This is a genomic window from Trinickia sp. Z7, from assembly GCF_056498045.1.
Map to the genome: position 1 here is coordinate 226,544 of NZ_JAUEQW010000003.1, position 226,990 is coordinate 453,533.

Consider the following 226,990-nt stretch of genomic DNA (forward strand, 5'->3'; position numbering starts at 1 on the left):
TTCACGCGCAAGCTCGGTGATCGTAAAGTGCTGGGTCATGGTCAAACGCGTCGGGTAAACGGCGCCGGCGGGTGGCCGAGGCGGAAGGTGACTTGTGATTTTACCGCCGTCGATCGGGTAGAATCGATGGACGTTTACGTTATCGTCAACTTCGACAAAGCGCAACTGGCCGGTTGTGCCGGTCGCTTAGGACTCTCCCGATGAATGCATTGGAACATCAACTCGACTATCCGTTCGCCGATACTTTGCCTGAGCCGGGCCGTCTGCTAGAAGTGGCGCCGGGCGTGTACTGGGTGCGGATGCCGTTGCCGTTCGTGCTCGACCACATCAATCTATGGCTGTTGCGCGACGAAATCGACGGCCAGGCGGGCTGGACGGTCATCGATTGCGGGATCGCCGAAGCCTCGATCAAGGCCAACTGGGAGCGGATCTTCGAGCGGGAGCTGGGCGGCTTGCCGGTGTTGCGCACGATCGTGACGCATTGTCATCCCGATCATCTGGGGTTGGCCGATTGGATTTGTCGCGGCGGCGAGCGCGAGCGCTGGAATGTGCGCCTGTGGATCACGCTCGGCGAATACATGCTCGGGCGCGTCATGGCCGCGGGCGACGGCTCGAATGCGGGCGGCGAAGGCGCGGCGCGCCATTTCGAGCGCCATGGCCTGGCCGATCCGGCTTCGCTCGAAAAATTGCGCAACCGGCACGACTATTACTCGAAACTCGTGCCGTCGATGCCTTCGCAGTTTCGTCGCTTGCGCGAAGGCGATGTCGTGCGCATCGGCGCGAACGACTGGCGAATCGTCACCGGATATGGTCACTCGCCCGAGCACGCGGCGTTGTATTGCGAGTCGACGGGCGTGCTGATTTCCGGGGACATGGTATTGCCTCGCATCTCGACGAACGTTTCGGTCTTCGACATCGAACCGGAAGGCAACCCGCTCGCGCTGTACCTCGAATCGCTTGGCCGCTATTTGACGATGCCGGCCGATACGCTCGTGCTCCCTTCGCATGGCAAACCATTTCGCGGCTTGCATACGCGCATCGCGCAACTGCGCGCGCATCACGACGCGCGGCTCGCCGAAGTGCGCGAGGCATGCGCCGCCCAGCCGCTGAGCGCGGCCGACATCGTGCCGATGATGTTCAAGCGTGCGCTCGACATTCATCAGATGACATTCGCGATGGGCGAAGCGCTCGCCCACTTGCACTTGCTGTGGCTCGCGGGCGAGTTGGAGCGCCGGGAAGGCGCGGACGGGGTGGTGCGGTTCGCGCCGGCCCGGCCCGCCGCCGCACTATCCGCCTGAAGCGAGCGCGCCGTTGCCTGCCGCGGCTGCGGCGCGCGCCGCTTCGACCGCCGCCGCCGCGTCGAGCATGCCCGCGCCGCACAGCGCGCCCGTGTCCGTCTTCGCGCAGCTCGAACCGTCGGGATAGCGGCGCACCGCGCCTACGAGTTTCTCGCGAATCGACTCGGGCGTGAGCTGCGCGTCGACGGACAGCATGAGAGCGATCCTGGCCGACACATGCGGCGCGGCCATGCTCGTGCCGTTGTAGCTCTTGTAGTTGTCCTCGGCGGGCACGGTCAGCCCTGCATTGGCCGTCGATAGGATGCCAACGCCCGGCGCGCCCAAATCGATCCGCCTCCCGAGATTGCTGAACGCCGCTTTCTCGCCCTTGGCGTCGATGGCGGCCACGGCGATCGCGCCGCGACAGCTCGCCGGTTCTCCGACTTCGGCGGCGCTATTGCCGGCCGCCGCCACGACGCTCGCGCCATGCGCGATCACATCGTCGATCGCCTCCTGCATGGCACGGCTGCACGGCTGCGAGGTGCCCAAGCTCACGTTCACGATTTTGGCCGGATGCGGATTGACCGGTATCCCCGGCACCGGCAGGCCCACCGCCCAGCGCATGCCGTCGATGATGTCGCTCGCCGGCCCCCCGCATTTGCCCAGCACGCGCACCGGCAAGATCCGCGTGTGTCAAAGCCCGCCCGCGCCGCCGATCTCGTTGTTCGCCACCGCGCCGATCGTGCCCGCCACATGGGTGCCGTGCCACGAACTGTTGCCAACCCAAAGATCGGTGCCGTCGCACTGGCGCGATTATTCGGCCGTCACCCAATCGCCTGGATCGGACGCGTCGGCGTCCCTGCCGTCGCCGTCGTTGGCGAAGAGCGGATTGCTGACGAAGTCGTAGCCGGGCAGCAAGTGCGCGGCGAGATCGGGATGGGGACGGTAGCCGGTATCGGCCACGGCGATCACGACATCGGCCGTGCCTGTCGCCGTCTGCCACGCCGTCTCGAAGCGGGCGGCGCCCGTTGCGTCGCGATAGGCCCATTGTTGGACGTACAGCGGGTCGGTCGGAGCGAGCTGACGGTGCAATCGATAATCGGGCTCGGCGTATTCGACCTCCGGCTGCGCCTGAAGCCGCTCGGCGATCGCAGCGGCCGCGGCATCGCTGACGGGCGTGCCGGCATTTTTACTTTCACGATGACTTGCGAGACTCGCTCGGCAAGGACGGGGGCGGCGGCGGTTTCGGTGGCGCGCGCATCTTGCATCGCCGGAGCGAGCGAGAGCAACGCGACGACAAAACGATTCGTGATGCATCGGGCATGTGTCATGAGCGCTCCTAAGTGCTCGAGGTGAAAGCAAATAGAAAGCTCGCGGAGCATATTGTGTTCCCGGCGCCGGTGTCACACGGGGAGGGTGTGTCCGCACGTATTTGTCCTCACTCAGCCGGCATGCGCGAGTTGCCGTAAAGCCCGGTAGAGGCACGGCGCAGTGGGCCGCGGCCTCGACGTTCGCTACCGGGTGGGAGGCAGAGATGAATATTCGGCGCAGGCTACAAGTTTTTTCGCTGGTCACCGTGCTCGCGATGGGCACCGGCGTGCTCGCATGTGCGTTGGGCCTGAATGCGGCGACGAAGGCGGAAGACATTTCGCATCGCCGCGAGAAAGTGTTGCAAGGCATCACCGAAATCAAGGCCAGCGCGCTGTCGACCATTCAGCTCGATCCGACCGCCGATGACACGAAGAAAGTTTTTGCCGATGCGGAAGGCAACATCGGGACTTGGTCGTCGGCGTTGGACAAAACGATGATCGATCCGGCTCGTGCGCAAGCGTTCCGCGTGCTGATGTCCAAATGGAGCGCCTACGATCGACGCTCGCACGCGCTGTTCGACCTGGCGGTGCACGACGCGAAGGCCGCGGGCGAAGGAACCACGGCCCTCTACCACTCCGACTTCGAACCGTTTCAGCACGAGTTGGAGCAGATGGCGCGCGAGATCGATGCGCTTGCCGCGCAGCAAAGTGCCGATGCCCACGCCTTGGTCAGCTCCGTGTTCGTAATCGTGCTGACGGTGATGCTGGCCGGTATGGCGATCGTATGCGCGATGATTTTCAAGCTCTCGCGCTCGTTGAACAGAGGCATCGCCTCGTTGCAGGCGGCGATCGAGCGCATCAGCGGTTCGCGCGATTTCACGCTGCGCGCGCCTGTGCTCGGCAACGACGAACTCGCCCGCACGGCAGCCGCGTTCAACGATTTGATCGAGCGCGTCTCGGCCGCGTTGCGCGAGGTATGGTCCGCATCGGAATCGGCCAGCACCGCGACGCGCGAGATCGCCGCGGGCAATGCCGATCTATCCGCACGCACGGAAACCCAAGCCGCTTCGCTCGAGGAAAGCGCCGCGAGCATGGAGGAACTCACGACCACGGTGTCGCAGAACGCCGAAAATGCGAAAGCCGCGAGCCAGTTGGCGGGCAACGCCTCCGAGGTTGCGCATACGGGGCATGGCGTCGTCGAATCGATGGTCGCGACGATGGCCCAGATCAGCCGCCATTCGGCGCGCATAGGCGAAATCACGGCCCTTATCGAGGGCATCGCCTTCCAAACGAACATACTCGCGCTCAATGCAGCCGTGGAAGCGGCGCGTGCGGGCGATCAAGGGCGGGGCTTCGCAGTCGTGGCCGGCGAGGTGCGCAGCCTCGCGCAACGGGCGTCGAGCGCAGCCAAGGAAATCAAGACCTTGATCGAGGCATCGGTCACCACAGTGACCACGGGCGAATCGCAAGCCCACCAAGTGCGTCGGACGATGGCCGAAATTCAGCAAGGGGCGGGCAAGGTCGCCGATGTCGTCGACGAGATCTCTGCCGCTTCCACCGAGCAAAGCCGCGGGATCGCCCAGGTGAACCAAGCGGTCAGTCATATGGATGAGGTCACGCAGCAAAATGCGGCGCTCGTCGAGGAATTATCGGCGGCTTCGCAATCCATGACGCAGCAGATGCAGGCGCTGCGCGAAGCCGTGTCGGCGTTCAATTTAGGCCAGATGCAAGCGGACACGCGGCGTCCGGCGAGCGCGGGGATGCATGGCGTGCGAACCGGTCGGCGCGGATGCGCCCATGCGATTGGCGGCTTAGTCGGCGCGCGCCTGGCCGGCGAGGCGGGCACGCCGTGCGCGAGCGTTGCGCATGAGCGTAGGAGAAGGTTCGACTAGCGTCGAGCCGAAGCCATCTCGTTCGCACGCACGAGCAACAGGTCTCGCTCGCGCGCATTCTGTGTCATCGCGGCGGCCCGCTCGAACTCCGCGCGCGCTTCGCCAAGCCGCCCGAGCTTGGCCAGAAAATCGGCGCGCACGCTTGGGAGCCAGTGGTAGCGCGCGAGCGCGGGGTTGGCGGCGAGCGCCTCGACGATCGCGAAACCCGCCTGCGGACCGAACGCCATGCCGACGGCAACCGCGCGGTTCAGTTCGACGACGGGCGAAGGCGCTACTTGCACGAGCGCATCGTAGAGCGCGACGATCCGAACCCAATCGGTATCCTCGGCGCGATGCGCGCGTGCATGGCAAGCGGCCAACGCGGCCTGCAGCGCATAAGGACCTAGCGCGCCGCCGAGCGCCTCGGCGCGCGCAAGCGCCGCAAGGCCACGTCGAATCAACAGCGGGTCCCAGTGAGAGCGGTCCTGATCGGCGAGCAGCACGGGGCGGCCGCTTGCGTCGACCCGCGCGTGCAGGCGCGAGGCCTGCAGCTCCATCAGCGCGACGAGCCCATGCACCTCGCTGTCCTCTCGCGCCAATTCGGCGAGAATTCGGCCGACGCGCAGCGCCTCGTCGCACAGCGCGGGCCGCATCCAATCGTCGCCCGCGGTGGCCGCGTAGCCCTCGTTGAAAATCAGGTAGATGACCTCGAGCACCGAGGCCATGCGCGTCTCGCGCGCCTCGGCGCGCGGCACCTCGAACGGCACGCGCGCCTCGCGCAGCGTGCGCTTGGCACGCACGATCCGCTGCGCGATCGTCGCTTCGGGTGCGAGGAATGCACGTGCGATTTCGTGCGTCGCCAGCCCGCCTAGCAAACGCAGTGTGAGCGCGACGCGAGCATCGGTCGACAGCACCGGGTGGCATGCGGTGAAAATCAGTCGCAGCAAGTCGTCGCCGATGTCGTCGGCGCGCGCGGCGTCGAGCGAGTCGACGAAATCGGGTACCACGTGCGCTTCGAGCGCGTCCAGATCGCGGCCCATCGCTTCATGCTTCTTCGTATGAAGGGCATCCTGGCGCAGCTTATCGAGCGCCCGATGCTTGACCGTCGCCATCAGCCAGGCGCCGGGATTGTCGGGCACCCCATCGCGGGGCCAATGCTCGAGCGCTGCGACGAGCGCGTCTTGCGCGAGTTCCTCGGCCACGCCGATATCGCGCACGAAGCGCGCCGCATAAGCCACGACGCGTGCCGCTTCGATGCGCCAGACGGCTTCTATCGCGCGATGGGTCGGATTGGACATCGTTCGGTTCGTTCAGCTCAAGTTGGCGTCGATTTCGCGAATGCGCTGGACCGCTGCGCTGGGCTCGAAATCGTCGAATTCGTACAGCGGGCGCACCTCGATCTCGCCTTCCGCCATGTCGCCGAAGGGCGCCGGGAAGCGCCGCGCCCATTCGAGCGCCTCTTCGCGCGAGCGCACTTGGATCAGCGTATAGCCGGCGATGAGCTCCTTGGTTTCCGCGAAGGGCCCGTCGACGACGGTTCGCTTGCCTTCCGCATAGCGCACGCGCCAGCCCTTGGAGCTGGGCTGCAGCCCGTTCGCATCGAGCAGGACGCCGGCTTTTGCGAGTTCCTCGTGATAGGTCGCCATCGCCGCCATCAGCTTTTCCTCGGGCATGGCGCCCGATTCGCTTTGTCCGTTGGCCCGAACCATGATCATGAATCGCATCGTTGCGCTCCTCGAAGTTGACGGAGACCGCTCATCGGCTCCTGACTTCACGACGAACGGGGCGGGTGCAGATCGACATCGGTTCGGCGAAATGATGGAAAGTGCGGAAATTGTGGGGATTGCCGAGGCCGACTAAATTGGCTCGGCCTCGAGCCTCATTCGTAGCAGGGCGCGAGCCGTCTGACTTCGACCGTGCACCATTGGGCCGCGGGGCACTCGGCGGCGATCGCCAGCGCTTCTTCCTCACGTTCGCAGTTGAGCAGATAGAAGCCGCCGACCATTTCCTTCGCCTCGGCGAACGGACCATCGATGAAGCGGCGCTCGCCCTCGCGCACCTGCACCCGTACGGCTTCCTCCGTCGAGGCGAGCGACTGCGCCGCGACGAGCAGGCCGCGTTCTTTCAAGGTTTCGCCAAAGCGAACCATCGTGTCGTAAGCGGCATGGGCAGCCTCGGACGTGCGCTCGGCGCGCTGGCCGATCGGCTCCATGATCAACAGCAGGTAAGACATGGCCAACTCCGAAAAAAATCGCGCCGGGGCGGCGCTGTATTCGCCCTGAAGCATAGTGCAGCCGCGCCGGCGCCGCTATGAAGTGCGCACGGCGTTGGAGGTTGGCGTTGGAGGTTGGCGTTGGCGAAGGGCGAAGGGCGAAGGGCGAAGGCAATGCGCTGTGCAGGCCTTCCCACTTTCCCTGGCGTCCGGGTGGTCCTTTTCAGGGCTCGATCGAACGGGCGTCGGCCTGACGCAGCGCGGTCATATTGCCGACGAATGCATCGACGATCTGCTGGGCGAGCGCGGCGATGGCGGTGTTGCGATCGGCTCGCTCGAACGAGAGCTTGGCCGGCACGACATACGGACGCCATGCGCTCTGGGCGCTTTGAGCGCTCGGAGCATCCTGTGCGCCGTAGAGGCCGAGCGGCGCGCCCAGCACGGCGAACGGCGTATCGGCGCTGTGTTCGAGATCGGCGACGGTGATGGAAACCTCGGCGCCCGCCGCTTCCCGGTCGGCCTCGGGCGCGCCGCTCTCGGAGGCGGCCGCCGTCGCGTCGCTTTGCAGGTGGAAGACGCCGCCGATGAGCCATCCCGTCACGGGCGGCGGCTCTCCCGGCGCAAGGTAGCGCGCGGCCACGCCCGCATGGTTGAGCCGTTGGACGACGGCTTGTGCGACGAGCCCCGCGTCCCGGCCAGCCGCGTGCGCATGCAAGGCCGCGCGCAGCCGGGCGAGCAGCCCCGAAGGCTCGGCGCCCGCCGGTGCGGCGATGAAGTGAGTGACGTACACGGCGCTCGGCACCGCGACGATGGGCAGGGGGCCGGAGCGCGGCGCGGCGATCGGCGCGGTGGGCGTCGCCGTTGCCGGTTCGGATGCGACGTTCACCTGCGTGACGAGCATCGGCGCCACTGAAATGGCGGGCTGGACCTCGGAATCGGACGCTGCGGATTGAGCCAAGGCGACGTTAGCCGCCGTCCAGATCGTGAAAGCCGCCACCGCGCGGCCGAGATTTCGCATGACTACCCCGTATTGCGTGAATCGACGTGTGATTTCCCGTAGGGCACTTGTATCGTGTTCGCTGCCAAGCAGCGCTTGCGGCCTGCGTAGGCGCGGCTATGCCATCGCGAGGTTGCGAGGGTTTGCAATGTTTGCTACGCGGCCACGGGCGCGAAGATGCGGCGCCGAGCGCCGACCGGCGCCGAACCCTGCGCTAGGGTACGGCGGCCGTGTGACAAGCGTCAACGGGCCGCCGTTCGTCGCGGGCGCGGTGCGCACCGCGTCATTGCACGGAGACCGCCCCGAAGTTTTGCCGGCCGAACGCGCTGACCTTGTAGCCCGCGACGGTGCTGCGGGTGATGGCGCTCGCCGTGGGGTAGCCGAGCGGGATCCAAAGCGCTTGATCGTGGATGATCTTCTGCGCGGCTTCGTAGTCCGTGGCGCGCGCCGCTTGATCCGTCTTCGATCTGGCTTCTGCGATCAGCTTGTCGAGCTTGTCGTCGCAATAGCGGGCGAAGTTGATGCCCGATTTGACGCCATTGCAACTGAACAGCGGCGTGAGGTAGTTGTCGGGATCGCCGTTGTCGCCGGCCCAGCCCATGAACAGCATGTCGTGCTCGCCTTGCTTGGCTTGTTTGATGAGCTCGCCCCATTCGATGATTTTGACCTCGGCCTTCACGCCGATCTTGGCTAGGTCCGCTTGCAGCAACTCCGCGCCGGCTTTGGGCTTCGGATTGAGCACGCTGCCTTGCGGGCGCACCCAAATCGTCGTCGAGAAGCCGTTCGGATAGCCGGCTTGCGCGAGCAGCGCTTTGGCTTTGGCCGGATCGTAGGGGTAGGCGGCGATCGCTTTGTCGTAGCTCCACGTGTTGGACGGATACGGATTGACCGCCGGCGCCGCCGTATTCTCGAAGACGACCTTCAGATAGTTGGCGCGATCGAACGCCATGTTGATGGCTTGGCGCACGCGCTCGTCGTCGAGCGGCTTGTGTTGCGTGTTCAGGGCGACGAATGCCGTCATGAATGCTGGGGTCTGCACGAGCGCGAGCGATTTGTTTTCCTTCGCTTGCGCGACATCGCTCGGCTTGGGCGACAGCGCGATTTGGCATTCGTTGGCCTTGACCTTTTGCATGCGGACCGAGGGATCGGGCGTGATCGCATAGATGAGCCGATCGACCTTCGGCTTGGGTCCCCAGTAGGTGGGATTGGCGTCGTAGCGAATCACGGCGTCCTTCGTGTAGCTCTTCAGGACGAAGGGGCCGGTGCCGATGGGCTTGGCGTTCAGATCGGTTTGCGTGCCGGCCTTGAGCAACTGGTCGGCATACTGGGCCGAATAGATCGAGGCGAAGCCCATCGTCAGCATGGGCAGAAAGGTGGCGTTCGGCTCGTTCAGATCGAATTGCACCGTGCTCTCGTCGAGTTTCTTGACCGCTTTCACCAGCTTCACGAGCCCCATCGACTGCGCGTGCGGGAAGCCGTTGGGGCCTGCGATCTTGTGCCAAGGGTTGCTCGCGTCGAGCATGCGGTCGAAGGTGAACACGACGTCGTCGGCATCGAGCGGCCGCGTCGGCTTGAAATAATCGGTGCTCTGGAACGCCACGTTCGGACGCAGATGGAACGTGTAGGAGAGACCGTCGGGGCTCACCTCCCACTTTTGCGCCAACGACGGCACGACTTTTTTGGTCGCTTCGTCGTAGTCGACGAGTGTGTTGAAAATCACATCGGCCGAGGCGTTCGTCGTGACGAGCGAATTGAATTGAACGACATCGAAGCCGTCGGGGCCCGCCTCGGTGCAAACGGTGAGCGGCTTGGCGAGCGCGAGGGCGGGCAAGACGGCGAGCGTGGCGGCGAGCAGTTTGACGCGCATGGAAACTCCAAGTGGGTCGAGGGACGGCCGGAACAGGAAGATGCGACTCGGTCGAGCCAATGAGCTTAGCCCAAGCGCGCGGTGTCGACAACGATAGGTCCCTTATATGGATATGGGGTGTTGCTAATCGCCGCGCGTTGCCGCTCCAGCTAGTCCGCGTAAGTAATCGACGCCCTCGATTGCGCGCGAGCCGTACCACGAGGTCAATTCACCGTCGATGAGTTGCACGGTCTTGCCTGCGAGCCGTGCATCGGCGGCGAGGCCGTCACGATGCTTCGTGGTGAAGCGGTAGGGCTCGGATGAAAGCAGGATGCGCTCGACGCCGGCCAACGCTGGGTCGTCGAAGTCGAACGTGGGGTAGCGGTTGCCGCCGGTAAAGCCGCCTTCGACGTCGGGCCAAGTGTGCCAGTTGACGAGGCGCAGCATCGACGAAATGTAGGTATCGCGCGCGATCGTCATCCAAGGATCACGCCAGATGACGTAGAGCACGTGCCGCTCGGGCCAGCGCTCGTGTGCGACGGCGCGCAGCCGTGACGACAGCGCCTCGCCCAAGCTTTGCGCTGCCTGTTCTCGGTCGAAAATCGCGCCGAGAAGGGTGTAGAGCGACAGGTTATCGTGCGCTGTGAGGGGGTGCGTGACGATGACGTGCGGGACGAACTCGGCGAGCGCATCGATCGTGGGCTTTTCGTTTTCGTCGATATTGACGATGGCGTGTGTCGGCGCGAGTGCGCGCACGGCATCGAGTTTGACCGCCTTGGTGCCGCCCACCTTGGGAACGGCGCGCACGGCTTCGCGGGGATGCACGCAAAACCCTGTGCGGCCCACGATGCGCTCGCCTAGCCCCAATGCGAACAAGAGTTCGGTGATGCTGGGGACAAGGGAGACGATGCGGGCGTTGTTGCTTGCGCGCGGATGTTCGACTCCAGCTGCATCGATTCGGCTCATCGGGATGGCTTGCTTTAGGGGACGCCGGGTATGGCCCCTCCGGTCGGCCGGGTCTCTACCCCACCGCCCGCGGCTTACGCGGCGCCTTCTCAAAGATTCGATCGTACATCCAGCGCGGCAAGCACCGAAGCAACATCGCGACGATCCGCATCGGCCAAGGAATGACGGAAAATCGCCGTTTCCGAGCGATCGCGCCCGCAGCCTTGAGGGCGAAGCGATCCGCATCCATCAAAAACGGCATCGGGTAGGGGTTGTGCGCCGTCATCGGCGTGCCGACATACCCCGGCGCGATCGTGACGACAGCCACACCGAACGGACGCATTTCGACCCGCAGCGATTCCAAGTACGCGAGCGCCGCCGCCTTCGAGGCGCTGTACGCCCCGGAACCCGGTAAGCCGCGCACGCCGGCCACGCTCGCGATGCCCACCAATGTGCCGCGTCGCGCCTCGCTCATCGCCTTCGCGAACGGTTCGAAGGTCGCAGCCATGCCGAAGCAGTTCACGTCCATGACTTCGCGAAACGCCGCGAGGTCGCCGTGGCCGGTGGCAACGCCCTTGCTGATCCCCGCATTGGCGATGACGACATCCGGCAAGCCGTGTGCGCCGATGAATTGCGCTGCCGCATCGGCCAGCGCCGCCTCGTCGCGCACGTCGGCCGCGTAGATCGAAATCGATAGATGAGGAAAACGCCGAGCGAACTCGGACAGTGCGTCGAAGCGGCGCGCGACCAGCCCGAGCGTTGCGCCCTGCCGCGCATATTCGGCGGCAAGCGCGAGGCCGATGCCGCTAGAGGCGCCGGTAATGAAAACCTTCAACGATGAAGTCATGCCGGCGCGCAGCCGCTTACATCTTCTTCGCGCGAACCTGCGAGACGAGGTAATCGAGCACTTGGATGGTGCCCGGCAGACTGTCGGTGGCCGCGGGACCCGTTTCGTACTTGCCTTGCACGGCAATCGTGGGCACGCCGTCGATCTTGTAGTCTTGGATCATTTGCTTGTCGCGGTTCAACGACGATTGCGTCGAGAACGAGTTATAAGCGGCCAAGAATTTCTTCGAGTCGACGCCCTTCGTCGCCAGGAATTTGGCTTGATCTTCCGGCGTCAAGAGATAGTTCTTGTTGACGTGGATTTCATGGAAGATCTCGGGCGTCAACTGCTGCACGAGACCCATCGCATCGAGCGCGTGAAGGAGCTTCGAATGCGGAATGAAATCGTCGCGAAAGGCAACGGGCACCCGCTTGAAGACCACATCCGGCGGCAGCGCCTTGACCCACTTCTCCAGATACGGGTCGAACTCGTTGCAGTGCGGGCAGCCGTACCACATGAACTCGATCACTTCGATCTTGCCGGCCGGGACGTCGACGGGCTGCGGCGTCTTCAGGACCGTATAGTCCTTGCCGGCGACAGGGGCGGTGGGCGACGCATGCGCAAGGCCGACGCCGGCGACGGCCAGACTGACGGAGAACAACAGCGTGCGGATCAGTTTTTTCATGTTGGGTTCAGGTACGTGAATATGAAGCACCTACTGGACGCGCCGCGGCGCGCGTGCGCGCATCGACACACTGCCCGTTCAGACTCGCGCCGTGGGCATATGGTTCAGTAATGCACGGCGCGCAACTGCATTGGCGTCACTGCTTGGCGAAGCGAATCACAGCGGTATCGATGCCGGCATCGGACAGACGCTGACGCGTGGAATTCATGTCCTCGAACTTCGAGAACGGCCCGATGCGGACGCGATAGTACGTCACGCCGCCCGCATCGCGCTGCGACACCTTCGATTCGAAGCCCTGGAAGGCCAGCCGCGCACGCTGCTGCTCCGCGTCGGCGGCGGTTTTATACGCGCCGACTTGCAGGAAATAGCCCGTGTTGGCATCGGCCGCCGCCGGTGCGCCGTTGTTCGCATGCGGCGCGCTTCCTGCCGCCGCCGGGGGCACATTCGCCACTTGAGGCGGTTTCTTCTGCTGAGCCGCCGAGTTCGGCTGGCCCTGCGCCTGTTGTTGCTGCTGCTGTTGCGCAGGCGCGCTGCCTACCGCGCTCGACGCGCCCGAGGGCGGTACCTCGACGATTTGCGGCTCTTGCAGCAAACCCGGCGCTTGCGGCTGCACCGACGATTGCCCCGGCGCGGTATTGGGCGAGGCAGGCGTTTGCTGGGCGGCCTGCGGCACGGGTTGGCCCGGGGTCTTGCCTTGCAGCGCGCGATTCGGGTCGAACTGCTGCTCGACCGTTCCCGCCTCGGACGCCCCATTCGGCGCGACCTTCGCTACGAACGGCGTGGGCGCGCGCGTGATGTAGAGCGCGACGACGACGGCGATCGCGAGGCCGACGATCAAGCCCAGCACGACGCCGAGGAATGTTCCCCCGCTTTGCTTCGAGTGCTTGGATGTATTGCGTGGCGAAGTGCGGCTCGGTTTTGCCATTATCTGAATCACCTGCGAAAGAAACACGGGGGCGGCGCACGCCAAGCGAATGCCGCGCGGCGCGCGGCATCGATTATAGCGACGGCGCGTGGACCCGCGCCGCGAACGTGCGCAACGTTACATCTTGGCTGGCGCCGAAACGCCGATCATTGCGAGACCGTTGGCGAGCACTTGCCGTGTGGCCGCCAAGAGGGCGATGCGCGCGTCGCGCTCGGCTTGGACATCGACGAGCACGCGCTCGGCATTGTAGAACGAGTGGAATTCGCTCGCGAGTTCGCGCAGGTAGAACGCGATCGCGTGCGGCGCCAGCTCGGAGGCCGCGTGCGTGAGCATGTCGGGGTACTCGGCGAGCTTGTGCATGAGCGCCATTGCGCGCACGCTCGTGAGCGCCGACACGTCGATCCGCGGGAAGGCGGCTTCGTCGCCGCCGAAGCGCGTTTTCCATTCGGCGAGAATGGAGCAGATGCGCGCGTGCGCGTACTGCACGTAGTAGACGGGGTTCTCGTCGTTCTGCTTGAGCGCGAGATCGACGTCGAAGACGAACTCGGTGTCGGCCTTGCGCGAAATCAAGAAGAAGCGCACGGCGTCGCGGCCGCGCTGGATCGTCGCTTCGTCGAGCAGATCCGGTGCGGCCTCTTGCCCCGGCTGCGCGCCGCCCGACCATTCGATCAGATCGCGCACGGTCACGTAGCTGCCTGCGCGCTTGGAAATCTTCACTTCCTGGCCGTCGCGCATGACGGTGACCATCTTGTGCAGCACGTAGTCGGGGTAGCCCGCGGGGATGCCCACGCCGAGCGCCTGCAGCCCCGCGCGCACGCGCGCGATGGTGCCGTGGTGATCGGAGCCCTGCACGTTGATGACCTTCGAGAAGCCGCGTTCCCACTTCGTGACGTGATAGGCGACGTCGGGCACGAAATACGTATAGGTGCCGTCGGACTTGCGCATCACGCGGTCTTTGTCGTCGCCGTATTCGGTCGTGCGCAGCCAAAGCGCACCCTCTTGCTCGAACGTCTTGCCCGTGGCGATCAGAGCCTCGACCGTCTTGGCGACGCGGCCTTCCGTATAGAGCGACGATTCGAGGTAATAGCGGTCGAACTTCACGCCGAACGCTTGCAAATCCATATCCTGCTCGTGGCGCAGATAGGCGACGGCGAATTTGCGGATGGCGTCCAGATCGTCGATGTCGCCTTTGCCCTTGACGGGCTCGCCGTCTTTGGCCGCGACCGTCTCGCCGGTCATGTAGTCGTGCGCGATGTCGGCGATGTATTCGCCGTTGTAAGCGGCCTCGGGCCAGCCGGTGTCGCCCGGCTTCAAACCCTTCGCGCGTGCTTGGGTGGAAATCGCCAGGTTCTGGATCTGCACGCCCGCGTCGTTGTAATAGAACTCGCGATGCACGTCGTAGCCTTGGCTCGCGAGCACGTTCGCGAGCGCGTCGCCGAGCGCGGCTTGCCGGCCGTGGCCCAGGTGCAGCGGGCCGGTGGGATTGGCGGAAACGAACTCGACCAAGACGCGTTTGCCCGCCGCATGGGCGGAGCGGCCGAATGCGGCGCCTTCGGCGATCACGGCGGCGACGACGGCCTGCTTCGCTTGCGGCGTCAGGCGCACGTTGATGAACCCGGGGCCGGCGATCTCGGCCGTCTCGATCAAGTCCTTCGCGGCCGGTTGCGCGAGCAGCGCATCGACGATGCGTTGAGCGAGCTCGCGGGGGTTCTTCTGCAGCGGTTTGGCCAACTGCATGGCGACGTTGCAGGCCACGTCACCATGCGCGGCCGCCTTCGGGCGCTCGAGGGCGATGGCGGGCGCCGCGGCGGCATCGCCGTTTGCTTCGGTGACAACTTGCTTGACGCTGGCGGCGAGCAAGGCTTCGAGACTTTGTTTGTGTGCAGGCAGCATGCTGTTTCGATCGGTTCGGCAGTGGCAGTCCGCCGGGCGGACGCGGATGGTTGGCGCGAGGCGGGAAGGCAGCGCCCGCGGCGATGACGGGCGCGGGCCGCAAAGGTGCGCGTTTGAGTCTAGGCGGATTTTAGCAGGTGCTAATATGTCTCAATGAGGCGCCTGGCAAGCGTGGCTCGGCTCGCATGCTCCTAGGCGCGCCGAGTGCGCGCGGCAATCGATGCGGCCGGGCGCCGTCAGGCGCAAGTAAACAGAACGAAATGGGTCCATCATGTTGATTACATTCAAGTGTCGTGCGGCGCCGGAAGTCGTTATGCTCGAAAATCTGGCCCAGTACCTCGTTGGGATCGTCGGCAAGCAGTTGGGCGCGCGCGGCGTGATCACCCATGCCGAATTGCCCGCGGCCATCTCGAAGCTCGAGGCTGCGATCGTGACCGACAAGCAGGAAATCGCCGAGCACGAGGGGCATTTCCACGAAGGCGAAGAGGGGCACGAGCACCACGAGCTGCCGATCGGCCTCGCGCAGCGCGCTTTCCCGTTCCTCGACATGCTGCGGGCGGCGCACCGCGAAAACGCCGACGTCCTCTGGGGCGTGTGAAGCGCCCGGAGAGCGCCCAGCTCGCTTAAGCTCGCGCCGCGCCGAACGGCGGCGCGGCTGCTTGGCCGCTTTCGTAGGATCGAACGCGGTCGATCGCATCGAAGCCCGGCATACGTGAGCGGTGAGCGCGTACGCCGGGTTTTCCTTTATGGGGTGCGCCCGGGCCACGAGCGCCAGGCGGCCGCGAACATCTTCCAAAATACCTGGTTCACTGCCTTGCCGCCGACGCTTACAGCAGCGGTGCGAGCGCCCGCTCCGCTTCGGGCAGGCTCAGCGCATTGCGGCGTGCGAAATCTTCTACTTGATCGCGCCCGATCTTGCCCACCGAGAAATAGCGGCTCTCGGGATGGGCGATGTAAAAGCCCGACACGCTCGCGGCAGGCAGCATGGCAAGCGATTCCGTGACGGTCATGCCGATTTCGTCGGCCTTGAGCGCGGCGAATAGGTCGCGCTTGACGAGGTGGTCCGGGCAAGCGGGATAACCGGGGGCGGGCCGAATGCCGACGTACTGCTCCGAGATCAGGGCCTCGTTATCGAGCGTCTCGCTTGCCGCGTAGCCCCAGGTCTCTCGCCGCACGCGGGCGTGCAAGGCTTCGGCGAAGGCTTCGGCAAGACGATCGGCCAGCGCCTTGAGCATGATCGCGCTGTAGTCGTCGAGGTCGGCCAGGAACTGCTTTTCCTTGACATCGACGCCGATACCGGCCGTAACGGCGAACATGCCGATGTAATCGGCCACGCCCGAGTCCTTAGGCGCGATGAAATCGGCCAGCGAGCGATTTGGCCGCATCACGCCGTCCACCACCGGCCGCACGCTTTGCTGGCGCAGGTTGTGCCAGGTCAGCGCCACCTGCGTGCGCGATTCGTCGGTGTAGATTTCGATGTCGTCGTCGCCGACGGTATTTGCGGGAAGCAGCGCGATCACGCCGTTCGCCGTCAGCCAACGGCCCTGGATCAGCCGCGCGAGCATCGATTTCGCGTCGGAGAACACGCGCCGCGCCGATTCGCCGACTATCTCGTCGTTCAATATGGCCGGGTAGGGGCCGGCCAAATCCCAAGTTTGGAAGAACGGCCCCCAGTCGATGTAGTGCGCCAACTCGTTCAGATCGTAGTTCTTGAACACGCGCCGGCCGACGAAGGCGGGCTTGACCGGGTGGTATGCCGCCCAATCGATCTTGGCCTTGTTCGCGCGCGCGGCAGCGAGCGTCACCATCGGCTGCGCCTTCTTGTTGGCGTGTTGCTGCCGGATGCGATCGTAGTCGGCTTTCAACTCGTCGAGGTACTTGGCCGCCCCTTCGTCCGACAGCAGGCTCGAGGCCACCGAAACCGAGCGCGAGGCATCGGGCACGTAGACGACCGGCCCCTCGTAGTTCGGCGCGATTTTCACTGCCGTATGCACGCGCGAGGTAGTCGCGCCGCCGATGAGCAGCGGAATCTTCTTGATGCGGAAGTACTCGTCGCGCTGCATTTCCGACGCGACGTAGGCCATCTCTTCGAGGCTTGGCGTGATCAGGCCGGAGAGCCCCACGATGTCCGCGCCTTCGACCTTCGCTTTGGCGAGGATCTCGTTGCACGGGACCATCACGCCCATGTTGACGACTTCGAAGTTGTTGCACTGGAGCACGACCGACACGATGTTCTTGCCGATGTCGTGAACGTCGCCCTTGACGGTGGCGATTACGATCTTGCCCTTGGCCCGCACGTCGCCGCCCGCTTCGGCCAGTCGTTTCTTTTCTTCTTCGATGAACGGAATCAGATGCGCGACGGCCTGCTTCATGACGCGCGCCGATTTGACCACTTGCGGCAGGAACATCTTGCCCTGGCCGAACAAATCGCCCACGACGTTCATGCCGTCCATGAGCGGCCCCTCGATCACGTTGATCGGCCGCCCGCCCGCCGCGGCGATCTTCGCGCGGGCCTCTTCCGTATCTTCGACGATGAAGTTCGTGATGCCGTGCACGAGCGCATGGGCGAGCCGAGCCTCGACCGGCTGATTGCGCCACTCGAGGTTTTCCTCCTTCTTCGCGGCGCCGGTCTTGAACTTGTCGGCGATTTCGAGCAAACGGTCGGTGGCGTCGTCGCGGCGGTTGAGGATGACATCCTCGACGCGCTCGCGCAATTCGGGATCGAGATCGGCGTAGACGCCGAGCTGCCCCGCGTTGACGATGCCCATGTCCATGCCCGCTTGAATCGCGTGACAGAGGAACACCGTATGGATCGCTTCGCGCACCGGATCGTTGCCGCGGAACGAGAACGAGACGTTCGAGACGCCGCCGCTCACCTTCGCATACGGCAGGTGTTGCTTGATCCAGCGCGTGGCGTTGATGAAATCGACGGCGTAGTTGTTGTGTTCCTCGATGCCCGTGGCGACCGCGAAGATGTTCGGGTCGAAAATGATGTCTTCGGGCTCGAAGCCCACTTCGTCGACGAGGATCCGATACGAGCGCTGGCAGATCTGCGTTTTGCGCTCGAAGGTATCGGCTTGGCCCGTTTCGTCGAACGCCATGACGACCGCCGCGGCGCCGTAGCGGCGAATCAGCCGGGCGTGATGGCGGAACGCCTCTTCGCCTTCCTTCATCGAGATCGAATTGACGATCGCCTTGCCCTGCACGCATTTGAGTCCGGCCTCGATCACCTCCCACTTGGACGAGTCGATCATGATCGGCACGCGAGCAATGTCGGGCTCGGAGGCGATGAGATTCAGAAAGCGCACCATGGCCGCTTTCGAATCGAGCATCGCCTCGTCCATGTTGATGTCGATGATCTGGGCGCCGTTTTCGACTTGCTGGCGCGCGACGGCGAGCGCTTCGTCGAACTGGCCGTTCAGAATCATGCGCGCGAACGCCTTGGAGCCCGTGACGTTCGTGCGCTCGCCGACGTTGATGAAGAGCGAGCCCGCACCGACGTTAAACGGCTCGAGGCCCGCAAGGCGCAACATGTGTTCTGTCATGGTGATCTTCGATGAAAGCAGGGTGAGGTGCGAAGAGACGGCGGGCGATCGCCAGCCTCAAGCCGCGTCGCGGTAGTGCGACCACGCGCGCGGCTTCACGCCGCTCAAGGCTTTTGCGATCGCCGCGATATGCTCGGGCGTCGTGCCGCAGCAGCCGCCGGCCAGATTCACGAGCCCGGCTTGCGCGAACTCTTCGAGCTGGCGCGACGTATCCTCCGGCGTTTCGTCGAAGCCCGTGTCGCTCATCGGATTGGGCAGCCCCGCGTTCGGATAGCACGACACGTAGGTGTCGCAAAGCTTCGCGAGCTCGGCGATATACGGGCGCATCAGCGCCGCGCCCAAGGCGCAGTTCAGCCCGAACGTAAGCGGCTTCGCGTGGCGCAGCGAATTCCAGAAGGCCTCGACCGTCTGCCCCGACAGAATGCGTCCCGATGCGTCCGTCACCGTCCCGGAAATCATCACGGGCAGCACCTCGCCGGTGTTCTCGAACAGTTCGTCGAGCGCGAACAGCGCCGCTTTGGCATTGAGCGTATCGAAGATCGTTTCGACGAGGAACACGTCCGCGCCGCCTTCGAGCAGCGCTTGCGCTTGTTCATAGTAGGCCGCGCGCAGTTCGTCGAACGTGACGTTGCGCGCACCCGGATCGTTGACGTCGGGCGAAATGCTGGCTGTTTTCGGCGTCGGCCCGATCGCGCCCGCGACGAAGCGCGGCTTGTCGGGCGTCGAATACTTATCGCAGGCCGCGCGTGCGAGCTTGGCCGATTCGAGGTTCATCTCGCGGGCGAGCGATTCCATGCCGTAGTCGGCTTGCGCCACCGTGGTGGCGCCGAACGTGTTGGTCTCGATGATGTCGGCGCCGGCCGCGAGGTACTGCTCGTGGATCTCGCTGATGATTTGCGGTTGCGTGAGCGAGAGCAATTCGTTGTTGCCCTTCACGTCGCGCGTGAAATCCTTGAACCGCTCGCCCCGATAGCGCGCTTCGTCGAGCTTGTAGCGTTGGATCATCGTACCCATCGCGCCGTCGAGGATCACGATGCGCGACGCGAGCAGCTCGGGCAAGCGAGCGCCTCGCGTGTAATGGATGCCGGAAGGAAGCGATCCGGCGGCGGGCGAGCCCGCGGGAGCGGCAGCGGACGTATTCATAGCGAGCGAGCGCGATGCGCGTTTTCGGGAGGGAGGAAAACCGTCATTGTAGCGGCTGCCGGGGTGGGCCGCCGGACGCCAGCCGGAGTCCTTGCCCTCGCGGTCAAAACAAAAACCCCGCCCGGCGAGCCGGACGGGGTTCGATGGGGTGCCGCTGCGCCCGCCAGGCGGGCTCCTCGGTCAGTGCAGCACGACGGGCTGCGTCATCAGGCTATCGAATTGGCCCAGGAACTCGTCGACTTCGTCGAGTGTGGGTTCTTCTTCAATGAGCTTGCGCACGTGTTCCCGAAACTGCGCCGCCAGTGCACCGTCGATGAAGATCTCGCGCTGCGTGTTCTTGTCTACGATTTCGTAGCCACCTGCGTTCATCGCGAGATGGCCGGCCTGCGGCGCGAATTCGACGACACAATAGTTGGGGCTGTTGTAGATCATTTGCATGGCGACACTCCTTTATTCCGATTGGCTCCTGGCCGTTTTCCGCCTAGTACGTGGAGCGCGTTGCATGGAATTTCAAGGGCTGGGTCTTAAACGACGCTTAAACCGGGTTGGAACATTGCAACCAAACATTGCCGCCGGTATACATCGCCGAGCTGATCGTCCACATGAAAGTTAGACCTTACCCATGCAAAACGTTCGCGCGGGAGGGAAAACATCGAGGATCGTCCGTGTGCCTCGATACACTTGATTACGGCACGCGCGAGCCGCTGGTTTAGGGCTGTTCACGCACGAGTGCCGGCGGCGTGCCCGCCGGCCCCGAGTCGGACGAATCATCCGGTGTCGCTGCGTTGGACGCATTTTCCGCGCCCGGGGGCGCGAGGCGGCCACGCCAGACCAACTCGAACTGCGACCCATTGGGTTCCGTTTGCATGATACGGACCGGCAGCCAGCCCAACATTGGTGCAAGCCATACGTCGATGCGGCGTCGATCGCCCTCGCGCCGCGGCAGTCTCATGAAGTGGCGCGCTTGCACGAATCCCTCTGCAGTGCGTACCGATTCGTCGCCGATGGTTTCGATCGGCCAAAGCTCGCCGCTATCGTCGTCCGCCACGTAGAACGCACGCGTGACGCCGGGCTCGTAGGCAGCGGGGTCGCCGCGCACGAGACTTGCAAGCTGCATCACCATGCTGAAGCGGTCTTGCGCGCCGTCTGGCAACGCCAGCGTCGCGCTCGTGCGGGTGAAGCCGATGCGCCCGGCCGTTCGGTCGAACGTCGTGACGTCCTCGGGGCGGCGTCCGCGCTTTTCCGTGTAGCGCGCGGGCGCAAGGCCGAAGGCGTCGATGCGGCCATGGCTCGCGTACGTGTACGTGCCGACGAACGGTAGCGGCACGGAGACGACCATGTCGTAGTCGTCGCCCTCGCTGGCCCAGTGGATCGTGCCCGGCGCGTTTTCCACACCGTTGTAAAAGGTGTTGTAGTGGAGATCGCCCGACGGCGGTACCGAGAAGCGTACGCCCGCGCTCGTTTCGCCAGCGGCGAGCGCGGCGGCGGCGCCCGTCGAGTTCGTTGCGTGCGGCCCGGCGACGCGAGCGCGCGTCGTTGCGTCCGCGTCCGTCGCGCTCGCCGCTTCGGGGGCGGGCGGCGCGCTCGGCTCGGGCGCGAGCGCGTGCAGCACCGGTGCTTGCCGCCCCCCGCTACGCTCGCTGCGCCCACGCGCCGCAACGGCACTGCGTTCGGGCGCAGCGCGAGCGATCGGTTGCGCGGTCAACAACGCGATCTGCAGCGGCGGTTTCACGACCCCGGGCGCGAACGTATCGCGATGCTCGGCGAACCAGAGCAGCGCCGCGCCGTGCAGTGCGATCGTCGCCCCCAGCACGAGGCCCCACCGCAGCGCGCGCCCGCGGGGCTCGCGACGAGGGCGATCGGCATGAACGGCGTCGGAAACCATGATGTACGACATAGGGGCAAGCTCGAACGTCGCCAAAGGGGCGATGCGTCGAGCGACGAAATTGCTTCATGAAGGACAGACAACGACGATGATGCCTGCAAATGGCCAAGCCTGCCGGACGCGGATGCAGCGGCGGCTTCGACCCGCGTCACCCGCTACCACAGGCGCCCACCGTTGCCATGGCGTTAGCGCGCGGTCTCGCTGTAGCCGAGCTCGTACGACAGGCGCTGCGCGCATGCTTTGAGTTCGACCGCGATCTCGCCATCCCACGACAGGTCGAACGCGCCTTCGTGGCCGAGCGCGATCAGTCCCAACGCAAGGGCGCCCGCGGCGTCGAACACGGGCATGCAGAACGCGTGAATCGTGGGCAGCAGCATGCCCGCCACGCGCGCTGCGCCGTTCACGCGCACTTCATCGAGCGCGCGTTCGAGTTCGGCCTCGCTGCGCGGCCCGCTCGCATGCGCCGAGCGGCGCGAGTCGGCGAGTTCGCGCTCGATCATCGGCTGGGTCTTGCCCCGAGGCAGATAGGCGGCGAACAGCAGGCCGGTGGCCGATCCGAGCAGCGGCATGACATCGCCGAGCTTGAGCGACGCCTTTGCCGGGTAGCTCGACTCCATCCAATGGACGACGGTCGGCCCGAGATTGCCCCAGACGGCGATGCCCACCGTGATGTCGAGCCGGTCGCGCAACTGCGCGAGGGCGAGCCTCGCGAGCTTGACGCCGTCCACGCGCGCAAGCCGCGCGAGTCCCATTTGCAGCGCGAAACCGCCCAACTCGTAACGCCCCGAAACAGGATCTTGCGCGACCACGCCAAGGCGCGAGAAGCTCACGAGGTATCGATGCGCCTTGGCGGGGCTCATTTGCGCCTGCTTTGCCAGATCGCGCAACATCATCGCGCGCGGCTCCCGCGTCAAAACGTCGAGCAAGCGAAACCCCACTTCGATCGATTGGATGCCGGAGCGCGCTTTCTCTTCGCCATCGCCTTCTGCGGCTTCATCCTGCGCATCGAGCGGATCGCTGGGCGTGGGATCGGGTGAGTCGGGCGAGCGGGCAGAGGACGCGGACATGGCGGAGCGATACCGAGAAGAGACCAAAAAAGGCGGATAACGACGACAAACGACAGGACCGGCGAGAGCGACGCAAGAGCCGCGAGCCGAAGCCGGCTGGGGCGCGGCGCGCGAGTGGAGGGCGCACGGCGTTCACCATCGTAAAATACATTCCCTCCATCGTCATCTCACGGCTCCGATCTTCTCACATGAAACTCGCCACGCTCAAAGACGGCTCGCGCGACGGCCAACTGATCGTCGTCTCGCGCGACCTGCGCACTGCCGCGATCGCAGACGCGATCGCGCCGACCTTGCAGCGCGCACTCGACGATTGGCCCTTCTACGCGCCGCAATTGGCCGAGCTTTACGATGCGCTCAACCAAGGCCGCGCCCGCCATGCCTTCACGTTCGAGCCGAAAGACTGCATGGCCCCGCTGCCGCGCGCCTTCCAGTGGGCGGACGGCTCCGCGTACGTCAATCATGTGGAGCTCGTGCGCCGCGCGCGCGGCGCGCAGATGCCGCCGGAGTTCTGGACCGACCCGCTGATGTACCAAGGCGGCAGCGACGATTTCCTCGGCCCGCGCGAGGACATCGTCTGCGCATCGGAAGCGTTCGGCATCGACTTCGAAGCCGAAGTGGCGGTCGTGACCGGCGACGTGCCGATGGGCGCGACGCCCGAGGCCGCGCTCAAGGCCGTGCGCCTGCTCATGCTCGTGAACGACGTGTCGCTGCGCAATTTGATTCCGGCCGAACTCGCCAAGGGCTTCGGCTTCTTTCAAAGCAAGCCGGCCACGGCGTTTTCGCCCGTGGCCGTGACGCCCGACGAATTGGGGGGGCACTGGCGCGAGGGCCGCGTGGAGCGCCCGATGATCGTGCATTGGAACGGCAAGAAGGTGGGGCAGCCCGATGCGGGCGTCGATATGGTGTTCCATTTCGGGCAGTTGATCGCGCATGCGGCGAAGACGCGCAACCTGCGTGCGGGCGCGATCGTCGGCTCGGGCACGGTATCGAACAAGGACGAGAAGCGCGGCTACTGCTGCATTGCCGAGAAGCGCTGTCTGGAAACGATCGCCAACGGCGAGCCGCAGACGGAGTTCATGAAGTACGGCGACACGGTCAAGATCGAAATGTTCGACGAGGCGGGCAAGTCGATCTTCGGCGCCATCGAGCAATCGGTCGCGCCGCTCGAGGCCGCATAAGCGCTCAGCGGGGGCCGCCGGGTTTGGCCCGATGCGCGCCCGTGCGCGCGGGCCTACACTGGCATCGTTCGTGCGCCGGGGCGCGCATCAGCATCCTCGATTTTCGAAGTTTCTTTTCCGAACGAACACGAGCCGATCCGGATGACCGACACTACGAATCTCGGCGATCTATCGCCATACGCCCACTATCGATCGCTGCGTTTGCGGCGTCATCCCCACGGCGTGCTCGAAGTCGTGATGAGCGGCGAGGGCATGAACAAGAGCGGCCTTGCCGCAGCCGACGAGCACATGCATCGCGAGCTCGCCGACATCTGGCGCGACATCGACCGCGATCCGCATACGCGCGTGGCCGTGATTCGCGGGGAAGGCAAGGGCTTCTCGGCCGGCGGCGATCTGGGGCTCGTCGAGCAGATGGCCGATCGCTTCGACGTGCGCTCGCGCGTTTGGCGCGAGGCGCGCGATCTCGTCTACAACGTCATCAATTGCAGCAAGCCGATCGTCTCGGCGATGCACGGCCCGGCGGTCGGCGCAGGCCTCGTTGCAGGGTTGCTGGCCGACATCTCGATCGCGGCCCACGATGCGCGCATCATCGACGGGCACACGCGCCTGGGCGTGGCGGCCGGCGATCATGCCGCCATCGTCTGGCCGCTCTTGTGCGGAATGGCCAAGGCGAAGTATTACCTGTTGCTGTGCGAGGCCGTGAGCGGCGCCGAGGCCGAGCGCATCGGGCTCGTTTCGCTGGCGGTCGATCAAGCTCAATTGCTGCCGAAAGCGTTCGAGGTGGCGTCCCGGCTCGCGCATGGGTCGCAAAGCGCCATCCGCTGGACCAAATACGCGCTCAACAATTGGCTGCGCATGGCCGGGCCCACCTTCGATACGTCGCTCGCGCTCGAATTCATGGGGTTCTCGGGCCCGGACGTGCGCGAGGGGATTCGTTCGCTGCGCGAGCGGCGCGCGCCCGAGTTCCCGGGCGGCGAAGATATCTCCTGACGCCTCGCGCCGGCGCGTCTTCTCCTATCTCACCTTCATCGCTCAATAAATAAAGGGGCACTCGATGACCGACACCACCGGCGGCAAGCCGCCTTTTCCGGGCTTTCCGGGTTTCCCGCCCGCCGAAATGCTCGACAAGATGTGGGACATGATGCGCATGACACCGTTCGGCGCGGCGTTTCCCGGCATGCAGCCGGGCACGGCGCAAGGCTTCGCTTCGCCGCTCACGGCCATGTCGGAGATGATGTCGCCGCTCATGAACGTCGAAGAGCTCGACAAGCGCATCACGGATATGCGCGCCGTCGAGCAATGGCTCAAGCTCAACCTGAACATGCTGCAGTCGGCCATTCAGGCGCTCGAAGTGCAGCGAGCGACGCTCGCGACGCTGCGCGCCTTCGGTGCCTTCGCGCAGGACGCGATGGCGCAGCCGGCCGAGGGCGCGAGCCAGGCCGCTGCGCGCGCGAGCGGCCCATCGCCGTGGAGCGCCGCGGCGAGCGGGGCCGATGCGAGCCACGAGGGGGCCAAGGGCGCGACTGCATCCCCGGATGCGCAATCGCCGGGGGCGCAGGCAAGCGAGGGCGGCTCGGCCGGCGAGGGCGGTCCCGCCTTCGACCCCTCCCCATGGTGGAACATGCTGCAATCCCAATTCAACCAACTCGCCGCTTTCGCCATGACGCAACCGGGCGCGGGCGCCGGCAGCGAGGCGGCAACGAGCGCAGACGCGGCGAAGAAGAAGCCCGGCGCTGCGGCGCGCGGGACAAAGAGCGCAGCCGGCGGCGCCTCCGCGGCGAGCGCCAAGCCGGCGGTCAAGCGCGCACCCGCGCGCAAGAGCGGCGCGGCGCCTGCTGCCGGACCCGGTAGCGGCGGGGGGCGCGGGGAGAAATGAGCGGCGCACGTAAGCGCATGCTCTGCCGCGCGGCGCACTCGTCGCGTTCGTGGCGGCCGCGGCACGCAACCTGCGAGGCGGGGGCTATGCTCTTTCCCACCGATCGCTCACCGTGAAGCTCGCGTTGGTCTTGATGGGCGGCGGCGCGCGGGCCGCCTACCAAGTCGGTGCGCTCAAGGCGCTTCGAGAAATCGCGCACGAATTGGCGCCCAACAGGCGAGCGAGTCCGTTTACGATCGTATGCGGCACCTCCGCCGGTGCGATCAATGCCGCCTCGATCGCGAGCCATGCGGACGATTTCGAACTGGGCGTACGCCGGCTCGTCGATTTCTGGTCGAACATCCGCGCGGAGCAGGTCTATCGTACCGATTGGCGCGGCGTGGCCGCGGCCGGCGCGCGTTGGCTCGCGGCGATGAGCTTCGGCTGGGCGGTGCGGCGCTCGCCGCGGGCGCTGTTCGACAACAGTCCGCTCGCCGCCCTGCTGCACGAGGCGCTCGATTTTTCGCGCATCGGCGAAATGCTCGATTCGCACGTGCTGCATGCGTTGTCGGTTACGGCGCTCAGCTACTCGAGCGGCCGGCATCTGACGTTCTACCAGGCCGGGGAGCCGATCCAATCGTGGCGGCGCGCTCAGCGCGGCGCGCGCATGGTGGCGCTCACGCCGGAGCATCTGCTTGCATCGGCGGCGATCCCCTATTTGTTTCCGGCGGTGCCGCTCGAGCTGGACGGCTGCACGGAATATTTCGGCGACGGTTCGATCCGGCAAACCGCGCCGTTGAGCCCCGCGATCCACTTCGGGGCGCATCGTATCGTCGTGCTGGGGGCGTCGGCCCCCAGGCCCGAAGTACCGGCCGCGGCCGGCATCGAAAGCGGCTACCCCTCGTTGGCCCAGATCGGGCAGCAGGTGCTCGCCAGTGTCTTCCTCGATTCGATCGGCGCCGATATCGAACGCATCGATAACATCAACCGCATGATTTCCTACCTGCCGCACCACGTCGAGCCCGAGAGCGCATGGCGTCACGTCGAGGTGCTGGCGATCGCGCCGAGCGAACGGATCGAAATCCTCGCGGCGCGCCACCTCAAGCGGTTACCGGTCACCGTGCGAGGACTGCTCGGCGCCGTCGGCGGCAATCGTGCGGCGGGCGCGTCGTTTGCGAGCTACTTGCTCTTCGAGGCCGAGTTCGCCGCCGAACTGATCGAGCTCGGTTTTCGCGATGCGCTGGCCCAACGCGGGCGGCTGGCCGAGTGGATCGGCGCGCTGCTCGAAGGGGGCGAGGCAGGCATGGCGCTCGGCACGGCGGGAGGGGTCCGCGGACACGAGACCGAGGCCCAGACCGATATCGACCCGACGAACGACGATGGCTGAGCGTGGCTGCCAAAGCGTTGTTGCGGCGCGTCGGCGGGCCTTGCGCGGCCGGCGGCGTAAGCCGCGCATGCTATCATTCCAAAGATTTCGATCCGTGGGCGAATAGCGAAAAACCATGATCGCGGCAGGTCGTTGCGCCGCCGTCCGCCGGACACCGAAAGCGGCGCGCAGCGCGGCGCCGTGTTCGATCATCGTCAAGGCGCTTCGCGCCAGCCGGTGCCTGTCATGCGAAGGCGTCGCCGCACGGGCGGCCTTGCGTTCGATCAATAAACGGTCGCGATCGCCGCGTAAGATGGCCGGTTTTCGCCGCGCGGGCGGGTGCGACACCTACGTGCGCGGCAATAGTCATACGAGTTGCAATGGGCAGACCAGGGGCGGGACCTATGAACACCATGCTTTATCCGGAACTTTACAAATCGCTCGAATCGGTCCGATGGGATATGGAGAAGGACATCCCCTGGGACAAATTCGACGCGTCGCTGCTGACGGACGAGCAGGCGACGACGATCAAAATGAACGCCATCACCGAATGGTCGGCGCTGCCCGCCACGGAGATGTTCCTGCGCGACAACCATCACGACAGCGATTTTTCGGCGTTCATGAGCGTTTGGTTCTTCGAGGAGCAAAAGCATTCGCTGGTCTTGATGGAATACCTGCGCCGCTTCAAGCCGGAGATGGTGCCCACGGAAGCCGAGTTGCACGCGGTGCGCTTCGAATTCGATCCTGCGCCGCCGCTCGAGACGCTGATGCTGCATTTCTGCGGCGAGATCCGCCTGAACCATTGGTATCGCCGTGCCGCCGAATGGCACACCGAACCCGTGATCAAGCACATCTACGAAACCATTTCGCGCGACGAAGCGCGTCATGGCGGCGCTTATTTGCGCTACATGAAGAAGGCCATGACGAACTGCGGCGACGTCGCGCGCGCGGCGTTCGCGAAAATCGGCGTGCTGATGGCGTCGGCGCGCCGGACCGAAAAGCCGCTGCACCCCACCAACCTGCACGTGAACCGCGATCTGTTCCCGCGCGACACGATTCAATCGCGGCTACCCGATCCGGAATGGCTCGAGCGCTGGCTCGACGAGCAAATCCGTTTCGACGACGGTTGGGAGAAGAAGGTCGTCGAGCGCATTTTGCACAACCTGTCGCTGCTGTTCGGGCGCACGTTCACGACGGCCCAAGAATTGAACCGCTATCGCAAGGAAGTCTCGGCGCGCTTGCAGCCGCCGGCGGCGGCCGAGCAGCATCAGCCGGCCTGATTCGCGCATGGCCGCTTCGGGTCCCGTCTCGTTCGAGCGCAAGATCGTCACGCGCGAGGCGCTTGCCGCGCGGCGCGATGCGCTGGCCGCGCCGGTCGTTTTCACGAACGGCGTCTTCGATATCCTCCATCGCGGGCACGTGACTTACCTCGCGCGCGCGAAGGCGCTCGGCGCTTGCTTGATCGTCGGGGTCAACAGCGACGCATCGGTGCGCGAGCTAGGCAAGGGGGACGATCGGCCGATCAATCGCGAGGACGATCGCATGGCTTTGCTGGCGGCGCTGGAGAGCGTCGACTGGGTCGTGCGGTTCGAGGAGCGCACCCCCGTCGAGTTGATTCGCGCGCTGCGCCCGGACGTTCTCGTCAAAGGGGGCGATTACGACATGGACGCGCTGCCCGAATCCGCCCTCGTTCGCGGCTGGGGCGGGCGCGCGCTTGCCATTGCATTCGAGCATCAGCGCTCGACCACCGCGCTGCTCGAAAAGGTGCGCTCGCAGGCGGGGCGCGCCTAGCCGGCCCCCGGGCGAGCCGCGCATGGCAAGCCGAAGCGGGGCGCAACGGCGCCGCTATCCGTTTCCGTTTCCATTATCGGCCCAGCGGTGCGGCTGCGATTGCGGGCATTGGGTTAGGGCCGCCTATAACAGGCTGTTCCGCCGCGTCGGCCTCCGAGATCGGGCGGGCCTTCAGCCACTCGGGATGGACTTGACGTTCGAGATGATGGGGCTCGCGCGGCCCCGACGCCGGCAGTGGACCGAGCATGCCGCTGGCCAAGGCGAAAGCGACCAAATTGGCGAGAAACAGAATAGCGATTAGCCAACGCAACATCGTCGTGTCTCCAATGTCGGCACCTACCGGTTCGGGTGTACTTCTGAGGCACTTCTTTTCACATCCCGCTCAACCCCGCCGCGCACTGTCTTCTGCGGCGATCAACGCAAGCCCGGAGAGCACGAGCGTATCGTGGCGCGTATGCGGCACGTCGAGCGCGGCGGCCACCTCGTGAGCCGCGCCGCCGCCCACGACCAAGCGAACGTCTTGCCGCCACGCGCGACACAGTTCGCGCCAGCCGCGTTCGATCAGTCCGGCTTGGGCCAATAGCGAGCCGGCCGTCATCGCATGGCGCGTGTCGGCGGCGAACCAGTGCTGCGCCAGCGCGTCACCCACGAGCGTGCGCACCGACTCGGCCGCGAGCGTCGGCAATTGCGCCGTATGCTCGCCCAGCGAGCGCATCATCAGCGACCACCCCGGCGCGATCATACCCCCGACGAAGCGGCCGTCCGCGGTGAGCGCTTCGAGCGTCGTCGCGGTGCCGAGCGTGGCGATCAAGAGCGGCTCGCCCGGGAACGCCGCATGGGCGCCGATGAGTCCAGCCCAACGGTCGCTGCCGAGTCGTTCGGGGGCGCCGTATCCGTTGATCACGCCGCATTGGCGCGCGCACGCGCGCACGAACGTGCGCGGCACGCCCGGCCACTGCGCATCCAATAGCGCATGTAGGCGCTGTGCGACGGTTTCGCCCGCGACGTTGGAAATCCACACCGCGCTCGGCCGGGGCAGGGCGGCCCACTCGGCTGCTGCCGCCTTCGAATCGGGCGCAGCGGCCGCTTGCATGCGCGCCTCAGGATGCTCGTGCTCGGCGCCGCCGTGCCGCTCGCCGTCTTCGCCTCGCGGGCCGTGCGCGAACACACCGCTATGGAGGACGGCGCCGCTCGGGCGGGCGAGCGCCCATTTGACCCGGCTATTGCCGGCGTCGATCAACAGGAACGGCGCACCGCCGCTCATGGTGCGTCCGTCGCAAGCCGCAGCGAGACATCGCCGGTTGCGATCGCTTGCACGCCGGTGTCGGTCGACAGCAGCAGTTGCCCCGAACCGTCGACGCCCGTGGCGATGCCGCGGGCCAATTCGACGCCTTTATCGAGCAGCACGACCTCGCGATTCGCGTACGCGTGCCGGATGTTCCAGCGGTCGACGAACGCGGCGAACCCTCGAGTGCCGAAGTGCTCGATCATGTCGGTCAGCGCTTTGACGACGACGGCCAGCGTATCGGTCAGATTCGCGTTCGGTAGCGCCTGCGAAAGCGCGGCCGGTTGGGTGGCGCGCGTTTGGGCCGGAACTTTCGCCGCCGCGGCGTCGAGTTCGGCTTCGAGCGCTTCGTCGCGGCGCACGTTGATGCCGACGCCGATGACGACCGCGCTGGCCCTATCCGTGCTCCAAGCCGTCTCGATCAGGATGCCCGCGAGCTTGCCGCCATCGAGCAGCACGTCGTTCGGCCATTTGAGCGCGAACCGCTTGGCTTCGGCGGGAGCCAGGCGTGCAAGGCTTTCGACCACGGCGACGCCCGTTGCCAAACTGAGGCCGGCGAGCCCCGCGAGCGGCCGCGGCAATACGCAGGCAAGCGAAAACGTCAGCGCGTGTCCGGGGGTTGTCCGCCAACTGCGGCCCTGCCTCCCGCGTCCCGCCGTTTGCCGGTATGCGGCGCGCACGGCGTGCACGCCCCAAGCCGCGCGCTCGCGCGGCAATGCCTTCATGCGCGCCATGAGGTCGCTATTGGTCGAGGCCGTCTCGTCGACGATCTCGAGCGCGTCGGCCGCGATCGCACCGGCTGCGCCGGCGCGAGCTCGCTCGCGATCGATGCGCCAGTCGTCGGTTCGGCTGTCGGTCGCGGCGCCCGGGTTGGGGGGAGAAAGAGGGGTATCGGTCATGGCTGTATTGTAGTGAAGGCCGAGCGCGCCGGGTCGCCAAGCGCACGGCGCGTCTGCTCGGGCGCGCGAGATTCGCGCTTTCGCACGGGCCGTGGGAAGTCGCGCATCGGAGTGGGCGCGTGGCCCGCTACAATGCAATGGCCCCAGTTCAGTTCAACGTCAGGAAACGTCTTCCTTGGACTTCGACACCCCGCCCGGATTGCAGATCGACACCGACAGCCGGGGTCCGCTCGTCACGCTGTCCGGCCAGTGGACCGCGCTTGCGCTCGCCCGCGACCGGGCTCGCGCGGGTGCGACCTCGCGCTTGGCGGCTTTGGCGCGCAGCGCGCCGGCGCAGTGGGACTTGTCGGCCGTGGAACGGATGGATCACGTCGGGGGGCAGGCGCTGTGGCGCGTGTGGGGCCGAAAACTGCCCGCGCAAGTCACGCTCACCGACACTCAGCGCGACATTTTCGCGCGCATCGCTTTACTCGAGTCGCAGCGCGAGGCTCCTGCGCCCGTCGAGCGTATCGATGTCGTCACCGCGCTGGGTGCTTCGGTTCTCGGTTTCGGCCGCCACGCCTATGGCGGCTTGGCGATGTTCGGCCGGTTCGTGCTCGACCTGCTGACGGTGCTGCGCCGCCCGGCACGCGCGCCTTGGACGGAGATTTCGGCGAACGTGTACAACGCGGGCGCAAAGGCGCTGCCGATCACGGCGCTGGTTGCGTTCTTGATCGGCATCGTCCTCAGTTACTTGTCGGCGCAGCAGCTACGGCTGTTCGGCGCAAACCAATACATCGTCAACATCCTGGGGCTCGCCGTGATCCGCGAGCTCGGTCCGGTGCTCTCGGCCATCCTCGTTGCGGGGCGCTCGGGTTCGGCCATCACGGCGCAGATCGGGGTCATGCGCGTGACCGAAGAACTCGATGCGATGCTCGTCATGGGCATCCCGCACGGGCTGCGGCTCGTGCTGCCGCGGGTCATCGCACTATCGGTCGCGATGCCGCTACTCGTCATGTGGACCAATATCGTCGCTCTGGCCGGCGGCGCGCTCGCGGCGCAAGTCGTGCTCGGCATCGACATCGCTTACTTCGCGCGCGCCCTGCCGAGCGTCGTGCCGATCGCCAATCTGTGGATCGGGCTCGGCAAGGGCGTGGTGTTCGGCATGCTGATCGCGCTCGTCGCCTGCCATTTCGGCTTTCGCATCAAGCCGAACTCGCAAAGCCTCGGCGTCGGTACGACATCGGCGGTCGTTTCCTCGATCACGGTCGTCATCCTCGCCGATGCGATCTTCGCCGTGCTGTTTCAGAACGTCGGCCTATGACCGCGCCGCTCTCCGCCGCCGTGCGCAACCGTCCGCCGCCGGCGATCGCCGAGCAGGTGATCGACGTGCGCGACTTGAGCAAACGCTATGGCAGCGTGCTCGTGCACGAGCACTTGAACTTCGACGTGCGGCGCGGCGAAATCGTCTCGATCGTCGGGGGATCGGGCTCGGGCAAAACGACGCTCGTGCGGCAGATACTCGGTTTGGAAGCGCCTACTTCGGGCACGGTCGCAGTGTTCGGCCGCGATATGTCGACGATCGACGAGCAAACGGCGCGCATCATGCGCAGCCGCGTGGGCATGTTGTTTCAGCACGGGGCGCTGTTTTCGTCGATGTCGGTCTTCGACAACATCGCTCAGCCGATCCGCGAGCTCGGCCGCGTGCCGCCGCCGTTGTTGCAAGACATCGTCATGCTCAAGCTCGAAATGGTGGGGCTGCCGTGCAAGCATGCATCGCAAATGCCTGCCGCGCTTTCGGGCGGCATGATCAAGCGCGTCGGCATCGCGCGCGCGCTTGCGCTCGAGCCCGAGCTGCTGTTTCTGGACGAACCGACGGCGGGGCTGGACCCGCAGGCTTCCGAAGATTTCGTCGAATTGATCGCCACGCTCCATCGCGCGCTCGGCCTGACGGTGGTGATGGTCACGCACGATTTGGACACGATGACTTCGCTGTCGACGCGGGTGGCGGTGATCGCCGATCGACGCGTGCTCGTGGCCGCGCCGATCGAGGAGGCGGCTGCGGTGGACCATCCGTTCATTCGCGAATTTTTCCTCGGCAGGCGCGGGCGGCGCGCGCTGCAGGCGCTGCCGCCGGAGCGCCGCGCCAAGCTACCGCCGGCCGCGCTCGAGTCGGCGTCGGCCGAAGTGCAGATATGACGCGATGAAGCGCCGCTTCCGGACGCCTCGCGCAACGACGGGAACCCAAGCGAATGGAAAACAAATCGCATGCATTCTGGGCTGGACTCTTCACCGTCGGACTGGGCGTCGCCATCGCGCTCACGGTCCTGTGGTTCAACCTCGACCGCACGGTGCGCGTGCCGTACGACCTGATTTCGCACACGAACGTGACGGGGCTCTCGACCGATGCCGACGTCCGTTATCGCGGGCTTGCAGTGGGCAAGGTGCAGTCGATCCGGTTCGATCGGGCGCACCCGGGGACGATCGTGATTCGCATCCTCGTCGATAAGAACGCGCCCATCACGCGTTCGACGTTCGGCAGTTTGGCCCTGCAAGGCGTGACGGGGCTTGCCTTCGTGCAACTCGACGATACGGGCGCGGATCTTGCCCCGGTGCCGACATCGCCGAAACACGTGGCGCAATTGCCGATGCGCCCGGGTCTGCTCGATCAATTGCAACAGCGGGGGGACGCGCTGCTGAGTGAATTGCAAAACGTTGCCGCGCGCGCCGACGCATTGCTGTCGGATCAAACGCGCGTGCAACTGATGGCCACAGCGGCAAGTTTGCAGCATGCGGCCGACGCCGTGACCACGCTCGCGCAGAAGGCCACGCCGGTTGCAGCGCAACTGCCGGGGACGATGAACGCGCTTTCGCGCACGCTCGCGTCGACCGACGCGCTCGTTGCGACCTTATCCTCGCCGAGCGGCCCGCTCGTCTCTAACCTGAACAAGGTTGGCGCTGCGGCCGATCGTGCCGGCGGCGCGTTGGCGACGATGGATGCAGCGGTGCAGGACATGACGTTGCGCTTGGACGACGAAACGCTGCCGCGGGTGAATGCGCTCGCAACCGATATGAGCGGTGCGGCGCGCTCGTTCGATCGTGCCGCCAATGTCTTCAGCACGAGCCCGAGGAGCGTGCTGTTCGGTGTGGCGCGCGCGCAGCCCGGCCCCGGCGAGCCGGGTTTTGTGTGGCCCAGCCAAGGCGACGCGCAGACACATCGTTAAACGGAAAAGGATCCGAAGCACATGGCACGTTCATTCGACATCACCATTCGGTTGCGGCGCGGCAAGGCGAACCGCTCCGCAGCACCGCGCGGCAGCGCTGCGATCTGGGCGCTGGCGCGCTCGCTCGTGGCGGCATGCATGCTGACTTCGAGCCTCGCTTTGATCGGGGCGATGACCGGTTGCACGCTCGGATTGCCCCCGGCCGTCTCCGACATTCGCTACGACTTCGGGCCGGCCCCGGCGAACCCCGCGTCCGATGCCGGTGCGTTGCCGCCGATACGGCTACTGGACGTGCGCGCCCCGCGCGCGCTCGAAACCGACGAGATCTTGTACCGCATGAGCTATGCCGATCCGCGGCAGACCGCGGCCTATGCGAACAGTCGCTGGACGATGCGCCCGGCGCAGTTGTTGACCGAGCGCGTACGTCATGCGCTCGCCGCGCACGGTGCGGTGCTCGGCGCCGGCCAGGGTGCGCAGGCGCCGCAACTGACGATCGATCTCGAACAGTTCGAGCAGGTGTTCGACAGCGAGGGGCAGAGCCATGGCGCATTGACGGCGCGCGCGACGATCTTGAAAGACGGCAAGGTGATCGCGCAACGCACGTTCGTTGCACGCGCGCCGGCGAGGATGCCCAACGCCGCGGGCGGCGCGCATGCGCTCGCAACGGCGAGCGACGAGTTCGTGGCCCAGCTCGCCACCTGGCTCGGCGTTCAAGCGGGCGAACTCACGCAGTGAGGGCGCTGCGCGCAAAGGCCTGACGAGCCGGGCTTGCACGCGAGCAAGCGCCGCCGTGCCGCTCACCGCTCACCGCCTTGCGCGGCGAGCTTCAGCGCCCCTGGGCGCCGCTCGCTATAATCGGCCGGGCTTTTCCCATCCGACTAGCGCCCGATGGCGGTGCGGCGTGAGTCATACGCCGCACGGCGCGAACGCGCCGGCCCGGCTCAACCAGACCTCCGACCGAAGACCATGGACTCCTTCTACAAGTACCACGTCTTTTTTTGCTTGAATCAACGCGACCCCGGCGCCGAGAGGCCCAGTTGCGGCCGGCGCTGCGATGCCGAAAAGATGCTCGATCACGCCAAGAAGCGCGTGAAGAAGCTTGGGCTCGCGGGCCCCGGCAACGTGCGCATCAACAAGGCAGGCTGCCTCGATCGGTGCGAGCAAGGCCCGACGATCGTCATCTATCCCGAGGGCACTTGGTACACCTACTTCGACGAAGCCGATCTCGACGAAATCGTCGATTCGCACCTGAAGGAGGGCAAGATCGTCGAGCGCTTGCTGATCGATCAACCCGCCTGAGCCACCGAGTTTTGCTGCCTCATGAACGTTCACACGAAAAAATTCCTGATCGACGGTCCCGTCGGCAAAATCGAAGTCGCGCTCGATGCGCCCGACGGCGAGCCGCGCGGCATCGCACTCGTCGCGCACCCGCATCCGCTGTTCGGCGGCTCGATGGACAACAAGGTCGCGCAGACGCTCGCGCGCACGCTCGTGCAATTGGGCTACGCGACCTATCGCTCGAATTTTCGCGGCGTGGGGCAGACCGAAGGCCAATACGACGAGGGCGTGGGCGAGCGCGAGGACTTGCTCGCCGTCCTCGCGCACATGCGCGAGCAACCGGCGCACGCGTCGTTGCCGCTCGTGCTGGCCGGTTTCTCGTTCGGCACCGCCGTGATCTCGCACGTCGCTCGCATGCTGGCCGAGCGCGGCGAAGCGGTCGAGCGCATGGTGTTCGTCGGCACCGCCGCGAGCCGCTTCGAGGTGGCGCCCGTGCCCGAGAATACGCTCGTCATTCACGGCGAACAGGACGACACGGTGCCGATCGCCTCGGTGTTCGACTGGGCTCGGCCGCAGGAGCTGCCCGTCGTCGTGATTCCGGGCGCCGAGCATTTCCTGCATCGGAAGCTGCATATTTTGAAGCGGATCGTGATCGATGCTTGGCGCTGAGCCGGCAATACGCTGACGATTGAGCGAGCCCTATGTGGTTGCAGCACGCTTCGCGCCTCGTCAAAAAGCCCATTTTCGAGCAGAGGCGCCGCGTATAATGGGCGAAATTTTTTTGCGCGCCGTCTCGTCGCTGCGCCCTGCAAGTGCGATGCGTAGGGCGCATGTCGGCTCACGGAGCGAACGACGCGAACCGAATCGCGCGCCGAGGGTCAAACCGGCGCCGCGCTGGCTGCGTCGCTCGCGTACCGTTCGCCGCGATGGGCGGCGAGAACCGCCTGTCGGCGGCAGGCACTTCCCGCTGGTGCATGCACCGCGCCTCGTTTTTCTGCACGAAATCGATCTATGCGTTCTTCCTCTTTCGGCCTTGCGTCGCCCGTTTCTGCTTTGATTCCTTCCTCGCTGCAACGCTGTGCGAGCGTCGCGGCACTCGTCGCCGCGACGCTCGCGGGCGGCCTCGCCTATGCGCCGGCGGCGTCGGCCCAGGTGCCCCCGCCCGCGGTCACCGCGCGCTCGTGGGTGCTCGTCGATGCCACGAGCAATCAGGTCCTCGCTTCGGGCAATGCCGACGAACGTGTCGAGCCGGCCTCGTTGACGAAGCTGATGACTGCGTATCTCGTCTTCGAGGCGTTGCAAACGAAGAAGATTTCGATGGATCAGGTGGTCACGCCCAGCCTGGCCGTGCGGCGCGTGCACAATGACGAATCGCGCATGTTCATCGAGGCCGAGAAGCCCGTCACGGTGCACGATCTCGTCTACGGCATGATCGTGCAGTCGGGCAACGATGCGGCGATCGCGCTGGCCGAACTCGTCGGCGGTAGCGAAGCGCATTTCGTCGAGATGATGAATACCGAAGCGCAGCGGCTCGGCATGAAGGGCACTCACTATGCAGATGTGAACGGCATGCCCGATCCGCAGCACTACACGACGGCCGCCGACCTCGCGATTCTGTCCGCGCACTTGATTCGCGACTATCCCGAGTACTACAAGATATTCTCGGTCAAGGATTTCACTTACAACAAGATCAAGCAGCCCAACCGCAATCGGTTGCTGTGGCTCGATCCGACGGTGGACGGCTTGAAGACGGGCCACACGCAGGCCGCCGGCTACTGTTTGATTGCCTCGGCCAAGCGCCCGCTAGCGGGCGTGCCCGACGCGTCGCGCCGTCTCGTCAGCGTGGTGATGGGCGAGCAAAAAGAGCACGAGCGCGTCCAAGACAGCATGAAAATGCTCAATTACGGCTATAGCGCATACGACACCGTACGCTTGTTCAAAGCAAACCAGGCCGTGCAGACGCCGCGCGTCTACAAGGGTGCGGCCGAGGCCGTGCAGGTGGGCGTGAAAACCGATCAGTACATCACCGTGCCGCGCGGTATGGGCGAGAAGGTCAAGCCGCAGTTCGCCTTGACCGAGCCGCTCGTCGCGCCGATCGCGAACGGTCAGCAGGTGGGCTCGGTGCAGATCGTGGCCGACGGCAAGACGCTCACGCAGTTCCCCGTGGTGGCATTGCAGGCGGTGCCCCAAGCGGGCATCGGCGGCCGCATTTGGGATTCGCTCTTGCTCATGTTCAGCAAGAAGAAGTGATGGAGGCGTGACATGAGCCCGGTGAACGAATCCCTGTTCGAGTTTCCTTGCGACTTTCCAATCAAAGTCATGGGCAAGTCGCATCCCGAGTTCACCGAGACGATCGTCACGGTCGTCCGGCAGTTCGACGCGACGTTCGATGCCGATCGCATCGAAACGCGGCCCTCGAGCGGCGGCAACTACATCGGTTTGACCGTGACGGTGCGGGCCTCGAGCCGGGAGCAACTCGACGACATTTATCGTGCCCTCACGGGGCATCCGATGGTGTCGGTGGTGTTGTAAAAAGTGCGCGAAAGCGCCCCACTTCCTCCAACAGCCACGTGTGAAACGCCTGCACCCGCATGCTGCTCAGCAGCGGCGGCGGGCACACGAACCAGTAAGCGGACGGGCTCGGCGCGTCGATGTCGAACAAGCGCACGAGCCGCCCCGCGGCGAGTTCGTGCGTGGCGATCGAGCGCCGCACGAGCGCAATCCCTTGGCCATCGATCGCCGCCTGCAGCAGGTTCGACGAGTCTTGGTACATCACGCCGCGCCGTGGTTCGGACATTCCGGTGAGGCCCGCCGCCTTGAACCACGCGCTCCACATTTGATCGTCCGAACGCAACAGCCGCGGCGACGCCGCAAGCTCGGCGGGGGTTTTCGGCAGCGCGCCCGGATTGTACGTCGGCGCGCACACCGGAAACGCCACCTCGTCGAGCAGCCGCTCGGTATAAAGATCCGCATACCCGCCCGGGCCGAAGCGTATGGCGACGTCGACGTCATCGCGCGTGAAGTCGGTGAGGGCGTTCGTCGATAAGAGTTCCAGATCGAATTCGGGATGGCGCTCGATGAAGCGGCCGATGCGAGGCGTCATCCAGCGCGCCGAAAAAGAGGACATCGACGAAACCACGAGACGCCGCGCGCGTTGGCCCTCGCGTACGGCTCGTGTCGCGTCCGCGAGCGACATGAGCGCCGAGCGCACGTCCTTCGCGTAGCGGCAGCCCGCGTCGGTCAGACGCACGCGTTTGCCGTCGCGCAGAAACAGCGGCGTGCCGAGTGCGTCCTCCAAAGCGCGGATCTGATGGCTCACGGCGCCGTGCGTGACGAACAATTCGTCGGCGGCACGCGAAAAGCTCTCGTGGCGGGCGGCGGCTTCGAAGGTCTTCAGCGCATTGAGCGCGGGGAGTTGTCGAAGGTCCATGACGTCGCTTCTGTTAGTTTTTCTCACATACACGTGAGAATTGATCGTTTTGCCAAAAGCCTTGGCGCGCCTACGATTCTAGCCACGGAACAACTTTTGGTGGACCCGATCATGCGACAAATTTCTTCAAGCTTCACTCTCGAACTCGGCCCGGGCGAACTCGTGCCGATGATGGTTGCCCATAGCACGCGCTTGTCCGTGCATGGCGCGCCGGTGTGGGTTACGCGCAGTAACGATGTCGAGGACTACTGGCTCGCGCCGGGCCGCTCGCTGCGTTTGCGGCGGGGGGAGCGGCTCTGGCTGAGCGTCGAAGGCGAGCGTGCGGCGCGCGTTGCTTTCGTGGCCCCGCTGCCCCGGACGGCGTTCGTGGCCGATTTGGTGCAGGCGGTGACCGAATGGTGGGCCGCGCGCTTTGGCGGGTGGCGCACGGTGTAAGCGCTCGGCGAGCCAGCCGCACACGCGCGAAGCGCTTGATTTCGCGCAAGAATCGTGGCCTGGGCCGGGCGGGCCGGGCTCGATTCCGGTAAACTGCGGCGATCATGTGCGCCGCATCGTCTTTTTCGCCCCTCCCCTTGCTGTCGTCCGTCTCGGAGGCAGTCGTGCAGGACCCGGCGCCGAGCGGTGCCCCGCATCAAGCGGCGCATGCCTGCGGCCCAGCCCCGATTGTCCGTTGGCGCGGGCGCGTTGCGTACGATGCCGCGTTCGACGAAATGCGCGCCTTCACCGAGGCGCGCACGGCCGACACCCCTGACGAGATCTGGCTCGTGGAGCATCCGCCCGTGTTCACGCTCGGCCAAGCAGGCAACCCTGCCCATTTATTGGCGGCCGATCCGGCCATTCCGCTCGTGAAAGTGGACCGCGGGGGACAGATCACCTATCACGGCCCCGGCCAGGTTCTCGCCTATTTGCTGCTCGATTTGCGCCGCCGCAAGCTGATGGTGCGCGAACTCGTGACGCGGATCGAGCAGGCGGTGATCGATACCCTCGCGGCGTATAATCTCGTCGGCGTGAGGCGGCCCGGCGCCCCGGGCATCTACGTGGCGCCCGGGCCGGCCGGGCACGAAGGCGCGAAGATCGCCGCGCTGGGCCTGAAAATCCGCAACGGATGCAGCTACCACGGCGTCAGCCTGAACGTGGAGATGGATCTGCGGCCGTTTCTCGCGATCAACCCGTGCGGTTACGCGGGGCTCGAGACGGTCGACATGGCCACGCTCGGCGTCGCCGCCGGCTGGAACCAAGTGGCCGAAACCTTGGCGGCGCAGCTCGCCGCGAACCTCGACGGCGCTACTGCGCATCGCTCATCGACTGGATCACCGAATGACTGACGTTACCGCTCAACCGAGCGGCGCACTCGACGCGCCGCAAGCCGCCTCCACGCCGTACGACGCCACCGCCAAGCAAAAAGCGCAGGCCAAGACCGCGCGCATTCCGATCAAGATCGTGCCGATCGAGAAGCTGAAGAAGCCGGAATGGATTCGAGTGAAGGCCGCAACCGGCAATTCGCGTTTTTCGGAAATCAAGCAGATCCTGCGCGAGCACAACTTGCACACGGTGTGCGAAGAAGCGAGTTGCCCGAACATCGGCGAATGCTTCGGCAAGGGCACGGCCACGTTCATGATCATGGGCGACAAATGCACGCGCCGCTGCCCGTTCTGCGACGTCGGGCACGGCCGGCCCGACCCGCTCGATACCGACGAGCCGCTCAACCTCGCGCGCACGATTGCGGCGCTCAAGCTCAAGTACGTGGTGATCACGAGTGTCGATCGCGACGACTTGCGCGACGGCGGCGCGGGCCATTTCGTGGAATGCATCAAGCAAGTGCGCGAGCATTCGCCGCAAACCCGCATCGAGATTTTGACGCCCGATTTCCGCGGTCGGCTCGACCGCGCGCTCGAGATTCTGAACGCCGTGCCGCCCGATGTCATGAACCACAACCTCGAAACGGTACCGCGGTTGTATAAGGAAGCGCGTCCGGGGTCCGACTACGCCCATTCGCTGAAGTTGTTGAAGGATTTCAAGGCGCTGCATCCCGAGGTGGCGACCAAGTCGGGCCTCATGGTGGGCCTGGGCGAAACCGAGGAAGAGATCCTGCAGGTGATGCGCGATCTACGTGCGCACGATGTCGACATGTTGACGATCGGCCAATACCTGCAACCGTCGGAGCATCATCTGCCGGTACGCGCCTATGTGCATCCGGACATCTTCAAGATGTACGAGCAAGAGGCCTACAAGATGGGCTTCACGCACGCAGCCGTGGGCGCGATGGTTCGCTCGAGCTATCACGCTGATCAGCAGGCGCACGATGCGGGCGTGGTTTGAGCGGTAGCCCGCCGCGTTGAACCACGAAACCGCCGCGCGAGCGGGTTTCTTATTTTCTCAGTCAAAGACACGATGGGTCCCCGAGAAGGCGCGCTCGTTTTCTCGGGTATCGAATCGCTTCATATGCCTGGCAGGAATGTCGTTGCGCAGTTCGGGCCGACTTCCAGTCGCGCCACTTCCACCTTCCGCTCTTTCCTCCAGAGATCTGGACGCGCCGCGTTCGCGATTCCGGAAACCCGGACGGCTGATGCGCGTCGCGCCAAAAATATTCAATAAAATCAATAACTAACGTCCCATCTCGGACTGGCATCGACCTTGCAATCGATAGCGCCCACGAAGGCCGCTTTGGCCTATCGATTACATCCTAAGTTGGGAGACACCGATGCGTCCTCTGAAGAAACCCTTCTACCGAATTCTCTACGTGCAGGTCATCGCCGCGATCGTCGCCGGCATCCTGCTCGGTCATTTCTCGAGCGCGCTCGCGATCGACATGAAGCCGCTTGGGGACGCCTTCATCAAACTGGTGAAGATGGTCATCGGCCCGATCATTTTCTGCACGGTGGTGTCCGGCATCGCCGGCATGGAGGACATGAAGAAAGTCGGTCGTGTCGGCGGCAAGGCGCTGCTCTACTTCGAAGTCATCTCCACGTTCGCGCTCGTGCTCGGCCTCATCGCCACGCACGTGCTCAAGCCGGGTGCAGGCTTCAACGTCGACGTCAACTCGCTCGACGGCAAAGCCGTGGCCTCGTACGCCGCCAAGGCGCATGGCCAGAGCGCGGTGGACTTCTTCATGCACATCATCCCGCACACGATGATCGACGCGTTCGCGCAGGGCGAGATCTTGCAGATCCTGCTCATCGCGTTGCTGTTCGGCAGCGTGCTCGCCACGATCGGCGAGCGCGGCAAGCCCGTCACCGATTTCATCGAAAGCGTCTCGCAAGTGCTGTTCGGGATCGTGCGCATCGTGACCAAGCTCGCTCCGATCGGGGCTTTCGGTGCAATGGCCTTCACGATCGGCAAATACGGCCTCGGCTCGCTGCTGCCGCTGCTGAAGCTGATCGGCACGTTCTATCTGACCGCGATCGTGTTCGTGCTCGTCGTGCTCGGCACGGTCGCGCGGCTGGTTGGCTTCAACATCGTGCGCTTCATCGCCTACATCAAAGAGGAGATGCTGATCGTGCTCGGCACGAGCTCGTCCGAAGCCGCTTTGCCGCAGCTCATGGACAAGCTGGAAAAGCTCGGCTGCTCGCGCTCGGTCGTCGGTCTCGTCGTGCCCACGGGCTACTCGTTCAATCTCGACGGCACCAACATCTATATGACGATGGCCGTCTTGTTCATCGCGCAGGCGACGAACACCGATCTCACGCTGATGCAGCAGCTCACGCTGATCGCCGTCGCCATGTTGACTTCCAAGGGTGCGAGCGGTGTGACGGGGGCCGGTTTCATCACGCTCGCGGCCACGCTGGCCGTCGTGCCGACGATTCCGCTCTCGGGCATGGTGCTGATTCTCGGCATCGACCGCTTCATGAGCGAGTGCCGCGCGCTGACGAACATCGTCGGCAATGGCGTGGCCACCGTCGTCGTCTCCGCTTGGGAAAAGGAGCTGGACCGCTCGAAGCTGCGCGCGGCGCTCGGCCGCGGCGGCGCGGCCGAAGCGGATGCCCAAGCGAGCTCGGCCGGCGCCTGAGTGCATCGCGCGGCGCGCGCGGGCGCGGTGGGCTATATGCCACAATAGGCCACTGTCCTGCGAGGAATTCGACACCGTGACGCGCCGTCTCCTCGTCGTTCTCGCGCTCGCGGCGGCGCTCGTCGCGGTGTGCGCCGCCACGTGGCGTCTCGCTTGGCTGCGCGGGATCGACGCCCTTCAGCAGCAAGCCGCCGTGCGGGCCGACCGCACGGTCAGCGCACTCGGCGACACGCTCGAGCGCTACGAATCGCTTTCCTACCTCGTCGCCAGTCACCCGGTTGTCGGCGAAGCGCTCGAGACGGGCGCTTCCGACGCCATCGCCCGCGCGAATCGATATCTGACGGATGCGAACGCCCACGCGCACGCCGATGTCACCTACATCATCCGCGCCGACGGCTTTTGCCTATCGGCGAGCAACTGGGACCGCCCCGATAGCTTCGCCGGCTCGCAGTACCGGTTTCGGCCCTATTTCGTCGATGCAATGGCTGGGCGCGTCGGCCGCTTCTTCGGCATCGGCACGGTGTCGCACGTGCCGGGCTATTACATTTCGCAGCCGGTCTACCGCGGCGGCCGAATCGTAGGCGCGGCGGTCCTCAAGCTCAATCTCGAATGGTTTCCCGGCACCGATGCGAACGAGCCGGTTTTCATCGTCGATAAGCATGGTGTGATCTTTTTGTCGTCCGTGCCCGCGTGGAAATACCGGGCGGTGCGCGACTTGCCGCCGGACGTGGCGGCCGCGATCGAGGAAACGCGCCAGTACGCGCAGCAGTCGATCGCAAAGCTGCCGATCACGCCCGTGCGTGCACTCAATGCCTCGGATGCGCACGTCGTGCGGGTGGGCGCCAAGCGCTTTTCTCCCTATTACTTGCTCACGCAGCGCAGCCTTGGCGCACCCCAATGGCAATTGATGACGCTCGCGCCCGTGGACTCGGTGCTCGACGACGCGCGCAATACGACCGCCGCCGTCGGCTTCGGCTTCGTTTCGCTTTGCTTGCTGGCGTTCTACTGGCGCATGCGGCGCGCGCGCCTGCGCGAGATGATGAAGGGGCGGGCATTGCTGCAAAAGGCGTATGGGGAATTGAACCAGCGCGTCGAGGAACGCACGGCCGATTTATCGGCAGCCAATGCACAGTTGCAGACGGAGGTGGCCGAGCGCACGCGCGCGGAGAACGAGTTGCGCGCCGCGCACGAGGAGCTGCTTCAAACCAGCAAGCTGGCTGCGCTGGGCCAGATGGCGGCGGGCATCACCCACGAACTGAATCAACCGTTGAGCGCGCTGCGCACGTTTTCCGACAACACGCGCGTGCTGATCGAGCGCGGCGCGCTTGCCGATGCGCGCGAGAACCTGGAGGCGATCGGCGCATTGACCGACCGCATGGGAAAGATCACGAATCAGCTCAAGCTCTTCGTCGGCCGCGCACAGACGCACAATGCGCGCTCGCCCGTGGTGCGCGCGCTGCGCAATACGCTGCAATTGCTGCAAAAGCGGCTGCAGCGCGTTTCGGTCGAGCTCCGCATCCGTGAGGTTGCATTCGTGGGCGATCGGGCAACGCAGCACGCGACAGCCGAGGCGCAGCGCTATCGGCCGGTGGACCCGGCGGCGAACGACATGTCCCTCGTAGCCTATTGCGACGATCTTCGGCTCGAGCAAGCGCTCATCAATCTCGTCGGCAACGCGCTCGACGCGCTCGAGACGGTTGACGAACCGCGTCTTTCGATCGACATCGATGTCGGCGCGGACGCGGTGGCGATCATCGTGCGCGACAATGGTCCGGGTATTCCCGCCGACGTCCTGCCCCGGCTTTTCGAGCCATTCTTCACGACGAAAGGAATGGGCAAGGGCCTCGGACTCGGTCTGGCGATCGCTTCGTCGATCGCGCGTGATTGCGGTGGCTCGCTGAGCGCCCACAACGAACCGGGCGGGGGCGCCGCATTCGTGCTGACGTTGCGTCGCGCGAACGCAGCCGCGAGGACGCTGCCCGACGCGGCGTCCTCGCGCTAGCGCGGTGTGCACTTTGCCCGCTCCGAATTCTCGAATTTGAACCACCGACATGAACGCGACGGCGACGACAGACAATCCCCAGGTCATCTTCATCGAAGACGACGAACTCGTTCGCCGCGCCAGCGTGCAGAGCTTGCAGTTGGCGGGGTTCGCCGTCAGCGGCTACGGCTCGGTGGAAGCCGCGCGCAGCGTGCTGGACGTGTTGGGAGACGAATTCGCGGGAGTCGTCGTCAGCGATATTCGGCTGCCCGGCGCGAGCGGGCTCGAGTTGCTCGCGCACTGTCATGAGCATGCCCCCGACGTGCCCGTGATCCTCGTTACCGGACACGGCGACATTTCGATGGCCGTGCAGGCGATGCGCGAAGGCGCCTACGACTTCGTCGAAAAGCCGTTCGCCGCCGAACGGCTGGTGGACACGGTGCGGCGCGCCCTCGAGCAGCGGCGCCTACTGCTGGAAAACGTCGCGCTGCGCCGCGAACTGGCCGGCCGCGACGCGCTCGTGCCGCGCATCATCGGCCGCAGCGCCGCCATCGACGCGGTGCGTCGCCTCATCGTGAACGTCGCGCCAACCGACGCGTCGGTCCTCATCATCGGCGACACGGGCGCCGGCAAAGAACTCGTTGCGCGCAGTCTGCACGAACTTTCGCCGCGCAGCGCCAAGCCTTTCGTCGCAGTCAATTGTGGCGCGCTGCCCGAGGCGATGTTCGAATCGGAGATGTTCGGCAGCGAGCCGGGCGCGTTCACCGGTGCGACGAAGCGCCGCATCGGCAAGCTCGAATACGCGTCGGGCGGCACCGTGTTTCTCGATGAGATCGAAAGCATGCCGCTCGCGCTGCAAGTAAAGTTGCTGCGCGTCTTGCAAGAGGGCGCGCTCGAGCGCCTCGGCTCGAATCAACCCATCCGCGTCGACTTGCGGGTGGTGGCGGCGGCCAAGGGCGATATGCAGGCGCTGGTGGCGTCGGGGGTCTTCCGCAGAGACTTGCTCTATCGGCTCAACGTCGTGACCATCGAATTGCCGCCGCTGTCGGAACGCCGCGAGGACATCGTGCCGTTGATCGAGCACTTCGCGCTCGAGGCCGCGGTGCGCTACGACCGCCCCGCGCCGGTGCTGACGGCGCGTCAGCGCGCCGAACTGATGGCGCGGGATTGGCCGGGCAACGTGCGCGAGCTTCGCAACGCGGCGGATCGGCTCGTGCTCGGCATCGAGCGCGCATCGAGCGGCCCCGGCGGTGCCGCAGCGCCAGGGCATTCGCTCAAGGAGCAGGTCGAACGATTCGAGCGCGCGGCGATTGCCGAAGCGCTGGCGCGGCACGGCGGCGCCGTGCCGGCTGCCGCAGACGAGCTGCAGATCGGCAAGGCGACGCTCTACGAGAAAATCAAACGATATGGCCTCGCCGAACGGGGTGAAGCCGGGAAGGAAGGAGGCTGACGAGCCCTTGGGGGAGTGCGCGCCGAGACGAAGGCGGCTTCGGCCGCTGGCCGGCGCTTCCCGCGGCCGATCGCTGGGGACCGGCCGCGCGAGGAAGCGTTTTATGCCGAGCCGAGCGCCTTTTGCAGCAGTTGGTCGAGTTCGGCGAACTGCGGCTCGCCGACGTAGCGCTTGAGGATGGTCCCGTTCTTGTCGACCACGAAGGTCGTCGGCGTCATCTGGACGTTGCCGAACACCTTGGCGGCGCTACCGTCGTCCATCGCCACTTTGAAGGGCAGTTGACGCGTTTGCGTGTAGTTGACGACGTACATCGGCGCGTCGTACTTCATCGCCACGGCGACGAATTCGAGCCCGCGCCCTTTGAAGCGGTTGTACGTGTCGATCATCTGCGGCATTTCCTTGATGCAGGTTTCGCAGTCGGTCGCCCAGAAATTCACGAGGTAGACCTTGCCCTTCAAGTCGCCGGTCGACACCTTTTGCCCCGACAGCAACGTGAACGTGGCATCGGGCACATGCTGGCTGCTGCCGAACGTAAAGTAGCCGGCGACTGCAATGGCGGCTGCCGCGGCGGCGAACGCGACGTAGCGCAGTGCGCCCGAGCGGCCGGCGGGGGAAGCGGGAGTTTGGCTCATGGGTACGACCTCGTGCGGGTGATCGCCGCCGTTGCATACGGAACGCCGGCATGGAGCCGGTGAAAGGCGCGATTTAGCGCCGCTATTTTAGCCTCATTTGGCGAACGCGGCAGGCACGGCCCGTTCAGACGACAGACGGGGAGCTTAGCGGACCGGTGACGGATAATGGCGGTTTGTTCATCTGCGCGTTCCGCAACCCGTTATCTATGCGTTTTCCTTTCTCCGGCCTGCGCGCCGGCCCGCTTCCCGGCCCGCTGTCGATTTCCTTGCCCACGCGCATGCCGTTCGCCGCGCTTGTCGCGATGGCATGCATTGCGCTCGCCGCGGCGTGTTCTCCGGCTTACAACTGGCGTACGGTTACCGAACCGGCCGAGGGCTATGCGATCGATCTGCCGGCGAAGCCGACCGTCGACGAGCGGCGTGTCGACATTGCCGGCAACGCGTTGCCGATGCATGTTCGCGCGGCGCACACGCAAGGCGCCGTCTTCGCGATCGCCGCGATCGATTTGCCGCGTGACGATGCACGCTTGCGCGAGTCCGTCGTCGAGGCCTTGCGCGGCGCGGTGGCCCGCAACGTGAGCGCATCGCCCATCGAGCGCCCCGTGCAAGTGCCGTTGCAGGGCGGGGCGGGCATTGCGGCGATCGAGCTCGTTGCAACGGGGGCGGCCGGGGGCACGCACGAGCAACGGACCATTCACGCATGGATCGTGGGTCGCGGCAAGCATGTCTATCAGGCGGCGATCGTTGGCGCACACGCGCCGCCGCAGGAGCAGATCGACCAATTTTTCGGCTCTTTCAAGCTGCAGTAGGGATAAAACGCGGCGGTATGCGACATATCGTCCCGCGCAAAGCACGCGGCCTACGGCGTATTCGAATGAAGGTTCCGCGGCAGGAGAAGCCGCTAACGCACGGATTTTTCGCCGGTTTTCGTGCTATCCACAGAGGGTGTGGATAACTCTGTTGAGAACTACCCGTCGCCGACGCGCTCAAGCCCGCCGGACGGGGCTTGCACGGTAGGACCTCGCGCGCGGACATTCTTAAATATCGTTAAGAATCAACGTGCTGGGATCATAGCCCGGCAAGGCGCCTGAAACTGATCGGCTGGCGGCCCTGAGGGCGGCAATGTGTATAAGTCAAGTCTTGACAGCGTTTTTTTTGCTTCACCCGGCCGGAAAGACGCGTCGGTATTGGATCGCTTCGGCGATATGGCCAGCGTGCGGCATGACGTCGCCGACTAAGTCTGCGATGGAACGGGCGACCTTTAGCACTCGGTAGTAGGCTCGCGCCGACCAGCGGAAACGCTCGCTCGCTTCGCGTAGCAGCGCCTCCCCCGCGGCACCCAAGCGGCATACTTCGTCGGCTTCGCGCCCGGTCAATTCGCGATTGGTCTTGCCTTGCCGCGCGAGTTGCCGTGCGCGCGCCGCGGCGACTCGCGCCGCTACGACGGCGCTCGGCTCGCCTTTCTCGGCGGCGCGCGCGCTCAGCTCGGCCGGCGTCAGGGCAGGCAGTTCTATCTGGATGTCGATGCGGTCGACGAGCGGGCCCGAGAGCTTGCGCAGATAGCGCGCCGCGACCTCGGGCGTGCAGCGGCAACGGCCGCCGGGGTCGCCGCGCCAGCCGCAGGGGCACGGGTTCATGGCGGCGACGAGTTGGCAGGCGGCGGGGAAGTCGATTTGCAGCGCTGCGCGCGAGACGGTGATCCGTCCGGCTTCGAGCGGCTCACGAAGCATTTCGAGCACGTGGCGGTCGAACTCGGGCAGCTCGTCGAGAAACAGCACGCCGAGGTGAGCCAGTGTGATTTCCCCCGGTTGCGGGGGATTGCGGCCTCCGACGAGTGCAGCCGCGCTTGAAGAGTGGTGCGGTGCGCGAAACGGCCTTTGGCGCCATTGCGCCGGTGAAAAGCCCAACGCGCTGGCCGACAGCAAGGCCGCCGAACTGAGTGCCTCGTCATCCGTCATCGGCGGCAGCAAGCTCGGTAGACGCGCCGCGAGCATCGATTTGCCGGCGCCGGGAGGCCCGACCATCAGCACATGATGGCCGCCGGCCGCAGCCACTTCGAGAGCACGACGGGCGCCATGTTGGCCGATCACGTCCGCCATGTCGGGTCCGTGAGCCGGCGCCGACCTCTGCCCGGGCGCAGGCGGCGCAATGGGGGGGAGCCGCGCCGGTCCGTCTCCGCACAGATGGGCGCAGAGTTCCGGCAAACCGGCCGCCCCGAATACCGCGACGCCCGGCACGAGTGCTGCCTCCGCGGCGCTCGATGCAGGCAGATACAGTTGCGGCAGATCGTCGAGCGCAGCCGGTTCAGCGCGAGCGGAGCGATCGCCGGCCTGCGCGCCGCCCGCGCCCCTTGTGCCAACGTGCGCCGCCGCCGGTGACGAAGCCGCCCGAGCGCTACGCGCGGTCCCGCAAGCCATCGCGAACGCGCCACGCATCGGCCGCAGTGCACCGGTGAGCGAGAGCTCACCGGCGAATTCGCGTTCGCCGAGCGCACCAGCGGGGATTTGTCCGCTGGCCGCGAGGATGCCCAGGGCGATAGGCAAGTCGAAGCGGCCCGACTCTTTGGGCAGATCAGCCGGCGCCAGATTGACGGTGATACGGCGGACGGGAAATTCGAAGCCGCAGTTTTGCAGCGCGGCGCGCACGCGCTCGCGGCTTTCGCGCACTTCGAGGTCGGGCAAGCCCACGATCGAAAACGAAGGCAGCCCGTTGGCAAGATGCACTTCGACGGTAACTTCGGGCGCACGGCCGGCGGCCGGCGCGCGCGAGCGCACCACGGCAAGCGACATGGATTCTCCTGCAAGGTGGGCGGGTGAGCACTGTAGCGCACGGTCCATGAGACCCACCAGCGTTGGGCCGCAGCGTTAGCCGTTCGGTCTAGCGAAAGGGTTTCCACACCTCGCAGATGTCTCTTTTGCATCCCAGCCGTTTCGCGCTCCTAATTAGTATTACTTTTCTCGAAATCTTCACACACGCCCCCTAACATCCGGTGTCTTCAAGCACTAAACACATCGGGGGTATCTCGTGTCGGCACCATCGGGCATTCAAATCCGTGCGTTTGCGGCGGCAGCGTGCTTTTCTTTCCTTGCCACCGCCTGTGGCGGCGATCCTTCCGGCGTCGACGTTCCGGCTGCGCCCGCGGATCCGGGGTTCGTCGATAGCGCGCCGACGCCCGCGGTGACGGCGTTCGTCGACACGTACGCTACCAACCAGCGTGGCGACGCGCGTTACGCCACGATGAGCACCAACGCGGGCGTGCGGGTGCTCGCGGGCTTTCGCACGCTCTGGCAGCCTCTGACCGATATCGTCGACGCGGGCGTCTCGGCGCCTGCGGTCGATGGTTTTCCGGCCGTCGTGGCGTCGACGTGGACGGGCGTACCGACCGACGGCACGCCGAACGGCGCCGCGTTGAACGCGACGGTACTCAACGCGAACGTGCAATACGTCGCCGCCGCAACGACGGCGCGCACCGCCGCGCAAGCGGAGGCGGCCTACTACGACGACCGTCGCGGCAAGGGCTACAGCGTATCCGACGGTATGGGCCCGCTGACGAGCGCCTGGCGTGCAGCGGCGGAGCAGACGACGAGCATCACGTCGATCCCCTCGAATGCGACAACCACGCTCTACAACGACAGCGGCAACAACACGGGCATCGGCAGTTCGGCGAACGCGACCTTCGGCAAAGTCGTCGATCTGATCAACGCCGTAGGGGCGAACGCGTCGACCGAGCCGGCAAAGCGCTTCTACAAGTACGAGCGGCCCTATCGCTGGAGCGGCAGCGTGGTGGTGGCGCCGACGCTCGTGCCGGCCGAGAGCGCAACGCCTGCGACCGACGGCGGCTTCCCGAGCGGCCATTCGGCCGAAGGCGTGCGCGATGCGGTGGCGATGGCCTATCTGGTTCCGGAGCGCTTTCAAGAAATGCTGAGCCGCGGCCTCGAACTCGGCGAAAACCGGATTCTCGCCGGGATGCATTCGCCCCTGGACGTCATCGGCGGCCGGGTGCTCGGCGAGGCGTCGGCTGCCGCGAATCTGCTGGCCCCGGCCAACGCCACGCTGAAGCAGACGGCCTTCGCCCAAGCGCACAGCGCGCTCTACGCCGCCACCAACACCGATGCGTCCACGTTCGCCGCCTATGCGCATTCGGGTTCGGCCGCAACGGATCGCTTCGCCGATTACGCGACGAACAAAGCCAATTACCTGCGCCGGTCGACCTTCGGCTTCGATCCGATTGCTTCGACGAGCGCAACGGCCACGGTTCCGAAGGGAGCCGAGGTGTTGCTCGAGACCCGGCTGCCCTATTTGAGTGCGGACCAGCGTCGCGTCGTGCTGAAGACCACTGCGTTGCCGTCGGGTTATCCGATGCTCGACGATGCGGAGGGATGGGGGCGTTTGAACCTATTCGCCGCTGCCGATGGCTACGGGCAATTCAACGGGAGCGTGACGATTTCGATGGATGCCTCGCAAGGCGGCTTCAATGCCGCCGATACCTGGCGCAACGACATCGGCGGGACCGGCAAGCTCACGTTCAACGGTACGGGGGCATTGACGCTGGCGGGCGCGAACACCTATTCCGGCGGGACGCAAGTGCAGGGCGGCGTCCTGATCGCGGGATCGCCCCACGCCTTCGGGACGGGAGATGTGTATGTCAGCGGCGGCACGGTTGCGATCGCGTCGGCAACGCGCGCTTCGGTCGCCGGGAAATATACGCAATTGAGAAGCGGCACGCTCGAACTCGACCGCGATCTAGGCGACGCAGGGCGCCTGGCGGTGACGGGGCGTGTCACGCTCGCGGGCGGCACGCTGCACGTGAAGTTGGGAACCGGCCTGACGCCGCACACGGGCGACATCATCGATCTCATCGATGCGAGCCAACTGTCCGGCCAATTCGATTCGGTCGTGGTCGAGGGGCATAAGGCGACGCCCTTGTATCGGCCCTCGGGCGTCGAAGTTCGCATCGACGGCTGACGTCGCGCAAAGCGAGCGCAGGGACAAAGCGACTCGGGGCCGCCGCGCAGGCGGCCCGCCTTCGCTTGCTCAGGGTTCTTGAACCGCGGCCAGCCGCTGCTCCAGCTCGGCCACGCGGCGCTCGAGTTCCTCGAGGCGCGTGCGCGTTCTGAGCAGCACTTGAGCTTGCGTGTCGAATTCCTCGCGCGTGACGAGGTCGAGCTTCGAGAAGCCCTGGGAGAGCATGGCTTTGACGTTGCGCTCGACGTCCTTGGCCGGCGAGTGCTTCAGCAGCTCGCTCATGCGGTTCTGAAAATCCTGAAAGAAATCAGTCGGTTGCTTCATAGTGGTTCCCCTTCTCGCACAAAAAATGTGCAGCTTTTCTTCCGAATTGCATCCATGGCGCACGAGCGGTCGAACTTGGTGCGTGCTGGACACGCGCTTGTGCGGCAGTGAGCGCCATTGGTGCGTACCCGCATTCCCGGGCGTGCGAACACTCTAGCAACGATCGCAAGCCCGCGCCAGCGCGGCGGCGCCCCGCCGGCCAAAACGGTCGGCTGTCCAGCGCGCGCTCCGGTTGCCTTGCGCCGCTCCTCGATACATGACATGGCACGACTGTTGCTTTTTCTGGCCGCACGAATCGGGGGCTGGCACCCGGCGCCGCTCGAACCAGCGGCGCCGGCGCACGGCAACACAGTTTTCGCAACGAAAAGAGGACTTTCATGAAGCTCATTACCGCAATCATCAAGCCGTTCAAGCTCGATGAAGCGCGCGAAGCGTTGTCGGCGATCGGCGTGTCCGGTATCACCGTGACCGAAGTGAAGGGGTTCGGGCGCCAGAAAGGCCACACCGAGCTCTATCGCGGCGCCGAATACGTCGTCGATTTCCTGCCGAAGGTGAAGATCGAAGCGGCCGTCTCGGACGACATCGTCGAGCAGGCGATCGAAGCCATCGAACGCGCCGCGCGCACGGGCAAGATCGGCGACGGCAAGATCTTCGTCACGCCGATCGAGCAGGTGATTCGCATCCGCACCGGGGAAACGGGCGCCGACGCCCTGTAACTAGAACTTCGAAGACATAGCGACATAGAGGAAACCGAAGATGCGCAAACTATTGATGTCATTGGCGATGGCCGCGTCGCTGCTGGTGGGCGGCGTCGGAGCCGCGTTCGCCGACGACGCTTCGTCAGCCCCGGCCGCTGCGGCCGCCGCTTCCACGCCTGCCGCAGCCGTGCAAGCAAGCGCCGCCGCGCCCGACGCATCGGCCGCCGCCGCGGCGCCGGCCGCCCCGACCGCGCCGTTCTCGGTCGATTCATCGAAGATCAATTCGGGCGACACGGCCTGGATGCTCACTTCTTCGGCGCTCGTGCTGTTCATGACGATCCCCGGCCTCGCGCTGTTCTACGCCGGCATGGTTCGCAAGAAGAACGTCCTTGCCACCGTGATGCAAAGCTTTGCCATCACCTGCGTCGTGACGGTGGTCTGGACCGTGGTCGGCTACAGCCTCGCCTTCACGCCGGGCAACGCGTTCATCGGCGGCTTCTCGCGCGTGCTGCTCGCGGGCATGACCTACATCAAGGGCGACAAGGCCACGACCTTGACCGTCAGCCACCTTGCGCCGACGATCCCCGAGACCGTCTATTTCATCTATCAAATGACGTTCGCGATCATTACCCCCGCGCTGATCACGGGCGCGTTCGCCGATCGCATGAAGTTCTCCGCCATGCTCGTTTTCATGACGCTGTGGTCGCTGATCGTGTATTCACCGGTCGCGCACATGGTCTGGGAACCGACGGGTTGGCTCTCGTCCGCCGGCATTCTCGATTTCGCGGGCGGCACCGTCGTGCACATCAATGCCGGTATCGCCGGTCTCGTCTGCGCGCTAGTGCTCGGCAAGCGCGTCGGATATGGCCGTGAAGCGATGGCGCCGCACAATCTCGTGCTGACGCTGATGGGCGCGGCGATGCTGTGGGTGGGCTGGTTCGGCTTCAACGCCGGCTCGGCGGTCGCGGCCGACGGCCGTGCGGGCTTCGCGATGCTCACGACCCAAGTGGCCACGGCCTGTGCGGCGCTCGGCTGGATGTTCGTCGAATGGATCGCCAAGGGTAAGCCCTCCGCGCTCGGCATTGCCTCGGGCGCCGTCGCCGGCCTCGTGGCGATCACGCCGGCCTCGGGCTACGTCGGCGTGGGCGGCGCGCTTGCCATCGGTTTCATCGCAGGCGCCGTCTGCTTCTGGTCGGCCACCTGGCTCAAGATGAAGCTCGGTTACGACGACTCGCTCGATTGCTTCGGCGTGCATGGCGTGGGCGGGATCATCGGCGCGCTGCTCACGGGCATTTTCGCGGTGAAGGACATCGGCGGCGCCGACGGCAGCCTGCTGCTGCAAGCGAAGGGCGTGCTGACGACGGTCGTCTACAGCGGTGTGCTCAGCTTCGTGCTGCTCAAGGTCATCGACCTCGTGATCGGCCTGCGCGTGGCCGAAGAAGAAGAGCGCGAAGGTTTGGACGTGGTGCTGCACGGCGAGCACGTCGAATAATCGATACCGGCGGCGGGGGCGCGCCCCCGCCGCGCATCGAACCGAATAGAAGCGCAGCGACTTTTCCCCGCCTGATGGCGGGGTTTTTTATTTTGGCTATCGGCTCGATAGAAACTGCCCCGCGCGGGCCTCTCTTGCGATCGGCGAAACCACCCCCAAATCGTCCAGGCAATTGCCCTACAATCTCCTTCTCCCCTGTTCATCGAGTAATCAATGGTTCCGCACCTAGTTACGGCGTTAAACGGTCCTCTGCTCGATCTGGAGCGGAAGATCCTCGACGCCACGCCGGCGATCGAGCGGTGGTTCCGGCTCGAATGGCAGGAGCACACGCCGCCCTTCTATTGTTCGGTAGACCTGCGCAACGCGGGCTTCAAGCTCGCGCCCGTCGACACGAATCTGTTTCCCGGCGGCTTCAACAATCTGCCCAATGAAGTGTTGCCGCTCGCGGTGCAAGCGGCGATGGCCTCGATCGAGAAGATCTGCCCCGACGCAAAGAATCTGCTCGTGATCCCCGAGCGGCACACGCGCAACGCCTTCTATCTGGAGAATGTCGCCCGCTTGGCTACGATCATGCGGCAAGCCGGGCTGAACGTGCGCTTCGGCACGCTCGACGAAACCATCGTCGGGCCGGTGACGATCGCGCTCGCCGATGGGCAAAAGATCGTCCTCGAGCCGCTCGAGCGCACGCCGCGGCGGCTCGGCCTGAAGAATTTCGATCCCTGCTCGATTTTGCTCAACAACGATTTGTCGGGCGGTTTGCCTCCCGTCCTCGAGAATCTGCACGAGCAATACGTCTTGCCGCCGCTGCACGCCGGATGGGCCGTGCGCCGCAAGTCGACGCACTTCTCGTGCTACGACGACGTAGCCAAGAAGTTCGCCAAGCTCGTGGAAATCGATCCGTGGATGGTCAATCCGTACTTCGCGCACGTCGAAGGCGTGGACTTCGAGGCGCGCACGGGGGAGCAAGCGCTCGCCGATGCGATCGACGCCGTGATCAAGAAGATCGCCCGCAAATATCGCGAGTACGGCATCGGCGAGAAGCCGTACGTCGTCATCAAATCGGATGCCGGCACGGACGGGCGCGGGGTGATGACCGTCCACGACGCCTCGGAAGTCGCGAATCTGACCAAGGGTGAGCGCTCGCGCATGTCGGCCACCAAGGAAGGCTTGGAGGTGCATGATGTGATCGTGCAGGAGGGCGTCTACACGTTCGAGCGCATCGGCGAGGAAGTGGCCGAGCCCGTGGTCTACATGATCGATCGCTATGTGGTGGGCGGCTTCTACCGCGTCCACGGCAGCCGCGAGCGCGATCAGAACTTGAACGCCCCCGGCATGCATTTCGTGCCGCTCGGCTTCGAGCATACGGCCTTGCCCGATGCGCACGCCAAACCCGGCGCCGCACCGCCGAATCGTTTCTATATGTATGGCGTCGTCGCACGGCTCGCGCTGCTCGCCGCCTCGGTCGAGCTCGAGAAGACGGATCCCGAAGCCATCCAAGTCTGACTTCCGGCCGGTTGCGCTCGGGCTCGAAAACGTAACGAACACAGGAGCCCCCACCGGGGGAGCAGGGGTTTCATGGACATTCTTTTCATTGCCGATCCGCTTGCGCACTTCAAGATCTACAAGGACTCCACCTACGCGATGATGGCCGAGGCCGCGCGTCGCGGCCACGTCGTCTACACGTGCGAACCCAAGCATCTGGCGTGGGTGTCGGCCAGCGTCGAAGCCACGGTGCGCCGCGTCGACATCGTCGGCGACACTGCCGATCTGCATCGCCATCCGTGGCACGAGAGCGGTCCGCACGAGCACCGGCAACTGACTTCGTTCGGCGCCATCCTCATGCGAAAGGATCCGCCTTTCGACATGGAGTACGTGACATCGACCTGGCTGCTGGAGTTGGCCGAGCGCGCGGGTGCGCGCGTCTTCAACAAGCCGCAAACGATCCGCGACCACTCCGAGAAACTCGCGATCGGCGAATTTCCTCAGTTCGTTGCGCCCACCCTCGTGACCCGCGATGCCGCGCGCTTGCGTGCGTTTCACGCCGAGCACGGCGATGTGATTTTGAAGCCGCTCGACGGCATGGGCGGCATGGGCGTGTTTCGCGTCACGCGCGAGGGCATGAACCTCGGCTCGATCATCGAAGTCCTCAGCCACGACGGGGCGCGCTCGGTCATGGCGCAGAAGTTCATCCCCGAAATCGCCGCGGGCGATAAGCGCATCTTGCTGATCGGCGGCCAAAGCGTCCCGTATTCGCTGGCGCGCATACCCCAAGGCGGCGAAGTGCGCGGCAATTTGGCGGCGGGCGGGCTCGGCGTCGCGCAACCGCTCACCGCGCGCGACCGCGAGATCGCCGATACGCTCGCGCCGGTGCTGGCCGCGCGCGGGCTGTTGCTCGTCGGACTGGACGTGATCGGCGACTATCTCACCGAGGTCAACGTCACGAGCCCGACTTGCTTCCGCGAAATCATGGAGCAGACGGGGTTCGACGTCGCCGGGATGTTCGTCGACGCGCTGGAGCGCGCGGTGCGATGACGGCTGCACGCCTCGGGCAAGGAGCGCAGCTTAGGTGGAAAATGGGCCTGTTACAATGACCGCTTCCTGAAGCTGAAACGGTTTGCTCGCGCGGCGAGCCCACGCGTACGGCGTGGGTCCGTATTTCGCGTCGCGCCCATGTAGGCGGCCGTCTGGATCCGGCCCTTTGCGGCGCTTTCATTGCAAGACTGAAATGAAACGATCCCCCACTCTCGCTCTACGCGTAGCCCTTCCTGCCGGATCGGCCTCGTGTTCGGCGCCTCTTGGCGCGTGCTGACATGGCCGGCATCTTGATCATTGCCCATGCGCCGCTCGCTTCGGCATTGAAGGAGTGCGTCGCGCACATCTACGGCGGATTGCCCGCGCGCATCGGCGCCATCGATGTGCTGCCCGATAGCGATCCGGTCCAAGTGGTGGCTCAGGCCAATAGCGAAATCGAGCGCTTGCGCGAGGAAAACGGCATGCTCGTGCTGACCGACATGTTCGGCGCAACGCCCGCCAACATAGCGAGCCGGCTTTCCGCGTTGCCCGGCGTGCGCGTGCTGGCCGGCGTGAATTTGCCGATGCTCGTGCGCGGCGTCTGCTATCGCACGTGCGAACTCGATTTGCTCGTCGAGAAGGCGCTCGCCGGCGCGACCAAGGGCGTGCACGCGATCGGGCCGCTCGTCGAGGCCGCGCAAGCGGGCACTGTCTGCAGTGACTCGGAATGCGCCGCACCGGGCGTGCCGGTCGTCACGTCGGCTCAGCGCGCAGGCGCGATTGCCGACGCGGGTTCGAGCGAGGGCGGCGACTCGCCTACGAGCACGGCCAGCCCCAGCGGCCCGCAGCACTGATTTCGAACTTTCTCTTTGCGCTTTTCAGGACGAGCACATGCTTCAAAAAGAAACGACAATCGTCAATAAGTTGGGATTGCATGCACGTGCATCGGCCAAGCTCACGCAGCTCGCGGCCAATTATCAAGCGGAAATTTGGATGACGCGCAATGGCCGCCGAATCAACGCGAAGAGCATCATGGGCGTGATGATGCTTGCGGCCGGCATCGGCAGCACGGTAACGATCGAAACCGAGGGCCCCGACGAGCAGGATGCAATGGACGCGCTGCTCAAGCTCATCGCCGACAAATTCGGCGAGGGACAATAAGCCGGGGGGGCCGCTACGCGCGAGTGGCGTAGCGACCGCGCAGCACACACGCCGCGGTGCTCCGCGGCGTTTTTATTCGAAGCCCGTTGCCTGGCGGGAAGGCGCGGCTGCACGAGCGCACCATGGCTTGACCCGCGCGGTTTATCCTTCCGAGGAGGGGCCCTGGCGCCGAGCGACTCCCCGCGATGCTGCGCCGCACGCAGTCAGCAACGGTCAGTGGAATCTATAATCTCGGGCTAGCGGTATTTCCCGCGGCATCACACAACTCGAGGAGGTGCGCGTGTCGTTTTCGCTGCATGGTATTCCGGTGTCACGCGGCATCGCGATCGGGCGCGCCTATCTCATTGCGCCTGCAGCGCTCGACGTCGATCACTACCTCGTGGATCCGCCGCAAATCGAAGGCGAGATCGAGCGCTTTCGCGCCGCTTTGATCGCCGTGCAAAGCGAACTCGATCGGTTGAGCGACGATCTGTCCGCCGACGCGCCGAGCGAAGTGGGTGCATTCATCAACGTCCATTCGATGATTCTGAAGGACGCGATGCTCGTGCAAGAGACGATGGACCTGATCCGCACGCGGCGCTACAACGTCGAATGGGCGTTGACCGAGCAGCTCGAGCGGCTCGCGCGTCATTTCGACGACATCGAAGACGCGTATCTGCGCGAGCGCAAGGCCGATGTGCAGCAGGTGGTCGAACGCATCTTGAAGGCGCTCGCGGGCGCGCCGTCGGCGGCGGCGCTCATCGATGGCGCCAACGCACAATCGGCCGACGACATGATCGTCGTCGCCCACGACATTTCGCCCGCGGACATGCTGCAGTTCAAGACGCAGACTTTCCAAGGGTTCGTGACCGACTTGGGCGGCCGTACCTCGCATACCGCGATCGTCGCGCGCAGCCTCGGCATTCCGGCCGCGGTGGGCGTGCAGCATGCCAGCGCGTTGATTCGCCAGGACGATCTGATCATCGTCGACGGCGACCGCGGCATCGTCATCGTCGATCCCGCGCCGATCGTGCTCGAAGAGTACTCGTATCGGCAAAGCGAGAAGCTGCTCGAGCAAAAGAAGCTGCAGCGGCTCAAGTTCACGCCCACGCAAACGTTGTGCGGCACGAAGATCTCGCTCTATGCCAACATCGAATTGCCCGAGGATGCGCGGGTGGCCGTCGAGTCCGGGGCCGTCGGCGTGGGGCTGTTTCGCACCGAGTTCCTGTTCATGAATCACAAGGACAGGTTGCCGGAAGAGGAAGAGCAGTTCGAAGCGTACAAGCGGGCGGTCGAGTTCATGAGCGGCCTGCCGGTGACGATCCGGACGATCGACGTCGGCGCCGATAAGCCGCTCGATTCGATCGGCGTCGAAGGTTACGAGAGTGCCCCCAACCCCGCCCTCGGCTTGCGGGCGATTCGCTGGAGCTTATCCGAGCCGCAGATGTTCCTCACGCAGTTGCGTGCGATTCTGCGCGCCTCCGCGTTCGGGCAGGTGCGCATTCTCGTGCCGATGCTCGCTCACGCGCAGGAGATCGACCAGACGCTCGATTTGATCCGCGAGGCCAAGCGGCAGCTCGACGATGCCGGGCTGCCGTACGATCCGGGCGTGCGCGTAGGCGCGATGATCGAGATTCCGGCAGCGGCGATCGCGCTGCCGCTGTTCTTGAAGCGTGTGGACTTTTTGTCGATCGGCACGAACGACCTGATCCAATACACGCTTGCGATCGATCGGGCCGACAACGCCGTTGCCCATCTGTACGACCCGCTGCATCCGGCCGTGCTGCATTTGATCGCGTTCACGCTGCGCGAGGCCAAACGCGCGGGCGTGCCGGTGTCCGTTTGCGGCGAGATGGCGGGCGACCCGCAGCTTACCCGGCTGCTGCTCGGAATGGGATTGACCGAGTTCTCGATGCATCCGAGCCAACTGCTGGTGGTCAAGCAGGAGATCTTGCGAGCGAATCTATCTGCGCTCGAAAAGCCTGCCGCCGATGTGCTGGCCGCATTCGAACCCGAAGAGGTGCAGGCTGCGTTACGTTGCCTCGCCCAAGCCTGAGCCGCCGCTCCCGCTCCCGCATACGGGGCAGTCGCTCTGGCGCGCGATTTTCATCGTCGTCCATTCCATCCGCAGTGAATCGAGCATCATCAGCCGGCCCGTCAAGGGCTGGCCGATGCCGCCGATCACGCGCAAGGCCTCGGCTGCCTGCATCGTGCCGATAATGCCGACCGTGGGCGCGAAAACGCCCATCGTCGAGCATGCGACTTCCTCGAACGGCTGGTCTTCGGGGAACACGCAGGCATAGCAGGGCGAGCTGGCGTCGCGGAAATCGAACGTGCTGATTTGCCCGTCGAAGCGCAATGCCGCGCCCGATACGAGCGGCACTCGGTGCTTCACGCAGGCGCGATTGATCGCATGGCGCGTCGCAAAATTGTCGGTGCAGTCGAGCACCACGGTGGCGGCTGGAACGTGCGCATCGAGCCACGCGTCATCGACACGCCGGTCCACCGCCTCCACGCGCACTTCCGGATTCATGCGAGCAAGGGCTTCGCGGCCCGAATCCACCTTTTTGCGACCGACCGTTGCCGTCCCATGCAGAATCTGCCGCTGCAGGTTGGTCAGATCGACGACATCGCCGTCGACGAGCGTCAAGCGGCCGACACCGGCAGCGGCGAGATACATGGCGGCGGGCGAGCCGAGCCCGCCTGCGCCGACCACGATCGCGTGCGCGTCGAGGAAGCGTTGCTGCGCCTCGATGCCGATCTCGTCGACGAGGATATGGCGGGAATAGCGAAGGAGTTGATCGTCGTTCATGGCGGCGCGCGTCGGAAAGCGCTCATGCGGTGGCGCCGGTGAAGCTGCGCCCTCGCCGCCCCGCGCGCTCGCCCGGTTCAATCGGAGCGAGCGGGGCGCGGCGAAGGCGGGCCGGCGATGTTACTTGCTGGGCGAGGCCGCCGGCGCGGACGCCGCCGGCGCCGGCGATGCCGGCTTGACGGCGATCGGCGCCGAAGCCGAGCGCTGCGGCTTGTTCTCGGCGAGCTTGCGTTCGGTCACCGACTTGGACAACTGCACCTGCTTGCCTTCGAGCTTGTTCAGGGCTTGCTGAAGCATGAAATCGTCGGCCGAGCCGAACTCGATCGGCTTGCGGTCGCGATCCTTGGCGCGCTGCTCGGGCGTCTTCTTGTCGTTTTCCTCTTCGAGTTGCTGAAGCTGCTGCAGACGATCCTTCTCGCGCTGCTCTTGCTCCTTCTTCTCGTTCGGGTCTTGCTTGTTGGCCAGGTGGTTCGAGTAATCGACCTCGCGCGTGACGAGTGCGTCGTCGGGATCGCCCTCGGCGTATTGATCGACCGCGATATCGGGGCGAATACCCTTGTTTTGAATCGAGCGGCCGCTAGGCGTGTAGTAGTAAGCCGTCGTCAAACGCAGCGCCGTGTCGGACGTGAGCGGACGCACCGTTTGCACCGACCCCTTGCCGAACGTCGTTTTGCCCATGATCAGCGCGCGGTGCTGATCTTGCAGCGCGCCCGCGACGATTTCGGAGGCCGACGCCGAATAGGCATTGGTGAGCACGACCATCGGCACGCTCTTGTAGACGGCAGGCAGATTCTTGAGCGGATCGGAATCGAACGAGGGCAGACGATAGTTGTCGTACGTGTCGCGGTACACCTGCTTCGAATCGGGAATTTGGCCGTTGGTCGAGACGACGACCGAATTGGCCGGCAAGAACGCGCCCGCGACGCCTACTGCGCTTTGCAGCAAGCCGCCGCCGTTGTTGCGCAAGTCGAGCACGAAACCTTTCAGGTTCGGCTGCTCGCGGGCGATGTCTTCGAGCTTGGACGCGAGATCGGGGACGGTGCGCTCCTGGAAGCTCGTGATGCGCACATAGGCGTAGCCGGGGGCAAGCACCTTCGTCTTCACGCTCTGCACGCGGATGATCGCGCGCGTGACGGTGACGGGGAACGTGCGATCGTCGCTCTTGCGGAAGATCGTGAGCGTGACCTTGGTGCCTGGCTCGCCGCGCATTTGCTTGACGGCCTGATCGAGCGTCATGCCGCGCACCGGCTTATCGTTGATGCGCGTGATGAGATCGCCGGGGCGCAGGCCCGCATGGAACGCGGGCGTGTCTTCGATCGGCGAAATCACCTTGATGAGGCCGTCTTCCTGCGAAATCTCGATGCCTAGACCCGCGAAACGGCCCTTCGTCTGCTCTTGCAGCTCCTGATAATCGGTCTTATCGAGATAAGACGAGTGGGGATCGAGGCTGGAAACCATGCCTTTGATCGCCTCGGTGAGCAGTTTCTTATCGTCGACCGGCACGACGTAATCGTGCTTGATCTGCCCGAACACCTCGGCGAAGAGACGCAACTGGTCGAGCGGCAGCGGCGTGCTGACTTGCTGCTGCGCTGCGGCAGAAAATTGCAGCGTCGCAAAGACGCCGGTGGCGAGGCCAGCGGCGATCAAGCCGATGTTCTTGAGTTTCGTGCGCATAGAGTCTGGTGCGGTCGGGAAACAGGGTGTGAACGCCGAGGGCGAGGGACGGTCAAGTATAACTGCTCGGCGGGGACCGCGCGGTGGCGCAGCCGCGATAGGTCGAGATTGGACCGTCGACGGGCCGTTCGGTTCGCGCGCCGTGCGGCAAGGCGGGTGCCGGGCGCGCGAACCGGCGCGGGTTAGCCGGCTTTGCCTTGCTTGGCGACGGCCGCTTGCGCCTTCGCGATCGCCTCTTGATCGCCGAGATAGTAGTGCTGGATCGGCTTCAGGCTTGCGTCCAGCTCGTAGACGAGCGGCACGCCGTTGGGGATGTTCAACCCGACGATGTCGCTGTCGGAGATCCCGTCCAGGTGCTTGATCAGCGCGCGCAGCGAATTACCGTGCGCTGCGATGAGCACTTGCTTGCCGCCCTTGAGGGCCGGGGCGATGGACTCGTTCCAGATCGGCAGCACGCGCGCGACCGTGTCCTTCAGGCACTCGGTGAGCGGCAATTCGGCGCGGGGCACCTTCGCATAGCGCGGATCGTCATAAGAGGCGCGCGGGTCCGTCGGCTCGAGCGCGGGCGGCGGCGTGTCGTAGCTGCGGCGCCAGATCAGCACTTGATCGTCGCCGTATTTGGCCGCGGTTTCGGCTTTGTTCAGTCCGGCGAGCGCACCGTAGTGGCGCTCGTTCAAGCGCCAGGAGTGGACCACGGGGATATACATGAGATCCATCTGGTCCTGCACGTGCCAAAGCGTGCGGATTGCGCGCTTGAGCACCGAGGTGTAGGCGATATCGAACGTGTAGCCGGCTTCTTTGAGCAACTGGCCCGCTTGCTGGGCCTCGCGGTTGCCTTGTTCGGTCAGATCGACGTCGACCCAGCCGGTGAAGCGGTTTTCCTTGTTCCACGTCGATTCGCCGTGGCGGATGAGAACGAGCTTGTACATGAGGTTGTCGGTCGGTAGTGAGGAAGCGCGTCGCGCGCCGGCGGCTCGGCCGAAAAGCAGAGCGCCATCGCGTCAGACGGTTATTTTATAATGGTCGGATTGCCTGTTCACTTTTGGCGCACTTTTGGCGGATACCCGTGACGTTTTTTACCGATTACACCAACCTCGTGCTGCTCGCGGCGCTCGTCGTCTCCGGCGCCCTGCTGCTTTGGCCGCTCGTTACGGGACGCGGCCGCGGCGGCTTGTCGGCCGCCGAAGCGACGCAGCTCATCAATCGCCGCAATGCCGTCGTCGTCGATTTGCGCGCGGCGCCCGACTATGCTGCCGGCCACCTGCCGGCCGCGCGTCACCTCGCGCTCGACGAGCTCCAAGCAAAGATCGGCCAAATCGCGAAGAATAAGGCCACGCCGGTTTTGCTCGTTTGCCAGACGGGGCTGCAGTCGAACAAAGCGTCGCACATCGTCAAGGCGGCGGGCTACACCGAGGTCCACGTGCTGCAAGGCGGTTTGACCGCGTGGCAGCAGGCCGGCATGCCGGTCGTCAAGTAAAGGAGTGCGAGAGTGAATTCGGTCGTTATGTACAGCACGCAGGTATGCCCGTATTGCCAGATGGCCGAGCGGCTATTGAAGTCGCGCGGCGTCCAACACATCGAAAAGATCTTGATCGACAAGGACCCCGCCCGTCGCGAGGAGATGATGACGCGCACGGGGCGTCGCACCGTGCCCCAAGTGTTCATCGGCGATACCCACGTCGGCGGCTATGACGATTTGTCGGCGCTCGACCGGGCCGGCGGCTTGATGCCGCTGCTCGGCCAAGCCTGAGCGCACGAGCGGGCGGCCGCACGGCGCGCTTTCAACGCGATCGCTTCACGCTTTCCATAGGCCATGCGCCCGAGTCTCGGCTCGGGCGCCACCAGCACGCAAGCGGCCCGTTTGCATCTTGCCGCGGCGCCATTCATCTATCGGAGTCACCATGTCGGATCAGAACAACCAGCCGTTCTTCAACATTCAGCGTGTCTACCTGAAGGATTTGTCGCTCGAGCAGCCCAATTCGCCGGCGATTTTCCTCGAGCAGGACATGCCTTCGGTCGAAGTCGAAGTCGACGTCAAGGCCGAGCGTCTGGCCGAAAGCGTCTTCGAAGTCATCGTCACCGGCACGGTAACGGCCAAGGTGAGCGATAAGGTCGCGTTCCTCATCGAGGCCAAGCAAGCCGGGATTTTCGACATTCGCAACATCCCCGCCGAGCAGATCGATCCGCTCGTCGGCATCGCGTGCCCGACCATCATCTTCCCGTACTTGCGCTCGAACATCGCCGATGCGATCACGCGTGCGGGCTTCCCGCCCATCCACTTGGCCGAGATCAACTTCCAGGCGCTCTACGAGCAGCGTCTCGCGCAGTTGAGCGAGAACCAGCAGGGCGGCGCGGCGGCCAACGCCACGCAGCACTGAGCCAACGACGGCGGCGCCGGCCATGAAGGTCGCAGTACTTGGGGCCGGAGCGTGGGGTACCGCGCTCGCGGCGCATCTGGCCGTGCGGCACGACACGGTGCTGTGGGCGCGCGATCCGGCGCTCGTCGCCGAACTCGCCGCCAAGCACGAGAACACCCACTACCTACCGGGCGTTGCATTGCCCGCCGCGCTTCGCTACGAGGCCGGCTTGCAAGCGGCGCTCGCGCATGCGGCCGACGACGCTTCGCTCGTCGTCGTTGCGACGCCCGTCGCGGGGCTGCGCGCGCTGTGCCGCGCCATGCGCGACGAAGCGCAGTGCGTGCCGGCGCATTTCGTCTGGGTTTGCAAAGGCTTCGAAGCCGATACGCAGTTGCTTCCGCATCAGGTCGTCGCGCAGGAGTTGGCAGGGCACCCGAGCAACGGCGCGCTGTCCGGCCCTAGCTTCGCGCGCGAAGTGGCGTCGGGCCTGCCCGTTGCACTGACGGTCGCCAGTGCGTCGGCCGCTTGCCGCGAGCGCACGCTCGCTGCGTTTCATCATGGCGCGATGCGCATCTATACCGGGGACGATCTGATCGGCGTCGAAGTGGGCGGTGCGGTGAAGAACGTGCTGGCGATCGCCACCGGTATCGCCGACGGTCTTTCGCTCGGCATGAATGCGCGGGCGGCGTTGATCACGCGCGGGCTTGCCGAAATGTCCCGGCTCGGCGCGGCGCTCGGCGGCCGAGCCGAAACGTTCACGGGCTTGACCGGCCTCGGCGACCTCATTCTCACCGCTACGGGCGATCTGTCGCGCAACCGAACGGTCGGATTGCAACTCGCGCAGGGCCGCACACTCGATGACATTCTTGCGGCCCTTGGCCATGTGGCCGAGGGCGTTCGTTGCGCGCGCGCCGTGCTTGCCATTGCACGCGCGCACGGCGTGGATGTGCCGATTACGCAGGCGGTATGTTCCGTGCTGTTCGATGGCGTGGCGCCGCGTGCTGCTGTCGATGCGTTGCTGCGCCGCGATGCGCGAGCCGAGACGACCGGCGGGAAGCCTCGAGCGGGCTGACCCGCGGCGCCGCGATGCGGTTCGATTGCGCTCGTCGGCGCTGTGTTGCGCGCATTGCACGGCATCGCGCCGGCGGGCGCGAAAAGGAGCGAGCCATGTCTTCCCTTATGCTTGGCGCATGCCGATTGGAGGCGTGCGAGGCCGACATCACGACCCTCGCGGTGGACGCCATCGTCAACGCGGCGAACACCTCGCTGCTCGGCGGGGGCGGCGTGGATGGCGCGATTCACCGGGCGGCCGGCGCGGACTTGCTGCGCGAATGCGCAGCGCTGGGCGGTTGTGCGACGGGGGACGCGAAACGCACGCTCGGCTACCGCCTGCCGGCGAAATACGTGATTCACGCAGTCGGTCCTGTGTGGCGCGGCGGCGCTCATGGGGAAGCCGAATTACTCGCATCTTGTTACCGGCGCTCGCTGGAGCTTGCGCGCGAGGTGGGCTGCGAGAGCATCGCGTTTCCCGCCATCAGTTGCGGGGTGTACCGTTTTCCCGTCGAGCAAGCGGTGCGCATTGCGATCGATAGCGTTGTCGATGCGTTGCCCGCTTCCCCGCAGGTGACGCGGGTCGTGTTCGCTTGTTTCGGCGAACCGATGCTGCGTTCGTACGAAGCCGAGCTCGCGCGCCGTTAGGCGCCGCCTTCGAATCCCGCCTGGCGCCAAGCCTCGAACACCACGATCGCTACCGTGTTCGATAGATTCATGCTCCGATTGCCTGGACGCATCGGCAACCGCACCCGCTGCGCGGCGGGAAAGCGCTCGAGCAGGCCGGCCGGCAAACCGCGAGTCTCGGCGCCGAAGACGAACCAGTCGCCTGGTCTGAGGCTTACTTCGTGAAAGCGCCCCGAGCCACGCGTCGTGAACGCGAACATCCGCGTGGTGTCGGGCGTCTCGCTCGCGAGCAGCGCGTCCCAGTTTTTATGCACGCGCATTTGAGCGTACTCGTGATAATCGAGGCCCGCGCGCCGCATCTTCGCATCGTCGAGCGGGAACCCGAGCGGTTCGATGAGATGGAGCCGTGCGCCGGTATTGGCGCACAGCCGGATCACGTTGCCTGTGTTCGGCGGAATTTCGGGTTCGACTAGAACGACGTTGAACATGGTGTGAGGGCGGCAAAAAAGTAATTAGTCTCGTGGGGTGCGCAGCGCGACGAAACAAGTCACGCGCCGGGCGCCGGCGGCCTTCAGCTCGCGCGCCGCTGCGTCCAGCGTCGCGCCCGAGGTCATGACATCGTCGACGAGGCCCACGTGCAGGCCGCGCACGGCCTGCCTCACGCGAAAGGCCGCCGCAACGTTGCGGCGGCGCGCTTGGCGATCGAGCCTCGATTGCTGAGCCGTATCGGCGATACGTTGTAGCAGCGTGGGCCCCGCCGCTACGCCGAGCGCCCGCGCAAGCGGGCGCGCAATTTCCCACGCCTGGTTGAAGCCGCGCGCGACGAGCCGCCCGTGTGCGAGCGGCATCGGCACGATGACGTCCGGCCGCGGCGCGCAGGCCGGGTGATCCTGCGCGAGCTGCGCGAGCCGCTTGGCGAACTCGCGCGCGACGGCCAAGCGCGAATGGAACTTGAGCCCGAGCGCGAGCCGCTCGAGCGGCGGGCGGTAGTCGGCCAATGCGAGCGTGGCATCGAACATGGGAGGCACACGCGTGCATCCGGCGCAGACGAATCGCGCCGGCGCCGCTCTGCCTGCGCGCAACGCCGGCAGCGGCAGGGCGCATTTCACGCAGCGAAGCCGAGGCTCGTTCCAATATGCGGCGTCGCAAGCCGAGCAGATCGGACTTTCTCGCAAGGGGGCGCAAGCCACGCCGCAGAGCAGGCAGTGACGCGGCAGGGCGACGCGAGCGACGCGCCGAACGAGGGGCGCGACCTGCGTGAAGGGCGCGAGCGTTGCCAGCGGCGCGGTTGCGCGATGCAAACCGCGCTCGGATTCGCCGTGCGCGCCGCCACGGCTCGTGTTCGGCCCGCGATGATGCGGCGCCGGCCCCGGTGCATGCGCCATGGATGCCTTCCTCGCTGGACGGATTGAAGCGAGCGAGTATACTTCGGGCTCTTCGCTCGTTCGACCGTCATGTCTCCTACTGCCGCAAAGTCCGGCCGTCCGGCCTACGATTCCCGACTTGTGCGGCGGATATTCGACCGCCGCGCTGCAACCTTCGGCGAGGTGGCGTTCCTGCCGCGCGAGATTTCGCAGCGCATGCGCGAGCGTCTCGAATATATCAAGGTCAGCCCCGCGAGCATGCTCGATGCGGGTTGCGGCGTGGGCGACGATCTCCCGCTCTTGCGCGAGCGCTTCCCCGAAACGCCGCTCGTCGGCATCGATCTGTCGCGCGCTATGCTCGTGCGCGCGTTGCCCCAGGCGGCCGGCGACCCGGGATGGCGGCGGTTGCTGCCGGCCGCGCTGCAACGCTCGCTAGGCGTGCGCGGGCCGCGTCTCGCCCAGGCCGATTTCTCCGCGCTGCCTTTTGCGGATGGCGCGTTCGATTTCATTTGGTCCAATCTGGCGCTGCATTGGCACTCGCAACCCGATAGCGTACTGCCCGAATGGCAGCGCGTGCTCAAACCCAGCGGTCTGTTGATGTTCAGCACGCTCGGCCCCGACACGCTGCGCGAACTGCGCGCGGCCTATGCCGAAGTCGAGGCGGCGCATGGCCTGCCCGGGGCGCCGCGCGTGATCGATTTCGTCGATATGCACGATTTGGGCGACATGCTCGTCGAAAGCGGCTTCGAGATTCCCGTGATGGATCAGGAGACGCTGACGATCACCTACACCTCCCCCGAGTCGCTCCTGGCCGACGTGCGCCGCTGGGGCGCCTACCCGCATCGCCGCGCCTTTGCCGCGACGCAGCCCGCTCACCCGCGGCGCATCCATGCCGCATTGCTCGCGGCCCTGGAAGCGAGGCGGCGCGCGGACGGGACGATCGCGCTGACGTTCGAGGTGATATACGGGCACGCGTGGAAAGCGGTGCCGCGCACGACGGCCGATGGGCATGCCATCGTGCGGGTCGAAGACATCGGCCGCCGGCGGCCCGGCTAGGGCCGGGGCACAGGGCGCGCAGGCGCGGCCGCGGTGTCGTTCCGAAAATTTCGCGGCTGCGACGCTTTGTCGCGGAACGTAAAGCCCCGATCGGTTATGGTCGAAATCAGTGAGCGAGACAACGCCGAAAAGCCCGCCTGAAAGCGCGCAAACGCTTGTCGCACCTGGCTTTTCGGCCGATAGTCGTTTGCTTGTGGATGCCATTGAACCCGCCTATAATGCGTCAGTTTGTCGCCCGGAGATCCCCACATCACGGGGCGGCAGGCCCCGAAAAGCGCGGTGTGCTCAATGGCATGCGCAGGAGGCGGCGATGGCAGCAGCAACCCTGCAGACGGAGGCGGAGCCCGTCGTTCGAGATTGGCTGATGAAGCGCAATTGCTCGGTTTCGCCACGGCAGTTCGTTTTGTTCTATGCGTCTTTGGCCTTGTTTTCATCGGCCATCGCGGCGTCGCTCGTCTTGCGCGGCGCGTGGCCGGTGGTGCCGTTCACGGGCATCGAATTGCTGGTGGTCGGTGTCGCGTTTGTGATTCATGCGCGCCATACGATCGATTACGAGCGTATCCGGCTCTACCCGAACCGGCTCGTGATCGAGCAGATGAGCGCGCAGCGGTTGACGCAATTCGAATTCAATCCGCGTTGGGTGCGGGTCGAACACGGTGCGTCGCTGCGCGATCCGGTCAAAGTCGTGTCGCGCGGGCAGGCGGTCGTGGTCGGGGTGCATCTCGCGCAATACCGGCGTGCGTCGTTCGCCAGGGAGTTGCGGGCGGCGCTTGGCGCGTGCGGTTGAAGGAGGCGGCGCTTGCGCGCGGTCGATGCATGCGGTTGATGTGAATCGGGCCGGCCATCGGCGGGGGCGAGGGTTTGAATGGAAATTTTGGGTAAGGAAGCTATGAAAACAATCAAGCGAGCCCTGATGGGCGTGCTGGCGTCGTGCGGGCTGCTCAGCGCGCATGCTGCCTTGGCAGTCGGCGATAGTCCGGGCGGCCCCGCCGTCAACGAAATCAATTTCCAGCCGCCCGTGACGAAGATCGCCGAAGAGCTGTATCACCTGCACATGATGATGCTGCTGCTGTGCACGGTGATTTTCGTCGGCGTCTTCGGCGTGATGTTCTATTCGATCATCAAGCATCGCAAGTCGAAGGGGCACAAGGCCGCCAATTTCCACGAAAGCACCACCGTCGAAATCATTTGGACGATCGTGCCGTTCATCATCGTCGTGCTCATGGCGCTGCCGGCCACCAAAACGGTCGTCGCCATGAAGGACACGAGCAACGCCGACCTCACGGTCAAAGTCACGGGCTACCAGTGGAAGTGGGCCTACGATTACGTGAAGGGTCCTGGCGAAGGCATCAACTTCTTCTCCACGCTCACCACGCCGCGCACCGAGGTGAACGGCCAGGCGCAAATCACCGATACGTACCTGCAGGAAGTCGATAACCCGCTCGTCGTTCCCGTCGGCAAGAAGATCCGCATCATCACGACGGCGAACGACGTCGTTCACTCGTGGTACGTGCCGGCCTTCGGCGTCAAGCAGGACGCGATTCCGGGCTTCGTGCGCGACACCTGGTTCAAAGCCGAGAAAACCGGCACCTTCCGCGGCTTCTGCACGGAGCTGTGCGGCAAGGAGCACGCGTTCATGCCGGTGGTCGTGACGGTGCTGTCCGACGACGACTACGCCAAATGGGTCGACGACCAAAAGAAGAAGATGGCGAACGCGAACGACGATCCCAACAAGACGTATTCGCTGGCCGAACTCATGCAGCGGGGCGGCGAAGTCTACAAGGCGAACTGCGCGGTATGCCATCAGCCGACGGGCAAGGGCGCAGGCGCGTTCCCGGCGCTCGACGGCAGCAAGATCGTCAACGGCCCGATCGCCAACCACGTGAGCATCGTGCTGAACGGCAAGAATGCGATGCCGACTTGGGGCAAAACCCTGAACGACGTCGAGATCGCTTCGGTCATTACGTTCGAGCGCAACTCGTGGGGCAATCACACGGGCGACATCTTGCAGCCCAAGCAAGTCGCCGACGCTCGCAACGGCAAGATGCCGGAGGGCGGCGATCACCTTTCGGGCGCGGCCGCCCCGGCGGCTGCGAGCGGCGCGGCTGCGGCGAGCGGCGCTGCCGCCGCCAGCGGCCCGACGGCTTCGCGTGGCGCTGCCCGCGCCACGATGGCCAACCGCATGGGTACGAATCAGCCGGAAGCGGTCGCAGCCCGCACCGCACCGGCGGCTTGACGTGTCGCCGCACTATTTGCACTAGGAGATTCTCATGTCTAGCATCGGACACGATGTAGCCGCGGGCCATGGCCATGACGACCATGCGCACGCCGCGCCGCATGGCTGGCGCCGGTGGCTGTTCGCCACCAATCACAAGGACATCGGAACGATGTACCTGCTGTTCTCGTTCACGATGTTTCTCTCGGGCGGCGTCGCGGCGCTGATGATCCGAGCGGAGCTGTTCGAACCGGGCCTGCAGATCATGCGTCCCGAGTTCTTCAACCAGCTCACCACGATGCACGGCCTCATCATGGTGTTCGGCGCGATCATGCCGGCCTTCGTCGGCTTCGCGAACTGGATGATTCCGTTGCAGATCGGCGCGGCCGATATGGCGTTCGCGCGCATGAACAACTTCAGCTTCTGGCTGTTGCCGGTGGCGGCGTGCTTGCTCGTCGGCTCGTTCTTCGCGCCGGGCGGCGCGACGGCCGCGGGCTGGACGCTTTACGCACCGCTTTCGACCCAGATGGGCCCCGGCATGGACTTCGCGATTTTCGCGGTCCACATCATGGGTGCGTCGTCGATCATGGGTTCGATCAACATCATCGTGACGATCCTGAACATGCGCGCGCCGGGCATGACGCTCATGAAGATGCCGATGTTCGTGTGGACCTGGCTCATCACGGCGTATCTGCTGATCGCGGTGATGCCGGTGCTTGCCGGCGCGATCACGATGGTGCTGTTCGACCGTCACTTCGGCACGTCGTTCTTCAACGCGGCCGGCGGCGGCGACCCGGTCATGTACCAGCACATCTTCTGGTTCTTCGGGCACCCCGAGGTTTACATCATGATCTTGCCGGCGTTCGGGATCGTGTCGCAGGTGATTCCGGCGTTTTCGCGCAAGCCGCTGTTCGGCTATAGCTCGATGGTGTACGCGACGGCTTCGATCGCGATCCTCTCGTTCATGGTGTGGGCGCACCACATGTTCGTGACGGGCATGCCGGTCACGGGGCAGTTGTTCTTCATGTACGCAACGATGCTGATCGCGGTGCCGACGGGCGTGAAGGTGTTCAACTGGATGGCGACGATGTGGCGCGGCTCGCTGTCGTTCGAAACGCCTATGCTGTTTGCGATCGGCTTCCTCTTCGTATTCACGATGGGCGGGTTCACGGGCCTGATGCTGGCGATGGCGCCGCTCGACATCCAATACCACGGCACCTATTTCGTGGTGGCGCACTTCCACTACGTGCTCGTGGCCGGGTCGCTGTTCGCGCTGTTCTCGGGCTGGTACTACTGGGCGCCGAAGTGGACGGGCTGGATGTACAACGAGACGCGCGGCAAGATCCACTTCTGGGCGTCGATGATCTTCTTCAACCTGACGTTCTTCCCGATGCACTTCGTGGGCCTGGCCGGTATGCCGCGTCGCTACGCCGATTACCCCGCTCAGTTCACGGATTGGAACCAGGTGGCGTCGATCGGGGCGTTCGGTTTCGGCTTGGCGCAGGTCTACTTCCTGTTCGCCGTGGTGCTGCCCGCTTATCGCGGCGGCGGCGAACTCGAGAAAGCGGCCGACAAGCCGTGGGACGGTGCGACGGGTCTCGAGTGGACGGTGCCGAGCCCGGCTCCGTTCCATACGTTCGAGAATCCGCCCACGGTCGAGTAAATCGATGTGCGCTGCCGCTAGCCGGCCGGCGCCTGCCTAGGAGCACGCAGGCGCCAGCTGCCTTGGCGGCGGTATGGAAAGCAGAGCCGGACGCGGTTCGCCGCGTTCGGATCGGTAACGAAATAGACGATGAACCACCCACAAAAAAGACGGACGCCGGCTCAAGTGCGGGCAGGCAACTTGAGGCTCGGCTTGATTTTGCTTGCCATCGTCGCCGTCTTCTTTTTGGGCGCCGTTCTGAAGCAGTGGCTGTCCCACTGAGCCGCGGTCGCACGTGTAGCGAGGAAGAGAATGTCGACGCGTACGCCGCTCGAGTCGGACCGGTCGTTTAGATCGTTCAATCGGTCGATGCTCGTGAAGCTGGTCGTCATGGCTGCGGTCATGTTCGGGTTCGGTTTCGCGCTCGTGCCGCTATACCGAGCGATTTGTCAGATCACGGGCGTGAACAACCTGGTCAAGCGAGACGTGACGACCGGCGAAGCGAAGAACACGCAGGTCGACATGACGCGCACGGTGTCGATCGAGTTCGATGCGAACGCGCGCGGCCCGCTAGGGTTCACGCCGGAGAGCAACAGTCTCGACGTTCACCCCGGCGCAGTGACGGTGGTGAAGTATCGCGTGACGAACGAGCAGAATCGCGCGGTGCGCGCACAGGCGATTCCAAGCTACGCACCGCAGTTGGCGACCGAGTATTTCAAGAAGATCGAATGCTTTTGCTTTACGCAGCAGACCCTTGCGGCGCATGAATCGCGCGAGATGCCCGTTGTGTTTTACGTCGATCCGAAGCTGCCGCGCGATGTGAAGACGATCACGCTGTCGTACACGTTTTTCGAGCTCGACGTACCGGCGGGCAAGACGGCGCAAAGCGAGGCCATGCAGTCGACGGTGGCGTTGCGGGCAGTTGCGCCCGGGCGCGGGGGGGCGTGATGCAAGCGAGGATGTCATGGAGACGGCAATGACCGCAGGCGGCAAGAGCAGCTTCGCCAAGACGATGAAAGCGGTGCTGTGGTCGTTTTTCGGCGTGCGGCGGCGGGCCGATCACGAGGCCGATACGCAACTGAACCCGTTGCATCTGATCGCGGCGGGGCTGATCGCGGCGGCCATCTTCATCGGCGTGCTGATCGCGATCGTGCATGCGGTCGTGAGTTGATCGGGCGGCCCCGGGCGAGGCAATTTAAAAAGCGAAGCGGCGCGGTACCGACGCGCCGCCGGTTACTGCATAACTGGACTGAAGTGGAGAATCAACAATGAGCGGTCAAAACGAGAGCCCGTATTACTTCGTGCCGAATCCGTCTCGACACCCGGTCACGGCGTCGATTGGCGTCTTGGTCATGCTCGGGTCGTTGGCGCTTTGGATCAACGATACGCCATGGGCTCCGTATACGATGTTCGCGGGCCTGCTGTGGCTGCTCTTCGTGCTGTGGCACTGGTTCGGCGACGCCATTTCCGAGTCGGAAAGCGGCATGTACGGCAAGCGCGTCGACACCTCGTACCGCTGGAGCATGAGTTGGTTCATCTTCTCCGAAGTCATGTTCTTCGGCGCGTTTTTCGGCGCGTTGTTCTACGCGCGCATGATTGCGCTGCACGAGTTGGGCAGCCTCGACTACAAGCTCATTTGGCCCGACTTCACGGCCGTTTGGCCCAACGAGGGACCGGCCGCGCTCGCCGGCCACTTCAAGGCGATGGTGCCGTGGCCCGTGCCGACGATCAACACGGCATTGCTGTTGAGCTCGGGCGCGACCCTCACCGTGTCGCACCACGCGCTGCGCGACAATCATCGGAACAAGGCCATTGCCTGGCTTGCCGCAACCGTCGCACTGGGCGTGTGCTTTCTGTTCCTGCAGGCGTTCGAGTACGTCCACGCGTACAACGAGCTGAATCTGACCCTGTCTTCGGGCGTGTACGGTTCGACCTTCTTCCTGCTCACGGGCTTTCACGGCTTTCACGTGTTCCTCGGCGGCACGATGCTCTCGGTCGTGCTCGTGCGCTTGATTCGCGGCCACTTCACCGCCGATCATCACTTCGCATTCGAAGGCGCCGCGTGGTACTGGCACTTCGTCGACGTCGTTTGGCTCGGCCTGTACGTCGTCGTCTATTGGCTGTAACGGAGGTGCGAGGTCGTCCCGCTGTACGGGGGACGCACTTGCGATGCAACGCCTACGGGTGGTGCATCGCGATCAGATCCTTGGGCCTTGACCGGTGCGCCGCCTTCGAGTCGATCGAGGCGGCGTTTGTGTTTTTGGCAGAAAAGCTGCGGCAAGGTGTCGCAGCGACCAACGAGGTAGGCGCAGCGAGCGCGGGCCGCTAGGCGGTGCGCTCGGACGTTTCTTCGGTCTCTGCGATCCGCCCCGCTCAGCGGCCGAGCGGCACCTGGCTGTAGTGGATCCAGCCGAGCCAATGTGCGAGCCAGAGAAACAGGAACAGCGAAATGGAGAGCCCGACGCGGGTCGCGAGCGACCAGACCATTCGTTTGGTCTTACCGCGGTCGTGCATCATGAAATAGAGCGCCGACACCATACTGGCGATGATGAGGGCGAAAGCGACGGCTACGAGAATGTGCATGGAACCAACCGATATCCGAAATCGACGTAAAACTACCGGTGCAATTATCGCACTCGCGCATGCCGATCGAGCACCGTCCGAAGACGCGGCGCGAAACGCGTGTTCGATGTCGGCGCGCAGCTCGATCGAGGCGGCGCGCGCCGTTTGCACGGTACCGGTATGAAGATCCGCCTCGTTCCCGCTCTGCTCATTGCCCTCGTCATGGCAGTGACGATCAGGCTCGGTTTTTGGCAACGCGACCGCGCGCATCAAAAGGAGGCGCTGCAGGCACAGATCGAGCGCTACGAGCATGCGCCGGCACAGCCGGTCGGCGCCCAGCCTATTGCGGTCGCCTCGATTGCCTATCATCGCGTCAAGGCGGTGGGCCGCTTCATGCCGGAACGCGTCGTCTATCTCGACAACCGGCCCTACCAAGACCGGCCCGGGTTTTACGTCGTGATGCCGCTGCAACTGGCGGGCGGCGGTTACGTGCTCGTCAATCGCGGCTGGCTGCCGCGCAACGCCGACGTGCGCACGGCGATGGCACCGTACCGGACGCCCGCGGGTGAGGTCGCGATCGAGGGCATTGCGCGAGCGAACGCATCGCAGGCCTTCGAGCTGGGAGAGGGCGGCTCGGCCGCGCATCAGCAGATTCGGCAGAACCTGGATGTCGCCTCCTTCGCGGCCGAGACGGGGCTCGCTTTGCAGCCGTTCGTCATCGACCAAACGAGCGATGACGGCGACGGGCTCGTGCGCGACTGGCCCGCGCCCGCGATGGGCGTCGAGCGCAATTACGGGTACATGCTCCAGTGGTGGGGCATGGCGGCCGCGGCGCTGGGGTTCGGCTTGTACGCCGCGAGACGCGCGGCGAAGAAAGAATCTTGAGAGGAAATCACGTTGTCGAAGTCATCTGAACGCATGAAGGAGCGCGAGCCCGCAAACGCCGCGGGCGCCCGCGCCCCAACGGCTGGACGCGCCTCTTGGGCTCGCGGCCGATGGATGGTGCTGCTCATTGCGCTCGTCTGCGCTGCCCCGGTGATCGCTTCCTATCTCACCTACTACGTGTTCAAGCCGAAAGGCGGTGCGACCAATTACGGCACGCTGATCGAGCCGCAGCGGCCGATCTCCGAGGCGCTCATCGTCAAGGACGAAGCGAACAAGCCGATGGCCCTAGCCTCGCTGCGCGGGCGCTGGCTCATGATCAGCGTCGATCGCAGCGCGTGCGACCAAGCGTGTGTGACCAAGCTTTATTTCATGCGCCAGGTCCGCGCGACACAGGCCGGCGAGCGCGAACGCATCGTCACGGTATGGCTGCGCACGGATGCCGATGCCGTGCCGCCTGCGATCGAGCAAGCCTATCCGGAGACGCGCAAGCTGGTGGCCGATCCCTCGGCGCTGGCGGCTTGGCTGCCGAGCGAGGCGGGCACGCGCGATACCGATCACATTTATCTCGTCGATCCCAACGGCAATTTGATGATGCGCTTTCCGGCTCACCCGGACCCGAGCAAGATCAAGCGCGACATCAGCAAGCTCTTGAGTTCGTCGAGTATCGGCTGAAGCCGCTGGCGCGCCGATTGGTTGGAGGTCATTTAGATGTTTTTGCTGCAACTCGCCGCGACAGGGCTGTGCCTCGCGTTGCTTCCCCTGAGCTATGTCTGGATCAAGGCGAGCGACGATAAGTTTCGCAAGCTCGTGTGGGTCACGACTTTTCTCACGCTCGACCTGATCATGTTCGGCGGGTTCACGCGCCTGACCGATTCGGGGCTGGGCTGCCCGGACTGGCCGGGGTGCTACGGCACGGCCTCGCCGTTCCTTGCGCACGCGCAGATCGCGGCGGCGCATGCCGCCATGCCGAGCGGGCCTGTCAGCCTCATGAAGGCTTGGATCGAGATGATCCATCGCTATTTCGCGATGGCGATCGGCGTGCTCATCATCGCCCAGACCGCGAGCGCCTGGGTGGCGCGCGTGAAGCGCAAATCGCTGACGGTGTCGCCCTGGTGGCCCACCTCGCTGCTGCTGCTGATCGTGGTTCAAGGCGTATTCGGCGCATGGACCGTGACGATGAAGTTGCAGCCGGTGATCGTCACGACTCATCTGCTGCTAGGTCTGACGCTGCTCGGCGCGCTGGCCTGGTTTGCCGCTCGCTTGACGCCGATGCCTGCCTACGAGCCGGACATCGCGCGCTACCGCGCCGCCGCGCTCGCCGGGCTCGTCCTGCTCGTGGTTCAACTGGCGCTCGGCGGCTGGGTGAGCACGAATTATGCTGTGCTCGCTTGTACCGATTTTCCGACCTGCAATGGGCGATGGGTGCCTTCCATGAACTTCGCGCAAGGGTTTCACCTGTGGCGTGCGCTCGGCATGACGGGCGACGGCGAAGTCATTACGCAAGACGCGCTCGTCGCGATCCACTGGACGCATCGCACTTTCGCGTTCGTCGTGCTCGTCTATCTGGCCGCGCTCGCCTGGAAGATGCGCCGCTTCGAATCGCTGCGCCGGCCGGCGACGGGCGTGCTGATCGTGCTGGCGCTGCAGTTCGCGACGGGCCTGTCGAACATCGTGCTGCAGTGGCCGTTGCCGATCGCCGTGGCGCACAACGGCGGGGCGGCGGTCCTGCTGCTGCTCGTCGTTGTGCTAAACTTCCGAACCGCTTCCAGCCGACTTGGCCGCGCCGCCGTTCCACCTCGCGAGGCCGCTCCCGCGTGATCCCATGGAAAGCACGACACTAGCTCACCGCCCCGGCTCCCGAATTTCCCAGTACCTTGCGCTCACGAAGCCGCGTGTGACGCAGCTCGCCGTTTTTTGCGCGGTCATCGGCATGTTTTTGTCGACACCGGGCATGGTGCCGTGGAAAGCGTTGGTCGGCGGCACGATCGGCATTTGGCTGACCGCGGGCGCTGCCTTCGCGATCAATTGTCTCGTCGAACAGAAGATCGACGCGATGATGCGCCGTACCGCATGGCGCCCGTCGGCCCGTGGGGAGATCACGACAACCCAGATTCTGGTGTTTTCCGCCGCCCTCGGCGGCGCGGGGATGTGGACGCTCTATACGTTCACGAATCCTTTGACGATGTGGCTCACGTTCGCGACGTTCGTCGGTTATGCCGTCGTCTACACGCTCTTGCTCAAGCCGGCCACGCCGCAGAACATCGTCATCGGCGGCGCCTCTGGCGCCATGCCGCCGGCACTCGGCTGGGCCGCGGTCACCGGCGCCGTGCCGGGCGATGCGTGGATCCTCGTGCTCATCATCTTCGTATGGACGCCCCCGCACTTTTGGGCGCTGGCGCTTTATCGGCGCAAGGACTACGAGAACGCGGGCTTGCCGATGCTGCCGAACACGCACGGCGAACAGTACACGCGCTTGCATATCTTCCTCTACACGGTGATCCTGTTCGCTGTCACGCTGATGCCTTTCGTCTCCGGCATGAGCGGGATCGTCTACCTCGTGAGCGCCGTGCTGCTCGGCGCAATCTTCCTCGGCTATGCATGGAAGATCTACCGCGAGTACTCCGATGCCCTCGCGCGCAAGACTTTCCGCTATTCGATCGTCTATTTGTCGCTGCTGTTCGCGGCGCTGCTCGTCGATCACTACGCACGCGCCCTGATCGGCGCGTGAGTTCCTCATGAACCACTCTCCGCTCGTGCGTACCGCACGCATGTTCGTGGCCGCATGCCTCGTTGGCGCGGCGCTCGTCGTCGCAGGCTGCGGCAAAAGCAAGCCTGCGTTTCAGAATCTCGATCTGACGGGCAACACGCAGTTCGGCTCCGATTTTTCGCTGCCCGATACGAGCGGCAAAGTGCGTTCGCTCGCCGATTACAAGAACAAGGCGGTCGTGCTGTTCTTCGGCTACACGCACTGTCCCGACGTCTGCCCAACCACGATGGCCGAGCTCACCCAAGCGCTGCAACAGCTTGGGCCGGACGATGCGAAGCGTGTGCAAGTCCTGTTCGTCACGGTCGATCCCGAGCGCGACACTTCGCCGGTGCTCTCGCAGTATGTGCAGGCGTTCAATCCCTCGTTCGTGGGCCTGCGCCCGAGCGACGCGCAACTCGCGAAAGTCGCGAAGGATTTTCGCGTCTACTACGCGAAGGTGCCGGGTAAGACGCCCGATAGCTATACGATGAACCACACCGCGGCGAGCTACGTCTTCGACCCTTCCGGCAAGCTGCGCTTGTTCGTTCGCGATGGGCAAGGCGCGCAGCCTTGGGTCCACGATCTGAAGCTGCTGCTCGACTGAGCTCCGCTCGCAGATAGTTCGGCATCCTAATCGATTCGATCGGCCGCGTTCCGACGCGCGGCATATCGATATGAGTTCAACGTATTTCCCTTCGCCTCGGTGCTATGACACCATCGCATGGTTTTCCTCCCTCTCCAATAAAGAAAGCGAGTCTCCATGCAACGCAAAACGCTTCTGAAGCTCATCTCGTCGGTCGCTGCCACCACCGCATTCATTTTCGCCTCCGCCGCACACGCCGAGAATCAAGTCATCAAGGTCGGCACGATTGCCGGTCCCGATGAACAGACGTGGGCGGTCGTTCAGAAGGTCGCCAAGAGCGAAGGCCTCGACATCAAGATCGTCACCTTCAACGATTACGTGCAGCCGAATGCCGCGCTCGATGCGGGCGACCTCGATGCGAACGCCTTCCAGCATCAGCCCTATCTCGACAGTCAAGTCAAACAGCGCGGCTACAAGATCGTCACCGCCGGGCTCACCTATATCTCGCCGATCGGCATCTATTCGAAAAAGCTCAAAGCCTTGAAGGATCTTCAGCCGGGCGCCAAGGTCGCGTTGCCCAATGACCCTTCGAACGAAAATCGTGCATTGCTGTTGTTGCAGACCCGGGGGCTCGTCAAGCTGAAGCCGGGCACCGGCACGAACGGCAACAATGCGACGACGCTCGATATTGCCGACAATCCGAAAAAGCTCAAGCTGCTCGAGCTCGACGCTGCGCAACTGCCGCGCTCGCTGGGCGACGTCGATGCGGCCGTGATCAACACGAACTATGCGCTGGCCGCAGGGCTGCAGCCAACCAAAGATGCGCTCGCGCGCGAAGACGTACATAGCCCTTACGCGAATTTGATTGCGGTGCGTGCGCAGGACAAAGACAAACCTTGGGTGAAAAAGCTCGTGGCCGCTTACCACTCGCAGCCGGTGCGCGATTTCATCGACACGCAGTTCAAAGGCGCCATGGTGCCGTCGTTCTAATCGACGACACGCACCTGAAGACACGGCATCGGCTCGCGAATGCTCGATGCCTGTAGGAACGATACTTCGCTCGCGCCGTCGATGGGCCCACGAAGGCCGCACGATTGAATTGCTGGATCAAAGCTTGGACGTCGATCCAAGCTATGCCGTGCGTGCATGAGGCGGCGTGTTTTCATCGGCGGCGCGCTGCGCGACCAGGCGGCCTGTCTGCTTGTCTGCCTGTCGGTAAGCGATCTGAGGACTCAGAGCGTGCGTTCCCACGTTTGCATCATCACGCCGCGTCCAAAGCGCCGCTCCGGCTCCGTCGCGACCCAGCGAAAGCCCGCGCGCTCGAATACGCCACGCCCGTCGTCGAGCGCGCCGTAGGTCGTCAGAACCAGTTTCTCGTACCCTGCCCGTTGGGCAAAGCCGATGCTTTGCGCGACGAGCAGCGTGCCGATGCCCAGGCCCCGCGCCTCGGGCTCCACATACAGCAGCCGCATGCGTGCCGTGCGCCCCGACAGCGCGGCAACGAACGCCCCGCCGACGATGCTCTGCCGCTGCTCCGCAATCCAGCACATCGCGCGCTCCGGGTCCTCCTGCTGCGCGAATTGCGCGATTTCCTGCGACGCGGCAGCTTCGAAGCGCGGGTCCACCCCATATTCGGCTTCGAACAGCAACGCCTGACGGTGCACGAGCCAGCCGTAATCGCCGGCCCTGGGCGCTCGTAGCAGCACTGGAGTTCGCGACGCGGTGCGATCGAGCAACCGCTCGATGATGCGCATCGCTTCGAGCAATTGCTCTTGTCCCGCCGCCGATAACGAACCGAGCACGCCGCGCACTTCGTCCAGGGCAGCGACTTCGAGCGGCGCGTAGGCGGCGCGTCCCACCGGCGTCATAGCGAGCAGCGACTGCCGGGCGTCGGTTTCCGATTGCCGCCGCGAGATCAATTGGCGGCGCTCGAAGCTCGTCAAGACGCGGCTCAGATAGCCGCTGTCGAGACCGAGCGTGCGCGCTAACTCCGTGGCGGTCGAGACGGTGCCGAGCGCGAGCTCGCGCAGCACCCGCACTTCGGTCAGCGAGAAGGGGCTCTTTTGCAGAAATTCATGCAGCACGCCGATGTGCTGCGTGTAAAAGCGATTGAAATGGCGCACCGCCTCGGCGCGGCGCATCAAGATAGGGTCTGTCAATGCAGGCTTTCTCCGGTTCGTCACCGTATCGTCTAAATTAGTCAGAACTATATGGGATCGCGGTCAACAAACAAGCTTTGCTCGACACCCCAGCTGGTACTAAACAGGTACTTCCGTCTGCGGTAGCGGCTGTTTGTGGCCTGTTTTCAGCCTGTTTTCAGCCTGTTTGCAGCCTCCTGACGGCCATGCCGCGCATGCGCTCCGGGTAAGTCCCGATGTCCCGAAAATGCGGAAAAGTTCGACGCAGTCGCCATGAAAGCCTTGTCCAGAAAGGGTGAGGCGGGTTTTCGGGCGCGCTCGTAGCCTTCATTGACTGGTACTAATCTGGTTATATAATGGGCTCCAATTTGATCGCCCCTACCCACGTCCGAGGACGCCCCGAGGTAGGCCCGCACGCGATACGCAGTCGCGATGGCGCGCACCATGCGCCCGCTCGAGTTTTTTTGAGATAGCAATCCCATGTTGAACGGAAACATCTTGACGCCGGATGGTTGGATACGCGGCACGCTCCACTATGAGAACGGAAGGATCACCGCGCTCGAAGGTGTGGCGGCCGACCCCGCGACCAACACCGAGCCTTACATCCTTCCCGGCTTCATCGACCTGCACGTGCATGGCGGCGGCGGCGCCGACGTGATGGAAGCGGGGGCCGCGATCGAAACGATCGTGCGCACGCATGCCCGCCACGGCACGACGAGCCTGCTCGCGACGACGATGACTGCGCCGCGCGACGAATTGCTCGCGGTCGTCGCCGGGTTGGGCGAGGTGACCCGCACGCGTACGCCCGGGGGCGCGCGCGTGCTCGGGGTGCATCTGGAAGGCCCCTACATCAACCCCGGCAAGCTGGGCGCGCAACCCGACGCCGCCGTCAGCGCAGTGCTGGACGAAGTGCTGCAGTACCTGTCGGTCGCGCCCATCCGTGTCGTCACGCTCGCCCCCGAGATCGCGGGGCACATGGAAATCATCTCGGAGATGGTGGCTCGCGGCGTCCGCGTGCAGTTGGGTCACTCGCTCGCCACCTATGACGACGCCGTGGCAGCGCTCAAGCACGGCGCGTGCGGCTTCACGCATTTGTTCAATGCGATGTCGCCGATGCACCATCGCAATCCGGGATTGGTCGGCGCCGCGTTCGCGCACGCGGAATTCGCCGAAATCATTCCCGATCTACTGCACGTGCATCCCGGCGCGATTCGCGCGGCGTTGCGGGCCATCCCGCGCCTGTACGTCGTGACGGACAGCACGTCGGCGACCGGCATGCCCGACGGCGAATATCGCCTCGGCAGCCAGCATGTGACGAAGTGCCTCGGCGGCGTGCGGCTAGCGGACGGCACGCTCGCAGGCAGCACGCTGACCATGGATGCCGCGCTGCGCAACCTCGTATCGCTGGGCCTACCGCTTGCCGATGTTTCGAACCGCATGTCGCGCTATGCCGCCGACTACCTCGGTATCGAAGACCGAGGCCGGCTCGCGCGCGGCGCGTGGGCCGACGTCGTCGTGTTCGAGCGCGACCTGAGCTTGGCGGCGACTTTTGTCGAAGGGGAGCAGATTGTCGAATATGCTTAAAGAGGCGCTCGCTGCGAGTGCCGTCGTGCAAAGCCAATGCGCCGACAGCGCACGGGTCGAGGCGCTCGCCTCGGTCCTGGCGGCCAAACCGTGTCACGTTGCGCTCACCGTTGCGCGCGGCAGTTCCGATCACGCCGCGAGCTACTTCGCCAGCCTCGCCATGAGCCGCATCGGCGTGCCCGTGGCGTCGCTGCCGATGTCGATCGCGACGCTGCAAGCGGCGCCCCTGCGTGTGGCGGGCGAACTGGCGGTCGCGTTTTCGCAGTCGGGCCGCAGCCCAGATCTCGTCGATACGATGACGGCGCTGCGCGATGCCGGGGCGCTGACCGTGAGCGCCGTGAACGCGCCCGCATCGCCGCTTGCCGATGCTTGCGAATGGCAACTGCCGCTGCTGGCCGGTCCCGAGCATTCGGTCGCGGCCACCAAGAGCTACATCGCCATGTTGTCGATCTCGGCGCAACTCGTCGCCTATTGGCAACGCGACCCGGTTTTGATCGATGCGCTGCGGGCGTTGCCCGACACATTGCGCGACGCTGCCGTGATCGATTGGTCGCCCGCGGTCGATACGCTGCGCGAGGTCGAGCGCATGATCGTGATCGGGCGCGGCCTTGGGCTGGCGGTGGCGCAAGAAGCGGCGCTCAAACTGAAAGAGACGTCGGGCATTCAAGCCGAAGCGTTCTCGAGCGCCGAGGTGCGCCACGGCCCGATGGAACTCATCGATCGAGGCTACCCGTTGCTCGTGTTCGCGCCGCGCGGCCCCGAGCAGGCGGGGTTGATCCGGCTTGCCGCCGACATGCGCTCGCGCGGCGCGCGTGTGTTGCTTGCGGCGCCAGAGGATGTCGAGGACGCGCAATTGCCGCTCGCGACGAGCCGCCACCCCGCGCTCGATCCGATCGCGGTCATCCAAACCTTCTACGTCATGGCCGCCGAACTCGCGGCCGCGCGCGGTCGCGATCCCGACGCACCGCGCCATTTGAACAAAATCACCGAAACCCACTGAGCGAGACATGCGGATGGAACGTGCTGAGGAGTCCCGACTAATGAATCAAGCCCCGGCCACGCTGGTCCTGCTGGCGCCCCTGACAGGCCCGGTAGTGCCGCTCGCAGACGTCCCCGATCCTGTCTTCGCCGAGGGCATGTTCGGCGACGGGCTCGCCATCGATCCGCTCGAGGGGCGTCTCGTCGCGCCGTGCGACGGGCTCGTCACGCATTTGGCGCGAACCGGTCACGCGGTCACGCTGCAAACGCCGGAGGGCGCCGAGATTCTATTGCATATCGGTATCGACACGGTGGAATTGGGCGGCGCCGGATTCACGGCGAAAGTTGCGCAAGGCGCCCACGTGCGAGCGGGCGATCTGCTCATCGAATTCGATCAGGATACGGTCGGCACGAAGGCGCCCAGCTTGGTTTCGGTCATCGCGATCGCCAATTCCGACGTGTTCGAGATCGTCGAGCGCGCATCGGGTCGCGTCACTGCTGGCGTGACGCCCTTGCTGGCCGTACGCAGCACAGGCGATGCTGCGCAAACGCAAGCACAACCGGCGGCCCAAGCGGCGGGAACGGTCGAACCGGCGCAAACGGCGCAAACGGCTGACGTCAAAGTCCAGGCGAGCCGCATCGTCACGTTGATGCAGTCGGGCGGACTGCATGCGCGTCCCGCGGCGCGCGCCAGAGAATCGGTGCGAGGCTTGCAGGCGCATGTCGAAGTGCATCACGACGGCCGGCATGCGAACGTTCAAAGCGTCGTCGGCCTGCTTGGCCTGGGCGCGGGCGAGGGCGCGACGGTGGAGATCGTCGGCAGCGGACGCGATGCGGCGCAAGCCGTGGAAGCGGTCGCGCGCGAGTTGCTGCGCGAGGTGCACGGCGAACTCGAGGAAACGCCGGCGCGAGTGAATTCGCCGGCTCCGGGGCAAGCAGAGCGGCCCTCGGGCATGCCGCTGGACCCGAACACGCTGGCTGGCGTATGCGCGGCGCCGGGAATCGCCGTCGGCACACTCGTGCGCTGGGACGACGCCGAACTCGTTCCTCCCGAACTCGCCAGTGGAACGCCCGCGGCCGAAAGCCGCTTGCTCGATCGAGCGCTCGCGACCGTCGATCAAGAATTGAACACCACGGTGCGCGACGCATCGCAGCGCGGGGCTGTCGGCGAGGCCGGCATCTTCGCCGTGCATCGCGTGCTGCTCGAAGATCCGACGCTCGTGGACGCCGCCCGCGATCTGATCAGCCTCGGCAAAAGCGCGGGCTTCGCCTGGCGCGCGTCGATCCGCGCGCAAATCGCGGTGCTCGCGCATGTCGAAGATATGTTGCTCGCCGAGCGCGCCGCCGATTTGCGCGACATCGAAAAACGCGTGCTGCGCGCCCTGGGCTACGCCAACCCGGCCGCACGCACGCTGCCGAGCGAAGCCGTGTTGGCCGCGAACGAGTTCACGCCTTCGGATCTATCCTCGCTCGACCGCGCGCGCGTGACCGCGCTCGTGATGGCCGGCGGCGGCGCGACATCGCACGCGGCGATCATCGCGCGGCAACTCGGCATTCCCGCGCTCGTCGCCGTGGGCGACGCCCTGCACGCCATTCCCGACGGCACGCAAGTCGTCGTCGATGCGAGCGCCGGCCGGCTCGAATACGCGCCGACCGAACTCGACGTCGAGCGTGCGCGTCTCGAGCGTCAGCGCCTGGCCGGCGTGCGAGAAACGAACCGCCGCACGTCGCGACAAGCGGCGGCGACGCGCGACGGCCGCGCCATCGAAGTCGCGGCGAACATCGCAACGATCGACGACGCCCGCACCGCCCTCGAGAACGGCGCCGACGCGGTCGGGCTGCTGCGCACCGAGTTGTTGTTCATCCACCGCGAGTCGGCGCCCAATGCCGAAGAACATCGCCAAAGCTATCAATCGATCGTCGATGCGCTCGAGGGCCGCACGGCGATCATCCGCACGCTCGATGTCGGCGCGGACAAGGAAGTGCCGTATCTGACGCTGCCCCACGAGACGAACCCCGCCCTCGGTTTGCGCGGCATCCGGCTTGCGCAGGTGCGCCCCGATTTGCTCGACGAACAGCTGCGCGGCCTCATCGCCGTCCAACCGCATGGTTGCGTGCGCATCTTGTTGCCGATGGTGACCGATGCGGGCGAACTCGTGCGCGTGCGCAATCGCATCGACGATCTCGCACGCGGCTTGGGCCGCACCGACGCCGTCGAGGTAGGGGTGATGATCGAGGTGCCCTCCGCGGCGCTGCTTGCCGATCAGCTCGCGCGTCACGCCGATTTTCTCTCGATCGGCACGAACGACTTGACGCAATACACGCTTGCGATGGACCGCTGCCAGGCCGATCTGGCAGCGCAGGCCGACGGCCTGCATCCGGCGGTGTTGCGCTTGATCGAGCTGACGACGCAAGGCGCGGCCAAGCACGGCAAGTGGGTGGGGGTATGCGGCGCCTTAGCCGGCGACCCCTTGGCCGTGCCGTTGCTCGTGGGCCTTGGCGTCACCGAGCTGTCGGTGGACCCGGTGGCCGTTCCGGGCATCAAAGCGCGCGTGCGCACCCTGGATTATCAACTGTGCCGTCAACGCGCGAGCGATTTGCTCGAGCTCGATTCGGCACAGGCGGTAAGAGCAGCAAGCCGCGAGATCTGGCCCGTGGATTAGGCCTCCTAACTAATCCGACGCCCGAAATCGCACTTAGACGATCGAGTACGGACACACGACACATCAACGACGAGACGGACCAACTGGAGAAATCAATGGACGCGAACCCATTTCTAAAGGTGCAGCGCTTAGGGCGGGCGCTGATGCTGCCGATTGCGGTATTGCCGGTCGCGGGCATCTTGCTCAGGCTCGGCCAGGCCGATGTGCTCAACATCAAGATGATCGCCGATGCGGGCGGCACGATCTTCGACAACTTGCCGCTGCTGTTCGCCATCGGCGTGGCGGTGGGTTTCGCGAAGGACAACAACGGCGTGGCCGCGCTCGCCGGTGCGATCGGCTATCTGATCGAAATCGCGGTGATGAAGGACATCAACGACAAGCTCAACATGGGCGTGCTCTCGGGCATCATCGCGGGCATTGTCGCGGGGCTGCTTTATAACCGGTACAAGGACATCAAGCTGCCGGACTACCTCGCGTTTTTCGGCGGAAAACGGTTCGTGCCGATCATCACGGGGCTAGTGTGCGTGGTGCTCGGCATCGTCTTCGGGTACGTCTGGCAACCGGTGCAATTGGCGATCGATGCGACCGGACACTGGCTCACCACGGCCGGCGCCATCGGCGTGTTCGTCTACGGCACGTTGAACCGGCTCTTGCTGGTCACGGGCCTGCATCACATCATCAACTCGCTCGCTTGGTTCGTCTTCGGCACGTTCACGCCGCCGGGCGGCGGCGCGGCCGTGACGGGCGATCTGCACCGCTTCTTCGCGGGCGACCCGACCGCGGGCGGCTTCATGACGGGCTTCTTCCCCGTCATGATGTTCGGCTTGCCCGCCGCGTGTTTGGCCATGTTCCATGAAGCGCCGAAGGAGCGCCGCGCATTGGTGGGCGGCCTGCTGTTCTCGATGGCTCTCACGTCGTTCCTGACGGGGGTGACCGAGCCGGTCGAGTTCACCTTCATGTTCCTCGCCCCCGTGCTGTACGTGATCCACGCGGTGTTGACGGGACTATCGCTCGCCATTTGCCAAGCGCTGGGAGTGCATCTGGGCTTCACGTTCTCGGCGGGCGCGATCGACTACGTGTTGAACTACGGCTTGTCGACGAAGGGCTGGCTCGCGATTCCGATCGGCCTCGTTTATGCGGTGGTCTACTACGGACTGTTCCGCTTCTTCATCCGCAAGTTCAACATGGCCACGCCGGGCCGCGAGAGCGCGAACGCCGATGCGCAAGTTCAGTCGTATGCGGAAGGCGGCTACGTCGCGCCCGTCGCCGGCGCAGCTTCCTCGCGGGCCGATCGCTACATCGCCGCGCTGGGCGGCGCGCAAAACCTGACGCTCGTCGATGCTTGCACGACGCGGCTGCGACTGTCCGTCGTCGATGCCGGGAAGATCTCCGAGCCCGCGCTAAAAGCAGCCGGCGCACGCGGCGTGCTCAAGCGCGATGCGCACAACGTGCAGGTGGTGATCGGGCCCGAGGCCGATATGATCGCCGATGAAATGCGCGCCGTGATTGCCGGCGCAGCGCCGGGCGCCGGCGCGCAAGCCACGGCTTCGAAGGCGCTCGACGTTCAAGCAGGCTCTGCCGGCCCGCTCGACCCGGACCCGATGCGGTGGCTCGCCGTGTTCGGTGGCGCGACCAACGTCGCGGCGCTCGATGCCGTGGCGGCAACCCGGCTGCGCGTCGTGGTGCGCGATCCGTCGGCGGTCGACCGTCAACGGCTTGCCGCGCTGGACGTGGCCTGGGTATCGGCCGACACGTTCCACATCGTGTGCGGTCCGGCCGCGCAGCGCTATGCGGAGCAACTGGCCACGCGTTTGCCTGCCTCGGGCGGCCCTTCGCCTCAGCCGGTGTGATGCGCTGATGTCAGCGCGCTTCGAATAGCCGAAGCGCGAAGCAGCAATGAAAAGCAGCGCCCGTCGAGGCGCTGCTTTTCGTTTGCGGACGGGATGAGCGGGACGAGAGGAAGATACGGCCTCCCGCCGGCGACCAGCCCGCCGAGGTCCAACGGCCCCTATCGCTCCTGCGCAATTTCCGCTTTTTCAACTCGGGATTCGAGCCACATCGCGTTGATGATGCCAAACGCGAGCGCGAGACCGATGCCGAGAATCCAACTGAAGTACCACATGATTCGTTCTCCTGACTCAATGCCGGCTCCGCTCCGTGGAGGCAGAGCGCCGATCAATACATCGAATGGCGGTTTTCCTCGAGGGCGGCCCGCGTGACCTTGCCGCGCATGACGCGATAGACCCATCCCGTATAAACGAGAATGATCGGCAAGAACACGATCACGGCGACGAGCATGATTTGCAGCGTGAGCCGGCTCGAGGTCGAATCCCATACCGTCAGGCTGCTCTTCGCATCGAGCGAGGACGGCATGATGAACGGAAACATCGAGAAGCCCGCCGTGAGAATCACGCCGACGATCATGACGCCTGTCGCGATGAAAGCGGTCTTCTCGAAGCGCGAGCGGGCGAGGGCGAACGCAACGAGGCCGCCTGCGAAGCCGAGCGCGGGCGCGATCGTCATCCATGGAAAGCGGCCGTAGTTGGCGAGCCAAAGCCCCTTGCCCGAATCGACGGTTTTCAGAAGCGGATTGGCGATCGTATCGAACGGCGGCGCGCTTTCGATTCGGTAGCCCACGATCGACGTCGCGATCAGCGCGCCGGCCAATGCGAAGCAAAGCAACGTAAGGACGGTCGCCGCCCGCAGCGCGAGCGCGGCTCGCTCGGACACGACGCCATCGGTCTTCATCTTCACGAACGACGCGCCGTGCGCGATCAGCATCGACAAGCTGACGAAGCCCGTCAGGAGCGCGAACGGATTGAGCAGGGCGAAGAACGAGCCGTGATAGGTGACACGCATATCGCTGTCGAATGAAAAAGGCGCGCCTTGCAGGAGATTGCCGAAGGCGACGCCGAACACTAGGGCGGGCACGAAGCCGCCTGCGAACAGCGCCCAATCCCACGCGCAGCGCCACCGTGGATCGGCGCGTTTGCTGCGATAGTCGAAGCCGACGGGCCGAAAGAACAGCGCGAACAGCACGAGCAGCATGGCGAAATAGAAGCCTGAAAACGAAGCCGCGTAGACGAGCGGCCAACTCGCGAACATGGCGCCGCCGGCCGTGATGAGCCAAACCTGGTTGCCTTCCCAGGTCGCGCCGACCGTGTTCACGACGATGCGGCGTTCGTCGTCGGTCTTACCGACGAACGGCAGCAAGATGGCCGCACCCATGTCGAAGCCGTCCGTCAGCGCGAAGCCGATCAGCAGCGTGCCGATGAGCGCCCACCAAATCACCTTGAGCGTTGCGTAGTCCATGATGGTCCTTTGATCGATCGATGACGTAGATGCATCCGCGGCTTCACACGGGCGTGTCGCTTGCGACGACTGCCGCCGGTTTCGGCTCGGCTTCCGTCTGGTAGCGGCCCGTGTGCAGCGAGGCAGGGCCGAGGCGCGCGTACTTGAACATCAGCGTAATTTCGACGACGAACAGTGCCGTATAGAACAGTGCGAATCCCGCGAGGCTCAGATACACGTCGGTGGCCGAAAGGCTCGACACGGACAGATGCGTCGGCAAGATGCCGGCGATCGTCCAGGGCTGACGTCCGAGCTCGGCCACGACCCAGCCGAATTCCGCCGCGAGCCACGGCAGAGGAATGGCCCACACGGCCCAGCGCAGGAACCAGCGGCGGCGATCGTCGAGCACGGCGCGACGCGCGCACAACCAGAACGCGTAGACGAAAGTCGCGAGGAACAGGATCCCGAGGCCGACCATCAGTCGGAACGAGAAGAAGATCGGTGCGACGGGGGGGATGGTCGATGCGGCGGCGCGATGGATCTGTTCCGGCGTCGCATCGGTGACGCGCGGCGTCATGGGTTTGAGCAACAGTCCATAGCCGAGATCGCTCTTGTGCGCATCGAAGGCGGCGCGCGCGGTGGCGGATGTGTCGCCTTGCTTCAACTGTTGCAAGGCGGCGTAGGCGAGCATGCCGTTTCGGACATGCGTCTCGTTTTCAGCCGCCAGGTCTTTCAGCCCGATCACCGGCTCGTCGAGCGATCGCGTGGCAATGATGCCGAGGGCGTAGGGGACGCGAAGCGCGTAATCGGTGCGTTGCGCCGCCTGGTTCGGAATGCCGAACACCGTGAAGGCCGCGGGCGGCTTAGCCGTGTCCCATTCCGCTTCGATGGCGGCGAGCTTGGCTTTTTGAACTTCACCGGTGTTGTAGCCGGATTCGTCGCCGAGCACGATGACGCAGAGCGTCGATGCCAACCCGAACCCCGCTGCGACGGTGAACGATCGCAGCGCGAAATCGACGTTGCGGCGCTTGAGCAGGTACCAGGACGAAATCCCGAGCACGAACATCGAAGCGGTCACGTAACCGGCCGATACCGTATGAACGAATTTGACCTGCGCAATCGGATTGAAGATCACGGCGAACAGGCTCGTGAGTTCCATGCGCATCGTTTCGTAGTTGAACGAGGCGCCGACCGGGTAATTCATCCAGCCGTTGGCAACGAGGATCCACAACGCCGAGAGGTTCGAGCCGAGAGCCACGAGAAACGTGACGACCAGATGCTGCACCTTCGAGAGGCGATTCCAGCCGAAAAAGAACAGCCCCACGAACGTCGATTCGAGAAAGAACGCCATGAGCCCTTCGACGGCGAGCGGCACGCCGAAGATATCGCCCACATAGTGCGAGTAATAGGCCCAATTCGTTCCGAACTGGAATTCGAGCGTGATGCCCGTTGTGACGCCCATGGCAAAGTTGATGCCGAACAGCTTGCCCCAGAACTGGGTCATGTCTTTGTAGACCGGCTTGTCGGTCATCACGAAAACGGCTTCCATGATGACGAGCAGCCATGAGAGCCCGAGCGTGAGCGGGACGAATAAAAAGTGATAAAGGGCTGTCACGCCGAATTGCAGGCGCGAGAGATCGACGACTTCACTACTGAGCATGGCCGACTCCTTGTGACACGCGAGGGGCGGGAGAGGAAAGCAGCGCCCTCGCGACTTCCGCGGGCGGCAGAGACATATCGTGCGCGCGAGGGTGATTGAAAAAAGCGAACTTCAGTGCGATCAGCAATACGACCTTGAGCGCGAGCACGAGGGTGATGTCGCGTGTGAACGTTCGGCCTCGCACCCATCGACCGAGCGATGTTGCAAGCGAACGATGCGCGCGGCCGAAAGGGGGCGCGGCATGCGCAGTGGCTTTACGATGGACGGCTCGCATGGCCTCGGATTCCTGTGATCGCCGCATTCGGTTTGAGGCTTGTCCGATTCACCCACGGGAGGGAGGCGAGAGGCAGACGTTCAAGCCACCGAAGCAGTCGAATTCATCGTAGAGCGCACAGGGAGGCGGGCCATTGACCTGCGACAAGGGCGCGGCGCTTTAACGCAGGGCGATCGGGGGCTGAATATGTGGCGCCGTTGCACCGGCGCCCGGGTTCGCAACGGCTCGGAGCGCCCGGAAACGCCGCGTGCGCGCCTCAATGCGGTGACCGCCGGCATGTGCGGGAGCGCGGCAAAAAAAATCCCGCTGCGCACATGCAGCGGGATTTTGACGAAGCGACGAGACGAAACGCCGCGGGCGCGCTTATGCGTACTCCGCCAGCGCCGTGCGCATCTTCTTCATCGCGCTAGCTTCGATCTGACGAATGCGTTCGGCCGACACGCCGAATTCTTCGGCGAGTTCATGCAGCGTGGAGCCGCCCGAGCCGTCGTCTGCCACATGGAGCCAGCGCGCCTCGATGATGCGACGGCTGCGCGCATCGAGGGAGTCGAGCGCTTGGGCGATGCCATCGGTTTGCAAGCGGTCGTTCTGCCGCGCGGCGAGCACGGCTGTCGGCTCGTTGTGCGAATCGGCCAGATAGGCGATGGGCGCGAACGATTCCTCGCCGTCCTCGACCTGCCCTTCGAGCGCCACGTCGCCGCCCGACAAGCGCGTTTCCATCTCCGACACTTCTTCGCGCTTGACGTTGAGTTCTTTCGCCAGGCCCTCGATTTCGTCCGGCGTGAACGTATGCAGGTTTTGCTTGTGGCTGCGCAGGTTGAAGAACAGCTTGCGCTGCGCCTTCGTGGTCGCGACCTTGACCATACGCCAATTGCGCAAGATGTACTCGTGAATCTCGGCCTTGATCCAATGGATCGCGTACGAGACCAGGCGCACGTTTTGCTCCGGATCGAAGCGCTTCACGGCCTTCATCAGACCAATGTTGCCTTCTTGAATCAGATCCGCGTGCGGCAGGCCGTAGCCCAAATAGTTGCGCGCGACCGACACGACCAGGCGCAGGTGGGAGAGGACGAGCCGGCGCGCGGCCTCCAAGCTGGCTTGCTGACGGTATTCGGTGGCGAGTTCGCGTTCTTCTTCCGCGCTCAGCATCGGGATGCGATTGACGGCTTGGATGTAGGCGTCGATGTTGCCGAGCTGACCCGGCAGCATCGACGGCGCGAGCGTGAGAGCACCTGCCGAAGCGGCCTTAGCGGACGCCGGGCGCAGAGTGTTCGGAAGGGTCATTGCGTTGCTCACGTAAGAAACTCCTTGTGAATCGAGTACTGCTCAGTCACGAAGACAACTCCACGGGGGATATTAGCACTCCGTTTCGGAGAGTGCTAAGCGTTCGAGTCCGTCGTCCCACAGAAGTTCCATCGACCTATCAAACTGTGGGTTTCGATAGCCTATTTTACGCCTCTGTCGGACGCACTGCCGAGGCGGCGCGGCGCGCTAGACCCCGGTGCCCACCTTGCACAGTTCGCCAACAATGTTTTGCCAGAAACAGTACCTTTGAGCTATTGGCCACACAGTAATGATCATTCGACCCCGCTGCAGCCGCCGGGGACCATCGGCGTTCAACTCGTATGGTTGGAGTATCGAGATGAAAAAGAAAAACCATTTGACCGGGCTCAACAATGTCGCGCTGCGCGGCATCCTCGCGGCGCTGCTGCTAAGCGCCACGGCAGCGGCGCCGGCGCAGGAAGCGGCGCCGGCGGCGTCCTCGGATCACACGTTCGGCGTTCAGATCGGGCTCGGCGTCGCGCAGCACAAAGTCAAAAAAGTCGATCTCGGCTTCGTTTGGGATCCGGGACTGAACTGGTGGCACATCGGCGGTTGGCATTTTTCGCTGCTCGGCGAGGCTCACCTCGGCTACTGGCACACCGATGAGGGCGCCTTTCACAACAACGTATACGAGGTCGGCCTGACGCCGATGGTGCGCTTCATCAAGGATTCGGGCTGGATCCGTCCGTACCTGGAAGCCGGGGCCGGGGTGCGCGTCCTTTCGCATCCCACCATCACCGATTCGTACACCCTGTCTACCGCCTTCCAGTTCGCCGAGACGGCCGGCGTCGGCGCGCAGTTCGGCTCGGGCCAGCAGTATGCGGCGGGTGTGCGTTTCCAACACGTGTCGAATGGCGGTATCAAAGAGCCGAATCCTGGTATAAATTTCACCCAGCTATACCTGCAGTACAACTTCTGACGGCGGCGCACGCGCGCCGCTCGCATGGGGGCTGAGCGATGGCGGCGAAGGTGATCGAGGCGATTCGGGCGCTCGAGCGCGATCGGTTTCGCGCGATGGTCGATGGCGACGTGCCGGTGCTGAACCAACTGCTCTCGGAGAGCGTCAGCTACGTGCACACGAACGGCAAGCGCGAGACGAAGCGGCAGTTCATCGATGCCATCTCCGGCGGTCACCGCCGGTATCGGCAAATCGAGGTGCAATCGCAGGATGTCCTGCCCGTCGGCAGCGACGCTTGCGTCGTCACCGGTCGCGCGTTGGTCGAGATGGAGGCGAACAACGGCGCCATATTGTTTCCGATCGCCTACATGGCCATTCAATCGCGAGAAGACGGCCACTGGCGGCTGGTCGCCTGGCAGGCGACACGCTGCGCGCTCGAGTAGAACGCGCAGCGCAATCGCTGGCGCCGCCCGTTCGTGGCGGGGGCGCCCGGGTACCGCAAACAGGCTCAAGCCGCGGCGGCTTCATCCTCCCGCTCGCGGCTCCATTCCAATCGATTGACTGCCGAGACCAGCGCGTCGGCCGCCGCCGTGGCGGGATTCGCCGCTACGCCCACGCCGTACCGTACGCTCTGGCTGCCAGCCGCGTTTTGCGCCGCTTCTTCGAGGCGAACGGCGACGAATACGGCCGTGCGACCATCGCCGGTCAGCAGGCTCTCGTAATCGCAAACCTGTACACGCCGGCGCGCGGCCGTCGACATGGAATCGGCAAGCGCGCGAACCCAAGCTTGCCCATCGTCGTAGCCGGTCGCGGCCTCCACCCGCGCAATTTCGCGTCGGCGCCAGCGCACCACCGATTCGACCCGCTCGGCCGGGCCTTGCACCTCGAAGTATTCCCGTGCGAACAGGGCGCAGACCGCCTCGCCCGTGACTTCGGCGCCGGAATCGTCGGCCAGGCGCTGCACCGCATGGCTGAACTCGATTTGCACGCGTCGCGGCGGCGCGAAGCCGAGCCCGCGCTCGAGCAGATAGGTTGCGCCGCCCTTGCCCGACTGGCTGTTGACCCGGATCACCGCCTCGTAACCGCGGCCGACGTCGGCCGGATCGATCGGCAGATAGGGCACCTCCCAAAGGCCGTCGGGCCCTTGCTGCGCGAATCCTTTGCGGATTGCGTCTTGGTGCGAGCCCGAGAATGCGGTGAAGACGAGTTCGCCTGCATACGGGTGGCGCGGATGCACGGCGATTGCGTTGCAACGTTCGACCACGCGACGCACCGCGTCGATATCGGAAAAGTCGAGCCCCGGGTCGATACCTTGCGTGTAGAGATTGAGCGCGAGCGTCACGAGATCGACGTTGCCGGTGCGCTCGCCATTGCCGAACAAGCAGCCCTCGATGCGATCGGCGCCCGCGAGCAGCGCGAGTTCCGCCGCGGCCACCGCGGTGCCGCGATCGTTGTGCGGATGCACGGACAGCACGATGCTGTCGCGATAGGCAAGGTTGCGGTCCATCCATTCGATTTGGTCGGCGAAGACGTTCGGCGTGGCGGCTTCGACCGTCGCCGGCAAATTGACGATGATTTTGCGCTCCGGCGTCGGGTGCCACACCGCGCTCACGGCATCGCACACTTCGCGCGCGAAGGCGAGCTCGGTCATGCTGAAGGTCTCGGGAGAATACTCGTAGGTCCAATGCGTTTGCGGCCGCCGCTCGGTTTCTTCCTTGATGAGGCGGGCGCCTTCCACGGCCAGCGCTTTGACCTCGCTCTTTGACGCATTGAAGACGATCCGGCGAAAGGAAGGCGCGATGGCGTTGTACTGATGCACGATCGCCCGCGGCGCGCCTTGCAGCGCTTCGAAGGTGCGCGCGATGAGATCGGCGCGCGACTGCACGAGCACTTCGATCGTCACGTCTTCGGGAATGCGATTTTCGTCGATGAGCTTGCGCACGAAGTCGAAATCGGTCTGCGACCCCGAGGGGAATCCGACTTCGATCTCCTTGAAGCCGATGGCCACGAGCATTTCGAAGAATTCGAGCTTTTGCGCGATGCTCATCGGCTCGATCAGGGCCTGGTTGCCGTCGCGCAAATCGGTGCTCATCCAAATCGGGGCGCGCTCGATGGCGCGGTTCGGCCATTTTCGGCCGGCCAACTGCACGGGCGGGAAGGATCGATACTTTGCGGCAGGGTTGCGAAGCATGGGTGCGACCTCGTTCGTCGGGTCGTCTGCGAAAGCGCGGCTGATCGAGCGGCTAGCCGATCATGCCGGACGCGATGAAAGCCACGTCGGCGGATTCGCGATTCGGCGAAGCGGTACTTGGCCGAATGCTGACGACTACGGGTTGTAGAAGGAACTACGGTTTGGTGTGAAACGAAAACTGCTCGGGATGCTGCGGGAGGACCGCGCGACGCGCGGCGCTACGACTGGCTTACGCTAGTCGTAGCGATAGGGGCCGCGCTAGGCGGCCGGAGGTAATTCGGAGGGAGTTCAGGATTGAACGCATGAGACGCACTGTATGACAGCGTGCCTCACGCTGTCAACCGAGCCCTGGGCGTCACGGCTTGGCCGCGCCCTCGCGCGCGTGCGCGATGTCGACGATGATCTTGACCTGCCGGGCCAGGGTTGGCGGCACGGCGGTGTCGCCGCGCAGCACCGACTCGATCCAGCGCGCCGTCGTTTCCGCGTCGCGAGCGGTGGGCAATTCGGACTCGGCTTCATTGGGCGAACTGCGCTCGGGCGCGACGAGGGTCTCGGCCAGCCCGTCGTGCAGCCAGTCGATCTGAACTTGACGGCGTGTGTCGGCCACGGCTTCTCCTTCGGTGCCCCGCGCGAGCAGCGCGCCGCCGCGGGCCACTTCGGGGTGGCCGAGGAAGAGGGCGGCCAGGCTGTCGCGGTAAGCCGGATGCGTGTAATTGACGAGCCGCAATCCGGCCGGCGCGAACGGCTGCAGGATTTTCACGAGCGTGTGGGTCGAATTGCGCACGCCCATGATCCGCCGCAAAGCGAGCAGGCGCGCGAGCTTGGGCGCGAGTACGCCCACGGGCGCAAACGCCACGCGGCGCTCGGCCAGCGCCGCTTCTATCGCATCGTGCGAGTCGGCCGCGGCAATTCCCAGGCACGCGAAGATTTCGGCGCTCGTCACCCGGCCGGGATCTTGCGTGACGCCGTGCACGAGCGTCGGCACCCCCTCGCGTGCCAGCAGCAGGGCAAGCAGCGGCACGAGGTTCGGTTGCTTGCGCGCGCCGTTGTAGCTCGGGATCGAGACGGCTCCGGGCGCGCGTACCGGCATCATCGACATTTGCGCCGCGGCGAGCATGGCGGCAAGCTCGTCGGCCGTCTCTCCTTTGAGGCGGTAAGCGAGCAATACCGCGCCGAGCTCGAGGTCGGAGACGCGGCCGTCGAGCATCGCGCTGTAGAGCGAAAAGGTGTCTTCGGACGATAGCGCGCGGGCGCCGTGCGGGCCGCGCCCGATTTCCTTGATGAAGCGGGCGCAGGGAAACGGTTCGGCTGAAGTGGATTCGGTCATGGCGCGCGGTGCGAGAGTCGGGGTTCTGCGAAGATTAGCGAAAGTTTAACGAGTACCGCATTCGTTCCCATCTGGCAAGCTGCGAGGTGTCGGTCCGCGCGCCGTCGCCGAGGCGCCCGCGCTACACTCCATGCTTTCGGCCGTGCGGACACCACGCGCGCGGCGCCAATCGAATCCGAAGGAGAAAGCGATGGAGTATGTGTTTGCCCCCGCCCCCATCGTCGCAGTGCCGATCGCGGAAAGTGCCGACGTCGCGAGCCCGAGCGAGCGCTTTCCGGTTCGCCGCATCTACTGCGTAGGCCGCAATTATGCCGCCCATGCGCGCGAAATGGGCCACGATCCCGATCGCGAGCCGCCGTTTTTCTTCACCAAACCGGCCGACGCACTCGTCTATGCCGCACCCGGCTCGACCGGTGAATTTCCGTACCCGTCGCGCACGAACGACGTGCATCACGAAATCGAGCTCGTCGTCGCGATCGGGCGGGCGGGGCGCGACATCGAGGTGGCACGCGCGCTCGATCACGTCTACGGTTATGCGCTGGGACTCGACATGACCCGCCGCGATCTGCAAGCCGAGGCGAAGAAGATGGGCCGTCCTTGGGACGTGGCCAAAGGCTTCGATCGCTCGGCGCCCCTCGGCCCCATTCACCCGGTATCGCGCGTGGGCCATATCGGGCAGGGGGCGATTTGGCTCAAGGTCAACGGCGCCGAGAGGCAGCGCTCCGACGTATCGCAGTTGATCTGGTCCACGGCCGAGACGATCGCGCATTTGTCGACACTGTTCGAGCTTCGCCCAGGGGACCTGATATTCACCGGCACGCCCGAAGGCGTCGGCCCGGTAGTGCGAGGGGACTTGTTGACGGGTTCCGTAGAAGGGCTGGGGGAATTGAACGTGCGCGTGGTGTGACGATACGCGCGTTTGCAGGGGAAACTCGATGAAACTCTATAGCTATTTCCGCAGTTCGGCGGCCTATCGCGTGCGCATTGCGCTCAATCTGAAGGGTTTGCCGTATGAATATGCCGGCGTGCATCTCTTGCGCAACGGCGGAGAGCAATTGACCGACGACTATCGGCGCATCTGCCCCGACGGCGTCGTGCCCTCGCTCATCGACGGCGACGCGGTGCTGCGCCAGTCGCTCGCCATCATCGAATATCTCGAGGAGGTTCACCCCAATCCGCCGCTATTGCCGAGCGCGCCGGCCGATCGAGCGCACGTGCGAGCCATTGCGCTGCAAGTGGCGTGCGAAATCCATCCGCTGAACAACCTGCGGGTGCTCAAATATCTGAAGCACGAACTCGGCGTCACGGACGAAGCGAAGGACGCATGGTACAAGCATTGGGTCGAGAACGGCTTCGCGGCGATCGAGGCGCAGCTCGCGTCCGATACGCGAACCGGCAAGTTCGCTTTCGGCGATGAGCCGACGATAGCGGACCTCTCGCTCGTGCCCCAGGTGTTCAACGCGATCCGTTTCAACGTGGATATGCAACCGTATCCAACGATTCAACGCATCTACGACGAAGCCGGCCGGCACGAGGCGTTCGTGCGTGCGGCGCCTAGCGAGCAACCCGATGCCGAGTGAGCGTGTGAGGAGCAGCGCCAAGCTTGCGCGCGTTTCGTCCGCGAACCTCGCGCATCGGGATGGCTTGGCGCCGGCCCTCAGCCGAGCAGCGCGTCGGCGAATTCCTCGGCGTTGAACGGCTGCAAGTCTTCGACCTTCTCCCCGACCCCGATGAAGTAGACCGGGACGGGGCGCTGGCGTGCGATGGCCGCCAAGATGCCGCCTTTGGCCGTGCCGTCGAGCTTGGTGACGATGAGGCCCGTCAACGAGAGGGCATCGTCGAATGCTTTGACCTGCGCCAGGGCGTTTTGGCCCGTGTTCGCATCGATGACGAGCAACACTTCGTGCGGCGCCCCTTCGAAGGCTTTGCCGATCACGCGCTTGACCTTGCGCAGCTCTTCCATCAGATGCAATTGCGTCGGCAGGCGGCCCGCCGTATCGGCCATGACGACATCGATCTTGCGGGCTCGCGCCGCGCTAACCGCATCGAAGATGACGGCGGCCGGATCGCCGCTTTCCTGCGCCACGACGGTCACGTTGTTGCGCTCGCCCCAAATCGCGAGTTGCTCGCGGGCGGCGGCGCGGAAGGTGTCTCCGGCGGCCAGCAGCACCGACTGATCGAAGCGTTGCAGATGCTTGGCGAGTTTGCCGATGCTCGTGGTTTTACCCGCGCCGTTGACGCCCGCGATCATCATCACGAGCGGTTGTGCGCGGCCGAGCACCAGCGAGCGCTCGAGCGGCTTGAGCAGATCGACAATCAACGTGCGCAGCGCCGCCTTGACCTGCTGCGGGTCCGTCAACCGCTGCGTGCGTACCTTTTCGTGCAACGCGCCGAGCAAGAACTCCGTCGCCTCGACCCCGGCATCGGCCATCAGCAACGCGGTTTCCAACTCCTCGTAGAGTTCGTCGTCGATCTTCGTGCGCACGAAGATGCCGGTGAGTCCGGCGCTCGTCTTCGATAGTCCCGAGCGCAGCCGCGTGAGCCACGATTGCTTTTGCGCGGGCTCGACGAGCGGGGGCGGCACGATTTCCTCGGTCTCGATCTCGTCGGCGGCCACGGGCTCGCCGGCGGCGGCCTGGGCCGCGGCGTCCGGGGCGCTGCCTCGAGCGAAGGGTTCCGGGGCAGGCCTGGGGGGCGCGGCAAACGCGGTGCTCGCCGGGGCGGGCGCGTCAGCGGGCGGGGGAGCGGACGCGGCGGGCGCAGTGGATGCGGTGGAGGCAGCGGGTGCAGCGGGTGGCGCAGACGAAGCGGCCGGCGCGACGGGGGCCGTGGGCGCTTGCGTTGGCGAGATGACGGACGCGGCCGCGGGGGCGGCCGGGGCTTCGGCTGCTTGGGTGTCCTGCGGTGTATCGGCGGCTTTGCCGCCCTTGAATCGTTTGAAAAAGCTGAACATGGTGTGCCGTGATCGGTGCCGAGGCGAGCTGCCTACGGCGGCAATAGATGATGGCGCGCGGCCGCGCATGCGCCGCGGTGGACCGGCAATGCGGCAAAGCGCTCGAAAACACGCATTTTACCAGGCGCCCGCCTGCGCTCCACGCCCGTGTCGCGGCGGCTGTGGTAACGTTGGCCGTCGCGCCCGAGCGGGCATTGCCGCTCGGGCGCCGTCCTTCCGCCAATCGTATTCATTCGCATGCCCCGTTCTTCATCCGCCCCGCGCGCGTCCAGCGCGACGTCCTCTCGCGGCAAGCCGCATACCGTTCGCATCATCGGCGGAGATTGGAAGCGCACGCCGTTGCCGGTGCTCGACCTCGACGGCTTGCGGCCGACGCCCGACCGTGTGCGCGAAACCTTGTTCAATTGGCTCGGCCAGCGGCTGGACGGCCTGCGCTGCCTCGATCTATTCGCCGGCGCGGGCGCATTGGGTTTCGAGGCGGCATCGCGCGGCGCCGCGCGGGTGTTGATGGTCGAGCGCAATGCCAAGGCGGCGCGTCAGCTCAGAGACGTGCGCACCCGGCTGGCCGCCCAGGCCGTAGAGGTGGTCGAAGCCGACGGCTTGCGGCTCGCGACCGGCTTGCCGCCACGCTCGTTCGATATCGTCTTCCTCGATCCGCCGTTCGGCGAGGAACTGTTGCCGCGTGCGCTCGAAGCGACGGCGCCGCTCGTTGCCGAGCAAGGCTATTTGTATGTCGAATCGGGCGAGCCGCTCGTGATGGACGCGATCGAGCCATTGGCCGGCTGGACCATGGTGCGGCAGGGGAAGGCCGGCGCCGTGTTCTACCATTTGCTGCAGCGCGAAAATGATGAATAATGCGCGTTTTCAACGGAAACAGACGCGGGCTGCATCGAGCCGCGTCACGGCCGGCAGCGTCCCAGCGGACGCGGGTTCGCGTCCCAATAGGATGAAGACAGGAGATGGTCGATGGTAGTCGCCGTGTACCCGGGTACGTTCGATCCGCTCACCCGCGGCCATGAGGATCTCGTTCGGCGTGCGTCGAGCATTTTCGATACGCTCGTCGTCGGCGTGGCCGACTCGCGCAACAAGAAGCCGTTCTTCACGCTGCAAGAGCGTCTCGATATCGCGCAGGAAGTGCTGGGCCACTATCCGAACGTGCAGATCATGAGCTTCAAGGGCTTGCTCAAGGATTTCGTGCGGGCGAACAACGCGCGCGTCATCGTGCGCGGCTTGCGCGCGGTTTCCGATTTCGAGTACGAGTTTCAAATGGCGGGCATGAACCGGTATTTGCTGCCCGATGTCGAAACGATGTTCATGACCCCGTCGGACCAATATCAGTTCATCTCGGGCACGATCGTGCGCGAGATCGCCCAATTGGGCGGCGATGTCAGCAAATTCGTGTTCCCCTCGGTGGAAAAATGGCTCACGGATAAGGTCGCGGAGATGGCGCAGAACTCGCCGTCGCAACCGTGAACCCTACGAACGCTAGGGCTTGTGCCGGCCTCCGGAGCATCCCGGGCGTAAAATATCGAACTTGTTTTCGTTCGATACCGTATTTCCGGTGACAGCATGGCCTTAATCATTACCGACGAGTGCATCAACTGCGACGTTTGCGAGCCCGAGTGCCCGAACGACGCTATTTCGATGGGCCCGGAGATCTACGTGATCGATCCCGCGAAATGCACCGAATGCGTCGGCCATTTCGACGAACCGCAGTGCCGGCAGGTTTGCCCCGTCGAGTGCATTCCGAACGATCCGCAGCACGTCGAGACGCCGCAAGGCCTACTCGCGAAATACCACGCGCTGCAAGCGGCCAAAGCCGGGCAGAAGGCCTGACGCTGCGCGGGTCTCCGCCACGCTTCGCACGTCGAAAGTAGGCGGGCAGCGTGTCAGTTGCTGTGCAACTGCATCATCGCGCGCTCGGGCTCGCCCTTCACGACATGCGGCATCACGGCGAGCGAGCGCTCGATGGCTGCATCGATCACGCTTTGCTCTTCCTTGCGCGGCGGCTTCAAGACGAAATTGGCGACATCGGGTTTCGCGCCCGCCCGTGCGCTCTCGGGAATCGAATCGCGCGGGTGACCGATGCCGATGCGAAGCCGCCAGTACTGCTGCGAGGACAAATGCGCCGAGATGTCCTTCAGCCCGTTGTGTCCGCCGCTGCCTCCGCCTAGCTTGAGCTTGACGGAGCCGGGCGGCAGATCGAGCTCGTCGTGGGCGACGAGAATTTCGTCCGGCAGGATTTTGAAGAAATGGGCGACGGCAACGACCGATTGCCCCGATCGGTTCATGTAGGTTTGCGGCTCGAGCAGGTGGACTTCTTCGCCATGCAGGCGCGCTTTGGCGTACAGGCCATGGAAGCGCCGCTCGTCGCGTAGCGAGGCTCCCGCCTCGCGCGCGAGCTGATCGACGAGCCAAAAGCCGGCGTTGTGCCGCGTTGCCGTATATTCCGCGCCCGGATTCCCGAGGCCGACGATGAGCTTGATCATGCTGTGATGCCGGCTAGCCGGCTGGTGAACGAGATTTGATCCATCGCGAAAAAAAACCCGCCGGGCAAGCCGCGGCGGGTCACGTCGTCCGTTCCATTGAAACGGATCGAGAGGATAGGCGCGAAAGAGCGCTTACGCGGCCGGCGTTTCGCCTTCCGCAGCGGCTTCCGCCGCAGTCGCGCCGGCCGGAACGGCAGCCGAAGCGATGACGGGGTTTTCGCTTTCGATATGCGCGACGAGCGAGACGCCCTTCGGCAATGCGATGTCCTTAGCGTGCAACGATTGGCCGGCTTCCACCTTCGCGAGGTCGAGCTCGACGAATTCGGGCAGGTCGGCCGGCAGGCACTCGATTTCCACTTCCGTCACGACGTGCGAAATGATCGCGCCGCCGAGCTTCACGGCCGGGTTCGTTTCTTGGTTCATGAAGTGAACCGGCACCTTCGTGTGCAGCTTCTTGTTCGGGTCGACACGTTGGAAGTCGACGTGCAGCACGAGCTGACGGAACGGATGGTATTGAACGTCACGCAGCAGCACGCGTTGCGACTTGCCGGCCACTTCGAGATCGAGGATCGACGAGTGGAAGGCTTCTTTCTTCAGCGCATGCCACAGCGCGTTGTGATCGAGTTCGATCAGTTGGGGTTCCACGGCTGCGCCATACACGATCCCCGGCGTCTTGCCGGAGTTGCGCAGGCGGCGGCTCGCACCCGTACCTTGCAGGTTGCGCTCGAAAGCGACGACTTTCATGTTCAATCTCCATAGCTGCCCGCGACCAGGCAGTGATAAGGAGCCTTCCATGCCGCTACCGAACGGTGCAACACGTCAGGCCCCAGACGAAAACGGCGCGTTTCGTCAACCGAAGCGCGCCAAGGTGCCGAAGCCGCATGCTGGGTGCCGCGACTTCAGCGTATTCGATAGGCTCAGCTTTCCGCGAACAGCGACATCACCGAATCGCCGCGCCGAATGCGCGAGAACGTTTCGGCAAGCAGCCCCGCGCACGAAAGCAAACGGATCTTTGCGCACCCGCGGGTTTCTTCGCTCAGCGGGATCGTATCCGTGACGACGAGTTCATCGAGCGACGAGTTCGTGATGCGTTCCGCTGCGCCGCCCGACAGAACCGGGTGCGTCGCATAGGCGACGACTTGTTTCGCGCCGCGCTCTTTGAGCACTTGGGCAGCCTTGCACAGCGTGCCGGCGGTGTCGACCATGTCGTCCATGATCACGCAGGTGCGGCCTTCGACTTCACCGATGATGTTCATCACTTCCGCGACGTTCGCCTTGGGGCGCCGCTTGTCGATGATGGCCAGATCGCAGTTCAGCTGCTTGGCAAGCGCGCGCGCGCGGACCACACCGCCGACATCGGGCGACACCACCAGCAGATTCTCGTAGTTCTGCTTGCGCAGATCGCCGAGCAGCACGGGCGTGGCGTAGATGTTGTCGACCGGGATATCGAAGAAGCCCTGGATTTGATCGGCGTGCAGATCCATCGTGATGATCCGCTCGACGCCGGCGATTTCCAGCATGTTGGCGATGACCTTCGCCGAGATCGCGACGCGCGCCGAACGCGGGCGCCGATCTTGGCGGGCATAGCCGAAATAGGGGATGGCTGCGGTGATCCGGCCGGCAGACGCGCGTTTGAGCGCATCGACCATGATCATCAGTTCCATCAGGTTGTCGTTCGTCGGCGCGCACGTCGATTGAAGGACGAACACGTCCTTGCCACGCACGTTCTCTTGAATCTCGACTTGGATCTCGCCGTCGGAAAAACGGCTGACCATTGCTTTGCCGAGGGGGATGCCGAGGATTTTGACGACTTCCTGTGCAAGCGCCGGATTTGCGTTGCCAGTAAAAACCATCAGGCCGTCATGGCTGCTCATCATGCACCTGCTGCTGGAGGCGGGAACTGCGGGAATGTTTGGCAGGGGAGGAAGGACTCGAACCCTCGCATGCCGGAATCAAAATCCGGTGCCTTGACCAACTTGGCGACTCCCCTACACTGACTCTGAGCTTCGTCGGGCCTGCGGGACAGCCCCGACGATGCAAAACCTATGACGCGAACGCGAAAAGTGGATGCGTATCCAAACTCGATGCCACGGCGCTGGCCCAATCTGCAGGCAGCTTAGCTTGCGCCGCTTTCGCTTCGCCGATGCTCCGGAACGCGGCAAACACACTGGAGCCCGATCCGGTCATCCGCGCTGGCGCAATGGCTTCAAACCATTCGAGCACCTGCGCGACTTCCGCGTATTTTCCCACGACAACAGGCTGCATGTCATTCCGACCGAAGCTTTCCGGCCATCTTGCGCTGCAGCTTTGCTGTGCAAGAAAGTCCGTAATTGTGACGGCTTCGGAATCTCTTGTCAACGACTTGTCGGAAAAAATCGCCGCCGTCGGCACATGCACTTTGGGGGTGACCACCAGGAACCAGCGAGGCGGCAATTGTACAGCCTCGAGCGCTTCACCGACACCTTCGGCGAACGCGTTTTTGCCGAAGACGAAGAAGGGCACGTCCGCCCCCAGCCGCAGCCCCAATTCCTGCAGCACGTCGCGAGCCAAATTGAGCTTCCAGAGCCGATTGAGCGCAAGCAGGGTAGTGGCCGCGTCCGAGCTGCCGCCGCCGAGTCCCGCGCCCATCGGCAAGCGCTTTTCGATTTCGATGTCGACTCCGAACTTGGTGCCGCAGTGCTGCTTGAGCAGTTCGGCCGCGCGCACGACGAGGTCGCTCGCTTCCGGTACCCCGGGGACGTCGGTCTTGCGACGCAAGAGGCCATCCGCACGCAGCGTGAAATGCAGGACGTCGCCCCAATCGATCAACTGAAACGCGCTCTGCAGCGTGTGATAGCCGTCGGGCCGGCGGCCCGTCACGTGCAAGAACAGATTGAGCTTGGCGGGGGCTGCGCACTCGCGCAGCGAATCGGTCGTTTCGATCATGTGAAAAGCGGTACGGGACGGGAAGCGCGGTCAGCGATCGAGCACGAGCTTGATGTCGAGCGGCGGGTTCTGCCGCATCAAGTCGAGGCGCTTGACACCCGAGGCGGGCGCATCGGCGTAGGCCAAGTATTGGATGGTCCAGCCCTCTTGGTCGATTTCCTTCAGATGCGAGGTTTGTTCGGGATCGACGACCGTCTTCGCGCGTGAACTCGGCGCCGGCGAAGAGGCGAGCCAATAGCGCAACCCCTCGACCGGCAGCGCGAAGCCCAGGGTATGCTGCATCAAGTCGCTGACGTTATCGGCCGAGACCGGCTGCCGGTTCGGCAGTTCGAGCGTGGCCGACGCCGGCGACGAGGTCACGATCGCGAGGGTCTGCCCAAGCGGATTCAAAAGCTGCAGCGTGACCGTGTCGCCCTGTTGCTGCCAATCGAAGTTGCCGTAGGCGTTGCGCGTTTGTCCATTTTGGTCGACGTAGCGAACGGCGAAGCGGCCGTGATAGGCGCTCGCCGTTTGCGTCGAAAGCTCGGGGGTGGCGTTCGAGGTCGACGGGCCGTGGCGGGGCGCCGCCGCGCAGCCCGCGAGCATGACGGCAAGCGCCGCCGCCGCGCTTAGCGAAGCGCGGCGCGCGAGCGCGAAAGCAAAAGACGAAGCGTGCATCAGAGGTTGTTTGCGTTCACTTGAAAGCGTTCGAGCGTCTTGACGAGCGTCTCGTTGTCCGGCTCGAGTTTGCGCGCGCTGCGCCATGCGTCGAGCGCCTGCTTCTGATCGCCGCTCTTCCACAAAACCTCGCCAAGGTGGGCGCCGATTTCCGCGTTCGGCTGGATCTCGTAGGCGCGTTTGAGCAGCTTGGCTGCATCGACCGTTTCGCCCTTGCGATATTTGACCCAGCCGAGGCTATCCATGATGAACGCGTCGTTCGGCGCGAGCGACGAGGCTTTTTCGATCAGCTTGTCCGCCTCGTCCAGGCGCTGATTGCGATCGGCCAGCGAATAGCCGAGCGCGTTGTACGCTTGCGGGTTGTCGGGCTGCTCCTGCATGACCTTGCGCAGCACGTTTTCCATGAGATCGTAGTGGCCGTTCTTCTCGGCCGCCATCGCATAGTCGTATTGGATCTCGGGATCGCCCGGGAACGCTTCGTTCGCTTCATGCAAGCGCGACTCGGCGTCTTGATAGCGCTTCGCATCGAACAGGATCGCCGCGTCCGTGCGCGCGACGAGCGCTTGCTCGCGCGGATCGGACGGCTGCAGCTCGCTCAGGATGCGCCGCGCATCGTCGAGTTTCCCGGACTTGGCGAGCAGTTGCGCACGCGTCACGCGCGCCGTGATGTATTGCTGGCTCGACGGTTGAACTCTGTCGAGCCATTTCGCGGCATCTTGCTCGTGCTTTTGCTCGAGCGCGAGCTGGGCAAGATAAAGGTACGCTTGGCCCGGATCCGCGCCCGGTGTTTTTTCGGTCAGATCGGCGTATTGCGTCAGGTACTTTTGCGCGGCGTCGTACTGCTTCTGCTGAACCTTGATGAGCCCGAGCGCGAGCAGGGGCATCGGATCGTGGGCATCCATCGAGCGCAGGGACTCGAATTGCTTTTGCGCATCGTCGAGCCGGTCGCTCGACAAATACAGCTGGGCCAATGCGAGGCGTGCATCGCGCGCCTTCGGATTTTGTTTGACATACGACTCGAACGAAGCGATGCCTTCCTTGCGCTCTTCGGGGCCCATCTGACCGAGCGAAAGGGCGGCCGCCAGAAAGTCCGGCTTCAGTTTGAGCGCGCGCTCGAACGACGCGCGTGCGCCGGGCCGGTCGTCGGCGAGCAATTGCTGACGGCCGATCGCGAGCTGGGCTTCGGGGCGTCCCATATCGTCTTTCAACAAATCCTGCAGGACTTGCAGGCCGCCGACGCGGTTCGGGCCGCGCGAAAGCAGCGTTTGCAGCGCCAACAAGGCGTTGCCGCGGTTCTCGGCCGGCACTCTCGCAAGCTCGCTGGCGAGCAGCGGCTTCGCGTCGTCCGGCTTGCCCGACAACACGAGCAGCGACGCGTCCAGTTGCACGGCGCGCTCGGAATCGGGCGCGTACTCGTGCCAAAGCTGCGCGGCGGCCAAGGCGTCGGACGGACTCTGCGCCGCGAGCGCGATCTCGGCGGCGCGCTGCGCCATGCGGGGGTCGTGCGTGTCGCGGGCGAGCGCGAGGTAGGTTTGATACGCGGGCGCGGGCTCGTTTCGCTGCAGCGCGATTTCGGCGGCCAGCACTTGAAAGACGATTTGGCTCGACAATTGAACGTCGGGCAAATCTTTCTTCTCTTCGGGAAGGCCGGGCCCGAACAGATCCGCCGCGGTCGCGGAATTGTCGTCCGACGGCGCCGGATCTTGCGCGTGCGCCGGAATGGCGGCGAACGCCCAGGCGCACAGAACGGCGCCGACGATGCGGCTCGCGGGCGCGATGCGCCAAGCGGGGCGGGCGCCGACCGGGCGCTTGAGGAGCTGCTTGATGGGCAAAATCATGGAGATCCGTTCGAGGTTTCGGTCGATTGTAACGCGCTCGCTACAATACACGCAGATTCGACAGTGCAAGTTACAGACCTATCCGCACCCATTTTAGAGATGCCAGAGCTTCCGGAAGTTGAAGTCACCAAACGCGGCATCGAGCCGTACATTACGGGCCGTCGGGTCGAGCGCGTCGATGTGCGCACGCTCATGCTGCGCTGGCCCGTGCCGCCCGATTTGGCGAGCACGCTCGCGCGCCAGGCGGTGCGAGGGGTAAAGCGGCGCGGAAAGTATTTGTTGTTCGAGACCGATGCCGGGTGGTTCATCGTCCATTTGGGCATGACAGGCACGCTGCGCGTCTGGCCGCGCAAACAGATATCGGAGCCGGCCAAGCACGATCATATCGATTGGGTCTTCGACGAGTTCGTGCTGCGCTACCGCGATCCGCGTCGTTTCGGCGCGGTGCTGTGGCATGCGCGGGCCGCCGGCGACGTAGAAGCGCATCCGTTGCTGGCGAGCCTGGGCGTCGAACCGTTCACCGACGAATTCAGCGGCGAGCTCATTTTCCGGCGCACGCGCGGACGCACGGCATCGATCAAGCAGGTGCTCCTCGCGGGCACGATCGTCGTCGGCGTCGGCAATATTTATGCGTCCGAGAGCTTGTTTCGCGCCGGCATTCGGCCGACCACGCCTGCGGGCCGCGTCTCGCTGGCGCGCTGCGAGCGCCTGGCCGACGAGGTGCGCGCCACGCTGGCCGCCGCCATCGAGCGGGGTGGCAGCACCCTGCGAGATTTCGTCGGCAGCGACGGCGCGAGCGGCTATTTCCAACTCGATTGCTTCGTCTATGATCGGGCCGGCCAGCCGTGCCGTGTCTGCGGCGGCCCGATTCGCCAAATTGTCCAAGGGCAACGTTCCACCTACTACTGCGCGCATTGTCAGCGCTGACCAATCGCCTTCATGTCCGCTTCTCCCATTGTGATGGCGCCATGCGCCGCGTCGCTGCAGGACGCCTTCGCCACGCGGCTCGTCGAATGGCAACGCCGTCACGGGCGCCACGATCTGCCTTGGCAGAATACGCGTGATCCTTATCGCATCTGGCTGTCCGAGATCATGCTGCAGCAGACGCAGGTATCGACCGTCATTCCGTATTACGCGAAGTTTCTCGCGCGCTTTCCCGATGTCGCGGCGCTCGCCCGTGCGCCGATCGACGACGTGATGGCGCTTTGGGCCGGGCTCGGCTATTACTCGCGCGCGCGCAATTTGCATCGGTGCGCGCAGGCGGTGCTCGAGCGGCACGGCGGGACGTTCCCGGCTTCGCCCGAGCAATTGGCCGAACTGCCCGGTATAGGCCGCTCGACGGCGGCGGCGATTGCATCGTTCGCTTTCGGCGCGCGCGCGACGATTTTGGATGGCAACGTTAAGCGCGTGCTGGCGCGTGTGTTCGGCATCGACGGTTTTCCGGGAGAAAAACGCGTCGAAAGCGCGATGTGGACGCTCGCCGAGCGCTTGATGCCCGGGCAGCAGGCCTCGGACGACGACGTGAGCGCCTACACGCAAGGCTTGATGGATCTTGGCGCGACGCTTTGTATGCGCGGCAAGCCCGACTGCGGCCGCTGTCCGTTCGCCGCCGATTGCGTCGCCAATGCGACCGGCCGGCAACGCGAATTGCCCGCGGCGCGCCCGAAGAAGGTCGTGCCGTTGCGTCGAACTTGGATGCTCGTGCTGCGTGACGGCGCTTCGGTGCTACTCGAGCGCAGGCCACCGTTCGGTATCTGGGGCGGACTATGGAGCTTGCCCGAAGCCGCCGACGAGACCGCCTTGGCCGAGCGCGCAGGGGCGTTGGGCGCTGCTCCGGGCTTGGAGCGCTTGGCGCCGCTCACTCACACGTTCACGCATTTCAAGCTCGACATCGAACCGCGCTGCGCGGATCTCGCCCGACCGGGCGCCGTGGCGGCGATCGAAGCGCGCGAGGACGAGACGGCGTGGGTGCCGCTTGCGCAAATCGACGAATACGGCGTGCCCGCGCCCGTGCGCAAGCTGCTCGACGCGCTCAAAGGTTCATTGCTCTGACCTAACGCAGCCGCGCGCCGCGTATACGCGGGCGTCGGCAGCGAAGCTACAGCAATTGATGCTGCTGCATGTAGTGATGCACGGCATCGATCCGCGTATTGGCATCGGTCAGCTCCATCAGCTTTTGCCGAGCCCGCAGCGGAATTTGCAGGATCTCCGAGAGGCGATTGGAAACCCAGGTCGGATCTTCGAGGCGAAACGGCTCGGCGAACGGCACGCCGTCGGGGTCGCGCTCGCGAATCGTTTCGACGATGCGCTCTAGCACTTCGGCGCAGGCGCCGAACTTGGCGAGCGCTTCGCTGCCTTCGAGCGGGACATCGTCGGGCAGCGGCTCGGCCATGCCGACCAGCAGGCCGCTCGGTTCTTTGCGGTGCGACAGGAGGCGAAAGCGGCGCGTACCGCGTGCACGCACGAGCAGCATGCCGAAATCGTCGACGTCGCATTGCTCGATCGTCGCCAACGTGCCGATGAGTTCGGGCACGCACGCCACGTTCTCCTGCGCGACCTCACCGCCGCTCTTGAGTAGACAGACCCCGAACGGCGAACTTTCGCGCAGGCAGTCGCGCGCCATGTCGAGATAGCGCGCCTCGAAAATCTTCAACGGTAAAAGCCCATCCGGGAACAGCACGGTGTGCAGTGGAAAGAGCGGCAGGTCAGCGTAGACGGCAGGAGTAGTGGACATGGCGCACGCTTCGTATTGCCGCGTATGCCGCGGCGGGTTAAGCCGTTACCAACCGCGAGGACTCGTCAATGGCGACCGGCGCATCGCGATGCCGTACGATCACGGTCGCTTCGCGAGCGAGCCGCGCGGCGAGCGTTTCGGCAATGAACACGGAGCGGTGCTGGCCGCCCGTGCAACCGATGGCGACGGTCAAGTAGCTGCGGTTGTCCTCGCGAAAACGGGGCAGCCACTTCATGACGAATGTGTGGATGTCGTCGATCATTTCCTGCACGATCGGCAACGCCTCGAGGTAATCGATGACGGGCTGGTCGCGCCCGGTGAGCGGGCGCAAACGGTGATCGTAGTACGGGTTCGGCAAGGCGCGCACGTCGAAGACGAAATCGGCGTCGAGCGGCAGCCCACGCTTGAATCCGAACGACTCGAACATCAACATCAGGCCTTCGCGTTGTTCTTCGATGAAACGGGTCACCCAAGCACGCAGCACGTTCGCGCGCAGATTGCTGGTATCGATCTGATGGCCGAACTCCGCAAGCGGCGCGACGAGCTCGCGCTCGCGCTCGATCGCTTCCTCCAGCGAGGCAAGCAAGCCGACGTCGGCATCGTGCGCGGGCGTGCCGGACAGCGGATGCCGCCGGCGCGTCTCGGAGAAACGCTGGATCAGCGACTGCGTACTCGCATTGAGAAACAACACGCGCACGTCGTGTTCGCTCGCCAAATCGCGGATGATGCCGGGCATTTCGTCCAGCGAGGCGCTCGAACGCGCGTCGATCGCCACTGCCAGCCGCTCGTAGGCTTCGTCTTCGCTCGCGAGATACTGCGCGAGCGCGGGCAGAAAGCGAGGCGGCAGATTGTCGACGCAGTAGTAGCCTGCGTCGGCCAGTGCGTTCAACGCGACGGACTTGCCGGAGCCGGAGATGCCGGTGATCAGAACGATGCGCATGGGGAAGAACCAGTTCGTTTCATCATAGCACTGTCGCCCCGGCGCGACTGTGCTCGCCAGTGCTTGTTTTCGGCGGGGGAGGCGGCGCGCCCCCCGCGCTTCGTCACATGAGCTTGCCGGGCAATTGACTGTCCGGATCTTGCATTGCGATCCGTTGCCTATCCATGAAATCGCGCAAAGTGTCGATCCCGCGCAGCTGCAGGATCGTATTGCGCACGGCCGCCTCGACCAGCACGGCGAGGTTGCGGCCCGCCGCCACCTGAATCGTCACCTTGCTGATCGGCAGCCCCAGAACGTCCACGGTCTGACTTTCCAGCGGCAGGCGCTGGAATTCGCCGTCGGGCCTGCGCACGAGTTGCACGATCAACTTGAGCTTCATTTTGCGGCGCACGGCCGTTTCGCCGAAGATCGTTTTGATGTCGAGCAGGCCGAGGCCGCGCACTTCGAGCAGATTCTGCAAGAGAGGCGGGCAGCGCCCTTCGACGAAATCGGGTCCGAGCCGCACGAAATCGACGGCGTCGTCGGCCACGAGCCCGTGCCCGCGGCTGATGAGCTCGAGGCCGAGCTCGCTTTTGCCCAGGCCCGAATCGCCCGTCAAGAGCACGCCCATGCCGAGAATGTCGAGAAATACGCCGTGCAGCGTTGCCCGCGGCGCGAGGATGCGCGACATGTATAGGCGCAAGCTGTCGATCACGGCAGCGGGGGACATCGGCGTCGTAAACAGCGGCGTGGACGAACGCGTGCAGCGCAAGACGAGTTCCGGCGGCGCGGCGACGCCCCCCGCCACGACGAGAAACGGCGGCTCGAGCGCGATCAGCTCGGCCATGTGGCGCGAGCGGTCCTCGTCGGTTTGCCGCTGGTAGTAATTGACTTCCGCCTCGCCGAGCACTTGGATCCGATTCGGGTGAATCAAATTCAGGTGGCCGACGAGGTCGGCGCTCGAAGTCGCATTGGCGACGGTTTCGGCCGAGAAACCGCGTTCCCAGCCCTCATGCCCCGTCAGCCAGCTCAGTTTGAGCATGGCGGCGTTGTCGTCGAAAATACTTTGGGCGTTGATGCTGGACGTATCCATGAATCCGTTGCTCCAGTTTGACCGCGACGCGCGCGGCGACGACATGCGTCGAGCCGCCCGCCAAGGTCCATGAGCGGCGCCGGTCATGCGCCGTGCCGACTCCGCGGCTCGAGGCCCGCGGCGTTACGGCATGCTCAAGGGTGCCATTGGGTGAGCAGGCGATGCAACTCTTCGCGGTTTTGCTCGGTGTGCAGGCGCTCTCGCGCTTCCCGGTCCGACAGCAATTGCGCGATTTCCGAAAGGATTTCCAGGTGCTGCTGCGTGGCCTGTTCGGGCACGAGCAGGAAGATCAGGAGCGAGACCGGTTGCCCATCGGGCGATTCGAAGGGGATCGGCTGATCGAGGCGCACGAAAGCGGCCAGCGGCTGCTTGAGCCCCTTGATGCGCCCGTGAGGGATCGCTACGCCTTCGCCGAGCGCGGTGGAGCCGAGCCGTTCGCGAGCAAAGAGATTGTCGGTCACTGCGCTGCGGGCGATTCCGTTTTGGTTTTCGAAAATCAAGCCCGCTTGCTCGAACACGCGCTTCTTGCTGGTGACGGAAAGGTCGATAACGACGTTTTCGAGCGGTAGAAATTTGGCTAAACGATTCATGTTGGCAGGCTAACGCGTCGCCTGGGCGCTCCTCGCGGCAACTGGCTGGTGTCGATTTTCGGCCGTGCGCGCCGGCTGTTTCGGGCCGACGCCGACGGGCTGCAGTGCGGCCGGCTGCCCCTCAATAACCGGCACATTATAGAACAGGGCCGAAGCAGGTGGTGCGCCCGCCCTAGTGCAGCTCGACGGTTTCGCTTCGACACGAAAAAAAGCCGCTCGAATGAGCGGCTTTTTGCGCGGGGTGAGACGGTCTCGGCGTCGATCGTCGTCTTACGGCTGTGCCTGCTCGCCTGCCAAAGGCACGTCCTGATGTTTGATCGCATCGTGCTGATGCTCTTGGATGCGCCCTTTATGTCGTACGACCTGCCGGTCGAGCCGATCGACCATGAGATCGATCGCTGCGTACAGGTCGCCGTTGGCGCTTTCGATGAAGATATCCTTGCCCTTTAAGTGAAGGTTGATTTCAACCTTCTGCCGCTTATCCTTTTCCTTATGGTTGTCGACCGAGAGGACCACATTGCCATCGATCACCTGATCGAAATGTCTTAGCACCTTGTCGAGCTTGGTGATCACGTATTCTCGCAACGCCGGCGTGACTTCGAGATGGTGTCCACTGATCTTCAGATTCATAGTGCTCTCCAAACAAAAGGCTGCCTGGACACCATCGGTGCGCCTGCGCCGGTCGGGAGCGGCCCGCTCGAGTCATCACCCCGCGTGACTGACGAGCGGCGGGTCGTATCGGCCGGCCAAATCCGCTGATGGCGTCAGGGCCGGTAAACGCTCTCCGCAAAACGCGGAAAGCTTAAAGAGACTTACGCAAATTGACTGCGGGGATCTTGAGTGCTTCGCGGTACTTGGCGACCGTCCGGCGTGCGACCACGAATCCTTGCTCCGCCAGCAGTTCGGCTATGCGGCTGTCCGAAAGGGGAGTTTTCGAGTCTTCGGCTCCTATCAGTTGCTTGATCAGCGCGCGAATGGCCGTGGATGAGGCCGCGCCCCCCGTATCGGTCGACACGTGGGACCCGAAGAAGTACTTGAACTCGAGCGTCCCGAAAGGGGTGAGCATGTACTTGCCGGTTGTCACACGCGATACCGTCGATTCGTGTAAGCCCAGCGTATCAGCTATTTCTCGCAAAACCAAGGGGCGCATCGCGATTTCCCCATGCACGAAAAAGTTCTTTTGCCGCTCGACGATGGCCTGTGCGACGCGCAGGATCGTCTCGAATCGCTGCTGGATATTCTTGATCAGCCAGCGCGCTTCCTGCAACTGCTGGCGCAGGGAACCGCTACCCGGATCGCCGCGATTGTTGCGCAAAATATTCGCGTAGAGATGGTTGATGCGCAAACGCGGGACCACCTCGGGGTTCAGCTCGGCTTGCCAGCCGCCCGCGGTCTTCCTGACCATGATGTCGGGCACGACGTAATCGGCCTCGGCCTTGCCGTAAGCGGCGCCCGGAAACGGTTCGAGCGAGCGGATCAGCGTCTGCGCGTCGCGCAGTTCGTCGTCGGTCGCCTTTAGTTGCTTGCGCAACCGCGTGAAATCGCGCGCAGCCAGCAATTCGAGGTGGTTGGCCGTGATTTCGAGCGCGAGCTTGCGCGTGGGCGAATCCGGTAGCCGCAGCAACTGCAGCTTCAGGCATTCGGAGGCCGAGCGCGCGCCGACGCCTGCCGGATCGAAGCTTTGAAGCAGAGCAAGGGCGGCGCCGAGTTCGTCGAGGTCGACCTCGAGCTCGTCCGGCAGATCGGCCAGTATCTCGTCGAGCGAGGAAGTGAGATAGCCGTCGTCGCCGAGCGATTCGATCAAGAACGTGATCAGCGCGCGATCGCGCGGGCTCGCTTGCGTCACGCGCAGCTGCGCCATCAAATGGTCGCGCAGCGTCGTGGTGGATTCGTGGATCTGCAGCGGGGGCAAATCGTCGTCGTCCGATGCGCCGGACGAGCGGCCGTAATCGTCCAGATTCCATTGCGAGGAATCGTTGCCGTCGCTCGCGCCGAGCGGGCTGTAATCGTCGGAACTCGATGCCTCGCCGCCGTCCGCGCGCTCGGCGGGCTCGGACGAGCTTGCTCCGCTCATCGGCTCCGGCGCCGACGACGTGGGACTTTGCGCAATGACGGTGCCGTCACCGGCGACGCGCAGCGGGCTGGCGATCCATTCGTCTTCGGATTCCAGCAGCGGATTTTGCGAAACCGCCATCGCAACTTCCTGCTGCAATTCGAGCGTCGACAGCTGCAGCAATCGGATCGACTGCTGCAGTTGTGGGGTCAGCGCAAGATGCTGCGATAGGCGAAGTTGGAGGCTGGCTTTCATGGCAATGTGTCTTTCATTGTAGAGACTTTGCCACGCGCCGGGAACCTCGCGGCGACGATGGGATGCGTCGAACGGCCACGCGCCGCCGCGCAGCCTCGAAAAAAATGCTGGATGCGGTGATCCGAACCTTACATCCGGAAATGCTCGCCGAGGTACACGCGGCGCACGCTTTCGTTTTCGATGATCTCGCGCGGCGCGCCGGCCGCCAGCACCGAGCCGTCGCTTATGATGTAGGCGTGATCGCAAATACCCAGCGTTTCGCGCACGTTGTGGTCGGTGATGAGCACGCCGATGTTGCGCTGCTTGAGGAATTTGACGATCTTTTGAATCTCTAGCACGGCGATCGGGTCCACGCCGGCGAACGGCTCGTCTAGCAGAATGAAGCTCGGGTTCGTGGCCAGGGCGCGTGCGATCTCCACGCGGCGGCGCTCGCCGCCGGAGAGCGAGAGGGCCGGGTTTTCCCGCAGATGCGCAACCTGCAGCTCGTCGAGCAGCGCCTCGGTGCGCGCTTCGATCGCCGGCTTCGAGAGGCGTTTGCCGTTCTGGTCGCGCTGAAGCTCGAGCACTGCCCGAATATTCTCTTCGACCGTCAGCTTGCGAAACACCGAGGCCTCTTGCGGCAGGTACGACAAACCGAGGGCCGCGCGTTTGTGGATGGGCAGCAGGCTGATCGAATTGCCGTCCAGCACGATTTCGCCCGCATCGAGCGGCACGAGGCCGACGATCATATAGAACGACGTCGTCTTGCCCGCACCGTTGGGCCCCAGCAGACCCACCACCTCGCCGCTCTTCACGTCGAGCGAGACGTCCTTGACGACGGTGCGCGTGCCGTAGCGCTTCTTCAAGCTGCGCACGACGAGCGAACTCGCGGGGCGGTGCTGCTCGGGCGCGCTCGCGCCGTCCGTCGTCGCGGCGTGGGGGGATAGCGTATTCACTGCGGCACGTTTCCTTGAATGTGCGAGGCGGGCGCGAGCGTGGCTGGCGAGCCGGTGAGCGGCGCCGGCGCGCCGTTGCGCGGCGAAAGCATCGCGCGCACCCGGCCGCTCGGATTGCCCGGCCCGGCCACGTCTTTGCCCGCGCGCGCGGTGTAGAAGTCGTTCTGGCCGTCGTAGGTGATGACGCTGCCGTGGACTTCGTCCACGAGCGTCGTCAAACCTTGCAGGCGGCGAACGGTTGCGCGCGTGGTGAGCGTCGTCAAGTCTTGCTTGCCATCGTAGTCGATTCGCTCGGCGTTGCCCTCGACATATTCGTCGATGCCTTCGCGTTTTTGGCGGAAATAGGCGAGATCCTTGCTGCCGGCGGCCATGGTGCCCGTCGCATATTGATAGCCTTGCGGATCTTGATGCACGTCGACGCGATCGGCCTTGATGAGGATCGTGCCCTTCGTCGCGACGACGTGGCCCGTGAAGATCGTGACCTGTTTCAAATCGTCGTAGGTCATCTTGTCCGCCTCGATGTTGAGCGGCTTGTCCTTGTCGGCGCGCTCGGCATGCGCGGCGGGGCCGAATGCAAAGCCGGCGAGCGCGACCAGCGTCGCTGCGAGGGCGACGCGCGCTGACCGGCGTCCGATAGGCAAGAACGATTCGTTCATTCAGTCACGCTACGAAAAGATGGGCCCGGCTACTTCGCCCCGGCGGCGGGGCTGCCGCCGCCGGAGATATCCGAAGCCGCGATGGCGCCTCGGACATTGCCCGAAAGCTGCATCACGCGGGTGACGTTGTTGTAGTTCATGGCGCTTGCCGTCGCGATCGACAGGCCGCGCCGAAGTTTAACCGGCTTTTCCGTCTCGATCACATCGTCGTTCACGAGCACCCGGAAATGGACCGAGTCGGCTTGCATTTCGGGGTCGCCCGCACCCGCCGCGCGGACGATGCGCGCGTTATCGTACAAATCGACGATCGAGGCGTCGCCGTTGACGGTGCCGCGCTCGCCGGTAGCGGTCACGATCGGCCTGCCCGGCTGGAACGCTCGGACGGCCGGACGCGTGAGATCGCTATTTTCGTCGTCTTCGTAATGCACCATCTTGGCCGCCGTCAGCCGATATTGCGTCGTGCCGGACTGATCGAGCTCGGACACGGAGAAATTGTCGGCGAAGTAATCGGGCGTGTGCGTCTTGACGCCCTGTTCCCCGCGTGCAGCGGGCGGCAGCGTCGCCTGCAGCAGCCAATAGGTGCCGCCTGCGAGCGCTGCCAGAGCGAGCAGCGACAAGAGCGATGCGATGCGCGAGGAATTCATGCGGGCGGCGTCCCGCAAGCGGCCGCGAGCAGCGCTTCGTAGCGGTTGTGCGCGCGCAACAGCGCGTCGCATACTTCGCGCACCGCGCCCTGCCCGCCGCGCGCCTCCGATACCCAATGCGCGCGAGCGATCACCTCGGGATGGGCGTTGGCCGGGGCGGCGGCGAAGCCGCAGCGCGTGATGACGCCGAGGTCGGGCCAGTCGTCGCCCATGTAGCCGCATTGCTCGGCCGTGACATTCGCTTCACGCATCAACTCGACGAGCGTCGCCACTTTGTCGGCCGAACCTTGATGAATGTGCGAGACGCGCAATTCGGTGGCGCGCGCGAGCACGATGTCGGAGCGGCGGCCCGTGATGATCGCCGTTTGGATGCCCGCCTCGCCGAGCAGTTTCAGGCCGTGGCCGTCCATCGAGTTGAACGACTTCATGTAATCGCCCTGAGCCGTAAACATCAGGCTGCCGTCGGTCAGAACGCCGTCGACGTCGAAAATCATCAGCTTGACGCGGCTCGCGCGTTCTCTGGCCGTGAGGGGCGAGGCGGCCATCAAATCACCTTCTTCGAAAACAGATCGTGCATGTTGAGCGCACCGATCAATTTGCCTTCGCCGTCGACCACGAGCATCTGATTGATACGGTGACGCTCCATCGATTCGACGGCCTCGACGGCGAGATGGTCGGGGCCGATCGTGCGCGGCGTGCGCGTCATGACGTCGACGATCGGCAAATCGCGGAAATCTCCCGTGCGCTCGAGAACGCGCCGCAGATCGCCGTCCGTGAAGATCCCTTCGATGCGGCCTGCTTCGTCGACGATCGCCGTCATGCCCATGCGCTTGGCCGTCAACTGGAACAAGGCGTCGCGCACCGTCGCGTCCGCGCCGACCTGCGGCAACTGATCGCCCGTGCGCATCACGTCGCGCACATAGGTGAGCAGCCGCCGGCCGAGCGCGCCGCCCGGATGGGAGCGCGCGAAATCGTCCGCGCCGAAGCCGCGCGCATCGAGCACCGCCATCGCGAGCGCATCGCCGAGCGCGAGCGCGGCCGTGGTGCTCGCGGTGGGGGCGAGATCGAGCGGGCAGGCTTCCTTCGACACCCCGGCGTACAAGTGCACGTCGGCGAGCTGCGCGAGCGACGATTGCGGCCGCCCGGTCATCGCGATCAGCTTCGCGCCGAGGCGTTTGACGAGCGGCAGGATCGCGACGAGTTCTTCCGATTCGCCGGAATTGGAAAGGCCGATGAAGACGTCGTCCTTCGTGACCATGCCGAGATCGCCGTGGCTCGCTTCGGCCGGGTGCACGAAAAAGGCGGGCGTGCCCGTGCTCGCCAACGTGGCGGCGAGCTTGCGTGCGATGTGGCCGGATTTGCCGATGCCCGAAACGACGACGCGGCCGCGGCAACTCAGTAGTAAGTCGACCGCCGCGACGAAGCGCTCGTCGACTTGTTCGCGAAGCCCGCGCACGGCGTCGGCTTCGATGTCGAGGACTTCCCGGGCGAGCGCCAATGCCCGGTCGCCATTGATTTTCGCTATCATTCGCCGGAGTATAGCAAAGGCGTCGTTCGCCCCGCCGGGCCGCGCTCGACCGCCTGGCCCATAGCCGCCTCACGGCGCTCCAAACCGCCGAATGCGCGGCGCGTTGCCCGTGTCCGCGCATTTCGCTGACGACCGAGGACGCTTCGTACGTGATTTCTCCGCTCGAAATGACGCTCTTCCTGCTGCTTGCGTCGGTAGTGGGCGTCGTATTGTTCCGCTCGTTGAATTTGCCGCCGATGCTCGGGTATCTGACGGTGGGCATCGTTGTCGGGCCGCACGCGCTCGGTCTCGCGCCCGATTCGGAGCGCGCGCAGAATCTCGCCGAGTTCGGCGTCGTCTTCCTCATGTTCTCGATCGGGCTCGAGTTCTCGCTCGCCAAGCTGCGGGCAATGCGCAGCCTCGTGTTCGGGCTCGGCCTGCTGCAGGTGATCGGCACCGTCGGCGTTTCCGTGTTGGTGGGCTCGTTGCTCGAGCGCTGGATGCACGTGAGCTGGCAGGGCAGCATTGCGCTCGGCGGCGCGCTGGCGATGTCCTCGACGGCCATCGTCAGCAAAATGCTCGCCGAGCGCCTCGAAATCGAGACCGAGCACGGGCGCAACATCTTCGGCGTGCTGCTGTTCCAAGACTTGGCCGTGGTGCCGCTCTTGATCGTCATCGCCGCACTAGGCGGCGACTCGCACGATTTGGCGCGAACGCTCGGGATCGCGGCGCTCAAGATCGTGGTCGCGCTCTCGCTGCTGCTCTATGTCGGCCAGCGTTTCATGACGCGCTGGTTCAACGTCGTGGCGCGGCGGCGCTCGCAGGAGTTGTTCGTGCTGAACCTCTTGCTCGTCACGCTCGGGGCCGCGTTCATCACGGACAAGTTCGGGCTGTCGCTTGCGCTCGGGGCGTTCATCGCCGGCATGTTGATCGCGGAAACGCCGTACCGGCACCAGGTGGAAGAGGACATCAAGCCGTTTCGAGACGTATTGCTCGGGCTTTTCTTCATCACGACGGGTATGTTGCTCGATCCACGCGTGCTGATCGCGCATCCCTTGCTCGTGCTGGCGTTCTTGATCGGCCCGGTGTTGCTCAAGACCGTCATGATCACGGGGCTCGCGCGGCTTTTCGGCGCGACGCCGGGCGTCGCGATGCGCACGGGCTTGGGGCTCGCGCAAGCGGGCGAGTTCGGTTTCGTGCTGCTGAACTTGATTCTGGACAAGCGTCTCGTCGATGCCACGCTGCTGCAGGCGATTCTGGCGGCGATGCTGCTCTCGATGCTGGCCGCGCCATTCTTGATTCAAAACGCCGACCGCATCGTTTTGCGGCTTTCCTCGACTGAATGGATGCAGCAGTCGCTGCTCATGACGCGCATCGCAACGCAAAGCCTGCGGCAAAACGCCCACGTGATCATTTGCGGCTACGGTCGCGCGGGGCAGAACCTCGCGCGCATGCTCGAGCATGAAGGGCTGCCCTATGTCGCGCTCGATCTGGATCCGGATCGCGTGACGGCGGCCGCGGCGGCGGGGGAATCGGTCGTGTTCGGCGATGCGGCGCGGCGCGAGTCGCTCGTTGCGGCGGGTATCCACCGGGCCGCGGCCGTGGCGATCACCTACGCGAATACGCCGTCGGCCCTGCGCGTGCTGCACCACGTGCATGAGCTCGAGCCGGCGCTGCCGGTCATCGTGCGCACGGTCGACGATGGCGATCTCGAGAAACTGCTCGCAGCCGGCGCGACCGAGGTCATTCCCGAGATCGTCGAAGGCAGTCTCATGCTCGCGTCGCACACGCTCGTGCTGATGGGGGTGCCGATGCGGCGCGTGGTGCGGCGCGCCGAGGAGTTGCGCGATGCCCGCTACAGCCTGCTGCGCGGCTACTTTCGCGGCGCCGACGATCCGGGCGATGACGACGGCCATGACCAGGTGCGGCTACAATCCGTAGCGGTCGACGGCAATGCCGACGCCGTCGGACGCTCGCTCGATGAACTCGGGTTCGCTTCGATGGGCGTCGAGGTCACGGCGATCCGGCGGCACGGTATTCGCGGCGTCGAACCTGGCCCGGAGACGAAGCTGCGAGAGGCCGACATCGTCGTGCTGCGCGGCCTGCCCGAGGCGCTGGCGCTAGCCGAGGAGCGCTTGCTGCGCAGTCGCCGCGCCGGGGTGCCCGCCGTGTGAGCGCGGCGCGCCGCCTGCTACACCGCCTATTTCATCAATCGATTGCGGCCGTCCCTGCATGAGCACGGCCGAGTTCCTGCGGAGAATTTCATGTCCAATGCGCCCGCCGATGCGCCCCACGACGCCGCCGCGTTCATCAAAAGCCAAATTCGCACGATTCCCGACTGGCCGCTGCCCGGCGTGCAATTTCGCGATATCACGCCGCTGCTGCAGCGTCCGAAAACGCTGCGGGTGCTCATCGACCTGTTCATCGAGCGCTATGTCGAAGCGAAGCTCGACTACGTCGCGGGTCTCGATGCACGCGGCTTCATCATCGCGCCGATCGTCGCTTACGAGTTGAACCTCGGCTTCATTCCGATTCGCAAGATCGGCAAGTTGCCCTATAAGACGGTATCCGAGTCGTACGCGCTCGAATATGGGACGGCCACCGTGGAAATTCACGAGGATGCCTGCGAGCGCGGCAGCCGTGTCGTGATCGTCGACGATCTGATCGCGACGGGCGGCACGATGATGGCAGGCAAAAAGCTGCTGGAGCGGCTCGGCGCGGAGGTCGTCGAGGGAGCCGCCATTGTCGATCTGCCCGATTTGGGCGGCTCCAAGCTGCTGCGCGATAGCGGCTTGCCGCTCTACACGGTGACGGACTTTCCTGGGCACTGACGGGCATGGCGTCTCGCTGTGTCGGTGCGCGGCGGCCCTTGGGCGGGAGCGCCCGCCTGGCGAGGCGCCGCACGCATGCATCCCCCCATCGAATTCGATAGACGAAACCCAACATGCCGAACCTACCGTTGTTTCTCGCCGCCTCCGTGGCGATCACGGCCGCGCCCGGGCCCGACAACCTGCAAGTGCTCGCGCGCGGCATCGCGCAAGGCCGTGCCGCAGGCCTCGTGGCCGCGCTCGGCTTTGCCGCCGGGCTGACCTTCCATACGACGCTCGCCGCGTTCGGCATCGCGGCGCTCTTGCGCTCGTCGCCGCTCGCGTTCGAGATCGTCAAGATCGCAGGCGGCCTCTATCTGATTTGGATCGGCGTGAAGGCGCTGACGAGCCGCGGCTTGGCGAGCGCTCACGAGCGCGCGCCGGTGCCGCTCTTCACCGTGTTTCGCCAAAGCGTCGTCGGCAACATGATGAACCCGAAGGTGACGCTGTTCTTCGTCGTGTTCCTGCCTCAGTTCGTCGATCCGAGCGGCACGCAGCGCGTCGCCGTCCAGATGATCGAACTGGGCCTCGTTTTCATGCTGCAGACGCTGGCGATCTTTTCCGCGTTCGGTTTGTTCGCCGGTGCGCTCGGCGCGTGGCTCAAGCGTCGTCCGCGCGCCGGTGTCTGGCTCGACCGGCTCGCGGGCGCAACTTTCATCGCGCTCGGGCTGCGCGTGGCGTTGCGCGATTGAGGCGCGATCCGTCTTCTCGCCGGCCGTACCCGTCAAGGAGTTTCAATGAGCTTGCCCTGCATCGCCCATGCGCGCCGCTTCGAGCCGCAGGCGCACCGTCCGTTTTTCATGGCTTCCGAGCAAGTCGGATGGATACGCGAGCACGACGTCGCGCTGCTTGCGCGGTGGCCCGACGTCTTCGAGATCGACGCCAGAGCGGTGACGTTGGCCGCTCGTTTCGACGGGAGCGCCGACAGCCGGTCCGCGGCGTTGGGCGCTGTCATCGGTGCGCTCGCGGGGCAGGGGCGCATCGTCGGTTGGCGCGACGAGACTTACGCGATTCGCAATGCCTTCGACGCTGCGCCGCTCGCCTATATCGAGCGGGCCGCTGCGCGCTTCTTCGGCACGAGGACCTACGCGGTGCATTTGAACGGCATCGTAAAATACGCGGGTCGGGCGCCGCAGCTTTGGATCGCGCGCCGCAGCCAGACCAAGGCGACCGACCCGGGCATGCTGGACAACGTAGTTGCGGGCGGCATTGCTTGGGGCTTGTCGATCGAAGAGACGATCGTCAAGGAATGCTGGGAAGAGGCCGGCATCGAAGCCGCTCTGGCCGGCAAGGCCGAACCCGGACGTACGGTGCATGTGCTGCAGTCGCTGCCCGAAGGTACGCAGGCCGAGCAGATTTTCATCTACGACCTGCCGCTGCCCGAGGATTTCGCCCCGCGCAACCAGGATGGAGAAGTGGGCGAACACCGGCTCGCGCGCATCGACGAGGTCGCGCGTTGGATCGAGGACGGCGAGATGACCGTCGATGCGAGCCTTGCGACGCTCGACTGCATGCTGCGCCACGATTGGATCGATGAGGACGCCTGCGCGGGCATCGATACGCTTTTCGCCGCGCCGCTCGTCACGCGCTGAACGGATCGCATGCGCTGAATACGCGAGCGCTACGGCAGGGATCAAACATAGGAGTCAACTCGGTCATGTCGACCCAACACAGCTTCATCTTGAAACTATCGTGCCCCGATCGGCCCGGCATCGTCCACGCGGTATCGGGGTTCCTGTTCGAGCGCGGCGCCAATATTCTCGACTCTGCACAATTCGGCGATAGCCGCACGGGCGAATTTTTCATGCGCGTGCACTTTCAACAAGTAGGCGGCGACCCGGGGCTCGATGCGCTGCGCGAAGCGTTCGCGCCGTTGGCCGCGGAATTTTCGATGCGATCGGAGATCCACGACGCAGCGCTCAAGCCGAAGGTCGTCATCATGGTCTCGAAAATCGGCCATTGCTTGAACGATTTACTGTTCCGCTATCGCACGGGGCAACTGCCGATCGAGATTGCCGCGATCATTTCGAATCACAAAGATTTCTATCAGCTCGCCGCAAGTTATGACATCCCGTTCCATCACTTCCCGCTGATGGACTCGACGGGCGCCGCCAAAGCCGCGCAAGAGGCGCGCGTGCTCGAAGTGATCGACCAAAACGCGGCCGATCTGGTCGTGCTCGCGCGCTATATGCAGATCTTGTCGCCGAATCTGTGCGAGCACTTGTCGGGCCGGGCGATCAATATCCATCACTCGTTCTTGCCGAGCTTCAAGGGCGCCAAGCCGTACTACCAGGCGTTCGACCGGGGCGTGAAGTTGATCGGCGCGACCGCCCATTACGTCACGACCGATCTTGACGAAGGTCCGATCATCGAGCAGGAAGTGGAGCGCGTCGATCACAGCATGACGCCCGACCAACTAACTGCGATCGGCCGCGACGTCGAGTGCGTGACGCTGGCGCGCGCGGTGAAGTGGCATGTCGAGCATCGGATCGTGCTGAATGGGACGAAAACGGTCGTGTTTCGTTGAACGCGCGGGTGCGCGGCTGAGCGCCGGAGCGTTCCCCGCGCGCCAACCTCAAACCAGCCGCAGATAAACGAGTTCGCGTTTGATGTAAGCGTAGAAGATGGGCGCGGCCACGAGCCCCGGCACGCCCGCTGCCGCTTCCATGATCAGCATGGCCAGCAGCAGTTCCCAGGCGCGCGCCTCGATTTGCCCGCCGACGATCCGCGCATTCAGAAAATATTCGAACTTGTGGACCAATACCAGAAAGACGAGCGAGGAAATGGCCGTCGGCAGGCTGACGGCGAGCGAGACGGCGACGATCAGCGTATTCGAGATCAGATTGCCGATAACCGGCAGCAGCCCCGCGATAAACGTGACGAGCACGAGCGTCTTCGACAGCGGCAGCCGCTCGTGAAAAATCGGTAACGCGATCAGCAAGTAAAGCGCCGTGAACACCGCGTTGATCGTCGATATCTTGACTTGTGCGAACACGATCCGCCGGAACGCATCCGCAAAGCGCGAGGCTCGCGCGACGAGCGCCGTGGACAGCGGCAGCCGCTGCATGTGGCGCTCGCTCGTGATGGCGATCATCGCGCCGATGATCATCCCGAACAGCACATGGCCGAACCCGCGGGCAACGTTCTTACCGCCTTGTTGTAGTTGCTCCATGTGCGTATGCACGAGCATGCCGGCCTTTTGCTTCATCTGCGAGACATCGCCCGGCAGCATGGCGGAGAGCCAATCGGGCGAGCGCGAGCGCGCTTGATCGACGATCTGCATGACCTGATCGAGCAAGTTTTGAATGTTCGGCACCGTGTGCTCGAAGTGCTCGACGATGCCGATCGAGATGCCCGTCAGGCCTCCGACGACCACGGTCGCGATGACCACGACGGCGACCCAGCGCGCGCGCTGGCTGGACATGTGGCGCTCGATGCCGGGCGCGATCGTGTGGACGAGTTGATAGACGAGCATGCCCGCAAGCAGCGCGCCGAGTAGCTTGAAGTGCAGAACCGCCCACATGCCGGCGAAGGCGAGCAGGTAACTGCCGATCTCGACCGCCGACAGCTTCGGCAGGCTCATGTCGCTCGTGAGCCGCACGGGACGTCCGACGACCTCCCGCATGCGGGTGTCTTCGGGGGCCTCGTTGCGCTTAGCCATGATATGTCTGGTCTCCAACCGATGTCGGGCGGCGATACACGTAGCCGCGAACGAGCGCCGCGGTTACCGGCGATCGAGCAGCGGCGCGAGATACCGTCCCGTAAAGCTCGCCTTCGATTTTGCAATCTGCTCGGGCCGGCCTTGAGCGATGATTTGCCCGCCGCCCGCACCGCCTTCCGGGCCGAGATCGATGACCCAGTCCGCAGTTTTGATCACATCGAGATTATGCTCGATGATGACCACGGTATTGCCATGATCTCGCAACCGGTGGATGACTTCCAGTAGCAATGCGATGTCGTGGAAATGCAGCCCCGTGGTGGGCTCGTCGAGAATGTAGAGCGTGCGGCCCGTGTCGCGCTTGGACAGTTCGAGCGACAGCTTGACGCGCTGAGCCTCGCCGCCCGATAGCGTCGTGGCCGACTGGCCGAGCCGGATGTAGCCCAAGCCGACGTCGAGCAACGTCTTGAGCTTGCGTGCGATCACGGGTACGGCGCCGAAGAATTCGTGCGCGTGCTCGACCGTCATATCGAGCACTTCGCTGATGTTCTTGCCCTTGTACTGCACGTCGAGCGTTTCGCGGTTGTAGCGCTTGCCGTGACAGACGTCGCAGGGAACGTACACGTCGGGCAGGAAGTGCATTTCCACTTTCAGCACGCCGTCGCCTTGGCAAGCCTCGCAGCGGCCGCCTTTGACGTTGAACGAGAACCGGCCCGGGTCATAGCCGCGTTCCTTCGCGGCGGGCACGCCGGCGAACAGTTCGCGGATCGGCGTGAACAGCCCCGTGTACGTGGCCGGGTTCGAGCGCGGGGTGCGGCCGATCGGCGATTGATCGACGTTGATGACCTTGTCGAAGTGCTCCAACCCTTCGATTTGCTCATAGGGAGCCGGTTCTGTGGACGAGCCGTACAAATGCTGGGCGACCGCGTGGTAAAGCGTGTCGTTGATCAGCGTGGACTTGCCCGAGCCCGAGACGCCGGTGACGCAGGTCAACAGCCCCACGGGCAGGTCGAGCGTGACGCGCTTCAAGTTGTTGCCGTACGCCTCGACGATGCGCAGACGCCGCTCGTCGGGCTCTTTACGCTCATCGGGAAATTCGATGCGGCGTTCGCCCGCGAGGTATTGGCCCGTGAGCGAAGCCGGATCCTTCTGCACCTCGTTGGGTGTGCCTTCGGCGATGATCATGCCGCCGTGCTCGCCCGCGCCGGGGCCCATGTCGACGACATAATCGGCCATGCGGATCATGTCCTCGTCGTGTTCGACGACGATGACCGAATTGCCGAGATCGCGCAGATGCTTGAGCGTCGCGATCAGGCGGTCGTTGTCGCGCTGATGCAGGCCGATCGACGGTTCGTCGAGCACGTACATGACGCCCGTCAAACCCGAGCCGATTTGGGATGCGAGGCGAATGCGCTGCGCCTCGCCGCCCGAGAGCGTGTCGGCGCTGCGCTCGAGCGAAAGGTAGTCGAGCCCGACGTTGTTCAGGAACATGAGGCGCGCGACGATTTCCTTGACGACTTTCTCGCCGATCTCGCGCTTGGCGCCTTCGAGCTTGAGCGTTTGGAAGTAGCCGAGCGCGTCGCGCAACGGCCAGCCGCTCACTTCGTAGATCGCGCGCGCGTCGCCGTCCATCCCGAGCCGCACGAAGCGCGCCTCGCGACGCAGCCGCGTGCCGTCGCAAGAGGGGCAGGCTTGATTGTTCTGATACTTCGCGAGTTCTTCGCGCACGGCGGCCGAATCCGTTTCGCGATAGCGGCGCTCGAGATTCGGAATGATGCCTTCGAAGACATGCTCGCGCACCGTCGCGCGCCCGCGCTCGTTGATATACGAAAACGGGATCTGCTCCTTGCCCGAGCCGAACAAGATCAACTTGCGGATTTTTTCGGGCAAATCCTCGAAGGGCGTATCGATCTCGAATTCGTAATACGCCGCGAGGCTTTGCAGCATCTGGAAATAAAACTGATTGCGGCGGTCCCAGCCCTTGACCGCGCCGGCCGCGAGCGACAGCGACGGATGCGCGACGACGCGCTTCGGATCGAAGAACGTGATTTGGCCGAGGCCGTCGCAATCCGGGCATGCGCCCATCGGATTGTTGAACGAGAACAGGCGCGGCTCGAGTTCGGGCAGCGAGTACGAGCAGATCGGGCAGGCGAATTTCGAGCTGAACAGGTGCTCTTTGTCCGTGTCCATTTCGAGCGCGATCGCGCGGCCGTCGGCCAGGCGCAGGGCCGTCTCGAACGATTCGGCCAAGCGCTGCTTCATATCGGGACGCACCTTCAGCCGATCGACGACGACGTCGATCGAATGCTTGTCGTTCTTTTTGAGCTTGGGCAGGGAATCTACGTCGTAGATGTGCGCCGTGCCCTCGTTGGCCGTGCCGCCTCCCGAGCGAATCCGGAACCGGATGAAGCCTTGCGCCTGCATTTGCTCGAACAGTTCGGCATGCTCGCCCTTGCGGTTCGCCACCACGGGTGCAAGGATCATGAGCTTGGTTTCCTCCGGCAGGGCGAGCGCGGCGTCGACCATTTGCGAGACGCTTTGCGCCTCGAGCGCGATCTCGTGCTCGGGGCAGTACGGCGTGCCGACGCGCGCATAGAGCAGACGCAAATAGTCGTGAATTTCGGTGACGGTGCCGACCGTCGAGCGCGGATTGTGCGACGTCGCCTTTTGTTCGATCGAGATGGCGGGCGAGAGACCCTCGATCAGGTCGACATCGGGCTTCTCCATCAGCTGCAGGAACTGGCGCGCGTAGGCCGAAAGGCTTTCCACGTAACGACGCTGACCCTCTGCATAGAGGGTGTCGAACGCCAGCGACGACTTGCCCGAACCGGACAAGCCGGTGATCACGATGAGCTGGTGGCGGGGCAGATCGAGATTGACGTTCTTCAGGTTGTGGGTGCGCGCCCCACGGATACGAATCTGTTCCATGAACCTGGGGAGGGGAGGGGGCCAAACCTGCTACTATAACGACTTTTCCAGACCGCCGTTACAGCGTCCTTACAGCGTGCGGGAGCGCATGAGCCCACGCTCGCTATATTTGCAGCCCTGGCGGGCTGCCGCGCTCGAGGCGGCCCGGCGCCGAAGGCGCACCGAAAGCCAGCCCTTAGGGGGAAGTCCTCTTGCGGGGGCGGCCCGAACGGGATTCACTTGGGGGCTGGCAGTGGCCTAAAGGCGTCGCCCCGGTTCTTCCACGCTCGCTTCCGATGTCGAATCCGTCCGTTACATCCTCGCGTATGAGCGCGCCCGAGTTGCGCGCCACGGTTTCGCTTGCCGGCATTTTTGCGCTGCGCATGCTTGGCCTGTTCATGATCATGCCCGTCTTCTCGGTGTACGCGAAGACGATCCCCGGCGGCGAAAACGTCCTGCTCGTGGGTGTCGCGCTCGGCGCGTACGGCGTGACGCAGTCGCTCCTGTACATCTTTTACGGCTGGGCGTCCGACAAGCTCGGGCGCAAGCCCGTCATCGCCACGGGCTTGTTGATCTTCGCGCTGGGCAGTTTCGTCGCTGCAATGGCGCACGATATGACGTGGATCATCGTGGGCCGGGTAATCCAGGGGATGGGGGCCGTATCTTCCGCCGTGATCGCGTTCATCGCCGATCTGACCGCCGACGAGCACCGCACGAAGGCGATGGCGATGGTGGGCGGCAGCATCGGCATTTCGTTCGCCGTGGCGATCGTCGGCGCGCCGATCGTTTATCAGTGGGTTGGGATGAACGGGTTGTTCGCGCTCGTGGGCGGGTTGTCGCTGCTCGCCATCGGCGTGGTGCTGTGGATCGTGCCCGACGCGCCCAAGCCCGTGCACGTGCGGGCCCCGTTCGCGGAAGTGTTGCGCAACGTCGAGCTGTTGCGGTTGAATTTCGGCGTGCTCGTGCTGCACGCCACGCAAACGGCGCTGTTTCTCGTGGTGCCGCGCATTCTCGTGGCGGGTGGCTTGCCTGTCGCCTCGCACTGGGAAGTGTATTTGCCGGTCATGGGCCTTTCGTTCGTCATGATGGTGCCGGCGATCATCGCGGCCGAGAAACGGGGCAAGATGAAGCCCGTGCTCTGCGGCGCGATCACGCTTATCCTGATCGGCCAATTGCTGCTCGGCACGGCGCCGCATACGATCTTGTCCGTGGCTGCGATTCTGTTCGTGTACTTCCTCGGTTTCAATATTCTCGAGGCGTCGCAGCCTTCGCTCGTGTCGAAGCTCGCGCCCGGCACGCGCAAGGGCGCGGCGGCGGGCGTGTACAACACGACGCAGTCGATCGGCCTTGCGCTGGGTGGCGTCGTGGGCGGCTGGCTGATGAAGTCGGTCGGTCAAGACGCCGTGTTCTATGCATGTTCGGGTCTCGTGTTGGGCTGGCTTATAATCGCCGCCAATATGAAGCCCGTGCGTAAGATTTGACGCGACTCTACGCGTCGCGTGCTTGGCGCTCGTGCAGCGGGCGCCGTCGCGCAATGGATTAACTGGAGAGACTCATGGCATCCGTAAATAAGGTCATCCTCGTCGGCAACCTCGGGGCCGATCCTGAAATTCGTTACCTGCCGAGCGGGGACGCCATCGCCAATATCCGGCTGGCTACGACGGATCGCTACAAGGACAAGGCATCGGGCGAAATGAAGGAAGCGACGGAGTGGCACCGCGTTGCATTCTTCGGGCGCCTTGCCGAGATCGTCGGCGAATATTTGAAGAAAGGTTCGGCCGTGTATATCGAAGGCCGTTTGCGTACGCGCAAGTGGCAGGGGCAGGACGGGCAGGATCGCTATTCGACCGAGATCGTCGCCGATCAAATGCAAATGCTCGGCGGCCGCGGCGGCGCTGGCGGCGGCATGGGCGGTGGGGACGATGGCGGCTACAGCCGTGAGCCGGCCGAGCAGCGCGGCGGCGGCCGCGCGACGGGCGGCGGCGGTGCGCGTAGTGGGGGGAGTGGCGGCGGCGGTGCTAGCCGGCCGAGCCAGCCGGCAGCAGGCGGCGGGCTCGATGATATGGATGACGATATTCCGTTTTAACCTCTACGCTACTGCTAGTACGCAGTTCTGTTGATCGAAGCCCGCCTGCTTGGAGCACGCGGGCTTTGTTCTTTTCTGCTTTTTCGCAGATCGTCCGATTCTCTTGGTTAATTAGCGTTTGCCTGGAAAGAGCGAAGCAACTGGCAACCCATACGCGATCAATACGCTGCGAATGTCCCCGGCTGAGGTGACTCGACATCCTAGCCGCCGCGATATCGCACGCTTAAGTCCGCAGCCCGCTCATCGAACGCGGATGTCAGGCATTGAGTGTTCACGCAATCGTGAACAACCGTCTCGAGCCAACGTTCCTGCTCGATCCGAATCCCGTTGTCGACACCGCCCAGCCGCCGCTGCGCCGCCTCGTATTCTCTTAGCTCGCGTTGGTAGCTTTCGGCCAAAACGGGGTTCTGGCATACCGTCTTGCCGAAGAACGTTCCGTCGTCTTTGCAAGCAACGGCAGCGGCGGCGCGCTCCGTCTGCGCTGCTACGGTTGCGCTGCGTCGAGCGGGGCTTGCTGACCGTGAAGCAGGTTCAGGCGGTATCGGCATTCGACTCGGATTCTCCGTGGGCGATGGCGCGGTTAGCGCGACGCCGCGAGCGGTAGCCGTAGGGCGTGGGGGTGTCCGCATGTGTGCCAGGAGTTCGGCAAGCGGAGTTGACGGATCGAGTGTTTCCTGCCGCTCATAGCGGGCAATCGCCGCAGTCGTGAGCGCGCCGAAATTGCCGTCGGCGCGACCGTGAAGATAGCCATGAGCGATCAGGAATCGTTGCACTGCGCGTCGAATATCGGCTGGCGACTCCGCGTTCGCCGGCGTCGAGGTTGCCAACCCAGCGAACAATCGGTTCGCACCGCTTCCCGGCGACGTATGTGCGGCCGCGTAATCAAGGACCGGCGTCGCCGCAGTCCGTATATTCGGGACCCATTGCATGGCTGCCGCTGCGCCATAGAGGGCTCCAACGAACGATGCCGACATGGCGAACAGGCAAGCGCCCTTGAGAGGGTCCCAGTTGCGGCCGCGTTGCCGGTACTCGGCCGGTACCTTGAGCCTCGAGACAGCACTCACCGCAGCACTCAATATCCAGCCTGCCGGCGATACGACGAGCATCGCCACACCCGCGCCAGCTACGGCGACGCATAGAGGTAAGACCGCATGCAGCGGATTTGCCGGCGAGAACGCCGAGAAATTGCTCGCTGCGTAGACAAAACTCGCGACGGACGGGAACAGAGCCACCAATGTCCAGGCAGCACGTGAATTGGCCGGGGATACCTTGTCCAAGGTGTGCAGGAACGCAGTGGCGATCGCGTTCGCTGCTTCTCTTGAAATAAACCCCTCGGCGACGCGAACTACCACGGGTGCCGGATTGGAGCGGGCGTCCTTTCCTAGCTTCGCGACGCCTCGCAAAGCCTGGTCGAGTATCGGGACCCCGCGGAACATCGCGAATAGGCGTTTGGCCTGCCGACGAATGCTCGTACGGCTGCTCTTGCCCCGGTTCGCCAGCGATGCGATTTCCTCGAGTTCGCGCGCCAGAAGCTGGTCGAATACCGGGGGCGCTTTAATCGGAATGACATGCGTGCCGGCAGCGGCAACCGTATAGTCGACTTTCGCGACGGCGATGCCTAGCTCAACGACGTCCGCCGCGCCCGTGTAGCGCACGACCCAGTTGTCCTTTTCGCTGTATTCGCTGCCGGCGAGCTCGAGCGGCACCAGTTCACGCACGGTGCGCGGCCCCCTCAGCTCCATTGCGCGAACCAACGACTCTGCAGCCAGGCCGGTGTGTCCTGGTACGTGCCATGACGGTCTAGCCATCGCCCTCACGTGGCAGACATCCGTGAAGTAGCCGTGTCCGGCGCATGCATTGCAGGTTTGCTTACCCGAGCCGCCGCAGCTCGTGCAAACGACGCGGCCGCCTCCACCGCACAAAGAGCACGTACGCTGGACTGTCTGCGAGTAGGTTTCGTGGCGGTGACCGTTCCAGCGGGTGTGCGTGACGGTCTCGTTATGCCAACCGGCGCCGCCACATCCACCGCAAGCTCTCTTACCTCGTCCAGCGCAGCCGCCACACGAGATGCGCCCGCTCCCGGCGCAGGATCCGCACTGCCGGAACACGGAGTAGGAGCCGAAATCGTGCACCGGCTGGACTGTCGCAGACAATTCGAGCCCGCCGGCCCCGGCAGCATCGATACGCTGCATGAAAGCGCCGCGAATCTCCCGGCTGTGCACAGCCTGCTGACACAGCCGCTGGAGATGGCTTTGATAGTCGGCGGACCGATAGCCAAAATGACCATTTGCAACCGAGGCGTTCCCTTTCGACGTGGACATCGTCAGGTCGTGCTCGAATTGCCAGGCGACGTAGGCCGTTGCGGTGTACTTTTCGGTCGACTCGCTGGTCGGTTGTATGTCGCTCGCGTCTACATGGTTGCCACCGAAAAGCTTACGCAGGTTTTGCAGAAGCGTTTTGCCGTGTGGGCCAAGTTGCATTTTAGATTTCGTTCAATCCAAGGAATCTGCAACGCTCGAATGGGTCGCCTGGTTTAGCCACGATTCCCGGCGCGGTTCGGCTAGCGGTCTTCGTTCAATTCGCTTTTTCACCGCTATCCTGCGCCGCCGTAGCCGCACCCGCCGCCGAAGCCGCCTCCTGCGCCGAAGCTTGGTCGGGCGCATCTTCATCCTTGATGACATACCGCGGGTTATGTACCCAGCGACTCAAATCCTTACTGATGACCACTGCGGTGCGATCGAGAATGGAGCACGTGCCTTTGAAGGCGCCCCACATCCCGCCGACGGACCAGCGCTTGAACTTCGTGTGCCGGACGACCTGGCCGTTGTCGATGAGATCGGCCGACAACGAGATGGCTTTGGGCCCTGTCCACGCGCCGCCGCCGACGCCCATCACGTAAGTGATCTGCAGCTTCAGGATTTCGGCGTCGCCCGGAGCGCCATTCACTTCGATCGTCCCTTCCCCTGTTCGATTGAGGCGGCGCAGCGCCTCTCCGACGTGGCGCGTCAACATATCGTCGATGTGGCACTCGTCTTTGACTCGCTCGACGACCCCTGCACCCGAGGCGTAAGTGACCGGCGTTGCGAGTAGAACCTGCCTGCGCTCGCCTGCGAAAACGGAGGAAGAAGCCAGGCACAAGGCAATCAAAAGAAGGCGTTTCATTGAATTATCGGTCCCCGAGTGTAGTTGGCCGCCATTGTCGCATAGGAAATTCATAAGAAAAGCTATGCAGGCATTCCAAGGTTTTGCAGTCGCCGCAGTGGCGATCTTCACGGATCAACCGCACTTCCCTGAAGCCGGGAACGACTACCCTATGCTGACGCCATCCACGATTAAGCGCATATGCACGCCGCCGTCCTTGGAGTGAACGAGGCCGTTGCGCCAGGTCAAATCTCTCCTTAGATCGATCGATGCCCATCCCGGGCTGAACTTCGGGTTGAGAAAGCCGTTATTAACGCCTATTGCCTTACCGTCCCCGGTAGTTATCATCGCGTGCTTCAATCTATTGTCGCTTACGTCGACGAACCCGATGCGCTGGCCCGCGGCCGTTTTGGAGAATTCAGTCGGGGTGGCAATCTGGCGGCCGCCTTTCAGGAATTCGTCGAATTTGCCGGCGCGTGTTGCGCGGTGGAGCCGTTGCGCCGTGGCGGGCGATATCATTCCCGCTTCCTTTTGAAAGCTGATGACGGCATCCCAGCATACGCCGCCCTGAGACACATTCTTTGCGAGCTTCGACGTATTGTTTTCAACCAGATATTTTGCGAGCCTTTCGGCAACATTGTTGTTTCCCGCTATGCGTTGCGAGTTGACCACCACCTTGGTGAACTTGCGCCCATGGCGCAGGTGCTTCAGCTTTGCCGCCTTGCTGAGCCCCCCAGGCAGCTTTCTGACGAGCTTGATCATCAGCCATCCGCCGCGACCGGCCTTCGCAACCGGAACGATCAGCGTGGCGGCGTCGAATATGCCGGATAGCACCGCCTCCTCGTAATCTCCCTTCTCCAGCGCTCGCACCGTGCCGTATAGCGGGAATGTCAAATCGTTGAGGACATGGGTCCACGTTTCGAAAGAGGTTGGCGCTTCGAAGATAGCTCGCAACGGCGAGAAGACGCCGTTTACTATTCTTCGAGCACTCTCGTCGATGGCGTCGGCGAGCGTGAGCCCTTCCTTGACCTTATCCACCACGACTTGAAGCGGGCCATCGGGATCGATGAGCGGGGCTCGAAAAAACAGGTGCCAATTGATTTTGATCCAATCGATGAGCTCGTCGGGATCGTTCGGTACGGATTGCACCTCGTTGCATTGGTTCGGAACGATCGCGTAGTGCTGCTCCTCGCCCGCTGTCGTTACGCGGTGCAAATGCCCGAGATGCCCGCATCCGACGGGGGCGCCAGCCAGCATCGGATCCTTGCGGGATACGCAGATCGACAAGATCGACGTGTCGGATTGCAGGTCGATGTGTTTCTCTTTATATCCCTCCTCCAGCGTCCTCGCGATCGCGCTCGTCGAGTAGTTCAGATGAAGATCGAAAGCCCTGTCGAAGACTTCCTTCGCGGAAGCGATACCGTCTAGCGCCGGGGCGACCCTGCGCTGCGCCACCCACCCGGCGACATCCTTCTCCAGATGGGCTTGGCGGCAAGTCATTTGGACTTGCTGCGGCTCGGACTGCTTACGGCCGTCGAGCCTATTCACCGGATGAACGAGTACCGTACAGTTGCTGTCCGGATCGATGTTCGCCTTTTTCAAAAGTCTGTCGGAAACCTTCGGTCTTTGCGGCGTGTCTTCGAGCATTTCCTGAAGCACCGAGCCCAGCCCGTCGGGCCCGCATACGGGCAGCTCCGTCGAATGCCGGGCCGTTTCCTCCGCCGCGGCATGCTGCAAAAAGGATGCGAACGCGGCGAAGAGCAAAAGCCGATTGAGCCATGAGCCGCGCGCCATCGCATGGGTCGGCCCGATTTGCAAGGTGGCGACGTCCTGATCGAACGTCATCCAATCCGGGATCCGTAGGTCGCGCGGGACGGTCCAATGTTGACTGGCCGGCGGGGTCTGGGGCCCAGCCGGCCAGCCGCGCGCAGGGTTCCTGCGTTGGTGCGCCGTTGCATTGATACGGTTGCCTTCGCGCGCGACCGCCTTGTTGTGCCGGGTCACGTCCGAAGGCTCGTGCTTTGCCGTAGGCGGCCTGTGCTTATTCGGCTGCGAATTCGAATATTTCGACTGTTGCCGTGCATACCGGTTGGTCATCCTCGACGCCCGCTCCTCGAGTAAGCTCGCATCGCTCGTGCTCCGCGACATTGATATCGATCGCGACGGACGCGCGACTAGGCGCCGGATCGTCCTTGTCACAGCATAGGCAAGGGGGCGGGCGTTCGCGGGATCGCTTATCGCCGATTCATCTGGCGCTTGCACTATTTGAGACCGCGAAGATCCCTCCCATCCAAGAGCGTTGACTGCGCGGATTCGGTGGCGCCGCTTGCCAAAATGATCTGCCGGCCACGCAGTTGAGCATGGGCTGGCCGGCAAGCAATGGCGCCCTCTGCGTGCGTGATAGTATTTCGCGGCCGGCAAATTCGACGCGAGGAAATTCAGTGTGAGCCAACAGCGCGATTTGACAGTCCTGCTGCGCGAGATGGCGCCGCGGTTGACGTCGCCGCACTATGTGTTCTGCAGCTTTGCCGATCACCGCCTGCCCGATGGCCTCGAGCCAATTTGCCTCTTCCGCGAAGCCGAAGGGCTTACCGCGATCGCCGAGAAAGCGTTCGCCGATTCGCTTGGCCTGCCGTATTCGTTCGAGTCGCGCTTGATCACGCTCGAGGTTCACTCCGATCTCGCCGCAGTCGGTTTCTTGTCGTCGGTGTGTGCCGCCCTGGCCGGGGCCGGCATCCCATGCAACGCCGTCTCGGCCTTTTACCACGACCACCTGTTCGTTCCCGTCCAACATGCCGCGCGGGCAATGGCGGTGCTTCATTCGATCGCGGCCGACGCGACGTCCCGAGAAGCGTCGTAGCCGCGTCGATGCGCATGCGTGAGCGTGCCGGGCGCCACTCGGTCAATGGCGTTAGCCGCACTAGCGCTCGGCAATAATTTTTAAACCTCGATACCGATTGCTACCCCGCTGGATAGAATTCGGCGCGGCAGGTCATGGCAGCGCTCAGGCCAGTCGCCTCCGTTCCGATTTACCTATTCGATGGCATTGCGATGAATCGACGAAATGCAGGCCCGGATTCCGTATGGGCGGATGCGGACGAGGTCCGCAAAGAGCTCGCCGAACGCGGTATCAGTGCGATAGGCCTGCGGGGAATCAGTCGGGTGCGCCCTGCGTTCGACATCGCTTTCGATTGGGCGCTCATTATGGCGGCGACCTCGTGCCTTTACCGTTTCGGCGTTGCCGCGGCGCTGCCGGCGCTATTTTTAATTGCCAACCGGCAACGCGCGCTCGGCAATCTCTTGCATGAAGCCGGTCATCGAAACCTTTATCGAACGGCTCGGCTCAACGATATGATCGCTGGCGCGTTCTTGGCGCCCGCGCTTCTCGCGGATCTCGCGCGCTACCGGGCCTCGCACGCCCGTCACCACGCGAGGTTGGGCATGAGCCAGCACGATCCCGACTACATCGTGCCTGCGGCGAGTTCCTTCCCGGATTGGTGGCGCACCTATCGCAAGCTCCTTTTTTCCGCCGGAGGCTGGCTCGCATCGGTGGCTGGCCACCTGATCGATTCGAACCTCGGAGCGGCGCGGCGCTTGACGCTCGTCGGCTGGTGGGCGGCCCTCGCGGCGTTGTTGGCACTCGTTGCGGGACCCGGATTCGCCGGCGTCTTCGTCATCTCCTGGTATGTTGCGAAAGCGACCGGTTTTCATGCGATCACGACATGGCGCGAAATGTGCGATCACTACGGAATGGCAACTGGCGGAATCTATTCGTTTACCCGCGATGTGGCCGTCGCACGCCGCTGGCGCTGGATCGTTCACCCGCATAACAACGGATACCATCTCACGCATCACTTGGTGCCGGCAGTGCCGTACTATCGCTTGCCCGACGTCTGGCGCATGCTTTCCTGCTTGCCCAGCTATTGCGCACGCGGCGTCGTCTGCACGTCGTATCTATGGGGTAGCGAAGCCGTCGTTCGCTGCCGTCGAAGTACGGGGCCGGCCCGATGAGCGGCGATCGGTTGGGGACGGTGCAGGTTGCGGCAATGCTCGTTTCCGCAAGCTACGGCATCGGATTTCTCTTCGGCTCGGGCGAACTCGCCATGTCGCGCGGCATGGCGGGTTGCCTGTATCCGTGGCTGACTGGCGCCGGGATGCTGCTCCTCGCGTTTTTGTCGGCTCGTCTATGGCGCGTCGGCGTGCCTGTGTGGGATTTGTTCGGGAACCGCTACGGCGCTGTCGTGAAGCGCTATGTCGCCGTGCTCTCCGTCATCTGGATGACGGGCGTCCTCGCCGCGCAAATCCAAGGGGCCAGCACGACGCTATCGCTGGTGGGCGTTCCCGGCACGTTGTCGCTGCCGATCGTGTCGCTAGCGATCTTCGTCGCCGCGCGGCTTCACCTCGGCGTGGCATCGAAGATTTTCGCGCTGTGCTTGTTGGCCGGTAGCGTCGTTCTGCTGCTGGCGGTACTCGATCTCGGCGGGCTCGGCATTTATTTGCATGCCATTCCGCGCTTTGCAGCCGATCTGCACCGGGTAGGCGGCTCTGAACTCGCGACGATGACGATTGCGGTCGTCTTTCTCGTTGTAACCGGCGCCGACTATCAGCAATTCATCATCGCGGCCCGCAGCCCGGCCGCCGCCGTAGCAGGCTGCGCTCTCGCCGCCGTCGTGCTGATCGTCGTGGGCGCATTGCCGGCATCCGCAGTGCTCGCGGCTAGCGACGCGGGCTGGCTTGCGCACGCTGCCGACGCGAAGCAAGCGATTCCGTTGGTCCTCGCTCACATGTCGGGGCGTCTCGGAAGCGGGGCGGGGACGGTCATGCTGCTCACCCTGGTCGCCGCCGCGCTGGGCTCGGGTGCGGCCGTCGTCCGCGCAATGTCGGCTGCGGTCCTGGCGATGCCCGAGATTGCGCGAGCGGACGCGAAGGTTTCGGCATCGGCCGCAGTGGTGTTGTTGGGCGCGATCGTTGCGAGTCGCGGGCAGGCGATCATCGAAACGATGATCGACCTCAATGTCGTGTACATCGCAAGCATCGGCCCGCTGTTCGCGCTGCTGCTGTTGAACATTGCCGTGCCGCCGGTCGCCGCACAACGCGCGCTCGTTGCGGGCTGTATTTCCTCCATTGCGCTTTACGCGACCAAATGGTTCGGTCTCGTCACGGGAAACGTCGAGCTCGTGTTCTTGGCCGCGGGCATGTTCACGTCGGTCCTCGCGCTCGAAGTCAACCGGCGCCGATACGCGCGTGCAATTTAGCTGCGCCTTCAGCTTCTTGGAGTGATCCATCCGGGAGTTCACTTACCCCAAGCGCGGCGCGCGCAAAGCGCACGATGAAATCGGTGACTTGGCGAGCGAGGGGCGGTTCCTGCTGCCAGTGATGCCAAAACAAGGGGATGGAAAGTCCCCGCTTCGGCGAGAGGTCGACGAGCTCTCCGGATGCCAGCGGCCCTTGCGCTTGTTGCACCGGAACGAGGCCGTAGCCGTTGCCGTTTTGGATGGCGCTGAGCAACGCCACAGGAGACGGAAAGTAGTGGCGCGGATACTGTCGCGGCTCCACGCCGAACAGCATTTTCAAGAAATCGTCGTGGAGGGAATCCTTGCGATTGAATAAGATCGCCGGCGCCGAGCAGAGCTCGTGCACCGTCAAACCGCAGGGGAAATGGCGCTGCGCGAATGCGGGCGCGGCGACGCAGCGATACTCCATCGAGCCGAGGCGAATCGCTTCGAACCCTTGCGCGGGCTTGGACTCGCTGCAAACGCACCCGATGACCTCTCCCCGAATCAGCATGGGTCCCGTATGGTCCTGATCTTCGACCAGAACTTCGAGCGCGACGGGCAGCGCATCGAGCAACGCTTGTGTGCATGCGCCAAACCATGACGCAAGCGAATCGGCATTCACGGCGACGGCCAGCCTTGCGCGCTGATGCCGACCGCCGTCGGGGGCGAGTTGCCGATAGACGTCTTGTTCGAGTAGGCGCACCGCGTTGACGTGCCGAAGCAGGACCTCACCCGCCACGGTTGGCAGCACCGGGCGATTTCGAATCAGCAGCACCGCTGATAGCGTTTCCTCCAACGCTTTGATGCGTAGCGAAATCGCGCCGCGCGTGATGTTCAGCGCATTTGCAGCCCGCTCGAAGCTTTGATGTTCGACGATCGCCGCAAAAGCTTCCAATTGGCTTCTGTCAAGCATGGTCGCTCCTCGGAATATTGGTTGGACGTCGATACTTGCGATAGAAATTGGCCGGAAAGCGCCGGCGATAGTATCACGCGGGCGGCATCGTTCTGGCGCGCCTTATTCACGGTGCGTTGTCGAGAAAAATCGATTTCAAGTTTCGACGTTTAAAAACATTCTTCTACAACCAAAGAAATTGAACGGCGATACGCCGGTGCAAGCGGCTGATAGCATTGTCGCCGAAATTGCTTAAGGTGACGGAATGACATTGCGAGAACAATTAGAACGATCTGCGGCAATCCGCCAGTCGTATACGCGTCTTCCATTTCAGGGGTTCTGGACCTGGCTGACTGGCAAGGAGCTGCACGGACGGGCATCGAGGTCGATCAGCCCGCTCGAATCCGCTGCTTGGGCCATTGCGCTGTTTCTCGGCGGAATGGCGGCGTCCGTGACGATATCGCTGCGCGCCGTGAGCGTGTTTTGGCTTCTGGTTTCCGTGACGCTCACCGTTTCGGGGGCGCGCTATATCGTCGCCACCGTTATTCATCACGGAGTTCATCATGCCGTCTTCCGTTCCGAGCGCGCGAACCTGATTCTGTGCGAAATATTGTCGACTCTCACCGTCGTGCAGCCGTTTCACGCGTATCGACAATTTCACGTCTACGAGCACCACGGCCGTGATTTTTCGACGATGGGAGACCAAGATCTGGCGGCGATCTATATGTTGGGATTGCGCCCCGGCGTCCCGATTGAGCGGATGCGATTGATCCTGCTGTGGCAATGCGTCAACCCGCTGTTCCATCTGCGGTACGGGTGGGGGCGAATCAAAAGCAATCTGGTCGATGCGCCCACCTACAGGGTCGCGATGACCCTCGCGTGGTTTTCAGCGCTGGCGGTCCTGGTGCACGTGTTGGGCCTGCCGGTCTTTTTGATTTCGATCGCGCTTCCGCTCACTGTGATCTATCACATCTGCTCATTGCTTCATCTGGTGACCGAGCACGCGTGGGTGCTGCGAACGAGCGGAGAGAAAGTCCGAGATTCGCATGTGAAGAACAGCCATGGCCGTTTTTGCGGGCGAGCGCTGCCCGCCCGCGGGCTTTCGGGTACGAAGTGGCTGCGTGCTTGGAGCGGATGGTGGGCCGAGCATTTGCTCGTCCACATCCCGGCGCGCCTGCTGATCGTGCAAGGATCGCTCATCGTTCACGATTGGCATCACAGAGCCGGGGCGGATCGCGGCTGGCCGAACGCGATCCAGCGGCGAGAAGCCGATCTGCAAAACGAATTTGCGCGAGGTGTGTACTCGTATACGGACATATGGGGCATTCACCATGTCATCGACGATGTCATGCGAAGGATCAGTGCGGCACCGGCTGCCGTGCCGGTGGAAGGGTTGCGATACCGGCTCAATTGACGGGCTCGGCGGGCACGGCGCTAGTAGAGAGACGAATATGAAAAGAGAACTTATCAATATCGTGAACGGCTTCAAGTTCGTGCCCGGCAGCGCGTACTACGAAGGGCTGGCGGACGAGGATTACCGATCGTTCAGGCGCTTTTACGATGCACAGGTGAAGCCTGATCCTTACGCTGCGGTGCGCGATCGGGCGATGATCAAGATCGTGTACGACAGAAAGACGGCGCAGATACGCCTGAATCCGAGTCAGTCGTACTTTCAGTCGTACGGCGCCAACGATAGCGACGGCGGGCGCGTCAGAGTGTTTCCGGCGATCGATGAATCGATTCTTGAAAACCGGGTCTTTCGCCATCTTTTCGTGTGCGATAGCCGTTACATCGATGAGTATTGCGACCGCGTGGGGCAGGAGAGCGTCAACATCAGCGTGCATTTCATTCGATACAAAGCGAACTGCGGCGGGGCGTCGTACAGCTCTCCGGTCTGGCTGCATCTCGATGACGAGCCGTTGGTTTTCATTCATTTGATCGAATTGACGCGAAATGCGATCGGAGCGGACAGCGTGATTTCGGAAATGGACAGCAAACCCACGAACGTTCTGAGGCTGTCGAATCCGTTCGATACGTTGATCGTCGATCGCGCGAAGAAGCACGCGGTGACGCCTCTGGGGGCGACCGAAGGCACCGCGTACCGCGACGTGATGCTGGTCAACCTCGAGGCGGAGGTCCAGCAGAAATGAGCGGGCAATTGCACCGACAGACGGCCGGGCGAGGCCACCAGATGTCCGACGAGCGGATCGGTCAACTATATATGTCGATTGCGATGGTCATCTCCGGGACCATCGGGTTCTTCGTGCTGATGTCGCGGCAAAGCCCCTTCAACGTCGTATGGTTCCGTTGCACCATCGGCTCCGTGGGGCTCGCAACCTATTGTTTTTCTCGAGGGTACTTTCGCTCGCTGCGGCTCGGCAGGCAAGAATGCGTCAACCTGTTCTTCGGCGCCTTGACGCTCATTGCCAATTGGTGCTTTCTATTTACGGCGTATCGGTTGACGTCCGTCGGTATCACCACCGTCGTCTACAACGTGCAGCCGTTTCTGCTGTTGATCGCAGGGTTTCTCGTGCGGCGCGAGCGGGCGTCGCGCGCGGCCGTTCTTTGGCTCGTCCTTTCCTTCACCGGGCTCGTCGTGCTCGCGCAGCCCGGCGTTCAGCACAACGATCGTGCGTACGGGCTCGGGATCGCGTGCGCTCTGGCGGCCGCAACGCTCTATGCGGCCACGACACTGTTTACGAGGTCGCTCTCGCGATCGCTTCGGCCGGAATTGATCGCAGTGGGTCACATGGTGATCGGGACCGTGGTGTTCATCCCGTTGGCCAATTTCCACGATTTGCCGGCTTCGCCTTCGCAAATGGCCGCGATTTCCGCACTGGGGCTCGTTCATACGACATTCATGTACATACTGCTGTACGGCGCCTTCAAAAAGGCCGCAACGAGCAGTATCGCGGTGCTCAGTTTCGTGTACCCGCTCGTCGCCGTGACTATCGATTTCTTCGCATTCGGGCGGATGTTGACGCCGGCGCAATTAGGTGGGGGCGTGCTGATCGTGGCCGCCGCGGCGGCCTATGCGAGCGGCATCGATCCTTTCTCCATCGTCGCCCGCCTTGTGAGCAGAAGCGGCAAGAAGAACACTCACGGTGCGTGAGGAGACCAGCAGTGAAAAGCAATCTCGACCCGCTCATGAAGGCCTACGGCCTCAGGCCCGGGGACCGGGTTGGCATCATGGGGGATCGGCCAGCCGGGGCACAGCGCCTGGCCGACCTGTTGGACTGGCAACTGTGCCGGCACGTGCTGCTCGACCCCGGCGAAGCGCTGGCAAGCCTTTCCTCGAAAGTCGTGAGGGACGGCATACGAATGGTTTTCGTGTGGCCGGAAAGCCGAAGCATTGGCGAAAAGCTTCCGCTCTGTGTCGGCCTGGCCGATGCATTCCTCGAAAAGGCTAACCACGTGTGACCGATTCGGCGATTCCGCATCCAACAGCCCCTGTCACGTCGCAGTGTCACCCTATCCCATGACCGGCTGCGATTCGCCCCTCATATTGGTGAGGAGGCGCCTCATTCGCCATCAGCGCGCGACGAGCGCACAGTGATCGATCGTGCGCGCGTCGTACTTGGCGGCCACTTCGAAGCCGGCGTCGCGCAACCACGTCGTATGGTCCCGCACGGGATAGGCCATGCCTTGCCCGCTCGCGACCGTGACGAAGTACAGCGACGATTTGACCGACTGTAACCCGCCCGCTTCGTCCGGGTCGCACATCAGCGACCAGACGAACAAATGACCGCCGTCCGCGAGATAAGCGCGTGTTTTCCGGTAGAGAAACTGGATTCTCTCCGGCGAAAAGATTTCGAGCACATGCGAGAACATCACGCCGTCGCACTCTTGCGGCCAAGGATCCGTGAACATGTCCACGGCTTCGCACGTCACGCGTTGCTCGAGGCCGCGCGCGGCGATGTTCGCTCGTGCTTTTTCGATGACGGAGGGTAGGTCGATCAGCGTCACCTGTAACGACGGATAGCGCTCGCACAGACGAATTGCATTGGTGCCGTCGCCGCCGCCGACATCGAGCAGCCGCGACACATTGCTGAATTCCTCGATCGCCATCATGCGCGGCGACAGCCGCGTGTACGCGCCCATGCCTTCATGAAACAGGTGCTCCAGAGCGGGATCGCCCGCCATGCGTCCATAGAGCGTGGGCGTGTCGCCCGGAAATTCGTCGAGGCCCGCATTGCGTCCTTCGCGCAAGGCTTGCGTGAAATGCAGGCAGGCGCGATGTTGGATCTTGTCGTTCAGACGCACGAACGGAACCATCGATTGGGCGGACCCTCGCAGCAGGCAGCGCCGCGCAAGCGGCGCGTTCTGGATTTCGCCCGTTTCGCTGACACTGATCAGCTTCAGGTGCTTGAGCCCAAGTAGTAATACGCGGCAGCCATGCGCGTCGATTTCGAGTTGCCGTGGCAATGAGGCAAGCGTCGCGCCTCGCTCGATCACGTCGAATACGCCAAGATCGCAGGCGCTCGAAAGCACTTGGGTTTTGATGTAGCCGTTCATCATTTCACAAAGCGAGTGCCATTCTTCCCACGACAATTCATCCATCGTTGCGAATCCCCATTTAAATGTCGATGCTTCAAACGGCAGCGACTTCATCGCTGACGAGTTGCGCCTTGCGTTGCGCGAGCCGCGAGCGGATGCATTCGCTCTCGCTCGCGGGTAGCCGGTGGGCATTCCAACGCAGGTAGCACTCGAGTTCATGCACGCGCATGCCGAGCGGCGTAGATTCGCCGTCGATGAAAAGAATGTCGTGCAAGGCCATCGCACGAATCACGAAGAACGGCACGTCGGCGCGCATTGGGCGGAACGCGGGCGAGTGCGCGCCGCGCACCGAGCTGGCGGGATGAAACTCGCCGAGCATCAATCCGCACTCCATGTAAAACGGCTTCAAAATCCCATGCGCACAGTCGATGAACTTGTAACAGGCATCCGCGTGCAAGCCGAGCGGAAAAATCGCGAGCGAGAGTAGATCGGACGGCTCGGGGCGCTCCTTGGCCGTTCGATCGAATAGGCTCGGCAATCGCATCAACGTGTGGATATAGGTAGCGAACGGCATATCCACCGCATCGAAGGCGCAAAACAGCAACGCTTCCTCTTCGTGCGCTGGCTTTGCGAAGGGGCAGACGGCGCCTTTGCGTCCCAGGTTCGAGTGCGGTTGCATGATAAAGCGCTGGATCCATGCGAGGCCCGTTGCATACGTGCTGCGCAATGGCTCGTCGGCCTGCGCGTCGATCTCGGTCGACGCGCACAATGACCGCTCGATCTGCGCGAGGGCGTGGAAAACCGATTCCGCCGCCGGCGTGATTGGCATCTGCTCGTTCATACGGTGCTTCCTCATTTGAAGTATTTGCGACCGCTGCGCTTCTCGTTATCGAGCGTGGCTTCGAACAGGCGCCCCCATTCGTAATCGATTCGATCCGGATGAAAGGGGAATACGCCGGCGCCCGGGGTAAATGTCAGCTCTCCGAAAAAAATCTTGCCGTCGGGCACGTACAAATCCACGCGGACATAGCCGAGGCCGTCCGCCAAGCACGTGGCCAGACGCACGATCTCATCCCAATGCGGGGGCGCCGGGGGCGCGATCTCGCTTCGCGGATAGTGACCGACGGCAATGTCGACGCGGTTCCAGCGAACATCGAACACATCCCCGTGCGGTGTGCCGAAACGGTCGGATACGATGCCGGCGTAAATAATTGGCTCGCCGTGCGCATCGCGGCCGAACATATTGAGCTTTAGATCCGCGGGCACGCGGCCGTTTTGGTCGAGCAGCAATTGCTCGAAATAAATTCGCGGCTCGATGGGGCGGTAATGCCGCTCGCGAGACGCGCGATAGAAATCCTGCGCCAACCAATTTTGGGCAAGGCCGCTCAATTCTTCGAAGGACGTTTGCCGTTTGTCATCGACGATCTTCACGTAACCGCAGCCATGATTGGCCTTCATGACGAAGGCGTTCGGCAGCGAATCGAACAGCGCCCGATCGAACACATCGGGGGTGGCGATGAGCGGGACGAGATGCGCCTCGCCGATGCGCTGCTTGACGAACGCACGCACGGCGAGCTTATCGGCGAGCGCGCTCCATTGCGGCTCTGGGCGCAGACAGCGCTGGAGAATGAATTCGTTGAAGGTCCGTGGACTGGCGAGGTTGGGCCAGCGGCCCACATGGCGCCAGTGCGACAAGCATAGAAACAGCGAGTCGGGCAGAAAACGCTTTGCCCGACGCCATGCGCTGCGCAGGCTGGCGTCTAGAGCGGAACGTGCGCGTGCCGCCCCGCCGCGCGTGAAAGGCAGAGGCAGGGACGTCGATTCGGCCCGCGCGCCGCATGCGGGGCGCGCCGCGCCCGGCAATAAGAGCGCGACGCTCTCGCAGCCGGTTTGCTCGATCGAGGCAGGCGGCTGCGGATCGGGTTCGGCTACGTTCGGCATAGTGTTGCCCTTCCCTTCGACTCGTGTGTTTTTCGGTGGCTTCGGTTGCACCCCGATAGAACCATTGGGAATGGGGGCGAGCAATAAGCCGAGCCGGAAGTCGGGAATCTTTGGCGCTTTATGACGTAGTTATTTTATGGCCCTGTTGCGCAGCAATCTTTGCTTACACAACTAGGAATTTGTTTAGCTGTGTTACGTATATGTGCGCCGTTATGTGCTGGGACGAGATATCCTGAATAAGTTAGAAGAAACGCGTAATGTTGTGCGCAACCACGCTTAAGACTTCGCGTTGCAATAGACTTCGCGTTGCAATACGGGTTTTTCGGACATGCGGTGGCAGGCGGTCGATAACGTGCAATGCGCAGCGATCATGGGGGCATCGATCTTCCCCACACGGTCCTGCCCCGACTGCAAGGCAGCCGGAGCATCGCGGCACAGAGTGCGTTTCGCATGAGCCACGCCGAGATGAAACCGCGGCTAACCGGCGCGGGTTGGCACTGGAGGTAATCGGCAGACGAAACCGATCCGGCCCCTGAGGGGTTGGATTCGAGCCGCTATAATGCGGCGCATCGTCACACCGCTACCATTCATGCCCCGTTTCATTTGCGCTTTGCTCCTATGCCTTGGACTGGCCGCGCCCGCGATCGCGCAGCAATCCGATGCCTCGACGCCCGTTGCCGAGCCCCCGGCCGCGGCTAGCGCAGCCATGGGCGCAGAGTTGCATCGCATTCGCGACTTGCTCACGCACAAAGTCGGGCTCGCGCGGGCGAAAGCGGAGCAGATTTCGGCCGCGGTGATGTCGTCCGCATCCAAATATTCGCTGCCGCCGGCGCTCGTGCTGGCGATCATCTCGATCGAATCGCGCTTCCAGGAACGGGCTCGCGGGGCACACGGCGCGACGGGCCTGATGCAGGTCGTGCCGGCCGCACATAAGCGCCTCGTCAAAAACCTCGATCTGACCGAGCCGGCGGCGAACATCGAGGCGGGATCGGCGATATTGCACGGCTACCTCGAATCGGCTCGCGGGGATGTGAGCGCCGCGCTCAGAAGCTACGGCGGTTCCTCGGCCTATGCGCAAAAAGTCAGCTTGCGCGCGAAGGATTTCCAGATGGCCGGCGCGGCAAGCGATGCCGGAGCGCCTGCCGCGCAATCGCCGCAGTGACGGCGCGCCGATGAGCCTCCACCGCATTCGCGTAGTAGATGCGACTCGGGTAAGCGCATGCGGCCGCACGCTATCCCGCACTTTCCGCCAGCACCCCGTGATTCGCGACATGCGGCCTGTCGCGCTGCTCGCATGCTCTGCTAGAATCTGATCCGTCGCGCGGTAAATACGCAGGACTCCAAAATAATTAGCGAATTCGCAAGCAGGGCCAAATTCGAACGTCAGGGAACAGAATATGAATTGGCTCCGCCCACTTATCGTCTTCTCGGTTGCATTCGGCTCGATGGCCTACGCGGACGCCACGCAGTGGACCGCATTGAAGAGCGCAAGCGATCTGGCCTACGCGGTCGATACCGATAGCATTGCAACCGATTCCGACGGCTACATCGAATACACGGCGAAAACGACATGGAAGGCGCCCGCAATGATGCCCGGGGCGAGCGCACCCGTTGCGGTGTCGGTTACGCGTTATCAAATCGATTGCGGCGGTAAGCAGTGGCGCACGCTCGACACGCATTATCTGGGCGCCGACGGCGCACCTGCGGGCGCAGTGCGTTCGCCCGATTCGCCATGGGTGACCGTGAGCCCCGGCACGGTCGTCGACACCATGTTCCGTAGGGTCTGTTAGCGGCAATCGCGCCGCGCGGCACGGTCCATCTGTACGCTTTTTCTCCAGTTGCTCTAGTATGTGGGACGCCGTGGGCAAGATGCGGGTGTTGGCGCATCGGCGGCGTCTACCGACAGGAGAACAATATGCATGCAATGCGAAAGTTGAATGTCGCGGTGTTGTTGTGGGCGCTCGCTTCGGGCGTCGCCTTTGCCGACACGGTCAGGCTCACTGCGAATCTAGAACCGTCGAGCGAAGTGCCGCCTACGACGTCCCCGGGTAGCGGCAAGCTCGACGCGCAGTTCGACACGTCGAGCAAGGTTCTGAAGTGGAACATTTCCTACCAAGGGCTCACGGGGCCCGCCACGGCGGCGCATTTCCATGGCCCGGCGGCCGTGGGCAGCAATGCGCCGCCCGTCGTGCCGATCCCGAAAGACAAGTTGGCCAATCCGATCACCGGCTCCAAAACGCTGAGCGATACCGATGCGAACGACTTGATGGCCGGCAAGTGGTATTTCAACATCCACACCAAAGCGAATCCGAACGGCGAAATTCGCGGCCAGGTCAGGCCGCAATAGTTTCGCGAGTGCGGGCCCGTCAAGTCGCGTCGGCTCGTTGCCGGCCTCGCGCGCCGGCGCGTCTGACGTGAGAGCGGTTCGTCATCGTTCGCGGGGGGCGCCGCGATGAGCTGGCAAAGCGCCGTCGCCTGTTGGCTGCTGAAGCGGCAGTTTCGCCCCGAAACCCTGAAACCGCACGTGAGCGTCGAACGCGCGCGTGCGCATGCGGCCACGCGCATTCGGAGGGTATCGGCCCCATCGGGCTGGCGGTTGACCGTGCGCGATGAACCGAGCGATGCGCCGTTGCGCGGCGAGTGGCTGGAACCCGAAGCCGCCGGCTCGCCCGCGCGCACGATGTTGTATTGCCACGGCGGCGGCTATTACTTTTGCTCACCAGCGTCGCATCGTGCCCTCGTCTTCGGCCTTGCCGCGCGGGCCCGGGCTCGCACGTTTTCGCTCGATTACCGCCTGGCGCCCGAGCATCCGTTCCCGGCCGCGCTCGACGATGCGCTGGCGGCATACCGGCGCTTGCTCGCCGATGGCACGTCACCCGAATCGCTCGTCATCGCCGGGGATTCGGCCGGCGGCGGCCTTGCGTTGGCCACGCTCGTCGCCTTGCGCGACGCCGGCGATCCTCTACCGGCCGCCGGCGTGCTGTTTTCGCCGTGGACCGACCTTGCCGCCACGGGACGCACGCTCGAATCGAACGACGGACGCGATCCGATGTTCTGCGGGGCCGCGATCGGCCGGGCAGCGAAATTCTACGTGGGCGACGCGAACCCGACCGATCCCTATCTGTCGCCGTTGTACGCCGATTTCTCCGGATTGCCGCCGCTCTTGATTCAGGCGAGCAGCACCGAGGTGTTGCTCGACGATGCTCGCCGCGTGGCCGATCGCGCCAGCGCTGCAGGGGTGCGCGTCGAGTTGGAAGTATGGCCCGAGTTACCGCACGTCTGGCATCTGTGGACGCCATTCGTGCCGGAAGCGAAGCGCGCGCTGGAGCGCGCGGCGCAGTTCGTGCGGCTTCACGCGTGCGAGCATGCGGCTCAGCCGGAACCGGAGCCGGGCGCGACGCTGCGATAAGCGGCTTGCACGATCTCGCTCCCGTAACGCCGCTCGAGACGGCGCACGGCGAAATGCCCGTGCGCCGTTTGCTGAAAGTGGTCGATGAAGACTGTGTTGACGAGCGCGCCGAGCACGGCGCCGATCGCGGGGATCGACTTGGCGGCCACTTGCTCGCTGACCTGCGCGGAAAAGCGGGCGGCGATCGCGTTCATGAGCCGCACGAGCGCCGGCGCGCCATGCGCGGCGACCCCTTTGCTCGCCAACTCCGACGATGCCTTCGAGACGGCCTGCGCGAGCGCGCCGCGCGCGATGAAGTAGCCCAGGTCGGCTTCTTCTGCCTGCACGCTGCGGCCCATGCCGAACACCGCCAGGCACTGAAGCCTCGCATCGAAGCCGCGCAAGTCCTCGCCTTCGCTACGGGCGATGTCGCAAATGGAGCGGAACATGAGCGTCGTCGTAACCGGCAACTCGGCCGGCAACGCGATCAACCCGAATGCGCCACCGGCGGCGCCCGTTGTCGCCACCGCCGCCTTGTGCAGCCAGTCGCGCGGTTTCGCCATCGCGCCGCTGGGCGTGGATGCATTTTCGCCGGGGGCGAATGCGGGCGCGCCGAGCGTCGCCACGGCCGCTTGAAGGGCTTTCTCGAGCGAGCGCCGCGTTGCATCGGCGATCGTCGCGTGCGCCGAGGGCGGCAAGCGCGCCATTAGCCGCTCGAGCGGCGCACCCACCGCATCTGCCAGTTTCATCGCCAAGGGTTGCGTCTCGAGCGCCCGCTTGGCCTTCGCCAGCGTGACCAGATCTTCGGCGGAGAGCTGCTCGCCAGCGATAGGTATCGGTTCCATGCGGTAAGTTGGCGAATGAACGCCGAAGTTTAGCGGTTTCTCCGAGTCTATGCCGACACCTGCCGCCAGCCAATCGGGAGTTCGCCATGCTATCATTTCGCATTCTTTGACTCGTCAACGATTGCGCTTACAAAAATGGCCGTCCACACCGCGCCCCAACATTCGCGGGGGCAACTCCTGCCGTTTCGAGAGTCGCTGCTGGCGATGCTCGGCATCTCGTTCGTCACGATGCTCGTCGCGTTCGACCAGACCGTGGTCGGCACGGCGTTGCCGACCATCGTGGCGGAATTGCGCGGTTTCGAGCTGTACGCGTGGGTGGCCACGTCCTATTTGCTCACCTCGGTCATCACGGTCCCGATCTTTGGGCGCCTGGGCGATTACTTCGGGCGCAAACCGTTCGTGATCGCTTCGATCGTCGTGTTCACGGGCGCATCGGTGCTGTGCGGCGCGGCCAACAGCATGCTGTTTCTCGTGCTTGCGCGCGCTTTGCAGGGCATAGGCGGGGGCATGCTCGTCGGCACCGCCTTTGCGTGCATTCCCGATCTGTTTCCGGATTCGGTCGTGCGTCTGCGCTGGCAAGTGCTGATGAGTTCGGCATTCGGCATTGCCAATGCGATCGGGCCGTCGCTAGGCGGTTTCCTGACCCAGTATTACGGCTGGCGCTCGGCCTTCTACGTCAATCTGCCCGTGGGACTGCTGTCGCTGATTTTCGTTTGGCGCTATCTGCCGCATCTACGGCATATCGAAACACGCGGCAAAATTCGGTTGGATTGGCCCGGTTCGCTGTTGATCGCGGTTGCGCTCGGCGCGCTGCAGTTGCTCGTCGAATCGCTGTCGCAACACGGTTTTTCGACGGGCGTGGCGGCGCTCGCGGTGCTCGCCGCCGTGGCTGCCGTAGCGTTGTGGAAGTGGGAAGGGCGCGCCGCGCAGCCGATTCTCCCGCTCGATATGTTCTCCAACCGCAGCCTCGCAGCGCTCTTCGCGCTCTCGCTGCTGTGCGGTTTTTCGATGTTCTCCCTGATCTTTTATGCGCCGCTGCTGTTGCAAGGGGGCTTCGGGCTCTCGCCGAAGGATGCCGGCTTGCTCGTGACGCCGCTCGTCGTATTCATCACGATCGGCAGCATCGTCAACGGCCGCATCGTGACGCGCATCCCGCGCCCCAATGCGATGCTCTACGTCGGTTGTGCGTTGCTCGCGTGCTCTTGTGCGGGCACCGCGCTCGCCACGCGCGTCATGCCGCATGCGCTGTTGATGGGATGGATGATGCTCGGCGGCGTGGGGCTAGGGTTCGTGCTGCCGAATCTCACGGTCTTCGCTCAGGAAACGGCGGGGCGCGAGCATTTGGGTATCGCGACGGCGCTGCTGCAATCGCTGCGCATGATCGGAGGCATGTTCGGCGCGGCTGTTACCGGCACGTTGATCACGCATCTTTATGCGCGCGGTGTGCGCAATGCACTGACCGCGGGCAATGCGGAGCGGTGGTGGCCGACCATGCGCGACCCGCAAATCCTCGTCAATCGCGACGCGCAGCACAGCCTGCTCGATGCGTTTGCCCATGCCGGCCGCAGCGATGGAGCGGCGCTGCTCGAGCAGGCGCGCGAGGCGCTCGTGACGGCGATTCACGCAGGGATTGCCGTAGCGGCCGTGGTTGCGCTCGTGGCGTTCTGGCAGTGCAGGCGCGTGCCCCATGTCAATATCACGCGCCGCGCGCAGTCCGCGCCCGCGGCCGAATAGCCGAGCAATAAGGGTTACACCATGGAAGATTACGTCGCCATCGTTCAGCAGTTCGGCCGAACCTACCGGGCGTTCCTGTCGGCTTTCGAATCGCAGGTCGGACACGCCATGCCGCGCTGGCGCATCTTGCTCGCGTTGACCGAGCCGGATGGAGCGTGGTCCCAAAAGCGGCTCGTCGAGCGGCTGCGTATCGATCCGGGCGCGCTCACGCGTCAATTGAAGGCGCTGGAGGCGATCGGGTGGGTCGAGCGCAGCATCGACGCGCGTGACAATCGCATTACGAACGTGCGCTTGACGAGCGAAGGGCGACACGCCGTGGAAGCGAGCTTGCCGCAGCGCAACGTCTTCCTGCGCGAAACGATGGGTGCGTTGCCCGATGAAGCCCTGGCCGCCCTGTCCGATGCCTTGACCCAACTCGAGGCGCGCATCGCCGGGCTCGGGCAATGCGTGCCGTCGCCGGTAGACGCAGGCAGCGTGCAGTCCACTGGCGTCGATGCGCCCGATACCGTCGATGCGCCGGAGGCGGCCGATGGGTCGGATCCGGCCGATGCGCAAGAGACGCCCGATGCCTCTCGCGGGGCAGGCTCATCGTCGGCGGTCCCGACCCGCTGAAGAGGCGCCGCGCGGCCGCACGTTCCCATCGATCAGAAGAACGTTTCGACCACTTCCTTGACGCGGTAGCTCGCATCGACGACCAGCAACTGGCGCCACTTGTCGAACGTCAGACAAGGGTGCGAAATGTCGAACGCCAGCATATCGCCGACTTTGAGATCGGCGCCCGCGGGAATGCGCAGATACGCATGCTGATCCATCATCCCCGTGACTTCCCAGCCTTCTTGCGGCGCAATCGCGCGCGGTTGGGGAATGCCGGCGCCGGGCCGGTAGTGGCGCGCGGGAATCGGCATCCCGGCGTCGAATGCGGCGTCGCGCTTGCCGAAGCCGACGATCGCTCGATCGGGCTCGGGAATCGACTGCACATAAGCCCACAACTGCAGCGCCGGCAAGAGCGCCTCGCCCATCTTCTTGGCGACCGGATTGCGCGCGAGGATTTCGCTTTGCGCTTTCTTGTAGACGCCGACGTCATGGGTCAGATAGCAGCCCGGGCGCAGCACGACTTCGATCGCACCAGCTTTGGACGCGGCCGCGAATTCTTCCGCCACCACGTCGTACCAGGCCGAGCCCGCGCCGGAAAGCAGGGCCGGCGTGCGTTGGAAGGCGCCCTCGGCGGCCAGCCGTTGGGTCGTTTGCACCGCACGGCGCAAGAACGCGCGCACCGCTTGCTCGTCGGCGATGATGCCCTCGTACAGTTCGATGCCCGCGAGCAGCAGCGTTCCCTCATGGCGAGCGATGGCCGACAGCACCGCTTCCAACTGGGCATCGTCGCGCACGCCGGTGCGCCCGCCCGCCACGCCGAGCTCGATCAACACTTGCAGGCGGCGGCCCGCCGCCTTGAAGAAGGTGCCGAGTTGGTCGACGCCGTCGATCGAATCGACCAGGCAGAAGAATTCGAAGTCCGGATCGCTCAGCAATTCGGCGATCATCGCCATGTTGCGCTTGCCGACCAATTGGTTCGCCATCAACACGCGCTCGATGCCGCCGTGATAGGCCGCCCGCGTCTGATGCGCGGTCGCGAGGGTGATGCCCCAGGCGCCCGTCTCGATCTGCCGCCGAAAAAGCTGCGGCGCCATGGTCGTCTTGCCGTGCGGAGCGAGCTTCACGCCGTACTCGGAGACGAACGCCTGCATCCATTTGAGGTTGTGCTCGATCCGGTCCTCGTACAGAACGGCGGCCGGCAAGCTCACGTCCTCGTCCAGCAGGTTCCATTCGAGATTCGCGGCTTGAGCGAGGGGCACGCTCGCGCTCGGGACCGTGCCAAGCCCCTTGCCGAGCGGATCGATAGATGCTGCCGAGTAGCTCGTCATCGTCAATGTCATCGGAATCGTCCTCGCATAAACGTGCGCCGGCGGCATAGCCGGCGTTTGGGTTCCCATGGTACCGAAAGTGCGAGTAGGATTGCCCGAATCGTCGATGTCGCGCCGTTGGACTTGCCGCCGGGCTATCGCCACGCCGAAACCCGCGTCCAACTCGCTGCCGCCGCGCCGGCAATCGCCAATCGCACCCGCACTCGCATTCGGAGACGCCTGATGCATTCACATCCCGAAGCCGCCGATACGCTCATCTACGGCGCAACGCTCTACGACGGCACCGGCAAGCCGCCGGTCGTGCGCGACGTTGCCATTCGCGGCGATAAAATCGCAGCCGTCGGCAACTTGTCCAATTGGATTGCGGAAGAGATCGTCGAGGCGGACGGCCGCGCGCTTGCGCCGGGTTTCATCGACGTCCATACGCACGACGATACGCACGCCATTCGCGAACCGGACATGTTGCCCAAGCTTTCGCAGGGGGTCACCACCGTGATCGTCGGCAACTGCGGCATCAGTGCCTCGCCCGTGACGCTGCGTGCGCAACCGCCCGATCCGATGAACCTGCTCGGCGAGCGCGACGCCTTTCGCTATCCGACGTTCGCCGCGTATGTCGACGCCGTCAACGTCGCGCGCCCGGCCGTCAACGTGGCGGCGTTGGTCGGCCATACGGCATTGCGCAACAATCATATGGATCGGCTCGATCGAGCCGCCACGCCCGCTGAAATCGAAGCAATGCGCGCGCAACTCGTCGAGGCGCTCGAGCACGGCGCGCTCGGGTTGAGCTCGGGGCTCGCTTATGCGTCGGCGTTCAGCGCGCCGACCGAGGAGGTGATGGCGCTCGCCGAGCCGCTCGCGCAAGCAGGGGCGCTCTACGCGACGCATATGCGCAGCGAATTCGAAGCCATCTTGGAAGCGTTCGACGAAGCCTGCCGCATCGGCCGTCATGCGCGCGTGCCGGTGATCGTCTCCCATTTGAAATGTGCGGGCCCGCGCAACTGGGGACGCAGCATCGAGGTGCTGGCCGCCCTCGAGCGCGCGCGAGACGCGCAGCGCATCGGCTGCGATTGTTATCCCTACGACCGGAGTTCGACGACGCTCGATCTGAAGCAGGTCACGGGCGACATCGACATCACCGTGACCTGGTCGACGCCTCATCCTGAAGCCGCGGGCAAGTTGCTGTCGGCGATCGCAAGCGAATGGGGCGTGACGCAGCAGGAAGCGGCGCAGCGTTTGCAACCGGCCGGCGCGGTTTATCACAACATGTCCGAGGAGGACGTGCGGCGCATCCTCGCGCATCCGGCGACGATGGTCGGCTCCGACGGCCTGCCGAACGATCCGCTGCCGCACCCCCGGCTATGGGGCACGTTCCCGCGCGTGCTCGGTCATTACGCGCGCGACGTGCAATTGATCCCGTTGGAGGACGCCGTGCGGAAGATGACGGGGCTGTCGGCGCGTCGCTTCGGCCTCGAGCGTCGCGGCGAAATTCATGTCGGCTACCACGCGGATCTCGTGCTTTTCGATCCTGCGCGCGTGCGCGATGCCGCGACCTTCGACAATCCGCGCCAAGTGGCCGACGGGATCGACGCCGTCTGGGTCAACGGCGTGCTGTCGTACCGCGACCGTGCGGCCTCGGGGGAGCGCGCGGGCCGCTTCGTGCCGCGCGGGGCAGTGGTTGCGGGGGACGCGATCGCGCCTGCAGCCGAACCGTTCTGAGCCGTACGAAAAAACGGCATGCCGGCGTATTGGCGCCGGCGCCGCGCCACGCTATTGCCGTGCGGTGCGCGCGTTGTCGGGCATCGGCAGATTGTAGTTGGTGCGGAACGGATTGATGTCGAGCCCGCCGCGGCGCGTATAACGAGCGTAGACGGCCAATTTCAGGGGACGGCACTCGCGCAGGATGTCGATGAAGATGCGCTCCACGCATTGCTCATGAAAGCCCGTGTGCGAACGGTACGAGATGATGTAGCGCAGCAGCCCCGCATGATCGATTTGCGGGCCGACATAGTGAATTTGCACGCTGCCCCAATCCGGTTGCCCCGTCACCGGGCAATTGGACTTCAACAGATTCGAGTACACGGTTTCTTCGACGGGCGCTTCGTCGAGCGCGGCCTTGAGCAGTGTCGGATCGGGCGCGTATACGTTCGCATCGAGATCGAGCCGATCGAGCGAGAGTCCTTCGAACTCGTCGAATTCGAGCTTGCCGAAATCGCTGGGCGCGGTGAGCCGCACCGAGACGGTCGCGCCGCATGCCGAGGATATGTCGCGCTTGAGCGTGTCGCGCAGCGCGTCGATCGAATCGACCTGCGTTTGCGCGAACGAGCCGAGATAAAGCTTGAACGATTTCGATTCGACGATGTTCGGCGATTCGGCCGGCACGAAGAACGTCGCGATGGCGATCTGCGGCTTGCCGCGCGTATTGAGCCAGGACAGCTCGTAAGCGTTCCAGATGTCGGTGCCGAAGAACGGCAGCGCCGCGCCGATCCCGATCGCTTCGCGCGCTTGGCTGCGGGCGATCGGAAACAGCAGCGCCGGATCGTACTGCTCGGTGTAGGTCGTGCTCTTGCCGAGCGCAGAGTGTTCGGGAGTCATTGGATTCGGTGATGTTCGGGCGCCGGCATTAGCACGCGCGCCTGGCGGGCCTCATGCAAGAAACAGCCGGTAAACAGGATTGCTGCTTTCGTCCCAATACGGATAGCCGAGCGTCGACAAGAACCCCGCGAACGCCGCGTTATCCGCTTGCGGCACTTGGATGCCGACCAGAATCGAGCTGTAATCCGCGCCTTGGTTGCGGTAATGGAACAGGCTGATGTTCCAATCGGGCGCCATCGACGAGAGAAACTTGATCAGCGCGCCGGGGCGCTCCGGAAATTCGAAGCGGAACAGGCGCTCGTCGTGCGCGAGCGGCGAGCGGCCGCCCACCATGTAGCGGATGTGCTGCTTGGAGAGCTCGTCGCCCGTGAGATCGACGGTGGGAAAACCATGCGCTTCGAACGTGCTCGCAATGGCTGCCGATTCGCCGCGGCTCTTGATCTGCACGCCGACGAAGATATGCGCCGCGCTGGCATCGGCGATCCGATAGTTGAATTCGGTCACGCTGCGCTCGCCGCCCACGAGCTCGCAAAAGCGCTTGAAGCTGCCGCGCTCCTCGGGAATCGTCACGGCGAAGACCGCTTCGCGCGCCTCGCCCACCTCGGCCCGTTCGGCGACGAAGCGCATGCGATCGAAGTTCATGTTTGCGCCGGAGGTGACCGCCACCAGCGTTTTTCCGGTCACGCCCGTGCGTTCGGCATACTGCTTGGCCCCGGCCACCGATAAGGCGCCCGCCGGTTCCAGCACGCTGCGCGTGTCCTGAAAGACGTCCTTGATGGCGGCGCACAGGGCGTCGGAGTCGACCGTGAGAATGTCGTCCAAGAGCTCGCGGCACAGGCGGAAGGTTTCCTCGCCCACGAGCTTGACGGCCGTGCCGTCCGAGAAGAGACCCACCTCCTGAAGCGTCACGCGTTCGCCCACGCGCACCGACCGCGCCATCGCGCACGAGTCTTCCGTTTGCACGCCGATGACCAAGATGTCCGGGCGCACGGCTTTGACGTAGGCGGCGATTCCCGAGGCGAGGCCGCCGCCGCCGATCGGCACGAAAATAGCGTGGATGGGCGCCTGATGCTGGCTCAGGATTTCCATCGCGACCGTGCCTTGGCCCGCGATCACGTACGGATCGTCGAACGGGTGCACGAAGGTCAGGCCCCGCGCCTTTTGCAGTTCGATCGCATGCGCATAGGCGTCGCTGTACGATTCGCCGACTTGCACGACTTCGACCGTCGGCCCGCCATGCGCGCGCACGGCGTCCACCTTCACTTGCGGCGTCGTGACCGGCACGACGATGACGGCTTTGACGCCCAGGCGCGCGGCCGAATAGGCGACGCCTTGCGCGTGGTTGCCCGCCGAGGCGGTAATGACCCCGCGCGAGAGCGCGTCGGCGTCGATGTGAACCATCTTGTTGTACGCGCCGCGCAACTTGAACGAGAAGACGGGTTGGTTGTCCTCACGCTTCAGAAAAACGCGATTGGACAGGCGAGCCGACAAATTGCGCGCCGGTTCGAGTTCCGTTTCTCGGGCCACGTCGTACACGCGGGCGGTCAGGATCTTCTTCAGGTAATCGTGGGACGAGGACATGGGAGTTGCGCGCAGCGCTTGGCGTAGGTACGGATGCGAAAACGTCAATGATAGCGCCAACGGCCTACGCTTTTCCTCGTTGGCGTGGCAATGCACGGCGTTTCGAAGCGAATCGGGAGGCGCAGCGGCATTGACCGGACGGACGGTCGGTTGGGCGCGCGCGGCCCGCGAGACCAGTGTTTCGGGCGCGCCGCCGAGGCTGGGCTCGCCGCGAAATCGACGGTCCACGCATATCGGGATGATGCGGTAGAATCCTGTTTTAAGACCAGGACCGGATAATGCGCTGGCAGCCACGGACCGCCCCACCCACCCAAGCCCCGCGGGAAGCGCGTCCCGCGGCGCAGCGGCATGCCCGTCACGCACGATCGTGCGGCTAGCGCGCTTCTGATTCGAGTCGGCCGCGCTTGCGCCTACCCGCGCCACGGCCGCTAGCCCTCGACGCCCAGTTTCCAAAAATCATTGCGCGTGTCGCGCATTGCCGGCCGCAGTCGTCGATCGACGCTTTGCTCCGGCCCATCGATCCGTCCGACCATGAACGCACCTCAAGTCTTCGACCCGCATGGCGCCGCGGCCACTGTCGCCGCCGACGCCGAACCGCGCTTGCGCGAAATTCCGTACAACTACACGTCGTTCTCCGATCGCGAGATCGTGATCCGCCTGCTCGGCGACGAACCGTGGAAAGTCCTCGACGAGCTGCGCGCCGAGCGCCGTACGGGCCGTTCGGCGCGCATGTTGTACGAGGTGCTCGGCGATATCTGGGTGGTGCGCCGCAACCCGTATCTGCAAGACGATCTGCTCGACAATCCGAAGCGGCGCGCCTTGCTGATCGAGGCGTTGAACCACCGCCTGAACGAAATTGAAAAGCGCCGCCGCGCCGATTTGGTCGAGCATGCCGACGAGGCGGGGCTCGAGCGCGCCGCGCGCGTCGAGATGCTCGTCGCCGCGGCCCGGGGCGCCGTCGAATCGTTTGCGGCGGAGTTCGGCGCGATGGCCGAGTTGCGTCGCCGCGCAACCAAGGCGCTGGGCCGGTGCACGCAGAAGGACAACATTCGCTTCGACGGCCTCTCGCGCGTGTCGCATGTGACCGATGCGACCGATTGGCGCGTCGAGTATCCGTTCGTCGTGTTGACGCCTGATACGGAAGCCGAGATGGCGCGTCTCGTCAAAGCGTGCTTCGAGCTCGGACTGACGGTGATCCCACGGGGAGGCGGCACGGGCTACACCGGCGGCGCCGTGCCGCTCACGCCCTTTGCGGCCGTCATCAACACGGAAAAGCTGGAGCAGCTAGGCGCCGTCGAACTGACGGAGCTGCCGGGCGTGCCGACCAAAACTCCGACGATCTTCTCGGGCGCAGGCGTCGTCACGCGCCGGGTGACCGAGGCGGCCGAGGCCGCGGGGTATGTGTTCGCCGTCGACCCGACCTCGCTCGACGCCTCCTGCATCGGCGGCAACGTGGCGATGAACGCGGGCGGCAAGAAGGCCGTGCTGTGGGGAACGGCGCTCGACAACCTGGCCTGGTGGCGGATGGTCGATCCGGAGGGTAACTGGCTCGAAGTCACGCGGCTCGAGCACAATCGCGGCAAGATCCACGACGTCGACGTCGCGCGCTTCGAGCTGAAGTGGTTCGACGGCGAATTCGGTCCGGGCGAGCGCCTGCTGCGCACCGAGACGCTCTCGATCGAAGGCCGGCGCTTCCGCAAGGAAGGGCTTGGCAAAGACGTGACCGACAAATTCCTCTCCGGGCTGCCGGGCGTGCAGAAGGAGGGCTGCGACGGCTTGATCACATCGGCGCGCTGGGTGCTGCACAAGATGCCGGCCCACACGCGCACGGTTTGCCTGGAATTTTTCGGGCAGGCGCGCGATGCGATTCCGAGCATCGTCGAAATCAAGGATTACCTGTTCGAGACTTCCAAGCGCGGCGGCGCGATCCTCGCCGGGCTCGAGCACTTGGACGAGCGCTACCTGCGCGCGGTCGGCTACGCGACGAAATCGAAGCGCAACGCGTTTCCGAAAATGGTCCTGATCGGCGATATCGTCGGCGATGACGCCGATGCGGTGGCCACGGCCACCTCGGAAGTCGTGCGCATGGCCAACGGCAAGAGCGGCGAGGGGTTCGTCGCCGTCAGCGCGGAGGCGCGCAAGCGTTTCTGGCTCGACCGCAGCCGCACGGCCGCGATCGCCAAGCATACGAACGCCTTCAAGATCAACGAAGACGTGGTCATCCCGTTGAACCGGATGGGCGAGTACACCGACGGCATCGAGCGCATCAACATCGAGCTCTCGATCAAGAACAAGCTGCAGCTCGTCGATGCGCTCGAAGCGTTCTTCCGGGGCGGCAACTTGCCGCTCGGCAAGACCGACGACGCCAACGAGATTCCGAGCGCCGAGTTGCTCGAAGACCGCGTGCAGCAGGCGCAGCAACTGCTGCAGCGCGTGCGTGCGCGCTGGACCTTCCTGCGCGACAAGCTCGACTTGCCGCTGCGCGAGGCGCAGCACTACCTCGTGCAGTTGGGCTACGAGGCGCTTGCGGAAAAGTTCGCCGACCGCGTGGACGATCAACCGGGCGTGACGGTTTTCCACGTGACGCAAGACCGGACGATTCGTGCCTCGTGGAAGCAGGAAATCCGCGCCGAGCTGCGCCAGATTTTCAACGGCGGCGAGTTCAAACCGATCCTCGACGAAGCGCAGGCGATTCACAAGCGCGTGCTGCGCGCTCGCGTGTTCGTCGCGTTGCACATGCACGCGGGCGACGGCAACGTCCATACGAACATCCCCGTGAACTCCGACAACTACGAGATGCTGCAAGACGCGCACAAGGCCGTCGAGCGCATCATGAAGCTGGCGCGCTCGCTCGACGGCGTGATCTCGGGCGAGCATGGCATCGGCATCACGAAGCTCGAATTCCTGACGGAAGACGAGATCGCCGATTTCCGCGCGTACAAGGAGCGCATCGACCCGCAGGGCCGCTTCAACAAGGGCAAGCTGTTGCCGGGCGCCGACCTGCGCAACGCGTACACGCCGAGCTTCGGCCTCATGGGCTACGAATCGCTGATCATGCAGCAATCCGATATCGGTGCGATTGCCGATTCGGTGAAGGATTGCCTGCGTTGCGGCAAATGCAAACCCGTGTGCGCGACGCACGTGCCGCGCGCGAACTTGCTGTACAGCCCGCGCAACAAGATCTTGGCCACCTCGCTGCTGATCGAGGCGTTCTTGTACGAAGAGCAGACGCGCCGCGGCGTGTCGATCAAGCACTGGGACGAATTCAACGACGTGGCGGATCACTGCACGGTGTGCCATAAATGCGTGACGCCGTGCCCGGTCAAGATCGACTTCGGCGATGTCACGATGAACATGCGCAACTTGTTGCGCAAGATGGGCAAGAAGAAGTTCAACCCCGGTTCGGCTGCGGGCATGTTCTTCCTGAACGCGACCAATCCGCAGACGATCAACCTCGTCCGCGCGGCGATGATGGGCGTCGGCTACAAGGCGCAGCGACTCGGCAGCGACATCTTGAAGAAGTTCGCCAAGAAGCAAACGGCGCATCCGCCCGCGACGACGGGCAAACGGCCGGTGGTCGAGCAGGTGATCCACTTCGTCAACAAGAAGATGCCCGGCAATTTGCCGAAGAAGACGGCGCGCGCGTTGCTCGATATCGAGGACAACAAGATCGTGCCGATCATCCGCAATCCGAAGACGACGACCGTGGATTCGGAAGCGGTGTTCTACTTCCCTGGCTGCGGCTCCGAGCGGCTGTTCTCCCAGGTGGGCCTCGCGACGCAGGCCATGCTATGGGAAGCGGGCGTGCAGACGGTGCTGCCGCCGGGCTACCTGTGCTGCGGCTATCCGCAGCGCGGCGCTGGGCAATACGACAAAGCGGAGAAGATCGTCACCGATAACCGGGTGCTGTTTCACCGGGTGGCCAATACGCTGAACTATCTCGACATCAAAACCGTGGTGGTTTCGTGCGGCACCTGCTACGACCAGCTTGCCGGGTACGAATTCGAGAAGATCTTCCCAGGCTGCCGCATCATCGACATCCACGAGTTCCTGCTGGAAAAGGGGATCAAGCTCGACGGCGTCAAAGGCACGCGCTACATGTACCACGACCCGTGCCATACGCCGATCAAAACGATGGATTCCATCAAGCTCGTCAATGAGCTGATGGGCTCGAGCAACGACGGCTACAAGATCGAGAAAAACGAGCGCTGTTGCGGCGAGTCGGGCACTTTCGCGGTGGCCCGCCCCGACATTTCGACGCAGGTGCGCTTCCGTAAGGAAGAAGAAATCCGCAAGGGCGCGGCCAAACTGCGCGAGATTCCTGTCGCCGCGGCGAACCCGGGCACGAGCGGGGCCGAGGGCGCGGGCGGCAACGGCTCGGCCGACGTCAAGATATTGACGAGCTGCCCGTCGTGCTTGCAAGGCCTCTCGCGCTACAACGAGGATGCCGATATCGAAGCCGACTATATCGTCGTCGAGATGGCTCGCCTCATTTTGGGCGAGAACTGGATGGCCGATTACGTCGAACGCGCGAACGATGGCGGGATCGAGCGCGTGCTGGTGTAATAGCGCACGCGTGCAACTGCGCACGTGTGTAACCGCGCTCGCCGTCGTGGGTCGAACGCGAAGGGGCGATCATGGATTGCGTATTTTGCCGTGAGGAAGGCGGCGTCGTGCTTTGGCAGGACGACGCATTGCGCGTCGTATTGGCCGACGAGCACGACTATCCGGGCTTGTGCCGCGTGGTTTGGAACGCCCACGTGGCGGAGTTTTCGGATTTGGCGTCGCAGGAGCGTCAACGCGTGATGCTGGCCGTGTATGCGACCGAGCGCGCGGTACGGCGCGTGCTGGCCCCCGCCAAGGTGAACCTTGCGAGTTTGGGAAACCAGGTGCCGCACGTGCATTGGCATGTGATTCCGCGGTTTTCGAACGACGCGCATTTCCCGCTGCCGATTTGGGCGCCGCGGCAGCGGTCCGTTTCCGAGGCGTTGCTGTCGCAGCGGCGCGCACAAGCCACGCTGATCGCCGACGCGCTGCGCCAGGAAATGACGCAGGCGGGCGTGTGAATCCCGGCTGCCGTAAGATGCGATGCGCCGCCGCACGAGCGCGTGCGATGCGATCGCTGGATCGAACGAGAGGCAAGCAATGAGCGGACTGACTTCGCGCACGCCGGTGCCCACGGGCATCGTCGTTCATGCAAAATCGCGCACGCTGGAGCTGCAGTACGAGGGCGGCGCGAGCTATCGGATCGCTTTCGAACTGATGCGGGTGTATTCGCCGTCGGCCGAAGTGCGCGGCCACGGGCCGGGACAGGAAACCCTGCAAACGGGCAAACGGGACGTGACGATCGTCTCGCTCGAGCCGGTCGGCAACTATGCGCTGCAGCCCACCTTCTCCGATGGTCATTCGACGGGCATCTATTCGTGGGATTTGCTCTACGAACTGGCGACGCACCAGGACGAGCTGTGGCGCAGCTACTTGGATAGGCTCGCAGCCGCCGGCGTCGACCGCGACGCGCCCATGGCGGCGCCGGCCGCAGCGCGCGGTCACTGCCACTGACCGAACCGGCAGGGGCCGCTGCGCGACTCGGTCGCGGCCATTTGTCCTTCTGCCGCCCGCGGTGCGCGCTGGAGCGGCGCGGCGGGCGCTGATACGATCGCGCACCTATTTGAAAAACGCGGAGGATAACGCGATGAGCAAGACCCACTTTGGCTTCGAAACCGTCGACGAGCAGGAAAAAGCGAAGAAGGTGGCGGGCGTATTCCACTCCGTCGCGACCAATTACGACTTGATGAACGACTTGATGTCGGGCGGCCTGCACCGCGTGTGGAAGCAGTTCACGATCGCGCAGGCGCACGTGCGCCCTGGCTTCAAGGTGCTCGACATCGCGGGCGGCACGGGCGACCTCTCGCGCGCGTTCGCCAAGCAGGCAGGGCCCACCGGCGAGGTGTGGCTCACCGACATCAACGAGTCGATGCTGCGCGTGGGGCGCGACCGCTTGCTCGATCGTGGTCTCGTCACCCCCGCGCTGCTCTGCGACGCCGAGAAAATTCCGTTTCCCGACAACTACTTCGACGTGGCGACGGTCGCATTCGGCCTGCGCAACATGACGCGCAAGGAAGTTGCTCTTTCCGAGATGCGGCGCGTGCTCAAGCCCGGCGGCCGCTTGCTCGTGCTCGAATTCTCCAAGGTCTGGGAGCCGCTCAAGAAGGCGTACGACGTCTACTCCTTCAAGGTTTTGCCGTGGCTCGGCGCCAAATTCGCGAAAGATGCCGACAGTTACCGGTATCTTGCAGAGTCCATCCGCATGCACCCGGATCAGGACACCTTGAAAACGATGATGGAGCAGGCTGGGCTCGACAGCGTGAAATATTACAATTTGTCAGCTGGCGTGGTAGCCTTGCACGTGGGGGTGAAGTATTAAAACCTCCAACTCATTGTTTTTATAAGGAATACCGTAATGACCGATTCGCTTTCGCATCCTTCCAAACAGCTTTCAATGCATTTGACGAAGCGAATCAGGTTCTTTGCGGTGGCTACGATGCTGGCCGCCGGTACGCTCGCGACGCTCGATGCCGAGGCCAGGCGCATGGGCGGCGGGCGTAGCTTCGGGCGGCAGTCGCAAACCACGATGCAGCGCGACGCCGCCCCGCCCGCGCAGCAATCGGTCCGCTCGGCGCCTTCGGGCTCGCAGGCGCCTGCCGGCGCGCAAGCGCAGCGCACGCAGACTGCGCAGCCCGCGCAGGCCACCCCCGCGCGCTCGCGCTGGCTCGGGCCGATCGCCGGTTTGGCGGCGGGGCTCGGCATCGCCGCGCTGCTGTCGCACTTCGGCCTAGGCGGGGCATTCGCGAGCGCGATGGCAAACGTCATCGTGGTCGCGCTCATGGCGATGGTCGGGATTTGGCTCGTGCGCAAACTGCTTTCCCTGCGCCGCCGGCGCGAGACCTCGCCCGCGTTGGCCGGAGCGCTCGGCGCCTCGTCGATGCGCCCGGACGTCTTCACTGAACCGGCGGCCCAGTCCCAAACCGTGCGTGCCTCGGGTTCGTCCGCCGTGGCCGATGCGGGACACGCGGCATTCGCGCGGCCGGACGATTTCGACGAGGCTGCTTTTTTGCATCACGCGAAGGTCAACTTCGTGCGTCTCCAAGCCGCATGGGACGCGGGCAATCTCGCCGATATCGGCACGTTCTCCACGCCCGAAGTCTTCGCGGAACTCAAGCTCGAGCATGCGGCCCAGACCGGCGAGCGCAGCCAAACCGACGTCGTGCAGCTCAATGCCGAACTGATCGATCTGGCGGAAGATCCGCTCGAATACCGCGCGAGCGTGCGTTACAGCGGCTTGATCCGCGAGGTTTCCGGTCAGGCGGCGCAGCCCTTCGCCGAAATCTGGCAATTGAGCAAGCCCAAGCAAGGCGGCGCAGGCTGGGTGCTCGCCGGTATCGAGCAGGCGACCGTGCATTGAGCGGCGCCCGGCCGTTCGGCTCGGGCATTCGCGCCGAGTCGTTCGGCCGACGGTAGCGGCCGGGTGTCGGGCGCTACAATAGAGGCCCGCATCGGCTGCCGCCGGCGCGGGCTTTTTATTCCTACCCGATGACTCTTGCCGCCAAGCCCTTTGCCGCCGCCGTCAACCATTTGCTCGCTCGCGAAGCCTGGGCGCGAGAGCGCCTCGCGCCTTACGCCGGCAAGACGGCTCGTTTCGCGTTTTCCTCGATCGTGTTGACCTTCGCCATCGAATCGGACGGCTACCTCACTGCCATCGACGCGGGCGACGCGAAAGGCGTCGACGTCTCGCTGGCGATCGGTCCCGATGCGCTGCCGGCCTTCATGCAAGGCGGTCAGGCGGCCGTGATGAAGCACGTGAAGATCGAGGGCGATGCCGAATTGGCCACGCAGCTCGCGAAGCTGGCCGAGCACTTGCGTTGGGAGCCCGAGGAGGATTTGGCAAAATTGATCGGCGACGCACCGGCGCACCGAGCCGCCGGCCTCGTGCGGGCGGCGGGCGACCAGGCGCTGCGTGCCGGCCGCAGCTTGCGCGATTCGATCGCCGAATATTTGCTCGACGAGAATCCGCAGCTCGTGCGCCGCCGTGCGCTCGACGCGTTCAACGCCGAACTGGCTCGAACCCGCGACGCGCTCGCGCGCGTCGAAAAGCGGATCGAGCGTCTCGATCAGCAGGCGCATGCGCGCCAGGCAGGCGCGTTGCGCCGCGTACATTAGTCCGCGGGCCCGCCATGCGTCTATTGCGTTTTTTCAAGATCGTGTACACCGTCGTGCGCTTCGGGCTCGACGAAATGATGCTCAATCGCATCAGTGATCGCCGCGTGCGGTTCTTGCTGCGCGTCACCACGGTGGGCCGCCGCTTCAAGGCGCCGCCGGCGGTGCGGCTACGGCTCGCGCTAGAAAGCCTAGGTCCGATCTTCGTCAAGTTCGGGCAGGTGCTCTCCACCCGCCGCGACCTACTATCGACTGAAGTCGCCATCGAACTGGCCAAGTTGCAGGACCAGGTGCCGCCGTTCGACTCCGATGTGGCGATCGAAATCATCGAAAGATCGCTCGGCGCGCGCGTGGACGTGTTGTTCGACGAGTTCGAGCGCGTGCCCGTGGCGAGCGCGTCGATCGCACAGGTGCATTTCGCGAAGGTGAAGTCGGGGCAACATGCGGGCAAGGACGTCGCGATCAAGGTGCTGCGGCCGAACATGCTGCCCGTCATCGATTCCGACCTCGCGTTGCTGCGCGATCTGGCGACGTGGGCCGAGCGGATTTGGGCCGACGGCAAGCGGCTCAAGCCGCGAGAAGTCGTCGCCGAGTTCGACAAGTACCTGCACGACGAGCTCGACCTCATGCGCGAGGCGGCCAACGGCAGCCAGCTGCGGCGCAATTTCGCGGGCCTCGACCTGCTGCTCGTTCCCGAAATGTACTGGGAGTTTTGCACCCAGAACGTGCTCGTGATGGAGCGCATGGTGGGCGTGCCGATCAGCCAAGTGGAGACACTGCGGGCGGCGGGCGTCGATATCCCGAAGCTCGCGCGCGAAGGCGTCGAAATCTTTTTCACGCAGGTGTTTCGCGACGGCTTCTTTCATGCCGATATGCACCCTGGCAACATTCAGGTCAGCCTCGACCCGGCGCACTTCGGGCGCTACATCGCGCTCGATTTCGGCATCATCGGCGCGTTGTCCGACTTCGATAAGAATTACCTGGCGCAAAACTTTCTTGCCTTCTTCAAGCGCGACTATCACCGCGTGGCGACGCTCCATTTGGAATCGGGATGGGTGCCGCCCTCGACGCGGGTCGAGGAACTCGAGAGCGCGATCCGCGCGGTTTGCGAGCCGTATTTCGACCGGGCGCTGAAGGACATCTCGCTCGGGCAGGTGTTGTTGCGGCTCTTCTCCACCTCGCGGCGCTTCAACGTCGAAATTCAGCCGCAGCTCGTGCTGCTGCAAAAGACGATGCTCAACGTCGAAGGTCTCGGCCGCTCACTCGATCCCGAGCTCGACTTGTGGAAGACGGCCAAACCCTATCTCGAGCGGTGGATGAACGAGCAGATCGGTTGGCGCGGCTGGTACGAACGGCTCAAGGTCGAGGCGCCGCAGTGGAGTAAAACGCTGCCGCAATTGCCGCGGCTCGTTCATCACATCCTCGCCGAGCGGCAAGACGGCGCGCGCCACACGCAAGACACCGCCATCAAATTACTGTTGCTCGAGCAAAAGCGCACGAACCGCCTGCTGCAAGCGCTGCTGTTGTTCGGCGTGGCCGCGGGCGCGGGCGCAGTGCTGGCGCGAGCATGGCTCGCCCTCGCTTACGGAGCGTAACGCCATGGCCAAATCCCCCGCGCCCGATCCGCGCGCCGCCGCTCATCCGAGCGCCGCCGGCGAGGCGCCGGTCTTCTCGACGCGGGATCCGAACACTGCCGCGTTTTGGGACGAACGATTTCGCGAGGGCTTCACGCCGTGGGACCAGGCCGGCGTGCCCCCGGCATTCGCCGCCTTCGTTGCGCGAAACGCGCCGCGGGCCGTGTTGATCCCAGGGTGCGGCAGCGCGCATGAAGCCGCTGCATTGGCGCAAGCCGGTTGGACCGTGCGCGCGATCGATTTTTCAGCGGATGCCGTGGCCCTGGCGCGCAAGCAGCTTGGGCCCGACGCCGGGCTCGTCGAGCAAGCCGATTTTTTCACCTATCGCCCGCCGTTCGCTCCGGAGTGGATTTACGAGCGCGCGTTCCTATGCGCGTTGCCGCCCAAGCGCCGCGCCGACTACGCCGCCCGGATGGCGGACCTGCTCGGGCCTGGCGCCGTGCTGGCCGGCTTCTTCTTTTTCGACGAATCGCCGAAAGGGCCGCCATTCGGCATATCGCGTTCGGACCTCGCGGCATTGCTGGGCGAGTCGTTCGAACTCGTCGAGGACGAAGCGGTCAGCGGTTCGATCCCGGTCTTCGCAGGGCGAGAGCGCTGGATGACCTGGCGCAGGCGTTAATTGCGCGGCGCACGTGGGGCTTGATTTTTCCCCGCACCGTCCCCATCTCGCAAACCGCACGGGGCTTCGCCTCGCTCAGCCGGGGTGCGGCCAATTGCGGCTATAATTCAACGCTTTGCAAGCGCTCAACCGTTTTATTGTCGGAAATAGTCGGGAACAGAATCATGCCGATCTACGCCTACCGTTGCGAATCGTGCGGCTTCGAGAAGGATGTGCTCCAAAAGATGAGCGACGCGCCGCTGACGCAGTGTCCGCATTGCGAGAAGGATTCCTTCCGCAAACAGGTTACGGCCGCCGGTTTCCAGCTCAAGGGTTCCGGTTGGTATGTCACCGATTTCCGCGGCGGCTCGAACGGCTCGAAAGCGGCCACGCCCAGCGCGGGAGCGGCCAACGCCGAGGCCAAGCCGGAAGCGAAGGCCGAAACGAAGTCGGACAGCACGGCCGCGCAACCGGCCGCCAGCAGCGCGTCGGCCGCGACCGACGCGTAAGCGCCGCCTCGCTGGCACGCGCCGCCGCCCGCAACTGCGCGCCGGTCGCTGCACGCGTCGGGGCGCCTGGGCGCGCATCGGCTCCCGATGTGCGCCGGCGCGAGGACGCGCGCCGATTACTTTACAAGCGGTTCCCTGGCGGTAGACATGAAGAAGACGACGCTGAAATCCGTGTTTTTGACCGGCTTGCTGGTTCTCGTGCCCTTGGCGATCACGCTTTGGGTGCTGGGGCTCATCATCGGCACGATGGACCAGACGCTATTGTTGTTGCCCGCGTCGTGGCAGCCCGAGAAGTTGTTCGGCTTTCACTTGCCGGGTGTCGGCGCCTTGCTCACCCTCGCGTTCATCTTCATCGTCGGCTTGTTCACGCAGAACTTCGTCGGCCAGAAGCTCGTCACGTGGTGGGATGCGATCGTGCGGCACATTCCGATCGTCGGCCCGCTGTATACGAGCGTGAAGCAGGTGTCGGACACGCTGCTCTCTAGCAGCGGCAATGCGTTTCGCAAAGCGCTCCTGATCGAATACCCGCGGCGCGGCTCATATACCATCGCGTTCCTCACGGGCGTGCCGGGCGGCGATGTCGTCAATCACCTGCAAGCCGAGCATGTCAGCGTGTATGTGCCGACGACGCCGAACCCGACGTCGGGCTTTTTCCTGATGGTGCCCAAAGCGGAAGTCGTCGAACTCGATATGACCGTCGACGCCGCGCTCAAGTACATCGTCTCGATGGGCGTCGTCGCCCCGCAAGGTCCGGCGAGCGCGCCGGTCCGCCGTCCGGTCGAGCCGCCCCTTTAGACCCTAGGCGCCGCGCCGCGGCGAAGTTCGCCGCGCGTTGCCCCCTCATGCCAAACGAAAGACGAATACCATGTCGATGAGATCTGAATACTGCGGTCTGGTGACCGAACACCTGCTGGGCCAAACCGTTTCGCTATGCGGCTGGGTGCATCGCCGGCGCGACCATGGCGGCGTCATCTTCATCGACTTGCGCGATCGCGAAGGCCTGGTCCAAGTCGTCTGCGACCCCGACCGCGCCGACATGTTCAAGGCGGCCGAAGGCGTGCGCAACGAGTTTTGCGTACGCGTGGTGGGCGTCGTGCGCAACCGTCCGGAAGGCACGACCAATGCCGGCTTGAAGAGCGGCAAGATCGAAGTGCTTTGCCATGAATTGACGGTGCTCAACGCATCGATCACGCCGCCGTTCCAGCTCGACGACGACAATCTCTCGGAAACCACGCGCCTCACGCATCGCGTGCTGGACCTGCGCCGCCCGCAAATGCAGAACAACCTGCGTTTGCGCTATCGCGTCGCGATGGAAGTGCGCAAATATCTCGACGCCCAAGGCTTCATCGACATCGAAACGCCGATGCTCACGAAGAGCACGCCCGAAGGCGCTCGCGATTATCTCGTTCCCTCGCGGGTGAATGCCGGGCAATTTTTCGCGTTGCCGCAATCGCCTCAGTTGTTCAAGCAGCTCTTGATGGTCGCGAACTTCGATCGTTACTACCAGATCGTGAAGTGCTTCCGCGACGAAGATCTGCGCGCCGATCGCCAGCCCGAATTCACGCAAATCGACTGCGAAACCTCGTTCCTCAGCGAGCAGGAAATTCGCGATCTGTTCGAGCAGATGATTCGCCACGTCTTTAGCGAGACGATCGGTGTCACGCTCGACGCGCCGTTCCCGGTCATGCAGTACTCCGAAGCGATGGCGCGCTTCGGCTCGGACAAGCCCGACCTGCGCGTGCAACTCGAGTTCACCGAGCTCACCGACGCGATGAAGGACGTCGAGTTCAAGGTGTTCAGCGCGCCGGCGAACACGAAGGACGGCCGTGTGGCGGCGCTGCGAGTGCCGAAGGGCGGTGAGCTCACGCGCGGCGATATCGATGGTTACACCGAATTCGTGCGCATCTACGGTGCGAAGGGCTTGGCGTGGATCAAGGTCAACGAGGTGGCGAAGGGTCGCGACGGCCTGCAAAGCCCGATCGTGAAGAACTTGCATGACGCGGCTATCGCGGCCATCCTCGAGCGCACGGGCGCGCAAGACGGCGACATTATTTTCTTCGCGGCCGATCGTGCGAAGGTGGTCAACGACAGTCTCGGTGCGTTGCGCCTGAAGATCGGTCATTCCGAATTCGGCAAGGCGAATGCGCTCGTGCAAGCCGGCTGGAAGCCGCTTTGGGTCGTCGATTTCCCGATGTTCGAGTACGACGAGGAGGAGGCGCGCTACGTGGCGGCCCACCATCCGTTCACGAGCCCCAAGGACGAACACCTGGAATTCCTCGAATCGGATCCGGGTCGCTGCCTCGCGAAGGCGTACGACATGGTGCTGAACGGTTGGGAGATCGGAGGCGGTTCGGTGCGGATTCACCGCGAGGAGGTCCAAAGCAAGGTCTTCCGCGCACTGAACATCAGCGCCGAGGAAGCGCGGGCGAAGTTCGGCTTCCTGCTCGATGCGCTTCAGTACGGCGCGCCGCCGCATGGCGGCATCGCGTTCGGTCTCGATCGCATCGTCACGATGATGGCCGGCGCCGATTCGATTCGCGACGTCATCGCCTTCCCGAAGACGCAGCGCGCACAGTGTCTGCTCACCCAGGCGCCGAGCGCGGTCGACGAGCGTCAATTGCGCGAATTGCATATCCGCCTGCGTCAGCCGGAGCAGCCGAAGGCCTGACGACCGCCTGCCCGCTGCGATCGATGAAGGCGCATGCCTACCGGTCGCGGCCCGTAAGGCGGGTTTTCGAAATGAGCACCCCGTATATCGGATAGCCTCCGATCGACGGGGTGTTTTTTCGTTTTCGGGTAGGGGAGCGGCCGCGTCTACGGCACTTGCTTACCGGTCTGAGGTCTGCATTTCTCTGCCGATTGCGCGTACGGCGGGCCGCCTCGGCGCGTCGCCCGCGCCGCTCGTATCGCGTCCATCTCTCGCACGCGCTATGCTGACGGGCAAACATGCACGCAATCGACACCATGCTCAAGCCGCCGAAAATTCCGGAGTCCGTCCTCGTCGTCATCTACACGCCCGAGCTCGACGTGCTGATCATCGAGCGCGCCGACCGGCCCGGTTTCTGGCAATCGGTTACGGGCTCGAAAGATCGTATCGATGAACCGCTCGAAGAAACGGCGGCACGAGAGGTGGCGGAAGAAACGGGCATCGTCGTCGGAAGTGCCCTCGTGAGCGCCGACGCGCTCGTCGATTGGGGCGAGCAGATCGAATACGAAATCTATCCGGTCTGGCGTCATCGTTACGCCGAAGGCGTCACGCGAAACGTCGAACACTGGTTCGGGCTCGAAGTCCCGCACCGGCTGGAAGTCACGCTCGCACCGCGAGAGCATACGGCGCACCTATGGCTACCGTACGAGCAAGCCGCGGCACGCTGTTTCTCGTCGTCCAACCGCGACGCCATCTTGCAACTGCCGCGGCGCCTGCGCGCGAGCGCCTCGCTCGCGGGCGCTGCGCAGCGGCCAGAGGGCGCATGAGCCAACGGGGTGCGCGTCGCCTCGCGCGCATCGGACGGGCGCTCGTATCACGACGCCGCGGCTCGCGGCTGCGTTTCACCGCCGGCAATGCGGTGCGGCTCTTCAGCAGCGGCGCCGACTACTTCGACGCGTTGATTGCGCACGTCGATTCGGCTCGCGCGAGCATCTCGCTCGAAACGTACATCTTTCGCGATGACGAGGCCGGACGCCCCGTTTCCGACGCACTCGTGCGCGCGGCGCTGCGCGGCGTACGGGTGCGCGTGATCACCGACGGCTTGGGGACCGGCCGGCTCGCATTGTTCGACGAGTGGATCGCGGCCGGCGTGGAACATCGCATCTACAACCCCGGTTGGCTCAGCCTGTTCGGCCGATTCGGCCTGTCGCGCACGCATCGCAAGCTCGCGCTCGTCGACGAGCGCGTGGCCTTCTGCGGCGGCATCAACGTGGTGGACGACTTCGCGGCCGCGGGCGGGCGCCTCGAGCACCCGCGCTGGGACTTCGCCGTCGAATTGACGGGACCCGTGGTCGCGCACGTGAGCGCGGCGTTGGACGCGCAGTGGCGGCGCTTGACGCTCGGGCATCGCCCTTACGCGGAATCGATGTCGCGCGCGCTCGTGCCGTTGACGAAAGCGATCTCGCGCGAGCGCGATGCTGGGGCCGCATCGACGGTCGCCGCGGCCCAGCGCGCGCTGAAAGCGCCGAGCGTGGCGTTCGTCGCGCGCGATAACTTCGTGAATCGCCGCGCAATCGAAAAGGCGTATCTCGTCGCCATTGGCCGCGCCCGGCACGAAGTTCTCCTGGCGAACCCCTATTTCATGCCGGGACGCAAGCTGCGCCGTGCGCTCGTGCGCGCGGCGCGGCGCGGAGTGGCAGTGCGTTTGCTCGTCGGCCGCAAGGAATTCGCGGCGCTCGACTGGGCCGTGCCTCATCTTTACCGCGTCTTTCTGAAAGCAGGCGTGCAAATTGGCGAGTACGAAAAAACGATGTTGCACGGCAAGGTGGCCGTCGTCGACTCGAACTGGGCGACGGTGGGATCGTCGAACCTCGACGCGCTGAGTCTCGTGCTCAACAATGAAGCGAACGTCGTGCTGATCGAGCATCCCGAAATCGAGCAGTTGCGCGAAGCGATGCTGACCGCGTTCGACGAGGCGCGCCCGATCGATGCGGCCTGCTACGCCGCCCGGAGGTTGCCGCAGCGGCTGACCAATTGGTTCGCCTATGCGCTGTATCGGGCGGTGATGAAGCTGATCACCGTCGGCGGATACGACTAGACCGATCCGTCCCCACGCTGGGCGCCGGCCCGTCGGGTTAGATTCCGGTTTCTAATAAAGTCCTTGTTTCAAGGACGGTCGCGCTCAATAATAGTACGGCCGTTCTATTTTTCGTTGCACAGCTATAAGAACGGTATAGAGACGTTATGCGAAAAGGTGAACAAACGCGAGCTGCAATTCTAGATGCAGCGCTCGACTTAGCGAGCCGTGACGGGCTCGAAGGCTTGACCATCGGCTTGCTCGCCGAGCGCATGCAAATGAGCAAGAGCGGCGTCTTCGCGCATTTCGGCTCGCGCGAGGATTTGCAGGTCGAGGTCGTTCGGGAATACCACCGCCGTTTCGAGGAGGAGGTGTTTTTCCCGAGCCTGCGCGAGCCGCGCGGCTTGCCGCGCTTGCGCGCGATGCTCGGCCGTTGGATGGAGCGGCGCATTCAGGAAGTCATGACCGGGTGCATTTACATCAGCGGCGCGGTCGAATACGACGACCGTGGCGACAACCCGGTTCGCGAGCAGCTCGTGCTGAGCGTCTCGACCTGGCGGGCGGCGTTGCTGCGGGCCATTTCGCAAGCCGTCGAAGAGGGGCATTTGCGTTCGGACACCGATCCGAACCTGATGTTGTTCGAACTGTATAGCTTCACGCTCGGCCTGCATCACGACGCGCGCTTTCTGCATCTGCCCGATGCCGAGCGCCTCACGCGGGCCGCGCTGGAAAAAACGATTGTTTCGTATCAGAGCGAGAGCCACCGGTAGTGGCGAGGTCATGTTCGGCGCATCGACCTGACAGGCCGCTCGGTCTCATCGTTGGAAACCTTTGGAGGAAGTCATGGGTCAGTACGCCGCGCCGCTGCGCGACATGCAATTCGTGCTGCACGAACTGCTGAACGTCGAAGACGAAGTGAAGGGCATGCCCAAGCATGCCGATCTGGATGTCGACACGATCAACCAGGTGCTCGAAGAAGCGGGCAAGTTTTGTGCGCAGGTGCTGTTCCCGCTCAATCAAAGCGGCGATCAGGAAGGTTGCACGTACGCGGGCGACGGCGTGGTGACGACGCCCAAGGGTTTCAAAGAGGCTTACCGTCAATACGTCGAAGCGGGATGGCCCGCGCTCGGCTGCGACCCTCAATACGGCGGCCAGGGGCTCCCCGCATTCGTGAACAACGCGCTTTACGAAATGCTGAACTCGGCAAACCAAGCGTGGACGATGTATCCGGGCCTGTCGCACGGCGCCTATGAATGCTTGCATGCTCACGGCACGCCCGAGCAGCAGAAGGTCTATCTGCCCAAGCTCGTGGCGGGTGAATGGACCGGCACCATGTGCTTGACCGAACCGCACTGCGGCACCGATCTGGGCATTTTGCGCACGAAGGCCGAATCGAACGGTGACGGTTCATACCTCATCACCGGCACCAAAATCTTCATCTCGAGCGGCGAACACGACCTGGCCGAAAACATCGTTCACCTCGTGCTCGCTCGTCTGCCCGATGCGCCTCCCGGCACGAAAGGCATTTCGCTGTTCATCGTCCCCAAATTCATTCCGAACGCAGCCGGCGAACCCGGCGAGCGCAACGGCGTGAAGTGCGGCTCGATCGAGCACAAGATGGGCATTCATGCGAACGCCACGTGCGTGATCAACCTCGACAACGCGAAAGGCTGGCTCGTCGGCGAGCCGAACCGTGGCCTGCAGGCGATGTTCGTGATGATGAACGCGGCCCGCCTGGGCGTGGGCATGCAAAGCCTGGGCTTGACGGAAGTGGCCTACCAAAACTCGCTCGCTTATGCGAAAGAGCGTCTGCAGATGCGCTCGCTCACGGGCCCGAAGGCGCCGGACAAACCCGCCGATCCGATCATCGTGCATCCGGACGTGCGCCGCATGCTGCTCACGCAAAAGGCTTACGCCGAGGGCGCCCGCGCGTTCTCGTACTGGTCTGCCGTGCAGATCGACAAGGAGCTCTCGCATGGCGACGAAGCGGTGCGCAAAGAGGCGGCCGATCTCGTGGCGCTGCTCACCCCGATCTTGAAGGCGTTCCTGTCGGACAACGCGTTCGAATGCACCAATCACGCAATGCAGATCTTCGGTGGCCACGGCTTCATCAAGGAATGGGGCATGGAGCAGTACGTGCGCGACGCTCGCATCAACATGATTTACGAAGGCACGAACGCGGTGCAGTCGCTCGACTTGCTCGGCCGCAAGGTCTTGGGCGATATGGGCGCCAAGCTGCGCAAGTTCGGCAAGCTCGTGACGGATTTCGTCGAAGCCGAAGGCGTCAAGCCGGAAATGCAAGAGTTCATCAACCCGCTCGCCGATATCGGCGACAAGGTGCAAAAGCTCACGATGGAAATCGGCATGAAGGCGATGCAGAACCAGGACGAAGTGGGCGCGGCGGCTGTGCCGTACCTGCGTACCGTCGGCCATCTCGTGTTCTCGTACTTCTGGGCGCGCATGGCGCGCATCGCGCTCGATAAAGAAGCGTCGGGCGATCCGTTCTACAAGTCCAAGCTCGCCACGGCGCGTTTCTACTTCGCCAAGCTGTTGCCCGAGACGGCCAAGACCATCCGCGAGGCGCGCGCGGGCTCGAAGACGTTGATGGAAGTCGACCAAGCGCTGTTCTAAGTTCCACGCAATGCAAAGCCGCGAGGGGCGCACGAGGGCGGCGCGCCTCGCACAACCGGGTTTACCGCGGCTCGGCGCCATACGGCGCAGCGTGCGACACGCGCACCGAGCCTGCGAACATGCATGAGTCCGAGGGAGGATAGACGTGAGCAATCTGATCATTCGCAAGGTGGCCGTGCTCGGCGCCGGCGTGATGGGCGCGCAGATCGCGGCGCACCTGATCAACGCCAAGGTGCCGGTGCTGCTGTTCGACCTTCCAGCCAAGGAAGGCCCGAAGAATGCGATCGCATTGAAGGCGATCGAGAACCTGAAGAAGCTGTCGCCCGCGCCGTTCGGCGTCAAGGACGACGCCCGCTATGTCGAGCCGGCGAACTACGAGGACGACGTCGCCAAGCTGGCCGAGTGCGATCTCGTCATCGAAGCGATCGCCGAGCGCATGGACTGGAAGCACGATCTGTACAAGAAGGTCGCGCCGCACCTCGCGCCGCATGCGATCTTCGCGAGCAACACCTCGGGCTTGTCCATCACTAAGCTGTCCGAAGGGTTTTCCGACGAGTTGAAGTCGCGCTTTTGCGGCGTGCATTTCTTCAATCCGCCGCGCTACATGCATCTGGTCGAACTGATTCCGACCTCGCACACGCGGGCGCAAATCCTCGACGATCTCGAATCGTTCCTGACGAGCGTGGTGGGCAAGGGCGTCGTGCGCGCCAAGGACACGCCCAATTTCATCGCCAACCGCGTCGGCGTGTTTTCGATTCTTGCGGTGGTCGCGGAAGCGGCCAAGTTCGGTTTGCGCTTCGACGAAGTGGACGATCTGACCGGCTCGCGCTTGGGCCGCGCGAAGTCGGCCACGTTCCGCACGGCCGATGTCGTCGGCCTCGATACGATGGCGCACGTCATCAAGACGATGCAGGACAATCTGCCCGACGATCCCTTCTTGCCCGTCTACGAGACGCCGGCCGTGCTGGCCGCACTCGTCGCCAAGGGCGCGCTCGGCCAGAAGAGCGGCGCGGGCTTCTACAAGAAAGAAGGCAAGACCATCAAAGTGCTCGACGCGAAGACGGGCGAGTACGTCGAAGGCGGCGCGAAGGCCGACGAGCTGGTCGGGCGCATCTTGAAGCGTCCGCCGGCCGAGCGCCTGAAGTTGCTGCGCGAATCGGAGCACCCGCAAGCGCAGTTCTTGTGGTCGATCTTCCGCGACGTCTTCCATTACATCGCCGTGCATTTGGCCTCGATCGCCGATAACGCGCGCGACGTCGATCTCGCCATCCGCTGGGGCTTCGGCTGGAACGAAGGCCCGTTCGAAGGCTGGCAGGCCGCGGGTTGGAAGCAAGTGGCGCAGTGGGTGCAAGAAGACATCGCGGCCGGCAAGGCGCTCGCCGCAGCGCCGCTGCCTGCGTGGGTATTCGAAAGCGCCGTCGCGCAGCAGGGCGGTGTGCATACGGCCGAAGGCTCGTGGTCGCCGGCGTCGAACAAATTCGAGCCGCGTTCGACGCTGCCCGTCTACGGCAAGCAGGTGTTCCGTGCGCCGCTCGTGGGCGAAACCGGTGTCGATCCGAAAACCCACGGCAAGACGCTGTTCGAGAACGACTCGGTGCGCGCGTGGGTCGATGATCGCGCGGGCGAAGACGACGTCGTGATCGTCTCGTTCAAGACGAAGATGAACACGATCGGCCCGGGCGTGCTCGATGGCCTCGCGCAAGCGATCGAACTCGCGGAGCAATCGTACAAGGGCGTGGTCGTATGGCAGCCGACGTCGCTCAAGCTCGGCACGCCGGGCGGCCCGTTCTCGGCCGGAGCGAATTTGGAAGAGGCGATGCCCGCATTCATGATGGGCGGCGCCAAAGGCATCGAGCCGTTCGTCAAGAAATTCCAGCAAGGCATGCTGCGCGTGAAGTATGCGAACGTGCCCGTCGTCGCGGCGGTCTCCGGCATCGCGCTCGGCGGGGGCTGCGAGCTGATGCTCCATAGCGCCAAGCGCGTCGCTCATATCGAGAGCTACATCGGCCTGGTCGAAGTCGGGGTGGGTCTGGTGCCGGCGGGCGGCGGCCTGAAGGAAGCCGCGCTGCGCGCCGCCGATGCGGCCGCCAGCGCCGGTGCATCGAACGGCGAATTGCTCAAGTTCCTCACGAAGTCGTTCGAGAACGCGGCGATGGCCAAGGTGTCGGGCTCGGCGCTCGAAGCGCGCGCGATGGGCTACTTGAAGCCGTCCGACACGATCGTGTTCAACGTCTTCGAATTGCTCGATACGGCGAAGAAGGAAGCGCGCGCGCTCGCGGCAGCGGGCTACCGTCCGCCGTTGCCGGCCAAGCAGATTCCCGTGGCGGGGCGCTCGGCCATTTCGACCATCAAGGCGCAACTCGTGAACATGCGTGACGGCAACTTCATCAGCGCGCACGACTTCCTGATCGCCTCGCGTATCGCCGAAGCCGTTTGCGGCGGCGACGTCGAAGCGGGCAGTCTCGTCGACGAAGAATGGCTGCTCGCGCTCGAGCGCCGCGCCTTCGTCGATCTGCTCGGCACGCAAAAGACGCAAGAGCGAATCATGGGCATGCTGCAGACCGGCAAGCCGGTGCGCAACTAATTGGGCAGGAGTTGCAAATGAGCAAACAATTGCAAGACGCATACATCGTCGCCGCCAGCCGCACGCCGATCGGCAAGGCGCCGCGCGGCGCGTTCAAGAACACGCGGCCGGACGAGTTGCTCGTCCACGCCATCAAGTCGGCCGTTGCGCAAGTGCCCGGACTCGATACCAAGGTGATCGAGGACGCCATCGTCGGCTGTGCGATTCCGGAAGCCGAGCAAGGGCTCAACGTCGCGCGTATCGGCGCGTTGCTCGCGGGCTTGCCGCAGTCGGTCGGCGGCGTCACGGTCAATCGCTTTTGCGCCTCGGGCGTGACGGCGCTGGCAATGGCGGCCGATCGCATTCGCGTCGGCGAGGCCGATGCGATGATCGCGGGCGGCTGCGAATCGATGAGCATGGTGCCGATGATGGGCAATACGCCGTCGATGTCGCCCCATATCTTCGATACGAACGAGAACTTCGGCATCGCTTACGGCATGGGCCTGACGGCCGAGCGTGTGGCCGAGCGCTGGAAGGTGAGCCGCGAAGATCAAGATCGCTTTTCGCTCGAATCGCACCAGAAAGCGATTGCCGGACAGCGGGCGGGCGAGTTCAAAGACGAGATCGCCCCGTACGCGATCGTCGAGCGCGTGCCCGACTTGGCGACGGGCGAAGTGAAGACGAAGACGCGCGAGATCGCGCTCGACGAAGGTCCGCGTCCCGATACGACGCTCGAAGGGCTGGCGAAGCTGCGTGCGGTGTTCGCGAACAAGGGATCGGTCACGGCGGGCAATAGCTCGCAGACGTCGGACGGCGCCGGTGCGCTCATCGTCGTGTCCGAAAAGATCCTGAAGCAATTCAACCTGACGCCGCTCGCGCGCTTCGTGAGTTTCGCCGTGCGCGGGGTGCCGCCCGAAGTGATGGGCATCGGGCCGAAAGAGGCGATCCCCGCCGCGCTGAAGGCCGCCGGCCTGACGCAGGACGATCTCGATTGGATCGAGCTCAACGAAGCCTTTGCCGCACAGTCTCTGGCGGTGATACGCGAACTCGGCCTCGATCCGGCGAAGGTCAATCCGCTTGGCGGCGCCATTGCGCTCGGCCATCCGCTGGGCGCGACGGGCGCGATCCGCGCTGCGACGGTCGTGCACGGGTTGCGGCGCCGCAACTTGAAGTACGGCATGGTGACGATGTGCGTCGGTACCGGCATGGGCGCTGCGGGCATCATCGAGCGGCTCTGATCGCCCCTGCGACCCGGTCATGACGGTTCGCGCGCTTCGGAGCGTCGATGCTTCGAGGCCGCGAACCGTTTTTTATGGAGAGAGACGATGGATATTGTGATTGAGCGCAGTGCCGACGGCGTGCTGACGATCGCTTTGAATCGGCCGGAAAAGAAGAATGCGATCACGACCGCGATGTACCAGAGCATGGCCGACGCGCTGGCCGATGCGCAAGAAGACGCGGCGGTGCGTGCGATTCTGATTCGCGGCGGCGAGGGCGCGTTCAGTGCGGGCAACGATCTCGAAGACTTCCTGAAATCGCCGCCCGGCAGCGAAGATGCGCCGGTGCTGCAATTTTTGCGGCGCATCAGCGGCACCGAGAAGCCGATCGTCGCGTCCGTTGCCGGCGTGGCAGTGGGCATCGGCACGACCTTGCTGCTTCACTGCGATCTCGTCTACGCGGCCGACTCCGCGACGTTCTCGTTACCGTTCGCGCAGTTGGGGCTATGTCCTGAAGCGGCGTCCAGCCTGCTGCTGCCGCGCATCGCCGGCTACCCGCTCGCCGCCGAAAAGCTGTTGCTCGGTGAAGCGTTCGATGCGCAGGAAGCGCATCGCATGGGCATCGTCAATCGCTTGCTGCCCGCCGGCGAAGTCGATGCGTTCGCCCGCGCGCAAGCGGTCAAGCTCGCTGCATTGCCGGCATCGTCGCTGCGTGTGACGAAGATGCTGATGAAGCGGGCACAGGGGCAGGAGATCTCCGAGCGCATGAAGGAAGAAGTCGTGCACTTCGGCAAGATGCTGCTCGCGCCCGAGGCGCGCGAAGCCATGACGGCATTCTTCCAAAAGCGCAAACCGGATTTTCGGCAGTTCGATTAGACGTGCCGGCTGCCTCGACACGGCTGACGTTTTAAAGACGCGCGCGAGCCCTACGTAGCGTCGTACTCGACATAGCTCGACGCTCTGCAAAAGCTGACGAGCCGAATTCCCGCCTGTCGCGCAAGCGCGATCGCAAGCGACGACGGCGCCGAGATCGTCGCCACCATCGGAATGCCGACGCGCGCCGCCTTGCGCACGAGCTCGTAGCTCGCTCGGCTCGATAGAAAGACGAAGCCGTTCGTCGGATCGAGCCGCTCGCGCATGAGGCGGCCGATCAGCTTGTCGAGCGCATTGTGGCGTCCGACATCCTCGAAAGCGAACGAAATCGCGCCCGCGGCATCGCACCAGGCGGCTGCATGCAAGCCGCCCGTCATGCGCGTGAGGGTTTGGTGCAGCGGCAGTTCGCTTGCCGCGCGCGCAATCGCGCCGGGTGCGAGCCGAGCGAGAAAACCGGTGTCGGGCACACGCTCGGGCGCCAGGTCGAGCAACTCGATGCTTTCGATGCCGCATACCCCGCAGCCGGTGCGGCCGGCCAGCGCCCGGCGACGCGCTTTCAGCGCGGCGAACGCCTGCTGCGCGATCGTCAATTCCACTTGCGCGTACGGCATCGCCACGCCATCCCGATGGAACGTGACCTCGATGTCGCGAATGTCGCTGCCGCGCGCGACGATGCCCTCGGAAACCGCAAAACCGGCGGCGAACGCTTCGAGATCGCGCGGCGTGCACATCATCACGGCGTGCGAGATGCCGTTGAAAACGAGCGCCACGGGCCATTCCTGACCGACGTGGTCGTGCGCCGCCTCGACGCGGCCCTCACTATGCCTGCGCACTTCTTGCTCGATGACGCCGCACTCCTCGGCGCTGTCCAACGGGTCGTTCAAGGTCGTTCCTCGGTCAGTCTCGCTCAGACCTTCTAAAATACCCGAAGAGGGCGCAGCCTGCCCACCTCACCCGGCGCAAGCGCGCAAAGGACACTGCCATGGGATTGCATGAAACGCCGCTGCTGTTCGATTTCGAACTCGTATCGTCGGAGGATCTCACTTACATGCCGATGTCGGTGCGCTTCAACCTCGACCGCTTCGGCCTTCGTATATCGCTCGCGCAATGGCAGCTGTTACCGCATGCCGATCGCACCTTGCTCGCCCGTTTTCCCGTGGACGAAGACGCCGTGATCGAACCGAACTTCGACCATGCCCTGTTCGAGATGATGCGCACCCACGCCAACATCGAGCCCGATTGGTTCACGCCCGAGGCCCAGCCGGCCTGGCGCAACGCCGATGCGATTCCCGACGGTGTCGTGCAGCACAGCCGCCTCGTAGGCGCTGCCGCCCCGAGCGTCGAACGTTGGGGGCGGCTCGATCCATTCAAGCGCTACGTTTTAACGAAACTGACACGGAAAAGCGAACCGAGCCACGATTTCGTGCCGGCCATGCGCGAGTTCGGATTGATGGATTGAGCTTGCGCTGGGCCACCGTCGTCGATTGAAAGAAATTTGTAAGAATGCTCGGCTTTTTTTTGGCGACGACCCTCAACCCGCTGCTGAACCGTGCCGTTATCCATAAGTTGGCGCGCAAAGGCCGGCATCGGTCCCACATCGAAGGGCCGAGCAAGGTCGCAGTTTTGGAGGCTACCCAGCCGCGCCGCCCCTTCCTGAGCGCTTCCCGCCGGTATTTCGCACCAAGGCAAGGCGCTCGCTACGACCGGCGTTCGGAATCCATGAGTTCCTTTGTATCGAAACGGCTGCTGATCAACGTCGCGGTCGCCGCGGCTGCGATCGGCGCAAATGCGTTCGTGGCCTACGAGCAGATTCGCAGCGAGCGCGCCACCGACCTGCGCACGATGCACTCGATGAGCGTCAAGCACGAGCTCGACGACTATCGCGCAGCGCTCGGCGCCGGGCTGGCGGCGCTCGGCCGTTTCGCGCAATCCGGTGCGCCGATCGGCGATGCCCTCGAGCGAGCGCGAGAGGCGACGATCGAGCGCGACAAGGCGCGACTGCGCGCGGCGTTGGACGGCGACGCGGCCGTGCGCGGCGATTTGGAAACGTTATTCGCCCTCGCGGAGGGCGTCGAGCGCGAGACGCGGGCCGCACTCGCGCGGGCGGCGCAGGACAGGGCGGGCGCAAGTCAAAGCGGTGCGGGCACGGGCGACCCGCGCGCTTGGGCCGCGCCGGCCTACATGCGTGCCGGTGCGATGCTCGATCTCGTGGACGCCGCGCTCGCCAAGCTGCGCGGGCATCAAGATGCGGCGCTCGAGTCCTCGCTCGCCGCTTCCGCACATTCGACGCGACTTGCCACGCTGCTGCTCATCGTGACGATGGTGGCCGGCTGCGGCATGCTCATCTACACGTTCGGCGTCAGGGAAAGCGCCGCGCGCGCGAAGATTCGCGTCGCCCGCGCGATGCGCCGCAGCGACGAGCGCTTTCGCGAACTGTTCGATGCCCATCCCGTGCCGATGTGGGTGTACGACCGCGAAACGCTCGGCTTTCTCGCGGTCAATGCCGCCGCGGTCGAGCAGTACGGCTATAGCGAGAGCGAATTTCTCGGTATGACGATTCGCCAGTTGTCGGCACTCGACGAGCTCCCGCGGCTCGAATCGCATCTCGCGCGCGAGCAGGCGTCGCCGCGGCGCGGCCGGGTGGCGGCGGGCGTGTGGCGGCATCGGCGCAGCGACGGCACGCAATTGAGCGCCGACATCACGAATCATGCCTTGACGTTCATGGGCCGCCCCGCGACCTTCGTGTTGGCCGACGACGTCACCGAGCAGATCAAGGCCGAGGCCGAGGCTCAGCGCTCGAACCAGATGCTCGAAACGGTCATCGACAACATCCCTCAGCGCATCTTCTGGAAAGACCGCGATTCGCGCTACCTCGGCTGCAACATGGCGTTCGCGCGCGACGCCGGCCTGGCTTACACCGAGCAAGTGATCGGCAAGACCGACCACGACATGCCCTGGGCCGAGTTGGCCGATGCTTTGCGCGAGGCCGATGAGGAAGTCATCGCGACCGGCGTGCCGAAGATGAACCACGAGTTCGAGGTGCTCATCGACGGCGTGCATCGCGCGGGCATCACGAGCAAGCTTCCGCTGACCAATGGGGATGGCACGGTGATCGGCGTGCTCGGCTCCTATACGGACGTGACCGATCGCAAGCGCTCGGATCTGGCGCTGCGCCTGCAAAGCCGGGCGCTCGATGCGAGCGTCAACGCGATTCTGATCACGGCCGCCGCTGAAAACGGCCATGTCGTCGAATATGCCAATCCGGCGTTCCAGCGCATCACCGGCTACGATCCCGCCGAGGTGATCGGACAGGATTGCCGTTTTCTGCAGCGCGACGATCACGACCAGGAAGGACTCGTCGCCATTCGCGAAGGCCTGGCGGCGAACAAAGAAGTCAGCGCCGTGCTGCGCAACTATCGCAAAGACGGCGCGCTGTTCTGGAACCAGTTGTTCATCGCGCCGGTGCCCGACCCTGACGGAAAGACGACGCACCATATCGGCGTGATCAACGACGTCACCGACCTCATCCGCTATCAAGAGCAGCTCGAATACCAGGCGAACTACGATAGCCTCACGCGCTTGCCGAACCGCAACCTGCTTCGCGAGCGGCTCGATCACGCCATCGCTCGCGGCAAGCCGCTTGCGGTCGTCTTCATCGATCTGGACGGCTTCAAGAACGTCAACGACAGCTTAGGCCATAGCGTGGGCGACCGGCTGCTCGGCGTCGTTGCCGAGCGGCTCGCCCGCAGCGCGCGGCCGAGCGATACGGTCGCGCGCCACGGCGGCGACGAGTTCGTGATCGTGCTGACGGACGCCATCGACGAAAAGACGCTGATCGGATGGATGGAGCGCGTGCGTGCGACGCTCTCCGAGCCGGTTTGGCTCGACGGCACCGAGCTCTATGTCGGCTGCAGCATGGGCGCGAGCCTCTATCCTCAGGACGGGGAAGACGTCGAGACGCTATTGAAGAAATCCGATCTCGCGATGTACCGCGCAAAGGACATGGGGCGCAACACGTTCCAGTTCTACCAGCCGGAAATGAACACCAGTGTGGGCGCGCGGCTCAATCTCGAGCGGCGGCTGCGGCGCGCGCTGCGCGACGGCGAGTTTTTGCTGCATTATCAGCCGCAAGTCGACATCGAGACGGGGCAAATCGTTGGCATGGAAGCGCTCGTGCGCTGGCACGACCCCGAAGTGGGGCTCGTGCCGCCCTCGGCATTCATTCCCGTGGCCGAAGAGAGCGGCCTCATCGGGCCGCTGTCCGAATGGGTGCTGCGCGAGGCGTGCCGGCAGAACAAGGCTTGGCAGGACGACGGCTTGCCGCCTGCCCGGGTATCGGTGAATTTATCGGCGCGGCAATTTCAGCAGCGCGACATCGCCAAGCTCGTCATGGCGATTCTCGAAGAAACCGGCCTCGAGCCGCAGTATCTCGAACTCGAGCTGACCGAGAGCACGATCATGCGCAATGCGGAAGAAGCCGTGACGATGCTCAGCGAGTTGCACGCGTTGGGGATCGGCCTTGCCATCGACGACTTCGGCACGGGCTATTCGAGCTTGAGCTACTTGAAGCGCTTCCCCGTCGACCGCCTGAAGATCGATCGCTCGTTCGTGTCCGATATCGGCGCATCGAGCGACGATGAAACCATTACGTCGGCGATCATCGCGCTCGCGCATTCGCTGCAGTTGCAGGTGATCGCCGAAGGCGTCGAGACGGCTGCTCAGCTCGACTTCTTGAAAGAGCGCGCCTGCAATGAAATGCAAGGCTATTTCTTCGCGCGGCCGATGCCGCACGATGCGATCCCCGCGCTTTTGCAGCGCACGCGCGCCGAATGCCGCGCCGCCCTGGTCTAGCGCACGAACCCGCGGCCGTCGCGGGCCGCGGCGAGGTTACTTCAACTCGGGCAATTTGCGCGGGCGGCGCTGCGCGTCGGTCGCCACGTAAGTCAGCGTGGCTTCGGTGACCTTGACGAGTTCCTCGTCCAAGCTCATGCGCTGTGCGAACACTTCCACCGAGACGGTGATCGAGGTGGTGCCCGTCTTGACGATATCCGCATAGAAGCTGAGCAGATCGCCGACGAACACGGGCTGCTTGAAGACGAACGAATTGACTGCGACGGTCGCGACGCGGCCGTTGGCGCGGCGGCTAGCGGGAATGGAGCCCGCGATGTCGACTTGCGCCATGATCCAGCCGCCGAATACGTCGCCGTGGACATTGGCGTCGGAGGGCTGAGGCACGACGCGCAGGGCGCAGGTCTTTTGCGGAAGCAGTGGGGTCGAGATAGTCATTGGCGTACCGGTTCTGCAACAATGGGCCGAGCCTGCCACAATACGGTCGCGAGCCCGAGCAGCGAAATTGTACGGGCAAAACGCATAGAGAGCGCGGCGGCGGCATCATCGCCCTGCGTTGGCTGCCTCCGCCGCCGATCCGCCGATGCTCGTTTCGCCGCCTTGCGGCTTTGCTCCCGCCCAAATCATGCATCGCCATAGTGCTTCGTCCGAACCTTCGCCGCCGCCCGCCGCGGGCAGCCAACGCCGCGATTGGCAGACGATTCGTTCGCTGCTGCCGTATCTGGCGGCTTATAAGTGGCGCGTCATGTTCGCGCTTTCGTGCCTGATCGGTGCGAAGGTAGCGAACCTTGGCGTGCCGATCGTCTTGAAACGCATCGTCGATGGGCTCGCGTCGATGCGCCAATTGACCGCGCTCGGGCGCGCGCAGCACGAACCGGCGATCGTGCTCGCCGGCGGCATCGGCCTGCTCGTCGTGGCCTATGCGCTCGTGCGGCTCTCCACCTCGTTGTTCACCGAACTTCGCGAGATTCTTTTTTCGAAGGTGACCGAAAGCGCCGTGCGCCAATTGGCGCTCAAGGTCTTTCGCCATTTGCATTCGCTATCGCTGCGTTTCCATCTCGAGCGCCAGACGGGCGGCATGTCGCGCGATATCGAGCGTGGCACGCGCGGCATTTCGCAGTTGATTTCCTACTCGCTCTACAGCATCTTGCCCACGCTCGTGGAAGTTGGGCTCGTGCTTGGTTTTTTCATCGTCAAATACGAGGCGTACTACGCTATCGTCGCGTTCATCGCGCTAGCGGTCTATATCGTGTTCACGGTCAACGTCACGGAATGGCGCACGCATTTTCGCCGGACGATGAACGAGCTCGATTCGCGGGCCAACTCGCGCGCGATCGATTCGCTTCTGAACTACGAGACGGTCAAATACTTCGGCAACGAAGATTGGGAGGCGCGGCGCTACGACGAAAACCTGCAGCGCTACCGGGCTGCGGCGATCAAATCTCAGAACTCGCTGTCGCTGCTCAACTTCGGCCAGCAGACGATCATCGGCACGGCGCTCGTTTTCATCTTGTGGCGCGCGACGCAAGGCGTCATGGCCGGACGGCTCACGCTGGGCGATCTCGTGCTGATCAACACGTTCATGCTGCAGTTGTATATCCCGCTCAATTTCTTGGGCGTCGTCTATCGCGAACTGAAGCAAAGCCTGACGGACATGGACCGCATGTTCACGCTGCTCGGCGCGGCGCGCGAGGTGCCCGATGCGCCGGGCGCGCCGCCGCTCGCCGTGCGCGGCGGCGAAGTGCGGTTCGAACACGTGCGCTTCGGCTATGAAAGCACGCGCATCATTCTCGACGACGTGAGCTTCTCGATTCCGGCTGGGACCACGACGGCCGTCGTCGGCCCGAGCGGGTCGGGCAAGTCGACACTGGCGCGGCTCCTGTTTCGGTTCTACGATCTGGACCGGGCGGGAGGCGGAGCGATCACGATCGACGGCCAGGATGTGCGCGACGTGACGCAAGATTCGCTGCGCGCGTCGATCGGCATCGTGCCGCAAGACACCGTGCTGTTCAACGACACGATCTACTACAACATCGCTTACGGGCGCCCGACGGCTTCGCGCGACGAAGTCATCGCGGCGGCACGCGCGGCCCACATTCACGAGTTCATCGAAAGCTTGCCCAAGGGGTACGAAACCAGCGTGGGCGAGCGGGGGCTCAAGCTTTCGGGCGGAGAGAAGCAGCGCGTGGCCATCGCGCGCACGCTGCTCAAGAGCCCGCCGATTCTCATCTTCGACGAAGCCACTTCCGCGCTCGATTCGCGCTCCGAGCGCGCGATCCAGCACGAGCTCGATCAAATCGCGCGCGGGCGCACGACGCTCGTCATCGCGCACCGGCTCTCGACGATCGTGCATGCCGAGCAGATTCTCGTCATGGATCACGGGCGCATCGTCGAGCGCGGCACGCATGCGCAACTGCTCGAGGCCGGCGGCGCATTCGCGCAGATGTGGGCATTGCAGCAGCGCGCCGCGCATCGCGCACAGGCCGAGCCTGCGGCGCACGGTGAAGACGCCTGAGCGGTCGGACTTCGCGCAAGCGAGCGAGGCAGCTCATCGCTCGATCCTGGCCGCCGGTAACGATGCCTGCCGCTCAACGCGGCCCAACGCCGCGCCGCTAGCGCGACGCGGGCGCCGCATCGCGCAGGGCCGCGTCGAGCGCGCGCAATTGCTCGGGGGTCCCCACGTTTTCCCAGCGTCCTTCGTAAAGCTCGCCGCTCGCGCGGCCTGCCGCGATCGCGTCGCGATAGTAGGGCGTCAGCGCCCGGCGTTCGCCGCGCGCCAAACTGCGGAACATGCGCGTGTCGTAGAGGCCGATATTGCCGAAGGTGTAGCGCCGATCGCCCTCGAGCGAAAGCCGCCCGGCGGCATCGAGGGCAAAATCGCCGCGCGGGTGAAATGGCGGGTTCGGCACCATGACGAGATGCATGCCGGGGTGCTCGCGAGCTGCGAGGCGTGCAGCCGGTTCGCGCAAGCGCGCGTAATCGAACTCGCAAAAGACGTCTCCGCTCACGGCGAGAAACACCGCGGGCGCGCCGCCCGCCTCGAGCAGCGGCAATGCCTGTGCGATGCCGCCCGCGGTCTCGAGCGCCACGGCTTCCGCCGAATAGGCGAGCCGCACGCCGAAGCGCGAGCCGTCGCCGAGCGCAGCTTCGATCTGCTCGCCGAGCCATGCATGATTGATGACGATATCGGCGATGCCCGCTTGCGCCAGGCGCTCGATCTGCCAGACGATCAGCGGTTTGCCGCCGGCGCCGAGCAAGGGCTTGGGCTGCGTGTCGGTGAGGGGGCGCATCCGCTCGCCTCGGCCCGCAGCGAAAATCATGGCCGTCTTCAATGCGTGGGTCATCGATTGCGCCGCTTTCAAAACGTGTAGCCGACTTGCCGCGAACGATCGCCGGCATCATCGAGATCGTCGAGCAGGCGCGCGAACGGCACCAGCGGGCGATAGCGCTCGCATACCTTGCGCGCATACCCGACGAAGCGCGGCAAGTCGGTCAGATAGCGCGGCTTGCCGTCACGGTGATGCAATCGGGCAAACAGCCCCAACACTTTGATGTGCCGCTGCAGTCCCATCCATTCGATTTGCCGGTAGAACTCGCCGAAATCGGGATCGACGGGCAGGCCCGCCTTCTTCGCGTGTTCCCAGTAGTAGGCGAAGCAGTCGAGTTCGAACGCCTCGTCCCAACTGATGAATGCGTCGCGCAGTAGCGAGGCAAGGTCATAGGTGATCGGGCCGTAGACTGCGTCTTGAAAATCGAGCACGCCCGGGTTCGGTTCGCAAATCATCAAATTGCGCGGCATGAAATCGCGCAACATGAACACCTGCGGCTGCGCGCGCGCACTCGCGATGAGTAACGCATAGGTGCGATCGAGCACGCCGCGCATTTTGTCATCGACCTGGCGGCCGAGATGGCGCGTGATGTACCACTCGGGCATCAGCTCCATTTCGCGGCGCAGGAACGCTTCATCGAAAGGCGGCAGGACGCCCTCGCGCGAACTCGACTGCCAGCGGATCAACGCGCCGATCGCATCGCGCATCAGCGGCTTTGCGCGTGCGGTGTCATTGGAATCGAGCGCGGCGATATAGGTGCGCGTGCCGAGATCGGTGACGAGCATGAAGCCGTTCTCGAGATCGCATTCCAGCACGCGCGGCGCATGCACCCGCGCGTCGGACAACATCTGCGCCACTTGCGCGAACTCGCGGCATTTCTCGGGGGGCGGCGCATCGACGGCGATCAGCGACGCACCGTGCTCGCTTGCGCTCGCGAGCCGGAAATAGCGGCGGAAGCTGGCGTCGCTCGAGGCGGGCGCGAGGGTTTGGAGCGCGAGGCCGTAGCGGTGCGCGAAGGTGCCGAGCCAGGCGGCGAGGGCATCGCGCCGTATATCGGCGGAGGAATCGGTCATCGTGGGTACGGGCTGTAAAACGTCTTGCCATATAATACCCGACGACTTTTTGTGTTGCGCCCCAGTCTCCGTGTCGGCTTTCGCACGGTCCCGTTCGATTGCTCGTCGCTTGCGCGAAGCGCGCACCGCGGCACGCCGCCTTTCGCGGCCGATGCGGGCGACGTGCGATGGGTGCCGCGCCAGCCTCCGAGCCGATTCGCCAAACGATAGATGCCGCCAAGACCGCTCCTTTCCAAGAATTTTCCCGGCGACGCGTTGCCACGCATGAGGCGGCTCGTTGCGGCGCTCATCGCCGTTCCCGGTTTGATGCCCGCCGTATCGCACGCGCAGTTGACGGGCGCGGCGGCCGAGCCGCAGCCGACGGACGCCCCCTGGGGCTTGCGGTTGGCGCCGCAATTGGCCGAGCATCCGTTGCAGCAGGGCAGCGCTCCCGCGACCTTCGTGCTGGGCGACCAGACGAACGGCACGTCGGACCGGGACGTCGCGGCCAAGGGCGCAGCCGAACTGCGGCGCGGCGTGGCCGTGGTCAAGGCGGACGCGTTTCACTACGATCAGGACACCGATATGGCCGACGCCTACGGCCAGGTGCGCGTGATCAACAATGGGGTGCTCTTCGCCGGGCCCGAAGCGCATTTGAAGGTGGGCGCGAGCGAGGGCTACATGCCTTCGCCGAAATACCATTTCAACCTGAACGGCGGCTCGGGCAGCGCGGCCCGCGTCGACATGCTCGACAGCGAGCGCTCCGAATTCACGAGCGCGACGTACACCGCGTGCCAGTGCGCGGATCCGTCGTGGTATATCCGCGGCAGCCGCTTCGATTTCGATACGGGCGCCGAGGAAGGCGTGGCGCACAACGGCGTCCTATTCTTTCAAGGCGTGCCGATTTTCGCGAGCCCGTGGCTCTCGTTCCCGCTGACGGGCGCTCGTCGCAGCGGCTTGTTGCCGCCGCAGTTCTCGATGGGCTCGAACAACGGTTTCGAGTTGTCGCTGCCGTACTATTTCAATATCGCGCCGAACCGCGATTTGACGTTGACGCCGCGCCTCATCTCCAAGCGCGGCGTGCAGACTCAAGCGGTATTCCGCTACTTGTCGCCGAACTATTCGGGCACGTTCACGGGCGAATTCCTGCCGAACGATGCGCTCAAGCACGAGAACCGCTACGCGGTCTACTGGCACCACAACCAGAACCTCGGTCACGGGTTCGGCGCCTATGTGTCGTATAACAAGGTATCCGACGATACCTATTCGCAGGACCTTTCATCGGTCGGCAATCAGTTTCTCGTCGGCACGCAGGTGTTGTTTCAACAGGAAGCGGGGCTGACGTACAGCAACGGCCCTTGGTCCGTGCTCGCCCGCGAGCAGCATTGGCAAACGTTGCCCGGCTCGACGCCGCCGTACGGCCGCGAGCCGCAATTGAACGTGAAGTACACCAAGTACAACGTCGGCGGCTTCGACTTCGGCGCCGAGGCCGACTACACACGTTTCAGAATCACCACGGCCGATTCTACCGAGGGCGACCGGGTGGTCTTCAACCCGTACGTCTCGTACGGGATCGTCGGCCCCGGCTATTTCGTCGTGCCGAAGGCGCAACTGCATTTTGCTTCCTACGACCTCAGCAATATCTCGAGCGGGGCGCCGGCCGGCCAGCCGAAAGCGTTCACCGAGTCGATTCCGACGTTCAGCTTCGATACGGGGCTCGTATTCGATCGTTCCGTGCGCCTGTTCGGCCAGGATTACATCCAGACGCTCGAACCCCGCCTGTACTACGTCTATACGCCGTACCGCAATCAGGCGTTCGCCCCGCTGTTCGATACGGCCGAGTCCGACTTCGGGCTTGCCGAAATCTTCACGCCGAACACGTTCGTCGGCAACGATCGCATCGCCGACGCAAACCGCCTCACGGCGGGTTTGACGACGCGTTTCATCGACGCGGCGACGGGCGACGAGCGCGCCCGCTTCGTGCTCGCGCAAGAGTATTACTTCACGGATCAGCGCGTGGCATTGTCCACGGGGACGCCGCCGCCGGCCACGGGGCATTCGGATCTGATCTTCGGCGCCTCGCTCAAGCTCGGGGCCGGTTTCGCTTCGGAAACGGCGTTCCAATATAATGCGGACGACAACCAACTCGTGCGCTCGAGCATCGGTTTCGGCTTTAGCCCCGACGACCGCAAGGTGGTCAATGTGGCCTACCGCTACACGCGAGCGAATCCGACGTTGAGCAATCAGGCGATCAACCAGGTGCTGTTGTCGGCGGAGTGGCCGCTCACGCGCCGGCTCTATGCCGTCGGGCGGGTCAATTACGATCTGCAAGGGCATCGCCTCGTCGACGGCCTAGTCGGCTTCCAGTACGATGCCGATTGCTGGGTCCTCGGCGTCGGCGCGCAGCGGTATGCGAACGGCTTGAATTCTTCCGGGCAGCATACGTCGGCGACACACGTGCTCGCGCAACTGACGCTCAAGGGCTTCACGAACGTCGACAACGGGCTCGTGGCCGCGTTCCGCGCCGGCGTGGCGGGCTATCAGGAGCCGCCGCCGCCACCGCCGCCGCTGGCTCGTTTCACCAATTACGAGTAAGCGCCGAGCGAATTCGTGCGGGATTCAAGTAGGCACGCGCAAAAAAGGGCACGTGGCACACGTACCCGAGACATTTGGAGCATCTGTGGCAATCGTGAATAAAGTTCGCTTGGCAACGCTGGCAGCCTCCGTGGCCACCGCCATTTTCTTGCCGGCCGCGCCGGCTGCGGCGCAAGCCCTGAAGGCGCAAGCCGGCCAAACGGTCGACTCGGTCGCCGCCGTCGTCAACGGCGACGTCATCACCGTGCGCGAGCTGGATCAGCGCGTGGGGCTCATCGGGCGGCGGCTCGAGCAACAGCACGCGCCGGTGCCGCCGCAAGACCAGTTGCGCGCGCAGGTGCTCAATCAAATGGTGCTCGAACGCGTCCAACTGGAAAAAGCGAAAGAAGACGGCATCGTCGTCGATGACGCGGCCGTGCAAAAAACGCTGCAGCGTCTGGCCTCCGCCAATCACTTGTCGCTCGAGGTCTATCGGTCGCGAATCGAGGCCGAAGGCGTGCCTTGGTCGGTCTTCACGCGCGACGCGCGCAACGAACTCACGTTGTCGAAGCTGCGCGAGAAAGAGGTCGACTCTAAGGTGACGGTGTCCGACGCCGAAGTCGCCAACTACATTGCCAGCCAGCGCGGGCCGGGTGCGCGGGCGCAGCAGGACTTGCGCATCGAGCATATTCTCGTGAAGGCGCCCGCCGGCGCGGCGCAAACGGACATCGACGCCGCGCAGAAGAAGGCCCAGGCGATTCTTCAGCAAGCGAAGGGCGGCGCGAAGTTCGAATCGCTGGCGAAGGACGACTCTCAGGCCGCCGATGCGGCCAAAGGCGGCGACCTCGGTTTCAAGTCGCCGGGAAATCTGCCTGCGCCGTTCGTTGCCGCCGCGTCCCAGTTGCGTCCGGGCGAGATCGCTCCGGATCTGATTCGCACCGACGAAGGTTTCGAGATCATGCGGCTCGTCGACCGGCGCACGGGTATCGGCGGTTCGGCGGCCGATGCGCCCAAGCTCGTGCAAACGCACGTGCGCCATATCCTGGTGCGCGTCGGCGATGGCCAGCCCGAAGGGGCGGCACGGCAAAAGCTGCTCGAAATTCGCCAGCAGATCGAGGCGGGCGGGGATTTCGCCAAGTTCGCGAGCACGTATTCTCAAGACGGCTCTGCGTCGCAGGGTGGCGATCTCGGCTGGGTCAGCCCCGGCGAAACGGTGCCGGAATTCGAGCGCGCCATGAACAATCTGAAGGACGGGGAGGTTAGCGAGCCCGTTCGCAGCGAGTACGGCTACCACCTGATCCAAGTGCTGGGCCGGCGCGACGCGGAAGGCTCGGTGCAGCAGCAGCTGGATTTGGCGCGTCAGGCGATCGGTCAGCGCAAGGCCGAGCAAGCGTACTCCGATTGGCTGCGGCAGTTGCGCGATTCGGCCTACGTTCAGTACAAGATCGGCGGCCCGCTCGGGCAGCAGCATTGAGCCGGTAGACGATGACGAGCGCCGTCGGCACAGCCCCCTTGACCATCGCGATCACGACCGGCGAGCCCGCCGGCGTGGGACCGGAATTGACGGCGGCAGCGCTGGCCGGTGCGGCGGCGCATTGGCCGGGGGTGCGGTTTGCGGTGCTGGGAGACGCGGCGCTGCTCGAGGCGCGCTCTAGGGCCGTCGGCGTCGATTGGCCCGCGTTGCTGGCCGCGGGGCAAGTGAACGTGGTCCCTCGGGCGTTGGCGGTGCCTGCCCAGGCGGGGCGTCTCGATGCGAGCAACGGCCGCTATGTGCTGGGCTTGCTCGACGACGCAATCGACGGCGCACTCAGCGGCGCTTTCGACGCGATCGTCACGGCCCCGCTGCAAAAGAGCACCATCAACGATGCCGGCGTGCCGTTCACGGGGCACACCGAATATCTTGCCGAGCGCACCGCTACGCCGCGCGTCGTCATGATGCTGGCCGGCACGGGCGATCGTCCGCTGCGCGTGGCGCTGGCCACGACGCACTTGCCGCTCAAGGATGTCGCGGGTGCGCTCACGATCGACGGTCTCGTCGAAACGATCGCCATCATCGATCGCGATCTACGCCGTTATTTCGGTTTGCCCGTGCCGCGTATTCTCGTCACCGGGCTCAATCCCCACGCGGGCGAGAACGGCTACCTGGGGCGCGAAGAGATCGACGTCATTGGTCCCGCGCTCGCCTTGGCCGCCGGGCGCGGCATCGACGCGCGCGGCCCTTATCCGGCCGATACGCTGTTTCAGCCGCGCTACCTCGATCAGGCCGATTGCGTGCTTGCGATGTTCCACGATCAAGGGTTGCCTGTGCTCAAATATGCGACCTTCGGGGAAGGCGTCAACATTACGTTGGGCCTTCCGATCGTTCGCACGTCGGTCGACCACGGCACTGCGCTCGATCTCGCGGGTACCGGGCGCGCCGATGCGGGCAGCATGATCGCGGCCATCGACACGGCCGTTACGATGGCGCGCAACCGGCGCGGCGGCTAACGCGCGGCTGCCTGCGGCGAAGTGATTCGCCGCAGCGTTTCTCGACTTATTTCGGGTTTCTCACGATTTCGATGTCCACCAGCAGACAGCATCAAGGCCATTTCGCGCGCAAGCGGTTCGGGCAGAACTTCCTCGTCGATCTCGGCATCATCGATTCGATCGTCTCGCTCATTGCGCCCGAGCGCGGCCAGCGCATGGTCGAAATCGGGCCGGGCCTCGGCGCGCTGACCGAGCCGCTGGTCGAACGCCTCGCCACGCCTCAGATGCCCTTGCATGCCGTGGAGCTCGATCGCGATCTCATTGCGCGCTTGCAGGAGAAGTTCGGCGAGCGGCTCGCTCTGCATGCGGGCGATGCGCTCGCGTTCGATTTTTCGACGCTCGTGGAGACACGCGAGAAGCCGACGTTGCGCGTCGTCGGCAATTTGCCGTACAACATCTCGAGCCCGTTGCTGTTTCATTTGATGTCGTTTGCGCCGATCGTGATCGATCAGCACTTCATGTTGCAGAACGAAGTGGTCGAGCGGATGGTGGCGGAGCCTGGCACGAAGGCGTTCGGGCGGCTTTCGGTGATGCTGCAATATCGGTACGTGATCGACAAACTGCTCGATGTGCCGCCGGAATCGTTCCAGCCGCCGCCGAAGGTCGATTCGGCGATCGTGCGGATGATTCCTTATGCGCCGCACGAACTGGCGAGCGTCGATATGCGGCTATTCGGCGAACTCGTGACGGCGGCGTTTTCCCAGCGGCGCAAGATGCTGCGCAATACGCTAGCGGCGTATCGAGACAAGGTGGACTTCGAAGGGCTCGGCTTCGACCTGGCGCGCCGTGCGGAAGATGTGCCCGTCGACGAGTACGTGCGTGTGGCGCAAGCGCTGGCGGTGGGGCGGTAGTGGTCGTGCGCTAGTTCGACGGTGACCGGCGCGCCGGCGCATTCACTTGCACGATGCCCGCCAGCACGAGCAACGAAGCCAACACGAAGCGCGTGCTGAACGATTCGCCGAGCAGCACGACGCCGAAGCCGACGCCGAACAGCGGTGTCAGAAACGAGAACACCGACAAGCGCGACGCCATATACCGCGTCAGTAACCAGAACCACGTCAAATAGCTGACGAAGGCTACCGCGACGGCTTGATACGCCAGGCTCGCCACAGCCAGCGGCGTGACGTGGACCCGGTGTTCTTCCCCCAGCGCAAACGCGATCGCAAGCAACACGACAGCCGAGACGGCAAGCTGGTAGAACAACGTTTTGCTCGCGCTCGTATGCGAGAGCGAGGTCGCACGCACGACTACCGTGGTTGCGGCCCACATGACGCCGCCGAGCACGCCGAGCGCATCGCCCATGACGCCTGCAAGCGCGGACGCCCCGGTGGCCGGCGCACGCGCGAAGCCGTCGGCGAATGCGAGCGCAATGCCAACGAACGCGATAGTCACGCCGCACCATTGCATGCGGCGCATCTTCTCGCCAGGTACGAACGCATGCAGGCCGAGCGCCGTGAAGCACGGGGCCGTGTACAGAAAGACGGCCATGCGCGAGGCGCTCGTGAGTGTGAGCCCTGCGAAGATGCAGATGAATTCGCCCGCGAACAGGAGCCCCGCCAGCAGCCCCGGCGCAAGCGTGCCGTCTTGCCGAAACAGCGGCGTGCCGCGCAAGCGTGCCCAGCCTAGGACCAGCAGGGCGGCGATCGTCGAGCGCAAGCCTGCCTGGAACATCGGACCGAGCGCGCCGTTGGTTGTTTTGATGGCAACCTGCTGCAGACCCCAAATGGCGCACAGAAGGATCATCAGTGCGATGGCGGACGCATCCGGCGCTCGGCGAGCGGGAATCGTCGTACCGATTGCTGCAGTGGTGGTGTTCATGTGAAGTCGTATCGACCTAGGGAGCGATGTGCGGCGCGGTCGGTTCGGTGCAATGGCGGCCCGTGCCGGCCTCGCGTGGACGAGCCCACGTACCATACCAAAACGGCGCGGCGAACGCTTTATCGCGCCACAGTGACCCCATTGCCGTGAGGGCGAGCACGCCGGGCAGTTTCTTGCTAGATTTCGCTTCTTCGCCTCATCTGTCGTGAAACCGGAGACTACGATGCGCTTGCTGCACACGATGCTACGAGTCGGCGATCTCGATCGCTCGCTCAAGTTCTACACCGAATTGCTCGGCATGAAGCTGCTGCGCCGCCAAGATTACCCCGAGGGCCGCTTTACGCTCGCTTTTGTCGGTTACACCGAAGAAAGCGAGGGCGCGGTTATCGAGCTGACGCACAACTGGGACACCAAAACCTACGATCTCGGCACGGGCTATGGCCATATTGCGCTGGAAGTCGACGACGCCTATGCGGCGTGCGACAAAATCAAGGCGCAGGGTGGGACCGTCGTACGCGAGGCTGGCCCGATGAAGCACGGTACGACCGTGATTGCGTTCGTCACGGACCCGGACGGCTACAAAATCGAGTTCGTTCAGCGCAAAGCCCACTGACTCGGCGGCCGCACCGCGCCCGCTTTCCGCGCGCAAGCCAGCCATCCAGCGGCGCAGCCCGCGCTCGTCGTCACAGCGCCGGTAGCAATTCCGGCGGGTGGTGTTTGAGCGTATGCCGGGCTTCCCGAAACTCGGGGAAGATCGATTCGACCGTTTGCCAAAAGCGCGGGCTGTGATTCATTTCGCGCAGATGGGCGAGTTCGTGTGCGACCACATAGTCGATGATCGACAGCGGAAAGTGAATGAGCCGCCAATTCAATCGAATGCGCCCGTCGCTCGAACAACTGCCCCAGCGCGTCGCGGCCGAGGACAGCGCGTAGCCCTTGTACGCGACGCCGAGCTTAGGCGCGTAGAACGCCAGCCGTTCGCCGAACAGACGCTTCGCCTCCATTTGCAGCCAGCCCTGCACGCGGTCTTTGATCTGCTGCGCATCGGCGTGCGCGGGTAGCGCAAGCGCCAGCGCGGCGGCCGGCTCATCGTACGAGAGCGCCGCATGCGTCGAAGCGAGTGCGATTCGCACGGGCCTGCCCAGAAAGGGAATGACCGCGCCGTCGCGCCACTCGATGCGCGGCAGCGCGCGTTGCTCCGTGCGCGTCTGCCATTCGGCCAGCTTCGCAAAAATCCAGCGCTCCTTGCCGACGATCGCCGTTTCGATGTCCGCGAGCGTCACCCATCGCGGCGCCGTGATCGTCAGGCCGTTGCCGTCGATCGAAAACCCGATGGTGCGTCGCGACGACCGCTTGAGCCCATATTCGAGCGTGCGCCCGTTCACCGTCAAACGCCGCGGCTTGGCGCCATTGGGCGCAGGATCGGTGCGCGGCGGCGAGCCGCTCGCGGGCGGGATAGCGACGCGTTCGTCGGCAGGCTCGGAGAACAGCGGCAGGTCGAGCTGCCGGCTGTCGAGCGCCGTCGCGGGGGGAGGCTTGGCGGACCTGGGCATCGTGCGCTATCGATTCGACCGTCAGCTGCGCGCGGCGTCAGCGCGCTTACCGACGCGCAGGCCCGCTCCGCCCATGTCGGTGTCGCGATAAGCGTCGGGATCGATGCGGCGCATCTCGGTTTCGATCCATGCTTCGACGCGCGAATTGAGCTCGTCGGGCGTAAGCCCTGCCGATTCGATCGGCTTGCCGATCGATACCGTGACCGTGCCCGCGTATTTGATGAACGAGTTGCGCGGCCAGACGTGGCCGGCATTGTGCGCGATCGGCACGACAGGCGCTCCCGCGTCGATCGCGAAGCGCGCGCCGCCTGTCTTGTATTTGCCTTGCGAGCCCACTTGCGTGCGCGTGCCCTCGGGGAACATGATCACCCAGGCGCCTTCGCTCATGCGCTTGCGCCCCTGCTTGACGACCGAGGCGAACGCATACTTGCCTTCCTTGCGGTCGATGTGAACCATCTTCAGCATACCGAGCGCCCAGCCGAAGAAGGGGACGTAAAGCAGTTCGCGCTTGAACACATAGCAAAGCGGGCGCGGCATGATCGCGGGAAACGCAACCGTCTCCCAGGCCGACTGATGCTTCGAAAGCAGCACGGCCGGCCCGTCGGGCAGATGCTCCATGCCCTCGATTCGATAGCGGATGCCGTTCAGGCGCCGCGCGACGAGCAGTGTGCTGCGGCACCAGCCGACGGCCATCCAATAGCGCCGGTCCGCATTGAGGAACGGGAAAGCGATGAAGCAGGCGATCGCGTACGGCACCGTGTACACGATAAAAAATAGAAACAGCAGCAGTGAGCGGAGGAAGCGGACAAATGGCATTGGGGTCTTCGATAAATTGGCGCCGAGCGCCCTTGCGCGCCTCAGTCGGCGTGCCCCGCTAGGAACGTCAGCGCGAACGCCTTCAGATCGTCGTGCACTTGCGTGCCATCGGGCAAACCGCCTGCCGCGAGCGCTTTTTTGCCCTTGCCGGTCAGCACGAGGTGGGTGGGGCAACCGAGCGCCGCGCCCGCTTGCAAGTCGCGCAATGCATCGCCGACCACCGGTGTCGTAGCTGGATCGATCTCGAAGCGATCGAGGATCATCTGCAACAGACCGGGCTTGGGCTTGCGGCACTCGCATTGATCTTCAGCCGTGTGCGGGCAGAAGAAGACGGCGTCGATGCGCCCGCCGACGGCAGCCGCCGCGCGATGCATCTTCTCATGCATGGCGTTCAACGTGGCCATGTCGAACAAGCCGCGGCCGATGCCCGACTGATTCGATGCGACCGCGACGCGGTAGCCGGCCTGGTTCAACCGTGCGATCGCCTCGAGGCTGCCCGGAATCGCCACCCACTCGTCGGGCGATTTGATGAACGCGTCGGAATCGACGTTGATGACGCCGTCGCGATCGAGGATGACAAGCTTCTTGCCCGAACTCATAAGGTGTCTCTTTCTCTCTTGCCCGTTACGCCGCGAGCTTGGAGATGTCGGCAACGCAGTTCATCTGCGCATGCAGTTCGGCCAGCAGCGCGAGCCGGTTTTTGCGCAATGCCGCGTCCTCGGCGTTGACCATCACGTCGTTGAAGAAGGTGTCGACGGGATCGCGCAGCGCCGCGAGCGCCGATAGCGCCCGCGTGTAGTCGTGCCGTTCGAGTTGCGCTTGAACGGCGGGTGCGACCCGCTTCAACTGTTCGTTCAGAGCGAGCTCCGCCGGTTCGACCAGCAAGGCCGGTTGCACCGCGAGCGCAGCCGAAGCGTGCGCAGCCGCTGCACCGGCGCCGGCTGTCGCAAGGCCGATTTCGGTTTCCGATTTCTTCAGGATGTTCGTGATTCGCTTGTTCGCCGCGGCCAGTGCGCCGGCTTCGGGCAGCGCGGAAAATTCGCGAACGGCATCGAGGCGCGCGACGATATCGTCGAGCCTCGTGGGCTGAAGGCTCAGCACGGCTTCGATCTCGCTTGCGGCGTAGCCGCGCTCGCGCAGCAGGCCGCGTAGGCGATCCATGAAGAACGCGTAGAGCGCATCGGTGCAATCGGCCACTTGGGGCGTGGTGCGAAAGCACGCGGCCGCCTCGCGCAGCAATGCGACGAGATCGATCGGCAAGGCTTTCTCGATCAAGATGCGCAGCACGCCGAGCGCGTGGCGGCGCAGCGCGAACGGGTCCTTTTCGCCAGTGGGCACGAGGCCGATGCCCCAAATGCCCGTCAGTGTTTCCAGCTTGTCGGCGAGCGCGACCGCCGTGCCGACGCCCGTCGCGGGCAACGTGTCGCCCGAGAAGCGCGGCTGATAGTGCTCGGTGCAAGCAAGGGCCACTTCCTCCGCTTCGCCGTCGTGGCGCGCGTAGTAGGCGCCCATCGTCCCTTGCAGCTCGGGGAACTCGCCAACCATGTCCGTCAACAAGTCGGCCTTCGCAAGCCGTGCGGCGCGTGCGGCAAGTGCGGGATCGGCGCCAAGATGCGGGGCGATCAGGCGCGCGAGCGCTTCGAGCCGCTCCACGCGTTCGAGCTGCGAGCCGAGCTTGTTGTGATAAACGACATTCGCGAGCAGCGGCACGCGCTCGGCGAGCGGCTTCTTCTTGTCTTGTTCGAAGAAGAACTTGGCGTCGGCCAGGCGCGGGCGCACCACGCGCTCGTTGCCTTCGACGATTTCGCTCGGCGTCTCGGTGGCGATGTTCGAGACGATCAGGAAGCGCGAGCGCAGCTTGCCGGTTTCATCGGTCAGCGCGAAGTACTTTTGGTTCGTCTGCATCGTCAGGATCAGGCACTCCTGCGGCACGGCGAGGAACTGATCGTCGAAGCGGCATTCGTAGACGACGGGCCATTCGACGAGTGCGGTCACTTCGTCGAGCAGCGCCTCGGGCATCACGACGCGATCGCCATGCGCGTGGGCTTCCAATTGCTGGGCGATGCTCTCGCGCCGCTGCGCGAAGCTCACGATCACGTGACCCTTGGCGCGCAGCGTGTGCGCGTAGTCGTCGGCGTGCATGATGGCCACGAGGCCGTCCGAGAGAAAGCGGTGGCCAAGCGTCGTATCGCCGGCGTCGATGCCGAATGCCGTCACGGGCACGACCGCTTCGCCGTGCAAGACGGTGAGCCGCTGCACCGGGCGCACGAACTGCACGCTCGCGCCGTCGGGGCGCTGGTACGTCATCACCTTCGGAATCGGCAGCTTGCCCAGCGCGAGCACTTCGTCGAGCGCGGCTTGCAGACCCTCGGCGAGCGTTGCGCCCGGCGCCGCATAGCGCAAGAAGAAGGCTTCGGCTTTGCCGTCGGACGCGCGTTCCAGATCGCTGAGCGGTACGTCGGGAAAACCGAGCGCCGCGAGCTTCTTCGCAAGCGGCGCGGTAGGCTGGCCGTTCGCGTCGAGCGCGACCGAGACGGGCAGCACCTTCTCGCGCACCTGCTTTTCAGGGGCGAGCGCGCGCACGTTCTTGATCGCGACGGCGAGGCGGCGCGGCGTGGCGAAGCGTTCGAACGACGGCTCGCCGTCGATGAGGTCGCGCGCCGCGAGGCGTTCGACGAGAGTGTGCGCAAACGCATCGGACAGCCGCGACAGCGCTTTGGGCGGCAGTTCCTCGGTCAATAGTTCGACGAGCAGTGTGGCTTGGTGGGTTTGATTCATATTCGTTGAAGTCACGTCATTCCTTGTCGATCGCGCGCTCGACCTTCAACGGCGGCGCCCACGCCGGCATGGCGGCGTCCTGTTCGTCGGTGGTCAAGCCGGGTACGCCGTGCACGGGATTGCCGAGCATCGGGAAGCCGAGCTTCTCGCGCGAGTCGTAGTAAGCCTGCGCGACGAGCCGCGACAGCGCGCGGATGCGACCGATGTAAGCCGCGCGTTCCGTGACGGAGATCGCGCCGCGCGCATCGAGCAGATTGAACGTATGGGCCGCCTTGAGCACGAGCTCGTAGCCGGGCAGCGCGAGCTGCGTTTCGATCATCCGCTTCGCTTCGGCTTCGTAGCTGCCGAACAACGTGAACAGCAGATCGACGTTGGCATGCTCGAAGTTGTAGGTGGACTGCTCGACTTCGTTCTGGTGATAGACGTCGCCATAGGTGAGGCGTCGCAGTTCGGGACCGTTGGGGCCTGCTTCTTCCCATTCCGTCCAGACGAGGTCGTAGACGTTTTCGACCTTCTGCAGGTACATCGCGAGCCGCTCGAGCCCGTACGTGATTTCGCCGAGCACGGGTTTGCAATCGAGCCCGCCCACTTGCTGGAAGTAGGTGAACTGGGTGACCTCCATGCCGTTGAGCCAGACTTCCCAGCCAAGGCCCCAGGCGCCGAGCGTGGGGTTTTCCCAATCGTCTTCGACGAAGCGCACGTCGTTTTGCTTCAGGTCGAAGCCGAGCGCTTCGAGCGAGCCGAGGTACAGATCGAGAATGTTTTCGGGCGCGGGCTTGAGCACCACTTGGTATTGATAGTAGTGCTGCAGACGGTTCGGGTTGTCGCCGTAGCGGCCGTCTTTCGGGCGCCGCGAAGGCTGCACGTAGGCCGCGCGCCACGGCTCGGGACCCACGGCGCGCAAGAACGTGTGGACGTGCGAGGTGCCCGCGCCGACTTCCATGTCGATCGGCTGCAGTAGCGCGCAACCCTGTTTGTCCCAATAGGATTGCAGCGTCAGGATGATTTGCTGAAACGTGAGCATGTCTTGCCTTTCGAGGCAGGCGGCGCGTGGGCGCCGCTGCGATGCCGAAAACCGGCGGAATCGAGCGCCCAGCCGGCCGGCTGGGGTGCGCTGCGCGGCGGTCGCCGCCGTCTGCGCGGTGAAAACGCTAGATTTTACCGGATTGGGGCTGCCTTGCGGCTGGCGCCCCGGCCGCGGCCGAACCTAGTGGCGCCGCGGCTAGCGCGACGCGAACCGAACGCGAAGCCGAAGGCGAGCAGCACGAGCGAGGTGGCCAGCACGAGATCGTTCCCGACGGTGATGTACGGCGTGCGTCCCGCCATCGCCTGCACCCGAGTTTCGATTTGCCCCGTCGTGAACGGCTGCAGGCGTGCGGTCACGTGCCCTTTCGCATCGATGACGGCCGTCATGCCCGTATTGGTCGCCGCCAGCAACGGCCGGCCGGTCTCCAGCGTGCGCATGCGCGCCATCTGCAAATGCTGATCGAGTGCGATCGTATCGCCGAACCAAGCGAGGTTCGACGCGTTCACGAGTATGCCGGCCGGCGTAGCCGCTTCGCGCAATCGACGCGCGATCTCCTCGCCGAAGATATCCTCGTAGCAGATGTCGATATCGATCGTCTGGTTGCGGACCGTAAACGCCTTTTGCACGGGTGCGCCGCGCGCCAGATCGCCGAGCGGGATGTTCATCAACTGCACGAACCAGTGAAAGCCCAACGGAACGAACTCGCCGAAGGGCACGAGATGGTGCTTGTCGTACCGGTAGAGTTGGCGCGTGTTGGGCATCACGCCGAAAAAGCTGTTCGTCTCGTCGGTGTATCGCCCATCGGGCGTAACCGTTGCGCCGAATGTGCCCAACAGCAGCGACGAGCCGGTGTCGTCGGCAAACGTGCGCAGCGTCCTCGCGAACGTTTCGGGGAACTGCTGCGGCACCAGGGGAATCGCCGTCTCGGGCGTGACGATCAGATCGGCCGCGCGCGCCGTGATCATCCGCTCGTACAAATCGAGCGCGGCGCGCACCCCGGCTTCGTCGAACTTCATTTCTTGCTCGACGTTGCCCTGCAGGATACGCACGCTCAGCGGGGCGTCGGCGGGCCGCGTCCAGCTCACACGTGAAAGCAGCATGCCGGCCGCGACGAGGATCAGCACGACGCAGGCTGGCAGCAGCGCGAACACGCGCGAGCGCGATCGTGATGGTGCCACACAGGCATAGACGGCTTGAACGAGCAGCGCCGCAGCGAGCGCCAAGACCCAGCCTACCGCGTACACCCCTCCGATCGCCGCAAACCCCGCGAATGGCCCATCCACCTGCGCATAGCCGCTGGCGAGCCAGGGAAAACCCGTGAAAATCGTACCGCGCAGCCACTCGCCGAGCGCCCAGGCGCTCGCGAAGGCGAATGCGCCCTGCCACGCCGGTGAAAAGGGGCGGTCGTCGCGTGCAACGCTTGCCGCATGCCCCGCGCAAAACGACCACAACCCTGCCGAGAGCGCCGGATACAGCGCCAAATAAAGCGAAAACAGGATGAGCGCCGCGCCCGCGAGCGGCGCAGCCATCTCGCCGTAATGATGCATGCTCACGTAGAGCCACCAGACGCCCGTGACGAGATTGCCGAAGCCGAAAGCACCCCCCGTCAGCGCCGCGCTTTTCCATCCCGCGGTTCTCAGGAGCCAGGCATAGAGCACGGCGAAAATTGCCAATTCGAGCCAACCGCCGTGAGGCGTCGGCGCGAACGAGAGCGTGTTGAGCGCGCCGAGCGCCAGCGCGGCGACGTAGTGCCAGCGCGAGAGCGGCGCGGTGGTCGCGAGGGGCGTTGCGGCGCGGCGCGCACGGGAGGTGATCGTTTCGGCCATGGATAGGCGGGGTGGGAATGCGATGAAAGTTGAGTGCTCGGCTAGCCGCCAACTCCGGCGTTGTTGCGCGGTCGCTGCGCGGCGCCGGCGCACCCGGCTCGGGCGCGCGGTAGGTCAGCGAACTGCGCGGCGCGCGACCCGGCTGCGCAGTCGTTTCCGCTCAAGTCTGGATGTGTTGCGCGTCGCGCTCGCGTTGGCCGGCCAGCGGATCGCGCCGCACGAGCAGAACGTGGACCTGGCGTGCGTCGCCGCGCAGAATTTCGAAAATGATGTCGTCGATACGCACGCGCTCGCCGCGATGCGGTACGCGCCCGAAATGATGCGTCACGAGGCCGCCGATCGTATCGACTTCTTCGTCAGAAAAATCGGTGCCGAACACTTCGTTGAATTGCTCGATCTCGGTGAGCGCGCGCACACGATAGCGGCCGTCGGGCGACGCGATGATGTTGCCGCTTTCCTCGTCGAAATCGTATTCGTCTTCGATGTCGCCGACGATCTGCTCCAGCACGTCTTCGATCGTGATGAGTCCGGCCACGCCGCCGTATTCGTCGACGACGAGCGCGATGTGATTGCGGTTCATGCGAAAGTCGTGCAGCAATACGTTCAGCCGCTTGGCTTCGGGAATGAAGACGGCCGGCCGCAGCATGCCGCGTACGTCGAACGATTCCTCGGCGTAGTAGCGCAGCAGATCTTTCGCGAGCAGCACCCCGATGATGTTGTCGCGGTTGCCCTCGTAGACGGGATAGCGCGAGTGCGCCTTCTCGAGAACGAACGGGATGAACTCCTCGGGACTGCGCTCGATGTCGATCGCATCCATCTGCGCGCGCGGGATCATGATGTCGCGCGCGCACAGATCCGACACCTGAAATACGCCCTCGATCATCGACAGGGAATCGGCGTCGATCAGGTTGCGCTCGTGCGCGTCTTGTAAGATTTCGAGCAGTTCGCCCCGCGAATCGGGCTCGGGCGAGATGAAGTCCGTTAGACGCTCGAGCAGCGAGCGCTTCTCATTGGGCTTGTCGGTATGGCGTCGACTGGGATAGGCGTCGTTCATGGCAATGCGTCCGGCGCGGCTGGACGCGTGGTAAGCGGAGAGTAAAGGATACACCACGCAAAAAGCGGGACCATGACGCAGACGGTCCTGCTAAAGTGCAGGCGGTTCGGCTGTGCCGTTTTCTACCTCGTTTGTGCGAAGCAAATATGTCGGAAGAGTTTGAAGTGCGCGGGCCGCACGAAGAAGCGCTCGAACATGCCGGTCACCCTCATCACGCCGCAGCGCACGGCGCGGCGCCGGTGGACCCGTTCGCCGGCCGCATCGCCGTCATGACGGCCATACTCGCAACGGTCGGCGCCGTGTTCTCGTACCAAGGCGGATCGACCGAAGGCCTCGCGCTCTTTTACAAGAACGAGGCGGCGATCCGCAAGACGGAAGCGGCCAATCAGTGGAGCTACTATCAGGCCAAGGGCGAGAAGCAGAATTTGGCCGAGCTGGGCGCGGCCCTCACACAGGCCGATCCGAAGGCGAGCGCCAAGTTCACGGGCGATATCGCCAAATACGCCCAGCAAAAGACCGCCATCCGCGCGCAGGCCGAAGCGCTCGAGAAAGCCGTCGACAAAGCCGATGCCGACAGCGAACGGCAATTGCATCTGCACCACCGTTGGGCGCAGGCCACCACGCTCACGCAAATCGCCATTTCGCTCGCTGCCATCACGCTGCTCACGCGCCGCCGTTGGCTGCTCGGCGCGGCGCTGGGTGTCGCGGGGCTCGGCGCGATCGTCGGCGTCGTGGCGTTCTTGGGCTATTGACGGCTATTGACGGCTATCGAGCACCGAGCGGTTCGCGACGCACAGCCGGCAGCCCCGGCGCGTGGATGCACTACAGGCAGCGCTCGAGCAACGCCTCGAGCGCGCGGTCGGGCATGCCGCTTTCGCGCAGCGCCGCGACGGTGCGGCACACATAATCGAGCGTCGTGCCGTAACGGCCCTGAGCGCAACCGAGCACCGTTTTGATGATTTCATCGGACAATCTGCCCGTGTAGGTAGGCACGTCGCGACGCATCACGAACGCGAGGGCCTCGACGCGGCGCCCGTCTGCGAGCCAGCACGGCAGCCAGGCGGGCCGATAGGAGCCCATCGGCATTTCACGCTGCCACAGCGCCTGCAGATGCGGCGCGGCGCCTTCGCCTGCGAGCCGAAAGGCCATGCCCGTGCATGAGCCGCCGCGATCGAGCGCCAGCACGAGCCCGGGCCGTTGCGGCGTGCCCCGGTTCACGCGCGACCACAAGTAGAGCCCGCGATGATAGCCGCGCACGCGCGCCCGCACGGTTTCGGCGGCGGGCATGCCCGGGTTCCAGATCAGCGAGCCGTACCCGAACAGCCACAGGTCGCTGCGGCCGTCCCAGTGCCTCGTCGCATCGGCCAGCGATTGCGCCAGTTCGGCGTCGGTGAGGAGCCGCGCCTCGCCGAGTGCGGGCGGATAGCCGCAGCAAAGAGGCTCGAGATGGGTGAGAGGCGGGCTCGTTTCGGACATCGCGCGCGCAGGGTATTTAGCGGGGACGGTCTCCGTAGGGATCGGCAAAGCCGAGCCGCCCTAGGATGTCGGTTTCGAGCGCTTCCATTTCTTGCGCCTCGTCGTCGGTTTCGTGGTCGTAGCCCTGCGCATGAAGCGTGCCGTGCACGATCATATGCGCGTAATGCGCCTCGATCGATTTGCCCTGTTCGGCGGCCTCGCGCTCGATCACCGGGCAACAGAGAACGAGATCGCCCGAGACGGGATCGTCCTCGCTTTCGGCGTAGGCGAACGTCAAGACGTTCGTCGCATAGTCTTTGCCGCGATACGCGCGATTGAGCGTGCGGCCCTCCTCCACATCGACCAAGCGCACCGTCAGTTCGCCGTCGGCGAAGAGCGCGGCCTTGACCCAACGTGCGATGCTCGCGCGCGGCAGCAGCGCCTTGTGACCCGGGAACGCCTTCGCGGCCGGAAACTGTAGGGTCAACTTCAATTGCGGCGTACGTGGCTTCTCGTTCATGCGGTCGCTTGGCTGCGCGCCATGGGTTTCATCGCCCCTCGGCGGGCGTGGGCTGGTCTTTTTTCGTGTGCTGGTCGTAGGCTTCCACGATGCGGGCGACGAGCGGGTGACGCACGACGTCCGCGCTCGTGAAGCGCGTGAGCGCGATGCCGCGCACATCGGCCAGCACTTGCTGCGCTTCGATCAAACCGCTTTTCGCGCCGCGCGGCAAATCGACCTGCGTAGTGTCGCCGGTCACGACCGCCTTCGAGCCGAAGCCGATGCGCGTAAGGAACATCTTCATCTGCTCGGGCGTCGTATTTTGCGCTTCGTCCAAGATGATGAATGCGTGATTGAGCGTGCGTCCGCGCATATAGGCGAGCGGCGCAATCTCGATCATCTGGCGCTCGAACATCTTGGCCGTTTTGTCGAAGCCGAGCAGATCGTAGAGCGCGTCGTAGAGCGGGCGCAGATACGGATCGACCTTTTGCGCGAGATCGCCGGGCAAGAAGCCCAGACGCTCGCCGGCTTCCACGGCCGGGCGCGTGAGCACGATGCGCTTGACTTGATCGCGTTCGAGCGCATCGACGGCACAAGCGACGGCAAGGTAGGTCTTGCCCGTGCCGGCCGGCCCGACGCCGAAGGTGACGTCGTGCGAGACGATTTGCTTCAGATATTCGCGCTGCGCGGGCGTGCGGCCGCGCAGATCGGCACGGCGCGTATAAAGCTTGGGGCCGAGCTCTTCGACGTTTTCGTCGTCCACGCCCGCGGGTTCGTCGAACGGATGGTCGGGGTCGTAGCGGCCCGAGCCTGCATCGTCTTGACCGGCGCCGGCGCGATTGCCCGCATGCCGGGTTTCGACGAGCGCGAGCTGGATGTCGTCGACCGAGAGCGGTTCGCGCGCGCGGTTGTAGAACGTCTCGAGTGCGCCGAGCGCGACTTTCGCACCGCGTCCGCGGATCGAAATGCGATGGCCGCGCCGCTGTAGCGTGACGTCGAGCGCTTGCTCGATCTGCCGCAAGTTCTCGTCGAGCGGGCCGCAAAGGTTGGCAAGGCGCGCGTTGTCTTCGCGCGGGGCGGTGAATTCCAGGGACGGGGCGGTCTTCAAGGCGAGAGGGCGTTCCTTAGGCGATGGGTTCCGCGTGCTCCGCGAGCACCAGCTCGCCGCGCAGCGAATGCGGATAGGCGCGCGTAATGCGCACGTCGATCATCTGGCCGATCAAGCGCGCATGCGAGGCCACCGGCGCGGGGAAATTGACGACCCGGTTGTTGGCCGTGCGGCCTGCGAGTTCGTTCGGATCCTTGCGCGCCGGGCGCTCGACGAGTATGCGCTCGACGTTGCCGACCATCGCTTCGCTGATGCGCACGACATTGGCGTCGATCGTCGCTTGCAAATGTTGCAGGCGTGCCAGTTTGACTTCGCGCGGGGTGTCGTCGGCCAGGTTCGCGGCAGGCGTGCCGGGGCGCGGGCTGTAGATGAACGAGAAGCTCGTGTCGTAGCTCATCTCGTGCACGAGCGCCATCGTTTTGTCGAAGTCGCTTTGGGTTTCGCCGGGGAAGCCGACGATGATGTCCGTCGACAGTGACAGGTCGGGCCGGATGGCGCGCAGACGGCGGATGACCGATTTGTATTCGAGCACCGTGTAGCCGCGCTTCATCGCCATCAGGATCCGATCCGACCCGTGCTGCACCGGCAGGTGCAGGTGCGAGACCAGCTTGTCGACCTTGGCGTAGACGTCGATGAGGCGCTGCGTGAACTCCTTGGGGTGCGACGTCGTATAGCGGATGCGCTCGATGCCGGGGATATCGGCGACGTATTCGATCAGGGTCGCGAAATCGGCGATGTCGCTCGAACCGACGGTCAGCGCCCCGCGATAGGCGTTCACGTTCTGTCCGAGCAGCGTGACTTCGCGCACGCCCTGATCGGCGAGCCCCGCGATTTCGGTGAGCACGTCGTCGAGCGGGCGAGAGACTTCGTCGCCGCGCGTGTAGGGGACGACGCAGTAGCTGCAGTACTTGCTGCAGCCTTCCATGATCGAGACGAACGCACTCGGGCCGTCGACGCGCGCGGGCGGAAGATGGTCGAACTTCTCGATTTCGGGGAAGGAAATGTCGACCTGCGCGCGCCCGCTCTCGCGGCGCGCGTCGATCATTTGCGGCAGCCGGTGCAGCGTCTGCGGGCCGAACACGAGATCCACGTACGGCGCCCGGGCGACGATCGCCGCGCCTTCCTGGCTCGCGACGCAGCCGCCGACCCCGATCAGCAAACCGGGTTTGGCTTCCTTGAGCTCGCGCACGCGGCCCAGATCGGAGAACACCTTTTCCTGCGCTTTTTCGCGCACGGAGCATGTGTTGAAGAGGATGACGTCGGCGTCTTCGGGCGAATCCGTCTTGACGAGTCCTTCGGCGGCGCCGAGCACGTCGACCATCTTGTCGGAGTCGTACTCGTTCATCTGGCAGCCAAAGGTTTTTACATAAACTTTCTTGGTCATGAAGCTCGCCGTTCGCAGTGGTTGACCTGGGGGCGTAGGTAAGTCGCGGAGGCCGGCAAAGGACGCCGCCCCAAATAAGGGCGCTGCCGGGGGCCGGGCGGACGTCGCCCGGATGGCCCGAGCAGTCGCGGCACCGGCCGCATAACCCGACATTATAGCCGGTCAGCGCATCAGCCCGGGCAACTCGGGCCAGTCGCGCTCCACCCGCGCGAAGCGTTCGATCAGGAAGTCGAGCAACGCCCGCACCCGCGGCGGGCGATAGCGGTTGCGATGGAACAACGCGTGCAGCGGCGTATCCCAGGCATAGCGCCACTCGCGCAGCACGATGCGCAGCCTGCCCGCGCGCAAATCGGCATCGATGTCCCAGAGCGACTTCAAGGCGATGCCATAGCCATCCACCGCCCAGATGCGCGTCACGGCGCCGTCGTTCGTCTCGCGCGAGGTTTCGAGCGGCGCGGTGAAATCGACGGTCTCGTCGCCGCGGACGAAACGCCATTCGTTGAGCGGCCCCGATGCGATCGAGAGCACGATCGTATGAAATCGCGACAGATCGGCGGGCGAGGCCGGTTCGCCGTGGCGCGCCAGATAGTCGGGCGACGCCACGAGCACCCGCCGGTTCGCCGCGAGCGGGCGCGCAATCAACGACGTATCTTCGCGCGGCGCGCCGAAGCGGATAGCCAAATCGATGTCGTCGTGCAAGAGATTGGAGACCGAATCGGCCAAGGTGAGCGCGAACGTGACTTCCGGGTAGAGCGCGTTGAATTCGTCGAGCCAGCCCATCAGCATGTTGCGTCCGAAATCGGACGTCGTCGAAATCCGGATCTTGCCGCGCACCACGGTTCGGCCCGCCTGCAGCGCGGTGTTCGCGTCGTCGAGCGCCTGCAGCGCGCGCATGCAGTGCCGCAGATAGAGCCGGCCCTCGTCGGTCAACCGCAGTTGGCGCGTCGTGCGCTCGAATAGTCGCGTCGATAGCGACGCTTCGAGCTTGGCCAAGCGCGCGCTGGCCGCGGCGGGCGTGACCCCGAGCTTCCGGCCGGCCGCGGAAATACCGCCGAGGCGCGCAGCTTCGACGAAAAGACGGATGTCGCCGAGTCGATCCATCGAAATATTATTCCAAGAAATTTGAAAATGATTCAATGGCCAGGGCGATTATCAATCACGCTGATCATCCCGACAATACCGGCTCACGTCACCTCGCATTTCATCGCCGGAGAACCGACATGCCTCTCCCCTTGCTCGCGCTTGCGCTGAGCGCTTTCGCCATCGGCACCACCGAGTTCGTCATCATGGGGCTGTTGCCCGACGTGGCGCGCGACTTATCCGTTTCCATTCCCTCGGCCGGCTTGCTGGTGTCCGGCTACGCGCTCGGCGTGGCCGCCGGAGCGCCCGTGCTTGCCGTCCTCACGAGCAGGATGCCGCGCAAGGCCGCGCTGCAAGCACTGATGCTCGTGTTCATCGCCGGCAACGTGTTGTGTGCCGTTGCCGGGGGCTATCGAATGCTGATGCTCGCGCGCGTCGTCACCTCGTTCGCGCATGGCTCGTTCTTCGGCATCGGCGCCGTCGTCGCCGCATCGCTCGTCGCCCGCGAGAAGCAGGCCAGCGCGATCGCGCTGATGTTCACCGGGCTCACGCTTGCCAATGTCCTCGGCGTGCCGTTCGGCACGTTCGTCGGTCAGTCGTTTGGCTGGCGCCTGACGTTTTGGATCGTGGCTGGCCTCGGCGTGCTGTCGCTGGGCGGGATCACGGCACTATTGCCGAACCGGCACGACTCGGGGCCGGTCGGCCTCGCGCGGGAGATGCGCGTGCTCAAGGAGCCGCAGGTATGGCTCGCACTCGCGATGACGGTGCTCGGCTTCGGCGGCGTGTTCGTCGTCTTCACCTACATTGCGCCGATTCTCGAACAGGTGAGCGGCTTTTCGCCGCGCGCGGTCACGCTGATTCTCGTGCTGTGCGGGGCGGGCTTGACGGTCGGCAACGTGGTAGGCGGCAAGCTGGCCGACCGCGCGCTGATGACATCGCTCGCGGGCATTCTCGCCCTGCTTGCGCTCGTGATGGCCGTGTTTGCGCACACGAGTCATGCGGCCGTGCCGGCCGCCGTCACGGTGTTCGTTTGGGGGATCGCCGCGTTTGCCACCGTCCCCCCGCTGCAAATGCGTGTGGTCGAAAAAGCGCGGCATGCGCCGCACTTGGCGTCCACGCTGAATATCGGCGCGTTCAACGTCGGCAATGCCGCCGGCGCCTGGCTCGGCGGCGTGGCGCTCACGCGCGGCGCGAAGCTCGACGCGTTGCCGTGGGTGGCGGTCGCGGTGACGGTTGCGGCGCTGGCCGTGACCTTGCTCGCGGGATATCTCGATGCGCGTCAAGTGCGCGCGCCGCGCGCGGTGACGCGGGGGGCGTCGTAACGTCGAACATTGCCTGGACGGTCCCGCCCGCCGGCAATGCCGTTTCGCGGGCAATCGGCGGCGGCCGGCGCCGGTGCCTTGCCGGAAGGCCGTCACGGCACGGCGATCACAGTGGCGATTGCTCGAATTCGCCGCGCAGTCCGGCGGCGATGAGCGCGGGCAGTTGCTCTATGCGTTCGACGATGCGGGTTACGCCCAGGCTGCATAGCACTTGCGCATAGCCTTTGGGCACATGGCTCGCCCCGACGAACGCGATCGTCTTCATGCCGGCGCCCGCTCGCGCCGCGCGGCAAAGCGTCGCGCGCACGCTGCTTTCAATGGGCGTGGACGTACACCCACGACGCCATGGCGCCGCCTGCGAGCGGGCCGAACACGGGCACCCAGGCGTAGCGCCAGTCGCTGCCGCGTTTGCCGGGAATGGGCAGAAGCGCGTGCATCAAGCGCGGCGCGAGATCGCGCGCGGGACTCATCGCATAGCCGGTCGGGCCGCCCAGCGAGATGCCGATGCCGAGCACGAGCAGGCCGACGGGCAGGGCGTCGAGTGCCCCCAGGCCCACTTGCGGCGAGGCGAGATAGAGCACGCCCAGAATCAGCACGAACGTGCAGATCATCTCGGTGAGGACGTTGTGCGGCACGCTGCGGATCGCCGGCGCGGTGCAGAAGCAGGCGAGCTTGATATCGGCGTCTTCCGTCGTCGAAAAATGCTGGCGGTAAGCGAGCCAGACGAGCAATGCCCCCGCCATGCCGCCGAGCATCTGCGCCGCCACATAGCCCCCCACTTTGCTCCAGGCGAATTTGCCGGCAAGCGCGAGACTGACGGTGACGACCGGGTTGAGATGGGCGCCGCTGAACGACGCCGTCACGTAGACGGCGACGAACACGGCCATGGCCCAACCCCAGACGATGACGATCAGATCCGCGCCCTTGCCTTTGGTGCGCGCGAGCAATACGTTGGCGACGGCGCCGTTGCCGAGCAGCACGAGCAGCGCCGTGCCGAGAAATTCCGCGATTAAAGGCGACATGGTGTTGTCTCCGGAATGGCTATTGTCGAATGTGTTGGTTGATTGAATGGATCGAATGCGCGCACGCACGGCTGGCCGGGCTCGTGGGCATGCGCGCCGAAGACCGAGCGGCGCTGAACATCAAGCGGCGCCGGCGTCGGCCCATGCTTTCGCGGCGTTGATGGCGCGTTGCCAACCCGAGATGCATTGCGCGACGTCGGCTTGCTGCATCGCCGGAGAAAACCGCCGATCGAGTTGCCATTGGCTTTCGAGCTCGCCGACATTGCTCCAATAGCCCACGGCGAGGCCGGCCAGATAGGCGGCGCCGAGCGCGGTGGTTTCGCTCACGCGCGGGCGCACGGCCGCCACGCCGAGCAAGTCGGATTGGAACTGCATCAGCAGATTGTTGGCGCAGGCGCCGCCGTCCACGCGCAGCTCGCCGATCTTGATGCCCGAATCCGCTTCCATGGCCTTGAGGACGTCGAGCGATTGATAGGCGATCGAATCGAGCGCCGCGCGTGCGATATGCGCGCTCGTCGTGCCGCGCGTCACGCCGAACAGTGTGCCGCGGGCGCGCGGGTTCCAGTGCGGCGCACCCAAGCCGGCGAACGCGGGCACGAGATAGACGCCGTCGCAATGCGCGACGCTGCCGGCCAACGCTTCGATTTCGGCCGCGCTCTTGATGATGCCCAGCCCATCGCGCAACCATTGCACGACGGCGCCCGCGATGAAGATGCTCCCTTCTAGCGCGTAGTTGACTTCGTCGCCGATCTTCCAGGCGATCGTCGTCACGAGATTGTTCTTCGACTCGATCGGTTTTTCGCCCGTGTTCATGACCAGGAAGCAACCGGTGCCGTAGGTGTTCTTGACCATGCCCGACTTCGTGCACATTTGGCCGAACAGCGCCGCGTGCTGATCGCCCGCGATGCCGCCGATGGGGATCTTCGACGCGAACACGGTGGTGACGGTATTGCCGTAGAGTTCCGACGAAGCGCGCACTTCGGGCAGCATGCTGCGCGGGATGTCGAGCGCCTCGAGCAGTTCGCCGTCCCACTGCATCGTATGAATGTTGAACAGCATCGTGCGCGACGCGTTCGTCACGTCGGTGATGTGCAGTTGATGCTTCGTGAAGTTCCACACGAGCCAGCTATCGACCGTGCCGAAGGCGAGCTTGCCCTGCTTGGCCTTCTCGCGCGCGCCCTCGACGTTGTCGAGAATCCAGCGGATCTTCGTCGCGGAAAAGTACGCATCGATCGGCAGGCCCGTCTTCGCACGCACTGTCTGTTCCAAGCCCTGCGCTTTGAGCGTGTCGCACAGCCCGGCGGTGCGGCGGTCTTGCCAGACGATCGCGTTGTAGATCGGCTGGCCGGTCTCGCGATCCCAGACGATCGTAGTTTCGCGCTGATTCGTGATGCCGATGGCGGCGATCGACGTGCCGTTCACGCCCGCACGTGTCACGGCTTCTGCCGCGACACCGGCTTGCGTCGACCAGATCTCTTGCGGGTCGTGCTCGACCCAGCCGGGTTGCGGGTAGATCTGCCGGAATTCCTTTTGTGCGACCGAGACGATGTTGCCCTTGCGATCGAACAGCATCGCCCGCGAACTCGTGGTGCCTTGGTCCAGCGCAAGGATGTATTGATCCTGCATTGTCTCTTCTCCATGTGTTGTCTTGACGTGCCGCGCGGATGGGGCGCGCGGGGCGGCTAACTACGGCTGGTCCTGCTGGTGCTGCTTTGCTTCCGTGCTTTTGGATATTCGTTTTTCGTTCGTCGATTGCCGCCGGGCTCGCACCCGCACGGCCGGCTTCGAGCGCTTTCTCCCGGGGGCGCCGCGCGTCAACCCGCCAAGGCGGACCGCGCGCGCGGGGCGTCCGGCGCGCTGGCGCGGGCGAACCACGCGTCCACCTCGCTCGTCACGTGTTGCACCGTGTCTGCGGGCAAATGCAGCCCGAGCTTGGAGCGGCGCCAGAGCACGTCTTGGGCGCAGCGCGCCCATTCGACGTCGCGCAAATAGCGCAGCTCTTGCTCGAAGAGCCCCGGCGCGAATTCGCGCCCGAGTTCGGACAGCGCTTGCGCGGAGCCGAGGAGCGTGCGAGCGCGCGTACCGTAGGCGCGCGCATAGCGCCGGGCGAGTTCCGCCGGCAGCCACGGATGTTCGTTTGCGAACGCTGCGGCGAAAGGCTCGAATTTCGCTTGGGCGATATCGCCGCCGGGCAGCGGCACGCCCGCGGTCCATGCGCCCTTGGCGATGGGCGCGACGGCCGCTAGCCGGTCGACGGCTTCTTCGGCCAGCTTGCGGAACGTCGTGATCTTGCCGCCGAAGACCGACAGCAAGGGCGCCTCTCCCGCATTCGCGTCGAGCTCCAGCCGGTAGTCGCGGGTGACGGCGGAAGGATTGTCGGCGCCTTCTTCTTCGAGCAGCGGACGCACACCCGAATAGGTCCAGCAGACATCGCTCGGGGCGATCTTGCGTTTGAAGTAGCGGTTGATCGATTCGCACAGGTAGCGCGTCTCGTCCTCGGTGATGGCTACCTCCGACGGATCGCCGTGATATTCGACATCGGTCGTGCCGATCAGGGTGAAATCGTGCTCGTATGGGATGGCGAAGATGATTCGCTTGTCCGGGTTCTGGAAAATGTAGGCGTGATCGTGATCGAACAAGCGCGGCGTCACGATGTGACTGCCTTTGACGAGCCGCACGCTGTGGTGCGCACCGCGACCGAGCGCGTCGTGCAGGAGCTGGCCCACCCATGGGCCAGCCGCATTGGCGATGGCGCCGGCGCGCACGTCGAGCCGCGAGCCGTCCGGGCGCCGCAGTTGCGCATGCCATTCGCCGCCCGCTCTTACCGCGCCGACGAGTTTGGTGCGAGTGAGCACCGCTGCGCCGCGCTCGTGAGCATCGAGCGCGTTGAGCACGACGAGGCGCGCGTCGTCGACCCAGCCGTCCGAGTAGACGAAGCCGCGCGCGATCGAATCCACGAGCGGCGCGCCGGCCGGGTGGCGCCGCATGTCGATGCCGCGGGAGCCTGGCAACAGTTCGCGCCGCGCCAGATGATCGTATAGGAACAGCCCCGCGCGGATGAGCCATGCGGGCCGCAGATCAGGCATATGAGGCATGACGAAGCGCAGCGGCCAGATGATGTGCGGCGCTGCGCGCAACAGCGTCTCGCGCTCCTGCAGCGCCTTGCGCACCAGGCCGAACTCTTTGTACTCGAGATAGCGCAGCCCGCCGTGGATCAACTTGGTGCTCGAGGAAGAGGTATGCGAGGCCAAATCGTCCTGCTCCACGAGCAGCACCGACAAGCCGCGTCCCGCGGCGTCGCGCGCGATGCCCGCTCCATTGATCCCGCCACCCACGACGAGCAGATCGTACCGGCTGCCATGCGTCACTTGCTCTGTCCCCTCTAATGCCTGCGACTATCGTCGGAATAAAACGAACCTATTGATGTTCGTTTGCGAAATTTAATGAACATTTTCGAAAAAGTAAAGTGTGCGTTTTGAGTTCGGATTCGAGCGATGCCTGGGATCGGAAGGGAGGGGCGACGAACCGGCGGCGCGCATCGGCTACCATCTCGAAAAACGAGGACGAGGTGGGCGATGCGTGGATCGATAGCGGGTTGGACCGCGGCGGCACTGACGGGCGCGGTGCTCTTGGCAGGCTGCGCGGGGATGCCGGGGCTTGGAGGGGCGGCGGGAGCGTCGCGTTTCGCGGCGTTGCAGACGATGTGCGGCGCGCAGACCGATTACGGCGCGCACGCGCAGTCCGTCTATGCGACGCTGTTCGACGCCTATGTGGCCTATCGCCACGGGAAGCTACCGCAGAGCGAATATTGCGCGTTCGAAGAGGGCATCGCCGAGCATTACCGTATGCGAGCAGGCGGCGGGGCCGATGCGCAGCGCGCGTGGGCGCAGTATTTCAATGCTCAACGGGTGAAAGCCATCGATTGGCGCGCGCAGGTCGACCCCACCTTGCGAGGTGGGTGAGCGTTCCGAGCGAGAGGGAAACGGGCAGGGATACGCACTCCCGTCGCGCGCTCGCTTGCTCGGATGCTGGAAGGCAATGTGCGATCCGGCGTTGCCTCGACTCGGCGCGAGCGCGGCTCGCGGCCTATGGCGAAAGCGCGAACGCGACACGAAGCGAGGCCGTGCCGCCGCTTGCGCAGCGCCGCCGCAAGCCGCCAACACTACGAAGCAGAGCTAGGAAAAGCGTTTGATCGCGCGAATCGCCGAGTCGCCCGACTCGGTCAGGCGCCATTGTTGATGCCCGGTACCGAGGCGTTCGAGCCGCACGAGTTGTTGCTCGAGCAGGGCGTCGAGTTCTTCACGATCCATGTCGACTTGGTTGGGAGCGTCCTTGACGAGTAGCAACGTGGCGAATTCATGCGGACTCAGCATTGTTCTCTCCATGGGCAATCGGATTGCCTCGGCGGGTGGCGTTCCACTGCCGCCGTGCGCTCGACCTATCGGGAGTAGGAAAGCGATCGCCTCGGCACGCGCTCCTACGCACGTGCGTCGGGGAACTGGAGTGTAGTCAAGCGCTCGTTCTTATCCAAATCGTTCCCTGAAAATATTCCCTTTGACAATTGCGAGCCCGAGAAGCGGTTCGCTTGCCGCGGCAATTTCGAGAATCGACTTGAACTTTAAGGTGCAACGCAGCATGGAATAAATCGCGCCACGGGTCAGTCGGCGGGCGCCACGTAGACCTGCGTGCCGGCGGCGGCGAGCGTCTCGGCCATTTCCGGGGGCGCGTCTCGATCGGTGAACAGCGCATCGATTTGGCTCAGATGCCCCTGGCGCACGAGCGCGGGGCGACCGAATTTGGAATGATCCGCAGCGAGGAAGACCGTGCGTGCATGCTCGATGATGGCCTCGGATACGCGCACTTCGCGTGTATCGAAATCGCGCAGCGTCCCGTCGACCTCGATGCTCGACGTGCCGATGATCGCGAAATCGACCTTGAACTGCCGGATGAAATCGATTGCCAATTCGCCGACGATGCCCTTGTCCCAGGGCCGCACGATACCACCCGTCACGAGCAGTTCGCACTCGGGGTAGCCGCTCATCATATTGGCGACGTTCAGGTTGTTGGTGATGACGCGCAGCCCCCGATGGCGATTGAGCGCGCGCGCGACTTCCTCGGTGGTCGTGCCCAGATTGATGAAGAGCGACGCCTGGTCCGGAATGTGAGTGGCGACGAGGGCCGCGATGCGCCGTTTTTCGTCGTGGAACATGCGTTGGCGCGCCGTGTAGGAGACGTTCTCCGAACTGGTCGGCAGGCTCGCGCCGCCGTGATAGCGGCGCAGCAGGTTCATGTCGGCCAGCCAATTGACGTCGCGCCGGATCGTCTGCGGCGTGACGGCGAAGTGGGAGGCGAGATCGTCGACCGTCACGAAGCCGTCGCGCTGCACCCAGTCGAGCAATTCTTGTTGACGGGCGTTCAGGCTCAGGCGGGGGTCTCGGCTCATGGCTTGCGGCGACGGGGCGGTCAAAGTAGCGCTATTGTAAGACCTTCGTGTCATGGCCTTTTTGCAAAAGAATCCTTTTCGGAACGGGAATGCGACATATGAATCGGTTCGACTGGCACAACCCCTATCCCACGCCGCGCCTGCCCGTCTTCGCGCGCAACGTCGTGTCGACTTCGCATCCGCTGGCGGCGCAGGCGGGCTTGCGCATCCTTTGGCAAGGCGGTAACGCGGTGGATGCGGCGCTCGCGGCCGCTGCGGCGCTGACGATCGTCGAGCCGGTTTCCTGCGGCTTGGGGGGAGATGCGTTCGCCCTCGTTTGGGACGGTGCGAAGCTGCACGGCTTGAACGCCTCGGGCGTGGCGCCGGCGGCTTGGAGCGTCGACTATTTCAAGCAGCGTTACGGCGAGGCGGGCGGCGCAGCCTTGCAGCCGAAGCGCGGCTGGGACACGGCTACGGTGCCGGGCGTCGTGGCGGGTTGGGAGGCGCTGCATGCCAAATTCGGCTCGCTGCCTTTCGGCGAACTGATGGCCAGCGCCATCGATATCGCCGAGCGCGGCCATGCGGTGGCGAGCATCGTTGCGCAAAAGTGGGCGGCGGCCGTGCCCGAGTTGAAGGATCAGCCCGGCTTTGCCGCGGCGTTCATGCCGCACGGGCGCGCGCCGCTGGTCAGCGAGCTCGTGCGGTTGCCCGGTCATGCGAGCACGCTCCGGTTGCTGGCGGCGCAGGGGCCTCGAGCGTTTTACGAGGGCGAGCCGGCAGCGAAGATTGCCGCGTTCGCACGCGAGGGCGGTGGGGCGATGACCGAAGCCGATTTGCGCGAGTACCGACCGATGTGGGTCGAACCGATCGGCAAGGACTACCACGGCTATACCGTCCATGAAATACCGCCTAACGGACAAGGCATTGCCGCGTTGATCGCGCTCGGCATTCTCGAACGATTCAACCTGCGCGATTTGCCGCGCGACGGCATCGATTCGCAGCACTTGCAGATCGAGGCGATGAAGCTCGCGTTCGCGGACGTTTACCGATACGTGGCCGATCCCCGCGCGATGGAAGTGACGCCCGAGCAGATGTTGGACGATGGATACCTCGCTTCGCGCGCGGCGCTGATCGATCCGAAGCGGGCGACGCATTTCGCGTTCGGCATGCCGCGCTCCGGCGGCACGATCTATCTGACGGCGGCCGACGAGCGCGGCATGATGGTGAGCTTCATTCAATCGAACTATATGGGCTTTGGGTCCGGCATCGTCGTGCCGGGTACGGGGATCGCGCTGCAAAACCGCGGCTGCGGGTTTTCGATGGACCCTCGTTCGCCGAACGTCGTCGCGGGCCGAAAGCGGCCGTTTCACACGATCATCCCGGCCTTTGTGACCGAGCGCGTCGATGGGCGGCAGATGCCGGTCATGAGCTTCGGCGTGATGGGGGGCGATATGCAGCCGCAAGGTCATTTGCAATCGATCGTCCGGATGCTCGACTACGGCCAGCAGCCGCAAGCCGCTTGCGATGCGCCGCGGTGGAAGGTAAACCGTGACTTCACACTCGATATCGAATCGACGTTCGATCGCGGCGTGGCGCGTGCGCTAGAAGCGCGTGGGCACAAGATAAAAGCGATTGACGACCCCTATATGGATTTCGGCTCGGGCCAATATATTTGGAAGCTGTCGCACGACGAACCCGATCGCGGGTACGTGGCGGCGAGCGATTCGCGGCGCGATGGGTTGGCAGCGGGGTTTTGAATGGCGGCGCGGCTCGGGCGGGGCGGCCTACGTCGCGCCAAGTGTGCGGAAAAAGAGTGAATTCGCGTTTTGCATAAATGCGCGGCGAGGAGTGCGATCTTTCTGAATATGCCAAATACGAATTGACATTTCTTTGCCGGGACTCGGTGATCGGATAGAATCGTTCGCGAAAAATTATTCGAAGAACCGATAGCTTTAGTATGGTCGTGCCACAGTATCAGCTTGAACTCAACGACGACACGTTCAAATCATTTGCATTCAAGACTCACCCTTTGGCGTATCTAGACGGAGGTCTCGCGGATCTTCCAGTTTCCGACTTGGCAAAGATTGCTGCTCAACCGAACATCCAAGAATGGGGCGATCGACGAACCTGGGAACAAGCGTTCGACAGCGGGAAAGTGGTCTTGCCAAATATGATTAACAAGTCCGACATCGATGATCCGGTTGGCAGGCCTCTCGGTCGGCTGCTCGAAAAATAACATGCGAAAGCTGAGACACTGGAAACTACTGACGAGCGGCCTCGCTCTGTTGGCATTCTTCATCTACGGGTATCAAAGCATGGCTACGGGCTGGGAAACGATTACGCACACTTTTTTAAGAGACGACAAGCCATACGGCGGCGGTGCATTTCGTATACGTGACAAGCAAATTATCAGTCTCAAACTTGCCGATCCACAGATCACTTTCAAACCGGCGAGCGAGGCAAAGAACCCGGACGTCGCGGAGCCGACCGAAGAGTGGATGAATGATACGGCCGAGTTGTTGAACCGTGGAACCGTAAGTTTCTTGCGCGGCTCGCTCGACACGGGTTTGACGCGTACCTTCCAGCAACGTGGTCAGAATGCCGCCTGGTGGTTCGAAGGATTGGGGTGCGGTTTATGTCAGCACCGGCTGGATTGACTATAAGGCGCCCAGACCGGCGAATGGAGCGTACCACAACTCACCAAACTCTGGCGTTCCAGCGATGGAGGTCAGACATGGTCGCAGTTGCATTGACCCGAGGATGCCGAGATAGAACAACTGTTGTTCCTCGATCCGCAACGCGGATATGCCATCGGATGGGGCCCTCACGTTTGGCGAACGACCGATGCCGGACGATCGTGGCAGGAAGTCAAGCTGCCGCCGCTCGCCAATGCCGGCGAGCCCCATAAGACGTTTGACGCCGTAAACCTCGGTCCTGACGGCGTATTGCGCGTCGCTTACTACGTCGACGAATTGGGGGGAATCAAGAGGTAGACGCTCGTCTACCGCTTGGGTTGGAGCGAATCCGACTTCGAACAGGACGTCGTGCTGCCGAGTCAAATCGTGGTCGACCTTCAATCGTCGCCGCAAACGACTGGGGGTATTCGCTGTACGCGCTGGCAAAGCTCGGCCCGCCGCACAACATCGACAACGTTGCCGACGACGGGCGCCGCACGGGCGTGCTATCGACGTGGGGAAGCGTTCGGCCCGCAAAGGTGCAGCAGTTGCAGCACACCTTCGATCAACGCTTGATGTTCGACGGCTTGAGCGTCGGCAAGGATGGCGTATTACTGGTTTATGCGACCGACGCGTCCGGCGACGGCGCCCCGCGCGATCTGACCTTTCTGAGCAAAAACTTCGGAAAATCCTGGCAAGAGCTCAATGACGGCGCCGCTCAAGGCGGATACTTCGATCCCGAGACGAATACGCAATATGCACTGTTCGCCTACACATTGAAGAAACGACGGTTCTAGAGATGGGCGCGTGCGCCCACGGCGGCCGACCGACTCATCGTTGTCAGATGAGCGTCGTCGGCTGCGTCGCCGCTCGCGGTTTGCCGTGCAGCACCGGCAAATGCGGGTCGATGAGCGGTTGCACGGACCAACGTTGCTTGCGAGCCTGGTGCTACAGCGCAGTGCGGATGCTGCTCTCGCGTCGCTAAGCACGACGTGTCGCTGGTGTACGCCACGGACGCATCGGGCGACGGCGCGCCCCGCGACTTGCCCCTCCTGAGCAAACACTTCGGCAAATCCTGCAACGACCTCAACGATGGCGCCGCCGATGGCGGCTACTTTGATTCTGAGACGAACACACAATGTGCACTGTTCGCCTCCACGTTGAAGAACTTGCGGTTCTAGCGAGACGCGAGCGGCGCCCAGGCGGCGAATAGTTGGCATCGATCGATAGCCATAAATAACGTAAAAAGACGCGGTCGCGCAAAAGCAAACGTTTGCTTTCGCGCGACCGCGTCTTTTTAGGAAAACGGTAATTATTCATATCGCCATTTCGATCGATACGTTTAACAATCTTTAGCCTTTTCGGGCTAAGAAATTTTGTATTGTCTCTCGCTATGTGAGCCACGACGGTATTCGTTCGCTCAATCGAGTTCCATCTGACATCTGAGGCGCGGCACGCGGTGCTCGCGCTGATTACATCGGCCCGATCAATCGATAAATGCATATGCGGAAAAAATCCTATCTTCAACGGACAGCGAATGGTGATGCGGGCGCATTCCCCGCTCGCAATCCCTCGGCCAGCCAGAAATTGAAGCTATACCCAAAGGCGACGACGCTCGCGGTTCTTGGCTACGTATCACTGCTTCCTGCCCTCGCTCATGCCAACTGCACGACATCGGGCGCGGTCACGACCTGCGACACCAGCTCGCCGTCGCCCTGGCCGACGCAGATCGGCACCGGGCCGGCCACGGCATCGGGCGCCCAGGTCACGATCGGCTCGAACGCGCAGGTCGTTGTCGGCGACAGCAGCGCGATCGCGCTATCCGACAACAGCACCATCGTCGTGCAGTCCGGCGCGCTCGTACAGAACGCCGCGACGAGCACCAGCGGCACGTACGGCACGGGCGGCAACACGATCGACTTTCGCAACAATTCCACCCTAACCGTGCAGCAGGGCGCGACCGTACTGGCCACCGGTACGCAAGGCAGCGCCGAAGCAGTCAACCCCGAAGGCACCGGCAATCAGATCATCAACGACGGCATCATCCAAGGTATCCATTCCGCCGCCATATGGTTTCAAAACACATCCGGTACGAATACCGTCATCAACAATGTCACCGGCGTGATTCAGGCGCCGGGCAATGTCATGGGCGCATCCGGCAATGGCGCCGTGGTGTTCAGCAATCTCGGCAAAGTGGTGGGCAACCTAGTTTTTGCTGGCGGTAACGACACGCTCAACCTGTACACGGGATCGAGCGTCTCAGGCTCCATCAACGGCGGCGGCGGCAATAATTTGCTGACGCTCAATGGCGCCGGCTCGGCAACGCTGCCCGCGACGGTCACCAACTTCGAAACGCTGCAAAAGAAAGACAGCGGCACATGGACGATTTCGAATTCGCTCGGCGTCATGGGCGTGACCTCTGCTGAGGTCCAACAGGGCACGCTCGCGCTGACGGGCAATAATGCGAGCTACGCCGGAACGATGCTCGTCGATCAAGCCGGCACGCTGCAGGCGAGCGCGCAGAGCCTGCCCTTGGCCGTGACCGACAACGGGCTCGTGCAATTCGAGCAGAACACGAACGGGACGTACACGGGCCTCGTCAGCGGTTCGGGCTCGGTCGAAAAAGACGGCGCCGGCACTTTGACGCTGGCGCCGTCGGCATCGAGCGGCAATACCTACACGGGCGGGACCGTGCTGAAGCAGGGCGTATTGTCGGTATCCGCGGACAATGCGCTCGGCGCAGCGGCGGGCGGTGTCACGTTCGACGGAGGCACGCTGCAACTCGGCGCGAGCCTGGACCTGGCAAGCACGCGCGCCCTCTCCGTGACTTCCAATGGCGGCACGATCGATACGCAAGGTTTTCAATCGACGATCAATCAAACCATCGACGGGACCGGCACGCTCGACAAGACCGGTTCGGGAACGCTCACGGTCAACGGCGCGGTGACGGGCGCGCTCGCAGCCGAGGTCCGGCAAGGCACGCTCGTGCTCGGCGGCAGCGGCGCACAGTTCACGGGCGGTGTGACGGTCGATCAGCCGGCGGTGCTGCAAGCAAGCGCCCAGAGCTTGCCCGCTGCCGTGACCAATAACGGGCTCGTGCAATTCGAGCAGAACACGAACGGGACGTACACGGGCCTGATCACCGGTTCCGGCGTGGTCGAAAAGGATGGCGCGGGCACGCTGACGCTTGCGCCGTCGGCATCGAGCGGCAATGCCTACACGGGCGGGACCGTGCTGAAGCAGGGCGTGTTGTCGGTATCCGCGGACAATGCGCTCGGCGGTGCGGCGGGCGGCGTCTCGTTCGACGGCGGCACGCTGCGGCTCGGCGGCAGCTTCGACTTGGCAAGCACGCGCGCCGTCTCGATCGGTTCGGGCGGCGGCACGATCGATACGCAAAGCTTCCAGTCGACGATCGCACAAAACATCACCGGCCCCGGCGGGTTGACGAAGACGGGCAGCGGCACGCTGACGCT

Annotated in this window: 210 protein-coding genes, 1 tRNA gene and 3 pseudogenes (2 of these 214 cut by a window edge); 120 read left to right on the forward strand and 94 right to left on the reverse strand. The window is 64.3% G+C overall.

The window, feature by feature from the left end; all coding sequences use genetic code 11:
- Positions 1-39, reverse strand: the beginning of a protein-coding gene (locus QQS38_RS07495) for a MerR family transcriptional regulator (protein ID WP_479644743.1). The gene continues 405 nt to the left of window position 1, outside the view; 39 of the gene's 444 nt are visible here — the first part of the coding sequence; its start codon is at positions 37-39; its stop codon lies beyond the left edge, outside the window.
- 161 nt (positions 40-200) lie between these two features.
- On the opposite strand from QQS38_RS07495, the gene QQS38_RS07500 reads away from it, so the two are divergent.
- On the forward strand, positions 201-1,298 hold the full coding sequence (locus QQS38_RS07500; RefSeq protein ID WP_479644744.1) for an MBL fold metallo-hydrolase: 1,098 nt from the start codon (positions 201-203) through the stop codon (positions 1,296-1,298).
- Here QQS38_RS07500 and QQS38_RS07505 read toward each other — a convergent pair.
- Positions 1,287-2,045: pseudogene (locus QQS38_RS07505) on the reverse strand (S8 family serine peptidase); the annotation flags it as partial. The gene QQS38_RS07500 and the pseudogene QQS38_RS07505 overlap by 12 nt on opposite strands.
- A gap of 45 nt (positions 2,046-2,090) precedes the next feature.
- Positions 2,091-2,369 (reverse strand): hypothetical protein, encoded by a 279-nt coding sequence (locus QQS38_RS07510; protein ID WP_479644745.1) that lies wholly within the window; start codon positions 2,367-2,369, stop codon positions 2,091-2,093.
- 442 nt (positions 2,370-2,811) lie between these two features.
- Here QQS38_RS07510 and QQS38_RS07515 point away from each other — a divergent pair, with 442 nt between their 5' ends.
- Positions 2,812-4,479 carry a methyl-accepting chemotaxis protein gene (locus QQS38_RS07515; protein ID WP_479644746.1) on the forward strand — a complete coding sequence of 556 codons (1,668 nt, stop codon included), beginning with the start codon at positions 2,812-2,814 and terminating at the stop codon, positions 4,477-4,479.
- Here QQS38_RS07515 and QQS38_RS07520 read toward each other — a convergent pair.
- Both QQS38_RS07520 and QQS38_RS07525 read right to left on the reverse strand, forming a co-directional pair.
- On the reverse strand, positions 4,476-5,756 hold the full coding sequence (locus QQS38_RS07520; protein WP_479644747.1) for an RNA polymerase sigma factor: 1,281 nt from the start codon (positions 5,754-5,756) through the stop codon (positions 4,476-4,478). The two genes, QQS38_RS07515 and QQS38_RS07520, sit on opposite strands and share 4 nt — an antisense overlap.
- 12 nt (positions 5,757-5,768) lie before the next feature.
- Positions 5,769-6,182 carry a YciI family protein gene (locus tag QQS38_RS07525; protein ID WP_479644748.1) on the reverse strand — a complete coding sequence of 138 codons (414 nt, stop codon included), beginning with the start codon at positions 6,180-6,182 and terminating at the stop codon, positions 5,769-5,771.
- Here QQS38_RS07525 and QQS38_RS07530 point away from each other — a divergent pair.
- Positions 6,172-6,318 (forward strand): hypothetical protein, encoded by a 147-nt coding sequence (locus QQS38_RS07530; RefSeq protein WP_479644749.1) that lies wholly within the window; start codon positions 6,172-6,174, stop codon positions 6,316-6,318. The two genes, QQS38_RS07525 and QQS38_RS07530, sit on opposite strands and share 11 nt — an antisense overlap.
- Before the next feature lie 19 nt (positions 6,319-6,337).
- On the opposite strand, the gene QQS38_RS07535 is transcribed toward QQS38_RS07530, so the two are convergent.
- From QQS38_RS07535 to argS, 8 genes are all read right to left on the reverse strand, one after another.
- The gene (locus tag QQS38_RS07535) at positions 6,338-6,691 is read right to left on the reverse strand and encodes a YciI family protein (protein WP_479644750.1); all 354 of its coding nucleotides are present in this window, start codon (positions 6,689-6,691) and stop codon (positions 6,338-6,340) included.
- Between the two features lie 202 nt (positions 6,692-6,893).
- On the reverse strand, positions 6,894-7,688 hold the full coding sequence (locus QQS38_RS07540) for a hypothetical protein (RefSeq protein WP_479644751.1): 795 nt from the start codon (positions 7,686-7,688) through the stop codon (positions 6,894-6,896).
- A 262-nt stretch (positions 7,689-7,950) separates the two neighbouring features.
- Positions 7,951-9,534, reverse strand: a complete 1,584-nt coding sequence (locus QQS38_RS07545; RefSeq protein ID WP_479644752.1) for an ABC transporter substrate-binding protein — start codon at positions 9,532-9,534, stop codon at positions 7,951-7,953.
- Positions 9,535-9,657: 123 nt separating this feature from the next.
- Entirely contained in the window at positions 9,658-10,479 is an 822-nt protein-coding gene (locus QQS38_RS07550; RefSeq protein WP_479644753.1) for a helical backbone metal receptor, read from the reverse strand.
- 55 nt (positions 10,480-10,534) lie between these two features.
- Positions 10,535-11,305 (reverse strand): SDR family oxidoreductase, encoded by a 771-nt coding sequence (locus QQS38_RS07555; protein WP_479644754.1) that lies wholly within the window; start codon positions 11,303-11,305, stop codon positions 10,535-10,537.
- Positions 11,306-11,321: 16 nt separating this feature from the next.
- Entirely contained in the window at positions 11,322-11,969 is a 648-nt protein-coding gene (locus QQS38_RS07560) for a thiol:disulfide interchange protein DsbA/DsbL (protein ID WP_479644755.1), read from the reverse strand.
- A gap of 136 nt (positions 11,970-12,105) precedes the next feature.
- Positions 12,106-12,894 (reverse strand): SPOR domain-containing protein, encoded by a 789-nt coding sequence (locus QQS38_RS07565; RefSeq protein WP_479644756.1) that lies wholly within the window; start codon positions 12,892-12,894, stop codon positions 12,106-12,108.
- A gap of 117 nt (positions 12,895-13,011) precedes the next feature.
- Complete coding sequence (gene argS, locus QQS38_RS07570; protein WP_479644757.1) at positions 13,012-14,787, reverse strand: arginine--tRNA ligase; 1,776 nt, start codon at positions 14,785-14,787, stop codon at positions 13,012-13,014.
- Between the two features lie 271 nt (positions 14,788-15,058).
- Here argS and QQS38_RS07575 point away from each other — a divergent pair, with 271 nt between their 5' ends.
- Positions 15,059-15,385, forward strand: a complete 327-nt coding sequence (locus QQS38_RS07575; RefSeq protein ID WP_479644758.1) for a DUF1840 domain-containing protein — start codon at positions 15,059-15,061, stop codon at positions 15,383-15,385.
- 229 nt (positions 15,386-15,614) lie between these two features.
- Here QQS38_RS07575 and metH read toward each other — a convergent pair whose 3' ends face one another.
- From metH to QQS38_RS07600, 5 genes are all read right to left on the reverse strand, one after another.
- Complete coding sequence (gene metH, locus QQS38_RS07580; protein ID WP_479644759.1) at positions 15,615-18,332, reverse strand: methionine synthase; 2,718 nt, start codon at positions 18,330-18,332, stop codon at positions 15,615-15,617.
- A gap of 57 nt (positions 18,333-18,389) precedes the next feature.
- A complete protein-coding gene (locus tag QQS38_RS07585; protein ID WP_479644760.1) occupies positions 18,390-19,475 on the reverse strand; it encodes a homocysteine S-methyltransferase family protein in 1,086 nt (361 codons plus the stop codon).
- 180 nt (positions 19,476-19,655) lie between these two features.
- A complete protein-coding gene (locus tag QQS38_RS07590) occupies positions 19,656-19,913 on the reverse strand; it encodes a BTH_I0359 family protein (RefSeq protein WP_325341690.1) in 258 nt (85 codons plus the stop codon).
- A 271-nt stretch (positions 19,914-20,184) separates the two neighbouring features.
- Positions 20,185-21,372 carry a DUF3108 domain-containing protein gene (locus tag QQS38_RS07595; RefSeq protein ID WP_479644761.1) on the reverse strand — a complete coding sequence of 396 codons (1,188 nt, stop codon included), beginning with the start codon at positions 21,370-21,372 and terminating at the stop codon, positions 20,185-20,187.
- Positions 21,373-21,545: 173 nt separating this feature from the next.
- Entirely contained in the window at positions 21,546-22,427 is an 882-nt protein-coding gene (locus QQS38_RS07600; RefSeq protein ID WP_479644762.1) for an IclR family transcriptional regulator, read from the reverse strand.
- 188 nt (positions 22,428-22,615) lie between these two features.
- Here QQS38_RS07600 and QQS38_RS07605 point away from each other — a divergent pair, with 188 nt between their 5' ends.
- The 6 genes from QQS38_RS07605 (at position 22,616) to rfaE2 (ending at position 28,617) form a co-directional block, all read left to right on the forward strand.
- Complete coding sequence (locus QQS38_RS07605; protein WP_479644763.1) at positions 22,616-23,605, forward strand: fumarylacetoacetate hydrolase family protein; 990 nt, start codon at positions 22,616-22,618, stop codon at positions 23,603-23,605.
- Positions 23,606-23,746: 141 nt separating this feature from the next.
- Entirely contained in the window at positions 23,747-24,595 is an 849-nt protein-coding gene (locus QQS38_RS07610; protein ID WP_479644764.1) for an enoyl-CoA hydratase/isomerase family protein, read from the forward strand.
- A 64-nt stretch (positions 24,596-24,659) separates the two neighbouring features.
- Complete coding sequence (locus QQS38_RS07615; RefSeq protein ID WP_479644765.1) at positions 24,660-25,481, forward strand: PhaM family polyhydroxyalkanoate granule multifunctional regulatory protein; 822 nt, start codon at positions 24,660-24,662, stop codon at positions 25,479-25,481.
- Positions 25,482-25,593: 112 nt separating this feature from the next.
- Positions 25,594-26,847: a patatin-like phospholipase family protein gene (locus QQS38_RS07620; protein ID WP_479644766.1), complete on the forward strand. Its 1,254-nt coding sequence runs from the start codon at positions 25,594-25,596 to the stop codon at positions 26,845-26,847.
- Positions 26,848-27,230: 383 nt separating this feature from the next.
- The gene (locus QQS38_RS07625; RefSeq protein WP_479644767.1) at positions 27,231-28,106 is read left to right on the forward strand and encodes a ferritin family protein; all 876 of its coding nucleotides are present in this window, start codon (positions 27,231-27,233) and stop codon (positions 28,104-28,106) included.
- A 7-nt stretch (positions 28,107-28,113) separates the two neighbouring features.
- On the forward strand, positions 28,114-28,617 hold the full coding sequence (gene rfaE2, locus QQS38_RS07630) for a D-glycero-beta-D-manno-heptose 1-phosphate adenylyltransferase (RefSeq protein WP_479644768.1): 504 nt from the start codon (positions 28,114-28,116) through the stop codon (positions 28,615-28,617).
- 73 nt (positions 28,618-28,690) lie between these two features.
- Here the strand turns inward: rfaE2 and QQS38_RS07635 are convergent, their stop codons facing one another.
- The 3 genes from QQS38_RS07635 to QQS38_RS07645 form a co-directional block, all read right to left on the reverse strand.
- Positions 28,691-28,930 (reverse strand): hypothetical protein, encoded by a 240-nt coding sequence (locus QQS38_RS07635; protein ID WP_479644769.1) that lies wholly within the window; start codon positions 28,928-28,930, stop codon positions 28,691-28,693.
- Between the two features lie 69 nt (positions 28,931-28,999).
- The gene (locus QQS38_RS07640; RefSeq protein ID WP_479644770.1) at positions 29,000-29,881 is read right to left on the reverse strand and encodes a type III pantothenate kinase; all 882 of its coding nucleotides are present in this window, start codon (positions 29,879-29,881) and stop codon (positions 29,000-29,002) included.
- Positions 29,878-30,801 carry a biotin--[acetyl-CoA-carboxylase] ligase gene (locus tag QQS38_RS07645; RefSeq protein WP_479644771.1) on the reverse strand — a complete coding sequence of 308 codons (924 nt, stop codon included), beginning with the start codon at positions 30,799-30,801 and terminating at the stop codon, positions 29,878-29,880. Before QQS38_RS07645 ends, QQS38_RS07640 begins: the two co-directional genes overlap by 4 nt.
- Positions 30,802-30,976: 175 nt before the next feature.
- Here QQS38_RS07645 and QQS38_RS07650 point away from each other — a divergent pair, with 175 nt between their 5' ends.
- The 8 genes from QQS38_RS07650 (at position 30,977) to QQS38_RS07685 (ending at position 37,814) form a co-directional block, all read left to right on the forward strand.
- Positions 30,977-32,104 (forward strand): MlaE family ABC transporter permease, encoded by a 1,128-nt coding sequence (locus tag QQS38_RS07650; protein ID WP_479644772.1) that lies wholly within the window; start codon positions 30,977-30,979, stop codon positions 32,102-32,104.
- A complete protein-coding gene (locus QQS38_RS07655) occupies positions 32,023-32,979 on the forward strand; it encodes an ABC transporter ATP-binding protein (protein WP_479644990.1) in 957 nt (318 codons plus the stop codon). Before QQS38_RS07650 ends, QQS38_RS07655 begins: the two co-directional genes overlap by 82 nt.
- A 53-nt stretch (positions 32,980-33,032) precedes the next feature.
- Complete coding sequence (locus QQS38_RS07660) at positions 33,033-34,004, forward strand: MlaD family protein (RefSeq protein WP_479644773.1); 972 nt, start codon at positions 33,033-33,035, stop codon at positions 34,002-34,004.
- Between the two features lie 138 nt (positions 34,005-34,142).
- Positions 34,143-34,739, forward strand: coding sequence for an ABC-type transport auxiliary lipoprotein family protein (locus QQS38_RS07665; RefSeq protein WP_479644991.1), 597 nt, complete (start codon positions 34,143-34,145; stop codon positions 34,737-34,739).
- Between the two features lie 231 nt (positions 34,740-34,970).
- Positions 34,971-35,303 (forward strand): (2Fe-2S) ferredoxin domain-containing protein, encoded by a 333-nt coding sequence (locus tag QQS38_RS07670; RefSeq protein ID WP_479644774.1) that lies wholly within the window; start codon positions 34,971-34,973, stop codon positions 35,301-35,303.
- 21 nt (positions 35,304-35,324) lie between these two features.
- The gene (locus QQS38_RS07675) at positions 35,325-35,951 is read left to right on the forward strand and encodes an alpha/beta hydrolase (RefSeq protein WP_479644775.1); all 627 of its coding nucleotides are present in this window, start codon (positions 35,325-35,327) and stop codon (positions 35,949-35,951) included.
- 342 nt (positions 35,952-36,293) lie between these two features.
- Positions 36,294-37,532 carry a D-alanyl-D-alanine carboxypeptidase family protein gene (locus tag QQS38_RS07680; RefSeq protein WP_479644776.1) on the forward strand — a complete coding sequence of 413 codons (1,239 nt, stop codon included), beginning with the start codon at positions 36,294-36,296 and terminating at the stop codon, positions 37,530-37,532.
- A 12-nt stretch (positions 37,533-37,544) separates the two neighbouring features.
- On the forward strand, positions 37,545-37,814 hold the full coding sequence (locus tag QQS38_RS07685; RefSeq protein WP_479644777.1) for a DUF493 family protein: 270 nt from the start codon (positions 37,545-37,547) through the stop codon (positions 37,812-37,814).
- Here the strand turns inward: QQS38_RS07685 and QQS38_RS07690 are convergent.
- A complete protein-coding gene (locus QQS38_RS07690; protein WP_479644778.1) occupies positions 37,780-38,712 on the reverse strand; it encodes a transcriptional regulator GcvA in 933 nt (310 codons plus the stop codon). The two genes, QQS38_RS07685 and QQS38_RS07690, sit on opposite strands and share 35 nt — an antisense overlap.
- A gap of 111 nt (positions 38,713-38,823) precedes the next feature.
- Here QQS38_RS07690 and QQS38_RS07695 point away from each other — a divergent pair, with 111 nt between their 5' ends.
- The 6 genes from QQS38_RS07695 to QQS38_RS07720 all read left to right on the forward strand — a co-directional run bounded on the left by QQS38_RS07695 (position 38,824) and on the right by QQS38_RS07720 (position 46,149).
- Positions 38,824-39,147 carry a DUF2917 domain-containing protein gene (locus QQS38_RS07695; protein ID WP_479644779.1) on the forward strand — a complete coding sequence of 108 codons (324 nt, stop codon included), beginning with the start codon at positions 38,824-38,826 and terminating at the stop codon, positions 39,145-39,147.
- A 104-nt stretch (positions 39,148-39,251) separates the two neighbouring features.
- Positions 39,252-40,037, forward strand: coding sequence for a lipoyl(octanoyl) transferase LipB (gene lipB / locus QQS38_RS07700; protein WP_479644780.1), 786 nt, complete (start codon positions 39,252-39,254; stop codon positions 40,035-40,037).
- Positions 40,030-41,031 (forward strand): lipoyl synthase, encoded by a 1,002-nt coding sequence (lipA, locus tag QQS38_RS07705; RefSeq protein ID WP_479644781.1) that lies wholly within the window; start codon positions 40,030-40,032, stop codon positions 41,029-41,031. Before lipB ends, lipA begins: the two co-directional genes overlap by 8 nt.
- Before the next feature lie 382 nt (positions 41,032-41,413).
- Positions 41,414-42,718: a dicarboxylate/amino acid:cation symporter gene (locus QQS38_RS07710; protein ID WP_479644782.1), complete on the forward strand. Its 1,305-nt coding sequence runs from the start codon at positions 41,414-41,416 to the stop codon at positions 42,716-42,718.
- Entirely contained in the window at positions 42,690-44,720 is a 2,031-nt protein-coding gene (locus QQS38_RS07715) for a sensor histidine kinase (protein ID WP_479644783.1), read from the forward strand. Before QQS38_RS07710 ends, QQS38_RS07715 begins: the two co-directional genes overlap by 29 nt.
- A 49-nt stretch (positions 44,721-44,769) precedes the next feature.
- Positions 44,770-46,149, forward strand: a complete 1,380-nt coding sequence (locus QQS38_RS07720; protein WP_479644784.1) for a sigma-54-dependent transcriptional regulator — start codon at positions 44,770-44,772, stop codon at positions 46,147-46,149.
- Positions 46,150-46,250: 101 nt separating this feature from the next.
- On the opposite strand, the gene QQS38_RS07725 is transcribed toward QQS38_RS07720, so the two are convergent.
- On the reverse strand, positions 46,251-46,781 hold the full coding sequence (locus QQS38_RS07725; RefSeq protein WP_479644785.1) for a TlpA disulfide reductase family protein: 531 nt from the start codon (positions 46,779-46,781) through the stop codon (positions 46,251-46,253).
- A 206-nt stretch (positions 46,782-46,987) separates the two neighbouring features.
- Here QQS38_RS07725 and QQS38_RS07730 point away from each other — a divergent pair, with 206 nt between their 5' ends.
- Positions 46,988-47,590, forward strand: coding sequence for a hypothetical protein (locus QQS38_RS07730; RefSeq protein WP_479644786.1), 603 nt, complete (start codon positions 46,988-46,990; stop codon positions 47,588-47,590).
- 351 nt (positions 47,591-47,941) lie between these two features.
- Here the strand turns inward: QQS38_RS07730 and QQS38_RS07735 are convergent, their stop codons facing one another.
- Positions 47,942-49,570 (reverse strand): YifB family Mg chelatase-like AAA ATPase, encoded by a 1,629-nt coding sequence (locus QQS38_RS07735; protein ID WP_479644787.1) that lies wholly within the window; start codon positions 49,568-49,570, stop codon positions 47,942-47,944.
- Between the two features lie 253 nt (positions 49,571-49,823).
- Here QQS38_RS07735 and QQS38_RS07740 point away from each other — a divergent pair, with 253 nt between their 5' ends.
- The gene (locus QQS38_RS07740) at positions 49,824-51,746 is read left to right on the forward strand and encodes a phosphatase PAP2 family protein (RefSeq protein WP_479644992.1); all 1,923 of its coding nucleotides are present in this window, start codon (positions 49,824-49,826) and stop codon (positions 51,744-51,746) included.
- A gap of 69 nt (positions 51,747-51,815) precedes the next feature.
- On the opposite strand, the gene QQS38_RS07745 is transcribed toward QQS38_RS07740, so the two are convergent.
- Positions 51,816-52,070, reverse strand: coding sequence for an accessory factor UbiK family protein (locus QQS38_RS07745; RefSeq protein ID WP_479644788.1), 255 nt, complete (start codon positions 52,068-52,070; stop codon positions 51,816-51,818).
- Positions 52,071-52,447: 377 nt separating this feature from the next.
- On the opposite strand from QQS38_RS07745, the gene QQS38_RS07750 reads away from it, so the two are divergent.
- The 7 genes from QQS38_RS07750 to ptsP (QQS38_RS07780) all read left to right on the forward strand — a co-directional run bounded on the left by QQS38_RS07750 (position 52,448) and on the right by ptsP (QQS38_RS07780) (position 59,967).
- On the forward strand, positions 52,448-52,786 hold the full coding sequence (locus QQS38_RS07750; RefSeq protein ID WP_027795982.1) for a P-II family nitrogen regulator: 339 nt from the start codon (positions 52,448-52,450) through the stop codon (positions 52,784-52,786).
- A 40-nt stretch (positions 52,787-52,826) separates the two neighbouring features.
- Positions 52,827-54,260 (forward strand): ammonium transporter, encoded by a 1,434-nt coding sequence (locus QQS38_RS07755; protein WP_479644789.1) that lies wholly within the window; start codon positions 52,827-52,829, stop codon positions 54,258-54,260.
- A gap of 213 nt (positions 54,261-54,473) precedes the next feature.
- Positions 54,474-55,763, forward strand: a complete 1,290-nt coding sequence (gene gshA, locus QQS38_RS07760; protein ID WP_479644790.1) for a glutamate--cysteine ligase — start codon at positions 54,474-54,476, stop codon at positions 55,761-55,763.
- 72 nt (positions 55,764-55,835) lie between these two features.
- Complete coding sequence (gene gshB / locus QQS38_RS07765) at positions 55,836-56,792, forward strand: glutathione synthase (RefSeq protein WP_479644791.1); 957 nt, start codon at positions 55,836-55,838, stop codon at positions 56,790-56,792.
- A 278-nt stretch (positions 56,793-57,070) separates the two neighbouring features.
- On the forward strand, positions 57,071-57,625 hold the full coding sequence (locus QQS38_RS07770; RefSeq protein WP_479644792.1) for a PTS sugar transporter subunit IIA: 555 nt from the start codon (positions 57,071-57,073) through the stop codon (positions 57,623-57,625).
- A gap of 37 nt (positions 57,626-57,662) precedes the next feature.
- Positions 57,663-57,932 (forward strand): HPr family phosphocarrier protein, encoded by a 270-nt coding sequence (locus tag QQS38_RS07775; protein WP_479644793.1) that lies wholly within the window; start codon positions 57,663-57,665, stop codon positions 57,930-57,932.
- A gap of 280 nt (positions 57,933-58,212) precedes the next feature.
- Positions 58,213-59,967, forward strand: a complete 1,755-nt coding sequence (gene ptsP, locus QQS38_RS07780) for a phosphoenolpyruvate--protein phosphotransferase (RefSeq protein ID WP_479644794.1) — start codon at positions 58,213-58,215, stop codon at positions 59,965-59,967.
- On the opposite strand, the gene QQS38_RS07785 is transcribed toward ptsP (QQS38_RS07780), so the two are convergent.
- The 3 genes from QQS38_RS07785 to gpmA all read right to left on the reverse strand — a co-directional run bounded on the left by QQS38_RS07785 (position 59,944) and on the right by gpmA (position 63,326).
- A complete protein-coding gene (locus QQS38_RS07785; protein WP_479644795.1) occupies positions 59,944-60,723 on the reverse strand; it encodes a HesA/MoeB/ThiF family protein in 780 nt (259 codons plus the stop codon). The genes ptsP (QQS38_RS07780) and QQS38_RS07785 overlap by 24 nt on opposite strands.
- Before the next feature lie 120 nt (positions 60,724-60,843).
- Positions 60,844-62,397, reverse strand: coding sequence for a S41 family peptidase (locus QQS38_RS07790; protein ID WP_479644796.1), 1,554 nt, complete (start codon positions 62,395-62,397; stop codon positions 60,844-60,846).
- Positions 62,398-62,579: 182 nt separating this feature from the next.
- A complete protein-coding gene (gene gpmA, locus QQS38_RS07795; protein WP_479644797.1) occupies positions 62,580-63,326 on the reverse strand; it encodes a 2,3-diphosphoglycerate-dependent phosphoglycerate mutase in 747 nt (248 codons plus the stop codon).
- A 137-nt stretch (positions 63,327-63,463) separates the two neighbouring features.
- Between gpmA and QQS38_RS07800 the strand changes: the two genes are divergently transcribed.
- The 5 genes from QQS38_RS07800 to QQS38_RS07820 all read left to right on the forward strand — a co-directional run bounded on the left by QQS38_RS07800 (position 63,464) and on the right by QQS38_RS07820 (position 66,452).
- Positions 63,464-63,874 carry a rhodanese-like domain-containing protein gene (locus QQS38_RS07800; RefSeq protein WP_479644798.1) on the forward strand — a complete coding sequence of 137 codons (411 nt, stop codon included), beginning with the start codon at positions 63,464-63,466 and terminating at the stop codon, positions 63,872-63,874.
- A 12-nt stretch (positions 63,875-63,886) separates the two neighbouring features.
- A complete protein-coding gene (grxC, locus tag QQS38_RS07805) occupies positions 63,887-64,147 on the forward strand; it encodes a glutaredoxin 3 (protein WP_116137008.1) in 261 nt (86 codons plus the stop codon).
- Between the two features lie 151 nt (positions 64,148-64,298).
- Positions 64,299-64,775 (forward strand): protein-export chaperone SecB, encoded by a 477-nt coding sequence (gene secB / locus QQS38_RS07810; RefSeq protein WP_479644799.1) that lies wholly within the window; start codon positions 64,299-64,301, stop codon positions 64,773-64,775.
- Between the two features lie 22 nt (positions 64,776-64,797).
- Complete coding sequence (locus QQS38_RS07815) at positions 64,798-65,826, forward strand: NAD(P)H-dependent glycerol-3-phosphate dehydrogenase (protein WP_479644800.1); 1,029 nt, start codon at positions 64,798-64,800, stop codon at positions 65,824-65,826.
- Between the two features lie 95 nt (positions 65,827-65,921).
- Positions 65,922-66,452, forward strand: a complete 531-nt coding sequence (locus QQS38_RS07820; RefSeq protein ID WP_479644801.1) for an O-acetyl-ADP-ribose deacetylase — start codon at positions 65,922-65,924, stop codon at positions 66,450-66,452.
- Here QQS38_RS07820 and trmL read toward each other — a convergent pair.
- Positions 66,449-66,919, reverse strand: a complete 471-nt coding sequence (gene trmL, locus QQS38_RS07825; RefSeq protein ID WP_479644802.1) for a tRNA (uridine(34)/cytosine(34)/5-carboxymethylaminomethyluridine(34)-2'-O)-methyltransferase TrmL — start codon at positions 66,917-66,919, stop codon at positions 66,449-66,451. The genes QQS38_RS07820 and trmL overlap by 4 nt on opposite strands.
- A 24-nt stretch (positions 66,920-66,943) precedes the next feature.
- A complete protein-coding gene (locus QQS38_RS07830; protein WP_479644993.1) occupies positions 66,944-67,732 on the reverse strand; it encodes a ComF family protein in 789 nt (262 codons plus the stop codon).
- Positions 67,733-67,885: 153 nt separating this feature from the next.
- On the opposite strand from QQS38_RS07830, the gene QQS38_RS07835 reads away from it, so the two are divergent.
- From QQS38_RS07835 to QQS38_RS07870, 8 genes are all read left to right on the forward strand, one after another.
- Positions 67,886-68,851 carry a methyltransferase domain-containing protein gene (locus QQS38_RS07835; RefSeq protein ID WP_479644803.1) on the forward strand — a complete coding sequence of 322 codons (966 nt, stop codon included), beginning with the start codon at positions 67,886-67,888 and terminating at the stop codon, positions 68,849-68,851.
- Between the two features lie 310 nt (positions 68,852-69,161).
- Positions 69,162-69,638, forward strand: coding sequence for a DUF2244 domain-containing protein (locus QQS38_RS07840; RefSeq protein WP_479644804.1), 477 nt, complete (start codon positions 69,162-69,164; stop codon positions 69,636-69,638).
- A gap of 78 nt (positions 69,639-69,716) precedes the next feature.
- The gene (gene coxB / locus QQS38_RS07845) at positions 69,717-71,087 is read left to right on the forward strand and encodes a cytochrome c oxidase subunit II (protein ID WP_479644805.1); all 1,371 of its coding nucleotides are present in this window, start codon (positions 69,717-69,719) and stop codon (positions 71,085-71,087) included.
- A 34-nt stretch (positions 71,088-71,121) separates the two neighbouring features.
- The gene (ctaD, locus tag QQS38_RS07850; RefSeq protein ID WP_479644806.1) at positions 71,122-72,729 is read left to right on the forward strand and encodes a cytochrome c oxidase subunit I; all 1,608 of its coding nucleotides are present in this window, start codon (positions 71,122-71,124) and stop codon (positions 72,727-72,729) included.
- Positions 72,730-72,858: 129 nt separating this feature from the next.
- Positions 72,859-72,990 (forward strand): cytochrome oxidase small assembly protein, encoded by a 132-nt coding sequence (locus tag QQS38_RS07855; RefSeq protein ID WP_479644807.1) that lies wholly within the window; start codon positions 72,859-72,861, stop codon positions 72,988-72,990.
- Positions 72,991-73,020: 30 nt separating this feature from the next.
- Positions 73,021-73,656 (forward strand): cytochrome c oxidase assembly protein, encoded by a 636-nt coding sequence (locus QQS38_RS07860; protein WP_479644808.1) that lies wholly within the window; start codon positions 73,021-73,023, stop codon positions 73,654-73,656.
- A 16-nt stretch (positions 73,657-73,672) separates the two neighbouring features.
- Positions 73,673-73,879, forward strand: coding sequence for a DUF2970 domain-containing protein (locus QQS38_RS07865; protein ID WP_479644809.1), 207 nt, complete (start codon positions 73,673-73,675; stop codon positions 73,877-73,879).
- A gap of 97 nt (positions 73,880-73,976) precedes the next feature.
- Positions 73,977-74,834, forward strand: coding sequence for a cytochrome c oxidase subunit 3 (locus QQS38_RS07870; RefSeq protein WP_479644810.1), 858 nt, complete (start codon positions 73,977-73,979; stop codon positions 74,832-74,834).
- Between the two features lie 247 nt (positions 74,835-75,081).
- On the opposite strand, the gene QQS38_RS07875 is transcribed toward QQS38_RS07870, so the two are convergent.
- On the reverse strand, positions 75,082-75,291 hold the full coding sequence (locus tag QQS38_RS07875; RefSeq protein ID WP_479644811.1) for a twin transmembrane helix small protein: 210 nt from the start codon (positions 75,289-75,291) through the stop codon (positions 75,082-75,084).
- 159 nt (positions 75,292-75,450) lie between these two features.
- Between QQS38_RS07875 and QQS38_RS07880 the strand changes: the two genes are divergently transcribed.
- From QQS38_RS07880 to QQS38_RS07905, 6 genes are all read left to right on the forward strand, one after another.
- On the forward strand, positions 75,451-76,155 hold the full coding sequence (locus tag QQS38_RS07880; RefSeq protein ID WP_479644994.1) for an SURF1 family protein: 705 nt from the start codon (positions 75,451-75,453) through the stop codon (positions 76,153-76,155).
- Positions 76,156-76,269: 114 nt separating this feature from the next.
- Complete coding sequence (locus QQS38_RS07885; protein ID WP_479644995.1) at positions 76,270-76,827, forward strand: SCO family protein; 558 nt, start codon at positions 76,270-76,272, stop codon at positions 76,825-76,827.
- 36 nt (positions 76,828-76,863) lie between these two features.
- The gene (locus QQS38_RS07890) at positions 76,864-77,973 is read left to right on the forward strand and encodes a COX15/CtaA family protein (protein WP_479644812.1); all 1,110 of its coding nucleotides are present in this window, start codon (positions 76,864-76,866) and stop codon (positions 77,971-77,973) included.
- A 4-nt stretch (positions 77,974-77,977) separates the two neighbouring features.
- Positions 77,978-78,883: a heme o synthase gene (gene cyoE / locus QQS38_RS07895; protein WP_479644813.1), complete on the forward strand. Its 906-nt coding sequence runs from the start codon at positions 77,978-77,980 to the stop codon at positions 78,881-78,883.
- Between the two features lie 7 nt (positions 78,884-78,890).
- Positions 78,891-79,505 (forward strand): SCO family protein, encoded by a 615-nt coding sequence (locus QQS38_RS07900; protein WP_479644814.1) that lies wholly within the window; start codon positions 78,891-78,893, stop codon positions 79,503-79,505.
- A gap of 156 nt (positions 79,506-79,661) precedes the next feature.
- On the forward strand, positions 79,662-80,474 hold the full coding sequence (locus tag QQS38_RS07905) for a MetQ/NlpA family ABC transporter substrate-binding protein (protein WP_479644815.1): 813 nt from the start codon (positions 79,662-79,664) through the stop codon (positions 80,472-80,474).
- 242 nt (positions 80,475-80,716) lie between these two features.
- On the opposite strand, the gene QQS38_RS07910 is transcribed toward QQS38_RS07905, so the two are convergent.
- The gene (locus tag QQS38_RS07910; RefSeq protein WP_479644816.1) at positions 80,717-81,643 is read right to left on the reverse strand and encodes a bifunctional helix-turn-helix transcriptional regulator/GNAT family N-acetyltransferase; all 927 of its coding nucleotides are present in this window, start codon (positions 81,641-81,643) and stop codon (positions 80,717-80,719) included.
- 459 nt (positions 81,644-82,102) lie between these two features.
- On the opposite strand from QQS38_RS07910, the gene nagA reads away from it, so the two are divergent.
- The 4 genes from nagA (at position 82,103) to nagE (ending at position 88,697) form a co-directional block, all read left to right on the forward strand.
- On the forward strand, positions 82,103-83,206 hold the full coding sequence (gene nagA / locus QQS38_RS07915; protein ID WP_479644817.1) for an N-acetylglucosamine-6-phosphate deacetylase: 1,104 nt from the start codon (positions 82,103-82,105) through the stop codon (positions 83,204-83,206).
- On the forward strand, positions 83,190-84,206 hold the full coding sequence (locus tag QQS38_RS07920; protein ID WP_479644818.1) for an SIS domain-containing protein: 1,017 nt from the start codon (positions 83,190-83,192) through the stop codon (positions 84,204-84,206). Before nagA ends, QQS38_RS07920 begins: the two co-directional genes overlap by 17 nt.
- Positions 84,207-84,219: 13 nt before the next feature.
- Positions 84,220-86,847 carry a phosphoenolpyruvate--protein phosphotransferase gene (gene ptsP / locus QQS38_RS07925; protein ID WP_479644819.1) on the forward strand — a complete coding sequence of 876 codons (2,628 nt, stop codon included), beginning with the start codon at positions 84,220-84,222 and terminating at the stop codon, positions 86,845-86,847.
- Between the two features lie 95 nt (positions 86,848-86,942).
- Entirely contained in the window at positions 86,943-88,697 is a 1,755-nt protein-coding gene (nagE, locus tag QQS38_RS07930; RefSeq protein ID WP_479644820.1) for an N-acetylglucosamine-specific PTS transporter subunit IIBC, read from the forward strand.
- Positions 88,698-88,855: 158 nt separating this feature from the next.
- Here nagE and cydX read toward each other — a convergent pair whose 3' ends face one another.
- From cydX to rpoH, 5 genes are all read right to left on the reverse strand, one after another.
- Positions 88,856-88,969 (reverse strand): cytochrome bd-I oxidase subunit CydX, encoded by a 114-nt coding sequence (gene cydX, locus QQS38_RS07935; protein ID WP_479644821.1) that lies wholly within the window; start codon positions 88,967-88,969, stop codon positions 88,856-88,858.
- A gap of 53 nt (positions 88,970-89,022) precedes the next feature.
- On the reverse strand, positions 89,023-90,159 hold the full coding sequence (gene cydB, locus QQS38_RS07940; RefSeq protein ID WP_479644822.1) for a cytochrome d ubiquinol oxidase subunit II: 1,137 nt from the start codon (positions 90,157-90,159) through the stop codon (positions 89,023-89,025).
- 43 nt (positions 90,160-90,202) lie between these two features.
- Positions 90,203-91,798, reverse strand: coding sequence for a cytochrome ubiquinol oxidase subunit I (locus QQS38_RS07945; RefSeq protein ID WP_479644823.1), 1,596 nt, complete (start codon positions 91,796-91,798; stop codon positions 90,203-90,205).
- Entirely contained in the window at positions 91,788-92,099 is a 312-nt protein-coding gene (gene cydP, locus QQS38_RS07950) for a cytochrome oxidase putative small subunit CydP (RefSeq protein WP_479644824.1), read from the reverse strand. The genes QQS38_RS07945 and cydP overlap by 11 nt, the downstream gene beginning before the upstream one ends.
- A gap of 336 nt (positions 92,100-92,435) precedes the next feature.
- Positions 92,436-93,368 (reverse strand): RNA polymerase sigma factor RpoH, encoded by a 933-nt coding sequence (rpoH, locus tag QQS38_RS07955; RefSeq protein ID WP_479644825.1) that lies wholly within the window; start codon positions 93,366-93,368, stop codon positions 92,436-92,438.
- A 346-nt stretch (positions 93,369-93,714) separates the two neighbouring features.
- On the opposite strand from rpoH, the gene QQS38_RS07960 reads away from it, so the two are divergent.
- Both QQS38_RS07960 and QQS38_RS07965 read left to right on the forward strand, forming a co-directional pair.
- Positions 93,715-94,314, forward strand: coding sequence for an acyloxyacyl hydrolase (locus tag QQS38_RS07960; protein WP_479644826.1), 600 nt, complete (start codon positions 93,715-93,717; stop codon positions 94,312-94,314).
- A gap of 38 nt (positions 94,315-94,352) precedes the next feature.
- The gene (locus QQS38_RS07965; protein WP_325341481.1) at positions 94,353-94,736 is read left to right on the forward strand and encodes a nuclear transport factor 2 family protein; all 384 of its coding nucleotides are present in this window, start codon (positions 94,353-94,355) and stop codon (positions 94,734-94,736) included.
- A 65-nt stretch (positions 94,737-94,801) separates the two neighbouring features.
- On the opposite strand, the gene leuA is transcribed toward QQS38_RS07965, so the two are convergent.
- Positions 94,802-96,484, reverse strand: a complete 1,683-nt coding sequence (gene leuA, locus QQS38_RS07970) for a 2-isopropylmalate synthase (protein WP_479644827.1) — start codon at positions 96,482-96,484, stop codon at positions 94,802-94,804.
- A gap of 355 nt (positions 96,485-96,839) precedes the next feature.
- Positions 96,840-97,811: a DNA-binding protein YbiB gene (ybiB, locus tag QQS38_RS07975; RefSeq protein ID WP_479644828.1), complete on the reverse strand. Its 972-nt coding sequence runs from the start codon at positions 97,809-97,811 to the stop codon at positions 96,840-96,842.
- Between the two features lie 190 nt (positions 97,812-98,001).
- On the opposite strand from ybiB, the gene QQS38_RS07980 reads away from it, so the two are divergent.
- Positions 98,002-98,718, forward strand: coding sequence for a fumarylacetoacetate hydrolase family protein (locus QQS38_RS07980; protein ID WP_479644829.1), 717 nt, complete (start codon positions 98,002-98,004; stop codon positions 98,716-98,718).
- A gap of 28 nt (positions 98,719-98,746) precedes the next feature.
- A complete protein-coding gene (gene maiA / locus QQS38_RS07985) occupies positions 98,747-99,391 on the forward strand; it encodes a maleylacetoacetate isomerase (RefSeq protein ID WP_479644830.1) in 645 nt (214 codons plus the stop codon).
- Positions 99,392-99,468: 77 nt separating this feature from the next.
- Here maiA and ftsY read toward each other — a convergent pair whose 3' ends face one another.
- Positions 99,469-100,764 (reverse strand): signal recognition particle-docking protein FtsY, encoded by a 1,296-nt coding sequence (ftsY, locus tag QQS38_RS07990; protein ID WP_479644831.1) that lies wholly within the window; start codon positions 100,762-100,764, stop codon positions 99,469-99,471.
- A gap of 237 nt (positions 100,765-101,001) precedes the next feature.
- Between ftsY and rsmD the strand changes: the two genes are divergently transcribed.
- The 3 genes from rsmD (at position 101,002) to QQS38_RS08005 (ending at position 102,600) form a co-directional block, all read left to right on the forward strand.
- The gene (rsmD, locus tag QQS38_RS07995; RefSeq protein WP_479644832.1) at positions 101,002-101,619 is read left to right on the forward strand and encodes a 16S rRNA (guanine(966)-N(2))-methyltransferase RsmD; all 618 of its coding nucleotides are present in this window, start codon (positions 101,002-101,004) and stop codon (positions 101,617-101,619) included.
- Positions 101,620-101,730: 111 nt separating this feature from the next.
- Complete coding sequence (gene coaD / locus QQS38_RS08000) at positions 101,731-102,237, forward strand: pantetheine-phosphate adenylyltransferase (RefSeq protein ID WP_479644833.1); 507 nt, start codon at positions 101,731-101,733, stop codon at positions 102,235-102,237.
- 96 nt (positions 102,238-102,333) lie between these two features.
- Complete coding sequence (locus QQS38_RS08005) at positions 102,334-102,600, forward strand: YfhL family 4Fe-4S dicluster ferredoxin (RefSeq protein WP_479644834.1); 267 nt, start codon at positions 102,334-102,336, stop codon at positions 102,598-102,600.
- A gap of 53 nt (positions 102,601-102,653) precedes the next feature.
- On the opposite strand, the gene pth is transcribed toward QQS38_RS08005, so the two are convergent.
- From pth to QQS38_RS08040, 7 genes are all read right to left on the reverse strand, one after another.
- Positions 102,654-103,253, reverse strand: coding sequence for an aminoacyl-tRNA hydrolase (gene pth, locus QQS38_RS08010; protein WP_479644835.1), 600 nt, complete (start codon positions 103,251-103,253; stop codon positions 102,654-102,656).
- Between the two features lie 132 nt (positions 103,254-103,385).
- Positions 103,386-103,997 (reverse strand): 50S ribosomal protein L25/general stress protein Ctc, encoded by a 612-nt coding sequence (locus tag QQS38_RS08015; RefSeq protein ID WP_479644836.1) that lies wholly within the window; start codon positions 103,995-103,997, stop codon positions 103,386-103,388.
- A gap of 173 nt (positions 103,998-104,170) precedes the next feature.
- Positions 104,171-105,127 carry a ribose-phosphate pyrophosphokinase gene (locus tag QQS38_RS08020; protein WP_479644996.1) on the reverse strand — a complete coding sequence of 319 codons (957 nt, stop codon included), beginning with the start codon at positions 105,125-105,127 and terminating at the stop codon, positions 104,171-104,173.
- A gap of 39 nt (positions 105,128-105,166) precedes the next feature.
- A tRNA-Gln gene (locus QQS38_RS08025) sits at positions 105,167-105,243 on the reverse strand.
- 53 nt (positions 105,244-105,296) lie between these two features.
- The gene (ispE, locus tag QQS38_RS08030) at positions 105,297-106,178 is read right to left on the reverse strand and encodes a 4-(cytidine 5'-diphospho)-2-C-methyl-D-erythritol kinase (RefSeq protein WP_479644837.1); all 882 of its coding nucleotides are present in this window, start codon (positions 106,176-106,178) and stop codon (positions 105,297-105,299) included.
- 30 nt (positions 106,179-106,208) lie between these two features.
- On the reverse strand, positions 106,209-106,835 hold the full coding sequence (gene lolB, locus QQS38_RS08035; RefSeq protein WP_479644838.1) for a lipoprotein insertase outer membrane protein LolB: 627 nt from the start codon (positions 106,833-106,835) through the stop codon (positions 106,209-106,211).
- Complete coding sequence (locus tag QQS38_RS08040; protein ID WP_479644839.1) at positions 106,835-108,673, reverse strand: tetratricopeptide repeat protein; 1,839 nt, start codon at positions 108,671-108,673, stop codon at positions 106,835-106,837. The genes lolB and QQS38_RS08040 overlap by 1 nt, the downstream gene beginning before the upstream one ends.
- Before the next feature lie 99 nt (positions 108,674-108,772).
- Between QQS38_RS08040 and mutM the strand changes: the two genes are divergently transcribed.
- Complete coding sequence (gene mutM, locus QQS38_RS08045; RefSeq protein ID WP_479644840.1) at positions 108,773-109,600, forward strand: bifunctional DNA-formamidopyrimidine glycosylase/DNA-(apurinic or apyrimidinic site) lyase; 828 nt, start codon at positions 108,773-108,775, stop codon at positions 109,598-109,600.
- Between the two features lie 12 nt (positions 109,601-109,612).
- Positions 109,613-110,725 (forward strand): A/G-specific adenine glycosylase, encoded by a 1,113-nt coding sequence (mutY, locus tag QQS38_RS08050; protein ID WP_479644841.1) that lies wholly within the window; start codon positions 109,613-109,615, stop codon positions 110,723-110,725.
- A 46-nt stretch (positions 110,726-110,771) separates the two neighbouring features.
- On the opposite strand, the gene QQS38_RS08055 is transcribed toward mutY, so the two are convergent.
- The 11 genes from QQS38_RS08055 to kdsD all read right to left on the reverse strand — a co-directional run bounded on the left by QQS38_RS08055 (position 110,772) and on the right by kdsD (position 120,080).
- Positions 110,772-111,407, reverse strand: a complete 636-nt coding sequence (locus QQS38_RS08055; RefSeq protein ID WP_479644842.1) for an LON peptidase substrate-binding domain-containing protein — start codon at positions 111,405-111,407, stop codon at positions 110,772-110,774.
- Positions 111,408-111,444: 37 nt separating this feature from the next.
- Positions 111,445-112,347, reverse strand: a complete 903-nt coding sequence (gene rapZ, locus QQS38_RS08060; RefSeq protein WP_479644843.1) for an RNase adapter RapZ — start codon at positions 112,345-112,347, stop codon at positions 111,445-111,447.
- Positions 112,348-112,450: 103 nt separating this feature from the next.
- Positions 112,451-113,419 (reverse strand): HPr(Ser) kinase/phosphatase, encoded by a 969-nt coding sequence (gene hprK / locus QQS38_RS08065; protein WP_102609100.1) that lies wholly within the window; start codon positions 113,417-113,419, stop codon positions 112,451-112,453.
- Positions 113,420-113,553: 134 nt separating this feature from the next.
- On the reverse strand, positions 113,554-114,009 hold the full coding sequence (gene ptsN, locus QQS38_RS08070) for a PTS IIA-like nitrogen regulatory protein PtsN (protein ID WP_479644844.1): 456 nt from the start codon (positions 114,007-114,009) through the stop codon (positions 113,554-113,556).
- A 270-nt stretch (positions 114,010-114,279) separates the two neighbouring features.
- Complete coding sequence (gene hpf, locus QQS38_RS08075; protein WP_277427387.1) at positions 114,280-114,639, reverse strand: ribosome hibernation-promoting factor, HPF/YfiA family; 360 nt, start codon at positions 114,637-114,639, stop codon at positions 114,280-114,282.
- A gap of 172 nt (positions 114,640-114,811) precedes the next feature.
- On the reverse strand, positions 114,812-116,317 hold the full coding sequence (locus QQS38_RS08080) for an RNA polymerase factor sigma-54 (protein ID WP_479644845.1): 1,506 nt from the start codon (positions 116,315-116,317) through the stop codon (positions 114,812-114,814).
- 128 nt (positions 116,318-116,445) lie between these two features.
- Positions 116,446-117,171, reverse strand: a complete 726-nt coding sequence (lptB, locus tag QQS38_RS08085; RefSeq protein WP_479644997.1) for an LPS export ABC transporter ATP-binding protein — start codon at positions 117,169-117,171, stop codon at positions 116,446-116,448.
- A gap of 77 nt (positions 117,172-117,248) precedes the next feature.
- The gene (gene lptA / locus QQS38_RS08090) at positions 117,249-117,908 is read right to left on the reverse strand and encodes a lipopolysaccharide transport periplasmic protein LptA (RefSeq protein ID WP_479644846.1); all 660 of its coding nucleotides are present in this window, start codon (positions 117,906-117,908) and stop codon (positions 117,249-117,251) included.
- A 29-nt stretch (positions 117,909-117,937) separates the two neighbouring features.
- Positions 117,938-118,552 (reverse strand): LPS export ABC transporter periplasmic protein LptC, encoded by a 615-nt coding sequence (gene lptC / locus QQS38_RS08095; protein ID WP_479644847.1) that lies wholly within the window; start codon positions 118,550-118,552, stop codon positions 117,938-117,940.
- Positions 118,549-119,097, reverse strand: a complete 549-nt coding sequence (locus tag QQS38_RS08100) for a KdsC family phosphatase (protein ID WP_479644848.1) — start codon at positions 119,095-119,097, stop codon at positions 118,549-118,551. The genes lptC and QQS38_RS08100 overlap by 4 nt, the downstream gene beginning before the upstream one ends.
- Complete coding sequence (gene kdsD / locus QQS38_RS08105) at positions 119,097-120,080, reverse strand: arabinose 5-phosphate isomerase KdsD (protein WP_479644849.1); 984 nt, start codon at positions 120,078-120,080, stop codon at positions 119,097-119,099. Before kdsD ends, QQS38_RS08100 begins: the two co-directional genes overlap by 1 nt.
- A gap of 149 nt (positions 120,081-120,229) precedes the next feature.
- Between kdsD and QQS38_RS08110 the strand changes: the two genes are divergently transcribed.
- The 5 genes from QQS38_RS08110 to purU all read left to right on the forward strand — a co-directional run bounded on the left by QQS38_RS08110 (position 120,230) and on the right by purU (position 125,453).
- Positions 120,230-122,233 carry a monovalent cation:proton antiporter family protein gene (locus tag QQS38_RS08110; RefSeq protein WP_479644850.1) on the forward strand — a complete coding sequence of 668 codons (2,004 nt, stop codon included), beginning with the start codon at positions 120,230-120,232 and terminating at the stop codon, positions 122,231-122,233.
- A 90-nt stretch (positions 122,234-122,323) separates the two neighbouring features.
- A complete protein-coding gene (locus QQS38_RS08115; RefSeq protein ID WP_479644851.1) occupies positions 122,324-122,890 on the forward strand; it encodes an adenine phosphoribosyltransferase in 567 nt (188 codons plus the stop codon).
- A 113-nt stretch (positions 122,891-123,003) separates the two neighbouring features.
- Positions 123,004-123,618, forward strand: coding sequence for a LysE family translocator (locus tag QQS38_RS08120; protein ID WP_479644852.1), 615 nt, complete (start codon positions 123,004-123,006; stop codon positions 123,616-123,618).
- A 45-nt stretch (positions 123,619-123,663) separates the two neighbouring features.
- Positions 123,664-124,518, forward strand: coding sequence for an NUDIX hydrolase (locus QQS38_RS08125; protein ID WP_479644853.1), 855 nt, complete (start codon positions 123,664-123,666; stop codon positions 124,516-124,518).
- A gap of 65 nt (positions 124,519-124,583) precedes the next feature.
- Positions 124,584-125,453 (forward strand): formyltetrahydrofolate deformylase, encoded by an 870-nt coding sequence (gene purU, locus QQS38_RS08130; RefSeq protein ID WP_479644854.1) that lies wholly within the window; start codon positions 124,584-124,586, stop codon positions 125,451-125,453.
- A 48-nt stretch (positions 125,454-125,501) separates the two neighbouring features.
- Here the strand turns inward: purU and QQS38_RS08135 are convergent, their stop codons facing one another.
- On the reverse strand, positions 125,502-126,587 hold the full coding sequence (locus QQS38_RS08135) for an AI-2E family transporter (protein ID WP_479644855.1): 1,086 nt from the start codon (positions 126,585-126,587) through the stop codon (positions 125,502-125,504).
- 63 nt (positions 126,588-126,650) lie between these two features.
- A complete protein-coding gene (uvrA, locus tag QQS38_RS08140; RefSeq protein WP_479644856.1) occupies positions 126,651-129,512 on the reverse strand; it encodes an excinuclease ABC subunit UvrA in 2,862 nt (953 codons plus the stop codon).
- Positions 129,513-129,817: 305 nt separating this feature from the next.
- On the opposite strand from uvrA, the gene QQS38_RS08145 reads away from it, so the two are divergent.
- Together QQS38_RS08145 and QQS38_RS08150 are read left to right on the forward strand one after the other, a co-directional pair.
- Positions 129,818-130,972 (forward strand): MFS transporter, encoded by a 1,155-nt coding sequence (locus tag QQS38_RS08145; protein WP_479644998.1) that lies wholly within the window; start codon positions 129,818-129,820, stop codon positions 130,970-130,972.
- A gap of 74 nt (positions 130,973-131,046) precedes the next feature.
- Complete coding sequence (locus QQS38_RS08150; protein ID WP_479644857.1) at positions 131,047-131,577, forward strand: single-stranded DNA-binding protein; 531 nt, start codon at positions 131,047-131,049, stop codon at positions 131,575-131,577.
- Positions 131,578-131,777: 200 nt separating this feature from the next.
- On the opposite strand, the gene QQS38_RS08155 is transcribed toward QQS38_RS08150, so the two are convergent.
- From QQS38_RS08155 to QQS38_RS08165, 3 genes are all read right to left on the reverse strand, one after another.
- Entirely contained in the window at positions 131,778-134,057 is a 2,280-nt protein-coding gene (locus tag QQS38_RS08155) for a peptidoglycan-binding protein (protein ID WP_479644858.1), read from the reverse strand.
- A gap of 94 nt (positions 134,058-134,151) precedes the next feature.
- Entirely contained in the window at positions 134,152-134,739 is a 588-nt protein-coding gene (locus QQS38_RS08160) for a hypothetical protein (RefSeq protein ID WP_479644859.1), read from the reverse strand.
- A gap of 144 nt (positions 134,740-134,883) precedes the next feature.
- The gene (locus QQS38_RS08165; RefSeq protein WP_479644860.1) at positions 134,884-136,563 is read right to left on the reverse strand and encodes a hypothetical protein; all 1,680 of its coding nucleotides are present in this window, start codon (positions 136,561-136,563) and stop codon (positions 134,884-134,886) included.
- Between the two features lie 598 nt (positions 136,564-137,161).
- Here QQS38_RS08165 and QQS38_RS08170 point away from each other — a divergent pair.
- The 3 genes from QQS38_RS08170 (at position 137,162) to QQS38_RS08180 (ending at position 139,973) form a co-directional block, all read left to right on the forward strand.
- Positions 137,162-137,578 (forward strand): ACT domain-containing protein, encoded by a 417-nt coding sequence (locus QQS38_RS08170; RefSeq protein ID WP_479644861.1) that lies wholly within the window; start codon positions 137,162-137,164, stop codon positions 137,576-137,578.
- Positions 137,579-137,769: 191 nt separating this feature from the next.
- On the forward strand, positions 137,770-138,729 hold the full coding sequence (locus QQS38_RS08175; RefSeq protein ID WP_479644862.1) for a fatty acid desaturase family protein: 960 nt from the start codon (positions 137,770-137,772) through the stop codon (positions 138,727-138,729).
- Positions 138,726-139,973 carry an SLC5/6 family protein gene (locus QQS38_RS08180; RefSeq protein ID WP_479644863.1) on the forward strand — a complete coding sequence of 416 codons (1,248 nt, stop codon included), beginning with the start codon at positions 138,726-138,728 and terminating at the stop codon, positions 139,971-139,973. Before QQS38_RS08175 ends, QQS38_RS08180 begins: the two co-directional genes overlap by 4 nt.
- Here the strand turns inward: QQS38_RS08180 and argP are convergent.
- A complete protein-coding gene (gene argP, locus QQS38_RS08185; RefSeq protein ID WP_479644864.1) occupies positions 139,942-140,907 on the reverse strand; it encodes an HTH-type transcriptional regulator ArgP in 966 nt (321 codons plus the stop codon). The two genes, QQS38_RS08180 and argP, sit on opposite strands and share 32 nt — an antisense overlap.
- 244 nt (positions 140,908-141,151) lie before the next feature.
- Between argP and QQS38_RS08190 the strand changes: the two genes are divergently transcribed.
- From QQS38_RS08190 to QQS38_RS08205, 4 genes are read left to right on the forward strand one after another with little or no spacing between them, the layout of a single operon-like run.
- Positions 141,152-142,300, forward strand: a complete 1,149-nt coding sequence (locus QQS38_RS08190; RefSeq protein ID WP_479644865.1) for a hypothetical protein — start codon at positions 141,152-141,154, stop codon at positions 142,298-142,300.
- A gap of 37 nt (positions 142,301-142,337) precedes the next feature.
- Positions 142,338-143,036: a 2OG-Fe dioxygenase family protein gene (locus tag QQS38_RS08195; protein WP_479644866.1), complete on the forward strand. Its 699-nt coding sequence runs from the start codon at positions 142,338-142,340 to the stop codon at positions 143,034-143,036.
- Positions 143,033-143,998: a DMT family transporter gene (locus tag QQS38_RS08200; RefSeq protein WP_479644867.1), complete on the forward strand. Its 966-nt coding sequence runs from the start codon at positions 143,033-143,035 to the stop codon at positions 143,996-143,998. Before QQS38_RS08195 ends, QQS38_RS08200 begins: the two co-directional genes overlap by 4 nt.
- 11 nt (positions 143,999-144,009) lie before the next feature.
- Positions 144,010-144,306, forward strand: a complete 297-nt coding sequence (locus tag QQS38_RS08205) for a hypothetical protein (protein ID WP_479644868.1) — start codon at positions 144,010-144,012, stop codon at positions 144,304-144,306.
- 111 nt (positions 144,307-144,417) lie between these two features.
- Here the strand turns inward: QQS38_RS08205 and QQS38_RS08210 are convergent, their stop codons facing one another.
- From QQS38_RS08210 to QQS38_RS08220, 3 genes are read right to left on the reverse strand one after another with little or no spacing between them, the layout of a single operon-like run.
- The gene (locus QQS38_RS08210; RefSeq protein ID WP_479644869.1) at positions 144,418-145,446 is read right to left on the reverse strand and encodes a methyltransferase; all 1,029 of its coding nucleotides are present in this window, start codon (positions 145,444-145,446) and stop codon (positions 144,418-144,420) included.
- Positions 145,447-145,477: 31 nt separating this feature from the next.
- On the reverse strand, positions 145,478-146,224 hold the full coding sequence (locus tag QQS38_RS08215) for a DUF6875 domain-containing protein (RefSeq protein ID WP_479644870.1): 747 nt from the start codon (positions 146,222-146,224) through the stop codon (positions 145,478-145,480).
- Positions 146,225-146,235: 11 nt separating this feature from the next.
- Positions 146,236-147,324, reverse strand: coding sequence for an ATP-grasp fold amidoligase family protein (locus QQS38_RS08220; protein ID WP_479644871.1), 1,089 nt, complete (start codon positions 147,322-147,324; stop codon positions 146,236-146,238).
- A gap of 589 nt (positions 147,325-147,913) precedes the next feature.
- Here QQS38_RS08220 and QQS38_RS08225 point away from each other — a divergent pair.
- The 4 genes from QQS38_RS08225 (at position 147,914) to QQS38_RS08240 (ending at position 150,733) form a co-directional block, all read left to right on the forward strand.
- Positions 147,914-148,486, forward strand: coding sequence for a transglycosylase SLT domain-containing protein (locus QQS38_RS08225; RefSeq protein ID WP_479644872.1), 573 nt, complete (start codon positions 147,914-147,916; stop codon positions 148,484-148,486).
- Between the two features lie 235 nt (positions 148,487-148,721).
- Positions 148,722-149,114, forward strand: a complete 393-nt coding sequence (locus QQS38_RS08230) for a surface-adhesin E family protein (protein WP_479644873.1) — start codon at positions 148,722-148,724, stop codon at positions 149,112-149,114.
- Between the two features lie 125 nt (positions 149,115-149,239).
- The gene (locus tag QQS38_RS08235; RefSeq protein WP_479644874.1) at positions 149,240-149,671 is read left to right on the forward strand and encodes a CHRD domain-containing protein; all 432 of its coding nucleotides are present in this window, start codon (positions 149,240-149,242) and stop codon (positions 149,669-149,671) included.
- Between the two features lie 105 nt (positions 149,672-149,776).
- The gene (locus QQS38_RS08240) at positions 149,777-150,733 is read left to right on the forward strand and encodes an alpha/beta hydrolase (RefSeq protein WP_479644875.1); all 957 of its coding nucleotides are present in this window, start codon (positions 149,777-149,779) and stop codon (positions 150,731-150,733) included.
- On the opposite strand, the gene QQS38_RS08245 is transcribed toward QQS38_RS08240, so the two are convergent.
- Entirely contained in the window at positions 150,697-151,557 is an 861-nt protein-coding gene (locus tag QQS38_RS08245) for an EcsC family protein (RefSeq protein ID WP_479644876.1), read from the reverse strand. The genes QQS38_RS08240 and QQS38_RS08245 overlap by 37 nt on opposite strands.
- 135 nt (positions 151,558-151,692) lie before the next feature.
- On the opposite strand from QQS38_RS08245, the gene QQS38_RS08250 reads away from it, so the two are divergent.
- Together QQS38_RS08250 and QQS38_RS08255 are read left to right on the forward strand one after the other, a co-directional pair.
- The gene (locus QQS38_RS08250; RefSeq protein WP_479644877.1) at positions 151,693-153,291 is read left to right on the forward strand and encodes an MFS transporter; all 1,599 of its coding nucleotides are present in this window, start codon (positions 151,693-151,695) and stop codon (positions 153,289-153,291) included.
- Between the two features lie 21 nt (positions 153,292-153,312).
- Positions 153,313-153,759: pseudogene (locus QQS38_RS08255) on the forward strand (MarR family winged helix-turn-helix transcriptional regulator); the annotation flags it as partial.
- Between the two features lie 176 nt (positions 153,760-153,935).
- On the opposite strand, the gene QQS38_RS08260 reads toward QQS38_RS08255, so the two are convergent.
- Positions 153,936-155,225, reverse strand: a complete 1,290-nt coding sequence (locus tag QQS38_RS08260) for an amino acid deaminase (protein WP_479644878.1) — start codon at positions 155,223-155,225, stop codon at positions 153,936-153,938.
- 210 nt (positions 155,226-155,435) lie between these two features.
- On the opposite strand from QQS38_RS08260, the gene QQS38_RS08265 reads away from it, so the two are divergent.
- Positions 155,436-156,929, forward strand: coding sequence for an N-acyl-D-amino-acid deacylase family protein (locus tag QQS38_RS08265; protein ID WP_479644879.1), 1,494 nt, complete (start codon positions 155,436-155,438; stop codon positions 156,927-156,929).
- Between the two features lie 51 nt (positions 156,930-156,980).
- Here QQS38_RS08265 and queF read toward each other — a convergent pair whose 3' ends face one another.
- Positions 156,981-157,805 (reverse strand): NADPH-dependent 7-cyano-7-deazaguanine reductase QueF, encoded by an 825-nt coding sequence (queF, locus tag QQS38_RS08270; protein WP_479644880.1) that lies wholly within the window; start codon positions 157,803-157,805, stop codon positions 156,981-156,983.
- A 51-nt stretch (positions 157,806-157,856) separates the two neighbouring features.
- Positions 157,857-159,386, reverse strand: a complete 1,530-nt coding sequence (ilvA, locus tag QQS38_RS08275) for a threonine ammonia-lyase, biosynthetic (protein ID WP_479644881.1) — start codon at positions 159,384-159,386, stop codon at positions 157,857-157,859.
- A 531-nt stretch (positions 159,387-159,917) separates the two neighbouring features.
- On the opposite strand from ilvA, the gene QQS38_RS08280 reads away from it, so the two are divergent.
- From QQS38_RS08280 to QQS38_RS08365, 18 genes are all read left to right on the forward strand, one after another.
- Positions 159,918-163,952 (forward strand): DUF3683 domain-containing protein, encoded by a 4,035-nt coding sequence (locus QQS38_RS08280; protein ID WP_479644882.1) that lies wholly within the window; start codon positions 159,918-159,920, stop codon positions 163,950-163,952.
- A 71-nt stretch (positions 163,953-164,023) separates the two neighbouring features.
- Positions 164,024-164,452 (forward strand): HIT family protein, encoded by a 429-nt coding sequence (locus tag QQS38_RS08285; protein ID WP_479644883.1) that lies wholly within the window; start codon positions 164,024-164,026, stop codon positions 164,450-164,452.
- A gap of 79 nt (positions 164,453-164,531) precedes the next feature.
- Complete coding sequence (locus QQS38_RS08290; RefSeq protein ID WP_479644884.1) at positions 164,532-164,945, forward strand: gamma-butyrobetaine hydroxylase family protein; 414 nt, start codon at positions 164,532-164,534, stop codon at positions 164,943-164,945.
- Positions 164,946-165,078: 133 nt separating this feature from the next.
- On the forward strand, positions 165,079-165,810 hold the full coding sequence (ubiE, locus tag QQS38_RS08295) for a bifunctional demethylmenaquinone methyltransferase/2-methoxy-6-polyprenyl-1,4-benzoquinol methylase UbiE (RefSeq protein ID WP_277427347.1): 732 nt from the start codon (positions 165,079-165,081) through the stop codon (positions 165,808-165,810).
- Between the two features lie 36 nt (positions 165,811-165,846).
- Positions 165,847-166,848 carry a Tim44 domain-containing protein gene (locus QQS38_RS08300; RefSeq protein ID WP_479644885.1) on the forward strand — a complete coding sequence of 334 codons (1,002 nt, stop codon included), beginning with the start codon at positions 165,847-165,849 and terminating at the stop codon, positions 166,846-166,848.
- A 128-nt stretch (positions 166,849-166,976) separates the two neighbouring features.
- Complete coding sequence (locus QQS38_RS08305) at positions 166,977-167,603, forward strand: ubiquinone biosynthesis accessory factor UbiJ (RefSeq protein WP_479644886.1); 627 nt, start codon at positions 166,977-166,979, stop codon at positions 167,601-167,603.
- Positions 167,604-167,617: 14 nt separating this feature from the next.
- On the forward strand, positions 167,618-169,195 hold the full coding sequence (gene ubiB / locus QQS38_RS08310) for a ubiquinone biosynthesis regulatory protein kinase UbiB (RefSeq protein WP_479644887.1): 1,578 nt from the start codon (positions 167,618-167,620) through the stop codon (positions 169,193-169,195).
- 4 nt (positions 169,196-169,199) lie between these two features.
- Positions 169,200-169,853: a methyltransferase domain-containing protein gene (locus tag QQS38_RS08315; protein ID WP_479644888.1), complete on the forward strand. Its 654-nt coding sequence runs from the start codon at positions 169,200-169,202 to the stop codon at positions 169,851-169,853.
- 164 nt (positions 169,854-170,017) lie between these two features.
- Positions 170,018-170,341, forward strand: coding sequence for an FmdB family zinc ribbon protein (locus tag QQS38_RS08320; protein WP_479644889.1), 324 nt, complete (start codon positions 170,018-170,020; stop codon positions 170,339-170,341).
- 147 nt (positions 170,342-170,488) lie between these two features.
- Positions 170,489-171,136 (forward strand): DUF502 domain-containing protein, encoded by a 648-nt coding sequence (locus QQS38_RS08325; RefSeq protein WP_479644890.1) that lies wholly within the window; start codon positions 170,489-170,491, stop codon positions 171,134-171,136.
- Positions 171,137-171,206: 70 nt separating this feature from the next.
- Positions 171,207-173,009, forward strand: a complete 1,803-nt coding sequence (gene aspS / locus QQS38_RS08330; RefSeq protein WP_479644891.1) for an aspartate--tRNA ligase — start codon at positions 171,207-171,209, stop codon at positions 173,007-173,009.
- 296 nt (positions 173,010-173,305) lie between these two features.
- The gene (gene nudB / locus QQS38_RS08335) at positions 173,306-173,815 is read left to right on the forward strand and encodes a dihydroneopterin triphosphate diphosphatase (protein ID WP_479644999.1); all 510 of its coding nucleotides are present in this window, start codon (positions 173,306-173,308) and stop codon (positions 173,813-173,815) included.
- Positions 173,812-175,086, forward strand: a complete 1,275-nt coding sequence (locus QQS38_RS08340) for a phospholipase D-like domain-containing protein (protein WP_479644892.1) — start codon at positions 173,812-173,814, stop codon at positions 175,084-175,086. Before nudB ends, QQS38_RS08340 begins: the two co-directional genes overlap by 4 nt.
- Positions 175,087-175,232: 146 nt before the next feature.
- A complete protein-coding gene (locus QQS38_RS08345; protein WP_479644893.1) occupies positions 175,233-175,835 on the forward strand; it encodes a TetR/AcrR family transcriptional regulator in 603 nt (200 codons plus the stop codon).
- 73 nt (positions 175,836-175,908) lie between these two features.
- Complete coding sequence (locus QQS38_RS08350; protein ID WP_479644894.1) at positions 175,909-177,696, forward strand: acyl-CoA dehydrogenase C-terminal domain-containing protein; 1,788 nt, start codon at positions 175,909-175,911, stop codon at positions 177,694-177,696.
- A gap of 145 nt (positions 177,697-177,841) precedes the next feature.
- Positions 177,842-180,280 (forward strand): 3-hydroxyacyl-CoA dehydrogenase/enoyl-CoA hydratase family protein, encoded by a 2,439-nt coding sequence (locus QQS38_RS08355; RefSeq protein ID WP_479644895.1) that lies wholly within the window; start codon positions 177,842-177,844, stop codon positions 180,278-180,280.
- A gap of 17 nt (positions 180,281-180,297) precedes the next feature.
- Complete coding sequence (locus QQS38_RS08360) at positions 180,298-181,497, forward strand: acetyl-CoA C-acyltransferase (protein WP_479644896.1); 1,200 nt, start codon at positions 180,298-180,300, stop codon at positions 181,495-181,497.
- A gap of 87 nt (positions 181,498-181,584) precedes the next feature.
- On the forward strand, positions 181,585-182,352 hold the full coding sequence (locus tag QQS38_RS08365) for an enoyl-CoA hydratase (protein ID WP_479644897.1): 768 nt from the start codon (positions 181,585-181,587) through the stop codon (positions 182,350-182,352).
- A gap of 50 nt (positions 182,353-182,402) precedes the next feature.
- Here QQS38_RS08365 and fdhD read toward each other — a convergent pair whose 3' ends face one another.
- Positions 182,403-183,233 (reverse strand): formate dehydrogenase accessory sulfurtransferase FdhD, encoded by an 831-nt coding sequence (gene fdhD / locus QQS38_RS08370; protein ID WP_479644898.1) that lies wholly within the window; start codon positions 183,231-183,233, stop codon positions 182,403-182,405.
- 98 nt (positions 183,234-183,331) lie between these two features.
- On the opposite strand from fdhD, the gene QQS38_RS08375 reads away from it, so the two are divergent.
- Both QQS38_RS08375 and QQS38_RS08380 read left to right on the forward strand, forming a co-directional pair.
- Positions 183,332-183,808 (forward strand): nitrate reductase associated protein, encoded by a 477-nt coding sequence (locus QQS38_RS08375; RefSeq protein ID WP_479644899.1) that lies wholly within the window; start codon positions 183,332-183,334, stop codon positions 183,806-183,808.
- A 260-nt stretch (positions 183,809-184,068) separates the two neighbouring features.
- On the forward strand, positions 184,069-187,200 hold the full coding sequence (locus QQS38_RS08380) for a sensor domain-containing protein (protein ID WP_479644900.1): 3,132 nt from the start codon (positions 184,069-184,071) through the stop codon (positions 187,198-187,200).
- A 36-nt stretch (positions 187,201-187,236) separates the two neighbouring features.
- Here the strand turns inward: QQS38_RS08380 and QQS38_RS08385 are convergent, their stop codons facing one another.
- Positions 187,237-187,635 (reverse strand): acyl-CoA thioesterase, encoded by a 399-nt coding sequence (locus QQS38_RS08385; RefSeq protein WP_479644901.1) that lies wholly within the window; start codon positions 187,633-187,635, stop codon positions 187,237-187,239.
- Between the two features lie 187 nt (positions 187,636-187,822).
- Between QQS38_RS08385 and QQS38_RS08390 the strand changes: the two genes are divergently transcribed.
- Entirely contained in the window at positions 187,823-189,712 is a 1,890-nt protein-coding gene (locus tag QQS38_RS08390; protein WP_479644902.1) for an ABCB family ABC transporter ATP-binding protein/permease, read from the forward strand.
- A gap of 97 nt (positions 189,713-189,809) precedes the next feature.
- On the opposite strand, the gene murU is transcribed toward QQS38_RS08390, so the two are convergent.
- Both murU and QQS38_RS08400 read right to left on the reverse strand, forming a co-directional pair.
- On the reverse strand, positions 189,810-190,541 hold the full coding sequence (gene murU, locus QQS38_RS08395; protein ID WP_479644903.1) for an N-acetylmuramate alpha-1-phosphate uridylyltransferase MurU: 732 nt from the start codon (positions 190,539-190,541) through the stop codon (positions 189,810-189,812).
- Positions 190,542-190,555: 14 nt separating this feature from the next.
- The gene (locus tag QQS38_RS08400; protein WP_479644904.1) at positions 190,556-191,599 is read right to left on the reverse strand and encodes an aminoglycoside phosphotransferase family protein; all 1,044 of its coding nucleotides are present in this window, start codon (positions 191,597-191,599) and stop codon (positions 190,556-190,558) included.
- Between the two features lie 210 nt (positions 191,600-191,809).
- Between QQS38_RS08400 and QQS38_RS08405 the strand changes: the two genes are divergently transcribed.
- The 4 genes from QQS38_RS08405 to rsmA all read left to right on the forward strand — a co-directional run bounded on the left by QQS38_RS08405 (position 191,810) and on the right by rsmA (position 197,529).
- Positions 191,810-194,173, forward strand: a complete 2,364-nt coding sequence (locus QQS38_RS08405; protein ID WP_479644905.1) for an LPS-assembly protein LptD — start codon at positions 191,810-191,812, stop codon at positions 194,171-194,173.
- 85 nt (positions 194,174-194,258) lie between these two features.
- The gene (locus QQS38_RS08410; RefSeq protein WP_479644906.1) at positions 194,259-195,626 is read left to right on the forward strand and encodes a peptidylprolyl isomerase; all 1,368 of its coding nucleotides are present in this window, start codon (positions 194,259-194,261) and stop codon (positions 195,624-195,626) included.
- 11 nt (positions 195,627-195,637) lie between these two features.
- Positions 195,638-196,639 carry a 4-hydroxythreonine-4-phosphate dehydrogenase PdxA gene (gene pdxA, locus QQS38_RS08415; RefSeq protein WP_479644907.1) on the forward strand — a complete coding sequence of 334 codons (1,002 nt, stop codon included), beginning with the start codon at positions 195,638-195,640 and terminating at the stop codon, positions 196,637-196,639.
- A gap of 71 nt (positions 196,640-196,710) precedes the next feature.
- Entirely contained in the window at positions 196,711-197,529 is an 819-nt protein-coding gene (gene rsmA, locus QQS38_RS08420) for a 16S rRNA (adenine(1518)-N(6)/adenine(1519)-N(6))-dimethyltransferase RsmA (protein WP_479644908.1), read from the forward strand.
- A 10-nt stretch (positions 197,530-197,539) separates the two neighbouring features.
- Here the strand turns inward: rsmA and QQS38_RS08425 are convergent, their stop codons facing one another.
- Positions 197,540-198,496 (reverse strand): DMT family transporter, encoded by a 957-nt coding sequence (locus QQS38_RS08425; protein WP_479644909.1) that lies wholly within the window; start codon positions 198,494-198,496, stop codon positions 197,540-197,542.
- Between the two features lie 223 nt (positions 198,497-198,719).
- On the opposite strand from QQS38_RS08425, the gene gloA reads away from it, so the two are divergent.
- Positions 198,720-199,109 (forward strand): lactoylglutathione lyase, encoded by a 390-nt coding sequence (gene gloA / locus QQS38_RS08430; RefSeq protein WP_479644910.1) that lies wholly within the window; start codon positions 198,720-198,722, stop codon positions 199,107-199,109.
- Between the two features lie 70 nt (positions 199,110-199,179).
- Here gloA and QQS38_RS08435 read toward each other — a convergent pair whose 3' ends face one another.
- The 7 genes from QQS38_RS08435 to QQS38_RS08465 all read right to left on the reverse strand — a co-directional run bounded on the left by QQS38_RS08435 (position 199,180) and on the right by QQS38_RS08465 (position 207,550).
- Positions 199,180-200,049, reverse strand: coding sequence for a M48 family metallopeptidase (locus QQS38_RS08435; RefSeq protein WP_479644911.1), 870 nt, complete (start codon positions 200,047-200,049; stop codon positions 199,180-199,182).
- A gap of 21 nt (positions 200,050-200,070) precedes the next feature.
- Positions 200,071-200,865, reverse strand: a complete 795-nt coding sequence (locus QQS38_RS08440) for a lysophospholipid acyltransferase family protein (protein WP_479644912.1) — start codon at positions 200,863-200,865, stop codon at positions 200,071-200,073.
- A 41-nt stretch (positions 200,866-200,906) separates the two neighbouring features.
- Positions 200,907-201,464, reverse strand: coding sequence for a D-glycero-beta-D-manno-heptose 1,7-bisphosphate 7-phosphatase (gene gmhB / locus QQS38_RS08445; RefSeq protein WP_479644913.1), 558 nt, complete (start codon positions 201,462-201,464; stop codon positions 200,907-200,909).
- Between the two features lie 25 nt (positions 201,465-201,489).
- Positions 201,490-203,643, reverse strand: coding sequence for a glycine--tRNA ligase subunit beta (gene glyS, locus QQS38_RS08450; protein WP_479644914.1), 2,154 nt, complete (start codon positions 203,641-203,643; stop codon positions 201,490-201,492).
- 16 nt (positions 203,644-203,659) lie between these two features.
- The gene (gene glyQ, locus QQS38_RS08455) at positions 203,660-204,667 is read right to left on the reverse strand and encodes a glycine--tRNA ligase subunit alpha (RefSeq protein ID WP_479644915.1); all 1,008 of its coding nucleotides are present in this window, start codon (positions 204,665-204,667) and stop codon (positions 203,660-203,662) included.
- A 134-nt stretch (positions 204,668-204,801) separates the two neighbouring features.
- Positions 204,802-206,496, reverse strand: coding sequence for an apolipoprotein N-acyltransferase (gene lnt / locus QQS38_RS08460; protein ID WP_479644916.1), 1,695 nt, complete (start codon positions 206,494-206,496; stop codon positions 204,802-204,804).
- 160 nt (positions 206,497-206,656) lie between these two features.
- Positions 206,657-207,550, reverse strand: a complete 894-nt coding sequence (locus tag QQS38_RS08465; RefSeq protein WP_479644917.1) for an HlyC/CorC family transporter — start codon at positions 207,548-207,550, stop codon at positions 206,657-206,659.
- A 146-nt stretch (positions 207,551-207,696) separates the two neighbouring features.
- Here QQS38_RS08465 and QQS38_RS08470 point away from each other — a divergent pair, with 146 nt between their 5' ends.
- Positions 207,697-208,302 carry a DUF4337 domain-containing protein gene (locus QQS38_RS08470; protein ID WP_479644918.1) on the forward strand — a complete coding sequence of 202 codons (606 nt, stop codon included), beginning with the start codon at positions 207,697-207,699 and terminating at the stop codon, positions 208,300-208,302.
- Positions 208,303-208,372: 70 nt separating this feature from the next.
- Here the strand turns inward: QQS38_RS08470 and QQS38_RS08475 are convergent, their stop codons facing one another.
- The 5 genes from QQS38_RS08475 to QQS38_RS08495 all read right to left on the reverse strand — a co-directional run bounded on the left by QQS38_RS08475 (position 208,373) and on the right by QQS38_RS08495 (position 213,097).
- Entirely contained in the window at positions 208,373-209,026 is a 654-nt protein-coding gene (locus QQS38_RS08475; RefSeq protein ID WP_479644919.1) for a gamma-glutamylcyclotransferase, read from the reverse strand.
- Positions 209,027-209,042: 16 nt separating this feature from the next.
- Positions 209,043-209,525 (reverse strand): rRNA maturation RNase YbeY, encoded by a 483-nt coding sequence (gene ybeY, locus QQS38_RS08480; protein ID WP_479644920.1) that lies wholly within the window; start codon positions 209,523-209,525, stop codon positions 209,043-209,045.
- 28 nt (positions 209,526-209,553) lie between these two features.
- Positions 209,554-210,612, reverse strand: a complete 1,059-nt coding sequence (locus tag QQS38_RS08485; protein ID WP_479644921.1) for a PhoH family protein — start codon at positions 210,610-210,612, stop codon at positions 209,554-209,556.
- Positions 210,613-210,628: 16 nt separating this feature from the next.
- Positions 210,629-211,996, reverse strand: a complete 1,368-nt coding sequence (gene miaB, locus QQS38_RS08490; RefSeq protein WP_479644922.1) for a tRNA (N6-isopentenyl adenosine(37)-C2)-methylthiotransferase MiaB — start codon at positions 211,994-211,996, stop codon at positions 210,629-210,631.
- A 162-nt stretch (positions 211,997-212,158) separates the two neighbouring features.
- Positions 212,159-213,097: a LysR family transcriptional regulator gene (locus tag QQS38_RS08495; protein WP_479644923.1), complete on the reverse strand. Its 939-nt coding sequence runs from the start codon at positions 213,095-213,097 to the stop codon at positions 212,159-212,161.
- A 119-nt stretch (positions 213,098-213,216) separates the two neighbouring features.
- On the opposite strand from QQS38_RS08495, the gene QQS38_RS08500 reads away from it, so the two are divergent.
- Positions 213,217-214,398 (forward strand): MFS transporter, encoded by a 1,182-nt coding sequence (locus tag QQS38_RS08500; RefSeq protein WP_479644924.1) that lies wholly within the window; start codon positions 213,217-213,219, stop codon positions 214,396-214,398.
- 106 nt (positions 214,399-214,504) lie between these two features.
- On the opposite strand, the pseudogene QQS38_RS08505 reads toward QQS38_RS08500, so the two are convergent.
- From QQS38_RS08505 to glpD, 4 genes and pseudogenes are all read right to left on the reverse strand, one after another.
- A pseudogene (locus QQS38_RS08505) lies at positions 214,505-214,717 on the reverse strand (hypothetical protein); the annotation flags it as partial.
- Positions 214,713-215,420 carry an MIP/aquaporin family protein gene (locus QQS38_RS08510; RefSeq protein ID WP_479644925.1) on the reverse strand — a complete coding sequence of 236 codons (708 nt, stop codon included), beginning with the start codon at positions 215,418-215,420 and terminating at the stop codon, positions 214,713-214,715. The pseudogene QQS38_RS08505 and the gene QQS38_RS08510, both read right to left, overlap by 5 nt.
- Positions 215,421-215,540: 120 nt before the next feature.
- Positions 215,541-217,046 carry a glycerol kinase GlpK gene (gene glpK, locus QQS38_RS08515; protein WP_479644926.1) on the reverse strand — a complete coding sequence of 502 codons (1,506 nt, stop codon included), beginning with the start codon at positions 217,044-217,046 and terminating at the stop codon, positions 215,541-215,543.
- Between the two features lie 188 nt (positions 217,047-217,234).
- Positions 217,235-218,788 carry a glycerol-3-phosphate dehydrogenase gene (gene glpD, locus QQS38_RS08520; RefSeq protein WP_479644927.1) on the reverse strand — a complete coding sequence of 518 codons (1,554 nt, stop codon included), beginning with the start codon at positions 218,786-218,788 and terminating at the stop codon, positions 217,235-217,237.
- A gap of 207 nt (positions 218,789-218,995) precedes the next feature.
- Between glpD and QQS38_RS08525 the strand changes: the two genes are divergently transcribed.
- On the forward strand, positions 218,996-219,382 hold the full coding sequence (locus tag QQS38_RS08525; protein ID WP_479644928.1) for a hypothetical protein: 387 nt from the start codon (positions 218,996-218,998) through the stop codon (positions 219,380-219,382).
- Positions 219,383-219,595: 213 nt separating this feature from the next.
- Here QQS38_RS08525 and QQS38_RS08530 read toward each other — a convergent pair whose 3' ends face one another.
- Positions 219,596-219,793, reverse strand: a complete 198-nt coding sequence (locus QQS38_RS08530; RefSeq protein WP_479644929.1) for a hypothetical protein — start codon at positions 219,791-219,793, stop codon at positions 219,596-219,598.
- A gap of 284 nt (positions 219,794-220,077) precedes the next feature.
- On the reverse strand, positions 220,078-220,863 hold the full coding sequence (locus QQS38_RS08535; RefSeq protein ID WP_479644930.1) for a DeoR/GlpR family DNA-binding transcription regulator: 786 nt from the start codon (positions 220,861-220,863) through the stop codon (positions 220,078-220,080).
- A 98-nt stretch (positions 220,864-220,961) separates the two neighbouring features.
- Between QQS38_RS08535 and QQS38_RS08540 the strand changes: the two genes are divergently transcribed.
- The 5 genes from QQS38_RS08540 to QQS38_RS08560 form a co-directional block, all read left to right on the forward strand.
- On the forward strand, positions 220,962-222,599 hold the full coding sequence (locus QQS38_RS08540; protein WP_479645000.1) for a gamma-glutamyltransferase family protein: 1,638 nt from the start codon (positions 220,962-220,964) through the stop codon (positions 222,597-222,599).
- 200 nt (positions 222,600-222,799) lie between these two features.
- On the forward strand, positions 222,800-223,078 hold the full coding sequence (locus QQS38_RS08545) for a hypothetical protein (protein ID WP_479644931.1): 279 nt from the start codon (positions 222,800-222,802) through the stop codon (positions 223,076-223,078).
- Between the two features lies 1 nt (position 223,079).
- Positions 223,080-223,499, forward strand: coding sequence for a hypothetical protein (locus QQS38_RS08550; RefSeq protein WP_479644932.1), 420 nt, complete (start codon positions 223,080-223,082; stop codon positions 223,497-223,499).
- Between the two features lie 593 nt (positions 223,500-224,092).
- Positions 224,093-224,314: a hypothetical protein gene (locus QQS38_RS08555; protein ID WP_479644933.1), complete on the forward strand. Its 222-nt coding sequence runs from the start codon at positions 224,093-224,095 to the stop codon at positions 224,312-224,314.
- Positions 224,315-225,104: 790 nt separating this feature from the next.
- A protein-coding gene (locus tag QQS38_RS08560) for an autotransporter outer membrane beta-barrel domain-containing protein (protein ID WP_479644934.1) crosses the window boundary here: on the forward strand, positions 225,105-226,990 show its 5' portion. 1,684 nt of this gene lie beyond the right edge of the window; 1,886 of the gene's 3,570 nt are visible here — the first part of the coding sequence; its start codon is at positions 225,105-225,107; its stop codon lies off the right edge, out of view.

Excerpts from the sequence above, each read along its gene's own strand:
- QQS38_RS07500 (WP_479644744.1), top strand. The coding sequence starts at position 201 with ATGAATGCATTGGAACATCAACTCGACTATCCGTTCGCCGATACTTTG.
- QQS38_RS07515 (WP_479644746.1), top strand. The coding sequence starts at position 2,812 with ATGAATATTCGGCGCAGGCTACAAGTTTTTTCGCTGGTCACCGTGCTC.
- QQS38_RS07520 (WP_479644747.1), bottom strand. The coding sequence starts at position 5,756 with ATGTCCAATCCGACCCATCGCGCGATAGAAGCCGTCTGGCGCATCGAA.
- QQS38_RS07530 (WP_479644749.1), top strand. The coding sequence starts at position 6,172 with ATGAATCGCATCGTTGCGCTCCTCGAAGTTGACGGAGACCGCTCATCG.
- QQS38_RS07525 (WP_479644748.1), bottom strand. The coding sequence starts at position 6,182 with ATGCGATTCATGATCATGGTTCGGGCCAACGGACAAAGCGAATCGGGC.
- QQS38_RS07535 (WP_479644750.1), bottom strand. The coding sequence starts at position 6,691 with ATGTCTTACCTGCTGTTGATCATGGAGCCGATCGGCCAGCGCGCCGAG.
- QQS38_RS07540 (WP_479644751.1), bottom strand. The coding sequence starts at position 7,688 with ATGCGAAATCTCGGCCGCGCGGTGGCGGCTTTCACGATCTGGACGGCG.
- QQS38_RS07545 (WP_479644752.1), bottom strand. The coding sequence starts at position 9,534 with ATGCGCGTCAAACTGCTCGCCGCCACGCTCGCCGTCTTGCCCGCCCTC.
- QQS38_RS07550 (WP_479644753.1), bottom strand. The coding sequence starts at position 10,479 with ATGAGCCGAATCGATGCAGCTGGAGTCGAACATCCGCGCGCAAGCAAC.
- QQS38_RS07555 (WP_479644754.1), bottom strand. The coding sequence starts at position 11,305 with ATGACTTCATCGTTGAAGGTTTTCATTACCGGCGCCTCTAGCGGCATC.
- QQS38_RS07560 (WP_479644755.1), bottom strand. The coding sequence starts at position 11,969 with ATGAAAAAACTGATCCGCACGCTGTTGTTCTCCGTCAGTCTGGCCGTC.
- QQS38_RS07565 (WP_479644756.1), bottom strand. The coding sequence starts at position 12,894 with ATGGCAAAACCGAGCCGCACTTCGCCACGCAATACATCCAAGCACTCG.
- argS (WP_479644757.1), bottom strand. The coding sequence starts at position 14,787 with ATGCTGCCTGCACACAAACAAAGTCTCGAAGCCTTGCTCGCCGCCAGC.
- QQS38_RS07575 (WP_479644758.1), top strand. The coding sequence starts at position 15,059 with ATGTTGATTACATTCAAGTGTCGTGCGGCGCCGGAAGTCGTTATGCTC.
- metH (WP_479644759.1), bottom strand. The coding sequence starts at position 18,332 with ATGACAGAACACATGTTGCGCCTTGCGGGCCTCGAGCCGTTTAACGTC.
- QQS38_RS07585 (WP_479644760.1), bottom strand. The coding sequence starts at position 19,475 with ATGAATACGTCCGCTGCCGCTCCCGCGGGCTCGCCCGCCGCCGGATCG.
- QQS38_RS07590 (WP_325341690.1), bottom strand. The coding sequence starts at position 19,913 with ATGCAAATGATCTACAACAGCCCCAACTATTGTGTCGTCGAATTCGCG.
- QQS38_RS07595 (WP_479644761.1), bottom strand. The coding sequence starts at position 21,372 with ATGTCGTACATCATGGTTTCCGACGCCGTTCATGCCGATCGCCCTCGT.
- QQS38_RS07600 (WP_479644762.1), bottom strand. The coding sequence starts at position 22,427 with ATGTCCGCGTCCTCTGCCCGCTCGCCCGACTCACCCGATCCCACGCCC.
- QQS38_RS07605 (WP_479644763.1), top strand. The coding sequence starts at position 22,616 with ATGAAACTCGCCACGCTCAAAGACGGCTCGCGCGACGGCCAACTGATC.
- QQS38_RS07610 (WP_479644764.1), top strand. The coding sequence starts at position 23,747 with ATGACCGACACTACGAATCTCGGCGATCTATCGCCATACGCCCACTAT.
- QQS38_RS07615 (WP_479644765.1), top strand. The coding sequence starts at position 24,660 with ATGACCGACACCACCGGCGGCAAGCCGCCTTTTCCGGGCTTTCCGGGT.
- QQS38_RS07625 (WP_479644767.1), top strand. The coding sequence starts at position 27,231 with ATGAACACCATGCTTTATCCGGAACTTTACAAATCGCTCGAATCGGTC.
- rfaE2 (WP_479644768.1), top strand. The coding sequence starts at position 28,114 with ATGGCCGCTTCGGGTCCCGTCTCGTTCGAGCGCAAGATCGTCACGCGC.
- QQS38_RS07635 (WP_479644769.1), bottom strand. The coding sequence starts at position 28,930 with ATGTTGCGTTGGCTAATCGCTATTCTGTTTCTCGCCAATTTGGTCGCT.
- QQS38_RS07640 (WP_479644770.1), bottom strand. The coding sequence starts at position 29,881 with ATGAGCGGCGGTGCGCCGTTCCTGTTGATCGACGCCGGCAATAGCCGG.
- QQS38_RS07645 (WP_479644771.1), bottom strand. The coding sequence starts at position 30,801 with ATGACCGATACCCCTCTTTCTCCCCCCAACCCGGGCGCCGCGACCGAC.
- QQS38_RS07660 (WP_479644773.1), top strand. The coding sequence starts at position 33,033 with ATGGAAAACAAATCGCATGCATTCTGGGCTGGACTCTTCACCGTCGGA.
- QQS38_RS07665 (WP_479644991.1), top strand. The coding sequence starts at position 34,143 with ATGCTGACTTCGAGCCTCGCTTTGATCGGGGCGATGACCGGTTGCACG.
- QQS38_RS07670 (WP_479644774.1), top strand. The coding sequence starts at position 34,971 with ATGGACTCCTTCTACAAGTACCACGTCTTTTTTTGCTTGAATCAACGC.
- QQS38_RS07675 (WP_479644775.1), top strand. The coding sequence starts at position 35,325 with ATGAACGTTCACACGAAAAAATTCCTGATCGACGGTCCCGTCGGCAAA.
- QQS38_RS07680 (WP_479644776.1), top strand. The coding sequence starts at position 36,294 with ATGCGTTCTTCCTCTTTCGGCCTTGCGTCGCCCGTTTCTGCTTTGATT.
- QQS38_RS07685 (WP_479644777.1), top strand. The coding sequence starts at position 37,545 with ATGAGCCCGGTGAACGAATCCCTGTTCGAGTTTCCTTGCGACTTTCCA.
- QQS38_RS07690 (WP_479644778.1), bottom strand. The coding sequence starts at position 38,712 with ATGGACCTTCGACAACTCCCCGCGCTCAATGCGCTGAAGACCTTCGAA.
- QQS38_RS07695 (WP_479644779.1), top strand. The coding sequence starts at position 38,824 with ATGCGACAAATTTCTTCAAGCTTCACTCTCGAACTCGGCCCGGGCGAA.
- lipB (WP_479644780.1), top strand. The coding sequence starts at position 39,252 with ATGTGCGCCGCATCGTCTTTTTCGCCCCTCCCCTTGCTGTCGTCCGTC.
- lipA (WP_479644781.1), top strand. The coding sequence starts at position 40,030 with ATGACTGACGTTACCGCTCAACCGAGCGGCGCACTCGACGCGCCGCAA.
- QQS38_RS07710 (WP_479644782.1), top strand. The coding sequence starts at position 41,414 with ATGCGTCCTCTGAAGAAACCCTTCTACCGAATTCTCTACGTGCAGGTC.
- QQS38_RS07715 (WP_479644783.1), top strand. The coding sequence starts at position 42,690 with ATGCCCAAGCGAGCTCGGCCGGCGCCTGAGTGCATCGCGCGGCGCGCG.
- QQS38_RS07720 (WP_479644784.1), top strand. The coding sequence starts at position 44,770 with ATGAACGCGACGGCGACGACAGACAATCCCCAGGTCATCTTCATCGAA.
- QQS38_RS07725 (WP_479644785.1), bottom strand. The coding sequence starts at position 46,781 with ATGAGCCAAACTCCCGCTTCCCCCGCCGGCCGCTCGGGCGCACTGCGC.
- QQS38_RS07730 (WP_479644786.1), top strand. The coding sequence starts at position 46,988 with ATGCGTTTTCCTTTCTCCGGCCTGCGCGCCGGCCCGCTTCCCGGCCCG.
- QQS38_RS07735 (WP_479644787.1), bottom strand. The coding sequence starts at position 49,570 with ATGTCGCTTGCCGTGGTGCGCTCGCGCGCGCCGGCCGCCGGCCGTGCG.
- QQS38_RS07745 (WP_479644788.1), bottom strand. The coding sequence starts at position 52,070 with ATGAAGCAACCGACTGATTTCTTTCAGGATTTTCAGAACCGCATGAGC.
- QQS38_RS07750 (WP_027795982.1), top strand. The coding sequence starts at position 52,448 with ATGAAGCTCATTACCGCAATCATCAAGCCGTTCAAGCTCGATGAAGCG.
- QQS38_RS07755 (WP_479644789.1), top strand. The coding sequence starts at position 52,827 with ATGCGCAAACTATTGATGTCATTGGCGATGGCCGCGTCGCTGCTGGTG.
- gshA (WP_479644790.1), top strand. The coding sequence starts at position 54,474 with ATGGTTCCGCACCTAGTTACGGCGTTAAACGGTCCTCTGCTCGATCTG.
- gshB (WP_479644791.1), top strand. The coding sequence starts at position 55,836 with ATGGACATTCTTTTCATTGCCGATCCGCTTGCGCACTTCAAGATCTAC.
- QQS38_RS07770 (WP_479644792.1), top strand. The coding sequence starts at position 57,071 with ATGGCCGGCATCTTGATCATTGCCCATGCGCCGCTCGCTTCGGCATTG.
- QQS38_RS07775 (WP_479644793.1), top strand. The coding sequence starts at position 57,663 with ATGCTTCAAAAAGAAACGACAATCGTCAATAAGTTGGGATTGCATGCA.
- QQS38_RS07785 (WP_479644795.1), bottom strand. The coding sequence starts at position 60,723 with ATGAACGACGATCAACTCCTTCGCTATTCCCGCCATATCCTCGTCGAC.
- QQS38_RS07790 (WP_479644796.1), bottom strand. The coding sequence starts at position 62,397 with ATGCGCACGAAACTCAAGAACATCGGCTTGATCGCCGCTGGCCTCGCC.
- gpmA (WP_479644797.1), bottom strand. The coding sequence starts at position 63,326 with ATGTACAAGCTCGTTCTCATCCGCCACGGCGAATCGACGTGGAACAAG.
- secB (WP_479644799.1), top strand. The coding sequence starts at position 64,299 with ATGTCGGATCAGAACAACCAGCCGTTCTTCAACATTCAGCGTGTCTAC.
- QQS38_RS07815 (WP_479644800.1), top strand. The coding sequence starts at position 64,798 with ATGAAGGTCGCAGTACTTGGGGCCGGAGCGTGGGGTACCGCGCTCGCG.
- QQS38_RS07820 (WP_479644801.1), top strand. The coding sequence starts at position 65,922 with ATGTCTTCCCTTATGCTTGGCGCATGCCGATTGGAGGCGTGCGAGGCC.
- trmL (WP_479644802.1), bottom strand. The coding sequence starts at position 66,919 with ATGTTCAACGTCGTTCTAGTCGAACCCGAAATTCCGCCGAACACAGGC.
- QQS38_RS07835 (WP_479644803.1), top strand. The coding sequence starts at position 67,886 with ATGTCTCCTACTGCCGCAAAGTCCGGCCGTCCGGCCTACGATTCCCGA.
- QQS38_RS07840 (WP_479644804.1), top strand. The coding sequence starts at position 69,162 with ATGGCAGCAGCAACCCTGCAGACGGAGGCGGAGCCCGTCGTTCGAGAT.
- coxB (WP_479644805.1), top strand. The coding sequence starts at position 69,717 with ATGGAAATTTTGGGTAAGGAAGCTATGAAAACAATCAAGCGAGCCCTG.
- ctaD (WP_479644806.1), top strand. The coding sequence starts at position 71,122 with ATGTCTAGCATCGGACACGATGTAGCCGCGGGCCATGGCCATGACGAC.
- QQS38_RS07855 (WP_479644807.1), top strand. The coding sequence starts at position 72,859 with ATGAACCACCCACAAAAAAGACGGACGCCGGCTCAAGTGCGGGCAGGC.
- QQS38_RS07860 (WP_479644808.1), top strand. The coding sequence starts at position 73,021 with ATGTCGACGCGTACGCCGCTCGAGTCGGACCGGTCGTTTAGATCGTTC.
- QQS38_RS07865 (WP_479644809.1), top strand. The coding sequence starts at position 73,673 with ATGGAGACGGCAATGACCGCAGGCGGCAAGAGCAGCTTCGCCAAGACG.
- QQS38_RS07870 (WP_479644810.1), top strand. The coding sequence starts at position 73,977 with ATGAGCGGTCAAAACGAGAGCCCGTATTACTTCGTGCCGAATCCGTCT.
- QQS38_RS07875 (WP_479644811.1), bottom strand. The coding sequence starts at position 75,291 with ATGCACATTCTCGTAGCCGTCGCTTTCGCCCTCATCATCGCCAGTATG.
- QQS38_RS07880 (WP_479644994.1), top strand. The coding sequence starts at position 75,451 with ATGAAGATCCGCCTCGTTCCCGCTCTGCTCATTGCCCTCGTCATGGCA.
- QQS38_RS07885 (WP_479644995.1), top strand. The coding sequence starts at position 76,270 with ATGGTGCTGCTCATTGCGCTCGTCTGCGCTGCCCCGGTGATCGCTTCC.
- QQS38_RS07890 (WP_479644812.1), top strand. The coding sequence starts at position 76,864 with ATGTTTTTGCTGCAACTCGCCGCGACAGGGCTGTGCCTCGCGTTGCTT.
- cyoE (WP_479644813.1), top strand. The coding sequence starts at position 77,978 with ATGGAAAGCACGACACTAGCTCACCGCCCCGGCTCCCGAATTTCCCAG.
- QQS38_RS07900 (WP_479644814.1), top strand. The coding sequence starts at position 78,891 with ATGAACCACTCTCCGCTCGTGCGTACCGCACGCATGTTCGTGGCCGCA.
- QQS38_RS07905 (WP_479644815.1), top strand. The coding sequence starts at position 79,662 with ATGCAACGCAAAACGCTTCTGAAGCTCATCTCGTCGGTCGCTGCCACC.
- nagA (WP_479644817.1), top strand. The coding sequence starts at position 82,103 with ATGTTGAACGGAAACATCTTGACGCCGGATGGTTGGATACGCGGCACG.
- ptsP (WP_479644819.1), top strand. The coding sequence starts at position 84,220 with ATGGAACGTGCTGAGGAGTCCCGACTAATGAATCAAGCCCCGGCCACG.
- nagE (WP_479644820.1), top strand. The coding sequence starts at position 86,943 with ATGGACGCGAACCCATTTCTAAAGGTGCAGCGCTTAGGGCGGGCGCTG.
- cydX (WP_479644821.1), bottom strand. The coding sequence starts at position 88,969 with ATGTGGTACTTCAGTTGGATTCTCGGCATCGGTCTCGCGCTCGCGTTT.
- cydB (WP_479644822.1), bottom strand. The coding sequence starts at position 90,159 with ATGGACTACGCAACGCTCAAGGTGATTTGGTGGGCGCTCATCGGCACG.
- QQS38_RS07945 (WP_479644823.1), bottom strand. The coding sequence starts at position 91,798 with ATGCTCAGTAGTGAAGTCGTCGATCTCTCGCGCCTGCAATTCGGCGTG.
- cydP (WP_479644824.1), bottom strand. The coding sequence starts at position 92,099 with ATGCGGCGATCACAGGAATCCGAGGCCATGCGAGCCGTCCATCGTAAA.
- QQS38_RS07960 (WP_479644826.1), top strand. The coding sequence starts at position 93,715 with ATGAAAAAGAAAAACCATTTGACCGGGCTCAACAATGTCGCGCTGCGC.
- QQS38_RS07965 (WP_325341481.1), top strand. The coding sequence starts at position 94,353 with ATGGCGGCGAAGGTGATCGAGGCGATTCGGGCGCTCGAGCGCGATCGG.
- leuA (WP_479644827.1), bottom strand. The coding sequence starts at position 96,484 with ATGCTTCGCAACCCTGCCGCAAAGTATCGATCCTTCCCGCCCGTGCAG.
- ybiB (WP_479644828.1), bottom strand. The coding sequence starts at position 97,811 with ATGACCGAATCCACTTCAGCCGAACCGTTTCCCTGCGCCCGCTTCATC.
- QQS38_RS07980 (WP_479644829.1), top strand. The coding sequence starts at position 98,002 with ATGGAGTATGTGTTTGCCCCCGCCCCCATCGTCGCAGTGCCGATCGCG.
- maiA (WP_479644830.1), top strand. The coding sequence starts at position 98,747 with ATGAAACTCTATAGCTATTTCCGCAGTTCGGCGGCCTATCGCGTGCGC.
- ftsY (WP_479644831.1), bottom strand. The coding sequence starts at position 100,764 with ATGTTCAGCTTTTTCAAACGATTCAAGGGCGGCAAAGCCGCCGATACA.
- rsmD (WP_479644832.1), top strand. The coding sequence starts at position 101,002 with ATGCCCCGTTCTTCATCCGCCCCGCGCGCGTCCAGCGCGACGTCCTCT.
- coaD (WP_479644833.1), top strand. The coding sequence starts at position 101,731 with ATGGTAGTCGCCGTGTACCCGGGTACGTTCGATCCGCTCACCCGCGGC.
- QQS38_RS08005 (WP_479644834.1), top strand. The coding sequence starts at position 102,334 with ATGGCCTTAATCATTACCGACGAGTGCATCAACTGCGACGTTTGCGAG.
- pth (WP_479644835.1), bottom strand. The coding sequence starts at position 103,253 with ATGATCAAGCTCATCGTCGGCCTCGGGAATCCGGGCGCGGAATATACG.
- QQS38_RS08015 (WP_479644836.1), bottom strand. The coding sequence starts at position 103,997 with ATGAAAGTCGTCGCTTTCGAGCGCAACCTGCAAGGTACGGGTGCGAGC.
- QQS38_RS08020 (WP_479644996.1), bottom strand. The coding sequence starts at position 105,127 with ATGAGCAGCCATGACGGCCTGATGGTTTTTACTGGCAACGCAAATCCG.
- ispE (WP_479644837.1), bottom strand. The coding sequence starts at position 106,178 with ATGATCGAAACGACCGATTCGCTGCGCGAGTGCGCAGCCCCCGCCAAG.
- lolB (WP_479644838.1), bottom strand. The coding sequence starts at position 106,835 with ATGCACGCTTCGTCTTTTGCTTTCGCGCTCGCGCGCCGCGCTTCGCTA.
- QQS38_RS08040 (WP_479644839.1), bottom strand. The coding sequence starts at position 108,673 with ATGATTTTGCCCATCAAGCAGCTCCTCAAGCGCCCGGTCGGCGCCCGC.
- mutM (WP_479644840.1), top strand. The coding sequence starts at position 108,773 with ATGCCAGAGCTTCCGGAAGTTGAAGTCACCAAACGCGGCATCGAGCCG.
- mutY (WP_479644841.1), top strand. The coding sequence starts at position 109,613 with ATGTCCGCTTCTCCCATTGTGATGGCGCCATGCGCCGCGTCGCTGCAG.
- QQS38_RS08055 (WP_479644842.1), bottom strand. The coding sequence starts at position 111,407 with ATGTCCACTACTCCTGCCGTCTACGCTGACCTGCCGCTCTTTCCACTG.
- rapZ (WP_479644843.1), bottom strand. The coding sequence starts at position 112,347 with ATGCGCATCGTTCTGATCACCGGCATCTCCGGCTCCGGCAAGTCCGTC.
- hprK (WP_102609100.1), bottom strand. The coding sequence starts at position 113,419 with ATGGATACGTCCAGCATCAACGCCCAAAGTATTTTCGACGACAACGCC.
- ptsN (WP_479644844.1), bottom strand. The coding sequence starts at position 114,009 with ATGAATCGTTTAGCCAAATTTCTACCGCTCGAAAACGTCGTTATCGAC.
- hpf (WP_277427387.1), bottom strand. The coding sequence starts at position 114,639 with ATGAATCTGAAGATCAGTGGACACCATCTCGAAGTCACGCCGGCGTTG.
- QQS38_RS08080 (WP_479644845.1), bottom strand. The coding sequence starts at position 116,317 with ATGAAAGCCAGCCTCCAACTTCGCCTATCGCAGCATCTTGCGCTGACC.
- lptA (WP_479644846.1), bottom strand. The coding sequence starts at position 117,908 with ATGAACGAATCGTTCTTGCCTATCGGACGCCGGTCAGCGCGCGTCGCC.
- lptC (WP_479644847.1), bottom strand. The coding sequence starts at position 118,552 with ATGAATTCCTCGCGCATCGCATCGCTCTTGTCGCTGCTCGCTCTGGCA.
- QQS38_RS08100 (WP_479644848.1), bottom strand. The coding sequence starts at position 119,097 with ATGGCCGCCTCGCCCCTCACGGCCAGAGAACGCGCGAGCCGCGTCAAG.
- kdsD (WP_479644849.1), bottom strand. The coding sequence starts at position 120,080 with ATGATAGCGAAAATCAATGGCGACCGGGCATTGGCGCTCGCCCGGGAA.
- QQS38_RS08115 (WP_479644851.1), top strand. The coding sequence starts at position 122,324 with ATGTCCAATGCGCCCGCCGATGCGCCCCACGACGCCGCCGCGTTCATC.
- QQS38_RS08120 (WP_479644852.1), top strand. The coding sequence starts at position 123,004 with ATGCCGAACCTACCGTTGTTTCTCGCCGCCTCCGTGGCGATCACGGCC.
- QQS38_RS08125 (WP_479644853.1), top strand. The coding sequence starts at position 123,664 with ATGAGCTTGCCCTGCATCGCCCATGCGCGCCGCTTCGAGCCGCAGGCG.
- purU (WP_479644854.1), top strand. The coding sequence starts at position 124,584 with ATGTCGACCCAACACAGCTTCATCTTGAAACTATCGTGCCCCGATCGG.
- QQS38_RS08135 (WP_479644855.1), bottom strand. The coding sequence starts at position 126,587 with ATGGCTAAGCGCAACGAGGCCCCCGAAGACACCCGCATGCGGGAGGTC.
- uvrA (WP_479644856.1), bottom strand. The coding sequence starts at position 129,512 with ATGGAACAGATTCGTATCCGTGGGGCGCGCACCCACAACCTGAAGAAC.
- QQS38_RS08145 (WP_479644998.1), top strand. The coding sequence starts at position 129,818 with ATGAGCGCGCCCGAGTTGCGCGCCACGGTTTCGCTTGCCGGCATTTTT.
- QQS38_RS08150 (WP_479644857.1), top strand. The coding sequence starts at position 131,047 with ATGGCATCCGTAAATAAGGTCATCCTCGTCGGCAACCTCGGGGCCGAT.
- QQS38_RS08155 (WP_479644858.1), bottom strand. The coding sequence starts at position 134,057 with ATGCAACTTGGCCCACACGGCAAAACGCTTCTGCAAAACCTGCGTAAG.
- QQS38_RS08160 (WP_479644859.1), bottom strand. The coding sequence starts at position 134,739 with ATGAAACGCCTTCTTTTGATTGCCTTGTGCCTGGCTTCTTCCTCCGTT.
- QQS38_RS08165 (WP_479644860.1), bottom strand. The coding sequence starts at position 136,563 with ATGACGTTCGATCAGGACGTCGCCACCTTGCAAATCGGGCCGACCCAT.
- QQS38_RS08175 (WP_479644862.1), top strand. The coding sequence starts at position 137,770 with ATGAATCGACGAAATGCAGGCCCGGATTCCGTATGGGCGGATGCGGAC.
- QQS38_RS08180 (WP_479644863.1), top strand. The coding sequence starts at position 138,726 with ATGAGCGGCGATCGGTTGGGGACGGTGCAGGTTGCGGCAATGCTCGTT.
- argP (WP_479644864.1), bottom strand. The coding sequence starts at position 140,907 with ATGCTTGACAGAAGCCAATTGGAAGCTTTTGCGGCGATCGTCGAACAT.
- QQS38_RS08190 (WP_479644865.1), top strand. The coding sequence starts at position 141,152 with ATGACATTGCGAGAACAATTAGAACGATCTGCGGCAATCCGCCAGTCG.
- QQS38_RS08195 (WP_479644866.1), top strand. The coding sequence starts at position 142,338 with ATGAAAAGAGAACTTATCAATATCGTGAACGGCTTCAAGTTCGTGCCC.
- QQS38_RS08200 (WP_479644867.1), top strand. The coding sequence starts at position 143,033 with ATGAGCGGGCAATTGCACCGACAGACGGCCGGGCGAGGCCACCAGATG.
- QQS38_RS08210 (WP_479644869.1), bottom strand. The coding sequence starts at position 145,446 with ATGGATGAATTGTCGTGGGAAGAATGGCACTCGCTTTGTGAAATGATG.
- QQS38_RS08215 (WP_479644870.1), bottom strand. The coding sequence starts at position 146,224 with ATGAACGAGCAGATGCCAATCACGCCGGCGGCGGAATCGGTTTTCCAC.
- QQS38_RS08220 (WP_479644871.1), bottom strand. The coding sequence starts at position 147,324 with ATGCCGAACGTAGCCGAACCCGATCCGCAGCCGCCTGCCTCGATCGAG.
- QQS38_RS08225 (WP_479644872.1), top strand. The coding sequence starts at position 147,914 with ATGCCCCGTTTCATTTGCGCTTTGCTCCTATGCCTTGGACTGGCCGCG.
- QQS38_RS08230 (WP_479644873.1), top strand. The coding sequence starts at position 148,722 with ATGAATTGGCTCCGCCCACTTATCGTCTTCTCGGTTGCATTCGGCTCG.
- QQS38_RS08235 (WP_479644874.1), top strand. The coding sequence starts at position 149,240 with ATGCATGCAATGCGAAAGTTGAATGTCGCGGTGTTGTTGTGGGCGCTC.
- QQS38_RS08240 (WP_479644875.1), top strand. The coding sequence starts at position 149,777 with ATGAGCTGGCAAAGCGCCGTCGCCTGTTGGCTGCTGAAGCGGCAGTTT.
- QQS38_RS08245 (WP_479644876.1), bottom strand. The coding sequence starts at position 151,557 with ATGGAACCGATACCTATCGCTGGCGAGCAGCTCTCCGCCGAAGATCTG.
- QQS38_RS08250 (WP_479644877.1), top strand. The coding sequence starts at position 151,693 with ATGGCCGTCCACACCGCGCCCCAACATTCGCGGGGGCAACTCCTGCCG.
- QQS38_RS08260 (WP_479644878.1), bottom strand. The coding sequence starts at position 155,225 with ATGACATTGACGATGACGAGCTACTCGGCAGCATCTATCGATCCGCTC.
- QQS38_RS08265 (WP_479644879.1), top strand. The coding sequence starts at position 155,436 with ATGCATTCACATCCCGAAGCCGCCGATACGCTCATCTACGGCGCAACG.
- queF (WP_479644880.1), bottom strand. The coding sequence starts at position 157,805 with ATGACTCCCGAACACTCTGCGCTCGGCAAGAGCACGACCTACACCGAG.
- ilvA (WP_479644881.1), bottom strand. The coding sequence starts at position 159,386 with ATGTCCTCGTCCCACGATTACCTGAAGAAGATCCTGACCGCCCGCGTG.
- QQS38_RS08280 (WP_479644882.1), top strand. The coding sequence starts at position 159,918 with ATGAACGCACCTCAAGTCTTCGACCCGCATGGCGCCGCGGCCACTGTC.
- QQS38_RS08285 (WP_479644883.1), top strand. The coding sequence starts at position 164,024 with ATGGATTGCGTATTTTGCCGTGAGGAAGGCGGCGTCGTGCTTTGGCAG.
- QQS38_RS08290 (WP_479644884.1), top strand. The coding sequence starts at position 164,532 with ATGAGCGGACTGACTTCGCGCACGCCGGTGCCCACGGGCATCGTCGTT.
- ubiE (WP_277427347.1), top strand. The coding sequence starts at position 165,079 with ATGAGCAAGACCCACTTTGGCTTCGAAACCGTCGACGAGCAGGAAAAA.
- QQS38_RS08300 (WP_479644885.1), top strand. The coding sequence starts at position 165,847 with ATGACCGATTCGCTTTCGCATCCTTCCAAACAGCTTTCAATGCATTTG.
- QQS38_RS08305 (WP_479644886.1), top strand. The coding sequence starts at position 166,977 with ATGACTCTTGCCGCCAAGCCCTTTGCCGCCGCCGTCAACCATTTGCTC.
- ubiB (WP_479644887.1), top strand. The coding sequence starts at position 167,618 with ATGCGTCTATTGCGTTTTTTCAAGATCGTGTACACCGTCGTGCGCTTC.
- QQS38_RS08315 (WP_479644888.1), top strand. The coding sequence starts at position 169,200 with ATGGCCAAATCCCCCGCGCCCGATCCGCGCGCCGCCGCTCATCCGAGC.
- QQS38_RS08320 (WP_479644889.1), top strand. The coding sequence starts at position 170,018 with ATGCCGATCTACGCCTACCGTTGCGAATCGTGCGGCTTCGAGAAGGAT.
- QQS38_RS08325 (WP_479644890.1), top strand. The coding sequence starts at position 170,489 with ATGAAGAAGACGACGCTGAAATCCGTGTTTTTGACCGGCTTGCTGGTT.
- aspS (WP_479644891.1), top strand. The coding sequence starts at position 171,207 with ATGTCGATGAGATCTGAATACTGCGGTCTGGTGACCGAACACCTGCTG.
- nudB (WP_479644999.1), top strand. The coding sequence starts at position 173,306 with ATGCTCAAGCCGCCGAAAATTCCGGAGTCCGTCCTCGTCGTCATCTAC.
- QQS38_RS08340 (WP_479644892.1), top strand. The coding sequence starts at position 173,812 with ATGAGCCAACGGGGTGCGCGTCGCCTCGCGCGCATCGGACGGGCGCTC.
- QQS38_RS08345 (WP_479644893.1), top strand. The coding sequence starts at position 175,233 with ATGCGAAAAGGTGAACAAACGCGAGCTGCAATTCTAGATGCAGCGCTC.
- QQS38_RS08350 (WP_479644894.1), top strand. The coding sequence starts at position 175,909 with ATGGGTCAGTACGCCGCGCCGCTGCGCGACATGCAATTCGTGCTGCAC.
- QQS38_RS08360 (WP_479644896.1), top strand. The coding sequence starts at position 180,298 with ATGAGCAAACAATTGCAAGACGCATACATCGTCGCCGCCAGCCGCACG.
- QQS38_RS08365 (WP_479644897.1), top strand. The coding sequence starts at position 181,585 with ATGGATATTGTGATTGAGCGCAGTGCCGACGGCGTGCTGACGATCGCT.
- QQS38_RS08375 (WP_479644899.1), top strand. The coding sequence starts at position 183,332 with ATGGGATTGCATGAAACGCCGCTGCTGTTCGATTTCGAACTCGTATCG.
- QQS38_RS08380 (WP_479644900.1), top strand. The coding sequence starts at position 184,069 with ATGAGTTCCTTTGTATCGAAACGGCTGCTGATCAACGTCGCGGTCGCC.
- QQS38_RS08385 (WP_479644901.1), bottom strand. The coding sequence starts at position 187,635 with ATGACTATCTCGACCCCACTGCTTCCGCAAAAGACCTGCGCCCTGCGC.
- QQS38_RS08390 (WP_479644902.1), top strand. The coding sequence starts at position 187,823 with ATGCATCGCCATAGTGCTTCGTCCGAACCTTCGCCGCCGCCCGCCGCG.
- murU (WP_479644903.1), bottom strand. The coding sequence starts at position 190,541 with ATGACCCACGCATTGAAGACGGCCATGATTTTCGCTGCGGGCCGAGGC.
- QQS38_RS08400 (WP_479644904.1), bottom strand. The coding sequence starts at position 191,599 with ATGACCGATTCCTCCGCCGATATACGGCGCGATGCCCTCGCCGCCTGG.
- QQS38_RS08405 (WP_479644905.1), top strand. The coding sequence starts at position 191,810 with ATGCCGCCAAGACCGCTCCTTTCCAAGAATTTTCCCGGCGACGCGTTG.
- pdxA (WP_479644907.1), top strand. The coding sequence starts at position 195,638 with ATGACGAGCGCCGTCGGCACAGCCCCCTTGACCATCGCGATCACGACC.
- rsmA (WP_479644908.1), top strand. The coding sequence starts at position 196,711 with ATGTCCACCAGCAGACAGCATCAAGGCCATTTCGCGCGCAAGCGGTTC.
- QQS38_RS08425 (WP_479644909.1), bottom strand. The coding sequence starts at position 198,496 with ATGAACACCACCACTGCAGCAATCGGTACGACGATTCCCGCTCGCCGA.
- gloA (WP_479644910.1), top strand. The coding sequence starts at position 198,720 with ATGCGCTTGCTGCACACGATGCTACGAGTCGGCGATCTCGATCGCTCG.
- QQS38_RS08435 (WP_479644911.1), bottom strand. The coding sequence starts at position 200,049 with ATGCCCAGGTCCGCCAAGCCTCCCCCCGCGACGGCGCTCGACAGCCGG.
- QQS38_RS08440 (WP_479644912.1), bottom strand. The coding sequence starts at position 200,865 with ATGCCATTTGTCCGCTTCCTCCGCTCACTGCTGCTGTTTCTATTTTTT.
- gmhB (WP_479644913.1), bottom strand. The coding sequence starts at position 201,464 with ATGAGTTCGGGCAAGAAGCTTGTCATCCTCGATCGCGACGGCGTCATC.
- glyS (WP_479644914.1), bottom strand. The coding sequence starts at position 203,643 with ATGAATCAAACCCACCAAGCCACACTGCTCGTCGAACTATTGACCGAG.
- glyQ (WP_479644915.1), bottom strand. The coding sequence starts at position 204,667 with ATGCTCACGTTTCAGCAAATCATCCTGACGCTGCAATCCTATTGGGAC.
- lnt (WP_479644916.1), bottom strand. The coding sequence starts at position 206,496 with ATGGCCGAAACGATCACCTCCCGTGCGCGCCGCGCCGCAACGCCCCTC.
- QQS38_RS08465 (WP_479644917.1), bottom strand. The coding sequence starts at position 207,550 with ATGAACGACGCCTATCCCAGTCGACGCCATACCGACAAGCCCAATGAG.
- QQS38_RS08470 (WP_479644918.1), top strand. The coding sequence starts at position 207,697 with ATGTCGGAAGAGTTTGAAGTGCGCGGGCCGCACGAAGAAGCGCTCGAA.
- QQS38_RS08475 (WP_479644919.1), bottom strand. The coding sequence starts at position 209,026 with ATGTCCGAAACGAGCCCGCCTCTCACCCATCTCGAGCCTCTTTGCTGC.
- ybeY (WP_479644920.1), bottom strand. The coding sequence starts at position 209,525 with ATGAACGAGAAGCCACGTACGCCGCAATTGAAGTTGACCCTACAGTTT.
- miaB (WP_479644922.1), bottom strand. The coding sequence starts at position 211,996 with ATGACCAAGAAAGTTTATGTAAAAACCTTTGGCTGCCAGATGAACGAG.
- QQS38_RS08495 (WP_479644923.1), bottom strand. The coding sequence starts at position 213,097 with ATGGATCGACTCGGCGACATCCGTCTTTTCGTCGAAGCTGCGCGCCTC.
- QQS38_RS08500 (WP_479644924.1), top strand. The coding sequence starts at position 213,217 with ATGCCTCTCCCCTTGCTCGCGCTTGCGCTGAGCGCTTTCGCCATCGGC.
- QQS38_RS08510 (WP_479644925.1), bottom strand. The coding sequence starts at position 215,420 with ATGTCGCCTTTAATCGCGGAATTTCTCGGCACGGCGCTGCTCGTGCTG.
- glpK (WP_479644926.1), bottom strand. The coding sequence starts at position 217,046 with ATGCAGGATCAATACATCCTTGCGCTGGACCAAGGCACCACGAGTTCG.
- QQS38_RS08525 (WP_479644928.1), top strand. The coding sequence starts at position 218,996 with ATGCGTGGATCGATAGCGGGTTGGACCGCGGCGGCACTGACGGGCGCG.
- QQS38_RS08530 (WP_479644929.1), bottom strand. The coding sequence starts at position 219,793 with ATGCTGAGTCCGCATGAATTCGCCACGTTGCTACTCGTCAAGGACGCT.
- QQS38_RS08535 (WP_479644930.1), bottom strand. The coding sequence starts at position 220,863 with ATGAGCCGAGACCCCCGCCTGAGCCTGAACGCCCGTCAACAAGAATTG.
- QQS38_RS08540 (WP_479645000.1), top strand. The coding sequence starts at position 220,962 with ATGAATCGGTTCGACTGGCACAACCCCTATCCCACGCCGCGCCTGCCC.
- QQS38_RS08545 (WP_479644931.1), top strand. The coding sequence starts at position 222,800 with ATGGTCGTGCCACAGTATCAGCTTGAACTCAACGACGACACGTTCAAA.
- QQS38_RS08550 (WP_479644932.1), top strand. The coding sequence starts at position 223,080 with ATGCGAAAGCTGAGACACTGGAAACTACTGACGAGCGGCCTCGCTCTG.
- QQS38_RS08555 (WP_479644933.1), top strand. The coding sequence starts at position 224,093 with ATGTTCGACGGCTTGAGCGTCGGCAAGGATGGCGTATTACTGGTTTAT.